We start from the raw sequence: 230,686 nt of genomic DNA on the forward strand, positions 1-230,686 counted from the left end.
CTTTATGTACATTTCTTGCTGCTAAATAAGTATTTTCATTAACTTCTTCAAGAACAATAAGTACTTTTTGGTCGATCTTGAGATTATGTAGTTTTGCAACTAAATCACGAGTCTTAGCATTTTCGAGTTCAAACGATTCTAAAACAATAAATCTTCCTTGGCGTAAAAGCTCCGAACAAATGGATCGCATCGCTGCACGATACATTTTTTTATTTACTTTTTGTGAAAAATCTTGCGTGCTTGCTGCAAAAGTAACACCACCACTACGCCAAAGCGGACTACGAATAGTACCTGCCCTTGCACGACCCATACCCTTTTGCTTCCAAGGTTTTTTTCCACCACCACTTACAGCAGCACGATTTTTCTGCGCTCGCGTACCTTGCCGTCCACCTGCTAAGTAAGCAGTGACAACTTGATGGACTAAAGGCTCATTAAATCGACATCCGAAAACAGTTTCTGATAACTGCAGTTCTTGATTCGAGCCATTTTTTGTTACTAAAGCCACTTGCATAAAGCCATTCCAAAAATTTATAGTGCAAATCAATCTCTACTAAGAGATCAACCTTGGTTTCGTTTATTCTTTTTTCGTACCGCGGGTTTTATAATTACGTGCCCGCCCGGCGCTCCAGGCACCGCTCCCTTAATATGCAACAAATGCCGTTCAGGATCGACCTTAACTACTTCTAAAGATTGAATAGTGCAACGGTGATTTCCTAACTGTCCACACATTTTCTTCCCTTTAAACACACGACCTGGCGATTGACGCTGACCTATAGAACCGGGTGCACGGTGTGAAAGCGAATTACCATGCGTTGCATCTTGTGTAGCAAAATGGTGTCGCTTAATGACACCCGCAAATCCTTTACCCTTATTAGTTCCAGTTACATCAACCCATGTGCCTAATTTAAATAATTGATCAACTGTAATCTCTTTTCCTAATGATAAATCCTTTAAAAATTCACTATCATCGCCATTTAATTGAAATTCCCAGAGACCTTTTCCAGGCTCAACGTTGGCCTTAGCAAAATGACCTGCTTCAGCTTTATTTAGACGTGAAGAAGATTTTTTGTCTGTGGTTACTTGAACAGATTCATACCCATCGCGCTCTTTCGTTTTAATTTGAACGATACGATTAGGCAGTACTTCAATGAGCGTAACAGGAATTGCTGAACCATTCTCAGCATATATCTGTGTCATACCACATTTTCGACCGATTAAACCCATTGTCATAAAAAAACACCTACACTGAATTTGTACTTTTAAGGAAATTACTTATCTTTCTTTTCGCTTTTTTCTTTTTTATCACTCATAATTTTTACCTGAATCTCAACATTGGAAGGTAAAGCTTCAAGGTACTTGAGTGCATCTACTGTTTTATCAGTCGAAGCATAAACGTCTATTAAACGTTTATGCGTACGTATTTCATATTGATCCCGTGCATCTTTATCGACATGGGGTGAAGTGTTAAGCGTGCACTTCTTTTTATGTGTCGGCAAAGGTAGCGGAGAGATAATAGCTCCTGTTCTTTTCAATGAATTCACAATCTCTTTTGTTGTTGCATCGATTAATCGATGGTCAAACGCAAGTAGGACAATACGCAAATCTGGGCTTTTTAAAGACATAAAATTTCCTACTGACCACTAGGCCTTTTTACCTTTTTTAATAAGTTTAGAAACAACGCCAGACCCTACAGTTTTTCCACCTTCACGAATAGCAAAACGTAAACCTTGTTCCATAGCAACACCATACTCATTCATCAGTGTTACTGAAATCTTGACGTTATCGCCTGGCATAACCATTTCTGATCCTTCAGGAAGTTTAATCGTTCCGGTTACATCAGTCGTTCTGAAATAAAATTGTGGCTTATAGTTATTCATGAATGCTGTATGACGACCACCTTCTTCCTTAGTCAACACATAAATTTCAGCTTCAAACTCTACCCAAGCTTCTACTGTACCTGGCTTAGCTAAAACTTGTCCGCGCTCTACGTCTTCACGTTTTAATCCTCTGATTAACGCACCAATGTTATCGCCCGCTTCACCTTGATCCAATAACTTACGAAACATTTCCACACCGGTAACTGCGGTATCTTGTACAGCTCGTAAACCCACCACTTGCACAGCATCACCTACTTTTACAATCCCACGCTCTACACGACCGGTTACTACTGTTCCACGACCTGAAATGGTAAATACATCTTCGATTGGCATTAAGAATGGTTTATCGGTATCACGAACAGGCTCTGGGAAATATTCATCCATCGCTTTAACCAATGCATAAACACCACCACCTTCACAATCACCTTCTAATGCTTTCTTTGCCGATCCACGAATAATTGGAATATCATCGCCTGGAAATTCATATTTAGAAAGCAATTCTCTAATTTCCATTTCTACTAATTCTAATAACTCTGCGTCATCTACCATGTCACATTTATTCATAAATACTACAATATTAGGCACGCCTACTTGTCGCGCTAATAAGATGTGCTCACGTGTTTGTGGCATAGGACCGTCTGCTGCACTCACCACGAGTATTGCACCATCCATTTGTGCTGCACCAGTGATCATGTTTTTGACATAATCGGCGTGACCAGGACAGTCAACGTGAGCATAGTGACGTTTGTCACTTTCATACTCTACGTGCGAGGTCGAAATAGTGATCCCACGTGCTTTTTCTTCAGGAGCTTTATCAATTTTGTCAAACGCAATCGCTTCACCACCAAACTTTTCTGCCATACATTTGGTAATCGCTGCCGTCAATGTTGTTTTACCATGATCAACGTGGCCTATAGTTCCCACGTTTAAGTGGGGCTTATTTCGTACAAACTTTCCAGTGGCCATAATTTTTACCTCAATAACTATTAATTATTTACTATCATCTTTTTTACGAATAATACCATCCGCAACATTAGCGGGAGCTTCGTTATATTTACCAAACTCCATCGTATAGGTAGCACGTCCTTGAGTCGCTGAACGTAAGTCAGTGGCATAACCGAACATTTCTGACAGTGGAACCTCAGCACGTATCATTTTTCCGCCACCTGCAGGTAAATCTTCCATACCCTGCAAAATACCACGACGACGATTCAAATCACCCATGACATCACCCATATACTCTTCAGGTGTCACCACTTCAACTTTCATAATCGGCTCTAGCAAGACGGGTGAGGCTTTACGTGCCCCTTCTTTAAAAGCCATTGAACCTGCAATTTTGAAAGCCATTTCGCTGGAATCGACATCATGATAAGTACCATCAAAAAGTGTTACTTTAACATCGACGACCGGATAGCCCGCTATCACACCATTTTCTAATTGCTCTTTTATTCCTTTATCAACAGCTGGAATATACTCTCTAGGAATAACCCCACCAACAATAGCATTTTCAAACTCGTAACCTTTACCCGCTTCTAATGGCTCCAGCTTAATCCATACATGACCATACTGACCACGACCACCACTTTGGCGAACAAATTTTCCTTCTTGCTCAACTGCTTTGCGTATTGTTTCTCGATAAGCGACTTGTGGTTTACCTACATTGGCTTCGACACTGAATTCTCGTTTCATTCGATCGACAATAATCTCTAAATGCAACTCACCCATACCAGAGATAATGGTTTGACCTGATTCTTCGTCTACTCGCACACGAAAAGAAGGATCTTCTTGGGCAAGCTTACTCAAAGCAATAGACATTTTCTCTTGATCAGCTTTGGTTTTAGGCTCTACCGCAACGGAGATAACCGGCTCAGGAAACTCCATACGTTCTAAGGTAATAATATTATTTGGATCTGAAAGTGTATCACCCGTCGTGGTGTATTTCAGCCCAACCGCTGCAGCAATATCGCCTGCTCTAACTTCTTTAATTTCTTCACGCGTATTAGCATGCATTTGCACGATACGCCCTATACGCTCTTTTTTGCTTTTAACTGGGTTATAAACACCATCGCCACTTTTTACTACGCCTGAATAGACTCGAAAATACACTAACGAACCGACAAAAGGATCTGTAGCAATTTTAAACGCAAGCGCTGCAAAAGGGGCGCCATCAAGAGGCGGCCTTTCAGCAACGGTCTGGTTAGCATCATCGAGAACACCTTTAATCGCCGCAACATCATTAGGGGCCGGGAGATACTCTATAACAGCATCTAACATAGCCTGCACGCCTTTATTCTTAAAGGCAGAACCACATAGCACAGGAACAATCTTGTTATCTAAGGTCAATAAACGAATAGCTTTCTTGATTTCATCGATAGTAAACTTTTCACCATTGAGATACTGCTCTGTCATTTCTTCAGAGGCTTCAGCGACCGTCTCAATCAGCTTTTCATGCCATGCTTCGCACTCAGCTTTTAGAGCCTCGGGAATATCTCGATACTCAAAACGCATACCCTGCGTACTTTCATCCCAGTAAATAGCCTTCATTTGCACTAAATCAACAACGCCTTCAAATTTTTCTTCTGCGCCTATCGGAATATGGATAGGAATAGGACGCCCGCCTAAACGCTTGGCTATTTGCTCAACGACACGCAAGAAATTAGCGCCCGCTCTATCCATCTTATTTACAAAAGCTAAACGCGGTACTTGATATTTATTTGCTTGACGCCATACCGTTTCAGATTGCGGCTCAACACCACTCACGGCACAAAAAACGACACAAGCTCCATCCAGTACGCGTAGCGAACGTTCAACCTCAATAGTAAAATCAACGTGGCCAGGCGTATCAATGATATTGATACGATGCTGGGGGAATTGATGCGCCATACCATCCCAAAAACAGGTGGTCGCGGCCGAGGTGATTGTAATCCCGCGCTCTTGTTCCTGAGCCATCCAATCCATAATGGCGGTGCCCTCGTGGACCTCACCAAGTTTATGAGATACACCAGTATAAAATAAAATACGCTCTGTTGTTGTTGTCTTCCCCGCATCGATATGGGCAATAATACCGATATTTCGATAGCGTTCTATGGGTGTTTGTCGATCCACTCTCAGTACCTTTTAAATTTTTTAAAATCAGCCGAACCGGAAATGAGCAAAAGCTTGGTTAGCTTTAGCCATACGGTGCGTATCTTCTCGTTTCTTCACTGCGATGCCTTTGTTGTCATAAGCATCTAAAATTTCTGCCGACAAGCGTTGCGCCATAGTTTTTTCGCTACGTTGACTCGCTGCCACCTTAAGCCAACGCATCGCTAAGGCAGTACGCCGCGATGGACGCACTTCAACCGGAATCTGATAGGTTGAACCACCCACACGTCGGGCTCTTACCTCTACATTCGGTCGGATATTATCTAATGCTTGGTCAAAAATATCGAGTAATGCATCTGCATCAAAACCTTGTTTACCAGCACCTTCTCCGCCCGTCTCTTCATCTCTATCTGCTTTTTTAGACTTATCTCTTAATCGGGCATCCAATCGCTCTAAAGCGCCATAAACGATTTTTTCCGCAACAGCTTTTTTCCCATTTTTCATCACTGAATTAATGAATTTACTCAATAACTCGCTTTTAAATTTAGGATCAGGGAGGATAACCCTCTTAGCAGCAACACGTCTTCTTGGCATAACTCAATTCCTAGCTATTAATTATTTATCTTTAGGCCTTTTAGCACCATATTTAGAACGCCCTTGTTTTCGGCCTGACACCCCTGAGGTATCTAAAGCGCCACGCACCACGTGATATCGAACACCGGGTAAGTCTTTTACTCGTCCGCCACGCATCAGAATAACTGAGTGCTCCTGGAGATTATGGCCTTCACCACCGATATAAGTCGTTACTTCCATCCCATTGGTTAAGCGCACCCGCGCCACTTTACGTAAAGCTGAGTTCGGCTTTTTAGGTGTAACTGTATAGACACGGGTGCAAACACCGCGCTTTTGGGGACATTCACCCAGCGCAGGCACCATTGATTTAGTGCGTCTTTGTACACGCGGTTTTCGTACTAACTGGTTAATTGTGGCCATGTAATCTCTTTACTTAAAAATGTGGCTTAAATTTATTCTGAATACTTCATTTTTTAGTGTAAATCAAACTTTTGTTTGCGTTTGCACTAAATTTTCAGGCGTTACAGTAAGCTCAAAAAATACTTTCTTCATCGAACGAAGAGGGGCGAGATTGTAAAGAGACCGCTCTAAGATGTCAAGTGTCGACATCGCTTTCTCGGCTTATTTTCTAAGCTAATTCTGTATCTTTTCTTTACAAATTTAGAAAAAATTAAATTTTAATTAAAGTGTGTATCGTTTGCTACTGTAATCTTCATATCTTATACACCGTTAACTTATACAAGGTATGCTAGCTGTGAAGACTTCTCTTGCCTCGCCTACATAAATGATTACGCCTTCTCCTTCTCACATTATCTATATTTTATTAGGAAAGAAAGACAGGGGCGGCGCTGGGCTCACATTGCAGGGCATTGCTCGCCTCATTCACGGTAGTTTCGGTTGATTTTTTAAAAAAAGTCGCGTTAGTTTTAGATATCCAGCCTTCATCTAGAATAGGATAAGGTTTGATTAGTTTATCAAAACAACGCTTAATGGCTACTAAAAGTGACTGTAAAAAGTCTATAAAAGCTTCTAGTAACGTTTTTTTTGAAAAAAATACGCTTTTAAGTTGAGTTTCTGTACAGTTAACATAGACGCTTTGAATATTGACTGCTAATTTATAGCCTTTATCTTTAACCGTATTAAGATTTAGCAAAATACAAGAATGGGTTTCGCAAAAGTCTCCTTTTTCGCTGGGGTCATCCCAGTCAAGATGTTTTTTTTCTTTATAGGCATTAATCTCTTCAATTTGAATACCCTTTCCCTTTACCCAGGACAAGTTTATCTTCATGTTCGGCTGTCCAATAATAGTGTTCTGCTTTTCCTGCTGGTAATAATTATTAATTAACCCCCCGCTTACCAAAGAAAAAGCATGTAGAAAACCACCCTGATGAAAAGAACCTAGAGCCAGCGTCAGATAATATTTTTTTAACTCCTGGTCTTTTATCTGCCCCAATAGTTGAGTTTCAATAAATTCGGAAAGATCGTTTTCGTCTTTAAATTCCTTTCCATTTCGCAACTTCTTAACACTTACTCCGTTGATAGAATAAATGTTCCAATTTCTGCTAAAATCTCCCAGTGTGACATTTTGACCGATTGCGACCTTGATTGTTTTATCTTTTAAACTCCGTAATTCATCCTTTAAAATTTGCTGGTTAAAAGGTTCATTATGCGAATTTTTTATATTTATAGGTTTGTTTAAGCGCGCAAATTTAGTTTCTGATTGAATTTTTTTCTGATCCAATACTAAATCGTTAGGCGCAAAATTGGAAAATTTAATTAAACCTTCAGCCCCAGGTGCATTTTTTGAAGCCACCTGTTGATGGTGACCCGATTCAAAGAAATATTCATATAATTCTAAAAGCAATGCTCTATCTTGTTTGTTATCATCATGACGAGGATGTCTTCCTTTTAGCTTATAAAAAGCCTCCATTGCATCAGCCGCAATTAATGCCCCAGCAGTGCGATCTTTGCCACTTTTACAGGCCACCCAGGGAATCCCACCGATACGGTTCAAAATAACCATTTCAAGCGAACTTATTAGCATCTGATGATGCCTTGTATCCGCCGTTAATACACCTTGTCTAGTTGGAATTGCCAATAAAGCTTGCAAAGCGTCCAATAGTCGAACGGTATTTCTATCAAATTTATTTTCCTGTTTTAATCCAACGCTTTTATCCAATGAATCTTTTTTTAAGAGATCTTCTATAGTTTTAATTAATTCTTTTTTACCTTTTTTTACGGAAAAATTTTTATTTCGCCCATAAAGATCAAGCTGGCTTATTAATTTACGTAACGTTGAATATTTCTCACCAGATCGTTCGCTTTCCTCAATGTATTTTAATAACGCTGGGAATTGTTCTGGTGGATGGGTACTATTTTTTTCAAACAATAAAGGACTTAAATAACGCCCAACTGCATTTAGTAATCGTGCTGTATTAAAGTCATTGCGCTTAGTTTGATCGGGATGAACGCCAAAACGTCGTAATATATTAAGTGGGCGATTAGTCGACAATAAAGTTATTTTAACTGGTTTATGTTGTTTATATTTAATACAGCCATCAGAATTAACCCTCAGATCAAATTTGGCTAAAAAATCTTTGTAATAGAGAGTTTCTAACTGCTCTTCTTCGGTAAAAAAAAGTGCTATTATTTTTGCATCTTTAGCATCAATCTGCTTGTTAGGATTACTTAAAGCCCGTTGAAAAAGCTCGACTATTCGCTCTTTCATCTCATACAGCAGAGTGTCATTATCACTCGTATCTGTAAAATAATTAGCTTTGAGCGTAGCCGCCCATCCGGGCGATAAAAGAGATAGCAATAAAATAACAAGCTCTTGTTGATTTAGGCTGCCTGTAGCCAAGCTTAATTTGAGCTGAGACGCTACATTTAAACAGATTAAACGGACTAACTCATCACTCGGCTGTTTTGCCATTAAATCAATGGGCGCAGGAGTTGCATGGCGAAAATTACGTAAAACTTCAACATCATTAATTTTGAAACTATGCATCGACAAATTTGCTAGGCCTGGGATGTTGCGCAGTGAGGAAGGTATCGGTCCAAAGAGTTTCTCAGCGTTTTTCTTAATAAAATTTTGCAGCCACTTAGGTAATGACTTAAACCAAAAAGGTTTAGGTTCAGCCCTATATTCCTGCAACAAAATATCGTTGCCGGTACATGGAGTTTCACTTTGAGCTATCTCAAGGGATGCTAGTTGACTGTCTTTACTTACAAAAGAGACCAACGTATCGAATTTTTCATGACCCTTGTGCCATACTGCACAACGTTCTGCGACACACAATGATTGAAAAGAATTTTTTAACGTTGTGTGGAAAACTAATATTGAAATATAAGATGCAATTAAGCTCTTGAATTTTACATTGGCAGCTTTAAAACAAATTCCCTTATCTTTTTTAAGGTCATTCTCATAATCTTTATAAAGTCTGTCGATTTGCTCAGAGATTAAATCTGTTCGAGCTGAAAATTTATTGCCCAACTTCCATTCTTGTTCAGTTAAATGACTTACCAACAACAACATGCCTGCTTTATACGACTGTCCTCGCAGAATAAAATTCTCATTTAAACTGAGTCTAGGTTTTACAGTAGCCATTAAAACACCTTTTCTTTTTTTCGATTACTCCACTACAGAATATACTTTATCCAATAGTATGATTAAATCAGAAGATTATTAACAAAAAATGAATCCTGCAGAACTTTTTGCCGCTAATTTTGCTATCCAGCGAAATCGAGTAAGCTTGTGTTGCACAATAAAGATTAAAAAAATGCACCCTAAAGTGCATTTTTTATGAAAGAAAAAAACTTAGAAATTATGATTTATCATCTTTCTTAGGCTCAGATAAGGCCTGACTCAAGGCTTGTTCTACATCACTCGCTGTCATCTGTGGTGCTGCTGCTGAGGCACTTAAACGTTGTTGTCTTGCCAATACATTAGCAGCGCGCTGACGACGAGCTTCAGCATGATAAGCAAATCCAGTCCCTGCAGGAATTAAGCGACCAACAATCACATTTTCTTTTAATCCTTTCAGCTCATCACGTTTTCCAGTAACCGCCGCTTCAGTTAATACACGTGTTGTTTCTTGGAATGACGCAGCTGATATAAAAGAGTCTGTCGCTAAAGAAGCTTTAGTAATACCTAACAATACCGCTTCAAAGCGTGCAGGCAATTTATTTTCAGCAATCAATTTCTTATTTTCTTCTTTAAGACGTGATTCTTCCAATTGCTCGCCTTTTAAATAACGGCTTTCACCGGAATCAAGAATGTTTACTTTACGTAGCATTTGACGAACGATAACTTCAATGTGTTTATCATTGATCTTCACACCTTGTAATCGATAAACTTCTTGTACTTCACTAACGATATAATTAGTTAGTGCATTAATCCCTAACAAACGCAAAATATCATGTGGATTTAAAGGTCCATCGGCAACAATTTCACCTCGTTCTACGTGTTCACCTTCAAAAACCGTCACATGACGCCATTTAGGAATTAACGCTTCAAACGCTTCACCGTTATTACCCGTAATCACTAAACGTCTTTTACCTTTAGTTTCTTTACCAAAACTGATGATACCGGAAATTTCTGCCAAGATAGCAGGCTCTTTAGGCTTACGCGCTTCAAAAAGATCCGCTACACGAGGTAAACCACCGGTAATATCGCGCGTTTTTGAAGTTTCTTGTGGAATACGTGCAACAATGTCACCTACGCCCACCGCAGCACCATCTTCCAAGCTCAAAATAGCATTAATCGGCAAGAAATAATGCGCTGGTAAACGGGTACCTGGTAAGAACAGATCATTACCTTCATTATCGGTCAGTCGCACCATAGGACGCAATTCCTTACCCCCTGAGCCACGTTGTTTGGAATCCATGACCACAATACTGGTTAAACCGGTAAGTTCATCGGTCTGTCGATTCATGGTGATACCATCGATTAAGTCAATAAACTTAACATAACCGGCAACTTCAGTGACAACGGGATGTGTATGTGGATCCCATTGAGCGATTAATTGACCTGGTACCACTTCAGTACCATCAGAAACTTTAATGGCAGCACCATAAGGTAGTTTGTAACGCTCTCTTTCACGACCTTGAGGATCCAACAGCGTTAACTCACCGGAACGTGAGACAGTCACATAATGTCCATCATTGTGTTTAACGAGTTTTATATTATGCAATTTAATGCGGCCCTTAGACTTTACTTGGATATGATTAGCTAAGGCCACCTGGGAAGCCGCTCCACCGATATGGAAGGTACGCATGGTTAGCTGTGTACCCGGTTCTCCTATCGATTGAGCAGCGATAACACCGACTGACTCACCGATACCTACTAAATGCCCGCGCGCTAGGTCACGGCCATAACAAGCGGCACAGATACCATATTTAGCTTCACACGTAATTGGCGAGCGCACATTCACTTGATCCACAGCCCGCTCTTCTAAGATATTAACCCAATCTTCATCTAATAAAGTTCCCCTATTCACCACAATATCATCACTGCCTGGCAAGCTGACATCTTCTGCGAGTACGCGACCTAAAACACGTTCTCGTAATGGCACCATAATTTCTCCGCCTTCAACGTGGGGAGTAATAGCAATACCTAAGGTCGCTCCACAGTCATCTTCAGTAACAACCATATCCTGCGCTACGTCAACCAAACGTCGTGTCAGATAACCGGAATTAGCCGTCTTAAGCGCGGTATCTGCCAAACCTTTACGCGCACCGTGCGTAGAAATAAAGTATTGTAATACGTCTAAACCTTCACGGAAGTTAGCCGTAATCGGTGTCTCAATAATAGTACCGTCCGGTTTAGTCATCAAACCTCGCATACCCGCTAGCTGGCGCATTTGCGCAGGTGAACCCCGAGCGCCAGAATCTGCCATCATGTACACAGGGTTAAATGACTCTTGTGATACGATTTTACCATCCGCGGCTTTTACATTCTCTGTCGCTAATTTTTCCATCATCGCTTTAGCAACTTGGTCATTAGTACGCGACCAAATATCAACAACCTTGTTATAACGTTCCCCTTGTGTCACTAAACCTGAAGCGTATTGAGATTCAATTTCTTTTACTTCGGTTTCAGCACCGGCAATAATAGCTGCTTTACTTTCAGGAATGATCAAATCTTCAATCCCGACCGAAATACCCGCACGTGTAGCATAACCAAAACCGGTATACATCAATTTATCAGCAAAAATAACCGTCGCCTTTAAACCTAAACGTCGATAACATTCATTAATAAGACTTAATATTGCTTTTTTATTCAGCGTTTTATTAATTAAAGAAAAGGGTAACCCGTCTGGTAACGTTTCGCGTAATAACGCTCTACCAACTGTGGTATCGATTAGTTTGGTTGATTCTTTACGTTCACCTTTCGCATCGAATAACACTTCGGTTATTCTAGCTTTAATCTTGGCGTGCAAATCGGCATAGCCTGCATCATATAGCTGGCGGACATCGTTAACATCGGAACAAATTAAACCTTCTCCTTTGGCATTGATTTTATCGCGTGTTAAATAATAAAGTCCTAAAACGACATCCTGAGTCGGAAGGATAATCGGTTCGCCATTCGCAGGAGATAAAATGTTATTAGTCGACATCATCAACGTACGCGCTTCTAACTGCGCTTCGATGGTCAATGGTACGTGTACTGCCATTTGGTCACCGTCAAAGTCGGCGTTGTATGCGGTACAAACCAGAGGATGCAATTGGATGGCCTTGCCTTCAACTAAAATAGGCTCGAATGCCTGAATACCTAAACGATGCAATGTGGGTGCTCGGTTTAATAAAACCGGATGTTCGCGGATCACATCTTCAAGAATATCCCAAACTTCAGGCGATTCATTTTCTACCATTTTCTTAGCGGCTTTAATCGTAGACGCTAAGCCACGGAATTGTAATTTACTTAAAATAAAAGGCTTAAATAATTCTAAGGCCATTTTTTTTGGCAAGCCACATTGATGCAGTTTTAATGTAGGACCGACTACGATGACTGAACGACCTGAATAATCAACGCGCTTACCCAATAAGTTTTGCCTAAATCGACCTTGTTTACCTTTGATCATATCCGCCAAAGATTTCAAGGGTCGTTTATTACTGCCGGTAATAGCTCGGCCACGACGACCATTATCCAACAAAGCATCTACAGATTCTTGCAACATACGTTTTTCATTACGCACAATAATATCGGGTGCGTTCAAATCGAGTAAACGTTTTAGACGATTATTACGATTGATCACACGACGATACAGATCATTCAGATCCGATGTCGCAAAACGTCCACCATCTAAAGGAACTAAAGGACGTAAGTCAGGCGGTAGTACTGGTAGTACCGTTAGAACCATCCATTCTGGTTTATTGCCGGATTGATCAAATCCTTCCAGCAGTTTTAAGCGTTTAGAGAATTTTTTTAATTTGGTTTCTGAACTAGTATTAGGAATCTCTTCACGTAAGGTATTAATTTCCTCCTTCAGATTCAACGTAATCAGTAATTGCTGTATCGCTTCAGCACCCATACGCGCATCAAATTCGTCACCATGTTCCTCGATAGCTTCTAAATATTGTTCATCTGTTAAAAGCTGACCACGTTCCAAAGTCGTCATACCAGGCTCTATAACCACAAATGCTTCAAAATAAAGCACACGTTCTATATCGCGTAAGGTCATATCGAGTAATAAACCGATACGTGAAGGTAGGGACTTTAAAAACCAAATATGGGCGACTGGACTTGCCAGTTCGACATGACCCATACGCTCGCGTCGTACTTTCGTCAATGCCACTTCGACACCACATTTCTCACAAATCACACCGCGATGTTTAAGCCGTTTGTACTTACCACATAAGCATTCATAATCTTTAATCGGGCCAAAGATTTTTGCGCAAAACAAACCATCTCTTTCAGGTTTGAAAGTACGGTAATTAATGGTCTCAGGTTTTTTGACTTCACCATAAGACCAAGTACGAATCATTTCTGGCGAAGCTAAGGAGATACGAATATTATCAAACTCATCTAAATAATCTTCTTGCTTCAGTATTCCCAATAAATCCGACATCAATGGTTTATCAACAAGCGCTTTAATTCTTTCGTTGCTTGAATTTGACTCGATCGCTTCCGCCATGCTCGCCAAACTTTCTTGAGCTAACTCTGGTTTCACTTGTTCGGAAGATGATGGCGCAGCTTTAGCCATTTCTGATGCAGTCGTCATAGCATGCTCTAGTTCTGACTTTACAATGTCTGCTTTTGGTTTAGTTGCCAAGGTTATACTCTCCACTTCAGATTAATCTTTGGTTTCTAATTCTGCATTAATTGCCAAGGAGCGTATTTCCTTGACTAATACGTTAAATGATTCTGGCATACCCGCTTCCATTTGATGGTCACCATCAACAATGTTCTTGTACATTTTCGTTCGTCCGGCAACGTCATCCGATTTGACAGTTAACATTTCTTGTAAAGTATAAGCCGCTCCATATGCTTCTAACGCCCAAACCTCCATCTCACCAAATCGTTGACCACCAAATTGCGCTTTACCGCCCAATGGCTGTTGGGTTACTAAACTATACGATCCGGTAGAACGGGCATGCATCTTATCGTCAACTAAATGATTCAACTTCAGCATGTACATATAACCCACCGTGACAGGCCGTTCAAAACGTTCGCCGGTTCTGCCATCATATAGCGTGGTTTGTCCTGATTCCGGCAAATCCGCCAAGCTTAACATGCGTTTAATTTCTGCTTCGGTCACTCCATCAAAGACCGGAGTAGCCATCGGCACACCGTTGCGTAAATTTTGCGCCAGCTCAACAACAGATTCGTCTGATAATTTGTCTAAATCTACTTTTTGTGCCGTTTCCTTAGTATCGTTGTAAATAGATCCTAAGAAGTTTTTAATTTCTTTAATATTTTTCTGCGCATCGAGCATACCCGCAATCTTGATACCTAAACCTTTTGCTGCCCAACCTAAATGCGTTTCGAGTACCTGCCCAACGTTCATACGTGATGGCACACCTAAAGGATTAAGAACAATATCAACCGGCGTACCATCTTTCATATAAGGCATATCTTCGACAGGAATAATGGTAGAAATAACCCCTTTATTTCCGTGTCGCCCGGCCATCTTGTCACCCGGCTGAATACAACGTTTGATAGCTAAATGAACTTTAACAATCTTGAGTATGCCTGGCGCTAAATCATCACCTTGGGTTAGTTTTTTGCGTTTATTCTCAAATTTCTCATCTAATGCAAGACGTGCTTCTTCTAATTGTTTTGCAACGGCTTCCAATTGCTGATTAGCCGCTTCATCACGTAAGCTGACAGAAAACCATTGATCCTTAGCTAGGCCTTGTAAATAGTCTACTGTCACTTTACTACCTGACTTTAATTTATTCGGTCCATTGCTTGCCGTAGCGCCAACTAATAAAGTCTCTAGACGTTGGTAACAATCATTTTCTAAAATTCTAAATTCGTCGTATAAGTCTTTTTTAATTTTATCTAAGGCCATTTCTTCGATACTTAATGCGCGTTTATCTTTTTCTAAACCATCTCGCGTAAAAACTTGAACATCAATGACTGTACCACGCATTCCAGAAGGAACACGTAACGAACTGTCTTTTACATCTGACGCTTTTTCACCAAATATAGCACGCAATAGTTTTTCTTCGGGCGTTAACTGTGTTTCACCTTTAGGTGTCACTTTACCCACCAATATATCACCCGCTTCTACCCAAGCACCTAAATGTACAATACCGGATTCATCTAATTTAGAAAGTGCACTTTCTCCGACATTAGGAATATCTGATGAAACTTCTTCCGTTCCTAATTTAGTATCACGTGCAATACAGGTTAACTCTTCGATATGTATTGTGGTAAAACGATCTTCAGAAACAACACGCTCTGAAATTAAGATAGAATCTTCAAAGTTATAACCATTCCATGGCATAAAGGCTACAAGAAGATTACGTCCTAAAGCCAACTCTCCTAAGTCAGTAGAAGGGCCATCCGCCATGACATCGCCTTTTTGGATCTTATCCCCTTTATTTACTAAAGGCCTTTGATTAATACAGGTATTTTGATTCGAACGTGTATATTTAGTCAGATTGTAAATATCAACACCTGCTGTACCTGCTGTCGCTTCCTTGTCATTAACACGAACTACGATACGACCTGCATCGACTGAATCAATAAAACCGCCCCGTTTAGCCACCACGACTACGCCTGAATCGACTGCTACTTTACGTTCCATACCGGTACCGACTAAAGGTTTTTCAGTACGCAAGGTTGGTACCGCTTGACGTTGCATGTTCGAACCCATTAACGCACGGTTGGCATCGTCATGTTCTAAGAAAGGAATCAAAGAAGCGGCCACAGAAACAACTTGTGCCGGTGAAATATCCATATAATTGACTTTATCCGCCGTTGTCAGCATCGACTCATTACGATGTCGACAAGGAATCAAGTCATCGATCAACTTACCCTGGTTGTCAAGACGGGTATTAGCCTGAGCAATGACATATTTGCCTTCTTCGATGGCAGATAAATATTGAATTTCTTTAGTTACTTTCCCATTTTCAACTTTACGGTAAGGCGTTTCAAGAAATCCATAATGATTCGTTCGAGCATATACCGCCAAGGAATTGATCAAACCAATGTTCGGTCCTTCGGGTGTTTCAATCGGACAAACACGACCATAATGCGTTGGATGCACGTCTCGAACTTCAAAACCCGCTCGCTCACGTGTTAGACCGCCAGGCCCTAAGGCAGAGACACGTCGTTTATGTGTAATCTCGGAAAGAGGATTCACTTGATCCATGAACTGTGATAACTGACTAGAACCAAAGAATTCTTTGATGGCCGCTGAGATAGGTTTAGCATTAATGAGATCTTGTGGCATTAAATTTTCAGATTCGGCCACACTTAATCGATCTCTGACAGCTCGTTCCACACGCACTAAACCAATACGAAATTGATTCTCTGCCATTTCACCGACACTACGTACACGACGATTACCTAAATGATCGATATCATCCACATCGCCTTTACCATTCCGTATTTCGATCAATGCGCGTAAAACGGCGACAATATCGTCTTTGGTCAAAGTACCTGGTCCAGTAATTTCTTCTCGACCTAAGCGCCGATTAAATTTCATTCGTCCTACTGCAGACAAATCATAGCGATCCAAAACAAAAAACAAATTTTTAAATAAGGCTTCCGCCGCTTCTTTAGTGGGTGGCTCGCCTGGGCGCATCATACGATAAATTTCAACTAATGCTTCTTGCTGACTGTGACTTGGATCAATGCGTAAAGTTGTTGAAATATACGCACCGGAATCTAAATCGTTGGTATATAAAGTTTCTACTTTTTCTACGTGTGCTTCTGTTAATTTTTTAACCACGTCTGCAGTTAATTCTGTGTTTGCTTCAAACAGGATCTCACCGGTTTCTGAATTAATAATAGGCTTAGCGAGTGTTTTACCAATTAAATAATCAATCGGTAACTCGAGATGTTTAATCTTGGCTTTTTCTATTTCACGGATTTGTCTTACTGCAATACGTCGCCCTTGCTCAACAATCACCTTACCACTGGCATCTTTAATATCAAAGCTAGCGGTTTCACCACGCAAACGTTCAGGAACTAAATCTAAAACAACTGTTTCACCTTTTAGATGCAAAACATTGTTACTAAAAAATAATTCTAATATCTCTTCTGAGGTATACCCTAATGCGCGTAATAGTATGGTAGCAGCTAATTTACGTCGCCTATCAATACGAACAAATAAATTATCCTTAGGGTCAAATTCAAAATCTAACCAAGAACCACGGTATGGAATAATTCTCGCCGCGTACAACAACTTACCTGAAGAATGAGTTTTACCTTTATCATGTTCGAAAAATACACCCGGCGAACGATGTAATTGTGAAACGACCACGCGATCGGTTCCATTGATCACAAAACTTCCTGTGTCTGTCATCAACGGCAGCTCACCCATATACACTTCTTGTTCTTTAATATATTTAAGTTTCGAGGAGCCTGGCGCTGCTTCTTTATCGTAAATAATTAAACGCATTTTCACGCGTAAAGGCGCACCATAAGTTAAACCACGTGCTTGACATTCTTTAACATCAAAAGGCGGTTGCCCTATTCGATAATTAATATATTCTAAAGTGGCTTCACCACCAGAATAAGAAGAGATAGGAAATATCGATTTGAATGCCGCATTAAGCCCTATATCTTCTAGCGCATCCGGCGAGGTATCTACTTGTAAAAATCGATGATAAGACTCAATTTGCGTCGCTAATAAATAGGGCGCTTCCATTATGGTCGCTTGTTTACCAAAATTTTTACGAATACGTTTTTTTTCAGTAAATGAATATGGAATATTTGCTTGCTCAGTTGCTGGGGATGTCCGAATTACCATCTAAAGTTCACCTAGTTAGAGAACAGAATTAATAAAGAAAAATCGCGCCCAAATCTAGCTGGGCTTATGTTTATGTTGGTTATTAATAACGCTTTAAAGTCAATTTTTTACACAATTTCAGTGAATTATAGAACTTCAATCTCGTTCTTAGTCCCTATTTAGCCTACGTCCTACGACCAACATCGTCTTAAATCTAAATCTTATAAAATGTGCTACATATTTAAAGATTAAAAATATATGCTTAGAAACTAGTTTCATAACACAAAGAATGCCCAGCATAATCTGAGCATTCTTTTAGTGCTTTAAAGCTTATTTCATTTCGCCCGTAGCGCCCGCTTCTTTAAGCTTAGCGATAAGCGCTTCGGCATCTGCTTTAGACATACCTTCTTTAATGACCGCTTTAGGTGCTGATTCAACCAAGTCTTTCGCTTCCTTTAGACCAAGACCGGTTGCTTCGCGCACTATTTTAATCACATTAATCTTATTAGCGCCTACTTCTTTCAGCTCCACATTAAATTCAGTTTTTTCTTCAGCTGCAGCCGCTGCTGCACCAGGCGCTGCCGCTACGGCAACTGGAGCAGCTGCTGCAGAAACACCAAATTTATCTTCCATACTCTTAATAAGATCGACAACTTCCAGGACGCTCATTTTAGCAACGGCATCTAATACTTCTTTGCTTTTATCATCTGCGCTCATATAACTTTCACTCCAAAAATAAAAAAACTATAATTAATTAACCGCAATTATGCAGCTGCTTGTTGCTTTTCACGCACAGCAATCAGGGTACGTAGTAATTTAGCTTGTGGCTCAGCCAGCGTACGTACTAACTTAATAATTGGTGCTTTCATAACTGCCATCAATGTAGCAATTGCTTCATCACGGGTTGGAAGATTCGCGAGTTTCTCGAGTTCATTCACCGCTAGTAATTGACCATCGAAGGCGACTGCCTTAACGACCAATTTTTCATTTTGCTTGGTAAATGTCCGAATAAGCCGCGCTGCTGCACCTGGCTCTTGTTGGGAAAATGCTAGAAGTAAAGGGCCTACCAACGTGTCTTGTAAACACGCAAAGCCTGTACCTTCTAAAGCACGTCGCGCTAAGGTATTACGCACTACACGTAAATACACCCCTGAGCTGCGTGCTTGTATGCGTAATTGACTCATTTCCCCCACACTTAAACCACGATATTCAGCAGTAACTGCTGATAACGCATTTTTTGCAACCTCTCCAACTTCCGCAACAATGGCCTGTTTATCTTCAAGTCTTAATGTCACGTTGGTTTTCTCCTCATGTATTGTTTAACCATCAGCCGTAATAGTTGATGATTAAAGGCTCGGTGGCCCTAAAGGTTCACCATCTGCGTAGGTAAAATTAAGCACCCATATTATTAATAAGAGACATTGATACCTATCTCTTTAACGTCGGCGCACCTACGGTCTCCGACAGTTAGAGGGAAAACCCTTTAACTGCGAATTCATTCCCACTATTTATATCAAGCGGGGGTAGCTCTTCTATCCTAAATCCACTAAATAGTCAAGATGTAAGCCGCTCATCTTAGCTTGCTTCTAACGATGCCAAATTAATTAATAAGCCAGGTCCCATCGTACTGGATAAACTTAGCTTCTTTAAATAAACCCCTTTAGCCGTAGCAGGCTTGGCTTTTTTAATCGCTCCTACCAATACTTCTAAATTTTGCAATAACTGTTGAGGCTCAAAGCTTAGCTTACCTATCGTACAGTGGATTATCCCACCTTTATCAGCACGGTAACGCACTTGACCCGATTTCGCATTGGCAACTGCCGTATTGACATCCATCGTTACTGTGCCAATCTTAGGATTAGGCATCAAGTTTCTAGGACCTAATATTTGGCCAAGTTGACCCACTAAGCGCATTGCATCCGGTGTTGCAATAAGCACATCAAAGTCTAAGTTACCGGCTTTTATGCTCTCAGCCAAATCCTCAAAACCCACGATATCAGCACCTGCTACTTTCGCTGCCTCGGCATTGGCTGCCTGAGCAAAAACAGCAACTCGGGGTGTTTTACCAATTCCATGCGGCAATACTACTGCACCGCGCACGGTTTGATCCGATTTACGCGGATCTACGCCTAGATTGATACTAACATCAACACTTTGATTGAATTTAACCGGAAATTCCTTGAGTAAACTAACGGCTTCTACTACCGTATATACCTTACCAGGAAGCAATTTTTCTTTAATCAAACGAAAACGTTTACTGAGTTTAGCCACGTTCGCCCCCTCCTTCAACTTCAACACCCATATTACGCGCTGTGCCAGCTATTGTGCGCATTGCGGCTTCTAAATCACCTGCAGTTAAATCAGGCATTTTAATCGTTGCAATCTCAGCCAACTGTTTACGAGTAATTTTACCAACTTTATTTTTGTTGGGGATGCTACTGCCTTTATTGATCGCCGCTGCCTTCATAATTAAATAGGAAGCTGGGGGAGTTTTGATAATAAATGTAAAACTACGATCGGAGTACACCGTAATCACGACCGGCATCGGCATACCTTTTTCTGCACTTTGAGTGCGTGCATTAAAAGCTTTGCAGAATTCCATAATATTCACACCTTGTTGCCCCAAAGCAGGGCCAATAGGTGGTGCAGGATTAGCCTCGCCGGCTTTTACCTGTAATTTCACATAGGCTTGAACTTTCTTTGCCATGTTTACCTCCGGGTCTAGCGCTTAGCATTATCGCTAAGCTTCCCATTGATGAATACTTTTCGCATTTGAATTTTTTGCCTGTATTGCCGCTCAATTCTCTATGACACGACATTTGACAAAAACCCCATTGCTATGAGTATATTTTTTTTTATTCCCTTTTTTAAAGGGTCCTACAATGCATCAAGCTTTTTTAACTTGACCAAACTCTAATTCAACCGGTGTAGCACGACCAAAAATAATGACTGAAACCCGCATGCGATTTTTTTCATAGTTTACTTCCTCAACCTCTCCATTAAAGTCAGCAAAAGGTCCATCCACAACACGTACCACTTCACCTACCTCAAACAAGACTTTAGGCCGAGGCTTATCCACGCCTTCTTGCATACGCTGTAAAATCTTATCCACCTCTTTACTGCTCAGAGGCACTGGCTTATCACTGGTTCCACCGATAAATTTAATCACGCCCGGTGTCTTTTGAACGAGATACCAACTATCTTCATCCATATCCATTTCGACTAAAACATATCCCGGATAAAATTTGCGTGCCGTTTTACGCTTACGGCCTTGATGAATTTCGACCACTTCTTCAGTCGGCACGATAATTTGGCCAAATTTCTCCGTTAAACCTTGTTGTTTAATCCGTTCATTTAAAGCATCTAAAACTTTGCGTTCATAACCTGAGCGTGCTTGTACAACATACCATTGCATCGATCCATGTGCAGTTTTTTCCTCTGTTGTAGATAGTTTTTCATTAGTTGAAACAGGATCATTCGACGATTGCTCTGAAACATCGGAATGAAGTTCCGGTTTTTTTTCTGTCATAAGTTAACTATCCTCTTCATTTACGCTGTTAAAAAAGCAACTGCCCATAATAAGAGTGTATCTATACCCCATAAAAACAAGCCCGCTACAACAACCATCGCCATCACGATCAAAGTAGTACGTACCGTTTCTTCTCGTGTTGGCCAGACTACTTTGCGTAGTTCAGCACGTGAAGCTTGTGCAAATGCCCAAAACCGCCGCCCCAGTACCGTATAAAAAAATAATGATGCCAACACAAGTGCGTCTATTATCCAGCCTATCAAGCGAATAGCAATGGCCTGGTGAGAAAAATAATTATTGGCATAAATAGCCAATAGTAAAATAACTCCCATCATTATCCAGATTATGGAGTCTCTTTTAGTTGCCTTGTTTTCAAGCTTTGCGTTCTTCATTTTTACCTTGCCAAATAGATTTTTGGCAGGCCAGGAGGGAATCGAACCCCCAACCTGCGGTTTTGGAGACCGCCGCTCTGCCAATTGAGCTACTGGCCTAATTCTTTTAACTTGTATTCTTTGTATCTTTTGGAGCCCACAACCGGGATCGAACCGGTGACCTCTTCCTTACCAAGGAAGTGCTCTACCACTGAGCCATGTGGGCCTGCATGCATTACTCATTGCGTTTAAATTATTGCCGTGCTGCCACTTACGCCCTGCATCGCTTTTTTTGGAGCGGGTGATGGGAATCGAACCCACATAGCCAGCTTGGAAGGCTGGAATTCTAACCGTTGAACTACACCCGCAAGCATATCTAAAAAAATAACTGGTGGAGGGGGAAGGATTCGAACCTTCGAAGGCTGAGCCGGCAGATTTACAGTCTGCTCCCTTTGGCCGCTCGGGAACCCCTCCTCAAAATTGAGGGGCTATTTTGCGAAAGTCAAGGCTGGATGTCAACCACTATTCTCATTACAATACATAAAAGTTTTTTTGAGTACTCTTCGCACTTAAATTTTTGTCTGTATTGCCGCTCAATTCGCAATCCTCATGTATAGTGTATACCAGATTGCTACATGCACGTGGCACTTGTTAAAAACTTAATTGCTGTGGATAAATATATTATGCATTTTCAAATGAACATCTATTCTGCCGCAGTGACACTTTTTTTAGTCATGGACCCGCTCGGAAACATTCCGGTTTTTTTATCATTACTTAAACAAGTTGATCCATCAAGACGCACCAAAATTATTTTGCGCGAAAGTTTAATTGCGTTTGCTATCTTGACGCTTTTTTTATTTTGTGGAAAACCTATCTTAACTAGCTTACATATTAGTGAAGAAGCCTTAGGTATCGCCGGTGGAATTATTTTATTTCTTATTGCAATTAAAATGTTGTTTCCTATGGGACAAAAAATAGCGGAACAAACGCAAGGAGAACCTTTTATTGTTCCTATGGCCATTCCTTTGCTCGCTGGACCTTCTTCCATGACCACTGTCATCCTATTTGCCAGCCAAGCACCTCATCAAATGGGCAAGTGGTTTACCGCTTTAGCAGCCGCGTCATTGATAGCGACACTATTACTTTTAATTGCCGTACCCTTACAAAAATTGTTGGGTGTCAAAGTCATTGCAGCATTAGAACGTTTAATGGGGATGATATTAACCACGATTGCTGTACAAATGTTTTTAACGGGCCTCGGTACCTACCTAAGCAGTCTTGGCTAACAACACCTTTTTCAATATGGCTAAGGCTTCATCTAATTGTTCTTTACTGATGACTAAAGGTGGTGCTAAACGAATAACCGTATCGTGCGTCTCGTAACTTAATAAACCATGCTCTAGTAATTGTAAAACAATAGCACGACCTTTCGCGTAACGTGAGTCAAGTTCTACACCGATAAATAAACCTTTTCCGCGAATTTCTTTGATTAGCGGGGATGAAATTTCTAATAGATTTTGATGTAAATAATCGCCCAACTCTTCTGAACGCTGGATTAGATTTTCTTCAAACAGGATATTTAAAGCTTCTAACGCAACTGCCACGGCTAGAGGGTTACCGCCAAAAGTGCTGCCGTGATCACCCGGTGTAAAAACATTCATGACATCACGACGACTTAAAAACAATGACACCGGTAATAAACCACCGCCTAATGCTTTACCTAAAATCAAAGCATCCGGTTTAACGTTTTCATGTTCACAGGCTAAAAATTTACCGGTTCTACCTAAGCCAGTTTGTATTTCATCAAGAATAAGTAAAACATTACGTTCTCGACAAATTTGTGCAACGGTTTGCAAATAGCCTTTTGGTGGCACAACAATGCCGCGTTCACCTTGAATAGGCTCAACCAAAAAAGCCGCTGTATTAGGAGTTATTGCCGCCGCTAAAGCTTCTGCATCACCATATTCTATCGTTTTGAATCCTGGGGCAAATGGACCAAAACCGAACTGATATTGTGGCTTTGATGACATACCCACCACGGTTGTGGTACGACCATGAAAGTTGCCTCGACAAACAATGATTTCGGCTTGGTTCTTTGCCACTTTCTTAATGGTGTACGCCCATTTTCTAGCCGCTTTAATCGCTGTTTCTACCGCTTCAACACCGGTATTCATCGGTAAAGCGCTATCCATCTGCGCTAAATCACAAACCCGTTTTAAAAAAGCACCCAAGCGATCACTATAAAAAGCGCGCGAGCAAATCGATAAGCGTTGCGCTTGCTGTGTTAAAACCTTTACTAAGCGCGGATGACTGTGCCCATGACTGACTGCGGAATAAGCACTCATCATATCGATATAGCGCTTACCAGAAATATCCCAAAGTTCTGCACCTAAGCCGCGGCTGAGCACTACGGGTAAAGGATCGTAATTGGCCGCACCATAATGTTGTTCAAGCTCGATAGGGTTATTATGCATTTGGTCATTAGAAAAGGTGGATTGTTGATCAACAATAACGCTTTGTTTACTCATTTAATTTGAACTCCAAAAATACTCAGCAATATTTCTTGAATTAATCTTTCCGTTTTTTGATTTTTATCATGATAAGGGTTGTATTCAACCACTTCAACTCCAATAAGTTGTAATTCTTGGCGTAATTGGATCAGCACTTGGCATAAATCCTCTCCTGAAATACCATTTGCTTCTGGCACACCAACGCCGGGTGCATCAAAAGGATCAATAGCATCTAAATCCAAACTGACCCCAAATCTGGAACTGTTTTCTTTAACATAGGCGATCGCTTCAGAAAATACAGTATCTAAACCACGCTGTTCAATTGCTTGCATAGTATAGATACGTACGCCTAAACGCTGTAATAATTTTTCTTCTTCCGTTTCAAAACTACGGATGCCAATTAAAACCAGGCGTTTCGGATTTATTTTGGGACGAGGGATAGCAATCTGTGTGAGCGAGGTATCACCATAACCTAAAAGTGTCGCTAAGGGCATGCCATGAATATTACCGGTCGCTGTCGTTTCAAACGTATGACTATCCATGTGTGCATCGATCCAAATTAAGCCCAATTCTCCATTTTGTTGCTGTGCTAGCGCAGCCGCGACGCCACTCCAAGTGCCTATGGCACAGGAATGATCTCCACCCAACACAGCAAAAGGTTGATGTTGTTGGATTAAATCGTAAGTTATAGCCGCTAATTCAGTATTAAGCTCTACCACACGTTGCAAGCTATCGCTTTTATCACCACTGCGCGGCTTTAATATAGCTTGCCAATGATTGGGTAAATGATGTTTGGATAGTTTTTGCTCTAAGCTATTATTCTGCAGTTGCAACGGACCTTCGGCGCAACCTACATCATTCGCAGCAATACCGGACGCATAAGCAATTAAGGATAAGGAAGTTGTCATAGTGTTATTAACCTGGTTTTTTTTTAAATAAAAGGTCTAATAATTTTTATTCTAAAGTGAGAACTCCATTCATTGTTAGACATTATATACCGATTCCAGATTAACGGTGTGACCTATAAAAAAACCCTCTATCATAAAAAAAGGACATCGTGATTAGCAATGTCCTTTAGTTATCAGAAACCCTTTCAACAATAATAACTTTCAAGGAAAAACTTTTTCTAGTAGTAAACTTCCTTAAATAAGCCACTACTCTTAGTTATTTTAAAGAAGCCGTTCGGTTTAGTTGTGGGGTTTCATCAGAATTTTCTACTCTAGGGCTATCAAACAGACCACTATATCGGATGGTTTGTTCAAGCTCCTCTACGTTATGTTGGTTTAAGTTCTCTTGTTTTTTTGGTGTGTCAAATAATATAGAAATATTTTTTAAGGTATCTATATCTAATGGTTTTTTGAATAAAAATTCATCTAACCCTGCAACTTGATTAGCTGTTGAATTGAAACTATCACATTGATCTCCCCGACGATTAATTATTTCGTCATTTAAAGCGCCCTGATTATCAGGAATTGTATGGTTCTTTTGGACTAAATCTACTACATAAATCCATTCTGCACTTATTCCACACTTTTCAAGCAGTTCATCAATTTTATCATAGTTAACTGCCACCTTCTCCGTTGCAAGAAATTCATGAATACATAATGCTTGGCGCATTTTTATTTCATTTTTTTCGGCTTCATATTCGTCTTTGTCGTCAAATTCGTCGTCAAATTCGTTTATCTCTTTTTCTAAACTGCCAAGAGATTTTTTTAACTTTTCAAAAGAGTTATTCAATTCAGAATTAGCTTGATGTTTTTTCCATAAAAAACCGGCTATAGGTGCTAGCACGAGTGCCACTGCAATAATTGGTATTGTTATTAGAAGCGGCAAAGCTAAAGCTGATATTACCGTGGTAAAAAAAGCAATTAATGCAGTAGCTACACTCGGCAGCCACGGAGTAAAAAATGCAGCCAATGCTAAAAGAGAACCTGTGATTGAGATACCCAATAAAGAATATAAATACCTCGAAAGATATTTATTTATTTTTTTAACACGCTCCTTAAAAGGTTGATTAAGCTCTTCCTCTAAACCTACATTTTTTCGTTTTAATTCTTCCAACATTTCTTTTTTAGACATAAATAATAACCTTATTTTGTTTAAGTTTAATCGAGGCAGTACATCATAGTAAGATAAAATACTTGATTAAGCTTAACAAAACATTAAAGACATTTTTAAACTTGAGCTTAACAGGGCCGCAAATATTCAAAAAAAACACTTCAATAATTCTATTGACCACAGCTCATAAAAAAATTATCGCTCTTGCTAAAAGTTTCTATTGGGCTGCAAACTTTATTTTACCTTGAAGTACTCCTACTCTAGGCCATAGCAGAGTAATGAATAAAGCTTAATGAAATATTAAGATCGCAGAAAATTTATTTTTTGTAGATAAATAACTGCCAAGTCTGCTGCTTTACATTTAGATGCGAATCTCACTTCGACCGATTAAAAAAATTACTTGTATTAAAAATTAGCCTTTCCTATGCAATGCTGGATGGGTTTACACTTTATTGTAAGTTCAAGCAAAAACTTGATATATCCACAAAGACGACTAACAATAGATCTATGCAACCCCTTGCTCCACTCATTAAAGATTTAGCCGTCATACTCGGCGTAGCCAGCTTAGTCACACTTTTATTTCAAAAAATAAGACAACCTGTGGTATTAGGCTATCTATTATCCGGAATTATTGTCGGTCCGCATGTTCCTCCCTACGACCTTGTTACCGATGTACCCAGTTTACATACACTCTCCGAGTTGGGCGTTATCTTTTTGATGTTTTCTCTTGGCTTAGATTTTAGTTTTCATAAACTTAAACGTGTTGGAACACCCGCTATTGTAACTGGGTTGTTTGAAGTGTTAGTCGTTTTATTGATTGGTTTCGTTTTAGGCAAAATTTTAGGCTGGTCTGTTTATGATTGTATTTTTTTAGGCGCTGCGCTTTCCATCTCGTCGACAACCATTATTATCAAGGCCATGGAAGAATTGGGTTTGAAAAGCAAACATTTTGCCGAACTCGTGTTTGGAGTGTTGATTGTTGAAGACTTACTGGCCATTTTATTACTGGCTGGACTCTCTATTGTAGTCGGTACCCATGCCGTTATTTCTGCGACACTCGCAGATTCTGCCATTAAACTTTTTATCGTTGTCGGGAGTTGGTTTTTGATCGGTTATTTTTTAATTCCTACTTTAATTAGAAAATTAGTGGACGTCGCCAATCAAGAAACCTTAACCATCGTTTCGGTGGCGTTGTGTTTAATACTGGTCTGTATTGCGGCGTACTTCGGTTATTCTACGGCATTAGGTGCCTTTATTATGGGCTCGATATTAGCTGAAACGGATTTAATTCAGTTTATTGAACAATATATGCGTCCTATTCGTGACATTTTTGCGGCAGTGTTTTTTATTTCGGTAGGTATGCTTATTGACCCGAGCATGATCCTGCAAAATATTTGGATAGTATTACTCATTTCCATCATCACTATCCTTGCCAAAATCTTTGCTACGGGTACCGGCGCTTTAGCGGCGGGTCAGAGTTTAAGCACTTCGGTGCGCGCAGGTTTTAGTATGGCGCAAATTGGTGAGTTTTCCTTTATTATTGCAGGATTAGGCCTGACATTACAGGTTACACGTCCAGCACTCTTCCCGATTATTATTGCGGTGTCGGCGGTCACTACTTTTACTACACCCTATCTCATCATGTCCTCGGCTGCGTTGAGTAAACTATTGGAAAAAAATCTCCCAATCCGTGCAAAACAATTATTAAGCCATTACACGATACTTATCCATCGCTACTTAAGACTGAAGAAAAAACGAGTGGTATATAGCCAATATATTACTCGACTACTTATTAATAGTGTCATGGTTGCGATTATTTTTAGTTTGAGTGAAAAATGGATATTTCCAAAAATTAGCGAATGGATCAATTCAACGTATTGGGTAAATACCTTAAGTTGTCTGATTGCTTTATTATTAGCTTCACCCTTTATCTGGGGTATGATATTTGCTTATCGTGCTTTCCCACATCGACGCCATGCTGCGATTCGACCTATCATCGCCATAGGATGGATTTTTACTTTAACCGTCATCATTACCTTAGCCGTTACTTATTTCCATACCTGGTCTATTATTTTACTGTTAATCATTATTTCATTAACATTATTTAGTTTACTACATAAACCGTTGCAAAAATTTTACCCGTGGTTAGAAAAAAGATTTCTAGCCAATATTAAAACACCTAGCATTCAAGAAACTTCCAAGGATGAATTAACCGCCTGGGGCATTAATTTAAAAGGGACTGATATCCAGAATAATTATTATTTTATCAATAAAACCTTACAAGAATTGAATCTTGCGGAACAATTTGGCATCCATGTGGTTGCACTTTATCGCGGCCCTAAAATTATTTTGACTCCACAACACCATGAAAAAATTAGGCTTTACGATAAGCTGTTTATTTTAGGTAGCGATGAACAAATCGATAGCTTTAGCCAATTATTGCAGGTCACCACCTACCAAGAAGAACTAGAATTATACAATCATCTTGAGTTAAAAACTTTTTTACTTGATAAAAGCCATCCTTTCGTGGGACTTAGCATTGAAGACGCCATGCAAAAAAATCATATTGACGGCATAGTATTAGGCATGGAACGCAAAGGTGTCAGAAAAATTAATCCCAGTAAAGACACCCTTCTACGCAAAGAAGATCTCTTGATTTTATTAGTTTATAAAGCCTCAATTTAACATCACCTATTTGTCATTGCCTGCATACCAAACCGTCGTCAATGCGAACGCATTGCGTGTGGCAATCTAAGAAATTTTATGAGTTAGATATCCATGCTTATTTCATTCCTCGCCATGACGATGATTTTTTTATACTATTATGGAAGAATTTTGATAGCATACAGGTTAAGAGCAACTACGGTTCCTGCCCTATTACTGATTTGAGTAAAATATCGGCTATCAGAATCCTTTGCTCACCTATACTTAATGACTTACACATAAAGAGGAAGACCATCATTATTAAGCAGTTTTTTCATCGACTATTCCCCAAAAAAATAGCTCACCCACAAGCCGAAATTATCCCTAGGGCTGAACATACTATTTCACGCAAAGATATTAATCCTAATGCGCTCAGGGTTTTATATCGCCTGAATCAGCATAAATACAGTGCTTATTTAGTAGGTGGGTGTTTACGTGATATTTTACTCAAGCAAAAACCAAAAGACTTTGATATTGCCACCAATGCCAGTCCTGAAAATATCAAAAAACTTTTCCGCAATTGTTTATTGATTGGCAGACGCTTTCGTCTTGCGCATATACGCTTTGGCCGAGAAATCATTGAAGTCAGTACCTTTCGAGCCCAAAGCAAAAAAAAATCCTTTAAACATCGCAAAATTGCCACACACGGTATGCTATTACGCGATAATGTTTACGGAACAATCGAAGAAGATGTTTGGCGACGGGATTTTACTATGAATGCCCTCTACTACAACATCGCTGATTTTTCTTTAGTCGATTATTGTGGTGGACTTGCCGATATACAAAATAAAATAGTACGGATTATTGGTGAGCCACGATTGCGTTATCAAGAAGATCCCGTTCGATTATTACGGGCGATACGCTTTGCTAGCAAATTAGATTTTGAATTGGATCCGGCTACCGCAGAGCCCATACAAGAACTTGCACCCCTACTCCGTCATGTACCTCCCGCTCGCTTATTTGAAGAAGTACTTAAACTTTTTCATCATGGCCAAGCTTTAAAAACCTATCAACTACTTCAGCAATATCAATTACTCAACGAATTATTTCCGCAAACTAAGCAAGACTCTCTAGACGATACGAACGACAAAATTCTAGAACTAGCCTGTGAAAATACTGATAAACGTATCCATCAAGGAAAAACTGTTTCTCCAGCATTTTTGTTTGCCGTGTTTTTATGGCCTAGCGTACAAAGCAAAGCCGAACAACTCATTGCCCAACACACACCCACATTTATTGCCTATCAACATGCAGTGAGTGATGCATTGAGTAAACAACAGAAATTAATTACCATCCCACGTCGCTACAGTACTGCGATTCGTGAAATATGGGATTTACAACATCGATTATTACAGCGACGTCCTTATCTACTGTATCGTTTAATAAATCATCCTCGCTTTCGCGCCGCTTATGATTTTTTATTATTACGTGCCGAAATCAAGGAAATAGATCCAAGTATCGCGAGCTGGTGGACCCACTTTTTAGAAGCGGACGATGAAACCAAAAAACAATTAATTCAAACCATCACGCAAACACCTCGAGGAACCAAACGCCCCAGAAAACGAGGAAGAACAATATGAATGGAATTGAACCGGGACTTACTCAGTCAGCTAGCTGGAAAAATTTAAACCAACATTTTTTGCAAATTAAAAAAACACCAATCGCAGAATTATTTCTTAGTGATCCGCTGCGCGCTAAAAAATTTACATTAACCGAAAAAAACTTACATTTTGATTATTCAAAAAATCCGATAGACGAAAAAACACTGACTCTGTTAACACAATTGGCAAACGATACTCATCTGAAAAAACAGATCAATGATTTATTTTCAGGCGCCTGTGTAAATACTACGCAACAACTCCCTGCCTTACACACGGCATTACGTGACCCCAGAAAATCTGGAATAATCGTGAATGGCGAAGATATTTTAGTCAAAATTCACGCTTGTTTAGATAAAATGCAACATTTTGCAGAACAAATACATCAACACCAATGGCTAAGCTTTAGCGGCAAAAAAATAACCGACGTTATCAATTTAGGTATAGGGGGATCAGATTTAGGTCCTTTAATGGCAGTCCATGCATTGAAGTCTTTCCAACAAAACTCACTCCATTTTCATTTTATCTCACAAATCGACAACCGAACATTACAAAGCTTGTTAGAAAAAATTAACTTAGAAACCAGTTTATTTATTATTACCAGCAAATCCTTTACCACTTGTGAAACACTATTGAATGCGTCAACATTGCTAAAACTATTTCAAGAAAAATTTAGCTCAGCATCGAGCAAACCACATTTTTTAGCCGTCACCAGTGAAGTCGAAAAAGCTATCGCATTCGGTATCGATCCTGAGTGTATATTTCCACTCTGGGATTGGGTCGGCGGTCGATATTCATTATGGTCTGCGGTTGGTTTATCCATTGTTTTAGCTATTGGCATGTCAAATTTCCGCAAATTGCTAAGCGGCGCACATGCTATGGATCAACATTTTTTTCAGCAACCCTGGTTATCTAATATGCCGGTGTTGTTAGGACTATTAGGTATCTGGCAGGTCAATTTTTTTCAATCTTCAGCCCATGCTGTTTTACCTTACGATTCGGGTTTGAAGTACTTTCCTGCTTATTTACAGCAATTAGAGATGGAAAGTAATGGTAAATCGACACGCATCGACGGTGAGTCTGTGGATTATGCCACCTGTCCGATTATTTTTGGCGACATTGGTTTAAATGCTCAACATGCGTTTAATCAATTGTTTCATCAAGGTACGGTCAATTTTTCAGCTGATTTTATTTGTACGTTGCATGATCCTAAACTCAATATTCAGCATCAGCAACATGTTATCGCTAGTGCTTTAAGTCAAAGTAAGGTCTTTATGGAAGGCTGCCACAGTGATATTAACTATAAAAATTTACGCGGTAATCATGCCAATAATATGCTAGCACTGAATGAACTTACTCCTTTTAGTTTAGGACAGTTGTTAGCACTTTATGAACATAAAGTCTTTGTGCAAAGTGTCATTTGGCAGGTTAATCCATTCGATCAATGGGGCGTGGAATATGGAAAACAATTAAATAAAAAGATATTCCAAAATTTAAACAATCCAAGTCAGCAGATGGAGGCAAGTTTAGATTCTTCAACGCAGGCGCTGATTCAGCTCTACAAACAGATTAATACCCCGTAAAATATCTATAATAATTTGCTCTATTTCACTATAAATTAAAAGCATCTATTTATATTAGGCACACTCGAATAGCACTGATATACTTAACATTTATCTATAAGGTTAATGAATGGATATTGCAGATTCCAAGCCTTTTTCATCCGCAAAAGTCGAAGTTAAAAAACGTAGTCGACAAAAAGTGGCCTGGCCAGCCTACGAACTGGCTTTTTTGGATCACGATTTTTTGCTGCATAAATCATTACGTTCGGTACGTTTACAATTAGAATTGCTAAAACCAGAACTCTCACAACAAAAGTTAAAAATCGAATCGACCATCGTTGTATTTGGCAGCGCTCGAGTGGTTGATCCAGAAGTAACCAAGCAACAACTTAAGCAAGTGCAACTGAAATTAAAACAAAATCCACAAAGCACCTCCGCCAAAAAAGAGGAAAAATTGCTTAAAAACCAACTCGAAAAAGGGAAATATTACGAAGAATCGCAACGATTTAGTCAAATAGTCTCTGAAAAGTGTCAAAAAAATCGACGTCGACATTTTGTCATCGTCACTGGCGGTGGGCCTGGCATCATGGAAGCCGCCAACCGCGGTGCTCAGGATGTTAAAGCAAAAAGTATCGGTTTAAATATTGTGCTACCGCACGAACAAAGTCCTAATCCATATATTTCACCGGAGCTCTGCTTTCAATTCCATTATTTTGCAATCCGCAAAATGCACTTCTTGATCCGTGCTCGAGCATTAGTCTGCTTCCCTGGTGGTTACGGCACCTTAGATGAACTCTTTGAAGCCTTAACGCTGTTACAAACCAAAAAAATTAAACCCATTCCTTTATTACTATTTGGAAAAAAATATTGGTCGAAATTAATCGATTTCAATTTTCTAGTGAGTGAAGGCATGATCGATGCTAAAGACTTGAAATTTTTCCGTTTTGTTGAAACCGCAGAGCAAGCCTGGAAAATCATTGCCGAATTTTATAAGTTACCCATGAAATAAAATATGAGTTAATTTCATGGGCATTACAGATACCTTGCTCTATTTTTTACTCTCTATATACACTAGGATGTATCATGAAAGAGAAATAATCTTTCTTAACGGACCATGCCAGGGGATTGTGCATTATTATTTAAACTAAGCTCTGCTCGGCAATTACGTTGAAATTTGTTTTCTTTTTGCAATTCATCTGTTTGTTTTTTCCCTCCCATAGTAGGATATAAAATGTTATTTAAAGCTTGCCAAGGTTTATTTAACTTCCATGCCATAACAGAAGAATCTAAAGGACGAGGCTCCAGCACAGTCTGCAACTTCCCATCGTTACCTCGAGATTTAATTGAAAATGTAATATCTTCTGACTGAAGCAGTATATGATCTTTTTCTATTAATTTCTGGATTGCGGAAATCGTTCGATTTTCATCGTCCTTGTTAATCATTTTAATTTGGATAAAAAATAAAAGTAATAAAGCAACTAAAGAAATTCTGTACTGAAAACCAGTTTCAGCTACTTTTTTTAAAATATCCGCGCGATCCGGTGGAATTTCTACGACTATATGAAGTTTCTCGCCTGGCTTTAAATTAGCTAGATTGTGTTTAATCTGTAAGCGTAAGTTATCAATATTAATTTTATAATCATAATCTATAGGATTCATTGGATCAGGAGAAAATGACTCAGGATCAAAAACTTTAGCGGTAAGATGCGCATCTGTTTTTTTATTTTTTAATTGTTCATGCTGCAAAGAAAGCTTCGCTTTATAAGTATTAATGGCATTCGGAGAAAAACCAGCTAATGAATCACACAATGGCTTAGTTTTTACATCAAAAGATTGAGCAAATTCTTCTTTTTGGTCTGGTTGAATATTGTCTCTTAAGCCTTCAATTAGTTTACTTTTAATTAATGTCAATTTATTTTGTAATTTTTGCTGAGCATCGACGACGATCTCTCCTGTTTGAGGCCTACTTAAATGCTTGTTAGCCATCCCTGTAAGAACCTCACGATAAGCTTTTAATACATCCTCTTTCGCTTGCAATTGAATATTTTCATTTATATAGGCATCATTGCTAAAATCCAATTGCTGCTTAGCTTTACCAAGCAAAGCCTCTTTTATATCTTTAACTGCAGCTTGATGGGTTATTTGGATTTGATTTTTTTCTATTTCATTCATAATAAGCACCTCGCCTCTATTTATCTAGATTTAAGTAAAGGACTAGCTAAAGAACTAACTTTTTGTTTAGTAAGTTCTTTAATGTTATTGACTGTCGTACTACAACCCTCACGATCAAGCTTGAATAGGGCTGATTGTTCAGCTATTTTCTTATCTTTTAGTTTAACCTTTTCATTTGAAGAACACAAAATTTGCCGATCCGGATGCGTTAAATTATAAGCCTCAATCACTAATCGGTAATTATACTCACTTTTTTTATTACAATTATTTATACTGACCGTCACAACTGAGTCAGTAAATCGATTCATGACATCTAAAATTTGTGCTCTGGCAACATCTAAGGAAACCGCAGAAAACCAGCTTACTTTTTCATTTTGATATTCGAGTGTATTTTTTTCTCGCGCTATCGACCAGATTTTTTTCTCGTTTCCTAAATCCTGCTCATAACAGACTCTACCATTATCGGCAATTTCATTCTGTTTGTAAAAAGCGCCACCCTGAGCAGTCGCCGCTAAACCCGGGGAATTCTGAAAACTAGCGTTAGGTGAAAAAATTTCGCGACATTGTAAAGGTAAATAACTTTCACCAGGTTCATACCTTGATTCGAGCTTGCTTAGAGGCTCCTCTCGCTGCAACTTTAGCATAGTTTCAAATAGTTTTTGTTGCTGGGTTAACGCTTCGCGATACACGCTTATTTTTGCAATCAATCCATAGAAAACCCGCAGCTTATTTTCATATTTACTTCTGGCTTGTACATTTTTTATAAAATTTTTCTCAGAATTATTTTTAATTAATAGGATAAATTGCTTTAATTGATCCTTTGATAATCGAGCAACTGGGATCGCTTTTTGATTAACGTCATCAATCAGTTGTTTTAGTGGCGTAAAATAATCATTATAAGAGAATATCCAACGACTTTTTATCGCCTCTATGGCTGCCGCATTAATGGCGGTAATAATATGGTGCAACGTTTCCTTTTTTTCATCATCTAATTTATTACGAGTTAGTTTGTCATTAATTGTATTGAAATAATAATCCACTAATGAATCATCATTAAGGGCGATACTTTGTTCCTCCTCGCTACTAGTACTACCATTGTGAATACCACTATCATCGTCATTTTCTTCAGATGTTGGCCTAACCAGTAAATTTGGATAATCTGTTTCCAAGCTACTATCTATTTCCTTATAGCAATTTAATGCTACCGAAATTAACTGTTCTTTTAAGGCTTGACGTTGGATTATTTCATCATTTAATTTTTCTTCAGATAAACTACTAATTACATAATGATCAAGTTTGGGAAATAATTGAATATTCTTTTCCTTAAACCAATTCGCAATAAAACCCTTTTCTTTATTATTTAATTCGAGTGATACATCGTGTTTTGTTTTTAACTGCAATCTTTCTTCTATCCATTCCTGAGAGTCCATTAAGGAGTATTTAGTTGCTTTCTCGTTTGAATTATCGTTTTGAAGGACTGAACTGGTTGAAGAGGTACTACTTTCAAGACTTTCGTCATCAGTAGAGTCTCTATTTTCAATGCCAACAGTTTGACAACGTATTATCTTACTTATCTCATAAATGTTATTTTCTGCATCATTTTCTTGATATTTTATATATGCTTGGCTGAAATTGAGTTGTTTCAATACGACACAAAATTCTTCTTGTGTATCGGTGTATTGTAATAAAATTAATTTTTGTAATTCCTTACTTGAAAAATTAAAATCGCTATCCATTAATTTTCTTTCTAGTTCACTCATAGATCCATTCTCCGATTTTTGTAATTGATCTTTAAAGTTAGAAGTAGCATTCAAAAGTTCTCTGGTTTTTTCTTCTAATTCTGCCTTTTCTTTTTCTAAATTTCCATTTTGTAATTTCAAATCTTGAATTTTTTGCTCTTGACTGCTGAGTTGTCCTGCTAAGTTATTTTTTTCAGTGTTCAAATCATCTACACTTTCCTGTAAACCTTTTAGCTCAGTTTTCAATAATCCTATCGTATGAGCATGTTTATTAAGATCTTTCTCTGTCGTTAACTTTTCTAAATCCGTCTTTAATTCGTTTATTTCCAGTTCTTTTGCGGTCAACGCTGCTTCTTGTGTTTCCAGTTTCTTTCCTTGCTTTTCTATTTCAGCTTTTAATATCTCAGCCTTGCTTGCAGATTCAGCCAAATTATCTTTTAATTCGGTTTCTTTTTTTGAAAATTCTGCTATTTGCGTATTGAATTCTTTGATTTCCTCATTTAGCTTGTTTCTTTCTTCCAGCAGTTTACCTTTTGCTCCCTGAGAAAATTTTTGTATAACTTCAATTTTTTCAGCAGATCGATTGGATTGTTCTGTTCCTAGACGACTGTAATCCTTGATAAGTTGGTCAACTCTTACTGCTAAATCATCTATATCAGTGTTCGCATGAGTTAGCTTTTCGTTAAGCGTCTTTATATGCTGCGTTTCTAATTCCTCAATCTTTGCTTTCTGTTCAGATTTTTGATCCACCGCTGCAGTGAATTCAGTTACTTTTCCTGCTAATGTTTCTCTCTCTTGCTTTAAGTATTTTCTCTTTTCTATTAAATTGTTATTTTCTAAATTAAATCCTTTTAGCTTTTGCTTTTGCGCACTGAATTGTTCTTCTAAGCTATTCTTTTCTGTATTCAAAGTGTCTACATTTCCATGTAATTTGTTCAACTCAGTTTGTAATGATTCTATCATATCAGTAAGTCCTTTGATTGCTTCCTCTGTCGTTAACGTTTCTAACTCTGTCTTTAATTTCTCGAGCTCATCCTCTTTTGCAGATAAATTCGTTTTATGTTTTTCAAGCTGTTCTTGCTTCGTCTCTATTTGTGTTTTTAATTCCTTTACCTCAGCTTCTGATTTATTCAAATTAGCTGCTAAACTAGCCTCAGCTCTTTGATATTCTGTTAATTTCGTATTGAACTTTCTTATTTCCTCATTTAAAGCATTTTCGTTTTCTAACAACGCATCTTCTGATTTCTGAGAAAGTTCTTTTATAGCATCAATTTTTTGAGTAGATCGACTAGCTTGTTCTGTTGTTAGGCTTTCGTATCCACTAACAAGTTGTTGAACTCTTACTATTAAATCATCCAAATCCTTGTTTGCTTGAGCAAGATTTCCTTTTACTGCTTTCACAAGATTTCTTTCTACCTGGCCAATCTTTACTTCCTGTTCAGCTTTTTCATCAACCGCTGCAATAAATTCTTTTGTTTTTTCTACTAATTCTGTTTTATCTTTCTCTAAGTTTACTCTCTCACCTGCTAACTTTTGATTTTCTGAATTAAACCCTTCAAATTTTTGCTCTTGAGTGCTGAGTTGTCCTGCTAAGCTGTCCTTTTTATTTTTTAAGCTTCCTACACTATTTTGTAAATCCCTTAGCTCATTTTCCAATGACACTATTTTCTGAGCATGTTCTATAAGCTGATCATCGGTGGTTAATCTCTCTAATTCCGTCTTTAATTCCTTTATCTCTCTCTCTTTTGCAGTCAATTGCTTTGTTTGCGTTTTGAGTTTTTCTCCATGCTGTTCTATTTCAGTTTTTAATGCTGCTACCTCAGCTTCAGATTCAGACAAATTATGTTTTAATTCAGTTTCTTTTTCTAAAAATCCTTTTAATTTGTTATTAAACCCTTTTATTTTTTCATCTAAATCGTTTTTACTTTGCAGCAATTCACCTTCTGCTTCCTGAGAAAGTTCTTCTATGCGTAAAAACTTTTGTGCAGATCGTCTGGACTGCTTTGCTTTCAGGCTTTCGTATTCATTGACAAGTTGATCAACTTTTTCTATTAAGATACCCATGTTAGCCTGATTAAGTTTTCCTCTAATTGCCTTTACAAGATTTCCTTCTAACTGGCCAAGCTTTACTTCCTGTTCAGCTTTTTCATCAACCGCTGCAATAAATTCTTTTGTTTTTTCTACTAATTCTGTTTTATCTTTCTCTAAGTTTACTCTCTCATCTGCTAACTTTTGATTCTCTGAATTAAACCCTTTAAATTTTTGTTCTTGTTCGCTGAGTTGTCTTGCTAAGCTGTCCTTTGCAGTATTTAAATTATTTACAATCTTCTGTAAATTCATTAGCTCATTTTCCAACTGAATTATTTCCTGAGCATGTTGTTTGAGCTCATCATCACTGATTACTTGACTTAACTTTGCCTTTGATTCTTTTAACTGTTCTTCTTTTACAGTCAATTGCTTTGTTTGCGTTTTGAGTTTTTCTCCATGCTGTTCTATTTCAGTTTTTAATGCTGCTACCTCAGCTTCAGATTCAGACAAATTATGTTTTAATTCAGTTTCTTTTTCTAAAAATCCTTTTAATTTGTTATTAAACCCTTTTATTTTTTCATCTAAATCGTTTTTACTTTGCAGCAATTCACCTTCTGCTTCCTGAGAAAGTTCTTCTATGCGTAAAAACTTTTGTGCAGATCGTCTGGACTGCTTTGCTTTCAGGCTTTCGTATTCATTGACAAGTTGATCAACTTTTTCTATTAAGATACCCATGTTAGCCTGATTAAGTTTTCCTCTAATTGCCTTTACAAGATTTCCTTCTAACTGGCCAAGCTTTACTTCCTGTTCAGCTTTTTCATCAACCGCTGCAATAAATTCTTTTGTTTTTTCTACTAATTCTGTTTTATCTTTCTCTAAGTTTACTCTCTCACCTGCTAACTTTTGATTTTCTGAATTAAACCCTTCAAATTTTTGCTCTTGAGTGCTGAGTTGTCCTGCTAAGCTGTCCTTTTTATTTTTTAAGCTTCCTACACTATTTTGTAAATCCCTTAGCTCATTTTCCAATGACACTATTTTCTGAGCATGTTCTATAAGCTGATCATCGGTGGTTAATCTCTCTAATTCCGTCTTTAATTCCTTTATCTCTCTCTCTTTTGCAGTCAATTGCTTTGTTTGCGTTTTAATTTTTTCTCCATGCTGTTCTATTTCAGTTTTTAATGCTGATACCTCGGTTGCAGATTCAGCCAATTCAACCTTTAATTCAGTTTCTTTTTCTAAAAATACTTTTAATTTGTTATTAAACCCTTTTATTTTTCCATCTAAATTGTTTTTACTTTGCAGCAATTCACCTTCTGCTTCCTGTGATAGTTCTTCAATAAATTCAATTCCTTGAGTAGATCGATTAGCTTGCTCTATTATTAGGTTTTCGTATTCATCAGCAACTGTAACGACTTTTCCTAATAAATCATCTAAATTTGCGTTTTTAAGACTTTCCTCAACGGTTGGTATAGTCTTCGTCGCTACATTTGAAAATTCTTTAAATTTTTCCAGAGTTTTAGCTAATAAATCTAAACTTTGTTTGATGGTAAGCAAACTATTATCACACTGATTAACTAACTCAATTAATTGTTTGCATGAGGACAAACCTTCTTTAGATAGTTGCAAAAGTAGTGCTCCAAGAGCAGACACGTTCACATCGACTATTCCCTTCTGATCTAATTCTTTGGGTTGCAGCGCTTGCAAAAATACCACCATGAATAGCTCAAATAATTGAGTATTACCAATATCGTTTGCATTTTGAATAACTAAATCAATAAAGGTCAGTACTCTTCTTGTTAAGAACGGTAAGTCCTGCGTGATCCTCTGTAACATGCCATCAATCTTATTACTACAATCGAATTTAAGTAATTTACAAAAATCTTGTTTTGCAAAAAGAAGTTTCACCGCTTCCAATTGCTCAAGATTTGGTGAATATTTTTTTATCCCATCCAGTAAAATAGTAAATAATTCACCGTATTGATCAGCATTGGGATAAGACATTAACTTCAGAGTTATGTCCGCAATAATCTGTCGCTTTTTTAAGTTTTCTTCAAGAAATTCTTCATCAGTAAATGCATCAAGCTCAAGTAATTGTTTTAATAAATTAAATTTAGTTTCAAATTGATCACTAGTATTTTTATCAAGCAAAGTTTTCAAAAATGCACAGCTACTAGCGAGAGGAAACAATCGACCCTTTTCAAAACAGAGCAATTTAATAATATCCTGTTTGTAGAGCTGTAAATTAACTGTTTCTGATTGGCTGATGGCATCAATCAGTGCATAAAATTGCTCCAGTTCTTTCTCCTTTGGCATACCCGCCATAAAAACATCTTGTAAAGCAGGGTTTTTAATAATTTTTTCATAAACCCATTGGGACCAATCGGTTAAATTCGCAAAAAATTCATTCACTTGTTTATTATTGGCTTCATTCTGCTGATTAGCTGCGCTTTTATCACTCACTATAGGTGGCATTTCATTTAACTGAGAATCAGGGAGATGAAACTCTGAAAAATTCAATTTATCTGAATAATTAACTTCTGAACAAAATTTACTCCAAAGTTTTTGCGCTTCATCCACATAATGATTAAAGACTTTTCTATTATCTTGTTTTACTTCGTTGTTATTATCATCCGCTAAACGATTTAGCCATTTTTCATTTAACTGTTTAAATAAACGAGAACTTAATTGAGTAATGATTGGATCGTTTTTAACTTTGATAATCTGTTTTATTTCATTAGTTAATTTCGACAAAAGTCTTTCTTTTGCATCCCTAAATTGATTTTCTCTTTTCTTTAAAATGTTACTGACTTGTGTTACCACTTCGACGATAATGGCTTTATCTTTAGCATTTGACCAAGGGATCTCTTGATTTTTCCGTTGCAAAGATTGTTCTCTATTCGTAATCTTTTGTCGAGCATAGTCCTCCCAATTAGCAATCAATTCTGATTCAGCGTTTTTAAGTTTGTCATATTTTTCTGACACTGCTCCATAGTTATAAATACTCACCGCACTACCGGCTTGCCCATTACGTGCTGCACGACCAATGGCTTGTTTTTCATCACGTCGATTCGATAATTGATCAGCGTCGGTATAGGCTAAGACAACTTTTAATCCATCAGCTACCTCGGTTCTAATATCCGTACCTCGTTGCAGTCGTGAACTAAGCGTCACTGTACCTGGCCGTCCAGCTTCATTAACTATCTCTTGCTCAGATTTTTGTTTTCCATTCGTATCCTCCACTAATGTTAATGCCTGCTGGCTCTCTAATCCTTTTGCTTGCAATTTTCGATAGACTTCTGATACCACCTGATCACTATCCAAAAGAATTAATATCGGTTGATTTTTATACGAATTCAAAATCTGCTCAGTAATGGCCGTTATAAGCGCATTGTCGTCCTCAGTATAAACGCTAGGTAATAGTGTTAATTTCGATAGTTGATGGCTCGTGGTTTTAAAAATCTTCTCAACACCAAATTGTTTATTAAGATATTCTCGCTCACGTTTATTTCCAGCAGTAGCGGTCATTCCTATTAATTTTTCATAGTTCTGCAAAGATTGCTCAGCATTTTCTGATAAAACTAACGGCGCAATAGGCTCAACAAAAAAATTAGGCGCTTCGCCATTTGTCTTCATTTCCTCATTGAGAAACGTGTGTAGTGCATACTGGACATCATAGGTAGAACCGGGTTGTAGTTGGTTTTTATCCATGACCATTGCAAACTGCTTTCGATAGATCTGTTCATTTATTTCTATATCAATGGATCTAATAGCATAATGGATAGCTTCTTTTAAACTAGCGGCGGCATGCATATCCAACAGGAGTTCCGCAAGTTTATCGACAGTTTGGTCGTTGGGTTGTTCTAACTTATTGACACTAATAAAATTAGATGCTTTGGGTGCCTTATATCTTTCTGCCAATATGGCTTGCAATAAAGGATCCAGATGATCTTTTGTATCAATTTTATCAAGTTTTAAAGGAACGATTTTCTTTAAATAATACGTTGCAACAACTTCATAAACCCAAACATCATAATTAAAGCAACCTTTTCCAGCGTCTGCATAACGGAATATGGTGTTTTCATCAAAAAGATGATAGTCCGCCTCATCCAAAACTCCATAGCGATTTTTTTTGTTATGAATAATGCCATCATTCACTAACCAACGTTGACGATTAACTGTCAAATTACCGAGTGTTGAATAATTGACACCTCCTTTTACTCCTCGAGCTTCCTTGTAATTCATTTGGGATGAAGACTGATGGATATAACTACTATCTATTAATGTTCTAAGATAAGCTGCTTGAGCTTCTTTATGGTCTCGTTCTGAGAGAGCAGATTTAGAACTTAAGTTATCTAGGGTTATTCCTTTTAAAGCCAAATAAATATCCCAGCTTAAGGAAATAAGACTCTTACCTTGACCGGTGGGAACTTGTAGAATTAAATTTTCATCATCATGGGTAAGCGCATACAGCAACACCAGCATCTGTGTATCATTCAGCCATTTCCCTGTCTGACGTAATAACAGCTCACGAATGGCTACTAACTGTCTTGCCTTCAACCAATCATTTTTTAAATGGCTAGAGTTCTGTAATTGCTTACCTAACTCATGCAAATTGCTCACCAACTCATTTGTTTTCTTTGCAGCTAGATTCTGTTCTTTACTGTGGGTATTTGCAAAACAAAAGAGATTGCTGAGATGTTGCTTTTTCTCAATGGTGAGTGCTCTCTCTCCTTTTAATTTAAAACTCGCTATGACTCTTTTTATGTTCTCTTTATCCTCATCACTTTCACCGTAGCTACGTTTGTCTTCCTTTTCATAAATAGTTTCAAAGTAATGTAATAAATTATCTATACTTCCTAAAGCATTATTGTGGCTTTTAGCATAATCAAGTAAAAACTTAAGCGTTGGTTTCGGTGTTTGTTGATAATATTTAGCTAATTTTTCCATTTCTAATGCACTAAGTTTCTTTAACAGAGAAATTAATTGCTCAGCATTACTGAACCACTCAGTACTATTTTCAGCTTGATCAATCGCTTGCAGCAAAATAATCCGCTGGTCAATTGATGAATCTTTATATTTTCCATTAAATTTATTAAAAAAATCTGTTGATCCAAATTTTTTTAAGTTTAACTGCAATAAAATTGCCAAACTTTCTGGCCAAAATGGGGCTTTATATTGAACTAATTCTTTAAGATCTGAAATAAGCTTATTTTTATTTTCTTCTTCTATATTTTCAGCAGTAGCACATTGAATAAGTGCTAAATAATCAAACCAGTTTTTTGAGTCTTTTTGTTCTACTAAAAATTCAAAGCAATCGTTAAAATACTTAACATCGTTTAACGCGAAATCAACACATAATGATTTTTGCTTCGGACTTAACAGGCTATAATTCAATTTGCCAATAGCCGATAAAACTTCCTTATTCTCTTCACTTTTTAATAAGGCTAAATTGTTATTAACTAATGTCGATTTATCATTGTGCCGTTCTTTATCAAAAAGTTTTTCCAGTGTATTAATAGGAAAAAACTGCTCTATAGTATTATTACTGTTTGCTGGTAATAATGTCTCTAAAATAGCTTGTAATTGCGGTAAGCTAATGAATTCAGGTGTTTTAGAATTAGCTAATAAATTAACAACGGGTGTTAATTCGTCAAAATAATCTTTCTCAGTGAGTTGTAGGATTTTTTTCTTAAATATTGTCAGATCCATCCTTTCATTGGGCACAGCTAAACAGTTCAAAAATTTACCGAGAATAGTCACATGCTCATCGCGATGAGCATGTGATAAATTTCCTTTGATTTCTTGTATGAAATCGTTAATTTCATTTGGAGCTAGCTTTCTTAAATCGGCATCTTGTAAACGAATAAAGCAATGCTCACTGGTTTTTTTGATGAACTCACGGCGTAAAATAATTGCGTCTTCTTTTGAATTTGCATCTGCAATTTTTTTAGTGATGTCACATATTTCTTGCTTAGTTGGCAGCTTATAGCCATTATCAAATTTTGAAAAATTGATAGAATTCAGTTGTTTAAATAGTAATTCCATTTCAGTTTTATTTTTTTCTTGTTTAGCTAAATCATTCAAGCTATTGATTAGCGATTTATTATCAGAATTATAGGGATAACACAGCCAACCTAACGTTGTTAACAGCACAGAATTTAAAGCTATCTTATTATCTATAATAAATTGATAATAGTTACTGAGATTTTCTCCAAAAACAATTTTTTTCGTTTTATCGAAAAAATGACTGTCAAAATAGTCTAGCAAATGAACCGAAGCATTCAACAAATCAAGTGTAAAGCGATTTAATAGATCATTGTTATGCAAAACTTCAGAAAGCTTTAGCAATTGCTTAAAGTCAAAATGAAGAGGTCTTGATTCTTTGTTATCCCAATCGAACAGTGTATTTAATCGACTCAGAAATTGAGAAAAACCATCATTCTTTAACTGTTGATCGGTTAACCCATTAAAATAAGGCAATAATGTTCTATCCTCTATCGTATTGCTACCCTGTGTCGTACACGCTAATAAGCAACGGGCTAAATTATCCTTAGTCTGGACAGAAATTGACTTTTTAGCGATTGTTTCAAAAAATTCGCTATACAGCTTAAGCTGTTGCTGAGTCACATTCGGTAAGTATTGTACAAAGCGTATTGCGCGCGTCTTCCAGGCTTCTTCTTCTGATATCGATGCCTTCATCTCCGGAATATAACTGCCAGGTGTCGTATTACAGTCTTTGAATTTACTGAGATGGGCATTTATGGAGGCATCGGGTTGTCCGATTACATTAATAGCTTCATTAACTACGGCATAATAGATACCTGATTGGCTCCAATCAAATTTATCTAGATTATTTAATAAACGTTGCTGATTTTCTAAGGGTTCGGCCATATTTTCACAGGCCTGTAAAACCTGCAGCACACGGTCCAATAAAACAGGTATATGTAAAAAATCTTGTTGGGTTAATAAATTTTCTAGTGATTTTGAATTAAAAAACAAGCCGCGCTGTTTATTTAAATCAAAATAATGTGTAAAAGATTTAAATACACTCCAGAGTGAAGAAAAACGTGAATACCCGATAGAATTAAAGTGTTTTTCAACAAGATTCCGCCACAAAATACTATGTTCAGGGTTTTTTAGATTATTTACACAATCAACAATAGCATTGACTTCGGCTTCTTCTAACAATTCTGACAAATTATCCGTTTTATCAATAAAATATTCTTTCCAATGCTCAAAGAATTTTTGATCTTTTTCGTAGATAGCTTGTACCAATTTAAAAAAGGCCGATGCATTATCGCCTGTAAGTTGTTCAGGACAGCCATAATGATAAAATAACTGACCTAAGGCTTTGAAATTCCTAGAGGTAAGTGTTTTAATAATTTTTTCAGATAAAATCCGTTGACTTTCTTTCCGATTCAAAGTGGGCAACCAAGTTTTTAGGGAAGCACGTAAATCATTAATTTCATTTTCCTTTAAGTTTTCCCAGCAGATTTTCTGGAATTTTTTAGCGTTTATCAGATCAAAGAGTCGAACATCTCCTTCGCAGTTTTCTACTGCGGGCATAGGATCAGTTATTTTTAAGGTAAAGGGATCAGGCGATTGATTTTTTTGATTTAAATCTTGCTGCTCTTTTTCAGCAGAAAAGTCTACAATGAGACTCTTGCCATCTTTGCTAATTAATACGCTAAAACCTGCCGGTGGATTATTTAAAAGAAATGAAAAACTAAAATGCCGGGCATTTTCCATGATCTTTTTGATTGCTGCTTCAGTGAACTTATTAACGATCTGTTTGGCGTCCTGGGAGCTGCCTACCCATTGATTAAACAATGTCTGCAAATTAAGAGTATTTTTTTCCTGATTCTCTAAAGATTTATCTAATTTAGCTAAACTAGATTGCCAAATATCACCTTTACATCTAGACAGAATATTGTCGCGAGTAATTAGCAGATTTTCATTACCTGTAAAAAACTGAGATTGCGGTTTCGGAAACGGTTGTTGCTGCTGCTGTTGTTGCTGCTGTTGTTGCTGCTGCTGTTGTTGCTGCTGCTGTTGCTGCTGCTGCTGTTGTTGCATACCCACATTAACTGTTAAGGGCCAGCTTCTATTTCCGGGTAACAATCTCGATTGACTTTCTTCTAAATGTGTCGGTTTTAATTTTTCTATATTCTCAGTATTTTTTTGCAAAACAGGCAAACGAGCACTATGCCGATTAGCTAATACGGCATTTTGTAATTCTTTATAAATAGATCTAAACTTGTTTTCCTGAGAAGGTTTTTCAAGCTCTGGAATACTAATCTGTATTGTGATCGAATTATCCTCTGTAACTCTGGTTTTAAGCTCATTGAGTAAGTCTACGTGCTGTTGATTTTCCGCATTAAAATGATGCAAGGTGAATTGTTTATCTAATTGCGTATTATTATCTTTTTCATTTAATAAACTGAGAATATTGCCTATATTTTTATTATCTAAGTTTTTCTCTGGTAAAATAATTCCCAAGCAATCGAACAAAGGTAATTTTACAGATTGCTCATAGCATTGTTTTAATTCATCATACAGAACAGCAGTTAAATCAACCCGATTTTGATTAGCGGCTAGACCAAAATTAATATCAAGCGCTAAAGATTCAGAAACTGCTTTTTCGCGTATTAATTTAACTAAAGCTTTTAATCCTGCTTCGCCCATTTCTGCTAATTTCGGTGCAATATTCACTTTATTTATTAATAATGAATAGAGATGGCTCGATGTCTTACCCCAGAGATTAGCATTCTTTTGTTGAATTGATTCGTGTTGTGGTTCAAGTTGTGTTGCAAGAAAACGGTTTCTCGCAGCACAGTTCTCCACATAAATTTCATATTGCTTTAAATTTTCATTATTTTGGCAATTCTCTGTATTGATTGTTATTTTTTGAATAAGCGGATCATTTGCATGGAGATCACGAAGTAATTTCAACTCTTCATAATTATTTATCGAAAAATTACTCTTTAGATTAAGAATTAAGGTTGGTAGGGTATTTGGTGTCAATCCATCAATTAACTCTTGAACATTGGATACTGATAATACTAACTCTCCTTTAAGTTCAGCCTCAATCTTGCTATTTAAATCAGTATATTTCTGTTTTAATGTCTCAAGATCTTCTTTTTTTATTCCTAACTGAGTATTTTGCTCTAGTTTATTAGAAATTTCTGTTATAAATTTTAAATTATCCTGTATTTTTGTTTGAAGATTATGGAGTGCTGTATGCTTTTGAGCTGGATCAGTATTTACTTTAGAATTCTCAAACTCCTTCTGTATTTCAAAAAACTGCTTCTGACATTGACTAAATCTTTCTTTTAATTGCCTAATTTTTTCATCTTGTTGTTTCTTTTCTTCATCTATTTTTTGTTGATTTTGTTTTCTTAGCTCCTGCAATGCAGTTTCAAGTTTAGTTTTAAAGCTATTGAAATCTTTAATCTTTTCCAAATTAATTAAAGTAGGCGTTAAATTTTCTAATTTTTTACTATTATTTTGAACTTTAGTAAAAGAAGCTTGTATTTGTTTTTCAATAGTTTTTAAAGCTTCACTTTTAAGACATTCTTCCGGTAAATTTTCTTGTACAGTTTTTTTTATAACTAAAAATCTTAGTAGAGAAATAATATTAGGAAGTGTTTTGTAAAGATTGGTAGATATTTCTAAAATGTTTTTTGAATTATCAAAATTCCCTTTAGTTATATCTTCATTTTCTAGAGCCTTGTAATAGTACTTTTCCAAAGCCTTCTTAAAATCAATCAAAGCTCTTTTTCGTTTTTCATCTGCAATTTTTCCCTCTCCTGCGGTTGTTAAAACAGTTTGACATTCACTTATTGCCTTTAAAACCTCACTATTTCCTGAAGTTCCAACCTTAATTCCATTTTTTTTAGGCTTTATTAGACTAGCTCTTATATTTTCTATACATTCATTAAAAGAATTTGATGCCTCATCCAAAAAACTCTCTTCAAAAACTCTTTCAACAGGGAGATCAGTGCCCCACAAACTGTTATCAATTACAGATTTAGAGCCGCTACTCTTGAGAAATGCTTCACAATTTCTAATATTTGATTTAATTTCATTTACCGTTAAAGTATTTTGACCTGATAGCGAAGATTGAGATACTGTTCTCGAAATGCTAGAATCTGGCATAGTCACGCTTCCTTAGATGGAAAGTCTTTTAATTTTTATTAGTTAAATTTTCCCACATTTATTTTACAAAATATATATTAAACTTTTATTAAGTGCAGAAATTTTTTATACAAAAAAAGCTGGGATGGTTCGAGAAGCTATAAAAGTTAAAATTAAGAAATGAGATCTTTCAGGAAAAAGCAGTTAAATAGCCCGCTATACAGGACATTAAACACTATAATTGAAACCGCAGGGCTTTTTCTTTGTGATCGGGTTTAAAATTAATTACTTTAATTGCTTTATTTTCGCATTCAATCCAGCCAAAACGTTTCGCAGCAGCAAGCCCATCTATTTTAACCCGCTTAGCGCCGCGCTGGACTAATAGATCGATCATAGAACTTACCGTCGTTAAGAGTCGACCGGTTGTATAACTTCCATAAAGCTTACCGGGAGAAGTTTTTAATAGCGTTCCATAATCAAAAATTGGATAGCCTTTCTCAACTTGAATAATGTCAGGCCGTGTCAGCAACGTCCCGCTTTCTCCTCCATCGCTATCCTCTTGAGTTTCTACTATGGAAACTTCAAAATAGCCCCATAGCAATAACAAAAACAAATGAGCTTGTTCAGAATTTATAGGATTATCGATAAGTCCAGCAATCTGACTCAATAACTCATCTATATTTAAATTAAATTTATCAATTTCATTATTGTTAACCATTGAGTTCACCTTTACAGATTAAGGTGCAGCCCCCCCACCGGTACCGTTGCTTGGAGCTGAGCTAGATACGTCTGCTTTGGTTTGTTTCATTTCTCTTAAACGGCGACCTAGCTGCATGCCACCCCCTGAACTTTCACTTATGCCCTGGCTTGTAGGCATTTGTTGGGTAATCTGTCCAACATCTCGATCGTGCTGACCACGTATACCTTGTAGCATTGATTCTTCGTGGCCACTTTCCTGTGGACCACCTATCCAACGCAGTACTTTATTCGGAACTTCATAAATCATTGAAAAACAACGGTTAACAATGGCTAGCACCGCCGCCGCATAAATAGCCATCATAGCGGTTTGGTAAACAATGGCAAAAATATCGCCGTTATAATCATTCAAAAATTGCACTGCAATACTAAACCCGTGATTAAATACTGAAAGGGCAACATACGATAAAATAATCCCAAAAATAAAACCAAACACCATTAACATAGGTCTTAAGAAAACACTGGCAAGCAGCATGATCGATTGTTCCGCTTTACCCAAAAAGTCATGCCCTTCTGGATGCGTAATTCCCAATGCCACTAAGGGTGCCGCTAAAATTGCCTCTAACACCACCGCAAACCAGGTAATACTACCAAATGCAAACAGGAAGAACGGAATTAATGGCACATAATAGGAAAGAATAGAACCCAAAACAAAATTAATCCCCATCCAAACAGTGAGCATGGGAACTACCAACATCAACAGATTAGTAATCGCTAACATGGCGTTCACTGCACCCCCGACTGTCCAAAAACCCGAAGCAAATCCCGCTGCAATACCTACAATACCTAATCCAGTCATTGTGGCTAACAGAGATATCCAGACCTGTTCTACCATAGATACTAAGCCATTCCCCACTGACGCTAAAGCAACAATGGGATCCATATCTTTATTATTAATTCCATCGGCTAATTTTTTTTCAAAATCCTGCACTCGAGGAAATATCGTATCCAAAATAGCACTTACTACCTTACCAATTGCATTTACATTCGCTGGATGCTCTGGTAGAGAAGGATCAGCCTCGTCACCAGGATTATTATTGTTAGGAGCTCGTGTTATTTCTGCTGCCATATAACTATCAATAACACCGCCTACACTCGGCAAGTTATTTTTTAGATTATATATTACATTATCGTCTTTGATCTGAGAAAAGGTATTTGAATCATAATCGGGATTAAACTCAGGATAAATTCTATCGGAAATTGCAAGCTCTCCTGTGTTTTTTCTAATACTTTGATTCAAACGAGCCATATTATAGTAATAGCTACCGGCAAGTATCCAACCTGATTTTTTTGCATTATTAATAAAGTCTTTATATTTTTTACTTCCATCATCCGCTAAAGAACGTAAAGCAGGCTTTACAATCCCAAAGTAATCCTCTCCTGCATCAACCAAATTATTTTTAAAGGGTTCAAAACTAGTCGAATCTAATTGAATTCTGCTAGCAAGTGTATGCGTTGTAGAAAGAGGAGATATTGTATTAGCAATACTCTTTGCTTGAGCATTTAAATCTAAGATCATTTGTCTCATCGCAACACTTGCACTATCATTGGCATTCAAATTGGCCGGGTTATCGATCTGTCCATTATCCGCCTTATTGCCAATAAAATTCCACGAAACTCTACCACACATACCTTCTAAATTGGCAAAAGCACCAGATAACTTTCCAGGAAAAGTAAAATATCCGCCGGTATCTTTTGTATAATCGATGGGTCGCCCTGTATTTTTTCCATCCGGCCCTTTACCTGTTACAGTTAGCGAGCTTAAAAAATCAGGCACTACAACCTTTTCATTTGGATCCGTGTTGTAATATTGATTAGCCAAAGCATTATGTACAGCCAACATACATACTTCTGATTTTAGAATACTACCCGCTTTATTAATTAAAAAAGTATTATTAGCACCTTTTTTTGGATCCAATGATTGAATGGGCTCAATTATTGTTCCGTTACGATTAATATAATTTAAAGTGACATTCCATACCTCATCCGCAGCACCAACACCTTGTACCACTACCCACATAACAAGAATTTGTATAAAAGAGTAACCGGTAGCTTTCGGTAATAATAAACCTATCCCACCGACCGTTCGCAGTGGAATCCAAATTGACGACCATTTCTTACCGAGAAACTCACCCTCATGCGAGGTATTTAAAATGGAAGTAAATAAAACATAACTTAATACTATAGAAGCCATAACTAATATGATGGAATTAAACGTCCCAAACATCGTTCCTAAAATTTGACTTCCTGTGCCATGTAACACGCCATCCACCACACCAAAAATAGTCGCTAAATACGACATCGATAAATCAGTGCTAGGAGGTGTTAAGCTTAAGGTGTCTGCTAACAACAACGATGGAAATAAGTAAAGGAAGCTGGTTAATAGAAACTTACGCATTATTTTTCTTCCTATTAAAAAATTGATAACTGAACCAATCACGAAAATTACAACCTAAACGACGCTGTTTAATTTGAAATAACCAAAAATGATAACGAAAGATTTGCGTCAAAATAATAATACAAATGCCTAGGCAAGGAAAAAATCCCCGCAAAGAGTGGTTATAGAAGAGGAGATAAACACTATAGCTAACGCTAACGAAGAAAAGAAAAATCCATATCCACAGCAAACGCGTAAATTCTTTGCTGCGTTGCATTAAATCTGCTGTTGTTAATTTAAGACGTATCAGTGCTTCTTCAAAGGATTCCTGTGTCTTGGCATGGTCAGGAATAAAGAATTTTTTAATGAATCCGAAAACAGAACGATTGTTTTTTACCAATTGTTGATAGTCTACCCACTTTGGAACATCAACAGCTGGCTTAATTATTTTTTTTATAGCACCAAAAAAACTCACGTATCACCCCGCGGTTTAATATTCTATGTTATCCCGACTGCATCCAACTTGCAAATTTCTCGTTAAGATCCAGCTTGGTAGATGCTCTTTGGATTGTCGCGCTACCCGCTAGTAAAACGAGCGAAAAATCCTAATTAACCGCTTAAATTCTTGCACAATTCTAAACGAAGTTCCTATCGATCAAGATCGGATTTGATTTAGCTTGCATTAAGTTGGATAATCAAGGTTCCTTTGCCGCAGTTTATACTCAATTAAATGGGTATTACAAATAAAACAATACATACTTATGCCTGACTTAACTCACAAAGGTTCACACCTCTACTGGAAACAATACCAAGATCCCTTGATCTATAGGGTTCTTTGCTTCATGGAAAGCGTTGAATCTTGGACTAAAGATGGTGATACCACGCTTGAAGCAAGCCTCTTAGAGCTGGGTAAAGAGCTCGATGATATCGATAAAGTTGATCTGGATAAACTTGCTCAACAAGCGTTGTTTATTCGTTTAGGTAATCATTTAGGTATGTCTCGTACCTTGCGTCTACTTCAAGCAATAGACACTTCACATCCAGGTTCTGCCGCTAAATTACTCATGCATGCCGAAGAAGTCAGTAATGGTCCTGAAGATGAAGCAGGCTTATTTTTGCGTAGAAATATTAGCTTTGAACGTTTACGTCTACTCGCTAGAGTGTTTTCCCAAGATCGCTTGGATCTAGTTTTAAAAGCATTAGAAGGTGAATAATTATGCTAAGGTCATGGCAATTTCGATGCGCTTTAATTTTTTTCAGCTGTTCCTTCATTGGTTTAGCGCATGCTAATTCTGAACCACCAAAAAGTGACTCCTTGCAAAGCTATCGTGATGAAATTAAACAATCTGAAACCAATGCCTCGCAAGCAGTGCTAGATGCCTTACAAGCCAATACCGACACCGACAACTCTTCTCAACAAAACCAAACAGCACCCGGAACATCCGCAACGACGTCGAAACCTCGTTCCAATAACGATAAAGCCTTTATCCCCTTAGATAAATCTGCAAACTCAAGCAATCCACCCAATAAAAATCCTTGGCTGCAACCTAATCCTTGGGCAAAACAACCGCCTAATATTTGGGAAAAAAACGCCAAACTAAATCCTTATTCGAATGCACCTATTCCTGGACCAACACCACCATCAAATGTAGCTATTCCTAGTCCACCCAATATTTTTGCACCATCACCGCCAAGCTCTAACACAAGCAATTTACAATCTAATGCTCATTCATAAAAAAATTTACTTTAAAACTTCGTGAGGATGTTACTATGTCTCATTTATCAAAAATAAAAACTTTAAAAAGTGTCTTTTTAAGTATTTCTTTAGTCACAAGCAGTTTGTATGCTCTAAGCAGTTATGCGAATATAGGTCCAGTCCCCACACCCGATTTTACAACGATCAGTGTAAAAAACTTAGTAGCGGGCTATGGTAGTACAGCCATTTCAAAAAATCTAATGAACACCGCACCCATGGGTGATGATTTAACTATCGCTATTAACAATGCACAAGCGGCTTATTTATTATCTGGCAGCTCTCCTTTAGAAAGCTTAACGCAACAGCAGCTTATCCAATCAGCTAATTTAAACGATAAAAACAATAATATATTAGCTTTTCTTTGGGATCCCAATACAAAAATCAACCCTAATCTAGAAAAAAACCCTTTAAGCTCTATTGATATCAATAGTTTACTCCAGCCTATTAGCTATAATGATACTGAAGCTGCAGCAGCTAAAAATGTGATTAACGCTTTAAGTGGTTCTTTAATGCCTATTAACACCATAAATTTCAATCAATTGGTTGCAAATTTATCGGGAGACAAAGAAAATAACCTGAAATATGAATTACAAAAAAAACAAACTCAAGCCTATCTTGCATCTTTGCGTAGTTATTTAGCTACGCAAACTATGGCACTCAGTAATCTTTATCAACTTTATGCAGAAAGGCAACCCATCGATCCTAGCAAAGCAGATCCTGCTGTGCGGTCTTCACTAGCAACATTAAGTGGTCAGACATCGGGTCCCATCAGTTTATTAAAATTAGAAAATATTATGACAACACGCCGAATTCTGGATAAAAATTGGTATAAAAATGATTTAATTAATGAAAATCCCGCTACTTTACAACGCCAACAAGTGGAGTTATTAGCAGAAAATTTATCTGAAAGTTATCAAATACGGATGACATTAGAGCGTTTACTCGCTACTATGTCCGTTTTAGTTTTAGAGTTTAATGGACAAATTCGCACCCAATTGCAAACTCAAATACAAAGTATTAATAACCCTCAGCAAGCATCAGGATAATTTTCTCTTATAAACTACATGGAATTTAAAAATATCACATGCTCTTTATTAGAACAGATTAATTCTCCCATGCAGTTGCGTGAACTCACACCTACGCAACTGCCACAATTAGCGACTGAGCTCAGAGAGTTTCTTATTCAAACGCTAGATCAATGTGGAGGTCACTTTGCGGCTAACTTAGGAACCGTAGAATTAACTATTGCTTTGCATTATGTATTTAATACGCCACATGATCATATTATTTGGGATGTCGGCCATCAGGCTTATGCGCATAAAATTATTACTGGTCGACGCGAAAAACTATGTAGCATTCGAAAAACTCATGGTTTAGCGCCCTTTCCTTCCCGCGAAGAAAGTTCATTCGATAGTTTTGGCGTTGGCCATTCGAGCACCTCGATTAGCGCCGCATTAGGATTTAGTGTCGCAGCAAAAAAAAATAACACCGGTCAAAAAGCGATTGCAGTCATAGGCGACGGTGCGATGACCGCGGGTATGGCATTTGAAGCCTTAAATCACGCAGGCGATATCCATGCGGATCTTTTAGTCGTACTCAATGATAACGATATGTCGATTTCCAATAATGTCGGCGCTTTATCTAATTATTTTGCCCGCATATTATCCAGTAAACTTTATTCAAGTGTCAGAGAAGGCAGTAAAAGAATTTTAGAATCTATTCCTAGTGTACGTAAACTTGCTAAACGTACTGAAGAGCATGTTAAAGGGATGTTAGTTCCAGGTACTTTATTTGAAGAATTAGGTTTTAATTATATTGGTCCGATTGATGGTCATGACTTACCTTTATTAATGAATACTTTAAGTAATTTAAGTCAGTTATCCGGGCCACAACTTGTTCATGTTATTACAACCAAAGGCAAAGGTTATGCCGCTGCAGAACAAAACCCGATTGCTTATCATGCTGTCAATCCACATTTTTTAGCGCCTGTTTTACCCTCTAGTGTGGACAAACCCAAACCGAAAACCTACGCAAATATTTTTGGGCAATGGATTTGTGATATGGCTGCTATCGATGAACGTGTAATCGCGATTACACCGGCGATGCGCGAAGGATCTGACCTGATAGAATTTTCCGAACGTTATCCGGATCGTTATTTTGACGTTGGCATCGCAGAACAACATGCGGTTACTTTCGCCGCAGGTCTAGCCTGCGCAGGTCAAAAACCGGTCGTCGCCATCTATTCTACCTTTTTACAACGTGCTTATGATCAACTGATACATGATGTTGCATTACAAAATCTCCCGGTATTGTTTGCTTTAGATAGGTCCGGAATCGTCGGTGGGGATGGCGCTACGCACCATGGTTGCTTTGATCTATCCTATCTGCGTTGTATTCCAAATCTGACGATCATGACACCGAGTAATGAAAACGAATTAAGACAAATGCTTTATACTGGTTTTCAACTCCCAACGCCTTGTGCAGTACGCTATCCACGCGGCGTAGGAGTAGGTGTTTCAGTTGAAAAAGAAATGTCGTGTATACCTATCGGTAAAGCGGAACTCCGTCGTAAGGGGCACTCAATTGCATTACTGGCGTTTGGCCCAATGCTACAACCCGCACTCAGCGTCGGTGAGTCATTGGATGCCACTGTAATCAATATGCGTTTCGTCAAACCTTTAGACGAAAAACTGTTGCGAAACCTAGCAAAAACTCATGGCTTATTGGTCAGTTTAGAAGAAAATGTTAAGGTAGGTGGTGCAGGATCAGCGGTGAGTGAATTTTTACACCAACAAGGGATTGCTTGTGATGTATTGATCCTAGGACTTCCGGATCGATTTATTGAACATGGTGACCCAAATACATTGCTTGCAGGAGTTAATTTAGATGCAACCACTATCTTATCCGTTATTGAACAACGACTAGCACTATCACTAACTTTTTAGTACAGTGAGCACATTTTCTGGGCTTTTGTTGAGTAAAGCACACTGAGACTTTTTTATATTTATGATTTCTAAGCTGTTAAGTAAGTTTATTCCTAGCCGTAATCAACGACTGCTAAAACAATTTGAAAAAACCGTTGTTGACATTAATACGCTAGAACCCAGCATGCAAAGTTTATCTGATTCGCAATTACAAGCAAAAACGTCCGAATTTAAAGCTCGCCTACAAGATGGCTGCTCTTTAGATGAATTGCTAATCGAAGCATTTGCAGTAGTGCGCGAAGCAAGTACTCGTGTGTTAGGTTTGCGTCATTTCGACGTACAATTAATTGGTGGCATGGTTTTACATAATGGTAAAATTGCTGAAATGCGTACCGGAGAAGGTAAAACCTTAGTCGCTACCTTGCCTGCCTACCTGAATGCGTTAAGTGGTTTAGGTGTACATATTGTGACTGTCAACGATTATCTTGCCAAACGCGATGCAGAATGGATGAAACCTGTTTATGACTTTTTAGGCTTAACTACGGGCGTGATTGTTTCTGATCTTCCATTAGCTGAACGTCAAGCGGCGTATGCTGCGGATATTACCTATGGTACTAATAATGAATTTGGCTTTGATTATCTACGCGATAATATGGCTTTTTCATTGGCAGAAAAATCCCAACGTATTTTAAATTTTGCTATAGTCGATGAAGTGGATTCCATCTTGATTGATGAAGCACGTACTCCGTTAATCATTTCCGGTGCTAGTGAAGAAAGCTCGGAACTTTATATCAAAATCAATCAAATTATACCTAAACTCGTTTTAAGAAAAGAAGAGGACGGCCTTGGTGATTTTTATCTCGATGAAAAAGCCAAACAAGCCTACTTAACCGAAGAAGGACATCAAAAATTAGAAGAGTTATTAGTTAAACAAGGCTTATTAAATCCAGGCGAAAATTTATATCATCTGACTAATATTGGTTTGATGCATCATGTTTATGCGGCTTTACGTGCCCATTATTTATTCCAACGCGACATTGATTATATTGTGCAAAATAATCAAGTTATTATTGTTGATGAGCATACTGGCCGTTTAATGTCAGGTCGGCGCTGGTCAGATGGTTTACATCAAGCAGTTGAAGCAAAAGAAAAAGCCAATATCCAAAACGAAAACCAAACCTTAGCTTCGATTACGTTTCAAAATTATTTCCGTTTGTATCATAAACTGGCCGGGATGACGGGCACGGCCGATACTGAAGCGTATGAATTTCAACAAATTTATAATTTAGAAGTTGTTGTAATTCCCACGCATTTGCCTGTTTCTCGTTCAGATTTAGCCGATCAAATTTATCTGACTAAAGATGAAAAGTTTAATGCGATCATCGACGATATTAAATCCTGTCAAGCACATAAGCAACCGGTATTAGTCGGTACCGCATCGATAGAAACATCGGAATATTTGTCAAAACTATTAGAAAAAGAAAATATTCCCCATCAAGTACTGAATGCCAAATTTCACGAAAAAGAAGCACAAATTATTGCCGAAGCCGGCCGGCCTGGAACGGTAACGATTGCCACAAACATGGCCGGACGAGGAACAGACATTGTGTTAGGTGGTAATTTAAAAGCCGAGCTTGCCGCTTTGCCAATTGAGAGTTCCGCCGAAGAAATTGCACAACATAAACTTAATTGGCAAAAAAAACATGATGAAGTAATTGCGGCAGGTGGTCTACATATCCTCGGTAGCGAACGTCATGAATCACGCCGTATCGATAATCAATTACGTGGTCGCTCAGGACGACAAGGTGATCCTGGCTCTTCACGTTTTTATTTATCATTACAAGATAATTTAATGCGGATTTTTGCCTCGGATCGAGTGGCCATGATTATGCAAAAAATTGGCATGCAGCCCGGTGAAGCCATTGAACATCGCTGGATAACACGCGCGATTGAAAATGCGCAACGTAAAGTTGAGGGTCGTAATTTTGATGTACGCAAGCAATTATTAGAATTTGATAACGTCGCAAACGAACAACGTAAAGTAATTTATGAGCAACGTAACGAATTATTAGCTACAGAAGATATTTCTCCCGTCATTAATAATCTCTGGGCTGATGTTATCTATAGTGCTATTGAGCATTATATCCCTCCACAAAGTTTAGAAGAACAATGGGATATACCCGGCCTAAAAAATCAATTGAAACAAGATTTTTGTCTAGATTTACCACTAGATACTTGGTTAGAAGATCCTAATTGTCTGGAAGAAAATCTTCGCGAAAAAATATTACTCGCTGCTGAAAACTCTTATGCTGAGAAAGAAAAATTATTTGGTTCAGCAACATTACATCAAGTTGAAAAAACTTTGATGCTACAAACACTTGATAGTTTATGGAAAGATCATTTAGCTGCAATGGATCATTTACGCCAAGGAATACATTTGCGTGGTTATGCGCAAAAAAATCCCAAGCAAGAATATAAGCGTGAATCCTTTATGTTGTTTGCTGAACTTTTAGAACAGCTCAAATATCAAGTCATTAGTTTACTTAGTTGTCTGCAAATAAGAGCACCTGAAGATGCGGAACGTTTAGAAGAACAACGACGTCAACAAATGCCACAATTACTTGATTTTCAACATCAAGATTTACTGGCTGCTGAGGAAGAATCATTAACGAGCGAAACCACCTCTGCGCGTCTTAGCACACAACGAAATTCGAATAAAACCGGCCGCAATGATCCTTGTCCTTGCGGTTCTGGAAAAAAATATAAACATTGCCATGGTCAAATAAATTAATTTATACTCATAGCAATTGGATTTTTGGCAAGGCGCCGTGAGAATGAAGCAACCGAAGTGTATTCAAGATACATGAGGATTGCGAATTGAGTGGCAACACAGACAAAAATTCAAGTGCGAAGAGTATATGAAGAGCTTAATTAAATAATATGTCCCCTATTATTATAAAAACGGCCGCAGAGATTGAGAAAATGCGCATCGCAGGTCAGCTCGCTGCAGAAGTTTTAGAAATGATCGAACCCCATGTGAAATTGGGCGTTACCACCAATCAGCTCGATAAAATCTGCCATGATTATATCGTCAATGAACAACGTGCAATTCCTGCCCCTTTAAATTATCGGGGTTTTCCGAAATCAATTTGTACTTCTATCAATCATCAGGTCTGCCATGGTATTCCCAGCGAACGACTATTAAAAGACGGAGATCTAATTAATATTGATATTACTATTATTAAAGACGGTTATCATGGTGATACCAGTAAAATGTTTTTTGTGGGTAAGGCTTCGATATTAGCGCAACGTTTATCAAAAATAACGCAAGAATGTTTATACAAAGCGATACGCTTGGTTAAACCTGGTATTTATCTGGGTGATATTGGTGCCTGTATACAACAGTGTGCCGAATCAGAAGGCTTTTCTGTGGTACGTGAATATTGTGGTCATGGCATTGGTCGACTCTTTCATGAAGATCTGCAAGTACTGCACTATGGTCAAGCCGGAACCGGTGTTCAATTGGTCCCTGGTATGACTTTCACTATTGAGCCTATGATCAATGCTGGTAAACGTTTTACTAAACTAATGCCGGATCAATGGACGGTGGTAACAAAAGATCATAGCTTATCCGCGCAATGGGAACATACACTACTTGTCACCGAAACCGGCTACGAAGTATTTACTAAGCGTAGTGAAGAGCAAGATTTGATCTAGCTTTTAGAAAATTTTAGAAAAATAGCAACCCCATGTGTCTTTTTATTTTGCATAACTTGAATGCTTAGTTGATTTGAAGTTGTTAAGCCTCTATAGTCTTTAATTCTGCGTATTTCGTAAATAAAAGCGTCAAAAAAAAGATAATAATATATGTTAAAACGCTTAATTGCTTATGTATTTCTATTTGGCTTAATTGCTGCTAGTACAATTTGTCTAGTATTAGATAGTAAAAAAAACACTGCTCTAACCCCTTCTACATTGGTTGAAGCGACCCAAGTGCGCTCACAATTTTGGCAAGACACACTTCAGGCTATTGGAAGTTTATCGGCAAGCCAAGGTGTGGTTATTAAAGCTGAAACCACGGGCCGAATTAGTGCTATTTATTTCCGATCGGGTGATAACGTTAAAACGGGAGATCCGTTAGTACAACTTAATCCAGCTATTTTAAAAGCCCAGTTAGATGCAGCGCAGGCCGAAACTCAACTCAGTAAAGCCGATTATGCACGTGGTTTAACCCTTTTTAAAAAAAAGGTGTTCGCAAAAGCTGATCTAGATAAAGTTGCAGCGAGTTATCATGCTAATCTTGCCAAGCAAGCACAAATTGCAGCCGCACTCGACCAAACACTCATACGTGCACCTTTTAGTGGCCAACTAGGACTACGCATGGTCAACTTAGGGGATATCATCGATCCGAATAAACCTATCGTTAATTTAGATGTTATTAACCCATTGCGAGTTGATTTTAACATTCCTGGAACCGCCGCCAATAAAATCACTCTAGGTAGTAAGGTATTTATTCACTCAAGTGCTTATCCAGATAAAACAATTGTTGGCACTATTTATGCTGTAGATTCACATATCGATAACGACACGCGCAGCTTAAGTGTGCGAGCCAGTCTTAACAACCCAAAAAAAGAATTATTACCTGGTGCATTTGTCGATATCAACATTAATTTAGGTCTTCCAGAAACCTTAATTATCGTTCCAGAAACCGCGGTTAATAGTGATCAAAATGGCAATTACGTTTATCGCATCATTAAACAAAGAGCGATTAAAACTCCGGTCATTATTCGCTTTCATCAAAATGGAGAAATAGGTTTAAGTTCAGGCATTCATACAGGCGATCAAATTATTAGTGTCGGTGGTTTTAAAGTACAAGCCAATTCAGTCGTAATAGTTAAGAGATAGACTCATGCAATTCACTGAACTGTTCATCCGCAAACCCATATTAAGTATCGTTTTAAGTTTGTTCATTTTGCTAGTCGGTATTAAGGCATTTTTATCATTACCCATACGTTTATATCCTTCCATATCCCCTTCTGTCATAAACATACAAACCACTTATCCTGGTGCTCCTGCACAATTAATGGAAAGCTTTGTTACTACCCCTTTAGAAAATGCTTTAGGCGGTATTGAAGGGATAGATATTATGCATTCTTCTAGCAAGCAAAGTACTAGTCAAATCACCTTACAATTTAAGCTCGGTTATGATCTGACTAAAGCGATGACTAATGTCAGTAATGCAATTGCTTCAGTACGCAAGCAATTACCTAAAGAAGTATTAGACCCCGTTATTAATACCAAAGATCCAGAGGCCGATCCAACACTTTTCATTTCATTTACTAGTCATACATTAAGTCTTCCTGCAATTACTGACTACCTGGTTCGAGTTATCCAACCGCAATTACAAACTATTCCTGGAGTTAGCCAAGCACAAATATTTGGAGATAATAATTATGCGCTGCGAATATGGCTTGATCCGATAAAAATGGCTGCTCATCAAGTCACTGCTAGCGACATTATGACAGCCCTACAACAAAATAATATTCAATCAGCCTCTGGGTCACTGATTACTCCGAATCAAATCATTAGTATCAATACCAATACGGATATACATACCGCAGCAGAATTAAATAATTTAGTTATTCGGAAACAAAATAATTATTTAGTGCGGTTGTCCGATGTAGGACAAGCTGTTCTTGGTGTTGAGTCCGATGAAACTAGCGCTACTATTAATGGGAATAAACAATCCGTCATCATGGGTATAATCCCTCTTAGTACAGCTAATCCTTTAGATGTTTCCAAAGCAGTCTTAACGCAATTACCTGAATTAGAAAAAGCAGCTCCGGCCGATATAAAAATTCATTTAGTATGGAATTCAGCAAAATTTATTGCTGCATCCTTACATGATGTCAAACAAACTATTTTTGAGGCATGTTTATTTGTATTTGTCATCATGTTTTTATTTCTTGCTAATTTTCGTGCGGGTTTAATTCCTTTAGTCACTATTCCTTTATCATTAATGGGCGTCTGCGTCGTTATGTTAATTCTAGGTTATACGTTAAATGTATTAACTTTCTTAGCCTGGGTTTTGGGTATTGGCTTAGTCGTAGATGATGCAATCGTTGTATTGGAAAATATCCATCGTCATATCCGTTTAGGAAAAACACCGGAAAATGCAGCCATCATCGGCACTAAGGAAATTGGGTTTGCTATCGTCGCTATGACATTAACCTTAGCCGCCGTTTATGCGCCCATCGGTTTTATCAACGACATGAGCGGTATATTATTTCGTGAATTTGCGTTCACTTTGACTGCAGCAGTGATTATTTCAGGCTTAATTGCTTTAATACTTTCACCGATGATGTGCGCTAAACTTTTGAAACATGAAGTGGCCTCTCGTTTTAGCCTAAAAGTCGAGCTTTTTTTTAATGTCATGATAGCCACTTATAAAAAATATTTACTTTTAGCAATAACACATCGAAAAAAAATGTTAAGTATGGGAGTAATAATTTATTTAGTTTGTTTCGGATTATTTAAAACCTTACCTAGTGAGTTAGCTCCGCAAGAAGATCAAGGTTTCATCATAACTGCTGTATCTGGACCTACATCTGCTAATCTAGCCTACATGGAAAAGTATATGGCTAAAATTCAAGCTATCTATAAATCCATGCCCGAGATAGATACTTTTATTAGCTTAATAGGAAATCCTATCACTAATAACGCGCTCTCTTTTTTAATTTTAAAGCCTTGGCAAGAGCGAAATAAATCTAGCGCCGATATTATTCAAACTTTATTTAAGCGTTTTTGGGGAATCACGGGTCTACAAGCATATTCATTTAGTCCTCATGCCTTACCTGGTGCAACGGGCCATGCGCCCTTGATGTTCGTTCTTAAGAGTACCGATAGCTATGATACCTTGAATCAATTAAGCAATAAATTCCAATTAGCCATTACAAAAAATAATCCGCGTATTTTAGGTCTACAATCCGATCTCAACATGGATGCTGAACAAATCCAACTCAATATTGATAGAGATAAAGCCAATTCATTAGGTATCGCCATGCGTGACATAGCAAATAGTTTAAATATACTTATTGGTACACCACAGGCAAGTCTTGTAAACTGGGATGGTCGTAGTTATCAGGTAATCCCACAATTATATAGAAATTTTATGAGTACCGATCAACAACTAAAGCTCATTAATGTACGTGGACAAAATAACAAACTGATTCCTTTAGCTAACTTCATCAATATAAAAAATTCTTTTACCGCCTTAAGCCTCAATCATTTTCAACAATTACGTTCCGTTACTTTGAGTGCTAATCTTGCTCCAGGTTATACCATTGGTCAGGCAGTCCATTATTTGACACAAATGGCAGATAAAATTCTTCCTCAAAATGTTCAAATTGATTTTTCAGGAGAAACACGTCAATTTTTTCAAGCAGGAAATAGTATGGAGCAAACCTTTTTGTTTGCATTGTTATTTATTTTTCTAGTCCTGGCTGCTCAATTTGAAAGCTTTCGCGCACCTTTTATTATCCTAATAGCCGTACCCTTATCGTTAACTGGAGCTTTATTTGCACTGCATTGTGCGGGTGGAAGTTTAAATATTTATACGCAAATTGGATTAATAACTTTAATTGGGCTCATTACTAAGCATGGTATTTTAATTGTAGAATTTGCCAGACAATTACAAAAACATCGACATGTTTCTGGGCAACAAGCTATCATCGAAGCCTCTGCATTACGTTTACGTCCTATTATCATGACCACAACAACTATGTTATTGGCGGCCGCTCCATTGGTAATGGTGAATGGGCCAGGCGCCCATGCACGCAATCAATTGGGTTGGGTAATTTTAGGGGGAATGTCTGTCGGTACACTTTTTACCTTATTTATTTTGCCGGTAGTCTATACTTTGATTTATTATTCCAAATCAAGTCCTGATAAAATTAATAAACCAGAAGGTAAAACCGAAACAATTACTGCAAACGAATAATTATTTTTATTTAAATTCAAAGAGTCTCTCATCTATGACACCATTAAAAACGATTATCGAGAAAGCTTATCAAAATATAAATGAAATTAATCCTGAAACGATTGACGATGCAAGTAAATCAGCAATTCTAGAAGTTATTCAGTTACTCGATAAAGGTAAACTACGGGTCGCTGAAAAACAACATGATCAATGGTTAGTCCATACATGGATAAAAGAAGCTATTTTACTATCTTTTCGTATCAATCAGAATGAATTATTTAATGCGGGTTATACACATTACTTCGATAAAATTCCGCTTAAATTCTCTCATTATGATAAACAGCAATTTCAACAACAAGGTCTTCGCGTCGTACCTAATGCCTGTGTCCGTCATGGGTCCTATATAGGTAAAAATACTATTCTCATGCCTTCATTCGTTAACATAGGCGCTTACATTGATGAAGGTAGCATGATAGATACTTGGGCAACCGTAGGTTCCTGTGCACAGATTGGTAAACATGTGCATTTATCAGGCGGCGTAGGCATTGGTGGAGTATTAGAACCATTACAAGCCAAACCAACCATTATTGAAGATCATTGTTTTATTGGTGCGCGTTCTGAAATCGTAGAAGGTGTCGTGGTTGAAGAAAATAGTGTCATTGGTATGGGTGTGTTCATAGGAAGTAACACGCCAATTTATAATCGCAAAACGGAAGAAATTATTTACGGACGGGTTCCTAAAGGCTCAGTCGTGCTTGCTGGAAGTCTGCCTTCTAAAATGGGGCACTGTCATCTTAATTGCGCCATTATTATCAAACAAATTGATGATCGCACCCGAGCCAAAGTTGCAATTAATGAATTACTTAGAGATAGTTAAAGTATATTCAAAGCAGTTTGATTTTTGGCAAGCTGCGAAAATGGAGCAAACACAGTGTATTATAATATAAATGAGGATTGCGGATTGCGCAGCAACACAACAAAAATTCAAATGAGAAGAGTATAATTGCAGAGATCAAATAACTAGCCTACTATTATTACTAAGTCTAACTATTTTTTTCCTAAGGATTTTCCTAATGCAAAAGAAAAGTATTATTACAGTCGTTTTATTAAGCGGCTTATTAGCAATGTCTACCGTTATGGCTATGAGCTCAAGCAGGCATATCGCTTGTGTTAAAACTAACCCCCAAGAGATTGCCGCACTATTCGATCGCTGGAACAACTCTCTTAAAACCAGAAACCCAATTAAAGTTAATGCGAATTATTCGGATAATGCCATATTATTGGCAACCCTATCCAACAAACCCAGAGTAAATAGTGCAGAGCGGATTAACTATTTTAAAGATTTTTTAACAAAACACCCAGTCGGTAAAATTGATTCACGCACAATAAAAATCGGATGTAATAAAGCTATTGATACAGGTTTATACACATTCACATTGAAAGATGGAAAAAAAGTTCACGCCCGTTATACATTTACGTATCGATGGGATGGACACAAATGGCTGATTTCATCCCATCATTCATCTGTATTGCCCGAAAAAAAAGAATAACCGTTTTTAAATAAAAATAAAACAGCAGAAAAAAGTTACGGTTGGTATTGATGTATTTAATTTTTAAACAGTTGGTGCCGAAAGCCGGACTCGAACCGGCACAGCTTGCGCCACCGCCCCCTCAAGACGGCGTGTCTACCAATTCCACCATTTCGGCAATAATACGAACAATATTAAGAAAATTCAGACGGTAGAGGATAGGATTGTTGATGGTCGATATTTGCTTTTCCTGTATTTTTGTTTAAAGATAAATTTTTCTCTGCATTATTAGTTTTATTAACAATGGATGATGATTGCAGGGCCATGTTGGCTAAATTTTGAATAGGATCCTGTCTAGTGGTATGTCCCGCTAAATATCCTAAACTAAGGCTAGTAACAAAAAATAATAATGCGAGTAAACCGGTTAATTTAAGTAAAAAAGAACCTGATCCTTGGCTGCCAAAGACTGTCTGTGAAGCAGCGCTTCCAAAAGTCGCACCTAATTCAGCACCTTTACCTTGTTGTATTAGAACCAAAGCAATCAATGCTATCGAAATAATAACGTGCATTAAAACTAAAAACTGTTGTAGCATATTATATAAAAATACAAAAAATTAAACTTTATGGCCTGTTGTTGAAGCAAGTATTTCATAAATGCGGAAAAACTCTGCAGCATCTAACGAAGCGCCGCCAATCAATCCACCGTCAATATCTGGCATTTGAAACAAAGCTTCAGCATTGCTAGCTTTAATGCTGCCACCATACAGGATAGGTAATTCTTGCGCAAGATCCGAACCCAAAAAATTAAGTTGTTCACGTAAAAATTGATGTACTTCCTGGGCTTGCTGAGGTTGAGCAGACAATCCTGTACCAATCGCCCAAACGGGCTCGTAAGCGATAATAGCTTGTTTTAAAACATCACTCCCGTAGTCCACAATTTTTTCTAATTGCGTTTGCAATACAGCATAGGTTTGATTTGCTTCACGCTCAACTAAGGTCTCACCTACACAAACGATTGGAGTAAGACCCGTTCTTATGGCTAAGCTAAATTTCTTTGCAATTTGTGCATCTGTTTCCCCATATAATTGGCGTCGTTCTGAATGACCTAACAATACATATTGACAACCAAATTCACATAACATCGATGCTGATATCTCTCCAGTGTAGGGACCTTCGGGTTCAGCTGCCATATTTTGACCGCCCCATTGCAACTTGGTTTTATTCAATAACATCTGGGTTTGATTAAGAAAAACGTAAGACGGACAAACAACTATATTTACATTTGATAGTTCTTTTTGTTCATAATCCACAATTTTATTTAATAATTCAGCAACAGAAGTTTTACTTCCGTGCATCTTCCAATTGCCAATGATATATTGCTTACGCATAATTAGATTCCTCTTACCTATTCATTGTCGAATAGTTAGCGTTTAGTCTAGCATATTCAGGCCTCAGCAGGTCACTGCTTTCATTAAGGGAAATTTCGTCCGCACTATTTATTGAACCCCGAAAATTAGTATGATTAAAAAAACGACAACGCACTCTAAGCTGCTTAAAGAATTTTATTATTTTGTTACTAGGAAAAAACCGATCTTCTAATTGTTCTTGTAAATCTTTTAATCTAGCAATGTCCTGGGCCTGTAATTTGCAAAACTCAAACAAATAATCAAAAAATTGTTGTTGTAATTGACGCTTATCTGAAATAGAAAGCGTTAAATCATTGTTTAATACTGATGGTAAAGTTTCTAATATTAATTCTATTTGATGAAAAGTAAGCCTAGAAAATATTTTATTGCACCATTGCTTAAAAAAATGGAAAGATTCTATTAAATTACGATGAACTAAGCTAAATTTAAACCTATTAAAAAATATAAAACGTAAAATTATAATGTAACCTTTTGTCTCTTTTTCAAACAGTATGGTGGATAATTTTTCAGCATTTATTTTTTCAACTATTACATTGATTAAATGGGTATAATGTTTGATTTTAAATTGATTTGAATTTTCACGTTCAAACACTATCTGTAACCATGTTCCAATGGTACTCCAGATAAAGCTATATCCATTACGTTGTGTCTGAAAAACTAATGTTTCTAAACCAAAATGGGTGATTGTATCAATTATTTTTTTACAAATTTTACTCAAATAAATAATTTGACTGGAATGCAAACTTTCATAAGCAATCAGATATAACAGTTTGTGAAGGATATTAAATCCAGTATTTTCGGTATTTAAAGTTAATTTGCTTATGGTAAGTATACTGGCCTTATCAAAAAACAGCTCTATGCTTGCTGCCATTGCCATAATTCTTTTGCTATTTTTATCCGAGATGACAAAATCATCTAATGTAAATTTTATTAGCTCACCAAACATATAATAAACCCAAGTCATTTGCTTGAAATTATTATTAAAAAATATCTCTTCGATAGTTTCGACTTCTGTTTGTGACAATAATAAATGCAGCAATTCAAATAGGCGCTTACTTTGATCGACAGTTAGACTTTTATTTTTTATAAAAATAAGCATGAACATCGGGATTATGGAAAGTTCAAGCGCATTTTTACTTAACAAAAATTTTTGTATCCAGCTGGATCGAACTTGTTCAAAGTGCAACTTAATCAAGTTTGGATCAGGAATACAGAGGCAGTAGCCTTTTTTAAAAAGCAAATCAACTAATATTTTCCGCGTGCCTTTTTGATTGTCTAATCGACTCAGCAACATAAACTTCCTTGTTATTTTCGGGGGATATACTAACTTAACCAAATGTTTTTAGCACTAATGCATCAAGAAATCAGATAACAATAATTAATAACATTAGTTTATTAAAGATGGGGAACTGCTTTCCAAGCAATTATCTTTAATAAGCTCATTCTCTTGCCGGAATGTAAATAAACTTAAACTCGAATTTACCAGTGCACTTATAGAGGAGGTCATAGAAGCAGAATTGCGAGCAGGAATAAAACTAGTTGAAGAAACTATAGTAGTAAATATTCCAATTGGAGCCATAGATCCTTCACTCTCGCTATTCTCAATAGACAAAGCTTCTGTTTCGTTTGATTTTCTATTAAAAAGACTATTAACCTTTTGTTTTATTCGGGAAAAAAAAGTAGCTTCAGTGTTTTCTTCAAATTCTGGATCACTCCATTCTATTGTAATGGCATTGTTTTTGTCTGCTTTAAAAAAGCCGATAGTATTAATCGTTAAAAATGTTACAAGTGCTACTCCGCCTGCTATGGCTGCAGCAATATTCAACCCTAGCAGTGGAATGAGAAAAATCCAAAATATTATTCCTGCTCCAAAAGCAGAGAACAAAGCAAAATCCCACGATTTAAAACAATCTACAAAAAATCGCTTAATATGATGGTTCTGCCATTTGTGTTCTTTTACTTTAACCCCTCTAGACTCATGCCATTTTGTTTCTTCTTTTAAATAATTCTCAAGTTTTATACTATTTGCATCTTGTTTAAAACAATCTCGATAAACATGTTGATTACCATGTTTATCTGTACAAAAGAAATAACACATCCCTCCTTTTATTTCTAAATCTATAGCCAATATAGAAAGCTTTTCTAAGAATTTCGCTTGATTAATGCGTGGCGCCTCATTGGTTTGTGCTTTTCTAATCTCTTCAATTAAATCTTTCTTCTCCTCCTCAAAAAGATTAAAGAAATCATGTCCGGCTTTTTTTTCTCCTTTTTCGTAAATAATAATAAAACCATGATCATCGAGATTAATAATATCGCCTTCTAATTCATTCAGATGCGGAACACGTTTAGCAGTAAATGCTGCTTGAATATTTCTGAAAAAACCATGTATATGGTTATTATTCGCCGCCCCCATAATCCGAATATCTTTGTTTGCATCATCATGGGAAGTTTTTTTTGGGTCTGAGAAGATATTAGGGTTGCTGGGTTTTAAAAAATGTACTTTATCATTTCCATCTTTAAAAGGGACTAAAATGGATGTCCCACTGGTATCAAGTTGGTTGTTTATCAACCAATTCTGTGCTGTTTTTAGATCAGGAAAAACAGTAAGCTCATTGACTTGACTGTCATATTTAGGTGGAGCTATAGGCATAAAATTTATTCTTTTTGTTATTATTTTTTATTTGCAAAGAATACAAAAAATTATAAAAATTTTCAATAAAAAATATTTATTTATGGGATAGAACGCTATATACAGAAATACAATGAACAATTTTTAAATTTTAATTATTTAGTATGATTGTGTTTATGCCAATGTAACTTGGTACGTAATGTTTCATAATAATTATAATCTAAGGGATGAATTAATTTGAGTGCTTTAGCATTTTTTTGAATGTTAATGTTTGCACCTATAGGCACTGAAATTCGTTCTTGACCATCACAGCTTAACCAAGGGGCAGCGGTACTGTGCGTATCAACATGAATTACAATGCGACTTTTTGATGAAACCACAATCGGCCTTGCGCTTAGTGTATGTGGAAACATGGGAACAAGTACAATAGCGTCAAGTTGTGGGTATAAAATCGGTCCGCCACCAGATAAAGCATAAGCTGTTGATCCGGTCGGTGTTGCCACTATTAAACCATCCGCTTGCTGAGCACAAACAAATTGGTCATCAATCATAATAGAAAACTCGATCATACGCGCCACATTGCCTGGCATTAATACTACTTCATTTAAAGCAATCCCTGCTTGCTGCTTATCTAACTGCATAGCTATCGTGGCATTTAATAAAAAACGATTTTCCTCTTGGTAATTGCCGTTTAATACTTCGCCTATCTTTTTTTCTAAATCTTGGGGATGAATATCGGTAAGAAAGCCGAGACGACCGCGATTAACGCCTAACACTGGCGTATTATGTTTTACAGCACTATGTGCTGCATTAATAAGACTTCCATCACCTCCTACTACAATCAGCAAATCAACTTTTTGTGCTAATTCGTCACGTTTGCATGATGTAAATTGGCGATTTTTAAAACAACGTGCAGTTTCTTCTTCTACCAAAACTTCATAGTGATGGGATTGCAAATAATCTAATACAGCGATGAGTGTATCACTGACATCCTTCATTCCTTGCCTACCGATCAAACCGATGGTTGTAAAAATTTTGCTCATAACTTTATTCATACATTTTTAAGATTGGCGATATCCTGGTCGAAACTATTCAGGTAGTCAACTGGAATACTAGTATAGTAGACCTGATTAAAATTTTTATCCCACTAAAGTCCAAACTCTTGAATCCAAGCATTAGAGTCTCCATTATTTATGCATGTGCCTCTATTCTAATATAGAGTAGTTATCTCTTTCTTTAAAAAAATGGGAGCCTGTCAGAAATGACTGAAAAAGAACCATCTAAAAAATCCACTTGGGAAAAGCTCAACATTGCAGCAAAACAAGATACTTCTAAGTCTCCTAATGAGGAAAAAGCTGCTTCTGCAGAAAAGGAAAAACCCGATCAGGAGAAACAATTAACTCATCCTTCTTACGAAGCCCTAGAAGCGCAGTTACTGGCGACGGAAAATCAACTTAATGACTCTAAAAGCCAGTTAATTAAGCTTGAGGAGCAAAAAATTTATCAACTGGCAGAAATGGACAATATTCAACGCCGCACTAAACGCGACATTGAAAATGCCTACAAATTTTCATTAGAAAAATTTATTAAAGAATTACTGCCGGTAAAAGATAGTTTAGAAACGGCTCTCGCACACGCTAAAGCTGAAGAACAAGATGCTGCTTTATCAGGAATCCAACTCACGCTTAAACAACTACAAAGCCTATTAGAAAAAAACGGCGTAAAATCGATAGAGCCTGCTGGTCAAGCTTTCGATTCGCATTTTCATGAAGCAATGCTCGCTGAAGAAAGTGATGAGTTGGCTCCGAATACAATTATCAGGGTACTTCAAAAAGGTTATTTACTTCATGAAAGACTGATGCGGCCTGCTTTAGTCGTAGTTGCAAAAGCTAAAGAGAAAACTTCATGATCCTGTATCTTGAAAATTAAACTTCCTAACCCAATTTTAGTAGGAGTTGTTAATTTTCAATCAACCAATCATTTTCAACTCTATTGATACCAGTAAAGAATGAGCTACTTAACGCGGAGAAATTTATGGCAAGTGCACAACCAAGAAACACTATAATCGGCATCGATTTGGGTACTACCAACTCGTGTATGGCCATCATGGAAGGCGGTAAACCAAAAGTAATCGACAACAAAGAAGGACGGAGAACGACTCCCTCTATTATTAGTTTTGACCATAACGAGATTAAAGTAGGTGAAGTGGCAAAACGTCAGTCTGTCACCAAACCTGCAGAAACCATTTATGCAGTAAAACGTTTAATAGGTCGGAAATACGAAGATGATGCCGTACAAAAAGATATCAAGATGGTTCCCTATAAAATCGTTCCTGCTAAAAATGGAGATGCTTGGGTAGAAGTCAACGGTAAAAAATTATCGCCTCAGGAAGTTTCTGCGCAAATTTTAATGAAATTAAAAAGAGACGCTGAAGCTTATTTAGGATATGAAGTAAAAGAAGCGGTTATTACTGTACCCGCCTATTTTAACGATTCACAACGCCAAGCAACCAAAGATGCCGGTCGCATCGCAGGACTTGAAGTTAAACGAATTATCAACGAACCCACTGCTGCAGCGCTTGCCTATGGACTCGACAAAAAACGTGGCGACTCTACAGTAGCCGTTTATGACTTAGGTGGTGGTACTTTCGATATTTCTATTATCGAAATCGCTGAAATCGATGGTGAACATCAATTTGAAGTGCTCGCTACCAATGGCGATACCTTTCTCGGCGGTGAAGATTTTGATCTACGTGTTATTAATTATTTGGCAGACGAATTTAAAAAGGATCAAGGTATTGATTTACATAACGATCCGCTTGCGTTACAACGTTTAAAAGAAGCCGCTGAAAAAGCGAAAATTGAACTCTCTTCAGCCCAAGAAACAGATATCAATCTTCCTTATATTACAGCTGACAGCACGGGTCCTAAACATCTACAGATTAAATTAACTCGAGCTAAACTTGAGTCACTGGTAGAAGACTTGATTACACGTACCATTGAACCCTGCAAAAAAGCCATTAAAGATGCCAAGATTTCTCTCGACAAAATATCGCAAGTTATCTTGGTTGGTGGGCAAACGCGTATGCCGAAAGTACAAGAAGTCGTTAAAGCTTATTTCGGAAAAGACGCTCGTCACGACGTTAACCCGGATGAAGCAGTCGCTATTGGTGCTGCTATTCAAGGTGGTGTATTAGCAGGTGATGTCAAGGATGTCTTATTACTCGATGTAACTCCACTTTCACTAGGAATAGAAACCCTAGGTGGAGTAATGACTAAATTGATCGACAGGAACACTACGATACCCACAAAGAAAAGCCAAGTGTTTTCAACCGCTGAAGATAACCAACCTGCAGTTACGATTCATGTACTGCAAGGAGAACGTGAGATGGCTTCGGCGAATAAAACATTAGGTCGTTTTGATCTCGCTGACATTCCACCTGGTCCACGTGGGACACCACAGATCGAAGTAACCTTTGACATTGATGCGAATGGTATTATCAACGTATCCGCTAAAAATAAAACCACCGGAAAAGAACAAAAGATTGTGATTAAATCCGGTAGTGGTTTATCTGAAGCAGAAATTCAACAAATGATTAAAGATGCTGAAGTACACGCTGATGACGATCGTAAATTCCACGAACTCATCCAGACCCGTAATCAAGCGGATAGTTTGATCCATAGTACAAGCAAAGCCATAACCGATGCCGGTGATAAAATCAATGCGGACGAAAAAGCTCAATTAGAAAATTCTATAAATGCATTAAAAGAAGCGCTGAAAGGGACTGATAAAGAAGACATTGAATCTAAGCTTAAAGAGCTTACTGAGATTTCTGGCAAAATGTCTGATCGCCTTTACGCACAACCAGAGGCTGGAGCGACCGATGCTGGAAGTCAAACGGAAACTGCTCAGGAAAGTGCTAAAGACAACAAAGACGACGTTGTTGATGCGGTATTCGAAGAAGTGAAAGATAAAGACAAGGATAAAAAAGATAACGATAAGGACAAAGAATAAGCATTCGCCTTCTAGTTACTAGCTGGAGACTGCAGCCAGTAACTAGATCGTAACATCTATATCCATTAAAAATTAAAAATCTCAAAATCCCTTGTTATGTAATTTATTCGCAGGGGATTTTCTATCTTTGGTTCTCTACTTATGGCAAAAAAAACTGATTATTACGAAACACTGGGTGTGTCACGCAACGCAGATGAGAACGAACTAAAAAAAGCTTATCGCAAGTTAGCGATGAAATATCATCCTGATAAACATCATTCTGCTGAAGGCAAATCAGCAAAAGATGCTGAAGAAAAATTCAAAGAAATCAGTGAAGCCTACGAAGTGTTATCAGACCCTAATAAACGTGCCGCTTATAATCAATTTGGTCATGCTGGTGTAGATGCTGCCGGCATGGGTGGCGCACAAGGGGCACATGGATTTAACTTTAATGATGTTTTTGGTGATATCGGTGATGTCTTCGGTAATATTTTTGGTAACCGTGGTGGTCCACAACAAAGCCAGCGTGCACAACGTGGTGCCGATTTACGTTATACCTTAGAATTGGATCTAGAATCCGCGATTCATGGTACAACCGTACAAATTCGTATTCCACGTCTTGTGACCTGTAAAAGCTGCCAAGGATCGGGGGCACGTAAAGGGACTAAACCCGTTATTTGCAAGACCTGTGAAGGGCAAGGACAAGTTCGCATTCAACAAGGTTTTTTCACCATTCAACAAACCTGTCCTGAATGTCACGGTGAAGGTCGTATTATTACTGATCCTTGTCCAGAGTGTCGTGGACAAGGTCAAATTCAAGAAACTAAGACTTTATCCGTGAAAATTCCAGCCGGTATAGACGAAGGCAATCGCATTCGTTTAACCGGCGAAGGTGAAGCCGGTAGTCGTGGCGCACCTGCTGGTGATCTCTATGTACAAATTCATCTAAAACCACATCCTTTATTTAAACGTGAAGGTAATCACTTGTATTGCGATGTTCCTATTAACTTAACGCTTGCGCTATTAGGTGGCGATATACAAATTCCCACTTTAACTGGGGTGGTAAACTTACATATACCACCCGAAACCCAAAGCGGAAAAGTATTACGTTTACGGGGGAAAGGAGTTCCTGGACGCCCTGGAGCAACAGGCGATCTTCTTTGTCGTGTTTTTGTAGAAACACCGGTTAATCTGAACAAAGCACAGAAAGAGCTGGTCATTGCGCTTGAAAAAGAATTACAAAATGGTAATCACTACCCTAAAGCCGGTTTATGGTTTGAAAGTGTCAGGAAATTTTTCAGTAAGCAAAACTGAAACTCGAAAAATTGAATTAAAAAAGGTATGATCGGACAATCAAAGACTCAGTATGGACGCTGAAGAAAGATCTAATAAGCAAGCTAGAGAGAAATCATGAAAAAAGTTCCTATGACTATCAGCGGTGCTGAACATTTAAAGGAAGAACTCCACCAATTAAAAACCTTAAAACGGCCACAAGTAATTGCGGCTATTGCTGAAGCGCGTGCACATGGAGATCTCAAAGAAAACGCTGAATACCATGCTGCGAAAGAAATGCAAGGTTTTATCGAGGGTCGAATTACCGAAATCGAAAATAAATTAGCCAGTGCACAAATCATTGACGTCACCAAAATAAACAATCATGGCAAAGTCATTTTTGGCTCTACCATACATTTACTTAATACCCAGAATGATGAAGAGGTTACCTATCAAATAGTCGGTGAAGATGAAGCTGATATCAAACATTCGAAAATATCAGTCGCCTCACCCATTGCCCGTGCACTCATCGGCAAAGAGGAAGGCGACAGCGTTGATGTCCAAACTCCTGCGGGTTTGGTTAACTTAGAGATTGATAAAGTCGAATATATTTAAAAGTTTCTTTATTCTTAATTAAGCTTTTAAATTAAATTTGCTGACTGCGATTGCTTTATTAACATAATTGTTACTTAAATCATCCATTTCATCATCGGTTAAATTATCAATGCGAATTGCATCTCTGTAACTTTGAGGAATCTTTTTTCTTTCCGGTTTAATATTTTCTAAAAAAGGATGATTTTTTGACAAAACAACCAATTTTCCTTTTATATCAAAGTTAAATATTTTAGGGCTTTCCCTTCTCGAATTGTTACTAAATAATGAAGTATTTGTGTTACTTCGTATCAGACTAGGTATTCGGGATAGAGATTTATTGGACTTAACTTGCTGAGCATCAAGATTCTTTTCAGAAAACTGCTCTGATGAAAAAGAAACTTCAGAAGAATTATTGCTACCATATGCTGATTCTTTATCAGAATCATTTGATGTTAAAGAAAGTTTAAACTCAGGTAAGATTGGTAAAAACTTAAGATCATTTTCTAACAACGGTTTCTTTTCATTTATTTTGCTTTTTAAATTATGGAATGATTTTTTGAATTCTTCTAACTTTCCTCGTCCAGGAATTAATGTTTCTTTTCTTCCATCTTTTTCGTCTTTAATAAACTTTAAATAATATTGCGCATTAACCCAAAGTGCAGTCTGATTATATGGAGCCAGATTTTCATCATTAACCTCGTAAAATATAATACTAAGTCCTTGACCAAAAACTATTTCATTATCATTTATATTCACTGAAATTAACCTATAAAAATTACTTAATAAAATTATAGGCTAACGATTTATACTTAAGGTTTCCTTAAAGGAATGGAAATAAAATACAAATTACCCAGGGCAAATGCATTTTAACTAATTGAAAAAAGGGGATAAAAGAATTAAGTTGTTTTTTTTTTAGAAGAAGAACAATGATGAAAAAAGAACTAAACGATATATTTATAAAACACTTTTCGTGCATAAAGGATCCGAGAATAGAGCACTGCAAACGCCATTTGTTACTAGATATTTTAGTATTATCACTGTGTGCGGTGATGAGTGGTGCTGAGCAATGGATTGATATCGAAGCCTATGGGTAAGAAAAAGAAGCTTGGTTAAAGACGTTTCTAGAATTACCAAATGGAATTCCCTCGCATGAAATGGTTGAAGGGGATCATGGCCGCATCGAAACACGACGTTATACGGTATTACCCTTGATGTACTTGCATCAATTTAAGTGTCGTTGGAGTGGATTGCAAAGTTTAGTCCAAGTTGAAAATCATCGCCAAATAAAAGGCGGAGAATATAGTGTTAATAAACGTTATTATATTAGCTCGCTTCCCATGAAAGCAGACTTAATAGCAAAAGCCATACGTGCTCATTACCGTATTGAAAATAACTTACATTGGAGTTTAGATGTTATTTTTAAAGAAGATTTATCACGAATACGTATTACAGCACTCGCTCCTGAAAATGTCGGTTGGTTACGACGATTTGCTTTATCTCTCTTGAAACAAGAACCCTCCTTAAAAGCTAGTATTCGACGTAAACGTTTCAAAGCCCTTATGGATAATAAATATTTATTGTCTGTTTTACTCGCTAATTAAGATGCGTTTGCCCTGGTGAGTATAGCGACTCGCTCATTAATTTAATTTTTTATTAATTATATTGATATATAATTCATCTACTATTAAAAAAAAAGAGGTATTTCATGTCTAAGTTCACTGAAACCGATTTGATTCATGCTGTTAAAGAAGGCGATCTAGCAAAAGTAAAAGCATGTATACAAGCAGGAGTCGACGTCAATGCACTCAGTAATTATGGAAACACAGCACTAAGTATAGCCGCTAAATTTGGTGAAGCTGCAATTGTAGAATACCTTATAGAGAAAAAAGCTAATGTTAATGTACGTGGTGATCAGGGGAATACTCCACTTTTGGAAGCCTCAAAGTCTGTAAGGAAAGAAGCAGTGATCACATTGCTTATAGTAACTGGGAAAGCCGACGTTACTCTAAGTAATAATGCGGGATCTACGCCTCTGCATTTCGTAGCTAGCACTATTCCGCTAATAAAAGAAAAATTTAAAATGTTTATGAATCCGGCTGATATGGAAACAAGCAACTTTTCTGCAGATAATATCAAAATAATAAACTTGCTTCTATTGAATGGAGCTAATGCTAATGCAACGAACACCAATGGGCATACACCTCTCGAAAATACGTGGAAAATTAACTACGATAAAACTGAGATGAGGAGGCCACTTCTTGAAGTAGCAAAGGTACTTATTCAAGCTATGCTTTCGCAAAATCCAGAAATAAAAAAGCCTAAATTTTTTAAACATGAAAAAGAACTGTCAAACTATTGGGACAAACTAATTCATAAAATCAATTATTTATTAGAAAATAAAATTATAGGTAGTAAAGATGCGACTAAAAGGATTTTAGCTACACCCATACCATTTAATACTTTATTTTCTTTGTCGCTTAACCAGTTCTTTAAATCACCGAATCTGGAAGTAATTGAAAATAAAACTGATCAAATGGATACTACACCCCCTAAATTAGGAGGCTAATTTCGTTTAAACCTCGCTCCAGCAACTTCTTGGGCGAGGTTTATCAGCTTTCTCAATTTTTAGCGTTAGGGTTTTTTTCATATTTTTAGCCATATTAAGTAATTCTGTTTGACTTTCATAAGGATCCAATAAATTCGCTTGTTGATTCCTTAAACCGGGTACATGATTATTAACCGCTTGCTGAACCAGCAAGCGAAACAGCTCATACTTACCGATAATTGATTTTCGTTTTTGCTTGTGTGTTTTAATATCTGAATAAACCTGCTCTTTTTTTACAGCTTCATAGCCAATGGGCAGGGCTATGTCCCCATAGCGAACCAGGCAGGAAAGTAAATTATGCCCTTGACATGCCGATGTTTAGCGTGGGAAAAATGCCAACAATTCACTGCATTTTCATCTGTATAGCTTTTTTCTGAAATGGTATCGTCGAGTAACAATACTCCGTCGTTTTCTTCATGACGACGAATTTGAGGCTTCACATAATTCCAGAGTGCTTTTGACTCATAAGCTGCTGCACGCAGAAACCCACTTACCCGATCATGGCTAATTTCTCCATTCAACATCGCTGCCAATCCTGCCGCTGTCGCATAGCCATTTTGGCTAATCAAATAATCCTATTATTTCAATAGCTTAACTCAAGATAATACATTTTTTGTAGCGTGCAAAGACAAATTACTTTTTTGATAAAAAATTTAATTAATATTTTTTATTGCACATTGAACTACTAAACCGCTACCGCAGCTTTAATCGCCGGATGATACGCATAATCTTTTAATGCGAAATCTTCAAAGCAATAATCAAATAATGATTCTGGTTTGCGTAAAATATTTAATTGCGGTGCAGTGTGAGGCTGTCTAGACAATTGAGTGTGCACTTGTTCAAGATGATTATTATAGATATGACAATCGCCGCCGGTCCAAATAAACTCACCGACCTGCAAATCACATTGTTGCGCAATCATATGGGTTAATAACGCATAAGAAGCAATATTAAAGGGGACTCCTAAAAATGCATCGGCACTACGTTGATATAGCTGACAGGAAAGACTCGAATTAGCGACATAAAATTGAAATAACAAATGACAAGGCGGCAAGGCCATTTTTGTTAGCTCGCCCACATTCCAAGCGCTAACAATTAAGCGACGCGAATCCGGGTTAGTTTTTATTTGTTGTATTAACTGACTCATCTGATCTATCGTTTGGTGATCGGCTGTTGGCCATGAACGCCATTGCTTACCATAAACAGGCCCTAAGTTACCCGCTGCATCGGCCCATTCATCCCAAATAGTGACTTGATGATCATTTAAGTAGCGAATATTGGTATCACCACGTAAAAACCACAGTAATTCATAAATAATACTTTTTAAATGTACTTTTTTGGTCGTGACGAGCGGGAAACCGATACTCAAATCAAAACGCATTTGATAAGCAAAGGTACTAAGTGTGCCGGTGCCCGTCCTATCGGTTTTGGCTTGTCCCATATTAAGAATATGTTGTAAAAAATTCAAATAGGGTCGCATCAAAGTTACTCACTAAAACACCAAAGTCTAGCCTATGTTTAGCCAAAATTGAAGCAATCCCCATTCTGCGATACTATACTCGCCGCACATGGGTTTTTGTCTGTGTTGCCGCTCGATATTAAAGACGTAATTTCGTCTCTTTAAGGTATCCATTTACACTCTAGTATTTTCTAGCTCTTATTAAAATTATGCGAATTAATCTCTTTGGTGCAGGTTATGTAGGTTTGGTCACAGCGGCTTGTTTAGCTGAGCATGGAAATAAAGTGCTTTGCATTGATATTGATCAAGAAAAAATAAAACGCTTACAATCAGGCGAATGTCCTATTCATGAGCCCGATTTGCCCGCTTTATTGCAAAAAAATTTAAGCGCCGGACGACTAAATTTTAGTACAGACCCTCAAGAAGGCATAGAACATGGTTTTTATCAATTCATTACCGTAGGCACGCCTCAAGATGAAGATGGATCAGCGGATTTAACTTATGTTTTAGAGGTTGCAGAATATATCGGGAAAACTCTACAGAAGCCCAAACTAATTATCAATAAGTCGACTGTACCTGTTGGCACTGCTAATAAAGTAAAGGCCATTATTCAAAAACAATTAGATCATCGTAACGTCACTATTGCATTCGATGTCGCTTCAAATCCTGAGTTTTTACGTGAAGGCGCGGCAGTGAATGATTTTATGCGTTCTGACCGAATTATTATTGGTACCGATAATAATTCGGCAGAAACCCATTTAAGACACCTCTATAGGCCCTTTAATCGAAATAATGATCGTTTAATCGCTATGGATATTCGCTCTGCCGAACTGACCAAATATGCAGCCAATGCATTTTTAGCCACCAAGATTAGTTTTATAAATGAAATGAGTCAGTTAGCAGAACGTTTAAATGCAGACATAGAGCAAGTTCGCATTGGCATCGGCTCCGATCCTCGTATCGGTTATCATTTTATTAATCCAGGATGTGGTTATGGTGGCTCTTGTTTTCCTAAGGATGTAGTAGCTTTAGAAGCCACCGCAAAAACAGTTGATTATCAACCTCGACTATTAAATGCTGTACATCAAGTTAATGATGCACAAAAAAAACTTTTATTTAGCAAAATTTCTCAATACTTTAAAAATGATTTACATGGAAAGATAATCGCCCTCTGGGGTTTGTCCTTCAAACCAAACACGGACGATATGCGCGAAGCACCTAGCAAAGTGTTGATTGCGTCGGCTTTAGCTGCAGGAATGAAAATTCAAGCATTTGATCCCGTCGCGATGTCCGAAGCCGCACGTTTGTATAAGAGTGAAATTAATTTTAGTTGTTGTGATAGCCCAGAAAAGGCTTTAATTAATGCAGATGTTTTAGTAATAGTCACTGAATGGAACATCTTCTTTAATCCTGATTTTCAACTCATCAAACAACATTTAAAAGAACCCGCTATCTTTGACGGAAGAAATCTTTATGATCCAGAATGTTTAAGGCAATTGGGAATTAAATACTATGCCATTGGTCGCGGGGAGCATTTATAACATGAAAAAAATTACCAAAGCTATTTTCCCGGTTGCGGGTCTTGGTACACGTTTTTTACCCGCAACAAAAGCAAGCCCCAAGGAAATGTTGCCTATTGTGGATAAACCTTTAATTCAATATGCAGTAGAAGAAGCGATTGCTGCAGGAATTACTGAACTTATTTTTATAACAAGCAGTAGCAAACGGGCTATTGAAGATCATTTTGATTCGAATTATGAATTAGAAGCCAAGCTAGCCGAAACAGGAAAAAAAGATTTGTTAGCTATTGTGAAAAATATCTTACCGAAAGGAGTTAGTTGTGTTTATCTACGCCAACCGGACACATTAGGCTTAGGACATGCTGTTTTGTGTGCGCGACCTCTTATTAATGAAGAACCATTTGCTGTTTTACTTGCCGATGATTTGATTGATTCCACTATCCCTTGTTTGAAGCAAATGTTAGATATCTATCAAGAAAAACAGAATACTATCATTGCTGTTCAAGCTATAACTCCTGAAGAAAGTGAACAGTACGGGATAATCGGTTATAAAATTAAAGAAGGTAGACTGAGCCAGATTAACACTATTGTAGAAAAACCTAGTCACAAACAAGCCCCTTCCAATTTAGCTGTGGTTGGTCGTTATATTCTTACTTCAACTATCTTCCCTTATCTTTCGCAGACATCTATTGGAAAAAATGGAGAAATTCAACTAACTGATGCAATCGCTCGACAGCTTAAAGACGAAGTAATGTATGCTTGGGAATTTGAAGGTATACGCTATGATTGTGGGAGTAAGTTTGGTTATTTAAAAGCAACGATCGCCCATGCTATAAAACACCCAGAAACTAAAAACTTATTTACTCATTATTTAAAGACTTTGAATAATAAACTTGATTAACCCTTTCTCCAAAAAAAAACGAAGAAGGATTGATACCTCTTCGTTTTAAAGTTTATGCTTATGAAAACATAATTTTTAATTTTTCACCTGGCTTGATAAAATCGCCATCAAGCTTATTCCAAGCTTGTATCTTCTTAACCGATACATGGTAGTGCTTAGCAATACCTGTTAGCGTATCTCCACTTTTTACCAAATGGATTTGCTGCGAACTTGGCTTAGTTTGATTACTCACTAACTGCACAGGACCATGCTTGCCTATTGATCCAGCTTGTTTTAAAGCAAACTTAGTATCATTAGATTGAGCCTTGCCTACCTTATAGTTCGCGCTTGATGCAGTAACTAATTGTTGTTTATACAACGCTACCCTATCAATAGGTAAAGCAAGCTGACCACGTTTAATCGCAACTGAAGTACTTTTCACCCCAGGATTCAATTCCTTTAAATCCGCAACGCGCATACCTGCTAATTTAGCGACATGAGTTAAACTCATGCTATTTGCGTCAACTAACTCTAAATAAGGCTTAGCACTCACAGGAGGCAAACTCACGCCATACTTATCTGGATTTTTAACAATCGCAGCTAACGCCAATAAACGCGGAATATAAGAACGTGTCTCAGATGCCAATGGCAATGCCCAGAAATGGGTATTCTTATCCTGTTGCGTATTATGGCGAATCGCATTCTGCACGTTACCTTCACCCGTGTCATAAGCCGCTATGGCCAATAACCAGTCACCCCCGAAGAAGCTTTTTAAATAGGTAAGGTAATTTAAGGCCGCATTGGTCGAGCTACTAATATCTCGACGACCATCAAAACCTCTATCTTGATGAACACCATACCCTTTAGCGGTAGTGGTCATTAACTGCCATAAACCAGCCGCGCCGGAAGACGAGTTAGTTGCTGATGGATTATAACCACTCTCAATAATAGGCAATAAAACCAATTCTGTAGGCAAATCACGCTTTCTCACCTGCGCATATACATAGTAAATATAAGGCGCAGCTCGATTCACCGCATCTTTTAAATAGAGCGGGTTTTTAGCAAACCAACGGATCTGCTCTTGGACCTGAGGTTGGTTTTCCTCACGAGCTGATAATTGTAAATGGGCTCGAATAGGCTCCCAAAGTGTACCCTTCTCTACAGCGCTATACAGCGCTTTAGCATTTTGCGGAGCTAAACTACTACCGGTCGATTTCATAATAACGTTTTGATAGGTTTTACTATCCGTATCGTTACCTACACCGCTGAGACCCATACCCCCTTCTTCAGAAGCAGGAAATTGCACACATGCGGTGACACCCACTGCTAGTATGAGTAGTGCGGTAAGTAATAATGTATAAATTTTAAGCATTTTATAAGTCATATTAAAGATCTTACGGGGACGGCTTAGGTAGGTCAAGATAAAGGGCTTACAAGAGCTAAATTAAACGTCATTTTTGTAAGCTTTTAACCTACATTTAAAGCGGGTATTTCTTACTCAAATACCTACATTTTTACATTGATTTTATGTATCTAATAAAATACATACCATGTATTTTTAGGTCTTTTTAGTCTTACCCTACCTATGCGATAATAAAAAAGTGTTAAGATTCATCGATTATTACTTCTAACTGTTTTTAGCTGGATAACCCTTTTGAAACAGCATTACCTGGATATTGAAGATCATCGTTTAGCTAGTCTAATTCCTCATTATGCTGGCCGCCACTTATTACAATTGAGCCCTTATTCTTTTTCAAGCTTGTCTACCAGTCCTATTATCCATAAAGTTACCGTTTCTTCGAGCTATAAATGTAAGCTAGATACCTACAAAATAGATTGCTCTGATCTGGAAAGCTTATACACTCATTTACCATTTGCCAATGATAGTATTAACCTAATCCTCATGCCCCATACGCTAGAAGTAAGCAAAAATACCGCACAAGCCATACTTACAGAAGCCTGGCGAGTATTAGCCCCCAATGGCCATTTAATTATTCTAGGTATCAATCCTATCAGTTTATGGGGCCTATATCAGTTATGCTCAATTAATAAGAAACCTGCTTGGGAAGGTCGTTTTCACACAATCCAAACCCTTTGTCAATGGATACACTTTTTAGGGGGTGAAATTCAGCATACTGAGAGCTTTCTATTTCGACCCCCTTTATCCAGCCCCCTCGGTATGTGGTTATTTAAGAAATTAGCTTGGTTAGAACGGATATCCCCTTGGCTTATTCCCTATATGGGAGGAATTTATTTGATTATTGCTGAGAAACGAATAAAAAGATTAAATGGCCTAGGCTTAGTTTGGCAATTTCCGCCAGTACTCAATAATAAGGTCTTAGCACCCAATGCTCGAGGGCCCCACCATGCATAAAATTCCAAAAATAGAGATTTTTACCGATGGTGCTTGCCGGGGAAACCCTGGACCTGGAGCCTGGGCAGCTCTCCTGCGATACCAGGGGAAAGAAAAAACCATTTCTGGTACCGAAAACCCTACTACTAATAATCGCATGGAGTTAATGGCGGCCATTCAGGCTTTAATGGTAGTAAAAAAACCCTGCCAAATATCACTCAGCACTGATTCGCAATATGTTCAAAAAGGTATTACTGAATGGCTGCCTCAATGGAAGCGACGAGCTTGGCTTACTGCCAATAAAAAACCTGTTAAAAATTCTGATTTATGGAAAGAATTAGCTATCCAAGCTGAACGTCATCAAATCCGCTGGGAATGGGTAAAAGGACATAGCGGACATCCAGAAAATGACCGAGTAGACAGTTTAGCTAATGCTGCCTTAGATAAGCTTTTAAAATAGCTAATTATACTCTGAAAGAAAATAGATAATAAACTCACAGCAATTGGATTTTTGGCAAGTCGCCACGAAAATGCACTACCGAAATGTATTTAAGAAGCATAAGGATTGTGAATTCAGTTGCAACACCAACAAAAGTGCAAGTGCAAAGAGTAGTCAGTCCTTAAGATAATAAGCATCTAACAAAGCACGTCGATAAACGAGCGGTGCCTTTATTTCATCTTCAAATTCAACATATTCCCAAGCATCTGCATTGCTCAACAAACGGCGTAATAAAAGATTATTCAGTGCATGACCAGATTTATAACCACTAAATGCACCGATGAGGCTATGACCTAATAAATAAAGATCTCCCACTGCATCAAGGATTTTATGACGCACGAACTCATCCTCATAACGTAAACCGTCTTCATTCAGTACCCTATACTCATCTACAACCACTGCATTATCAAGGCTTCCACCCAAAGCGAGCCGTACCTCACGTAATTTCTCATAGTCTGCCATAAAGCCAAATGTACGTGCGCGGCTAACCTCTTTAATATAAGAAGTCGTGGAAAAATCAATACTTGCTTTTTGACTACGATTTTGAAAAAGTGGGTGATTAAAGTCAATTTCAAATGAAACCTTAAATCCATCAAATGGTTCAAAAGAAGCCCATTTATCCCCTTCAGTCACTTTTATAGCTTGTTTAATTCGAATAAAGCGTTTTGAAGCGCTTTGTTCCTCAATACCTGCCGACTGAATCAAAAAAATAAAGGGTCCTGCGCTTCCATCCATAATGGGAATTTCTGAAGCGGTAATATCAACATACGCGTTATCAATACCCAAACCTGCCATAGCCGACATTAAATGCTCTATGGTCGCAACTCTGACACCATTTTTTAGTAAAGTAGTTTGTAAGGTAGTTTCACCGACATGTTCAGCACGAGCTTGAACTTCAACAATAGGATTAAAATCTATCCGTCGAAAAATAATTCCCGTGTTAATAGGTGCCGGTCGCAAGGTTAATATTGCTGTTTCACCACTATGTAATGTAATGCCAGCGGCTTTAATAACGTTTTTTAAAGTACGTTGTCTCAGCGCACGTGATGTTTGAATTGAATTGTTTTTTCTGGACACCCTTAAGAAACCTCTTCTTGTCTTCGTAAAAAAGCCGGAATATCAAAATATTCAATATCGGTAACAGCATTATCTGCTGTGGACTTACTTGGTGTAACAACACCTTGTTTGCGTAATACCGTAGGACGCTCCAACTGATGATAATCTAAACTACCGTCAGCTGCTCTAATGAGGCTTGAATCCTCTCCCTCATGCATTACCGTGCCTGTAGGAAGATGATGTCCTAAACCTGTTATCACTATTGTTACTCGTAACTCATCATTCATTCCTGGATCTATCACTGTACCAATGACAACATTAGCGTCTTCTGAAGCAATTTCTTTAATCACTCCACCGACTATTCCAAATTCTTTCATTGATAAATCCGGTCCCGCAGTTATATTAACTAATACACCACGCGCACCTTTTAGATTGATATCCTTTAATAGAGGACTGCCGATAGCGGCATTTGCTGCCGATAGTGCTCTATCTGAACCCAATCCTACTCCTGTACCCATCATGGTCGTACCCATCTCTGACATTACGGTTTTAACATCCGCAAAATCCACATTAATTAGACCGGCACGTGTTATTAAAGCAGCAATTCCTTTGACAGCGCCAAATAATACATCATCTACCGCTTTAAATGCATCTAAAAAACTAACTTCATCGCCTAAAACATTCATTAACTTTTCATTAGGGATAGTAATCAACGAATCGACATGCTGACTAAGTTGCTTAATTCCTTCCTCAGCTAAGCGCAAACGCTTCTTTCCTTCAATCTCAAAAGGCTTAGTTACGACCGCTACGGTCAAAATTTTCATCTGCTTAGCAATCTCAGCAATAACGGGTGCAGCACCCGTTCCTGTACCGCCTCCCATCCCTGCAGTGATAAACACCATATCGGCGCCCTCTAAAGCCGCTCTAACTCTTTCTCTATCTGCTTCGGCAGCAAGACGACCTATTTCAGGATTTGCTCCAGCACCTAAACCTTTAGTAATTTGTTGACCTAATTGTAATAAACAATTAGCAGAAGAGTTTTTTAGCGCTTGGGCATCGGTATTAGCGCAGATAAACTCTACTCCCGGAATATCTTGTGCCAACATATGTTCAAGAGTATTTCCACCACCACCTCCAACGCCAACAACTTTTATGACAGCATTTTGTAGAGGGGGATTGTGCGAATCAAATTTGGCACTCATAATTAACTCCTAAGAATTTCAGTATTATTTAAAAATTTTCGCATAACCAATTTTTTATACGTGCTATTTTTTTACCAAATAAAACATTAGGTTTTCTCTGTTCGCATTGTTGTTGATAGCCATATAATAGTAAACCTGTACTGGTTGCATACATTCCATTCGTGGTTACTTCGCTATTCCCAGTAATATATTGAGGATGACCCAGTCTTACAGGTAATTTAAAAATCTTCTCTGCTAATTCGACACTACCATTGACATTAGACGCACCACCCGTCAACACCACTCCTGCTGCAAGAAATTCTTCAAAACCACTACGATATAATTCAGCTTTCACTAAATGGAAAAGCTCTTCATAGCGTGGTCCTACCACTTCTGCTAAAGCACGTTTAGTCAGCGTGCGCCCAGGGCGATCTCCCACTCCCGAAACTTCGACAAGTTCATCTGGATTTGCTAGTTCTGATAAAGCACAAGCATGTCTTCTTTTTATCTGTTCTGCACTTTGTGTGGGTGTTCTTAACGCAACAGCAATATCATTCGTGACTTGATCACCCGCAATTGGAATAACCGATGTAAAACGAATAGCACCTTCAGTAAATATAGCGATATCGGTGGTTCCACCGCCAATGTCTATTAAACACACACCCAACTCTTTCTCATCTTCTGTTAATACAGATTGACTCGATGCAAGTTGTTCTAAAATTATTTCCGTCACTTCTAAACCACAGCGTTGGATACATTTAATGATGTTTTGAGCCGCGCTAACTGCACCCGTTACCATATGTACTTTAGCTTCTAATCGCACACCAGACATCCCTATTGGCTCACGAATACCTTCTTGGCTATCAATTATAAATTCTTGGGGTAAAATATGTATTATTTTTTGATCCGCTGGAATAGCAACTGCTTTCGCAGCATCAATCACCCGTTCCACATCTGCATGGGTAACTTCTTGATTTTGAATCGCAACAATTCCATGAGAATTTAAACTTCGAATATGATTTCCAGCAATACCAGTATATACACTTCGAACTGGACTTCCTGCCATGGCTTCTGCTTCACCCACAGCTTGCTGAATTGAATCAACGGTTGCATCAATATTAACTACAACACCTCGCTTTAATCCTAATGAAGGATAAATTCCCATACCAATAATTTCGATACCATTGGGCTTAACTTCACCCACTAAGGCATTGACCTTGGATGTGCCAATATCTAAACCTACAATTAAATTCTTAATCGGTTTCTTTGCCATATTATTTCACCTTCAATTAAATTCTCTAGATCTTTTCAAACTTCATCATTTAACTTCATTGTTAGGATATAGCTCGTTACTTTATTTTTTGTGAACCGAATTTTCCCCATAAACTCAAAACTCATTTGCATTTGGAAAAAATCTATTGTTTTACATCATTAATAATTTCTAAGAAATCCGTTTCTTAAACTTTACTGCCATACCATGGGCATATCGGAGATCCACATAATCTACCATAGATACTTTACTTGCAATAACATCAGAATAAACATCTAGCAAACGTTCTACTTGTATAGAAGGTTGATTTCGATTTAAATAAACTGTTAACCCATTATCTAACTTTAGATACCAATATTGTTGATCAACTAATCTTAATAATTTAATTTTTAAGTTTAATTGTGCAAACATTGGATTCAGTGTGATATAGGTTTGTAATAAATATTTTTGTTGGCCTATGGGTCCTTCAAAAATCGGGAGATCTAATGCCCTAGAATCTCCATCTGGAATGAAAATATTACCTTGCTCATCTAATAAACCATGCTTTCCAATAAAAGCGATAGGTTTCTTAGTAATAAAACTTACCGCCAATGTATCGGGCCAAAATCGTTTTATGTTTACATTAGCTATCCATGGTAAATGTAAAATTTTTTCTTTTAACCCCTGGCTATCTAAACGAAAAAAACCTTTTGCAATAAATGGCAAAATAATTTGCTGCAAATGACTTTGCTTAACATAAGTTAAATCACCACTGATTTTAATGTTTTTAACAGGAAAGCAATTAGGATTGGTTAATTTTTGCCATAATAAAATTAAACTTAATATGAGTAATAAACTCAATGAAAACTTAAAAAACCATCCTTTTGAAGGCAATTGGGAACTTAAACGGGCCAATCTAGGTTTATCGCGTTGCCGTTGGAATCGTTGGTTTTCAACTACTTTCCCATTTTTAACCATCGCTTAGCCATCAGAAATACAAGAAATCAAAAGGGATAATAATCTATATAGTGTGTTTCTGCCAGTTTTACTGATCTAGCTTAGCTTCATAATATTTAAGAGTATTCGTTTCCTATGAATTTGAAGAATGTATCTCTGCATGTTCGAACGATATAAATTAATACTGAATACTGATAGATTCTGCGCCAAAGCTTTCACGCAGAGCCTTCAATAAATCGTCTTCAGGCTTCACTCTCCAATTATCACCTAAATTTAAATACACTTGTGTTTTTAATTCAGGGTGATTGTAGGCAATACGCGTAAGGCAAAGACCTGGACAAAAATTGCTCATTATTTTTTGCAAGTCATCAAGTAGCGCAGGGTTAATGACAGACTTAGAAAGTTTAATCAATAAGTTTTTCGCATAACTTTCACGTGCTTCGCTGATATCTAAAATTTTTTTCGCTAATACTCGCGTATTCCCCGTAAATTCGTCTCGTTGGATCTCTCCTTCAATGATTAATAATTTATCTTTATTCAGCTTTTCACGGTATTTGGTATAGGTATCACTAAATAAAGTTACTTCTAAACGTCCGCTTGCATCCTCCAAATTAAGTACAGCCATACGATCCCCGCGTTTGGTCCATAATGAACGAATAGTCAGTACCCAACCAGCGATAGTAATAGATTGACCCGATTTGTTAGTTAATTCATTTAAGGACGTCGAAATAAAGTGAGATAATTCGCTCGCATAATTTTCTAAAGGATGACCACTTAAATAAAAACCTAAGGCTTCTTTTTCAGCCTGTAAACGTTGCAATTTTGGCCAATCTTCCTGATTCACCATTTGACTTGAATGAGAGACCATATCTAGGCCAAAAAAATCTTTTTGACCTGAAACTTTTGTCAATGATCTTTGATCCGCCGCTTGTAAAGCAGCTTCCATATTACCTAAAAGACTGGCACGATTTATACCAAAACTATCTAAGCTACCCGAAAAAATTAAAGCTTCTAAACTTCTACGATTCAGTTTTTGCAAATCCACACGATGGCATAAATCAAATAAATCACTAAATTTTTGTTGTTGACGCTGTTCTATGAGCATTTCTATTGCCCCAGCCCCCAAACCTTTAATAGCACCTAAGCCGTACCGTATCGAACCAGTCGTATCTTCAACTGTAAATTTATAGTCGCTATGATTGATATCGGGTGGCAATATATTCAATTTCATTGAATGACATTCTGCAAGAAAGGTCACTACTTTTTCGGTATGATCCATATCAGATGATAATACTGCGGCCATAAATTCTGCGGGGTAGTGTGTTTTTAACCATGCAGTTTGATAAGAAACTAAAGCATAGGCCGCTGAATGCGATTTATTGAATCCATAGTCTGCAAATTTTTCCATTAAATCAAAGATTTGATTTGCTAAACGAGACTCAATGTTTTTCTGTTCTGCACCTTTTATAAAAACTGTTCTTTGCTGTGCCATCTCCTCTGCTTTCTTTTTCCCCATAGCACGACGCAATAAGTCAGCAGCCCCTAAAGTATAACCTGCTAGTACTTGCGCAATTTGCATTACTTGTTCTTGATATAAAATAATTCCATAGGTAGGACTTAATATTGGCTCTAAAAAAGGATGATCATACTGCACTTGTGCACGTCCATGTTTACGATTAATAAAATCATCGACCATGCCTGACTGTAATGGCCCAGGGCGAAATAAAGCAACTAAAGCAATGATTTCATCAAAACTATCGGGCCGTAATCGCTTAACGAGATCCCGCATCCCTCGAGACTCTAATTGAAATACAGCAGTAGTATTACAGGTTTTTAATAAAGCGAAAGTGCTCACATCATCTATAGAAATGGCAGTGATATCTAATAAGGATTCTTCTGGTGGTTTTTTTGCATTAATTGCTTGAACCGCCCAATCAATTATGGTCAAGGTTCGAAGGCCTAGAAAATCAAATTTAACTAAGCCAACTTTTTCTATATCATCTTTGTCAAATTGAGTAATGCAGTGTATTCCGCCTGGCTCACAATAAAGTGGTGTAAAATCTGTCAGTCTGGAAGGTGCAATAACTACTCCACCTGCATGTTTACCAACATTACGAATTAATCCTTCCAATTTTTTTGCTAAATCAATTAATACTTTTACTTCATCTTCATTTGCATAACGATATTTTAGTTCATCTTCTTGATCCAGCGCTTTTTCCAGTGTAATACCTAACTCAAAAGGAATTAGCTTGGCAATTTTATCCACCATACCATATGGGTATCCTAGAACACGTCCTACATCTCTTACTACTGCACGAGCGGCCATACTTCCATACGTTATAATTTGCGAAACCGCATCACGCCCATAACGTTCTGTTACATAATCAATAACCCTATCACGTCCTTCCATGCAGAAATCAATATCGAAATCCGGCATAGAAATACGTTCTGGATTTAAAAACCGTTCAAAAAGCAAGTCATATTGCAAAGGATCCAAACCAGTAATTTGCAAGGCATAAGCTACTAAAGATCCCGCTCCAGAACCTCTACCAGGGCCCACTGGAATTTGATTTTTCTTTGCCCAACGAATAAAGTCAGCAACAATAAGAAAGTAACTTGCAAAACCCATCGAATTGATCACTTTGAGCTCTGAATGCAGTCGTTCAAAATAATTTTTTTCAAATTCCTTGACGTTGATGCACGGCTTCTGCACCTCTTCCTTTTCAACCATCCCAACTAACTTGGATTCTGTATTCTTAACCTGAGATAAACCTAAAACTTTAGAGCGCTTTTCTAAACAATGTACTAAGCCTTGTTTTGCTTCTTGTATTAAGAAATTTTCTGCACTCATTCCTGCTGGAATAGGAAAATTAGGCAAAAAAGATGCTTCTAATTCAATTTCTAAGTTACAACGCTTAGCAATTTCCACCGAATTAGTCAATGCAGATGGAATATCAGCAAATAAAACAAGCATTTCTTCTATAGAACGAAGATATTGTTGCTCGGTATGAATTTTAGGACGTTTAGGATCATTTAAGGTATATCCGCCATTAATGCACACTCTAGCTTCATGTGCTTCAAAATCTTCAGGTGAAATAAAGCAAACTTCATTGGTTGCTACGACTGGAGCACTATATTTTTTTGCTAATTCAAGAGCTGACCCGATATATTCTTCCTCTAAAGGGCGGCCTAATCGTTGTAACTGCAAATAAAAACGATTTGGGAATAGAGTTAGCCAAGAGTCCAAAATTTCAGCTGCTAAGGGTTTATTATTCTTCATGAAACAAGATGCAATTTCTCCTTCTCTTCCTCCTGATAATACAATTAAGCCCTCAGAATACTTTTCAAACCAACTCTTTTGGAGAATTGGTTTGCCTTTTTGTTGATTCTCTAAATAGGAACGCGAAATTAATTGAATTAAGTTTTGGTAACCTAGTTGATTTTGGCAAAGTAAAATTAATTGAAATGCAGGATCAGATAATCGATCATTTTTTACCCAACATTCTGCTCCAATTATAGGTTTGATCCCTTTTTTTATTGCTGCCTGATAGAACTTAATTGTTGCAAATAAATTGGATAGATCCGTTACGGCAATAGCTGGCATAGAAAGCTCATCCGCTCTTGAGACAAGCTTATCAATATGAATCAGACCATCGCTCAAAGAGTATTCTGTATGTAGGTGCAGATGGATAAAAGATGGCATATACTCTTCGCACTTGAATTTTTGTCTGTGTTGCCGTTCAATTCGCAATCCTCATGTATGCGTATACACTCTGGTTGCTCATTTTTGCGGCGCCTTGGCAAAAATCCAATTACTGTGAGTACATACTCTTCGCACTTGAATTTTTGTCTGTGTTGACCCTCAATTCGCAATTCTCTTGGTTCGCTCGACTTGCAGCACCTTACCAAAAAAAACATGCTGTGAGTATACCCCCGATCAACGCGCCACGGAAACCTTGAATTTTGCCAGAATCAATTTAAATTGATAGCTTCAACAAACTTCTTGTGTTTTGCAAGAAAAAAATACTAATTTTCCTTTTTCAAATGCTTGAATCCTAAGGTTCTAGTGCTTTATAGGTTTCTTTTAAGCTAGAGATTAAGTAAGTATAAAGTATATCTAATTGCTGGGATTGGCCAGTTAAATAACAACGTAAAAAGTTTTTACATACGTAATTTAATCTAATCGCTCCAGCATAACAGGCTCCACCCTTTATTTTATGTACTATGTTTTCAATAGTTTCCCAATCTTTTAACTGATAGTTCTTTTCAAGCTCTTGTATATGACCAGGGATAGATTCTTTAAACATTTCTATAATTTCATTGAACAAATCTATATTTCCACTCAAATTTTTAAGACTAATACTTTTATTATAAATAGGATATGAATTTATAATATCGAGCAAATTAGCTTTCTCTATTGTTAAATTATTTTCCTCGATGTATTCATGTTTAATAGATTTAGATTGTTTTAACAAAGGGTTAAATTCAATCACATTAATTTTTTTATCTTGAAAATACTTATCTAGTTTTTCTATTTTTTCTTTCGTCAAAGGTTTTAACCATACTTCATTGATGCCAGCTGCTAAGCATTCTTCTTTAAATTTATTTTCTCCATGAGCTGTTAAAATAATAATTGGAGTCACCGGTTTTTGGTTAATACGTTCCCAATAACGGTATAAAACCGCAATTTCACTCCCACTAAGACCAGGCAAACCCAAATCAGTAATAATTAAATCAAATCTATGATTTTTAGCAAATGGTAGTGCTTCTTGCATCGTTGATACCACTGTCAGATTATACCCAGCTTGAGTGAGTAACTCTTGAGAAAATTTAATCGTTAACAGATCATCTTCAATCAATAAAATGTTTTTTTTAATTGGCTTTTTTGGGAATTGGGTTTGTTGCAACAGCTTTTTTGCTTCAGGTGACTCATTAGGTTCTAAAAAGACAAAAGGTTCAGAATTTTTATTTTTAAATTTTAAAAGTTTATTTTTTTTTGCAAAATTCATAAACAATGTAAAAGAAAAACTAGTACCTACGCCAATCTCGCTTTTTACTTGTATCTCGCCACCTAATAAATTAACAAATTTTTTCACTATGTAAAGGCCAACACCATAACCTTGCGTTTGATTATTTTTTTCAAAACTAGGTGTTATTCGAAAAAAAGGATCAAATACTGATTTCAATTTATCCGCAGGAATCCCTATCCCTGTATCGCTAATCGTAAACTCAATATACACACCATCTGATTGATGTGGTAATAATACTAATTCTTTAATAGTTACAACGACTGTTCCTTGTTCAGTAAATTTAATCGCATTAGTTGCTAAATTTAGTAAAATACGTTCTAGCTTATTTTGATCACTTAATATATTCTCGGTGGAAGAAACGTCTAAATTAATCTGTAATATAATTCCTTTAACCTTTACTGAAGGTAATAACAAATTTTGCAGAGAATCTGTTAAATCGGATAAAGCAAAACTATTCAGTTTAAGCTTTACTTCGTTAGCTTTTTCTAAAGAAGCCACATCAAGGACGTTGTTAAGCAAGCTTAATAATTGATTACTGGCATTATACATTAAACGTAAATCATTTTTATTTTCCAATTCTTTTAAACGTTGCTCGAGTAATTGAGATAAACCGATGATGCCTGTTAAAGGTGTCCGAATATCATGACTCATATTCGCAAGAAACTCAGTTTTAGCTTGATTCGCCGCATCGGCTAATATTTTCGATTTTTTTAATTTTCTTTGCGTATTTTTAAGTTCTGTAATATCAATAGATACTCCTAAGACACCAATTATTTTTTCAGATCTTCCTCTTAAAGGCGATTTTTGAGTCAAAAAAATATGCATAGTATCGTCAGATAACTTAGCTCTTTCTTCAAAACTAACCATTTGATTATTTTGCATCACAAAGCGATCATTTTCCTGTATTCTTTCAGCTTGATCTTTCCAGGAAAAATCAAAATCCGTTTTGCCGATAACTGCTTTAGAATCAGAAAATCCTGTTAATTCGGTATGTAATATACTCCCACCCAAAATAACACTATTAGTATCCTTCCAATAAATACTAGCAGGGACATTTTCAACAATATTACTTAAATATATATTTAATTTTTCATTTTCTTCCCATAAATATTCATTGAAGTCCTTAAGTGATGGATTAATTTCACTAAAGATAGTTATCCCTTCTTTTTTGGACATGATTGAAATACATTGAATTAATACAGGCTCTTCCTGATCATTAAATATCTTATGGTAAATAGCAGAAAAACTCTTATCTTTATTTTTAATGCTTCTATTAAAGAGCTCATTGACTATCCTTAAATAATCACTCACAAAAAAATTTGATATCGGCTTATCAATTAATTCAGCTAAAGAACTAATATTTAATGAAGAAAAAAAGTGTTGATTACCTCCTTTAAACGAATTTTTTTTACTATCTAACCAGTAAACCGAAAAAGGTAAGGCATCTAAGATAAGCCGAAAATTCATCATACTAGTTCCTGAAAAAATATCCTTAATCACATTATTTTACTTTAGGTTTAAGAAGACAGGAAAATTCAGGATCATTATTAATTTCATTCAAAGGACTAAACAACATCGACTTCCCACCTTTATTTATTTTTTTATCGAACTTATTAGGGCATTTTTTTAAATTTCTTTCATTCACTATCTCTGTAAGATATTCTGCAATTAAATCTGATTTTAACAAATCAAAGTGAGTTGCTTTAATTTCCTGAATAGTAAATAATTTTTCATCTACAAATTTTAATAAAAAATTAGATTTATCTTGCATGTTCATTCTTGCAAATTCATTATTTAAATTTGTTGCTTTAAATAAGCAAACAGGAATAGAAATAAGTTTTTTTGGTTTAAATTCGAATCCTATCGTTTGATGGTGTTCACATAGTTCCTCCAATAAAGTAATCATTTCACGTGAATCCTCATTAACATTTGCCTGCTTTCTTTGTTCTGCACAATAAATTAAAACATCATGTTTTAATTTAATTTTAATTTCTTCATTAGCACAAGAAACTACCCACGTATCGAATAAAAATACTTCTAATAAATGATCATTTTCTGATATAGACTCATATTGCGCAGCCATTTCTAAGGCTAACATACCTCCGAACGAATAACCCGCCAAAATAAAAGGTCCTTGTATTTGGTTGTTTATTATTGAAAGATAGTTTTTCGCCATCTGCTTCATAGTTAATAGTTTTAACTGGTTGCTATCCAATAATGGATCTTCGATACCATAACAAATGTTATCAAATTTTACCTGTTCTATTAGTTTATCAAAACAACTAAGCCCCCCCCCGGCAGGATGTATGAATATAATGGATGGTAAATTACTATCACCGTCTTTCAATAGTCTAAGCGAACTCTTTTTAGTCTCATTATGTAGCTTCTTAATTAAGACATCCGCCAAGGCTTCAACAGTTGGGTTTTGATATAAATCATTAGCATGTAAGATTTTCTCATTCAAATAAGTATCAAATTCAACATTTTCAACATTAACATTCTTTTCAAAATTTTTCTCAAATTCTGGTTTAAATGTAATATTAATTGCATTAATTATTTCCATCGTGGCAATCGAATCACAACCAAAATTAATAAGATTAGTTTTTGTATTATTTGGGAAAGCATATAATCTATTTTTTACTATTTTTAATATAGCTTTCTCACTTTGTGTTTTAGGAAGAATTTCTTCTATCAAGTTTTCATATAATTCTGATTCAAATTTTTGAAACTGTGTTTTATCTAATTTTCCATTCGCATTGACTTTAAAATCATCTAATTGAATATAAAATGAAGGGAGCATATATGCCGGTAAACTTTCACTTAGAAGAGAATGAAACATTTTGTTTGCTAATTCAATATTTTTTTTATTCATCGAATTCGAAGTATAGAAAGCCACTAACTTATTAACGTTTCCTATTTTGGTAACTAATACTTCAACTTGTTGAATATCTTGATGTCGGGATAAGCAATTCCTAACTTCTTCAAGCGCAACAAGATTTCCGTTAATCTTAACTTGCTGATTATCTGTCCGTCCGATAAACATAAGTTGTGGACCTTCTAATAAGGTATGGTATCTGACTAAATCCCCCGTTTGATAATATCTGTTTCCTGGTCCGCCAGTAAATCGCTTTTCAGTTAATTTCTGTAAATTTAAGTATCCTTTCGCGACACCATTTCCCGCTACAAATAACTCGCCAATACCACCCAAAGGAGTTTTACTTCCAAAAGGCGTTCTTATTTCCACCTGTGTTTCATTAATAGGCAAACCAATAGGCACAGTTTCATAGTTACTTATTGTTTTCTTATCCACAATATAGGTCGATGTAACAATACCATTTTCAGTGGGCCCATACACGATTACAATAATGGGAGGGTTTTTTAAATTTAAAACTTTTATTGTAGTTTCTTTATGAACAACATCTCCGCCCACCATTAAAAATTTCAAGTTTTCAAATATCTCCGGACGATTATTAGCCAAAAAATCAAACAACCCAGCGGTTAACCATATATGGGTATTTTTTTCAGCTTTTAATTTATCCTGAAATAAATCTATATTTAAAATTGTTTCTTTATTAAAAAGTACTAAGCTAGCACCATGATTCCATGCTAGCCAACATTCCAATTGGGCAGCATCAAAAGTCTGATTTGCAGTTTGAGCAATTTTATCTCCCGGTACTACTTTTAGAAAATTTGGCTTTTCTACCACACGAAAAATTCCTTTTTCCTGCAAAACCACACCTTTTGGAGCGCCCGTGGATCCCGACGTATAAAGAATACAGAATGTATCTGAATTTTTAACAAAAGTAGGAAGTTTTTTTTCTAGATTAACAAAATTTTTAATAGCGTCAATTGATATTAATTGACGGGTTTGAGCGGTTGTATCAAACAGACCCTTGGTATCGTTATCTATAATAACAAATTCAATATTGGCATCACTTACAATTAATTTTAGCCGTTCATTTGGATTTTCTTTAGAAAGTGGAATAAAAACTGCATTAATTTTTAATACTGCTAATTCTGCGATAAAAAATAAATAATTTGCGTCTAAAAAGATTCCAACATGATTCCCTTGCTTTACACCTGCTTCAATCAAAGCATGAGCAAGATTTATTGCCTGTTGATCTACTTCTTTATAAGTAAGTCGTTTATTCCCACAGCTCAGAGCAATATTTTCAGGGTATTTAAGCACAATTTGTTGGAATTTATTGACTAGACTTATTTCTCCAGAAAAATCAAGTTTCGGACCTTGTCCTAAGCGAATTAATTCATGTTGTACTGCATCACAAACAACGGAGATATCACCCAACCTTTGATTAGGATTTTTACTAACATTCGTAAGGGTATATATATAATTTTTTCCAAGGACTTCCATAAGATCATCACTATACTTAGCTGGGTCATATTCAATAAAAAAATTGATTTGTTTTTCGATTTCTTTTGCAAAAATCGCTAAGTCGAATAGAGGGCTAACTCTTTTAACTTTCTCTCTCGCATCAAAAAGAATAGGATTCACGGGAAACACGAACTCTGTTTTTTCTCCATCAACTTTTAATTCGGGGTTTTTATAACTTTGATAAATAAATGCAATACTTGAGAAAATTCCTTGCACACCCATTTGGCCTAAAATTTCCAGTATTTTAGACGCAGGGAAATTTTGAAACTCCTGACTAACTAAGAATTGTTCATTAACCTGTTTTAGATATTCGCCAAATGGTTGATTTGCTTCTAGTTCAAATGGCTGTACTAATAGATTGACAAAAAATCCAATCATTTTGTCGAAAGAGGGATGTCCGTCTCTCCCATTCGTAGCCGATATCAGCGTAATTTTATTTTGAAAAGTATAAGAAGCTACTACAAGAGCAAATACAGCATACAATACAGTAAAACAAGTAACATGATTTAATTGAGCCAAATTTTTCAATGCTAATACATCTTCAGAAGATAAGGAAAACTCATATCTTTTAATGGCTTGTTCAGTAGATGGTTTGGATTCAGCTTGCGATATATCATTAGGAAATTTCGTAACTCCATCCACTTTACCTAGTATTTCTCTCCAAACCTTATCCGCCTCAGTTTGAAACACCTTGTCTTCTGATTTTTTTTGTTGATAGCGAATATAGTCAATATACTGAGGAGGATTATTCTTTAAACTGTAAGAACTCGAAAGTTTTAAGTGTGTATAAATGTCAGACAAAGTATCGAAGCAATTATTAAATGAAATTGCATCAAAAATAGCATGATGAATATGAAAGAAAATGTAACCATTGTTTTCAAGCTCATCTTTGAAAACAATGAATCGGATCAAAGATGAGTTACTCATTTTCCAAGGCTTATCTAATTCACGCTGAATAGCTTCTTCCAATGATTCTTTTGTATTTAGATTTCTAATTTTAAAACTTAACTCCCTAGCTCCAGGTGATTTAATTAACTGCATTAATTTATTGTTCTGCATAAAAAAGCTAGCACCAAATATATCATAAAGATTTACAAGCTCTTGGCAAGCCAATTTAAAACGTTGAATATCTAGCTTTTCTAAACTTATTTTATAACACGCTGTCATGTGAAAATTTGCGCTATTCTCAGCTGATTCTTGTTGCTCAGCGAGCCAAATTCTTTGCTGCTGAAAAGAAACTGGAAAGATTTGATTATAAAAATTTTCATCTAGAAAGACAGTTTCTTTAGATTGTGCTCGTGTATAATCATTTTTTTTAGATCTTTTTTGTTCTTTAATATAATCAATTAAAGTCAAGCTTGTCGTTTTTTCGCATATCAACATAGGAATAGTAATAATTATTTTTTCACTTTCATATAAGCAGAAACGTAATTCGGTCGCTTTTAGTGAATCTAAACCACGTGCAATTAATGATTTATCTTGTCCTTCGCCACCTAATAAACGATTACATAATATATTTACTCTAATTTCTAATTCAGCTATTGAGTCGATTATATTCTTATCAAGAAAGAACTTATTTAATAAATATTTCAGTGAACTTGTCATTTCTTTTAATTCTATTAAATATTTCTCATCTATCTCGTTAGTGACAGCGGGCAATTTATTTAAGTGCTGTTTAGCAGTTTGTTGTGAAATATTTAAAGATGTTCGAATTAAAGAATCCAGATTTAGGTCTATTAGTTTGCGAACAGGTAAAATTAAAACGGTTTCTTCGTTTAACGCAAGTGAATTAAAATCCATACAAAGATTTAATTTTTTAAAAAAAAATTTAAGACTATCATGGATTACAGGATAATTTTTTGATTTATTCAATAAGAACCAAGAAATAGGGTCTTTATTGGTTTCTTCGCTCAATGTATTTAGAAAACCGCAAACAGGAATATTTTTTTCAGATTTTTTAAACTTAAATTCGACTGTTTCTACACCCAATTTTTCAGCATCTTGGACTATTTTCTTCACCATCTCATATTCCATTCCTCTATTAAAAACTCTGCAACTAACAAACAAACTATGGATAATTAAATGTTTTTTTTTCCTACTAGTTACTGGAATACCTATTACTACTATACTAGTTATTGCTACAGCTGTAATATCTTCAGAAGATAAATTATCCTTAATTGTTCCAATATAAACTCCTCCTCCGTCTTTTACTATCTTAATTATTTTACTAACCTGAATTTTTTCTGGTTCAGGAAACAGGTTAAATCGGTTAGTTTTCCCAGATAATTGACTAACTCTTTGAATTGTCTTTATGTCTTCTTTAGAATCTATTTTACTAATAGTAATAGACTGACCTAACTCAGGTGATCGTAAATATTCGACGGGATCATTAAATTTTGTTGCCAGAGCGGCTTTAATCTCAGCTTGTTCATAAAATTCAGTTCGGATTTTATCCGTTTCAGTAACTATTAAATATTCATCAATATCGAATGCCCAATGATTTCTAAATTCTTCTGAATTTTGCGGCATAGTAATACAAAAAACACCTGGAATTTGACTTACATCTTGAATTTCTATGGGATTATCATCAATAAAACGGAAACTATCTGGAAAAACATTTAATTCTAGTGCAAGTTTTTTAATATTCTCAGACTTTAATTCCCAATTTATTTTATTATAATTACTGAGATGCTTTAATTTTAAAGGCATCTCATTTTCATGATGTTCAAAAGCATCTAATACTGTTTGCTCTTCATTTTTGCTACATAAACAAATAATTTTCCCTTTTTTATGTTGTTCGACTAAATATTTCTGCAACAAGATATTATGCTCTTTCAATACTATACCTTCGATACCATCATCAGCTACAACCCCTGTCCATAAAGTATTATCGCAGTCAACTGTCAAAACTTTACAATTTTTCTGTATGATTGCATGCAGTTTTCTTGCCAATTCACACGCAATTTTAATATACATTTTTGGGTTAAAAGGAATATGCGTATCATCTTCTATAGGATTTTCCCCATCTTGAACATCAGCTAAGGTTGAGCAATGAATCCCATTTTTATCTAATTGTTCTATAAATAATTTTTCTATTTTTTTTGATTTTTCATCAATAAATTTCTTAGGACTAGGACATAAAAAAACTAAAAACGGTAATGAACTTTTTTGCTTTAATACAGTAATTTGTTTTACAATTAAATTTAGATGTTTTATTAATTTATCTTCGTCAATAATGGAATTTTCTTCTAAAAAATCGAATAACCTAAAGAGAATCGCATATGACTTTGATTCTTTTAAATTTAAATTTAAAAGTTCTCCGATTAAATTTTTATTAACATATTTTATATGTATTGATTCGGTAGTAAATTTTTCAAATAAAGATTTCAAGAGCGGGGTATGGGGATAATCAAGGGCAGGCGTTTGAAGGTATTCCGAGTTAAATGTAGAAAGAATTAACATTTTTTTTATTCCATTTTTTGTTGTAAGAATTTACACAAGGTAAATTATATTACCATTTTAAACATATTAAAAGTATTTAAAAAATAATTTTTTGAATCAACTGCTCTTATAAATAAATATTTTAATTTAAGATTAAATTTAAAATAGATTTATAAATTTAAATTATTAGAATAATAGTTACTAGTATAAGAAAAATAATTAATAAATTTTTATTAAAAATTATTTAGGTAAGGAGATTTAAGTAACAAACTAGATTTATCTAGCTTGTTACTTTAGAAAGGTTAGTGGCATTAACCATACTGACTAGCTCTCGGATCACCACTGAAAACATCATTAACTTCAATTCGCCTGTGCTACGTAAATCTGCCAAAAATTGCTCCCAACGTTGAATAAAATCCTGATTATCTGTCTCCCATTGTTCCAAGCAGATTTCATTACTACCTTGTTTGTCTATAACACATTGTAAAATAATAACAGTCAAATGACGTTGTTGAGTATCTAGATCATCCAATAAGATCACTCTAGCCAAATTGTCCCATAAAGTTTCAATCGTTATCTTCATAATTTGCGATCGCAACCAAGTAAATCCAAATCTTTCACCCACCATGAAATATAGTTCGGCTACATCTTGCAAAGCTAAATCATTTTTCTGCGCTGCATCTATAATATCCAATAAAGCGTATTCATGATCTACATTCGCAATTCGTTTCGCTATATCTTCTGATATACCAACTTCGATAAGCCCTTGAATATTTTTTTCCCAGTGGTCTCGTTCCTCACCGATAAGTAAATTAGGTAAGTTTTTATTCAGTGTAACTATTGATTGCTTAAATCGATCCACCATTCCTAAAATATCGGTTAATTGATCTTTATAATTATAGATAAACCATCGAGTTGCACGTCTTATCAAGCGATTAAATTGGCGCATAATAGCGTAACGAATAACTGGCGCTACCTCATCGCTTAGGTTTTCTGCAATTCCGAGTAGCTCAGAAAAACCAAATACATGGTGCGCAATTGCGTAAGCGCGTGCAATAGAAGCAATATCTGCGCCAATTTCGGTTTTTAAACGGAAGACAAATGTAATGCCCATATCATTCACCATGGCATTACTAATCTTGGTTGCAATAATTTCACGACGCAGACTATGCTGCTGCATAAATTTGGAGAATCGACCGCGCAAAGGTTTTGGAAAAGCAGACTCCAAAACGCGTTTTAAATAGTCTTCTTCTAAAGAATGCTTCTCCAGTAACTCAGCTTTTACCCACATTTTGGTATACGCAAGTAATACAGCAATCTCTGGACTAGTTAATCCTTTACCCAACGCTTTCCTTTCTAATAAGGCCTTTTCATCCGGGAGGAATTCTAATGCTCGGTCTAATTTACCGTGACGCTCTAATTCTTGAATGTAACGGCGATGAAATTCTAATTCCTGCTGAGCATGCATAGCCGCTAAACTAATAGTACGTGTTTGACAATAATTATCATAAAGAACAAGTTTAGCAATTTCATCGGTCATTTCTGCTAATAATGCATTGCGTTGATCAAAAGTCATCTCACCCGAAGCGACCACTGCATTCAATAAAATCTTACAATTAACTTCATGATCCGAACAATCAACACCCGCAGAATTATCAATGAAATCGGTATAAATTAATCCGCCATTTAGAGCATACTCAACACGACCCAATTGAGTTAAACCAAGATTTCCTCCCTCGGCTACAATCCGACAACGTAATTCTTTAGCATCAATACGTAAATTATCGTTTGCTCTATCACCGACATCTGCATTTCTTTCATTCGATGCTTTAACGTAAGTACCAATACCGCCATTCCATAATAAGTCTACACTGGCTTTTAATACCGCTCGAATTAATCCATCAGGTGCAATGGAATCTTGACTAATATCTAATAACTTTTTAATCTCGCTAGATAATAGGATAGATTTTTTAGATCGTAAAAAAATACCACCGCCTTTTGAAATCAAATTGGCATTATAATCCTGCCAACTAGAGCGTGGTAGATTAAATAAACGTTTTCTTTCTTGAAAGCTTTTTTCTGGATCTGGATTAGGATCAATGAATATATGCATATGATTAAATGCAGCAACAAGCTTAATATGATGAGACAGAAGCATCCCATTACCAAAGACATCGCCTGACATGTCACCAATACCAACAACGGTAAAATCATTTTTATCCGGATTGAACCCTAATGCTCTACTATGTCTTCTAACAGATTCCCAAGCTCCACGAGCGGTAATTCCCATTTTTTTATGGTCATAACCAACACTGCCGCCTGAAGCAAACGCATCCCCTAGCCAAAAGTTATATTCAGCCGCGATGGCATTCGCAATATCTGAAAAACTTGCTGTACCTTTATCAGCGGCAACAACTAAATAAGGATCTTCTTCATCGTACCGCACGACATCTTTGGGGTGTATAACCACATTATTTTGCAAATTATCGGTCAAATCCAATAAGCCGCGCATAAAAGTTTGATAGCAGATGATCACTTCATTCATCACTGCTTCACGATCAGCGTTTTCAGGTAATTGCTTGCAAACGAAACCACCTTTAGCGCCGGCAGGAACTATCACCGCATTTTTCACCTGCTGAGCTTTCATTAAACCTAATACTTCTGTGCGAAAATCTTCTCTACGATCGGACCAACGGATACCACCACGAGCAACCTTCGCAGCTCTTAAATGAACCGCCTCAACACGTGGTGAATACACAAAAATTTCATACATTGGTCTAGGCAATGGTAAATCTGTAATTTGACTAGGGTTCAACTTAAGTGCCAACCACGGCTTTGGTTTGTTCTGCTGACAGGTTTGATAATAATTAGTTCGCAAGGTGGCCTGAATGACTTCAAATAAATTTCGCAAAATGCGATCTTCGTCTAGACTCACGACTGCATCCAAGGCAGTATGTAAACTTTTTTCCAGACTAGCCGTCACACTACCGGATTCATCTTGAAGACTAGGATCAAAATAATATTTAAATAATTTAACTAAAATTTTAGCGATTTCTGCATTTCGCGATACCACTGTTTCTACGTATGCTTGACTAAATGGCACTCCGATTTGACGAAGATATTTAGTATAAGCTCTTAATATAGAAACTTCACGCCAAGTTAATTGCCCAGCTAATATTAAACGATTAAACCCATCATTTTCGACTTCTCCAGACCATATCTTACTAAAAGCTTCTTGAAAAATTTCTTTAACTTGAGAAACATCTATGTCATCAATATGCACGGGTTTCACGCCAAAATCATTAATCCATATGCGATGACCATCGGGTAAGGTAATTTCTTGTGGCCATTCATCCATGACGCGTAAGCCCATATTTTCAAGAACTGGCAAGGCATCCGACAAAATGATGGGTTTGCCTGCCTGAAATAATTTAAACCTTAATGGGACACCCTTTTCATTCGCAGATGGATAAAAATTCATTTCTAAAGGATGTTCTAGGGAAATTCTTTCTAATTGTGCTATATCATGTACAGCTATGTTTGCAGAAAACGTATCTCGATATCCACTAGGAAAAGCATACATATATTTTTGTAGCAGGCGCGCACCATCTTGTTCGCCATAATATTCAATTAAAGCCTGACGCAATTCTTCTTTCCAAGAACGGGCTACTTCAACCAGTTGTGCTTCAATTTTTTTAACATCATAGGTTAAATCTTTTTTAGGATCCGTCCTAATTAAAAAATGGATGCGCGCAAGATTAGAATCTCCAAACAAGGTTGAAAAACCAATTTCAATACCGGAAAATTCCCGTACCAAGATCTTTTCCATCTGGCGTTGCAGATCGGTGTTTAATTGTTCTTTGGGTAAATAAACTAAACAAGAAATAAAGCGCCGATAATTATCTTGCCTTACGAATAGACGGACTGTTCTTTGCTCTTGAATATGTAAAATACCTAAAGCAAGTTGCGTTAGTTCCTTCACTGAAGCTTGAAATAAATCATCACGAGGTAAACTTGAAAGAATATCTAATAATGCTTTTCCAGCATGGCCTTTTAAAGGTAGATTTGAATTTTGTAAAATTAATTGTATCTTGCGTCGTATCAATGGAATACTGCGTGGATCACTATGATAAACTGTTGAAGTATAAAGACCAATAAAGCGTCTTTCTCCAATTAATTCTCCCTGTTCATTAAAACGTTTGACACCAATGTAATCAGCATAAACGGATCGATGCACTCTGGATTTACTATTGGTCTTAGAAATAACAAGTACTTGGGGAGAGAAAGCCAAACGACGTGCTTCCGGAGGTAATTCTGTTAAAGGTTTTTCTTCCTTACTTCTGGTTTCATCTCTTAAAACACCTAAACCCGATTTTTTGACCATGCGCAATGTCTTATGATCTTTGCTTAAATCGTAATCACGACAACCTAAAAAAGTGAAATGATCATTCAGCAGCCAAACCAAAAAATCTTTAGATTCTGCAACATCTTCTGGATCGTAAGGCGGAGAATTTTGTTCCAGTTCGCTTAAACAATTTTGCATTCTCGATCGCATTTCGGGCCAGTCGTTTACAACTAAACTAACCTGCTCTAATAGCTTTTCCAGCTTTTTAGCCAACTTACTAAGAATTTCAGCACTCGAATTTTTATCAATTTCCAAATAAATCAAGGCTTCAGTTTGTTTATCGGGAATAGCATCATAAGGTAAAACCTCTGTTACTTTCCCTTGTTGATCACGGCGTAATTTTATATTACCAAAATGAATATTGAAAAAAATATTAAACCCTTGCCGATTGATCTCCATACGGGTGGAATCTACTAAGAAAGGTTTATCTTCAGCAACGATTTGCACAATGCTATATTTGCTTTCCCAACCATCTTTTTCAAAGCTAGGATTATAAACACGAATCTTTGCTTGACCAGGTAACCGTTGATAAATAAGATTCCAATGAGAAGCAAGTGCTGCGCCAAGATTTTCTGCAGAACGACTTCTTAAAGTTTCTAAATCGGTATGGGCATAATACTGGTGGGCAAAAGCAGTAAATAACTTAGTTTGATTTTTTGGGACTTTTTGCAATGCAAATTTTAAAATTTTATCTATGATCGATTTATAAACGCGGTTAGTAAGGTTGTTCATATTGAACTAAAAAATTGAATGATAAAAATTCCCCATACCCGTTGGTAAAATCCTTAAATCCAATACTCCTGTTTATAACCAATAGACACTTTATAAGGGGTCAAGTAAACTAGGACATTGTAATACGCTCCCAACAAAAAACCAATGAAAACCATTTAATTTTATGTCAGCTTCTAATAATAGCGATTCAGCAGAAATCAGCAAGTTTACGCAGATGGCTGAGCAATGGTGGGATACTGAGGGTCTATGCAAACCCTTACACATCATCAACCCTCTGCGCTTAGATTTTATAACAGCACAACAAGCGCTGCCAGGTCAAAAAGTAATCGATATTGGTTGTGGCGGGGGAATATTAACCGAAACATTGGCTAAAAAAGCTGCTCAAGTTACCGGCATTGATAAAAGTAACTCTCTCATAGAAGTTGCAAAAAAGCATGCGGAAGAAAATCAATTTTCAATCAAATATTATCTTACTGATGCAGAATCATACGCTAAAAATCATAGTCAGTCCTTTGATGTGGTGTGTTGCATGGAGTTATTGGAACATGTCCCTGACCCCAGCTCGCTTATACAAGCTTGTAGTGACTTAGCTAAGCCAGGCGCTAGCATTTTTTTTTCTACTATCAACCGTAATCCTCGTGCTTACTTATTAGCCATACTCGGCGCGGAATATTTTTTAAAACTTTTACCTCGCGGAACACACGATTATAAAAAGTTTATTCGCCCTTCAGAATTGGCTAGCGCAGCTCGAAAAGCTAATTTGATACTGCAAAAGTTTCAAGGCATTCACTATAATCCCCTTACCCAACATTATGCCTTAGGAAAAGATATCCGAGTCAATTATCTTGCTGCTTTTAAAAAGCGTGCCTAGTTATGCCATTTGCAATTTCAAGACATGCAAAAATATACTCACAGCAATTTGATTTTTGGCAAAGCGCCGCTAGAATGAAGCAACCTTCGTTCCTATGTTATACATGAGGATTGCGAGTTGAGCGGCAACACAGATAAAAATTCAAGTGCAAAAAGTGTAAATGGAATACTTTTTGACCTCGACGGAACCCTATTAGATACTGCCACGGATTTAGCTGCCGCGCTCAATCACGTTTTAACCTTACAACAAAAAAAACCTTTACCTATTGATAATATTCGACCTGCTATATCTACCGGCGTAGCTGGGTTATTGAAACTTGGACTCCAGATCGAAGTAAACGATCCTATTTTCCCTCAATTACGCAAACAATTTCTTGATTATTACACACAACATATTTGTGTATTTACTCATTTATTCCCAGGCGTAGAAATTTTAATTAATTACTTACAAGAAAAAAAATGGCCTTGGGGTATTGTCACTAATAAATCGACTATTTTAACTGAGCCGTTAATAAAAAAATTTCCATTACTCAATAAAGCTAAATGTATTATCGCCGGCGATACACTTAAATATAGCAAGCCTCATCCCTTACCTTTATTATATGCTTGTGCGTGCATAAACTGCCTTCCTGAAAATTGTATTTATGTTGGTGATGCTAAATGCGATATCGATGCGGCTAATGCTGCGGGCATGTATAGTCTTATCGCAACTTATGGATATTTCAATAACAAAGATGATATAACTACTTGGAATGCCAGTTCCACTATTGCTACTCCTCTTGATATTATTAACTATTTAAAACAATCAAAACTCTAATTATAAAACTCATCACGATTTAAAAAACAAAAAAATTTTTTGCTATACTTAAATTCCTCATTCTACCGAGCATAAAGATGACTAATTTGTTAGAACCTACTTTACGGGTAAAAACCAGGCCTAACGATGCCAATAAAGCCGGCGATATTTTTGGTGGCTGGTTGATGTCACAAATCGACATTGCTGGAGCTATTGCTGCCGCGCAACGTGCTAAGGGCCCTGTCGTTACTGTTGCGGTCAAAGAATTAAAGTTCTTACAACCTTTGTTTATTTATGATATTGCAAGCTTTTATACCAAGATTATCGCAGTAGGAAAAACTTCAGTAACGATAGAGGTAGAAGTCTATGCAGAACGTTATCAAGAAGGAGTGAATGAATCTACTCAAATTAAAGTTTCGGAAGCCAGTCTAGTTTATGTAGCAGTATCAAAACCTGGAGAAAAACGTTTAATCCCCAACGAATAATAAACCAACGTTAAACGCCACTACCTATAGTTATTTCTGCATTAGGTAGCGTTATATTTAATTCTAATATCGAGCAATTCCCGGTTCGTTCCAGCTCAACTTTGACTTGATCTTGATCGATATCGACATATTTAGCAATGACTTCAATCAATTCCTGTTGCAATCTCGGTAAAAAGTCGGAATTATTCTCGGTTCTGCGTTCATGAGATACAATAATTTGTAAACGCTCTTTAGCAAGCGTCGCAGTATTTTTAGGTTTATTTCTAAAAATATAATCTAACAAGCTCATGTTGCTACCTCCTCACGACCAAAGAGACGACGTAACAAACCTTTCTTTTCTAGTTTAATAAATTTAAAAGGTATTTCTTCGCCTAATAAGCGAGAAACAGCATCCGCATAAGCCTGATGCGCATCGCTTTCTCCGTTTAACGTAACGGGCACGCCTGCATTGGATGCGCGTAATACGGCTTGTGATTCTGGAATAACGCTCAATAAGGGAATGGATAATATATCCAACACATCATCCACGCTAAGCATATCGCCTTTTTCTACTCGTGTTAAAGAATAGCGTGTCAGGAGTAAATGTTGCTTCACTGGTTCAAGACCTAATTCAGCACGTCTCGATTTACTATCTAAGATTCCTAACATTCTATCGGAATCTCTAACAGAAGAAACTTCTGGGTTGCTGACAACAATCGCTATATCAGCAAAATACATGGCTAAAGTTGCACCGCGTTCTATACCGGCAGGTGAATCGCAAAGAATATAATCAAAATCTTTTTTGAGTTCGTCTAAAATTTTTTCCACACCTTCCTTGGTCAAAGCATCCTTATCGCGAGTTTGTGAAGCAGGTAGAATATAAAGATTCTCAAGTCTTTTATCTTTAATTAAGGCTTGTTTAATATTCGCTTCGCCGCGAATCACATTCACAAAATCAAAAACAACTCGTCTTTCGCAACCCATAATCAGATCGAGATTACGCAAACCAATATCAAAATCAATAACGACTGTTTTAAACCCACGAAAAGCAAGACCTGCTGCCATCGCAGCACTACTTGTCGTTTTTCCGACACCACCCTTTCCAGATGTAATAACAATAATTTCAGCCAAGGGTTGCTCCTATTATCAATTTAAAGAATGTTGTAGCGATCATTTTCAGCTAAGATTATTTTTTAGATTCGTTATGGCATTGCTTAGTAAGTGCTCACCCTATATATTGGTGAACGCACCGTTAAAACACCTATATAGGCTAATATTACTGGATTTCCTTAAAAAGTGGAAGTTTTCTTTTCCTACGCAAAAGATTAAAGTTTATTTTTTGCATAAGAAAAATACAAGGCAAGTTAATATTGCATATTATTCTCATTTTTATCTTTTTTAGTTCTATGCTAAGCACCGAACAACTACAAGCTGCATATATTTTGCACACCCGTCCTTATCGAGACACTAGTTTACTAATAGACGCATTTACAGCTTCGCAAGGTAGAATAAATCTTATTGCGAAAGGCGCGCGGGGAGTACGTGGAAAAAAATCACGTTTCAAAGGATCATTACAAGCTTTTGTACCATTACTACTTTCTTGGCGCGGCAAAACTGATCTCATGAATTTACTCAATGCAGAACCCCATCCTATTTCTCTTCCTCATTTAACAGGTAAACTTTTAGTTTGTGGCCTTTATCTCAATGAACTATTAATCCGTTTACTTTATCGTTACGATCCTTATCCGCATTTGTTCCAAGCTTATCAAACGGCGCTGTGCAGCTTACCTGACAATCCAGCTATTGCTTTACGTTTGTTTGAAAAAAAACTACTCGCTGAATTAGGTTATGCTTTATATCTGGATAAGGATAGTCAAACCAACCAAGCTCTTTTACCTTATCAATTTTACCAATTTATCCCAAGTCAAGGTTTGGTTGTTTGCTTAAATAAATCACTACCTAAGCAGTCAGTTTTTTCTGGCGCATCACTTTTGGCGATGCACCATGAAGCATGGGATACGCCTATACATTTATTAGATGCAAAGCGTTTATTTCGTCTTGCTCTAAATTATCTACTCGAAGGCAAAATTATCCGTAGTCGTGAATTATTAGTGCTGTCATAGTACCGCTGATGGTAATTCGCAAAGATATACTTATAGCAATTGACAGAAATATGCTAGGTTTAAAGAGTTAAATACATAGACGTATACGTTGACATCTAATAATATTATTAATATTATCTTTTAATAAGCTTAAGTACCCTTAATTCAACACTTACTTCAACTTACTACTTATATATCTTAGAATAATACACTGAAATTTACGGGGTTCATTATGAAGTTTCACGTCCAATGCTTACTCTCTATCCTAGGCCTATCGCTTTTAGCAGGTTGTGCATCTTCTTTATCACCAGAGGTTTATACTACAAGTGGGGCTGGACATGTTCAGCGTGTTGCTAAGGGTGTGGTAACCAGTAGCCGAGTTGTGAAAGTAACCGGAAATGGCGAGCTTGGTGTTGGAGGTATAGCCGGAGGTGCTTTAGGCGCTATTGCTGGCTCCGAAATAGGCGGAGGGAGAGGTAGTTTAGCAAGCGGGATTGGTGGCGCTCTATTAGGTGGTTTTGCAGGTAATCAAATTCAAAAAGGTCTTTCAACACAAACCGGCGTTGAGTATGTAGTTAAACTCAGAAATAACTCGTTAATTTCTGTCGTACAAGCACCGACCCCAACTTTTAATCGCGGCCAGCATGTATTAGTACAATATGGTGCTGGTGGTCGTCCGCGCATCATTGCAGATCCTGATTACTATGCACGTTAATCGTTTAATTCTTCAACTGCTTAGATAATTGAAAATTAAATTTACTCCATTCTTTTCAGGAAAAAAAATGTCTACGACTAAACTCAGTAAACGCAATCTATTTTCAACTTTACTATTAGGATTCTCATCCGGTTTACCGCTCGCATTAACTTCTAGCACACTACAAGCTTGGTTTACAGTAACAGGTGCCAGTTTGCTGGCTATTGGCAGTTTAGGATTAATTGGTCAGCCTTATATCTATAAATTTCTTTGGGCACCTTTACTTGATCGTTGGATCCCTCCTCTATTAGGACGGCGACGAGGTTGGATTATCCTTATCCAATTTGCTTTAATAATAGCCATTTCTATGATGTCTTTTGCTAATCCTCAAACCAGTGCTTCATTATTAATATCCATTGCTTTTCTAGTTGCTTTTCTTTCAGCTTCACAGGACATTTCTATCGATGCGTATCGAACAGATATTCTTAAGCCTAACGAACGAGGATTAGGAACCACGCTGTATAGTTGGGGATATAGGGCTGCTATGCTAGTTTCTGGTGCAGCAGCACTTGCTTTAGCTGAATATATTGGATGGCGTAGTACGTATTTGTTGATGGCAGGTTTAATAGTTATTGGTCTTTTTGGGGCCTGGTTTGGTGAAGAACCTAATGATGATGAAGAAAAACACCCTCCAACCACTTTACGCGCTGCAGTCATTGAACCTTTTAGAGATTTCTTAAGTCGAAAGTCCGCTTGGTTAATTTTATTATTTATTTTACTCTATAAGTTTGGTGATGCACTGAGTCTTTCATTAACCACACCATTTCTAATTCGTGGCTTAGGCTTTTCTTTAAGCACCGTAGCTTTTGTTAATAAAGGTATCGGTTTCGTCGCTACTATGCTAGGACTTCTTGCAGGTGGTATTTTAATGGCACGTATTAGTTTATTTCGCGCTTTGTTATATTTTGGTATTTTACAAGCTGTGGCCATTTTAACTTTTATGCATTTGGCTATTGTGGGACATAATTACCATTGGCTAATTTTTGCAGTTTCTATCGATAGTTTTTGTAATGCCATGGGGAGTGTGGCCTTCGTCGCCTTATTCATGAGCTTATGCAATCATCGCTATACAGCCACCCAATTTGCTCTATTTACAGCATTCTCTAGTGTTGGGCGTGTTTTTGTAGGTCCACTAGCAGGTCTAATTGCTACTTATTATAGTTGGCCCATATTTTTTGTATTATCGCTTGCAGCTTCTCTACCTGGCCTAGGCTTATTATGGTATTTACGTGACAGCTTTAATAATAATCACTCTGATACTATTACTATCCAGGAAAAAACTGCTTGAAATGCTCAATTATCAAGGACGATAATCGTTTATACTTCCACTTTAACCTCCAAGGTAAATTTACTGCTCTAATAGTAATTCTAGCAAACACCCTACTGACTCCATATCGCTAGTCTGGCAGTTATTTTGTTTGCCATTAGGTAAAGCCTAAAAATAAGTTAAAACCTAGTAAATTTTAACGTATTCGACTTGAATTTTCATAGTATGCTCCCCATATAGAGTGGTGTTGGTGTGATAAAGTTAACTTATTGTACTCTTTATCAAACATCATTATGATTAGCCCCTGTGCTGAGGGGTTAATTTGATTAATATCCTCATTTTGACAGTAATTCTTAAGGAGAAATCTGCATGAGTGTTGCATTAGAAAAACCTTTAGTTGAAAATTTAGTTCCTATGAACGATCGCATTCTTGTCAAACGCGATGAAGAAGAAGAAAGATCCGTAGGTGGTATTGTTATTCCGGATACCGCAAAAGAGAAACCTGTTAGGGGTACAGTAGTCGCTGTAGGGCATGGTAAACGCTTGAAATCAGGTCAAATTCAAACGTTAAGCATTAAAGTAGGCGATAAAATATATTTCGGAAAATATAGTGGAACTGAAATCAAACTTGATGGTCAAGAATATCTCATCATGCGTGAAGAAGATGTTCTGGCGTTAATCAAAAATTAATCACAATTTTAACCCTTATTTTTATTCAGAGGAATTAATACAATGGCTGCAAAAGTTTTACAATTTGGTGTAGATGCACGTGCTTCTATCCTACGAGGTGTTGATATACTAGCAGAGGCCGTCAAGGTAACTTTAGGACCTAAAGGTCGGAATGTTATTTTAGACAAAAGTTTCGGCTCTCCTACCATTACAAAAGATGGTGTTTCTGTTGCGAAAGAAATCGAACTCAAAGATAAATTTGAGAATATGGGCGCACAAATGGTCAAAGAGGTGGCTTCTCAAACTTCAGACGAAGCAGGCGATGGTACTACCACTGCTACCGTGTTAGCTCAGGCTATTTTACGTGAAGGAATGAAAGCCGTTGCTGCTGGCATGAACCCAATGGATCTCAAGCGAGGTATTGATACTGCAGTAGCAGCTGCAATAGAAGCACTACAAGCTATTTCTAAACCTTGTGATGAAGATCATTGGATTACACAAGTGGGCACTGTTTCGGCGAATGATGATAACGCTATTGGTGAAATTATCGCTAAAGCAATGAGCAAGGTGGGTAAAAAAGGAGTAATTACCGTAGAAGATGGTTCCGGCTTGAAAAATGAACTCGATACAGTAGAAGGTATGCAATTTGACCGTGGTTATCTCTCACCTTATTTCATCAACAACCAACAAAGCATGGCTTGCGAATTGGATAATCCTTATATTCTATTAGTGGATAAGAAAATCTCTAATATTCGCGAAATGTTACCTGTACTTGAAGGTGTGGCTAAAGCAGGTCGTTCTTTATTCATTATCGCAGAAGATGTAGAAGGCGAAGCATTAGCAACCTTAGTCGTAAATACCATTCGTGGTATCGTCAAAGTTTGTGCAGTGAAAGCACCTGGTTTTGGTGACCGCCGTAAAGAAATGCTGAAAGATATTGCTATTTTAACCAAAGCTAATGTTATTGCCGAAGAAATTGGCTTAACCCTTGAAAAGGCTTCTCTAGAAGACTTAGGTTCAGCTAAACGTGTGGTTGTCACTAAAGACAACACAACCATCATCGGTGGCGAAGGTGAAAAAGACAAGATTCAATCTCGAATAGGTGAGATTGATGCTCAAATTAAAATCAGTACTTCTGACTATGATAAAGAAAAACTACAGGAACGCTCCGCTAAACTATCTGGTGGTGTTGCTGTCATTAAAGTTGGTGCTGCTACTGAAATGGAAATGAAAGAAAAGAAAGCACGTGTAGAGGATGCATTGCATGCAACTCGTGCTGCAGTTGAAGCAGGTATTGTTCCCGGAGGCGGTGTCGCTCTAATCCGAGCTTTAAGCGCTTTAAAAAATCTTAAAGGCATGAACCCTGATCAAGCACATGGTATTCATATTGTTGCCGATGCAATGTGCTCACCTTTACGTCAAATTGTTACTAATGCTGGCGGACGCCCTGATGTTGTTATTGATAAAGTACTGCTTAGCGTAGAAATTAACTACGGCTACAATGCAGCAACAGGTGAATACGGTGACATGATAAAAATGGGTATTTTAGATCCTACTAAAGTAACCCAAACTGCATTACAAAATGCAGCTTCCATTGCTGGCCTCATGATTACTACAGAATGCATGATTGCAGAAGTCCCTAAGAAGGATGAAGGCGCTGGTGCTCCTGGTGATATGGGTGGCATGGGCGGAATGGGTGGTATGGGCGGAATGGGTGGCATGATGTAACCCCTCAGTTTTATATCATAAAAAACCCCGCTATTGCGGGGTTTTTCTTTTTCAATGAATTAAAGCTACACTAAAGAGTAAAATGATATCCTAGATGAGGAATTATTTTTATGTTTAGTCGTATTTTATTATTCTTAGGCACTAATATTTTAGTTATTGCTACTATTTCTATAGTTACCAATTTATTAGGCCTACATAGTTACCTCACCTCGCATGGAATTAATTATCTATCATTAGCTATTTTTTGTGCGTTATGGGGCACAGCAGGGGCATTTATTTCACTTTTCACCTCAAAATTTATTGCTAAAAAAAGCATGGATTTAAAAATTATTGATCCCAACGCTGCCGTTGGTGAAGAAAAAAATATCCTTGTAGTTATCCATAATTTAGCACGTAAAGCTGGCTTAAAGGTTTTACCTGAAGTAGGAATTTATAATTCACCTGAACTCAATGCTTTTGCGACTGGGCCAACTAAAAATAATTCTTTAGTGGCTGTCTCTAGCGGCTTACTGCAAAAAATGAATCCCGCTGAAATTGAAGGTGTGTTAGGACATGAAATCACTCATATCACTAATGGAGATATGGTTACCATGACGCTTATATTAGGCATAATTAATGCTTTTGCTCTTTTTTTATCACGTATCGTAGCCTACGTAATTTCTGTAGGAGCAGCTGGGCGTAATAATGATGAAGGCTCGATAAGTGGCCCTGGACCGATGTTTTTTATGCTATCGATGGTATTTGATATTCTATTTACATTTTTAGGTAGTATTTTAGTGGCTGCTTTTTCCAGACATCGCGAATACCGCGCAGATAAAGGCGGTGCTCTGTTAGCAGGTCGAGACAAAATGATTGAAGCGTTACAAGCCTTACAAAAAGCAACGGAGCCCGAAGATACGCGCGCTCCTGCTTTGTCGACATTAAAAATATCGCATAAAAGCGGTGGATTTCGTGCTTTATTTTCAAGCCATCCACCCTTGGAATTACGCATCGAACGTTTGCAAAAAGAAGAATAATAATTAGCTTATAAAAATAGTTTACAAGTCACCTTGCTCCTTTGCATATTGCATCACACCACCGCGGAAAGGAGCAAATCCTGCCCCAAATATAATTCCAGCATCGATTAGATCACTATCTGCAACTACTTTTTCTTCCAAACACTTTTTAGCTTCATCGATCATTGGCTGAATTAAACTATCTGTTAAATTAGTGGGTGCCTTATAATCTTCAGGAATTTTTTCTTTCAAAGGCTTCCCTTGTTTATAACGATAAAATCCTTTCCCCGTTTTTCGCCCTAGATCCTTGTTAGCAACCATTTTCTCTAAACCTTCAGGTATAATACTTCCTAAAGATTCACTGAGAATTTTTGCTACAGCTAAGCAAATATCTAGACCTACCGTATCGGCTAACTCTAAAGGCCCCATCGGCATACCGAAATCTACAGCCGCTTTATCTATAACTGGCGCAGGAATCCCAGTCTGCAATAATAATACTGATTGCATTAAATAGGGCATTAATAAGCGATTAACTAAAAATCCGGGTGAGCTTTTTACAGGTAAGGGTAAGCGATTAATTTGACGTACAAATGCTAAACCTTTCTCTATGATATCCGGGGCAGTGATTGCTGATTCCACCACCTCTACCAAGGGCATTTTAGCTACCGGATTAAAAAAATGTAAACCAATTAAACGCTCCGGATATCGTAATCCTTGTTGAATATCTTCTAAAACAATACTCGATGTATTGCTAGCCAATAATGTATCAGATTTAATTTGGTTCTCTAACTGCCGAAATAAATCTTGCTTGACGTTTAAATCCTCGAATATCGCTTCAATAATAATATCTGCCCTACGTACACCATAGCCTGCTAAATCTGGTACTAGTCTATCCATAGCGGCTTGAATTGCGCGAGGTGTCTTTAATCGTTTTTGGAATAATGCATAAGCTCTCGTCATAGCCGGAGAAATATATTTCGCTTCACGATCCTGTAGAGTGACATGCAATCCTTGTAAAGCACACCAAGCAGCAATATCCCCTCCCATAGTTCCTGATCCTATGACATGAACATGTTTAAAACATATGTTATTTTTTTTTCCTAATTTCTTTAAACGTTCTTTTAAAAAAAAGACTCTCATTAAATTCTTTGCTGTAGGGGTCAAAGCTAATTCACTTAAAGAAATTGCTTCATGTAAAAATGCTTGATTTTTGACGCCATATTGTTTCCATAGATGAAGTGCAGCATAAGGCGCAGGATAATGTTTAGGATTAACTTTGACATTTAGACGACGTTGCACAATTTTGCTAATAATATTTCTCAACCAACGATAATTAGTTATTTTCTTCCAATTAATTGCAATAAAAGAATTCTTTTTTTTGATTTTTGCCGAAGCATAAAATAAAGCTGCTCGTTCAGCATGTCGCAGAGGAACAAGCTGATCAATTAAACCTAACTTAAGTGCCTTAAAAGGTGAAATTGCTTTTCCTGTTAAAATTAATTCGAGCGCAGAAGGCCCTCCCAATAAACGTGGCAAACGTATAGTTCCTCCCCAACCAGGATGAATTCCAAGCAGTACCTCTGGCAAACCTAAACGAGTTTTATCGTCCGCAACAGCAATACGATAATCACAAGCTAAAGCAAGTTCTAAGCCTCCCCCTAAACATAAGCCATTGATCAAAGCAACTGTGGGAATATTAAGTGCTGCTAATCCATCAAATACTTTTTGTCCAAGTTGAATAAACATTAGGATCTCTTCCTTGGTTTTTAATTTACTGATGGCTTGAATATTAGCACCTACAATAAAACCATTTACTTTATTAGAAGTAATAATCAGACCTTGTACTGATTTATCGTTAGAAATTTCCTTGATGATCACGCTTAATTCAGTTAATACATTTTCATCTAGATTATTGCTAGAGCTATTTTCTTTATCAAAATACAACCAAAGAACCTGTTCTTTTTGTTGCAATCGCCAATTTAAATAGCTTTTCATCAGACTACTCCCGGATTAGTTCTAGCCATATTTTCGAGTAACAGCGCACCACCTTGTCCACCACCAATGCAGAGTGTTGCTATACCATAACGTGCTTGTTTCCTTTTTAAAATATGGGCTAGATGCAAAACTATACGCGCACCACTCGCACCGACAGGATGACCCATAGCAACCGCTCCCCCATCTATATTGAGTTTGGCTTGATCTATTTTTCCTAAAGCTTGAGTTAAACCCAGTTGATTTTTACAATAATCAACATTTTGCCAAGCTGCCAAACAAGCTAAAACCTGACCTGCAAACGCTTCATTAATTTCCCAAAAATCGATATTTTCAAAGGTGAGTGCTTGTTTTTTTAAAAGCGCTGCTACCGCATGTACTGGACCTAAACCCATTTCACACGGATCAACGCCTGCCCATGCCACATCGACTATGCGCGTTAAAATCGGCAATTGATATTTTTGTACTGCTTCTTCGCTTGCTAAAATTAAAAAAGCAGCTCCATCCGTAATTTGAGAGCTATTTCCTGCAGTTACCAAACCAAAAGATTTATCAAAAAAAGGATGCAATGTAGTTAGTTTTTCTAGACTCGTATCACGACGCAACCCATTATCAAAAGAATAATAAATATTTTGTTTGTCATAAATCGGATTTATTTCTTCCTTAAAAATTCCTGCATCTTGTGCCATTGCTAAACGTTGGTGGCTTTGCAAAGAAAACTCATCCATTTCTTCACGTGTAATTCCAAAACGATGGGCAATTATTTCTGCTGTTTGACCCATTCCTAAGCCTACAATCGGATCCGTTAAACCATGTAGTAAAGCAATAATTGGTTTTAAATATTTCAGTTTAAATTGTGTAAGTAGCTTTAAACGAGCAAAGAAATTCTTAGCTAAACTCCATTCAGCAAACCAAACAGTCATTTCTTTGCTCAGTAGCAGGGGCGCTTGGCTCATCGCCTCTGTTCCACCTGCTAATACTAAGTTATATCTTCCACAAGCAATATCTAAAGTCGCACTATCTAAGGCTTGCATACCTGAAGCACAATTCCGCTGTACTGTATAAGCTGGCACTGCTTTACCACAACCTAAGCGCAATGCAATGACACGACTGATATTAGCCTCATCAGGACTTGGCATAACACAACCCGTAACCACTTCATCCAGCTGAACGGGAGTAAATGCTTGACGTGCTAATAAATAACGTCCTGCTTGTACAGCTAAATCAGAAGCTGAAAAATTTCCTGGGCCTCCACGTACTTTCAACCAGGGAGTGCGCATTCCATCCACAATGTAAACTGATCGTGCAAAATCTGATCGATCTCTAGCTTGCATAAACATTTTTCCCGTAAGTATTTTCTTGCATGAGACTAGTCAATAGTTAACGCCATTTTAATATACCTTCTGTCAGTGAATGTGCAAGTTAGCACCCTTTACAACTAAACAAAAAAATGACCATTAAAAAGCATCTACTTGCATCGCATCTTGCTGATATTTTTTAACCAAAAGACATTGTTCCATTTCTTCTTGGGTAAGAATTTTGTTTGTTAACGCTATCTTTAGCTGTCGTTCATCTAAGTTTAGCTTTAAACCTTGTTTTTTTAATTTCTCAAGAATGGGTTGTATTCTCATAAATTCCTTAAAAGCAATCTCCATACGCCCAGTTGGATCTTTTGGTTTTTTCCCTAAATAACAATCCTGAGTTATACGATCTCGGAATTTACTAGTTTTTGTCATTATTGATACTAATTGCCAATCTTGTTTGTCAGTTGGTAATTGATAAGACCGGCCTAAAGGAAAAACAATAAATTTTAGTAACTTAGCTAAAAAAGGTTTAGGAAAATTAATAAAAAACCTTTCAAATGCATATTGGATATGATAAAGACAATAATCTAATCCCCAACGCGCATAAGTATCGTCTTCTTTTGACAATGGAAATTCTTGGATATAACGAATAATGCTGGAGGCTATATAAAGATAACTTAAGACATCACCTAAGCGTGCCGATAATCGTTCTTTACGTTTTAAATTTCCGCCCAAAATTAACAAAGTAAAATCAGTGACTAGCGCTAAAGCTGCCGATAAACGCGAAATTTGTCGATAATAATAACCGAATTTCCTTATGGGCGTTTCTACAAAAAAATGACCTAAGCCGAAAGCAAATAAAAATGTTTTTAATAAATTCTTTATACAATAAAAAAAATGTTGAACTAATAGTTTATCTAAAGCAGAAATATCTTTTTTCTCAATAGCTTGCATTTCATCTCTTAAATAGGGATGACAACGTACTGCTCCTTGACCAAATAAAATAAGATTACGAGTTAAAATATTTGCCCCTTCCACTGTTATTGATATCGGTATAGCAATGTAGCCTTGTGCCAAATAATTACGTGGACCCATTTGGATACCACGTCCTCCGTGGATGTCCATCGCATCATTAATAATAGTGCGAGCAAATTCTGTCATGTGGTATTTTGCTATTGAAGAAGCTAACGCAGGTTTTAGCGAAGCATCAACTGCAGTCACTGTAAACCGACGTGTCGCTTCTATTAAATAAGTTAATCCTGCGATTCTTGCTAAAGCTGCAGCAACACCTTCAAAGTGCGCAATTGATAAATGAAACTGCTCTCTTAATACGCTATAAGCCCCTGTCATGCGATAAGCTAATTGGGCCTGTGCAGCACTGACCGCCGGTAATGAAATACCTCTACCTATCGATAAGCATTCCATCAACATACGCCAACCTTGACCTAACATTTTCTCGCCACCAATAACAAAACTGATAGGAATAAAAACGTTTTTACCTACTATAGGACCATTCATAAAAGCTAAACCCATAGGCGAATGTCTTTTCCCTATTTCAATGCCATCCAAGGAAGAAGGCACTAAAGCAAGTGTAATCCCTATTTGTTTTTTTTCTCCCAGCAACTGATCAGGATCCATTAATTTAAACGCAACGCCTATAACCGTAGCGATTGGTGCTAAAGTAATATAACGTTTATTAAAATGGAGTCGTATTCCCAGCATTTCTTTATCTTGATAAATTCCTTTACACACTATCCCATGATCTTTAAGTGCCGCTGCATCACTACCTGCATCCACAGACGTTAATGCAAAACAAGGGATTTCTTCTCCTCTAGCAAGTCTAGGCAAATAATAATTTTTTTGATTTTCTGTTCCATAATGAAGTAATAATTCTGCCGGTCCGAGAGAATTTGGAACTAACGCATTGACAGCTGCGCTAACCGAACGTGTCGCAATTTTCAATACTATAGAAGAATGGGCTAAAGCAGAAAAACCTAATCCTTCATATTTTTTTGGAATAACCATACCAAAAAACTTTTGTTTTTTTAAAAACTCCCAAACTGTAGCTGGTAGATCATGCTCTACTGTTAAAATATTAAAATCATCTAGCATGCTACAAAGCATTTCTACTTGGTCATTGATAAAAGCTTTCTCTTCATGAGTTAGGTTTGATAAAGAAATACTATGTAAAGCTTTCCAATCCGGCAGGCCGCGAAATAAATCTTTTTCCCACCACAAATCACCTGCTTCTAGAACGATTTTTTCTGTTTCGCTAATAGGTGGGAGTATTCTGCATAAATAAGATAAAAAAGATTTAACTAGAAAAAATTTTCGCAATGGTGTTACGCACAACAATATTATCAAAATCAAGATAAAAAAACATAAACTAATCATTACCCACATTAGTTACTCCAATAATCTAGGTAGCAAACTCAATTTATTACTTCAAGATGTACTGCTTAATTCTCGCCAAGAACTACGTCCAGTTTTTGTTAAAGCAAGCTCTCCATGCTGACAAGCTACTTTTGCTTTAACTGCATAAGTAGTTTTTAGCGTAAGCACTCCTACTGTCATTTGTTTTGCTTGTACAATAACGTCATAAATATAAGCTAAGCTTTGATTAATACAATACGGTGTTATATGTCTTATAATTTTTGAGCTGATTTGAAAATCAGCATAATTAAAATGCTCATGCAACTCAGAAATAAATGTCGAAAAACTTGTAAGTCGATGTTCTGTTAATTTTAACCCAGCTTCCGCAGCATAAAATTGCTGTGCTGTAATGACCATATTTTGACTCATACGTAACTCTAAATAAGAACTACTCAATATCGATAATGTCATTAAAGACATAATAAAAAGAAAAAATAATACCGTCACTAATATAAATCCTTGTTGATTACTTTCTTTATATTCGCTCACGCAATCCAATTACTTGCTTCCATTCTTGTTGCAATTGATTGTTGTCTGTCAATAATAGTCTAATTTCTACACTACGCGCATTTGCCCAATGTTTTACCTCATTAGCATTCTGATAATACAAAGTCCCGTCATTATTTTTCATACCCAATTTTATCGACATTCTTTTTATCCCTTCAATTAATTCTGTAGGCTTGTAAAAAGATTGATTTAAATTACGCCGATATAAAGCATAAATAGGCTGCCCTATTTTATTCATACGTCCTGTATCGGCAATGTAATAAATAATTTTGTTAAAGAAACCAATTTCACTACCTTTTTGATAGCTATAAGTCAGATGGATATTGTTCCAATTAATAAGCTCCGCATGTTGGCAATCACTGATGAGTAAACTATCTTTAGACCGAAATACCATTTTATTTGCCAAAACAATATGCCTAGACTTTGCTTCATTTACTGAAAAAGTATTGGGATCAAGAAATTGGATTAAAATTACATCACTATTCTTTTGATACTGAGCAAGCTTAGGTAAGCTTAACTTTGCTGTCGTATATCCTTTATGCCAAACTACCAAGCTAGTATTGGCTGATAAATGGTTATTTAATGTCATAACGTCGATTAAACGCACACAACCAATAAAACCTGCCATGCGAATATCATGGCTGAGTAAGTGAAAAGCAAGGCGTGCTTTGATGGGGATAATATTCAAATTCTGAGTTAATTGATAAATATTTTTGCTATAAATAAAAATATTTATAATTCCTACACTAAGAAATAAAGACAAACTTATTGCTATCATTAATTCAATCAAGCTATATCCTTGCTCTCTGTTTTTCATGCAGTAAATAATAAAGTGAGAGACGATTGAAATTTTGAAAAAGGAGAGAACCACTGAATTTTGCTTTGATAATTAGATAAATTAAGTTGCGATATCTGCCCCATTCCTTTCGGAAAACTTTCTTCTATCTCTTTTTTCCATAGGATTAATGCTTGTTGCAAACAACCCGGCTGAGATTTACAAATTCTAAAATTCTCAGCAAGTTCCACATTTGTTAAATCGGCTAAATTGATTAAGTAAGCATGTTCACTGGCATGCAAAGCCATCAATTGAGCTTGAGCAAAACCCAATAGACTAAAACTTAATATTGCTATAGCAACCATAACTTCAATTAAGCTAAATCCTTGTTGACTTAATAGCACTAAATTTTTCACTTTTATTTTAACTTAATCATTTCCGATTAAATTATTATATTAATAATTTAATAGTTATGCAATAAAACATTCACTAGCACTTTAGCTAACTTTAATAGTAGACTTCAGCGCCTTGAAATTTTCATAATAATAAAAAGAGTTTTTCGACTATGAAAAAAAAAATAATCAGTGTTTTTATTAGTGCCATATTATTGTCGGCTTGCGCAGGCAAGACACCAAATCCAATTCCTCAACATCAACCAGGTGATGAAAACTTAAGCTGTAGCGCATTGAAGCAAGAATTAATGGATAATCAAACTAAAATAACCAATCTTATTCCTAAACAAAATAAAACCGGTAAAAATGTTGGTTTAGGCATAGCAGGGGCTTTTTTAATTGTTCCTTGGTTTTTTATGGACTTTTCTGATGCTGAACGCATAGAAATTCAATCTTATCAATTACGTGATAATTGGCTACGCACACTTTCAGCACAAAAAAAATGTTCCGCTTTACCACCTGCTATTAAATTTCAGGGGCAATAAAAACCTATAAATCCATTAATCTAAAAAAGCATTAATTTGTATCTCTCCCTGACTGATTAATCATAGGATAGGGAGAGATAACAGATGATGAAAAGCATTTTATTTCTTGTTATTTTCGCAACGATTCAATAAAAATTGTACAATTAAAGATACCGGTCGACCTGTCGCCGTTTTTTCTGGCCCGCTTTTCCAGGCTGTTCCAGCAATATCTAAATGTGCCCAATTTAATTTTTTAGTAAATCGAGATAAAAAACAAGCAGCTGTAATACTCTTACCGCCACCCACACCCACATTAGAAATATCGGCTACATTGCTGTCGATTTGTTGCTGATATTCATCCCATAAAGGTAACAGCCATACTCTATCTTGACTTTGTTGACCCGCTTTTTCGATTTCCAAAGCAAGTTCCATGCTATTACTCATCATACCCGTCGCTACTGCACCTAATGCAACAATAATAGCACCCGTCAAAGTAGCCATATCAATAACCACATCCGGGTTAAAACGTTCACTATAGGTTAAGGCATCTGCCAAAATTAAACGCCCTTCTGCGTCAGTATTAATGACCTCTACATTTAACCCCGATAGTGTTTTTATCACATCACCAGGCTTAACTGCGGTACCACTTGGTAAATTTTCAGTTAATGGCATTATACCTACCACATGAATAGGCAATTTAAGTTCAGCAATAACTCTTAAAATTCCCATCACACTAGCAGCACCTGACATATCATATTTCATTTCTTCCATTCCAGCAGCAGGTTTTAAACAAATTCCACCTGAGTCAAAAGTTACCCCCTTTCCGACTAGCACAACAGGTTGTTGTTCTAATGCTCCCTGATATTCTAAAGTAACAAACTTGACAGGTTCTTTAGAACCCTGCGCTACGGCTAATAGTCCACCCATACCTTCTTTTTTTATTGCAGCTTCATCTAATATGTTAATCGTAAGGCCGGTATCATTCGCTAGTTTTTTGGCTTGTTCCGCCACGATGCTGGGTGTACATAAATTAGCGGGCAGATTAGCTAGATCTTTAGTTAATTTTATTCCATGAGTAATGGCTGTAGCCTGTTTTATTGTCTCTGTGACTTTCGCCGATTCTTTAGAATTGGGAAGATTAAAAATAAATCTTTTCGGTGAAAATATTTTATTTTTTTTATCTGTTTTTAATTCATCAAAACAATAAAAACAATCTTCAATAAGCTCGATACTTTGACGTACCTGTTTATCAAGATCACACGCTTTCATTGAAATATCAGTTAAAAAACTTGTTATTTCATCAACTTGTACCGCTTTTAAGGCACATGCCATACAACTAATAATTTTACGAAAATCACCTACTGATAAATTGGATTCTTCTCCACAATAAACTAAAAGAACGCGTGATGCAGATATTCCTGGAACATTATAAAGCATAATGCTTTTACCATATTCTTCTATTAAGTCACCTTTATCTAAAATTTTGTAGATATATCCCTGGCTATGTTTATCTAATAGCTGAGCAGATTGAGAAAGTCGTTTACCTTGAAAAATACTGACGATTAGACAATCACTTTTCTGTTTAATAAGATCAATAGAATTGATAGAATATTGCATAGTCACCTCAAATTATTTTATTAATAACCCCTGCATTTTACGACATACATCCTTAAAACTCATAAGGAGCGAGATATCCGCTCATTGAATGACCCAAGCCAAGTTTGGTTCAGCCATACTAGAGGAGAACTGAAGTTCTCCTCTAGAAAATCTTCATAGTGAGATATAAGCACTTCAAAGTGCAAACAAGCACCAATGTGCAATGAGTATAAACCAGTTTACCTAATTTATACTTATTTGCTAGATTCAATACTCTCTTTATGAAATAATTTGCGTTCTTCTATTTTTAACCTACAAAATGATTCTTTTTCGTTATCTAACTCGAGAGGTACTTACTAGTCTTTCTCTCATAACTAGTCTTTTATTCCTGATTCTAATGAGCAATGAATTTGTTCATTATCTTAATCAAGTAGCAGGCGGGAAATTTGCCGCGAGTATTTTATGGGAATTGATAGTTTTAGAATCTCCTCGTTTTTTAGCCATACTTCTCCCTTTTAGCTTATTCCTTGCCATATTGTTCACCTATGGTCGCCTTTATGCCGATTATGAGATGACAGTGCTTAACGCCTGTGGATTCAGTTTAGGTCGATTAACCCGTATGAGTCTACCCTTTATTTTCCTGCTAACTGTTATAGTGGCTAGCTTAAACCTTTGGTTAAACCCTTTTTTATTAAGTTATCAGAATAAACTGCTGAACCAGACTGGAACAGCCGTGGAATTACAAACCGTACAGCCTGGAAGTTTTCAACAAACTAATGGAGGTCATCGTATTGTTTACGTTGAAAGTGTCTCAGCAGATCATAAAACAGTAAAAAACATTTTCATGGCACAAACAAACCCACAAAAATTACCATCCGAGATAACGCCTTGGACTATACTTAGTGCTAATAGTGGTTACCAAATGATTGATCCAGTCACCAAAGAGCTTTTTTTTGTTGCAGTGGAAGGAAAACGTTATCAAGGAATTCCAGGCCAAACAGAATACTATATTACACAGTTTCTAAAATACGGAATCCGTATTGATTTAGATACTAGCACAGCTAATAAACAACAAGATGCTTTGTCAAGTATTACTTTATGGAATGCGAGCCAAGCTAATAAACCTAGTTATTTTTCTGAACTACAATGGCGCCTTTCGGCACCAATTTCAATTTTACTTTTGGCTTTGCTAGCTATACCACTCAGCAGAGTTAATCCAAGACAAGGAAAATATCTGCATATATTACCTGCCATAGTCATTTATATTATGTATCTTAATTTATTACTGGTAGGACGTAATTGGATAGAAAATGGAGATATCTCTTACCGCTGGGGCCTATGGTGGATACATGGCCTACTCTTTCTTACCATAATATTTGCCTGGTGTTATGCTTTAGGATGGAATAGGGTCAAATATAACTTACTCCATTTAGTTAAACTAAGACCATGAAAATCATCGATCGTTACTTAGGCAGAACCATTATCAGCACTACCCTTTCTGTCCTTGGAATATTATTAATTCTGTTTTCCCTAATTAAACTAATTGCAGAAACCCGGGATGTAGGAAATGGTCATTATACTTTAGCAAGTGCTTTTTATTACGTATTGCTGACCCTACCATCCCAATTTTATAGTTTTTTTCCTGTAGCTATCTTGTTAGGTAGCATTCTTGGTTTAAGTGTTTTAGCAAAACACAGTGAACTAATGATATTACATTCTAATGGTGTCTCTCTTTATCAAATGGCATGGAGTTTAATTAAAGCTACTTTGCTGGTTGTTTTTCTAGCTGTTTTGATTGGGGAAGGATTAGCACCGCGCGCTGCTCGTCTAGCAGAAAATCATAAGTCTTTTCTTACCACAAATGGCCAAACGCTAATGACCCAACAAGGAGCTGTTTGGATTCGAGATGGGCATAATTATATTTATATTCAATCAATTTTGGATCCAACTCATTTAAATAAAGTCAGTCGTTACCAATTTGATGATAATAATAATCTATTGGAAGCAAGCTTTGCCAAAGAGGTTAATTATGAAAAAAATACTTGGAATGCCTATGATATTGCAAGCAGTATAATTACCTTAAAAAAAACTCAAGCCAAACATATAGCACATGAAATTTGGCCACTTTCTTTTAGTCCTAAGCTTTTGAATATTTCTATTATTAAGCCAGAAGAAATGTCTTTAAGACAGCTTAATGATTATATTCATTATCGTCGAAAAAACCTTCTAAACGTCAGTCGTTATTCTTTAGCTTTTTGGCAACGTATATTACAACCAGCTGCTATATGGGTTATGCTTTGTTTGGCTATTCCTTTTACTTTTAAACATTTAAGAACGTTAGCTACCAGTCTGAGGACTATTGCAGGAGTTGCAGTAGGGTTTGGTTTTTACCTTTTAAATGATTTTTTTGGTCCATTTGCCATTGTCTATCAATGGCCGCCCTTTTTAGCTGCACTACTTCCTATACTCATTTTTATGTTCATCGCTATTATATTAATGCGTTGGGCACGATAGCTCGAGGTTACTATGCCAACAACATTCCGCATTGCTATAGCACAATTAAATTTTTTAGTTGGTGATATTAAAGGAAATACACAAATAATTTTAGATAATATACAAAAAGCTAAGAAAGATTCAGTTGATCTGTTAATTTTTCCGGAACTTGCTTTAAGCGGTTATCCTCCTGAAGATCTACTTTTACGTGAAGATTTTAAATTAAAAATTCAACATGCTTTAAAAATTATTCAAGAAAAATCGAGTGATATCGCTATTCTATTAGGTCATCCAGACTATAGTTCTAAAGGGGTTTTTAATGCTGCTAGCTTGATAGAAAATAAAAAAATTGTTTGTACCTATCATAAACAATATTTACCCAATTATGGTGTCTTTGATGAACGACGTTATTTTAATCCTGGAAATTCAGATGGTTTATTTAAAATAAAAGGTCTAAATATAGGTATTTTAATTTGTGAAGATCTTTGGTTCAGTCAACCCTCATCTGCACTTAAAGAAAAAGGCGCACAAATATTAGTATGTATCAATGCTTCTCCTTTTGATTATACAAAAGCTCAACAACGATTAAAAATGATAACCGATCGCATAGAAGAAACAAACTTACCCTTACTTTATGTCCATGGTGTGGGTGGACAAGACGATTTAGTATTTGATGGTGGTTCCCAAGCGTTTGATGCTAAAGGTCATCTTATAGCCGAAGCAGGTTTTTTTAAAGAAACCTTATGGTTAGTTGATCTCAAAGTTAATTCATTGATTGAATTTATATCACAAACTCTTCTATCTAAATCTTTGATTAATGAAACCATCTATAAAGCTTTAGTACTTGGGGTGCGTGATTATGTTAATAAAAATCATTTTTCAGGTGTTTTAATTGGTATTTCCGGCGGCATCGATTCTGCATTAGTTTTAGCTATTGCAGTCGATGCCCTTGGAAAAGACCGCGTTCAGACTGTCTTTTTACCTTCTCGTTACACCTCACAACTTAGCCATGATATTGTGCGAATTCTTGTAAACAAATTAGGTGTGCATAATAAAACGATTTCCATTGAGCTTAGCTTTTCAGCATTTTTAACTACACTAAATTTTGATAGTAAACATCCTCCTGTAGGGCTTACAACTGAAAATATTCAAGCACGTTGTCGTGCAGTATTATTGATGGCTTTATCTAATCAATCTGGAAATCTTCTATTAAATTGTACTAATAAAAGTGAGTTAGCTGTGGGTTATGGTACTTTATACGGAGATATGGCTGGTGGGTTTTCGGTACTTAAAGATGTATCTAAGACTCGTGTTTATCAACTAGCGACTTATCGCAATAATGGCATTTTTCCAGATGTGTTATTGTCACGCCCACCCAGTGCTGAACTCTCCGAAAACCAAAAAGATGAAGACACTTTACCTCCCTATGCTCAACTTGATACCATTTTAGAACTGTATGTAGAACAAGATAAAAGTATGGATGATATTGTTGAAGCGGGATTTGCTAAAGAAATGGTGCAAAGAATTATTAATTTAGTTAATAAGAATGAGTATAAACGTCGGCAATTAGCTACTGGCCCTCGCGTAACTCCCCGATCTTTTGGCAGAGAGCGCCGTTATCCAATTACTTCAGGTTTTTCTTCCTAGAAGAAAAGAATTTTATAACTCATTAAAGGCCAGGTCGTCTAATTTTAACATTAGAATTTATAGAATTTTCGATAGTCGCAGTTTTATAAAAAAAAGTAGCTATATTTGTCACATGCTTCAAGGACTCTATATCTAAATATTTCAATATTTTTTCCCAACAATCTGGATTTAACTTGTCATTCTTATTATAGATAGACACTGAGTTTAGTGCCGTCTTTAATGATATAGCTTTTATCATTGCATCCCACATAATTGACAGCTCTTCAGTAGTGTGGTTGCGCGCAGGTTTCTCCATACGTCGTGAAATAGCAGTTGCTATAATTATCTTTTTTATATGGTTTTCAGCTATAGACAGAGCCGCTCGAAAATATCGGTCGGTAAAGTCAATATTGGCGTCATTTTCAAGAAGCAAACTTATGATTTCTTGGTTATTATTAAGAATAGCTAAATAAAGTGGCGTCTCACTTTCCCGATAAACTTTATTAGCATTGGCACCATTTTCAAGAAGCAGGCATACGACATCGGTATTATTGTTTTGTGTAGCTAGATACAGTGCAGTGATACCTTGTTCATAGGCCCTATCAACGTTAGCTCCTTTTTCAATAAGAAGCTTTGCTATTTCCTTGTTATTAATCCCATAAAACAAAGGTGTGCGGTCATGAGAATCTCTTGCATGAACATCAGCCCCGTTTTCAAGAAGCAACTGCGTCATTTCACTATCATCATTATGGATGGCTCGAAACAGAAGTGAATAATCTATTAAATGATTGGTATGAATATTAGCCCCATTTTCAAGAAGCAATCTTGCCATATCATAACGATTGTGAAAAACAGCTTTGTATAGAGGCGTATCACCATTAGGCTTCACTGCGCAAACATCAGCCCCCTTTTCGATAAGATCCTCAACTGCTGCTAAAGTACCAGATTTTACTGCTTTAAATAACTTATAATCCAATTCAGCGTTATTCATATAACAACCCTATTATATTTTTTATAGTATTGTTAATTATAACAGCTGAATAGGTAATAAAAATTTATATATTTTGGTAATCTGCATCGGGATAATTTAATCTAAACACAGTCAAGCTCTGATTCGCCAACTCTTCTAAACCCAAAATACGATAAGATTTAATCATAATAATCAAAGCTTTTGGGATTTCAGGCGCTCCTTGGTAACGTTGTATAATTTCATTAGCCCGATTTGCTGCAGCCACATAGGCTTTTTTATGGAAATAATAATCAGCAATATGTAATTCATAACTTGCAAATAAATTACGCAAATAGATCATGCGCTGACGAGCATCGGGAACGTATTGGCTATCAGGATAACGACGAATCAATTCTGCGAATTCTTGATATCCTAATTGCATAGTCCCCGGGTCACGCAAAGACAAATCAATCGGTACATAACGTAAATACCAACCTCTATCTTGATCCATATCCGCCATTGCTTGCATATAGTATGCATAATCAATATGTTCACTATTGGGATATAAATGAATAAAACGCTCGGCTGCGGATTTCGCCGATGGCGCATCACCATCCTTATAGTATACATATATCAATTCTAATTGGGCTTTCTCTGCATACCGATTAAAAGGATATAATACATCTAATGCTTCATAGGCTTTAATAGCCTGAGTAAAATTCCGATCAATTAAAGATTCTTTTGCGTTTTGATAGATTTGGTTAATTGTTTGTCCTTTAAAAGCAATAAATGGATCATTGGAATGACTAGCACACGCAGACAGCATAGCCAATATAAAACTCACCAAAAATACAAATTTAAATATTTTCACAATACTTTTCAATAAAGCTATGCTTTATTCCCTTTTTTAAAGTGAAGGAAGGAATAAGCGAAATTACTGTCTACTCTTTTATTTAGCATCCAAAAAGTCAAATTTTATTATTATTAATTTGACCAGCAAATCCATTTAATCTTTTTTACGGAAGATCTCATTTAGCTTAAATTTCTCTGCCAAAATAGGGATTCCACACCAGCCTATGATGGCCTCAATAATGAGAATAACACCCACTAAAAAAGCAAATAATTTGCCCAGACCCAATAACACACCAATCAATAATACAATACCAATCACCAAACGTGAAAGACGTTCATTGGATTCAAGATTGCTTGCTACATTGAACATAGATAGTATCCTCTATTAAGTCGTAATAAAAAGGCATCGCTCCCGTCAGCATTATAGCGATATTCTATGAAAAACACAGCTCAAGTAATAAATTGCCAAGCAATTGTCCCAGAACATTTAGCAGAAAAGCGTCTCGACCAAATTTTGAGTCAGTTATTTCCTGCTTATTCCCGTACGCGTTTGCAACAATGGATTCGTTGTCAACAAGTTTGGGTTGATGATGAACTCAAACGACCACGGGATAAAATAAAAGCAGGGGCTAAAATTATTATTTTAGCTAGCTTAAGTGAAGAAGTTAGTTGGGAGGCAGAAGAGCTTCCTCTTGATATTATTTATGAAGATGAAGCTTTACTTGTAGTTAACAAGCCTGCAGGATTAGTCGTCCATCCTGCCGTAGGAAATACGCATAAAACCCTCGTAAATGCTCTTTTACATTATTTACCTGAACTCAAAAAACTTCCTCGGGCTGGAATCATACATCGTTTAGACAAAGACACATCGGGTCTATTAATAATTCCTAAAATTTTAAACGCGTATAATAAATTGGTCAAACAACTACAAGCAAGAACTATGAAACGCGAATATATAGCTGTTATTCAGGGCCTATTAATCGCTGGGGGAACTATCAATGCACCTATAGGCCGTCATCCGAGATTAAGAAAAAAAATGGCTGTCACTGAGTTGTTGAATGGAAAACCAGCGGTATCGCATTATCGAGTCATAGAACGTTTTAATCATCACACACTTATTAAAGTAAAACTAGAAACAGGCCGCACTCATCAAATTCGCGTGCATATGGCTCATATCCATCACCCATTGGTCGGCGATAAAACCTATACTGGCCGCTTTCATTTACCAAAAAAAGCCAGTGAATTGCTGATTAATTGCTTGCATCATTTTCCTCGCCAAGCCTTGCATGCACAATGTTTAGGAATTATCCATCCTGTTACCTTACAACCTATGGAGTGGCATAGCCCTTTACCTGAAGACATTCATCAATTAATTAACTGTTTGCGAGAAGATAAACTGAATGCTTGATTTAATCATTCCAGAATGGCCAGCTCCACACTGGATCAAAGCTTACACAACAACTCGAACAGGTGGATTTAGTCGTGCTCCCTACAATAGTTTAAATATCGCCGCGCATGTAGGGGATAATTTGGACGATGTATCAAAAAACCGTCAATTACTAAAGAAAAAATTACATCTAAAAAAACGTATTATCTGGTTAGAACAAGTACATGGAAACACTGCTATTTCAGCTGATCACTCTCTCGATAATTTTGCGGCTGATGCTATTTATTCGAGAACAGAACAAACGGTCTGTGCCGTACAAACCGCAGATTGCTTACCATTATTAATTTGCAGCTTTAGTAGTTATTATGTCGCCGCCATCCATGCCGGTTGGAAAGGTTTAAGCAATGGTATTATAGAAACTACTATTAATGCATTAGCCTTACCGCCCAACGATATTTTAGTTTGGCTAGGTCCTGCTATTGGCCCTCAAGCTTTTATAGTCGGAGAAGAAGTTTTTCAATCGTTTGTAGACGAAGATCCGACGGCCGAAATAGCTTTTCAGCCTTTAGAAAACAAGCAATGGCTGGCAAATCTCTATAAATTGGCTCAACTACGTTTACGAAAGCTAGGAATAAACTCCATCTACGGAGGTAATTACTGTACTTTTTCCGACAAGCTTCGTTTTTTCTCATATCGGAGAGACCAAATAACAGGGCGAATGCTGAGCCTTATTTGGATAAACCTACCTTAAAAAAGAACTCCAATCTTACATTAACTTTGCCTAAAATCTCCAAGTAGAGTCACAGCAATTGAATTTTGACAAATATCTAATTATGCAGCCTGCATAGACTTAACATGCATGAGAATTGCGAATCGAGCAGAGCCACACAGACAAAAATTCAAGAACGAGCATAGGGGTATTTTCTTGAATTACGCCCAAGCCTGCCTTATACTATTGCGCAATATAAAAACAATAATAATAAATTTATGCATCGATTTTTTTCAGTTTTACTATTATGCCTGTTAACTACTCCATTATTAGCTGAACCTACCTCTAAAAATATATACTCTCAGCAATTGGATTTTTGTCAAGGCGCCGCGATAATTAAGCAACCTGAGTGTATTAACATACATGAGGATTGCGAGTTGAGCGGCAACACAGACAAAAATTCAAGTGCGAGGAGTATGGCTGTGCCTGATAAACGTTGGGGTATATTATTTTACCATAGTTGGATGACTAATAGTAATATTGGCCCAGTACTAACCGCCCAAGATGTTCATTTCAAATATGGGACGATGAACTCTATCGATTTGTCTTATCAATTAGACCCAACTAACCCTTTACGGCGTTTTTTTCGGCCTTTAGTCAGTACTGTCGAAGTCGCTGGAAATATAACCCAACGACGTGACCCCAACGGCCTCATCTATGAATTTGATCCTTACTTAAATTTTCGCTGGAAAACTTTCCCTTGGGATCATTATGTCACTACAACTTTCGCTATTGGCGATGGACTCTCATATGCAACCAGCATTCCTCTACGAGAAGAGCATGATTCGTCCAATAACAATGCTAAAAGGTTACTAAATTTTTTAGTTGTAGAAGCGACCTTTGCAGCTCCTAGCCACCCCGAATTACAATTCGTAATCAGAGCACATCACCGTTGTGGCGCTTGGGGATTATTTGGCGCCGGCAACTTAAGCTCCAATGCCGTAGGTCTAGGAATACGTTATCTATTTTAATTCTTATTCTTCAATAAAAAATTATTTCGTAGGCACTGGCGCTTTAGATATTGGATTTTCCATAACGCTTTCAATTATCGTCGTTTTTGGCAAATTTTTTAAGAAAAAAGATCCTTGGTTCATATTGGATAAAGACTCTTCACTATTATCAAAAGAAGTTGAAGTTAATGTGGTTGCTCCCAATTCTTTCATTTTTTTTTGCCAACATAAAGCCTTCTTCGCCAAATCTAACGGAGTTGAATTTCTTATACAATAATTAGCATATCCTGTAACTTTTCGAATCATTTCATAGCCTTCTAAAAAAAATTAATTCAATTAAAATATCCTAACTAATTATATCAACTATTTATTTTTTTTCAAAAAAATAAATTTAATAGGAAATGTTCTATTTTTTTTAGTTTAAACCGCACGACTTGGAAAAATCTTAACGGTTTTAATCATATTATCTTTAATCAAGATAACTTCCATCGTTTTATTTTCAAACTGAAACATAGTGCCTACTTTTGGAATAACTTCAAGCGTCTCAATAATTAATCCACTTAAAGTTTTTGGGCCGCGTAAGGGCAAATTTAAATTTAATTGACGATTTAAATCTCGTAATGCAATTCCTCCATCCACCAAGTAACTACCATCTGCTTGCAATGCAACAGCACGACGAATTAATGCCATATCCGTGGTAAATTCACCCACAATTTCTTCTAATATGTCTTCTAAGGTAATAAGACCCTGAAGCTCGCCATATTCATTGACAACTAAACCAATACGATGTTTCTCACGACGAAAATTTAACAATTGGCTATTTAATGCTGTTGCTTCAGGTATAAAATGAACCTCTTCTGCTGCTTCGATTAATACTTCTTTACTTAATTGTTGCTTACTTAAACTATTTAAAACTTTTCGAAAATGTAAAATTCCTATTATCTCATCAAGAGAATCTCGATAAATCGGTAGCCGTGTATATTCGCTCTTAATTAATTGTTTTAAAATTACGTCCCAAGGCTGATTAATATCGATACCAATAATTTCCTGCCTTGGAATCATAATATCTTCTACGGTTACTTTATTTAGCTCTAATACCTTGAGCAACATATTTTTATAACCATTAGGCATATGTCCAGTCCCCTCACGTAATAAACTTACTAATTCTTCGCGGGACAACTGTTCGACTGTCAATTTTGGAATTTTTATCCCAAATAAACGTAAGGTAGTATTTGCCATTAAATTTGTTAGCCAAACAAAGGGGTATAAAATATGCAACAAAATAATTAGAGGCCAAACGGCAAACAACGCAATCGGTTGAGGATATAAGGTTGCTAAGGTTTTCGGTGCTACTTCACAAAAAATTAATACTACAAAAGTAAGCGCTAGAGTTGCCAAAAAAACACCCGATGCCGAAAAATATTGTAATGCAAGCAACGTAACTACAGCGGAAGCAAGGATATTAGCAAAAGTTCCGCATAAAAGAATAACCCCGAGCAAACGATCGGGTCTTTTTAATAAATCCTGTACACGTTTGGCGAGCAGGTTACGCTGTCTTACGAGATGACGTAATCGATATCTATTTATCGATAACATGGCAGCTTCTGCCAATGAAAAAAAGACAGCGGCTAATAATAATAAAAATAATAAACCAACAAGAAATGCAAATGAATAATGCATGCGCTAAGGTCTCATCCTTTTAAAGATTCGGCATGAATAAAATCGTTCCTAAATAAACTATTCCAATTAAACTAGCACCAATTAAGGTCCAGCTAATCGCAATTTTACCCCGCCAACCAAAATAATTTCTCCCGATTAATAGCATTAAAAGCACTCCCCAAGCGAGGAGCGATAAAAGTATTTTTTGCCACAAATGCCGTTCAAAAACAGGATGAAATAAAATCAAACTGCTGGCCAATACTAATGTCAGTAAAACGATAGCGATAGAAATAAGCGTAAATAGATACGTTTCCATCACTTCCAAAGGTGGGAAATATTGAATAAATCCTATAGCTTGTTTATGCTTGAGCATCCACTCTTGGCTGGCCAATAGCAATGCTTGGAGTGCGGCGCTGATTAAAACAATCAGTGCAAGCGTTGATAGAAAAATATGAACAAAATCAGCATAGGACACCATCAGACTCGCTTACTCCTCAGCTAAGCTGATACAATAACAGAAATTTTTGGGTCATTCATCATGTCCTTTTTTTATAAAATCCGGCTTCTCTACTTCGTAGACTTAGTCTCATTAAAAATTACGATAAATTTAGGACTACTATAAAATCATGTTTGACAATTTAACAGCTCGTTTAAAACAATCTTTTAAAAATATTCGTGGTCAAGGTCGCTTAAGCGAACATAATATTAAGGAAAGTCTTCGTGAAGTAAAAAAAGCTTTAATTGAAGCGGATGTCGCCTATCCTGTTGTCAAAACAATTGTTGAACAAGTACGCCAAGGCGCCATTGGGCAAAAAGTCACAGAAAGCTTAGCACCAGGTCAAGCCTTTATAAAAATTGTAAGTGATACCTTAACTAGTATCATGGGGAAGGATCTATCCGAATTAAATCTTTTTACACAAGCACCAGCCATAATTATGGTAGCGGGCTTGCAAGGTTCAGGAAAAACAACAACGGTTGCAAAATTAGCCTATTGGTTAAAAGAACAAAAAAATAAATCGGTTTTAGTGACTAGTACTGATATTCATCGTCCTGCAGCTATTTTACAACTTGAAAATTTGGCCGAAAGTATAGGTGTGTTATTTCACACGAGTAACGCCTCGCAAACACCTACTCATATTGTTCAAACTGCTATCCAAGCTGCTCGAAATAAAGGGGCAGATGTCGTTATTATCGATACAGCCGGTCGCTTACATATTGATACAGCAATGATGGATGAAGTGCGCACTATCCACGCTGTTAGTAATCCCATCGAAAGCTTATTCGTGCTTGATAGTATGATGGGTCAAGACGCTGTAAAAACAGCACAGGGTTTTAACGAAGCTATCCCTCTTACTGGAATCATCCTGAGCAAAATGGATGGTGATGCACGTGGGGGAGCCGCTTTATCAGTAAAATTTACTTTAGGTAAACCAATTAAATTTATCGGCTCCGGTGAAAAAGTCACTGCACTTGAACCTTTTTACCCGGATAGAATTGCTTCGCGCATTCTTGGTATGGGCGATGTCCTTTCGTTAGTCGAAGAAGTACAGCGTCATACCGATCAAAAAGCCATACAAAAACTCAATCAAAAATTGCAAAAAGGCAAAAAATTTGATCTGGAAGATTTTTTAAATCAACTTATACAAATGGATAATATGGGAGGGATGGAGCAACTCTTAGGCAAGCTTCCCGATGGAAACAGTACTGCTTTACTCGCTAGTGCTAAAAATACACTTAATAAAAAACTAACTTCCCAGATGCAAGCAATCATCCGTTCTATGACGAAAAAAGAACGGCTTTTTCCAGATACTATCCAAGGATCCCGAAAACGGCGTATTGCCGGAGGTTCGGGGACGCAAATCCAGGATGTGAACCGACTCCTGAAACAGTTCAATCAAATGCAAAAAATGATGAAGCGTTTCTCTAAGCCTGGCTCCATGAATAAACTTCTACAAGGGCTACAAAATCACTACCCTCGATAAAACCTCTAGAAACTCGAATGAAGCCCTTCCCAAATTAATAAAATTTGCGTAGAATCCGGGCTGGTTTCAATCTAAGCTAGCTCATTCAATTGAGCGTTTAAATAGACAGTAAAAATAGAGAGGAAAATTTATTCCATGGTTATCATTCGTTTAGCACGAGGAGGCCGCACAAAACGCCCCTTCTACCACATTGTTGTAACAGATAGCCGAAATCCGCGTGATGGCAGCTATATTGAACGTTTAGGTTTTCATAACTCTGTTGCTGTAGGGAAAGAAGTAGCATTACAGATTGCAGAAGACCGAGTTAATTATTGGGTGTCCCAAGGGGCTAAAACTTCAAAGCAAGTACAAAATCTCCTGAAAAAAGCTAAAAATGGAGCAAATAGCCCTAAGAAAACTGAGGCCCAGGCGGAAGCTGCTTAATACATCCACCTTTCCTGAAATTTACTAAGACCACCTCTCTGTATTAGATGCTAGATAAAGTACTGTTGTAATCAATCAAAGAGGCAAAGATGACAAAAAAAAAGGTCTTAGTAGGGACTATCGGAAAACCTTATGGTGTCAAAGGATGGGTTAAAATAAATTCCTATACAGAACCTGTCAGTAATATCCTTGATTATCAACCCTGGTATTTAGAAGCACCCAGTAAACCTTCTTCTCCTCCTATCCTAATTGAAATAATAGATAATTGCCTTCATGGTCAACAGATAGTAGCGCTACTCGCAAACTGTATAACACCTGAATCAGCATGTCTTTATACAAATTATAAAATCTATGTAGATCGAGAAAAGTTCTTTCCCTTAGCAGAGCAAGAGTACTATTGGACAGATTTAGAAGGCTTAAAAGTCTATACTTGTGAAAACGCTTATCTCGGCATAATCCAAGCTATCTTTGCTACGGGTGCTAATGATGTATTAGTGATCACTGATAAAAAAAGACATTTAGTTCCATTTTTATTAGATCAAACCATTAAGTCTATCGATTTAGAGAATAAAACGATGATAGTCGATTGGGACGCTGAATTTTGATGGATATTCAGATTATTAGCCTATTTCCTGAAATGTTTACTCCTTTAAATTTGAGTATACCTGGACGTGTACAAAAAAAAGGGCTATTAAAAATATCTTATTTAAATCCTCGGGATTTCACACAAGATAAGCATAATACTGTAGATGATCGTCCCTATGGAGGCGGGCCTGGAATGGTTATGAAGTTTGAGCCATTATTAGCTGCGATAAAGATGGCTAAATTACGTCAAGAGACTTTATATCCAGCCCCTTTAGTTAGTTATTTATCGCCTCAAGGAAAAAAATTTGATCAAATAGCTGCTCAAGAATTAAGCCAACGTACAGGACTTGTCCTAATCGCAGGTCGTTATGAAGGCATCGATCAGCGTCTTATTAACTGTGAAGTCGACGAGGAATGGTCTCTAGGAGATTTTATTTTGAGTGGTGGCGAACTTGCGGCTATGTGTCTTATTGATAGCATAGCCCGTCTATTACCAGGAGCATTAGGTCATCTGGAATCTGCGTCACAAGATTCATTTAGCTCGGCTCTACTAGATTACCCGCATTATACACGCCCTGCAAAGCTAGATGGTCAAGATGTTCCGGAAGTTCTGCTACAGGGGGACCACTCCGCCATTGCTCGTTGGCGTTTAAAACAAGCTTTGGGACAAACCTGGCAACGTCGACCAGATTTATTAAAAAAGCATATACTTAGCGAACAAGAGCAGGTATTATTGGCCGAATTCATCCGTGAAAATAGCGAATAAAATTTGGAGTTAGCGATGAGCAATCTCATACAAACTATTGAAAAAGAACAAATGCAATCAAAAAAGGACATTCCCGACTTTCGTGCGGGAGATACAGTCGTAGTCAAAATTAAAGTCAAAGAAGGTACACGCGAACGATTACAATCCTTTGAAGGTGTTGTTATTGCGCGACGAAATCGTGGATTCAACTCCGCATTTACTGTAAGAAAGATCTCACATGGCGAAGGAGTGGAACGAGTTTTTCCTCTTTATAGCCCTTTAACGGCTAGCATAGAAATTAAAAGACGTGGTGATGTTCGAAAAGCAAAACTATATCATTTACGCAACCTACGTGGTAAAGCGGCGCGTATTAAAGAAAAATTAGTAAATACCCTGCAAGCTTCTATTTCAACAAAAGAAGATGCTAGTAACAACGATCCTATAGAGTAGATATCAATCTTTGCCAACAATTTTTTCAATATTGTTGGCAATTCAAAGTTTTAGACTCCTTTAAAAGATAATATCGCTTTTATGTTTTATAAAGCTATAGTTCAAACTCCTATTGGTAAGCTTGGAATATCCACTTTGGGTCAATTATTAATCCGGCTTGATTTTTTAACCGATGATAGAGTATTAATTACCCCTAATGAAGAAATTATAGAAAACATCGTAAGTCAGCTTAATCAATATTTTCGATGCCCAAGCTTTGAGTTTAATATCCCCTACCAACTCCAAGGGACTCCTTTTCAAACTAAGGTTTGGCAAGCATTAAGTAATTTGCCTATACAAACAACTGTTAGTTACGGTGCTCTCGCCAATAAATTAAAAACAGGTGCGCGAGCTATAGGTAATGCTTGCCGAGCAAACCCTCTTCCAATACTAATCCCATGTCATCGTGTTTTGGCTCAAGGAAATATAGGTGGCTATAAAGGAAAAGAAATATCTATTAAAAAATGGTTGTTAAATCATGAATTTTATTCCAGTACATTTTAAACTGGATTAGAATTCGAAATATATTTTCACTTTAATAATCAAATGAAAATTTGTTTATTTATTAATTTCTTTCAAGCTTCCTCAAATTCATTTCTCAGCTCCTGTAAGTCTTTACTCAAAAGTGTGTAAGTTAAGACTGAAGCCGCCAAACGCCCATTGTAATAAATTATAACTTTGTTACTCTAAGTAGTGTGTGTTGTTAATGATCTAATCAAGGACTTAATTTCCAGAAATAATCTAAAGAATAGATTACTGACGTGGAAATTAATTAGCAAATCCTTATGTTATGTGGAATAGATAAGGATGTCTACACTACAAGGATGTAGTGTTAGCAAGGATGCTACAAGGACGTTATTAACACAGATATACCCCCTTGGGCCGTTTTACGGCCCTTTTTAATTTATCACATGAATTTTTGTCAGTGTTTTCATCAATCGATAACAATAAATATTTAAAAACTTTTATCTTTCAATGTATTAATCTTGCCAAAAATGATGATTTCTTTCATAGTAAGTCTCTGCTTGAATATTATAAGAATGAGCATTTAATTTTAATGTAATAGCTCCTTCGGTCGCTGTATTGTAGATTTTAGAACCTAAACGTTGATAACGATTTAATACGATTTTATGCGGAAATTTAAATCGATTATGAAAACCCGTTGGGAACAAAGCATAGGCTGGTTGTACATAATTTAAAAATTCTATGCTTGAAGAAGTTTTACTACCGTGATGGGGTACTATTAATACTGTGCTTTGCAAAGATTTTTGCTTTGAATGAACAAGATAGTTTTCTGCAGCTTTTTCTATATCACCCACTAATAAAATACTTTGTAATTGGTTACTAATTTTTAGTACGCATGAACTATTATTACCTAGATAGTCTAGATTCGAGGGTGGGTATAAAATCTCGAAATTAATTCCATCCCATTGCCAGCGCATCTGTTCTTCGCACAAATTTACGATTCTTGGAAGAAATTTTTTAGGAATACTACTCAGTATTTTATCTACTTGTATTTGTTTTAAAATAATCGTCGCTCCACCACTATGATCATTATCACCATGACTAATCACCATCATATTCACTTTATGAACACCGATTGTTTGTAAAAAAGGAAGTAAAACCAATTTTCCTGTATCAAAGGATGGGCTTAGGCGAGGACCCGTATCATAAATCAGGACATGATGTTGAGTACGAACTACACTAGCTAAACCCTGACCCACATCGAGAAGATGAATCCAAATATCACCATATTGTGGCCCCAGACTTTCTCCAAAAAATAAAGGTAATAGCCAAATGAAACCTAAACAACGAGTTGGTGTTCCTCTAGGCGCCAAAATTAACAATATGCCAATTATACTTGAAGCTAAAATCCAGCGATTTGATAAATAGGCATAATATTGAGAAAAAGGTATTCCTGAAAAAAAATTGAGTAATCTCCAAAGTAACTCAAGTAATTTTTCTACGAAAATTAAGATATTTTTTCCAAGAACAGCGCTTACTAAACTAAGTAAGCTACCTAATAAACTAAGCGGTAAAATTAAAAAGCCAATAGCAGGAATGGCTATTAAGTTAGCAATAAAACTAATCCAAGAAATTTGCTGAAAAAATAATAAAGATAAAGGAATCAGTCCTAAGCTTAAAGTTAATTGTATTCGACACCAAACTCGCCAATTTTTTAATGGCTTCATGCGATTTGAGACAGCATAAAAAATTAATATAACTGCTATGAAAGATAACCAAAAACTTGCTGAAAGGACTGCAAAAGGTTCTATTATTAAAATAATTAATAATGTTAAATGAAATGAATGCCAACTAGTAAGATAGCGCCGTTTGATTATCGCCAATGAAAATATAGATAACATCAGTAAAGCACGCTGGGTCGGAATAGCGAAACCCGCTAAAGCACTATAAAAAATAGTTAATAATAACGTTAATGCGCTAGCAATTTTCGGTGCTGGAATATACAAAATAACAACGGATATACGACAGAAAGTAAAACGAACTATCCAATAAATAATTCCTGCAATAAAAGCAAGATGTAAACCTGCAATAGCAAATAAATGATTTGTCCCAGTACCACGCATTACTCGCCATTGTTCATCAGTAATTTCACAACGCATTCCTGTCGTTAAAGCATTTATAAGTCCTATTAAAGGGTAAGCTTGTAGCGCTTTTTTTACATTTGTATTAATTTTTTGACGTAGCGTATCGATAAAATAATATACATTTGTTCGTTGAATTAGGTGTAGGGGTGATTTTTCTAATAGATAACCTGTAGCACAAATGTTTTGTTGAAACAACTCGGCTTGATAGTCAAAGCTACCAGGGTTCCAAAAAGCGCGGGGACGACGTAGACGCAAAGCAAATTGCCAGATATCTCCTTTTTTAAAATTAGTTAATACATTTAAATTTTTGTAAAAATACCCTTTAATTCGTACAGGTATGGGATACCGTAAAGATTCTGAGGTCTCAAGCTTTTGTATAAGAAAGTCAAAACGCACGACATTCGAGAAATTCTCTGGAATAGTTATTATTCTTCCTTTTGCAATTAGCCTCTTACCTTCCAATATTTTTGGCAATTGTAAAGCAAGTTGTTGATGAGCAATTATTAATGACCAAGAAAAACCTAAACAACAAGCAACAAAAAATAAAATCCAATTTGCAAAAAAAAGTCGTTTAAAAAAAGCTAAAGTAATTAAAATTATACTAAATAATATTAGCAAATAGGCTAGTTTTACCGTAGGTAAATGCGAGAAATGTGTAATCCATACCACACCGATTAAAAACCCTAACGTCCAGCGGGCCATATTCTTTTATTTAGAGATAACTTATCTTATTGTATATTTTTTTTAAATTTATTTAAAAACACCTTTATAGTAATAAAAAATAATATTTAATATTATTTTTTATTTAAACCATTATCTTGTATACTTAATAGCTATATCTAAAGTTAAATAGATAAATTAAAAACAAACTAAATTAGTTTAACAAGGAGTGTTCGTATGCAAAAATCAACTGATCTTAATAAAAGAGTCTCTGATAAATCTAGTTCTGAAAATACTATTCAAAAATTACCTACAGAAACTTCCTCTAATTCTTCTGAAAAAACAACTTCTAACGAAAAAAAAGGATTTTTTAATCTCTTTCAAAGATTAAGATGCTCAAATACTAATCTTGAAGACGATAAAAGTGAAGTCGTCTTCAAAGTACCTGAATTTAGACCTAAATAAAGATTGTTTAAAATAGATAAAAATATTTTTATTAATAATTTGCATTTAATGTAAAATAATTTTTAACGGTACAGCTAAAACCATAACAAAGCTAGCAACTAATCCTGCTGCTGGGATAGTTAATATCCATGCCCACATAATTCGTCGTATAGTGGGCCAATGGGTATTGAGCCAACCATTTGTTGAGCCTACTCCAAGAATCGCTCCTGTCACTGTATGCGTAGTAGAAACAGGAATACCCAAATCGGTAGCTGCAAATAACGTGAATGCAGCACCTGTTGCTGCGCATCCGCCACTTAAAGGAGTTAATTGGGTTATTTTATTTCCTAAGGTATGCACAATACGCCAACCTCCGATAAGTGTTCCCAATCCCATTACGAAATTACAAGAAATAATTACCCAAAATGGAACATAAAAATGTCCATTCAAAAGACCTGTAGAAAATAATAATACAGCGATAATACCCATTGTTTTTTGGGCATCATTACCACCATGGCCTAAACTTAATAAACCTCCTGCAACAAATTGAGCGCGTTTAGCCCAACATTGAGTCTTATCGGGATTTATATCTTTCAGAAAAAAATGTGTTAATTTTATCAACAACCAACTAATTGATAACCCCAACAAGGGTGACAAGACTATTGCTATCAATACAGGTAGCAATCCATGCCAATTTAAAACATGCCAACCTCCTGCCACTAAAGCTGCACCGACCAGTCCTCCTATTAATCCATGAGAAGAACTTGATGGTAACCCAAAATACCAGGTTAAAAGATTCCAAATAATTGCGCCCATTAGAGCCGCAAAAAGCACATAAGGGGTAATGATATTAGGTTCGATAAGACCTGAGCCTATAGTGGTCGCAACACTTAGATGAAAAAATAAGAACGCAATAAAATTAAAAAATGCCGCCCATAATACCGCTGTTAAAGGCTTTAAAACCTTTGTTGCAACCATAATAGCGATAGAGTTTGCCGCATCATGAAAACCATTAATAAAGTCGAAGATAAATGCTAAGACAATAACGAAATAAATAAATACCAAAGTGCTCGTCATAAAGCATTCTTTCCATCACCAAAACTTGGCGTCAAGTATACACGACGTTGGTAGGGTTGGCACTCTGACGACGTTAAATCAATTTTATAAAAAATAGATATTGAATTATATTTCATATGGGAATTTATAATTAGTGAAAAAACTTATTGTGTTTATACTCTTCGCACTTGAATTTTTGTCTGCCGCTCAATTCGCAATCCTCATGTATTTTGTACATTCTGGTTGCTTCATTCTCACGGTACCTTGCCAAAAATCCAATTGCTGTGAGTATACTTCAGTTATTTTTAATTCCTAAAATTCTATAGTTCATCCTTTAAATTCCACCTCTTATTTCCTATAGTAACCCTTTAATGTAGAATTATATCTTATGTTATCGCTTATTGAATTAATTCAACAACTTGTTGCTCGACCTTCAGTTACTCCAGAAGATGAAGGTTGTCAAACTATTTTATGTCAGCACTTAAAGCGCCTAGGTTTTGCGATTGAACACTTACCATTTGCGGATGTCAATAATTTTTGGGCTAAACGTGGAAAAGAATCACCTTTATTTGTTTTTGTTGGGCACACTGATGTCGTTCCCACTGGCCCATTAAATAAGTGGGATAGCCCTCCTTTTGTACCTAGCATTCGCAATGGACAACTTTTTGGTCGTGGTAGCGCTGATATGAAAGGAAGTCTCGCTGCGATGTTAGTGGCTTGTGAAAAATTTATTGATGAACATCCTAATCATAGTGGCTCTATAGGATGGTTAATTACTAGTGATGAAGAAGGCCCTAGTGTCAATGGCACAGCAAAAGTAGTTGAAACACTTAAAAACAGACACGAAAAAATAGATTACTGTTTAGTTGGCGAACCTACCTGCGAAAAAAAATTAGGAGATACTTTAAAAGTAGGTCGCCGTGGATCCTTATCGGCCCATTTGATCATTAAAGGGAAACAAGGTCATATTGCTTACCCTCAATTAGCTGAAAACCCTATCCATCGCTTTAACCCAAGTCTAGCCGAATTATTGGGTATCAACTGGGATGAAGGAGTATCCTATCCTAGTTTTCAACCAACTAGCTTACAAGTTTCTAATATTCATGGTGGCACTGGTGCTGGAAATGTTATTCCAGATAACATAGAGGTTAAGTTTAATTTTCGTTACTCCCCAGCAACCACCGCAAAAAAATTAGAAAATACAGTAGAAAATATTTTAAAAAAACATCATCTAAAATATCAAATCACTTGGCAACATGGAGGACTTCCTTTTCTAAGTTCTTCAGGGCAGTTACGTTTAGCCTGTCTAGATGTTATAGAAAAACTTACAGGAATTACACCTATAATTTCTACAACAGGAGGCACCTCTGATGCTCGTTTTATTGCGCCCTTAAAAGCAGAGATTGTTGAGTTTGGTCCATGCAATCGTACTATTCATCAAATTAATGAATGCGTCTCTATTAATGATCTTGAACAATTAGCTTTAATTTATAAAGAAATTTTGAAGAAAACTCTGTGTGTATAAAGATAAATCAGTAAAACACGGGCAAAAAAAAGCAGCCTTTAAGGCTGCTTGCGGTTAATCGTTAGTGTTCTCTATTATGAAAGAAACTGCGATTTTGATAACCATGATGGATCAGGATAGTAAGCAAATACTAGCGTTCCGTTCTTAATCGAATGGATTAATGAATCGGCAACTGCTGGACTGACTGCAAAACAACCCCAACTTCGTCCCAGACGACCATGCTGCTGCGCAAATTGCGCCGTTGCATAATCTGCCCTATGGACTACGATATCACGAGCTTCCGCCCTATCGTTAAATCCTTTTTCTAGACCTTTTAACCTTAATGAATAGCCGTGTTTACCCTGATAAGTTGATTCAGTTAAAAACACACCTAAGCTTGATTCTAAACTTCCTGGTCTATCTGAGAAGGAAGTTGCATAGTTGCCGCCACTGTTCTGTCCGTGGGCAACGTAATCATTAAAAAGCACAGAGTTGTTATTAAGGTCTAATACCCACAATCTGCGTGCTGTTGATGGCTTAGTATAATCAATAATCGTTAGAATATGTTGATTGTCTAAACCTTCCTGTCTGGCCTTGTTATAAGCCTCTAAACCTAATTGTAATACTTTAGGATTAAGACCTGGAGCTTGCTTACTGAACTGCTGCAGCTCAGCTTGCACGTTAGCGTCCTGGCTTACTGGACTAGCATTAACAGTCATCACGAAGAGACCACTGGCTAGCAGTAATAAACTTGTTATTTTCTTTAATATCACTATATAACCCCCCCTCTGCTTATTTAGCAGAAGAAGACCACTATAGCATAATTCGTACAATTTTTGAACGTTTTAGCCCTGTTTTATTAGATAAAAGGCTTACATTTATATTTTAGAATGTAAGCCTAAGGGAAGACAGAAATTTAGGTTAAAACCCTTATTGAGAAAACCTCACTCTAAGCGTTTCATGCGTTAAAAGCGTTAGATGAGAAATTTTCAGTAAATAGTCCTTTTATGCTCAAATTCGCAGATTAAAGGATTCTATTTTATCTATATTCTACATAGAACAATTAAAGATTTTAAACTGAGCTTAAATTTTTAAGCTGTATTTATTGTTATAATCAAATATTAGATTAATTTTCTTCTTTGGTTTCGCGATAGAAATTATTTCATTTTTCGTGGTCTGCCTCGCTTACGTATGGTGCCTGTTTTAGCTATATTGAGCTGAGAGGCTCTTCCTCGACCCTTTGTCGTTAACATTCTTTTCATTCTTTTTCGATTTCCTTTAGCCTTTGCAACTGCTAAAGCCTTGAAATTAGCTTCCATTTTTTTATGTTCTATTTTAACAACTTTTTCAAGTGCTTTTTGATAAGCATCTTGCTCTGCAATTTTTAGTTTTTCTTTGAAATTAGCTTTCAACATAGCAATCTTGGCGCGTAAGGCTTTTTGTGTCATACGCGCGTTTAGAGCAGCTTTACTTCGTTGCATTTTTTTAGCAGAACTTAAGGGTGGTCTACCTCGTTTAGTTTTTGTTTGTGTTTTAATATTCGTCATATGTATTCCTTAGAGTTAAAATAATATCAATAAATATATATACTTTTCGCACTTGTATTTTTGTCTGTGTTGCCGCTTAACTCGCAATCCTCATGGTTATTCTATAAAGATTGCTGTATGACGCGGCATTTGACAAAAATCCCATTACTTTGAGTATACCTTCTTAAAATTAAGGTCATATTAAATAATATTTTCTTTAATTAAGAAGTATAAACCTAAATAGACATTCTATTATATAATATTTTATCATTATTAAAAAATTCAGCTTTTTTATTAACATTTTTTAATTGCCAAATTTCTAATTTATATAAATAGATAATTATTTATGGGGATTTCACTATCTTTTTTCAATAGCTATATAATTTCTTTGCGTACTTCCAATATACAATTGTCTAGGTCTTGCAATGCGAAGTTTTGGGTCAGCCATCATTTCTTCCCATTGTGAAATCCAACCTACCGTGCGAGCTAATGCAAAAATTACCGTAAACATATTGGTAGGAATTCCTAAAGCACTTAAAGTAATACCTGAATAAAAATCTACATTAGGATATAATTTTCTTTCAACAAAATAAGGATCTTCTAAAGCAATTTTCTCTAAAGCTAATGCAAGTTTAAATAAAGGCACTTCTTTTTGCCCAGTTTCTTCCAATACATCATGACATGTTTTTTTCATCACTGATGCTCGCGGATCGTAATTTTTATATACACGATGTCCAAAACCCATTAATCGAAAGGGATCATTGGGATCTTTTGCCTTGTCGATGTAATGGTTAATACGAGAAATGTCTCCTATTTCAAGCAGCATATTTAAGCACGCTTCGTTGGCACCGCCATGAGCAGGTCCCCATAAGGCGGCTATCCCTGCAGAAATGCAAGCATAGGGATTAGCACCTGTTGAGCCAGCCATTCTAACGGTAGATGTAGAAGCATTTTGCTCATGATCAGCATGTAAAATAAAAATTTTATCTAAAGCCTTTGCCAACACTGGGTTAGGTGGATTCTTTTCAGTTGGAACCCCAAACATCATATGCATAAAATTTTCTGCATAATTTAAATGATTCAGAGGATACATAAAAGGCAATCCTGTCGCATACTTGTAAGACATAGCGGCAAGAGTTGGCATTTTAGCAATTAATCTTAATGCGGCTAATTTACGATGTTCTTTATTATGAATATCCAACAAATCGTGATAGAAAGCAGATAAAGCTCCAACTACACCCAACATAATTGCCATGGGATGAGCATCTCTACGAAATCCATGAAAAAAATGACGTAGCTGCTCATGTACCATGGTATGTTGATTAATTTCTTCATTAAAATTCTGTTTTTGAGTTTGATTAGGTAACTCACCATGAAGTAATAAATAAGCAACTTCTATAAAATCTGATTTTTCTGCAAGTTGATCAATCGAATAGCCGCGATAAAGTAAAATACCTTTATCACCATCAATAAAAGTTATTTTAGAAGAACAGGAAGCAGTAGATAGAAATCCTGGATCATAGGTAAATCGATTAACTTTTGCCAATTGAGTCACATCTATGACATCAGGTCCTAAGGTTGCTTTGCAAATCGGCAAATTAACAGGCGCTAAGTCATTAACAGTTAAAGTTGCCATGGAAGAAGACAAATCTTTAGCAGTTACTTCCGCAGATTGAGTCATAATAGCCTCTAAATTTATAAATTTAATTTCATCACAAACTATACTAGCAATTATCTAAAAAGCGGGGTGATATATAACAAAGATAAAATACTGATGTCAATTTCGGCAACTTAATAAGATTTAATCAAATTATTAGAAAGTCGTGCTAGATTTATGCTAGATTAACGATATTGTGCAAACTATTCAACAATTAACTGTAACAAATGACTATTCAGGCCAGAGACTCGACAATTTTTTAATGTCGCGGTTAAAGGGCTTACCTAAAAGTCGTCTTTATCGAATCATAAGAAAAGGCGAATTACGCATCAACAAAAAAAGAGTAAAGCCCGATTATCGTTTACAAGAAGGAGATATTATTCGGATCCCCCCCCTACGACTTGCCCCCCGTACTCCAAAAAATATTTTAAATGCAAACTTAGCTGCGCTACTTGAAAAAGCAATTATTTTTGAAGATAAACATTTTTTAGTCCTTAACAAACCTAGTGGTATGGCCGTCCATGGTGGAAGCGGGATACATTTAGGGGTCATAGAAGCTTTACGCCTATTGCGACCACAATTGAAATTCTTGGAATTAGTTCATCGCTTGGATCGTGACACTTCAGGTTGTTTACTACTCGCTAAAAAAAGTAGTATTTTAAAGGAATTACATGAATTATTACGTTCGGGTCAGATGAAAAAGACTTATATTGCCCTAGTAGCAGGACATTGGCCTAAATCGTTACGAAAAGTCGACGCTCCGTTATATAAAAATCAATTACAATCCGGAGAACGCATCGTACTTGTTCAAGCAGAGGGCAAAAGTTCGCTAACTGAATTTTCTGTACAACATTATTATGTTGAATCCACATTAATCGCAGCAATGCCCATCACTGGCCGCACCCACCAGATTCGCGTTCATGCTCAATTTGCCAAACACCCTATTATTGGAGACGAAAAATATGGAGAAAAAGAAATCAATAAAAAAATGCGTCAACTAGGCTGTAAACGACTTTTTTTACACGCTAGTCAGCTTGAGTTTACTTTAGGTTCGACAGGAAAAACTATAACGCTAGCTGCCAAATTGCCAGAAGATTTAAATCAAGTTTTGAAAAATTTAACCTCTTTACCGAGTTTATAGGTATTTCATTTTTGACTGTTTTTCTTTAATTCGGCAAAAATATGTCTGCGAACTTCATCAACATCAGCATGGCCATTGATTGATATATAGCAAGGCGCATCCGGATCACCGCTACGTTGCCATTCTTTGTAATAGAAAAGTACTGGTTTGGTTTGTTGATGATAAATGCGCAAACGTTCGCGTATAGTTGCTTCTTTATCATCATTTCGTTGAATGAGTGGTTCTCTTGTTATATCATCTTTATTCGGGACTTTTGGAGAATTATGTAATATATGATAAATACGGCCCGAACCGGGATGAATGCGTCGTCCACTGAGACGTTTTACAATTTCATCATCCTCAATCTCAATTTCTATAACAAAATCAATAAAAATACCGTTAGATCGTATCGCCTCCGCTTGAGGTAAAGTACGTGGAAATCCATCAAATAAAAAACCATTCGCACAATCTGCTTGCTGAATACGTGATTCGACTAATTCAATAATAACCTTATCAGAAATTAATTGACCTGCATCCATCAAAGCCTTGATTTGAAGTCCCACAGGGGTACCTTGGATAGCGGGATCGCGTAGTATATCTCCAGTAGAAATTTTGGGGATATGATAAAAAGTCGTTAAAAACTCTGCTTGGGTGCCCTTTCCCGCCCCGGGTGGCCCTAGTAAAATAATGTTCATCTTCTATTCTTATCTCAGTAAGTGTCTAAACTTCATCTACAAAAAAGCCGGATTCGGACTAGCCAGAAGTCTAAAAATATGTTTTTATCACTATCTGATTTTTCCAATCTATAGTGAAAAATCAAAACCAGGATTGTTTCTGTAAGTAACTATAACAAACCAGATCAATCAAAAAAAGTTTCCAGAGAGTCTACTATAAAAAGAGATAAAACATGTAGAATCTTTTTTAGGAAATATACCCGTTCTACTGTTCAATACTAAGAACATATCAGAAAACATGATTTTTTGCGTATCACAAGATCTTTTGCAAAGAGTATACATTAAAAGGGCTTTATCCCATCAAACATTATGCTGATCCTATGAATACTTTTGTTTTTGATATTGAAACAATTCCTGACATAAAGAATGGCCGAGTTCTTTATAAGATAGATAGTGAAAAAAACGATCGGGAAGTCGCTAATATAATGTTAGCTAAACGCCAAGAAAAAACCGGTAATTCAAGTTTTCTTCCTCATCATTTGCAACGTATCGTGGCTATTTCTGTTGCATTGCGCACTAAAAATCAATTTAAAATTGGGTCCTTGGGTAATATCGATTCAGATGAACCTGCTCTTATAGAAGCATTTTTCAAATGTATTGAGAAATATTTACCCATCTTAGTATCCTGGAATGGTAGTGGCTTCGATCTACCTGTTTTACATTACCGGGCATTATTATACGGAATCAGTAGTCCTAGTTATTGGAATATAGGTAATGACGATGCCAGTTTCCGTTGGAATAACTATTTGAGTCGCTATCATTATCGACATACGGATTTGATGGATGTATTAGCTGCCTATCAAGGCCGTGCAAATGCCCCCCTGACAGATATTGCTATCATGTTAGGTTTGCCCGGCAAACTAGGTATGGATGGTAGCCAAGTTTGGGATTATTTTTTAGATGGAAAATTAGCAGCCATCCGAGATTATTGCGAAACAGATGTATTGAATACTTATTTAATCTATCTTCGTTTTGAATTAATACGAGGAACTTTCTCTTTTGAAACTTATCAAAAAGAATGCGCTTATGTACGTGAAAAAATTACTGAAGAAAATAAACCCCATTTTAAACAATTTATAGAAGCATGGAAAATTTAAAAACTTTCTCTACCAATACGACTCCTATTGTCATTACAGGCATTTCTCATGAAGGTCGTGGAATTGCACATATTAATGGCAAAATCACCTTTATCGAGAATGCTTTACCTGGAGAAACCGTTCTAATCTCCTATAGTAAAAAACGACGTTCCTATGATGAAGCAAAATCTATTCAGGTTTTAAAAGCCTCAATGGATAGAATTCAACCAGGCTGTCTACATTATGATAGCTGTGGTGGCTGTAGCCTACAGCATTTAAGTAACCAAGCTCAATTGCAACATAAAGAAAAGACACTTGTTGATCAACTCAGCCATTTCACTGAAATCAAACCTAAATCATTATTACCTCCACTTACCGGTGCGAGCTGGGGCTATCGTCGACGTGCACGCCTTGGGGTTAAATTTGTTACTAAAAAGCAAGCAGTGTTAGTTGGCTTCCGCGAAAAAAATGGACGTTATCTTGCACAATTAGAAACTTGTAAAACCTTAGATCCAAGAGTTGGTCAACTTTTAGTCCCTTTACAGCAACTTATTCATAAACTAAATGCATTTCAAGCTATCCCACAAATTGAAGCGGCACTCGGTGATGAGATACTGGGCTTAGTTTTTCGACATCTCACCCCTTTAGACAACTCTGATCAAATGCAACTCAAAAACTTTGCTGAACAGCATCAAATCCAACTTTATCTACAGCCCGGCAATGAAAATAGCACGCATTGCATTTGGCCAGCAGATCCTAAATTATTAAGCTATCGTTTGGAAAATAAAGGTTATAAACCTCTAGAGCTCTTATTCGAGCCTAAACATTTCATACAGATTAACGCAGACATCAATCAAGCAATGATTCAACGAGCTATGGAATTGCTCTCACCTAATTTCAGCGATCGGATATTGGATTTATTCTGCGGATTAGGTAATTTTAGTTTACCTCTAGCCACACGATGCCATTTCGTCGTAGGCATTGAGGGATATGCAGAACTCGTAGAACGGGCAAAAGCCAATGCTAAACATAATGATATTAACAATACACAATTTTATACAGCTGATTTAACAAGTTCTATATTAAAAGAAGCTTGGGCTCAACAAACTTTCAACAAGATTCTATTGGATCCACCCCGCTCTGGAGCTTTGGAAATCATTTCGCAAATTGCAAATTGGAATGTTGAGCGTATTGTGTATGTATCCTGTAATTCTGCTAGTCTGGCTAGAGATGCGGGAGAATTAGTAAAACAAGGTTATAGTTTAGAAAAAGCCGGAATAATGGATATGTTCCCGCAAACTCATCATTCAGAAGCAATTTGTTTATTTACTAAATAGGTTGTATGAATAAACTAAACAGCACATTTCTCAAAAATTTTTTGTTTTTGATAGGGATACTTTGCAGTACGATCTTATTAATAAACCCGACGAAAAGTTTTGCCTATTATGATGAAAATGGCCAAAATTCATCGCTTTCATCCATTCAACAAAACCTGAATAACATATTAAGTCATTTTAGGGGCTTTAATACCGGTGTTTCCATACAGTCTTTATCCACCGGAAGAGTGTTATATCAGTATAATGCCAATCGGGGCTTTGTTCCGGCCAGTACCTTAAAATTATTTACTGGTATTGCTGCTTTGGATTATTTAGGACCTCATTTCCAATTTAAAACGCGCTTTTTAACCAACTCTGGAGCACGAATTCATAATGGTGTCTTAACTGGAAATTTGTATATTAAATTTAGTGGCGATCCTTATTTAACGCTCGAGGATCTCAAAGACATGTTAGAGACTTTAAATGAACGACATATAAATAGGGTCCAAGGTAATATTGTTATTGATGATACTGTCATCGATCGGAGTACCTGGCCTCCAGGACGTGTCATTGACGATAGAATTTTTTGTTATGCAGCCCCTGTAACCGCTACCATCATCAATCGCAATTGTTTTAGTGTTAGTGTTAAACCTAATCGTTTACTACATCCCACCATTATAAAAAGTAATAGTAATTTAGGTATCGTTATTGATAATCAAGCCGTCACAAAACGTTTAAGACAGAGGGGTTACTCATTAGATTTAAAACCGAATGCAGCTAGCAAAAATCACTATACTTTAAGAGGCTATCTTTCCCCTAAAATGGGTCCTTTATCATTTGCGGTTGCCTTGCAAAATCCAAATTTAGCCACCTACGATATTGTGGTGGGATTATTAAGAAAATACTCTATCCGCTATTCCAATTTAATCTATGGAAAAACTCCTCCTCTCGCTAAATCCTTAGCTGAAAATAGCTCTCCTGAACTTGCTTTTTTAATAAAAAATATGTTAAAAAAGTCAGATAATCTTATTGCAGATAGTTTATTAAAAAAACTAGGGGAACAGTATTTTTCAGTGCAAGGTAGTTGGAAAACCGGTAGGAACGCTGTTCAAGCTATTCTTGCCAGCAAAACAGATATTGATTTCAAGCAACTAGTGATGGTAGATGGCTCCGGTCTATCTCGAAACAATATAGTCACACCTAATGCCTTTGTTAAATTATTAAATTTCGCTTATACACAATTACCTGATAGTGATTTGTTTTTTGAATCCTTACCACAATCAGGAATCGATGGTACATTAAAACATCGTCTAGGTGGTCCTGCATTAGGTAGGATACACGCTAAAACGGGAAGCATGCACGGAATAAGTAGCTTAGCAGGTTATGTTCGAACCGCTAATAATCAAGTTCTAGCTTTTTCTATTTTAATTAATGATCCAGTTCAAGGTAAAAATAATCAAGGGGGTTATCGCTTACTAGAAAATCGAATTTGTGAGTTTTTAGCTAGAAGTTATATATAAAATAAATATTCAGCTCAAAACCAAGTTTACTTAAGTTAGTTGATTTTTCTAAATTTTTTAGAGCTGCAAACTAAAAATAAGGATAATTGAAAATGGTTAAAATAAAAAATTCGCTCTACTTGAATAATGATGGCAGTATTAATTTAGAAACATGGCTACATCATGCCGCAATGCAACGTAGTCAAGAAGATTTCAAATTGATTCGACAAGCTTCTATTTTAAGTCAAATTGTGGGCGAATCAAAAACAACGCCTACGCATGTCTCTTGCTTACAGCAAGGCCTCACTATGGCCGAAATTCTGTTAGATTTACATTTAGATAAAGAAACTATTGCTGCTTCCTTAATTTATAGTTGCGTAAATTATGCTGAGTTGTGTTTAGAAACGGTCTATGAACATTTAGGACCCAATGTAGCTAAAATAATCGAAGGCGCTAAACAAATGAACGCCATTCGTATGGCCAATACTGCAGCTAATCTTCATCAAGCACAATTAGAAAATATTCGAAAAATGTTACTTGCAATGGTAGAAGACATGCGAGTTGTTCTTATTAAACTCGCAGAACGTACCGCTACTATGCGAACGCTGGATATGTTAGATCGCAAAGCAAGCCAAATCTATGCACGCGAAACACTTGATATTTACGCTCCTTTAGCTAATCGTCTTGGTGTAGGTCAACTACAATGGGAGCTGGAAGATCTGTCGTTACATTATCTAGAACCTAAAATATACGCACAAATTGCACAACTTCTTCAAGAACGATTAATTGACCGAGAATCTTATGTACAAATTATTTTAACTCAATTACGAAAGATTTTAGGTAATGCTCAGTTACATAACTTTGAAATATATGGACGTGTAAAACATATCCATAGTATTTACAGAAAGATGCAACAAAAAAAATTAAAATTTGAAGAACTGTATGATCTAAATGCGATCCGTATTTTAGTCAATACCGTTAAAGATTGTTACAATGTTTTAAGTATCATTCATAGTTTATGGTCGCCTGTATCAGGACAGTTTGATGATTATATTGCGACGCCAAAATCCAACGGTTATCGTTCTATCCATACGGCAGTTTTAGGTCCTGGCCAAAAAATACTTGAAATCCAAATTCGCACTCATCAAATGCACCAAGAATCTGAACATGGTTTAGCTGCGCATTGGCAATATAAAGAAACTGCTCAACAACAGAAAGAAAGCTATCAAACTAAAATCGCCTGGCTTCGTCAAGTATTAGAATGGCAAAAGGAATTAGTAAAACGTGGTAAAGCCACTGTACCAGGTCTCACCACTGTTTTAGACGATCGAGTGTATGTCTTTACACCTAATGGAGACATCCTTGATCTACCTAAAGGTTCTACACCTTTGGACTTTGCTTACCATATTCATAGTGAAGTGGGGCATCGTTGCCGAGGAGCAAAAATCAATGGTGCTATTGTCCCATTAACCTACCAATTAAAAATTGGTGAACAAATCGAAATTCTCACTGCAAAACAAGGCAGTCCGAGTTTAGACTGGCTAAACCCAAATTTAGGCTATTTATACACGGCTCGCGCTAAAGCAAAAGCCCATCATTGGTTTAAAACTCAAGATTATGATAAGCATTTACTCAATGGTGAAGATTTATTTAATAAAGAAACTCAGCGCTTAGGATTACCAACACTCGACCCTGAGAAGTTAGCTCACAAACTTCATTTTAAGACCAAAAAAGAAATGATTGCTGCATTAGGCAGTGGGGATTTACGACTTGCACAACTTTTAAATGCGATACAATCGCAAGAAAAACAATTAGTAACTAGCTTGGCCCAACCCGAAATTTTGTTAGGTAAACCTCGTAGCAGCCTGCCAGAAGGTATTAGCATAGCCGGTGTTACCGATTTGTTAACGCAGACCGCCGGCTGTTGCAAACCTGTTCCAGGAGATCCTATCCGAGGCTTCATCACACAAAGTCGTGGAATTGTGTTACATCGTGATGATTGTATGCACTTACTCAACCTTGAACCTGAAAAACAAAACCGCTTAGTAGATGCTGATTGGGGACAAGGCGTTAGCCAAGTGTATCCAGTGGACGTCTGCGTAGAAGCCTACAATCGACCCGGTTTACTTCGTGATGTATCTACACTCATTGCTAATGAAAAATTAAATTTGGTCGCACTAACATTAGCTAGTGATAAACCGGATCCAAAGGCTTATATTAAATTAACTATCGAAATATCCAGTCTACTCTCACTTGGCAAAGTCTTAGATCGCATCAAACAGGTGCCCAATGTTATTGATGTAAGAAGACAGATCATTAGTTAACTTACAGGTAGTGGATTGATGATATACTTCCAGTATGAGATTTTTGGCAAGTGCCGTGTCCATGCAGCAATCTGGTATCTGCAATAAGCATCAGAATTGCGCGTTGAGCAGCCACACAGACAAAAACTTAAGTGCAAAGAGTATATATGTCTAAAGAAACAATTTATGGCATCTCTGAACTCAATCAAATGGTTCAAGATCTATTGGAAGATGCATTTTTACCTATTTGGGTAGAAGGTGAAATTTCTAATTTTGCAAGCCCTAGTTCTGGGCACTGGTATTTTTCTTTAAAAGACGAAAATGCTCAAGTACGCTGTGCGCTTTTCAATGGCCGGCATCGTTATGAAGATAACCAACCGAAAAATGGCATGCAAATCTTAGCTCGTGCCAAAATTTCTTTATATCCCGCACGTGGAGAGTTTCAATTAATCATTGACCAATTTGAACCTGCCGGTGAAGGAGCTTTACGTAAAGCATTTGAAAAATTAAAAAAACAACTTGCAGGAGAAGGATTATTTGAGCCGCAACATAAAAAACCTTTACCCAAGTTTCCTAGTACGATAGGGGTAATTAGTTCAGAAACGGGTGCTGCGCTGCGCGATATCTGTATTGTTCTTAAATTCCGTTTTCCTGCTATCAACATCATTGTATATCCTTCATTAGTTCAAGGTAAAAATGCCTCGGCACAAATTGTTCAGCAAATAAAAATCGCAAATCAACGTAAGGAATGTGAAGTTTTAATTTTGGCGCGAGGGGGAGGATCACTAGAAGATTTATGGCCTTTTAATGAGGAAAACGTAGCTAGAGCAATTTTTAAAAGCGATTTACCACTCATTACTGGCATTGGACATGAAACAGATTTTACAATTGCAGATTTTGTTGCAGATAAGCGTGCTGCCACTCCAACTATGGCGGCACAATTAGCAAGTCCAGATAGGCGTGAATACCAACAACAATTAGATAAAACCCATCAGCGCGTTATTAATATTATCCACTATGTATTAAAAAGCTATCAGCAAAGCCTTGAAAATTTAACTAAGCGATTACGTCATCCCCAACAACGGTTACAAGATGGATTTCAACATTGTGACGAATTAACACAACGCTTAAATTTAAGCATAAAAAACCAATTACAAATACGTCAGCAAAAAATCTTAGGTGTATCCCGCACACTTCAAGCTATAAGTCCCTTAGCTAGCCTAGCACGCGGATATGCAATTGTTAGTGATGCAACAAGCAAAAAAATCCTACGCGACAGTAAAGAAGTAAAATCGGGGCAAAAAATTATTACCAAGCTAGCTAAAGGCGAATTACTGTGTGAAGTCAAGGCACAACTTTAATATAACTTATTAGGCAAAAATAACCATACTCACAGCAATTGGATTTTTCGCAAATGCCGCGTCAATGCAACAATCTGATACATACATAACCATGAGGATTGTGAATTGAGTGTAACGCAGAAAAAAATTTAAGCGCGAAGAGTATCATTTTTCTTCTGGCATAGGTTCAGCATAGCCGCATTCTTTACGAGGGCAAACTTTTTCAGTCCCACGACGTTTGGTTGTTTTAATTGTCATCACAGGCCAAGCACAGCGCGGACATGCTTGCTCGATTGGTTCATTCCATACTGCATAAGTACAGGTAGGGTAAGTAGAACAAGAAAAGAAAATTTTACCGTATCGGGATTTACGTTTCAGTAATGTACCTTTATGACATTCAGGGCATTCTATTCGCGTATCTGCTGGTTTTTCTAAAGGCTCTATATGTTTACATTTAGGATAGTTACTGCAACCAATAAACTTCCCATAACGACCAATTTTAATATGTAAAGAATGACCGCAATCCGGACATAAACGACCTTGTACAACCTCAGGCTCACTTACTGTTGTAACCTCTCCTTCCATGTTTCTCGTATAATCACATTCGGGGTATCCTGAGCACCCAATAAACCTACCGCGCTTACCTAAACGTATCGATAAAGTTTTACCACATTTAGGACAATTTTCGTCTAAAGCTTCTTGAGTCACATCTTTTCGTTGGACAGTTTCTTCAGTTGTCTCTATGAGTGTTTTAAACGGAGTCCAAAAATCTTGTAACAAAGGAACCCATTCTTTTTCTCCCCTAGAAATTTGATCAAGTTCATCTTCTAATCGCGCTGTAAATGCATAATCAACATATTGCATAAAATAACGCGTAAGAAATTTATTCACTATTCTACCAACATCAGTCGGTTTAAATCTTTTTTGATCCAGCGTGACATATTCCCTTTGCTGTAAAGTTGAAATAATAGGCACGTAGGTTGAAGGTCGACCAATATCTCGTTCTTCTAAGGCCTTAACTAAGCTTGCCTCGCTGTAACGTGGAGGGGGTTCAGTAAAATGTTGATCGGCACTAATGTCGATAAGATTCACTTGATCCCCTATTTTTAATGCTGGCAACATGCTCTCTTCTTCAGATTTAGTTCTATCATCATCTGATGCTTTGGCTTTGCTATCATCATAACTTTCTAAATAAACTGCCATAAAACCCGCATGCACAATAGTCGATCCATTAGCTCGAAAACAATGATCCTTCGCTGCTTTTGCACTCAAATCAATTGCCACTGTGTCGATAGTGGCATGCATCATCTGCGAGGCAACCGCACGTTTCCAAATAAGTTCATATAATTTAAATTGATCAGGGACTAAATGTTTTTTTAGTTGCTCAGGAGAAAATTCTACATGTGTGGGTCGGATAGCTTCATGTGCCTCTTGTGCATTACGACTTTTCGTTCGAAAATGCCGAGGAGACTCGGGTAAATCTTTTTCCCCATAGCGTTGTAAAATCAGTTCACGTATCGATACTATAGCTTCATTAGATAAATGAACAGAATCCGTTCGCATATAAGTAATTAATCCAACTAAACCTTCACCGACATCAATTCCTTCGTAAAGTTGTTGTGCAAGGCGCATTGTTCGCTGCGCTGTAAATCCTAATTTACGACCGGCTTCTTGTTGCAATGTAGATGTGGTAAAAGGTGCTGCAGGATTACGTTTTCGTTGTTTTTTCTCAATATTTATAACCTGTAAATAACCCTGTGCCAATTGTTGCAAATTTTCCTTAATTGTAGTGGCTTGCTCTTTGGTAGTAATACTAAATTGATTAAGTTTTTCTTGCTGATACTGAATTAAACGCGCCTCGAAAAGTTTTTCGTCTGATTCATTATTAGCCGTTATTGTCCAATATTCTTGAGATTTAAAAGCTTCGATTTCTTCTTCACGTTCAACAATTAATCGTAAAGCGGGACTTTGAACACGTCCTGCAGACAAACCGCGACGGACTTTTTTCCATAATAAAGGTGATAAGGTAAAACCGACTAAATAATCTAATGCTCGGCGTGCTTGCTGTGCATTAACCAAATCCATAGCAATATGACGTGGATTTTCTACAGCTGCATTAACTGCTGATTTAGTAATTTCATGAAAGACTACACGATAAATCGGCTTATTTTTTAGCAGTTTTTTTTGTTTTAGAATTTCATAAATATGCCACGCAATGGCTTCTCCTTCACGATCCGGATCAGTCGCAAGATATAAAGCATCGGCATTTTTAAATGCTTTAATAATCATATCCATATGCTTAGCATTCTTTTCAATCAGAGCATATTGCATAGCAAAACCCTGCTCTGGATTCACAGCACCTTCTTTAGGTATTAGATCACGAACATGGCCATAGGAGGCCAAAACTTCAAAGTCTTTACCTAAATATTTCTTGATTGTTTTAGCCTTTGCTGGCGATTCTACAATCAATAGATTTTTTGCCATCTTTTATTTCCTCACGTAGCCCCCAGGAACTACGTCAATATACCCTTGTAGTTGCAGTGTCGATAAACAAGCAAGCAGTTTATCGATAGTTAAGCCAGTTCTTAGCATCAAAATATCTATACTTGTCATTTCAAATCCAAGGCACTCTACAAGCTTTCTATCCTGTGAATCAAGTCTAGATATACTTTTCACAGTTGAGTTTTTGTTTGTATTGCCATTTAATTCGCAATTTTGATGATTATCAATCTCATGTTGCTTCATTGTAGGTAAAAATGAGAGTCCTTGTATAATATCCTCACAACTCTCAACCAGTGTAGCCCCTTCTTTTAATAATGCATGACAACCTTGACTTAAAGGATTGCGAATAGAACCGGGAATAGCAAATACCTCTCGACCTTGGTCCAATGCATAGCGTGCAGTGATTAATGACCCACTCCGCAATGTTGCTTCTACCACGATAACACCTAAACTCATACCACTAATTATCCTATTTCGCCTAGGAAAATACTCTGCCTTGGGTGAGGAATAAGGAAAAAATTCAGAAATCAACACCCCTCTTTTTTCCAAAATATTCAAAGCTAAAGATTGATGACAAGCTGGATAAATATGTTCTAAACCACTCCCTAATACAGCCCCTGTTATTCCTTTATTTAACAAAGCTCCTAGATGTGCTGCGCCATCAATACCCCTTGCCAATCCACTGATAATAACAAATCCAAGAGCATTTAATTCGTTTGCTAGTTGATGGGCAATCTCTAAGCCCGTATAGGTAGGGTTGCGAGCCCCCACTATGGCCAAGGCTTGCTGCTGCAGTTGCAAAAGAGATAACTCTCCCTTAACAAATAAAATTAGTGGTGGAGAAGAAATTTCACGCAATAATGCCGGATAATGTAAGTCACCCCAATGTAAAATATAACACTGTGGCTGTTCTTCCCAACGTAAACAAAGCTCTACTGTTTTCCAATCTGGTTTTAGTAAGTTACTGGCTAATTTTGAATTGACCCCTGCAGCAAGCAATTCTTCATGCGAGGCTAATAAGATTTGTTTGGGAGTAGTAAATTTTTTTAAGAGCATCGAAACTGTGCTAAAACCACAGCGCGGCACGGTATATAGGGCTAACCAATACCCTATTTCATTTAACGTCAAATCCATGAGCTTGCATTTTCATTAATCAATCTACAAATTTAAGTGTCTCATCTTAGCGCAAGTATTTTCAAGGGTATATACTGCTTGTAAAGATGAGAATTTTACCTGATTGGTACATACCATATTCCGATAATATTAGTGAAAAGACCATATACTCACAGCAATTGAATTTTTGACTAGTGCTGTGTCGATGCAATAATCGGGTATATACAATCACAATGAGGATTGTGAATTGAGCGGTAACACAGACAAAAGCTCAAGTGCGAAGAGTATTAAGTTTATTGTTTATAACGACTCATACTCGCCTCAATTTCAATTCTTGCTTGTTCAGGTCCTACCCAGCCTGTCACTTTAACCCATTTTCCAACTTCTAAATCCTTATAATGTTCAAAGAAATGTTGGATACTTTGTGTGAGTTGTTCAGGTAAATCTTGCCAAGTTTTTACTTGGTGATACAGTGAAGATAATTTATCGATAGGCACAGCTAAAATTTTCGCATCGATGCCTGATTCATCTTCCATCTTTAACATTCCAATAGGTCGGCAACAGATCACACAACCGATTAACAATGGAAAAGGGGCTACTACCAAAACATCAACGGGATCACCATCTTCTGATAATGTAGAAGGGACATAACCGTAATTACAGGGATAGTACATGGCTGTGCCTAAAAAACGATCAACACGTAATGCACCTGTTTCTTTATCTACCTCATATTTAATCGGGTCACTATGGCTAGGAATTTCTATCACTACATTTATTTCATCGGGGACTTTTTTCCCTGGACCTAATTTTACAAGCGCATTCATAATTTTATATTTCCTAAAATTCTACTTTTATTGCATAATATACTTACAGCAATTTGGTTTGGAAGTAGACTGCATACTGAAGCAACCGAAGTGTATTAATATACATGAGGATTGCGAAGTGAGAAGCAACACAGTCAAAAATCAAAGTGCGACGAGTATAATAAACAAACTTTACGACTTAGGCTAGCCCAGTTAATAAGGCTTATTATGGACTGTATTTTCTGCAAAATTATTAAAAAAGAACTCCCCGCTGAAATAACCTATCAAGATGAAAATATTATTGCCTTTAATGATAGACACCCATGTGCCCCTATTCATCAATTAATTGTACCCAAAAAGCATATCGCAACACTTAATGATCTGACAGAGAATGATACGCTGCTAGCAGGAAATATATTACAAATAGCTCGTCATTTAGCTAAAAAAGAAAATATTGCTCAGTCTGGCTATCGAACAGTTTTTAATTGTAATAAAGATGGCGGACAAGAAGTTTTCCATCTACATCTACATCTGCTAGGCGGTAGACTGCTGCGTTGGCCTCCAGGTTAATAGTAAGCTTTACAAAAATAGCTTTTATTTGCGTTTTTAAGCCATTGATTATTTCTCCATTGTCTTAAATCTCTTGCCAAGCGAAGGGAAGCCTAGGTATATTTCCTTTTTAAGAAAATAATTTAGTATACTGATTGGGGCATCATCATGGATTTAGTAACACTAATTTTAGCTTGCAGTTTATATGCTGACAACGCTATCCCCTATGCCATGATACAAACCGGAACCCGAAATAACCCATTAGTCGTTACTGTTGATGACGATACTAAGACTTTTAAAACGATTCCTGCTGCTGTTCAGTATACGCAAACTCAAATTGCACAAGGAAAAAATCTAGAAATCGGCTTGATGCAAATTTCTAGTCGATGGCTTCCAGAAATCGGCGCTCATGCTGCTGATTTGTTTAGACCGTGTAAAAATCTGGTTGTTGCCACACAAATTTTAGAAAAATTGCGCTTAAAATGTCAATCTATTGTTGCTAATAATCCGAACACAGATATTCAGTCTTGTGTACTTTCATTATACAAAAGCAAAAATTTACAAAGTGGATTATCTTATGCTCATCAGATAATCGAATATGCGAAAATCCATCCATTTAATGAACTCGCTGAAAAAGCACGGGACCCAGGAATGTTAGCTGCAGTAAAAAAAACTAACACTAAGCCTCTACATTCTATACAAACCCTAACAGAAAATAGTCATTCTGAAGATTATCCATCCTAGCATTACATTATAAAATCATATGCCAAATCCAACAGTCGACTTTTATATATTAAATACCCTTATGCAAGAAGATGTTTATCGTTTTATCTGCCGATTAGTCGATAAAGCCTATCTTCTGCAAAAAAAAATTTATATTCAGGTTAATTCGGATGAGGAAGGTCAACGTTTAGATGATTTGCTATGGATCTTTCGTGATATTAGTTTTATTCCTCATAGTTACTTAGGAGCTAATTCAACCCTCAACCCGGTGATATCTGTAAATATTGCTACCAAAAAACCCAGTAAACTTGATGCTGAGATTTTATTTAATCTTAGTCATGAAGTTCCAACCTACTTTCCTGAATTCTCGCGTATTATTGAAGTGGTATCAGAAGAAACAAAAAATAAAAATCAATCGCGCCAGAAATATAAATTTTATAAAGCACAGAACTGTCAATTAACCATGCATAATATAAGCACATCATGATTAATAAAAATTATGACTCTAAAAAGATAGAAGCTCATTGGCGAAAACAATGGGAAATGAATACTTATTTTCAACCTTCTGGTCAAGGTGAACCCTATTGCATCGTACTTCCACCTCCCAATGTAACGGGAAGTTTGCATATGGGGCATGGTTTTCAAGTAACGTTGATGGATGCATTAATTCGATATCAACGCATGTGTGGAAAAAATGTTTTATGGCAAGGCGGCACGGATCATGCAGGCATTGCCACACAAATGGTAGTAGAACGTCAATTGTTGGCTCAAGGAAAATCTCGACATGACTTAGGGCGTGAATTATTTGTAGAAGCCATTTGGGAATGGAAAAAGAAATCTGGCGGCATGATAACAGAACAATTGCGTTATATGGGTGCTTCCATAGATTGGACACGAGAACGATTTACTCGCGATGAACATTTTTCTGCAGCTGTAGAAAAAGTATTCATTGATTTATATAAACAAGGTTTAATTTATCGGGGTAAACGTTTGGTAAACTGGGATCCTCAACTTTTAACAGCAGTTTCTGATCTTGAGGTGATCAACCAAGAAGAACCTGGATACTTATGGACTATTCGCTATCCATTATTAAATAGCAATGATTTTTTATTAGTCGCCACTACAAGACCCGAAACTTTATTTGGAGATGTCGCCGTAGCCGTACATCCGGATGATCTCCGCTATCAATCTTACATTGGAAAACAAATAAAACTCCCCTTAACTGACCGTGTTATTCCAATAATTGCAGACATGTCAGTTGAACCAACTTTTGGTAGTGGTTGCATAAAAATCACTCCCGCACATGATTTTAATGATTATGCAACTGCACAAAGGCATGGTTTAACTAGCATTAATATTTTCACACCCAATGCATATCTTAATGAACATGTTCCTGAAAACTTTCGCGGTTTAGAACGCTTTGTTGCACGAAAAAAAATCATCAACGATTTAGAGCAACTCGGGTTAGTAGAGAAGATAGAAGCTTATCAAGTAAAAATTCCGCGTGGGGATCGCTCAGGCGTTGTGATAGAACCCTATCTTACCGATCAATGGTTTATGTCGATGCAACCCTTAGCTAAAACCGCTATCCTAACCATCACTCAAGGACAACTTGATTTTATTCCAGAAACTTGGCGAAAGGTTTGTTTACAATGGCTAGAAAATATTGAAGATTGGTGTATTAGCCGACAGCTTTGGTGGGGACATCGAATTCCTGCCTGGTATAATGAACTAGGCCAATTCTATGTTGGCAAAGATGAAAAAAGTATTCGCCAGCAATACTCCTTAGATCCTAAAGTGACACTTAAACAAGATGAAGATGTATTAGATACTTGGTTTTCATCAGCACTTTGGCCTTTTGTCACTTTAGGCTGGCCAGAAGCTACTAAAGAATTAGCCTCTTTTTATCCGACTAATGTTTTAGTAACCGGATTTGATATTATCTTTTTTTGGGTAGCTCGTATGTTAATGCTGGGACTACATTTTACGGGTAAGGTTCCCTTTAAAGAAGTCTATGTAACTGGTTTGATACGAGATCATGAAGGCCAAAAAATGTCCAAATCGAAAGGTAATGTTTTAGATCCTCTCGATGTAATATTAGGTATTAGCCTTGATGATTTAGTAGCAAAACGTACTCAAGGTTTATTAAAGCCACAAATGGCCAAAAAAATTGAACAGTCTACTAAACAACAATTTCCACAAGGAATTCCTGCATTAGGCACTGATGCTTTACGATTCACTTTTTGTGCATTAGCCTCACCTACACGCGATATACGTTTTGATTTGAATCGAACTGAAGGCTACCGAAATTTTTGCAATAAGCTTTGGAATGCATCACGTTTTGTTCTAACATATACGTCTAATCAAACAAGCTTTAAATCATTGTCCCCACTAACTCTCTCCATTAACCGTGCTTTTTATTCTTTATTGCAAAACACTATTGCTGATATGCATAAGCATTTTCAAGATTATCGATTTGATCTAATGGCACAAACGATTTATGAATTTATTTGGAATGAATATTGTGATTGGTATGTTGAATTAGCTAAACCGATTTTAGCCAATGCTAACTCACCCGCAGGACAAGAAACCTTGACCTGCTTAATTTTTGTTTTAGAAACCTGTTTACGCTTACTACATCCTTTAATGCCCTTTGTAACCGAAGAAATTTGGCAAACCATCGCGCCATTAGCCGATGAAACAGGAAATAGTTTAATGATTAAGAGCTATCCCGTATTTAATAAAAATAAAAAAGATACCAACGCAGAACAGGATTTAATTTGGCTAAAATCTATTGTGCATACGATTCGTACTCTACGTAGCGAAATGAATATAGCTCCAGGTAAAAAAATTCCCTTATTGCTTTACAAAGGAAATGAAAAAGATCGTGAAAACAGTCACCTTTTTCTTAAGGAGATTATGAATCTTGCTAAAATAAGTGAAATAAATTGGGTAATAGAAAAAGACAAAAATGCTAACTATGCTATGGGTTTAGTTGGCAACTTAGAATTATTTATTCCCATGGAAGGATTAATTGATATTGAAGCTGAAGCACTACGCTTAAAAAAAGAAATTCTAAAAATAGAAAAAGAAATCGAACGAGCAAAATCCAAATTAGACAATGCGGCTTTTGTCAAAAATGCACCTCCAGAAATTATTGCTCAAGAACAACAACGTTTAACCGATTTTACGGCTATTCACACTAAATTACAAAGCCAGCTACATACATTTATAAATTAATTTAAATTCAGCTCGATAAAATTTTAGTTCAGTTAATAACTTAACATTTATATAGACCGCAAATCTATACTAGTTTTTTTCATATTTTTTACAATAATTATGCTCTTCTGAAATTTGTATCTGGACCTTCTTTACAAGATTAGCTTCGATGCTTTTCCTATGTTCCGTTTTAAAAAAAATAGTTTTTGGTAAACTTTCCCTATCCTCTCCTATAAGCACCTCAAAATAAGATCTAAAGTCTATATCAAATTCTTTAACTAATTCTGGGGGAGTTAAAGTTTCCATTTTAATTTTTTTGTTGGCAGTTGGATTAATGGCCTCTTCTTGTTTAAGAAAAGAATCATTAGAAGTATCTTTAAGCAGAGAAGCTAAAACAATATCTTTTATTCTTGGCATACAGTTATCTCACAGAGTATCTTAAGGTTCTAAATTCCCTTTAAATTGTAGCTAATATTAGACACCTATTTATTAAGATTTTATTAAGGCTAGCCATTTTCTCTAGCAGCACGTAACATTACTCTGTCAATTTAACTTAATTCTTTAATTATGCGCCAAATCATTTTAGATACTGAAACCACTGGCAGAGACGTTAATGACGGCCACAAGATCATTGAAATAGGCTGCTTGGAAATGATCGACCGTCGTCTCACTAAACAACAATTTCATTGTTTCTTAAATCCAGGTCGAGATAGTGAGGCCGGTGCGTTTGCAGTTCATGGCTTAAGCACCGAATTCCTTCTGGATAAACCCTTATTTAAAACTATTGCAGAAAAATTATTGGAATTCATTCAAGGTTCCCAACTTATTATCCATAATGCACCCTTCGATCTAGGCTTTTTAGATAACGAATTAAAATTAACCAAAAAAAAGTATAAAAAAATTACAGATTATTGCCAAGTTTTAGATACGCTTCCATTAGCTCGTCAATTACACCCGGGACAACGCAATAGCTTAGATGCGCTTTGCAAACGCTATGATATCGATAATTCGAAACGTGATAAGCATGGTGCTTTATTGGATGCTGAATTGTTAGCTCGAGTTTACCTCGCCATGACCGGTGGCCAAACCCATCTGTTCACTGAAGAACAGATATCACATGCTATGCAAACGACTGCACATAAAAAAATTACCGAAGAAATTATATTATTACCTATTATTTATGCCACTAACGAAGAATTAATAGCGCATCAAAACCGTTTAACTAGCATTAATAAATTATCTGGCCAGTGTAAATGGCCTATTGATGCTAAGGAAATTAATTAAATGCGCATCAAGTTTCTACATAAATTTATACAGCTAGAGGCTTCAGGCGGCATTTCTTTAGGAATTGCCACGCTATTAGCTTTAATTCTCGCTAATTCGAGCTGGCAAACTTATTATCAAACATTTCTAAATTTCGACATAAGCCTAGGGCCAAGCATCCATTTTTCTTTTTTACATTTTATTAATGATGGATTGATGACTATTTTCTTTTTTTTAGTCAGCCTAGAAATTAAACGCGAAGTAGTTCAAGGAGAACTCAATACACTCACTAAAGCGTTGTTACCCACACTAGCGGCAATAGGTGGAATGATAATTCCGGCTTTAGTTTATTTAACCATTAATCATGGATATCCTCAGCTTATATCGGGTTGGGCAATACCTATGGCGACCGATATTGCCTTTTCGTTAGGAGTACTATCACTCCTTGGCAAGCATATACCCGTTGTTTTAAAAATTTTCTTAATGGCATTAGCTATCATTGATGACCTTGGTGCAATTATCGTCATCGCCATTTTTTATACTCAGCAAATAGGCTGGCTATATTTATTTTTATCCTTACTGACTTTTATCGGATTACTAAGCTTAAACTATTTTAAAATTCAACGATTTCTTCCTTATTGCTTGTTAGGCATAACTTTATGGATACTAATACTCAATTCGGGTATTCATGCAACGATTGCGGGCGTATTATTTGGATTCACAATTCCTTTAAGTAGCAACAATAAAAATTTTAATTCTCTGCTGCATCATTTAATACATCAATTACATCCATGGATAGCTTACGGAATTTTACCGCTGTTTGCTTTTGCCAATGCCGGTCTATCTTTTTCGAATATAAAATTATCGACTTTTATTCATCCACTACCTTTGGGAATAATTGCCGGATTATTTTTGGGTAAACAATTAGGGATTTTCGGGGCTAGTTGGCTGGCAGTAAAAACTAAGCTGGCTAAATTACCCTACCAAGTGAACTGGTGGCATATTTATGGAACTGCTCTGATTTGTGGGATAGGTTTTACGATGAGTTTATTTATTGCCAGTCTAGCTTTCGGAGACAATGAATTAACTACTTTAGTTCGCTTAGGAGTTTTTACCGGTTCAGTTTTATCTGGGATTGCAGGTTATAGTATTTTATCTTTAGCTCAACAAAAAAACCAGCGATTAGACAACCCATCAAAAATTTAGAATTTTTACTTATAAAGACCATCTTTGTATTCACAAAAATGGTCTTTTTTTTAGCTGTGTGTAATGTTTGAAGTGCTTTCTCTATGCAATTCATCAATTGGGTCGTCATCCTTAGTTATGGAAGGAGGACTTGTTTTTGAAAATATACCTTGATGAACTGAAAGTTTAGGGATGTTGGGAGTATTACTTGCTGTTGACTCATCAATTTTAATCTTAGCTATTGTTGCACTTTTTATCTCTCGAATTTGCTCGCCATCATTCCCATCACTTACATTAGATTTAATTAATTGATTTAATAATTTATCAGCTTGTGTTGCATTGATTTCAAGTTGATTAATTTTCCTATTCAAAAATAAATTAGTGATTGCTATGATTGCGACACCAAAAAATAAAACTGGAAGAACAGGTAAAATTACGGAAGATGCAATAAAAAGAGGTGCCAAAGTAAGCCCTGCAACTATCAATGCCAGAGCTAAGACCAACAGCTCGCTGGTATTTTTTGCTTTGTATTTTAATTTTTGATAATTTTCTTCACTAGCTATTACATTAGATTCTTCGTTTTTAATAATCTCTTCAATAATTTGTTTTTGCTGTTCTATTTCTAGAAAACTAAGATCTATAAACCCCTCTTCATTTTTTAATTCATATTCTGCAAAATCTTTCAGTAACTGTTTATTTTCCTCACAAACTCTTTCAACTTTTATATTATTTAATGCTGGCATAATAACCTCATTGATTGGGATAATTTTATATTTTTGCTAATAGTAAATAGAAAAATATATTCCATTGCCTTATTTTTATTTACTTAATTTACTTATTAAGAAAATAAAATATTAAATTTTTTATAAATAGAATTTCCTCCTTGTCATAGATATTCCTACAAATGATCTTATCTTAATCCAATTTTCAGATCAATTACTAATTTAAAATTATATATATTGTATAGATTAAATAAATTAATATTTATTTTTTTACAAAATGAAAATTTCAGTTTATTATTCGGTTAAAAATCTAATAAATCTTTAATATAAATAAAAAAAATGTATAAAAAAAACCCCCTGGACATATCTGAACAAGATTTTCAACGACATAATAAATTGCTTTGCAAGAATTATCGGCCTTCACCACAATACCCAGCAAAGCCAACTAAGTTCGATATCTTAGTTTACGTAGCTACCATCTTTAACCAGGAACCGAGAACTGACTTTAATCATAGTGAATCAAGTCCATTTCGAATGGTATCACCTGGGAAAAAATAAATATAAATTTTATTTTCTAATGGAAAGCAAGGCTTAATTCGTGTATTGCATTAACTAATACTTTTAAATTTTCCGGCTTTGTATATTGCGAAATCCCATGGCCTAGATTAAATATATGACCGGAACCAGTACCGTACGATTGAAGTATATTTTTCACTTCCTGACGAATTCTCTCTGGATTGGAGAATAAAACGGCTGGGTCCATATTACCTTGCAACGCTACTTTGTTGGAAAGTCTTTGGCGGGCAAATCCCATATCGATAGTCCAATCCAAACCTATTGCGTCGCAACCCGAGTTGGCTATTTTTTCTAACCACAAATTTCCGCCTTTGGTAAATAAAACAATAGGTACTTTTTCTTGTGCATTCTGATTCTCTAAATTAGCAACAATTTGTGTCATATAATTTAGGGAGAATTCTTGATACGCCGCAGTAGTTAATAATCCTCCCCACGTATCAAAAATCATAATGGCCTGTGCGCCAGCAGCAATTTGTGCATTAAGATACAAGATAATTGCTTTAGTTAAGATGTTTAACAAATGATGTAATGTCTTAGGTTCCTGATATAAGAGTGTTTTAACTTGCCTAAATTCTCGACTACCTCCTCCTTCTAGCATATAGCAGGCAAGTGTCCATGGACTTCCTGCAAATCCAATCAAAGGAATTTTATTTTTTAATTCCTTACGCGTGCATGAAATAGCATCCATTACATAACGTAAATCGACTCCGGGATCCGGGATCGGCAAAGTTTTAATATCTGTTAACGTTCTTATAGGTTTATGGAATTTGGGTCCTTCTCCTTCGACAAAATAAAGTCCTAAACCCATTGCGTCTGGAATGGTCAAGATATCTGAAAATATAATCGCGGCATCTAAATCAAATCGTTGTAGCGGCTGTAAAGTGACTTCACAAGCCAATTCAGGTGTTTTACATAAAGTTAAAAAATCACCTGCTTTACTACGCGTTGCACAATACTCAGGCAAATAACGACCTGCTTGACGCATAATCCATACTGGTGTGCGGTCGGTAGGTTGCCTTAAGAGCGCACGGATTAAGCAATGTTTGGAATACTTCATCATTTTTTAACTTTCTTTATTAAAATTATCAACGTTTGTAATTGAACTAATAAACGATCGGCACTAAAAATAAATAAATCCAGGGCAAATTGATCCGATTGGTTTATTTCTAGAGATTTAAGCTGAAGCTTTATTTCTTTTTTCCAACCGGAAAATTCTTTTAAATCCTCAACTGTTTGATCTTCATCTTTACTCTTAAGACTATCGATACTTCTTTGAAATAAATCCTGTGTTATTTGATAAACTTTTTGGATTTTGGCGTGCTGATTAAAGATCAAAATATTTTGATCTGAAAAATCCATTAATGCGTTCCTCATTAAAGTAATACAACGTAAAATTTCTCTTTCAGCATCTAAAATATTTTTAAATGTCTCTTCCAAATTAGATCGACCAAATGATTCACTCATTACTTCTTTAAATAATTTTTTTTGAATTCCTATATTATTCAATATTTTATTTTCAAAAATTTCCTGCAGCTTTGTATTATTACCATCACCATTCGTGAATGTAAACTCTTCTAGTTTTTGAGCTAGAGCTTTTAAATTCTGTATGGTATCTATTAATATATAACGTAATTGTGTTAGCGAATGCAAAGGCCAGATAAAACGTGATACTAATAATGCAATAATAATACCTAAATTGATTTCTAAAAAACGGCTCATCACTGTATAAAAATTAGGATCTGGAGAAATAACAATAATAATTAGTGTCACTGCTCCTAAAGGACCTGCTTCACTCCAAGTACTTGGACTGTCGGCAATATAACTAAAAACAGCAGTGGCAACACATAGAATCAAGATAGTCAAAGCAACATTTGGGTAAACAAGCCATAAGGTCAAGCTAGCAACGCTGGCCCCTATTACCGTGCCTAAAAAACGCATATATGATTTCTGTAAAATCGCACCGACACGTGATTGGGCACACATTACCACTAGAATCGTAATAACAACCCATCTTCCTTGGAGTGGTAGCTTAAATAAATAAGAAATTAACAATCCAAATAATAGTGCGATAGCTGTTTTTAAGCTATGAACAAGTCGATCACTGTCTAATCTACGAAGTTGATGTCGCCATTGAATAAATTGCATGTTAGCTCGTTAATAAAATAAATGTACTCTTCACAAATTAATGTGCGTATATTTAAAAAACTGATAGATAAAACCTAAACAACTTAGTATAAAATAGTCGGTGTTAAAAATATCAAAAGCTCACTACGCCTGCTATTCGACCTAGTTAAACGAAATAATCGACCTATAATGGGTAAAGCACCTAAAAAAGGAACCCGTTGCTCTATTTTACTCTGAGAATACTCATAGATTCCACCTAATACAACCGTTTCAGCATTTTTTACAATAACTTGTGTTTTAATTCCGCGTGCTTTAATTGTTGGAGCATCAACTGCCATAAAGGTACTGGGTTGGTCTTGATTGACCCTTAAGTCCAATATTATGCGCTCATCTGGCATAATTCTAGGTGTTACTTTTAACGATAGTACTGCTTTTTTAAATATAACGTTGGTCCCACCGCTCGAGGCTTTTTCTTGATAAGGTATTTCAGCACCTGCTTCTATAAATGCAGTCTGTTGATCAGCGGTAATCAAATGTGGGGTAGAAATTACTTGAGCTGCACCTTCATTTTCTAATGCAGATAATTCTAAATCTAAAAAAGAATTCTGACCTAAACGCATTAATCGCAAACCTAGCGACACAGCACCAGTCGCAGAAGTAATCCCTGTGATAGGTAAATCCATTGTTAAATATTGCAATAAACCTGTATTAGAATTATTTATCTTATTTTTCAATTGATGTTTAATAAGTCTATTAGCTGCTTGTGTTTGAGTTGAACCAAATTTTGCTCCTATTTCTTTTTCCATATTTTGATCAATACTAACAATTCGAGCCTCAATCAAAATTTGGGCGATAGGTTTATCTAACTCCCTAATAAATGCTGCAATTTTATTTTGTTGTTCAACTGAGTCTCTAATCCATAAGCTATTAGTCGCATTATCTACACTAGCACTACCCTGTGTAGATAAAGGGGTATTGGTTTTATCTTTTAATAATTTGCTGATATCTAGTGCGTTTCTATAGCGAATTTGTATAACTTTAAAAATTAACGGAGATAATTCTCTTTTTGTCTGTTGGATTTGTAAATTAATACTATCTTGTTTTAATAATTGAGCAGCTGTGGTAATAAACCAACCATTAATAATGGAACGCTTAGCAAGACCTTGGGTTTGCAAAATAGTATCTAAAGCCTGCTCCCAATTAATATCGTGCAAATAAATGCTAAATTCCCCTTGAATTTTATCATCAATAATTAAATTATTGCCATGTATTTCGGACAAATACTGTAAGGCTGAACGAATTTTTATATTATGAAAAGTTAAAGAGATGTTCTCTTTAGCTAATAATTTACAATTGAAAAGTAATGTTAAAATAAGGATTAGTAATTTTATATTAAGTGAAATTTTTAACATGGAAAAGCTTTTTAGGTTTATTTAACAAATTTATAATTTTTTCTAAATTATTATTATTTTTAATAATAATTTTTGGAGCATAAATACCTATAACCAAACCTTGCTCTAAACCTAAATAATCACCTAATTTAACTCTACAAATTTGTTTATTTGGCAACCTAACAAAGCCCCAATTTTGCCACTTACCAGCAGATAAAAAGCCTAACATGACTATTTTATCTAAAGAAAATTTTGTTAAATTACCATTTTCAACTAAGGATTTAGCAACTAATCTGTTGATTTTCGACAAATCTAGTATTAATTTTTTATAATTACAAGTATAAAATTTTAATGAAATTATAATATTTTGGTTGATATTTTTTGTAAGCGAGTTAAAAAAAATCCATCTGAAACCTTTAATTAATACAATTTTATTCAACGCGACTGTTTCATTTATAAACTTAAAAATATTCTTATTATTACCAGATAAATTGATTTCTATTTGTAATAAATTTGGAAAATTTATTTTATTACTCGAATCACCTGCCCAAAAATTTTTCTGCTGAAAACATAAATCAAATTTATTTAATTTTTTAATTTTTTCCTGATATTTAGAATATTTTGAAGTTATTAGCATTTGACTATTTAATTGTTTTTTTAAAAATTGAAATTTTAAATAGATTTTTTCTTTCTTTTCAAGGGTTGATCGTAATGTAAAAAAATAACCTAATATGCAAATAAAAAAAACAGTCGATAAGATAACAAGAGATTTTAAGTTTATAGACCATAAATCAATTCTTTTTAAAATAAACCTTCTCCTTATCTACTTTAAAACCAATAAAATCTTAATTTTCGTTAAAGATCATTTGAACAACAAAATCCAATTGCAAATTCTGAAATTGATTAAGAATTAGCGATTGTAATTTTGAATCAAATTGCAATTGTAATAATTTTTTAAATTTTATATATTCATTTTTCGATTTGGCATGCATTATTAAACTTAAATAAGGCGGATGAAATGCGACTAAATGGATAAAAATATCGGGTGTTATTAAATATTTAAGATGACTGATAAAATTTAAAATCTTTTTTACTTGCTGATGATTACTCTTAATATTTTTTATAATGTTTGTTAGCTCTTTTTCTTTATATTGTAATTTTTTTATTTCTTGTATCATAGGTGATATATTTTTTATCTGTAAAAAAATACGCTGATAGGCTAATTGATTATGTTTTATTTGCTGAATAATGAGAATTTTTGTAACAAATATCAAGATCAGGCAGGAGCATGAAATATAAAACCAAACAAGAATAAATCGCCTTATTTTTAATTTATTTTTATGTTCTCGCCATGGTAATAAATTGATTTGCTTCACAATATTTCCCTATTTTAAAACTAACAGATTAATTAACAGTCGTTTGAATTTCCTATTTAATTTTAAAAATTTAAATTGATTCTTAAAGCTAATCCATAACTTAAAAGTAAACTTGAAAAATTTTGTGCTAATTTATCTCTATCTAGGATAGAACTACATTTAATGAAATTTGGAAATTTTAATAATTGCACCTGTAATTCTAAAAATCCATCTAAGGTATTTAACAAATAATTTAATAAAGCTATATTTATGCCAATAAGAAAAAGCGTTTTTAAAATAAGATATGGATACGCTAAAGCGTATCTTTTTATACATTGTTTAATTTGTAATAAAATACATTCATATTCAAAGATATTGGCAAAATTTTCACAGTAAACCATTGTTTGAGTACCGTTAAAAAACAATAATGTTAACTGACTTGCTCCTAGATCTAAGAGAATGACATTTTCATTTATCTTGTCAGGATAAAAAAAGCAATATGCCCTTTCTAAAGCAAATGAACCTACTTCTACAGCAATGGGAATTAAATTTGCTTGTTGAATGATATCTAACCGAAAATCTAAATGATCTTTACGACAAGCTACAAGTAAAACTTTATGTTCTTGATTTTCGGGCAAGGGATCAAAAATTTGATAATCAAAATAAAGTTTACACAAAGGATAGGGAATGGATTGTTCAACCAATAATTTAATTATTTTTTCAGTATGTTGACAATCAGCGCTGTCTATTTTCACCCATTTACTACATACCAGAATATCGGGAATATTTAATATACAATTTCTTATATGATCTTTGTCTAGCAATGTTTCCTTTAAGACAGCAGCAATCTGTGGAATGTCTTTTGTCTGTGCAACTCCGATTGGGGTAGGAATTGTTTGAATAGCATATTCTTTAAGCTCATTATTACGGTCTAAACAAACCCATTTAATCGTACGGCTACCTATATCCAAACCTATCGCAGTATCAGTATTATGGGTATTTTTAAATCTATCCTTGAAAAAATACATACTTTTTTATTTTTTAATGAAATTTTTAAAACTTATTATTCTTTTATTATGCATCTAAATATTAAATTGTCAATTATTTAATACATAATAAGAGAACTATTATTTTTGAAATGTCATACTGTTAAAAAATCAACGCTACTTTCTTTTAATCGAAATAAAGTGTACAAAGACCTCATTACACACTATTTTTATTAAAACCCTTGTTTAAGAGGGAAGTCACTTAAGTTATGATAGAACCCAGCTAATCAACTGTTTTCATTATGAAACGATCGAATCATTTTTTCCGTAATTTTTTTTTCATGCTATTAAGCCTTTTTATCACGCTTTTAGTAGCTGGAAGTCTCCTTTATATTTATCTTGATAAACAATTACCCGATGTTGAGGAATTAAAATCCGTACAACTTCCTATTCCGATGCGGATTTACACCAGTGATGGACAACCTATCGCTGAATTTGGAGAATTACACCGAAATCTTGTTAGATTGAATGAAGTCCCTAATTTGATGGTTAAAGCTTTTTTAGCCACCGAAGATCAGCGCTTTTTAGAACATCATGGTGTTGATTTTTATGGTTTATTACGTGCTGCGGGTGAAGTATTGCTCACAGGAAGTAAAGTGCAAGGAGGAAGTACCATTACGATGCAAGTTGCGCGTAATTTTTATTTATCTCGGGAAAAAACTTTTTTAAGAAAATTTACTGAAATTTTGCTCTCACTAAAAATCGAACGAGAATTTACTAAAGAACAAATTTTAGAACTTTACCTTAATAAAATCTTTCTTGGAAATCGCGCTTATGGTATTGCCGCCGCTGCGCAAGTTTATTTTAATAAAACACTTAATCAACTCACATTACCGGAAATGGCAACTATTGCTGGCTTACCAAAAGCCCCTTCTGCTATTAACCCGTTAGTTAACCCAATTGCGGCTAAACAACGTCGTGATCATGTCTTAATGCGTATGTATGAATTAGGTTATATCTCTAAAGCGGTTTATGAATCCGCTATAGCAACACCCATGTTAACACATGCGCAAACTAATTCCGGTGGAATGATTAAAGCACCTTATGTCGCTGAAATGGTACGTGACATGATGTATAAAAGTTTTGGTGAAGATATTTATTTGAAAGGTTACAATGTTTATACCACAATCAATTCGGCCCAACAAATTGCTGCTGATAAAGCCTTAGGAGTTACTTTATTAGCTTACGATAAACGACACGAATATAGGAAACCAGAAAAAAATATTGCTCCATTAGATGCAAATAAAGTAACTCATACTTTGAATGCATTACATCGCGTTGCTTCTATCAATGGTTTAGACGCAGCTATTGTTATTTCTGTGACTGATCAAGCTATTACCGCTCTTTTAGTCGATAATCAAATGATTTTCATTCCCTGGCAAGGTGTAGCCTGGACCGTGCCCCACCTTGACGCAACTAATTTAAATCCGCCACCTGAAGTCTTGAAAAATAAAGTTCATATCGGCGATGTTATTCGTGTAGAGTTAACTGCAAATAATACTTGGGAATTATCGCAAATTCCTAAAGTACAAGGTGCTTTAGTCGCATTAAATCCACAAACAGGCGCCATTAGCGCATTAGTCGGTGGCTTTGATTATAATGTAAGTAAATTTAATCGTGCCGTTCAAGCAGAACGACAACCCGGATCAGGGTTCAAACCTTTCATTTATGCAGCTGCTCTAGCTAAGGGATATACCCTAGCCAATGTGTTTAATGACGCTCCATTGGTTTTTGATATACCTGGTCGTGATGAACCTTGGCGCCCACAAAATGATAATCATATTTTCAGCGGCCCAAGGCGTTTACGTATTGCTCTAGCTAAATCCATCAATCTTATATCCGTTCGCTTATTACAAGCTATCGATGTTCCCTATGTATTAACGTATGTAAAAAGATTTGGTTTTAACTCAAAAAAATTACCGCGTAATCTTACTTTAGCACTCGGCACCGGTGAAGTCACTCCTCTTGAATTAGCTCGAGCATACGCTGTGTTTGCTAATGGCGGCTTTCGAATAACCCCTTATTTAATTGATCATATTACCAATGAACAAGGTCAAATCATCTATAAGGCAGAACCTAAAATCGCTTGTGAAGCTTGTTTGCGCGGAGAAATTGAGCCCCCATTAACAGATGAAAAAGATAGTCCTTATGCACCACAAGTCATTCCTGCTGACATCGCTTTCCTCATGACATCTGCTTTAAAAGATGTCATTCGTTATGGCACAGGTTCACAGGCAAGGGTGTTGAATCGGAATGATCTGGCTGGAAAAACTGGCACAACAAGTGATTATGTCGATACTTGGTTTACAGGATTTAACAGTAATTTGGTATCAACTGTTTGGATAGGATTCGATCAACCGAGTTCTGTTCAAGAATATGGTGCAAAAGCCGCTTTACCTATGTGGATTGATTTCATGCGTGTCGCATTAAAAGGCCAGGCTGAAAAAACCATGCCACAACCTACTGATATAGTAACGGCAAGTATCGATCCCACCACAGGTAATTTATTACCTGATGGAACACCAGGCTCTATCCTAGAATATTTTCGTAAAGATGATTTATCACGAATATCGACACAAGAAGATACGACCCCATTCAATGCAATTGATAGTCCTGGGGAAGTACCTATAGATAACAATAATACTGATACTCAAATGCCAGCAGAAAAGCAAGATAACACAACAAACAATGAACCGGTTTTTTAGGTTATAAGCCAACAGCTCTTTCTAAACTACGTTTTGTTTGCGGTCCTTCTAATACATGTTTCAATCGACCATTAGGCCCAATAATAAATGTAGTTGGCAAACCAGATATACCTCGTATACCAAAATCAGCTTTCGGATCATTCACTAATGTAGGAAATATAACGCCACTTTGTTGTATATGTTGCTGTAAATTTCCTGGATCATCATAATTAAATCCGAACATCGCAACCTGGTCAGCATGCGCTCGATAAAATGCATTTAATTCAGGTATTTCGCCCATACAATATTCACACCATGTTGCCCAATAACTAATAACCACCCATCTACCTTTATAATTAGAAAAATTAAGATCTCTTACTATGCTGGCTCCCCATACAACGCTAGACACACTTAACAAAATGCTGGTTAATAGCACTAATTTAAAAATTTTACGCATATTATTCCTCGCAGTAGAAATGAGGTCGATCAATTTTGTGACAAACACTTAATAATTTTATTGGTTTTAAATCAGTGTGATCAATTCCATTAAACTTCAATTTTTAAAATAACTCAAGGAGGACTCTTAGTTCAAAAATAACACTGTCAAATTAAGTCACTAAATCTAAAGTTTCTAAGTCTTGACCCTTTTATTTTGCTTATGAGATTGTTACCATGCGTTTTCGCTTAGGGGTGCCTAATAATTGGGCTGAGAAATACCCTTCTAACCTGATCGGGATCATGCCCGCGTAGGAAAAGTGTATGTTAAAATCGCCCGCTGTATTGGTAAGTAACGCAAGTTTGCACTACCAAGATAAAATTCTATTCGACCAGTTAAATTTCCATTTAGCAGCTGGACAAACAACTTGTCTATTAGGTATGAGCGGCATTGGCAAAAGTCGTTTTTTACAACTTATCGCCGGATTAAACTCAATCTCAGCACCTGTCACCACCACCTGCGATCAGAAAGGCTTGGCTGGTCGCTTAGCTTATATGCCGCAAACCCATGCTTTGTTACCTTGGCTAACTATTTTAGATAATGTTGTCTTAGGCTACCGCCTAAGACGAGACAACAAGCCGTATATTCAAGCTCGGGAATTATTGCATCAGCTAGGCTTAAATGACGCCATAAATAAATACCCTGCACAATTGTCGGGTGGAATGCAACAACGTGCTATGTTAGCACGCGTACTGTTAGAAAAGCGGCCTATCGTATTGATGGATGAGCCTTTTTCTGCTTTAGATACCATTACTCGTTATCACCTACAAGAACTAACAGCAAACGCATTAAAAGATCACACTGTATTATTAGTGACACATGACCCCTTAGAAGCATTACGTTTGGGACATCATATTGCAATTATGTCAGGTGAACCTGCAAAAATAAATTTTATAAACTGCGATCTTGCTGACTTACCACCTCGCTCATTAAATAATCCCGAATTATTACAATGGCAAACCAAACTTTTAAGTATGCTTCAGGAACATAAATAATGGTTTCCTTTATTGTTTTGCGTAATCAATTCAGCAATAGAATTACGCAGCTTCAAAAATTCGTGATATCTCTATACCCTTTAAAACTTAATGCTTGCAAACAGTTATTTTTAAAAATTTATCCTTTATTTTTTCATAAAATGTGCATCCCAGTTTGGTTTATTCTAATTTGGGAATGTTTGATTCGTATTTTACATCTACCTAATTACATATTACCCACTCCGTTTGAAGTTTTACATAGCCTAATTAACCATGTAAGGTTAATTACTTCACAAACATTACCGACGCTAGCTGAAATTTTCTTTGGCTTATTTTTTGGAATTGTATTAGGTGTAGCCATTGCGCTCAGTATGTGCTTATTTCGTACACTGCATGCCTTCTTACTTCCTTTATTATTGGCCAGCCAAGCTTTACCAGTATTTGCAATTGCTCCCTTATTGGTGCTTTGGTTTGGTTATGGAATAACGGCTAAGATTATTACCACCACTTTCATGTTATTTTTTCCTATCACCAATAATTTTCTTGATGGTTTAAAACAAACCCCAGAAAATTATTTAAACAACGCTGTGATTATGAATAGTAATCGTTGGCAAGTTCTCTATCAAATCCGTATTCCAGCGGCGTTACCGAACCTTGCCTCCGGCATTCGACTTGCAACGGCTATGGCTCCTTTAGGAGCCATTATTGGAGAGTGGGTTGGATCGAATCAAGGTTTAGGTTTTTTATTGTTAAATGCTAACGCTCAGATGCAAATTGATTTAATGTTTGCTGTATTAGTGGTTATATTTTTTCTAGGAATTTTTCTGTATTTCCTTGTTGATACTTTACTTAATCTGGCCTTACCCTGGACTTTGTTAAAATCGACTTAAATAATAGGCCTATAATTTTAAAAAATAAAATATTTATTTATGCAAATACAAAAAAAAATCATTCTTCTAATAAGTATTTTGTTATTTAACAATAATATTGCGGCTAAGCCTTTAACATTGGTTCTAGATTGGTTGGTTAATCCCAATCATGCAGCCATTTTTATCGCAGAAGAACAAGGATTCTTTGCCCGCGAAGGATTACAAGTTAATATTATTGCGCCTAGCAATCCAGATGATGGCCCTAAACTGGTGGCAGCAGGCCATGCTGATTTGGCCGTTAGTTATCAACCGCAATTAATGGTACAAGCTGCAAAAGGTTTACCTTTAATACGCATAGCCACTCTAATAAACCAACCTTTAAATTGTTTGATTGTAAAAAAAGATGGGGCTATTCATCAGCTTGCCGATTTAAAAGGCAAACGTATCGCTTATACATCGCATGTTGAAGGAACGCTAATGTTAAATGCCTTATTAGAAAAAGCACATTTACGAATGAGTGACGTACAAACAATTAATGTACAATACGATTTGACGCAAGCACTTTTAAGCAATCGCGTCGATGCTGTTATTAATGTAATGCGCAACGTAGAACCTTTACAAATGCAGTTTGCTCATCAAGCGGTAAAAATCTTTCCCGTCGAGCTAGCTAGAATTCCAACTTATGATGAATTAATTATCATCGCCAATAAAAAAAAATTATCTGATCCACGTATTATTAAATTTTTGACAGCACTTAATGAAGCAACACTCTACTTACTGAGTAACCCAGAAAAAAGCTGGCTAATATTTGCAAAAAACCACCCTGCCCTAAACAATCAGTTAAATCATCAGATCTGGCAAGCTACGCTACCCTATATTGCACCTCATCCAATTAATTTCAACAAAAATGCTTACAAAAAATTTATGTTATTTTTACAACAAAAAAAAATAATAAATAACACCTTAGCAAGTGAAGATTATGTGTTAAAATTAATCTAATTTTCATTAGAAATTAATAAAAAAGTATAAATGCAAATTTCTTATATTTACCGCTGTTTAATAAGCACAATTGTAATCCTACTTACAGCTTGTCAGCCCTCAAAAAAACTAGAACACAATACTAATCTGATACTTGTAACTCCATTATCTGCCAATGGAATTGTCTTACCTGTTATTATTAAAAATAAACGTTATTCTTTTTTATTAGATACGGGAGCTAGTTATTCAGCAATAGATAATAAGCTCGCATCGCTATTAACATTAGCTACACCAAAAGAAGATATTCCTCTTTATTTTCATCAATTTCTTACTGCTGGCTTAATTACTACAAATGATAAATTAAATAATTTTAAATTGTGGCGTCCTTTACCAATAGAAATAGGAACTTACACTATATTGGGCCACGATCCTTGGATTGGATTAGATTTAACATTATTTAGTCAAGCTATTGGTCAAAAAATAGATGGTATTTTAGGTGTAGAGGTTTTTCGTCAATTAAACTGGGCTATTAATAATAAAACCAAAACTGTAGCTATATGGAAGCAGGCGCCAACCAAAATTAATTATCAAAATTGTGTTCCCTACGAAGATGCTTACGCCCAATCTCCTTTATTAATATTAAATAATAAAAATAAATCTGATCAATGGAATTCTGCATCTATAAACGTAGATACTGGTGCGGATGATACCATAATCTCTAAAGAGCTTTTGAGCTTTTGGGAAAACTCAAAAATGTGCAAACTAACTTTGGATCAAAAAAATATTGTTGGAGCTTCAGCAAGTGGATTAAACACCAATGAAACTTACTTAATTGACTGTTTATTTTTTGATCAGATGCCCGTAGGAAACTTCAAGATCCATGTAACTAAAAATAATATAAACAAATTAGGGTTTGATTTTTTTTCACGCTTTGATAATTATATTTTTATCCCTAGTAAAATGCAATTTTGTTACAACGCTACTAAATTTACTCAAAATGATAAAAAATTCTTACGTTATTTTTCATTAGCTTATTATAATGATCAGCTGGAATTTCGTTATAACAATCCAGCTAATATTGCTCCCTACCAATTATTAAATGGGGATATTTTACTTCAAATTAATAATATTAATGTTAATAATTTAGACATTAAAAAAATTAGAGAATTATTAAATGCTACACCATCTAATAATTTAAGCTTATTAATCCTTCGAGATAAAAATAAAATAAAATTACAAATTTAACAAATATCTGAAATAAATATAATAAAAACGATTAAGCTTTAGATATTATCTAGAATTCCAAAGAATCTTATCTTCCTATTTTTCATCTGAAAAAATAAATCATGCAGAAAGTTAGAAATTTCGTTACAATCCCCGTCTATGTCTAATCCTAATCATCCCTTATTAGAATCATTAAATGAGGCACAACAACAAGTCGTTGCTGCCCCGCTAACACATTTGTTGGTATTAGCTGGAGCCGGTAGCGGCAAAACACGCGTGTTAGTCCATCGTATTGCCTGGCTAATCAATGTGGAAAATATATCTCCACATAATATTCTTGCCGTCACTTTTACTAACAAAGCCGCTGGAGAAATGCGCCAACGTTTAGAAAATTTACTCGATATCCCTATGCGGATGATGTGGGTGGGCACATTTCATGGACTTGCTCACCGCTTATTACGCCAACATTGGGAAGCAGCAGGCTTACCCCAAGCGTTTCAAATATTAGATAGTGATGATCAATATCGTGTAATTAAACGAATTTTGGTCAGCTTGAATCTTGATGAAGCGCAATGGGCCCCGAAAAAAGTGCAATGGTTTATTAATCAACAAAAGGATGAAGGAATTCGATCTCATCAAGTCGCTAACGCTCATGATCCATACACCAAAACCTTAGTTCGTATCTACCAAACTTATGAAGAGATTTGTATTCGAAATGGTGTTATCGATTTTGCAGAATTAATTTTAAGTAGTTATGAACTTTTTATTAAAAACCCAGATATTTTACACCATTATCAAGAACGTTTTCGATATATTTTGGTTGATGAGTTTCAAGACACTAATACCATTCAATACGCTTGGTTAAAATTATTAACTAGCGGAAAAAACTATTTAATGATAGTTGGCGATGATGACCAATCTATTTATGGATGGCGTGGCGCTCGTGTAAAAAACATTCAAGATTTTACGCGCGATTTTCCAGAAAACCAGATGATTCGCCTCGAACAAAATTATCGTTCAACTGGAGTAATTTTAGCCGCTTCTAATGCCTTAATAACGCACAACGATGGTCGTTTAGGTAAAAAGCTTTGGAGCAGTGGTGGTCAAGGTGATCTTATATCACTTTATGGTGCTTTTAACGATTTAGATGAAGCGCGTTTTATCGTTAATCAAATAAAACAAGGATTAAAGAAAGAAGTAGTGGCGAATGAAATTGCTATTTTGTATCGATCTAACGCACAATCACGTGTACTTGAAGAAGCCTTAATTTCAGCTCAAATTCCTTATCGCATTTACGGTGGATTGCGCTTTTTCGAACGTGCTGAAATCAAAGACGCCTTATCGTATTTACGTTTAATTGCAAATCGAAATGATGATCCGGCTTTCGAGCGCGTCGTCAATACGCCAACACGAGGGATTGGCGATCAAACCTTACAAACACTACGTATGGAAGCACGCTCTCAAGCTATCTCTCTATGGCAAGCCGCTCAACATTTATTAACTACGCCAACCTTATCTGCACGTGCAGCCAATGCATTAACTCTTTTTATCCAATTGATCGATAAAATAGATGAAGATACTAAAAACCTAAGCCTAGCAGAACAAACCGAACAAGTTCTCTATAGTTCTGGTTTATTTAATCATTATAAAAAAGAAAAAGGGGAACGTGGCCAAGCGCGCATTGAAAATCTTGAAGAATTAATCAATGCTACTAGACAATTTGTTCCTGAAGACAGTAGTGTTTCTATTTTATCTGCCTTTCTTGCGCATGTTGCATTGGAAGCAGGTGAACATCAAGCCAATGACCAGCAAGAATCTGTACAATTAATGACATTACATTCTGCTAAAGGTTTGGAATTTCCGTGGGTATTTTTATGTGGAATGGAAGAAGGATTGTTCCCGCATCATATGTCCCATGAAGAACCTGGTCGCTTAGAAGAAGAACGCCGACTCTGTTATGTTGGCATGACGCGTGCAATGCGTAAATTATTTCTTAGCTATGCTGAAGTTAGACGTTTACATGGCACCGAAAGTCATCATCGACCTTCTCGATTTATTTCCGAAATTCCTAAAGAGTTATTAGAAGAAGTGCGTTTACGGACCTCAGTCATCAGACCTACGCAAGCATTAAAGCCCTCAAAAAATTCCACTCGTGATTCGATGATAGGTGATACCGGATTACGCATTGGGCAGACTGTCACGCATCCTGCGTTTGGTGAAGGAACATTAATTGATGCCGAAGGACGTGGTGAACATACACGTTTACAAATAAAATTTAATCAAGCAGGTACAAAATGGTTGGTGGCAAGTTATGCCAAACTAACCGTAAAATAAAAATACTCTTCGCACTTGAATTTTTGCCTGCGTTACTGCTCAACTCGCAATTTTCTTCGCGGCACTTGCCAAAAATCCAATTGCTGTGAGTATATATATTCATTTTACGTGACGAATTCGGCGTAATAGGACATACAATGCTCCTGCGCCACCATCTCGTGGTTGAGCGGAAGAAAATGCTAACACCCAAGGAATTTGCATCAACCAACAATTAACATAATTCTTCAGTTTGGCTCCTCCTCCTTGCAAAAGTTTTCCTTTTCCAGGAATTATTCTCACACAACTATAACTTTGTTCTCGACTTTGTAACAAAAAATTAAGCACCGCGCTTCGCGCCTGCTCCACTGTCATTTGATGCAAATCAAGATAATCAGATTGACGTATCTCCCCACGTATAAATTGTTTAATGCGCTTATTTTGCAATCCTGGTCGACTAAAAAATAGTCGACCCTCTGATCCTATTGTTAACTCAGTCGGATCAAAAAGTGATAGGGAGATTTGTTGCTTATCATCTTTTAAATTAATTAATTTTGTTTTTTCAGCCTCAAAAATATTTTTTTTTGATTTAACTTTTGCAGGGAATGATTTTGTAGGTTTTACACCTGACATTGCTTCTTTGAAAAACTCAAGATCCTCTTTATCGGGCGGAGGAGGTTTATTCATAAAAGAGTACCGGTTAAGCAAAATTTTCTGAAGCATTGCGTAAAAGTATTAGAATAAACTATTATTAACTGTGTCGTTTAAAATTTGACTGGAAAGAATGTGTCTTTTTCATTAATGAAGCGATTATTTTTAACCATAAGCTTATTATTGATAAGTTTAGGTCTTGTAGCTTGTGCTAGCAATTCTAGCCGTGTGCCTAGTCCAGTACTACTATCGAACAGTCAAAATTCTGCTCTATCTGCTCCAGCAGTCCCTAGCAATAATGTAATTCAACCTATTGCTTTGCTTCTACCGCTACAAGGTCCTTTAGCTAATATTGGCCAGTCAGTGAAACAAGGTTTTTTAGCCGCCGCTGAAGAAAATGGATCATCACCGCGTATTATACTAATAGACACCAGTGTTGAATCTTCCATACAAGTGGCTTATACCACAGCCATTGCAAAAAATGCGCAAATAATTGTCGGCCCATTACTCAAACCCGAGGTACAAAGCATTGCCAGTTTTCAAACCAGCATACCGATTTTAGCGCTGAACTATTTAAATGCTGATATTAGTACACCCCCTGAGTTATACCAATTTGGTTTATCCCCTATCGATGAAGCTCAACAGGCAACACAGCATGCTTGGCAAAGTGGTAAACGTTCTGCACTCATTATGACTGCCAATGGCAATTGGGGATCTCAGATTGGTGAAGCATTCGCACAGCAATGGCAAGCTTTAGGAGGAACCGTTGTTGGTCAACTTGCATTGTCGGAAAATCCTGCTGATATAACCAGACAAATGAGGAATTTTCTACATTTTAAACGTCCACACGATAGACGTAGCGATTTTGATGTAATTTTCTTGGCGAGTAGTCCGCAAATAGGCCGTCAAGTCAAACCTTTACTAAAATTCTTTTTTGCGGGCGATATACCCGTTTATGCTACTGCATCAATTTATAGCGGTACTCATGCACAGCGGTTTGACAAAGATCTGAATCAAGTTATTTTCTGCGCTGCTCCCTGGTCGCTTGCTAACAACAGCATAGAACCTAATCTTTACCAACAACTAAAATCCGCTTCCTCTGAACGTTTTAATCGAAACAGTAAATATTATGCCTTAGGCATTGATGCATTCCATATTATTCAGCAGCTAGAATTCCTAAAGCAATCTACACGACAAACACTACCAGGTACTACAGGAATACTTTCATTAAATAGTCAACATCGTATCGTTCGCCAATTACCTTGTGCACAATTTCGTAATGGAAATATAGTCCCTCTCGATTAATGTTTATATCAATCAATTCAAAAAAATTAGGTAATCAAATCGAAAACTTAGTTTGTGATTATTTACGAAAGCAAAAACTAAAACTAATCGCCCGTAATTTTGCTTGTCGCTTAGGAGAAATTGATTTGATTATGCAAGATCAATCTACATTGATCTTCATAGAAGTGCGCTATCGACAACATCTCAACTTTGGCAGTAGTTTAGAATCAGTCAATTTGATTAAACAGAATAAAATCATCAAAACTGCAGAATACTACCTATTATCCCAACAACTATCTGAACAAATGGCTTGTCGTTTTGATGTTGTGGGAGTTAAACCTTTACCACAAAAAATAGGGAGTATTTCCAAACTGGACTCTGCTCAAGTAGAATGGATAAAAAACGCATTCTCTAGGTAAGCTATGAATCTATTAACACGAATTAAGACCCATTTTTCTGAAAGCATACGCACAAAAACGGATGCCGCAGAAACTCTACCTGAAATTATTTTGGCAGCCAGTCAATTATTTGTTGAATGTTTCCTGAATAATAATAAAATTTTGGTTTGTGGTAATGGCGGTTCGGCAGCTGATTCACAACATTTTGCTTCCGAGATGATTAACCGCTTTGAAACCGAACGTCCCAGTCTACCTGCAATCGCCTTAACTACCGATACTTCAACGATTACCTCTATTGCAAATGACTATAGCTATAGCGAAATTTTTGCTAAACAGATCAGAGCTTTAGGACAAGCAGGAGATATTTTATTTATTATTTCAACTAGCGGTAACTCAGAAAATATATTAAAAGCCTGCGAAGCCGCTCAAAGCAGAGATCTAAAAATTATTGCCCTTACTGGGAAAGAAGGAGGAGCTTTAGCAGGATTATTAAGCTCCACTGATATTGAAATTCGCGTGCAAGGTACATCGACGGCGCGAATACAGGAAACACATTTATTAATTATCCATTGCTTATGTGACTTAATCGATAAGCAATTGTTTGGTTAATTTTATAGTTAAAAAACAATTCCTATATTGACTACATCTCTATACGAACCTATTCCAACATTTTGTTTAGCTGGTATCTGCCCATACACTACTAGATTTTGCTTCAGACCATTACCCACTCCAAAATGCGCATCAACTCCAACAACATTACCCCAATTTACCGTATGTGTTGGGTTTTGAGTTAAAAGATATTTAATGGATGAATGCTCCGGTCCAGACATCCTACGTAATCTTGTCGTCGCTCCATAATTTGCACCTTGATCAAGTGTAACGTAATAAGGTGTATTTAAGGTACATAGCACCTTGAGACGTGCTGTTGAATTAGTTGGAATCGACGAATTAGGATTATATAAACCAAATACTAAGGGTGTAGCACGAATAATACACCCACCCACGACATTGACCGAAACCAACATTGAAGTATCATCACCACCGATTGCCGAAAATCCTGGACTTGTACTTATTACCAATAACGAACCCACACATAAATTAAATAACCAACGCATGATTAACCCCCTTCTGTCCATCAGATGGCCAGTATTCCAGAAAATTAATCCATTTATTTACTGTAAAATTAAAGGAAGAAACTAAAAAATATTACAATTTTTATAATTTAGTTCGAATAAGTGCAAAAAATATCCATTTCATGCTTTTTTGGAATATTTTTAGCCCACTTCCCCTATTAAGCCTAATAGAGGAATGACTTATTATCCAGAAAACTTGTATGAAGGATTTAATAGGTGACTGTTACTAAAACCGCGTCTGTATAAGTACCGGTATTGACAAATTGCGAAACAGGAATTCGGCCAAAAACCGTATAATTTCTGGTAGTTGACAAACCTATTGAGGTATAGGAGTCACTTACTGTCACTGTACCTCCAGTTGCATCACCCCAAATCGAAGTAAATGCCCCAGTAGTATATAAATTATAATTTAAATGTACCCCTAGCAGATTCATGAACCGTGGTGTGTAAGTTGTACTATTACCCTTAGCCATACTAATCACATAGGCAGCGCTATATATTACTAGCGCAGAACACGTAACTGCCACATTGCCATTAGCCGTTTTTTGAGCTGTAGGGACATAAGTACCAAACGTGACTGCTGTGGTTGCAACTGAACATGAACAACCAAGTCCAGCACAGGTAGCATAAACAGCAGGACTATAAAAATTATAGAAAAATAAAATAATCAACGACCAATATCGTTTAGTTTTTTTTAATAACACTGCACATCTCCTAATTCGATAATTGGGTCGTTGGTATAAGGTAGTGGGACTGAAAAATAATAAACATGATTTTCCCAATTAACCGAGCCCTCTAATAGATGACCTTTTATTTCAGAAATATAAACCTCTCCGTCATACCCTACAGGATAATTTTCACAAGAATTTTCATTATTTAAAATAAGTTCTGCTCCAACAGCGACAAACTTACCGTTCGGTGCTTTTAAATGTAAATCTATACCTTGCATACGTTTAACCGAGAATTCTGCTAACACTCCACTATTAAAGTAAGGAATAACAGTTTGATGAGTAACATCAATCTGCGTATCTAATGGTAGTGTGGTAGGCTCTATTTCGACGGTATTTTCTTGATAGGGTAATAATTCTGTAATTAATAAATTACCATTTCTATCTGTTTTACCCATTAATTGATTTTCATAATAGACATCCACACTGGGGAAGTCAGGAACCTTCACTAAAGCAAAACTTTGTGTGAGTTTACGTGCTAAAAAGCCATCGCCTGCAAAATATATAGCACTGCCGCTTGCATCCACTTCATAACTAGCTTGTCCTCGACCTTGGCCTAAGCGCGCAGTGTATGCACCAATTTCAGTTTGTACTGTCATATCAGCACCTGCATAACGATTACTGTTATTACTTGCCAGAATGTTATAACCATAACCCTTACCTAGAGGGACTGGTTTAGTAAATTGCAACAGATCTTGTACTTGATGATTTTGCCAAGTGGTTGAATTATTAACGTAATAATTAACATCAGGGGCAAAAACTAGAGTGAGAAATGCTTGATTTGTTTGTGAGTTTCGTAAATCTCCGACAAAACCCAAACTTAGAGAAATATTTTTAAATAAATTATGTGTATAAGTAGCTGTCAATAATCGCGCTGTCGGGGTGTTAGATATTCCATTCTCGGTATTAAAATTGCGGCTGTTTACCATGGTAAAACTGGTACTCAATGATCCATAATTTTCTAAGCTGTAACCTAAGAATAATTGATTCACGACACTCGGGGGTGAGGTATTAGGCTGTGTGCCAAGTTGAATAAAATTTAAAGTGGTTAAGCTAGTATTAAAACCATAACTCAGTTTTGGACCCTGACGAATAAAACCTAAACCTAACAAACCTCCACCACCTGCATTATTGTGTCCCCCTGCCACAGCAACAGACGCCACACCATAGTTATTTAATAAATAATTAGCAGAGAAGCCTAAAGTTTGCTGATCAAACAATACTTCGGCGTGCCCACCTAAGGTTAAGTTGTCCGTAATGCCACGTTGATAAGTCGCTACAGCTAAAAAACGTCCATAATCATTGCTATTCACACCATAATTATCGCGTACAAATCCTGCTTCATAGGAAAAATCAACTAAATTGGGTTTCAGCAATTGCGGACTGGCGTAATAAGAAAAACTCACCACTTTGCTACGACCGAGCAAATCTTGTGTAACCACATTCACATCACCCGCTCCAGAAATAACCGGAATATTATTAAATATATAAGGGCCGTTGTTAACTATTTGCTGTTGGTTTAAAACACTATTCACAAAAACATCTACCGTACTGGGAATAGCGGCTTCCCCTTGATATCCAGGTAGTGGAAACGTCACTAAATTAGGTTGTGTATTAAAATTTGTCGCGTATTGAATACCAGCAAAACGTGATGCCCCACTCCAATAAGTCGAGCCCGTTATAGCATCACCAAAGCGCCAACGTGCAATTTTTTCCGGCTGATCTAAAGTCCAGGTGGTATTTAATCGCACTAATTTACTGGATTGATTCGTTAAAAGCGTAATATTATTTGCGTATTTGTTATAGGCAAGTACATCTGCAGTTCCAACGCCCAAACGATTAAATAATCCTAAACCCATTAATGCCGAAAGATTAGTTTGATTAATTCCAGGATAATTATTTCTTAAGGCTACCGCGTCATAATTGAGATAGGCGCCAGGATCTTTTGGACGTAACGCGCCTAAACGTTTACTAAAAGGATCAAAGGTTTGAATAGCAAATAATTCTGGAGGCGCAGATAAAGTTAGCTGCATCGCATACTGATCTAATTGATAATGAAGGCTAGGATACCAATCTAGTTTATATAAATGATATCGATGATAATTTAAAGGAGAGTGAGAATTAAATTGCATTTGCCATTGGCGTAAATCATTTTCTTCAATCCAGATATGACCGGATGGATCTTTATAACACTGTACTACGCCAGGCAATAATGTCCCATTAAGCTTTATTTCAAGCAATAAAGGAATTACTGAAATTTTAGCTTTTTCCTTGGGTACTTGTTTTATTGAAGATTTTCTTCCTAGCTTTGCGTAACTATCGACGCTGATTAAAGAAAAAATTATAAAACATACAATTAATAAAAATTTAAATCCTATGCAAAACTGATTTTTTACAGTGTCCATTAATATTTGACTGAATATCCGTATAATTAATATTAGAATCGTCTTTAACTATCCAAGAATAAGAACTACGTGGTAAAACGTATGTAAAAGTTGAATGCTTTTTCATGAAGTGTTCTTGCGGCTGATCAGACAATAATTGCCATTGATTTACAAATAAAGAAATATTGCCATCATTATATAAATTCAATTTTATATGATGTGCATCTAAAATTTTGATTGACCAAACTGCATTCTCAACCCTATGCAACGGCTGTATAAATAAAGGGATAGAGATATCCATTAAAAAATACAACGTTTGGCCTAATTTTTTTTGTCTTGGTGGCTGCACTTCTTTCAAATGCATTCGATAAGTTTTTTGCACTGTGTTGTAAGTAGGATGTCTTAAAGCAAAACGAATAATCTGGGTTTTATGTGCAGGTAAGACAAATAATGGTGGTGTAAGTAAGATATCGTGAGAAATCTTATAAATATCTTTACCCTTAGGACTTTGATTCCAGTCAAATAAACTTAATTGTAATATACTACTTTCATCACTTCGATTCGTTACTTTAAGCACACCTATCCTTTGACTAGGAGATAAAGAAAGCTGAACAGGCGTAACTTCTAAAACGTTAGCATTAACGATAGGTATAACCAGAATAGCTAGAATGCCAAACCTAGCAATATAGTACTTTATTTTCATTTTTAATTGATCCCTTACAATCCTTTTTATAAATAAATAACTATTGAGCGTTTAATTAATAAATCAATTAGCATAATAAGTACCATTTATATGTTCGTCAGGATACTTTAAACAGAATAATGTCAGTAAGTAACGGTTATTAGTACAGTGTCATTATAACTACCTGTCGCAGGAACTGCACCGGCAGCTATTCGCCCATAGACTGTAGATAATTGAACCACTCCATTACCTGTCAAATTTACTGTATCAGTGGGCGGAGTATTTCCCCAATTTATTGTGCGCGCTGGATCTTGAAAAAGTCTATAGCCAAGTGTTCCCGAAGGTGTTCCTGTCATAACCCTGTTAGTAATAGTTGCCCCACTACCTGTTCCGGCATTTAAACCAATGGTATATGCAGTACCATTATTACAAGTCACCTCGATGCTACCCGTCGCATCGTTTTGAGCTCCCGAATAGTTACCAAAGTTTACCGAAGTAATATTACCAAAGATACAAGTTGCATTCACTGTTGCGTTAACGGGTAAATTTGCCGTTACTGTCGCAGCAAATGCAACTGGATTGAAAAATATAATTAACAATAAAAAAAAAGCATTTTGTGCTCTAAACATAATCGATTTCCTTATCAAATGAAGATCCTACAGCACAAGAAGAGAATATAATGCTTTGTTAAAGTGATCAAGTTTAAATTAACTTAACTCTAGCCTATAAAATAATCACATAATTACTTAGTTGATATTAAAATGTTACAAATAGGGTCACTCGATCTAAATAGGCACCTGCCGTCACCGCTTGATTGCTAGGAATTTCCCCATAAATAGTAATCACTTCGGCAGATCCAGTTGCTATTTGATGCAAAGTATTTTGGCCAATTACTGTTCCATAGCTATGTTGATGACCTGCATCTTGGAAAAGACCGTAATTTAATAGTTGATTTCCACCTTGTTTGGTTAACAGCCGATGATTTTCTGTTGCACCTACACCTTGCCCCCTGTCAATCCCTATATCATAGGCTAAATTAGGTATACAGTTTATTGTAACTGTACCTGTCGCATAATCCGGATTAAAACTTAATGAATAATAATTAGGAAATCTCATATTTGAAACAGAACCAAATGTACAATTTGCTCCACCACCGACGGTCGCCATAACCCCTAAGGTGTTATTTATAGTTACACCCATTACATCCTGGAAAACTAAAAAAAGCAAAATACTGATTGAAAATTTAATAAAACAACGCATACCCCCCCCTAAGACCTAAAGCTTTTTATGGTTTTTTCTATGCGTTTTTTATTTAATCAACTACCTGCTTAGGTCGCTTATATAAATACTGGTAATAATTTATAATCGTTAATTTATTCTAGTGAATATTTGCTGATTTAACGAATAAGGCTGGGTTTTTATGTTCGAAAAAATAATTGGTAAAAATAACAGCATTGATCTCATCGATCTTGGGCTTATTCGAATCAGTGGCAAAGACGCCAAGCAATTCTTACAAGGTCAATTGACTTGTGATTTGGAGGAAATCAGTGCAGAACAAAGCCGATTAGGTGCACATTGTGATGTCAAAGGGCGCGTAATTGCTAGTTTTCGTTTATTTTTTTACCAAAATAATTATTACTTGTTATTGCCGCTCAATATGCTGCCGCTTTTATTAGCCTCCTTACAAAAGTATGCGGTTTTTTCAAAAATAACGTTAACGGATGTCAGTAAAGATTGGCAAAAAATTGGACTTTATGGCCCTTTTTTAAAAGATTTACTAAATGATCAGAAATTATACATAGCAAAGGAAAATGAAGTTACAGAGTTTAATAATAAGCTAAGTTTATCTATTCCAGGACTTGCGCCGCGCATTATTTTGCTAGTGCCTACTTCTGAACCCATTGGGTTTATCGAGGCGCTTGAGCTACAGAATATTGATCACTGGCACTTACTAGATATCATTGCTGGCATTCCGACCATTTATCCCGAAACCAGTAGTCAATTTACACCACATCAACTGAACTTCCCACAGATAAACGGCGTGAGCTTTAACAAAGGTTGTTATATAGGTCAAGAAATCATCGCTCGAACACATTATCTAGGAAAATCCAAAAGTCGCCTTTATCGAGTAAGCTTTCAAGCTGATAATCCACCCTTACCAGGCACCCCTCTATTTGACAGTAATCAAAAGATCGAAAAAGGCACTCTGATTATGTGCGCTAAAGAATTGCGTAATTGTTACCAAGCCTTGGCATGTTTGCAAACTCAAGCTATTTCCCATAGTATCAGTCTAGGGAGTCCTGAAGGTCCATTAATAGACCTTTTAGAACTGCCTTATTCTATTAACTAGAACTAAAAATATGCTTACCATACAAAAAAAAATATTAGGTTTTATTCTGCTATTAGGTATCAGTGCGAGTGTATTAGCCAATGTTCCCCCTACTAATGGCAACGCTCCTTCTGCAACATTCAGCAACCCACAAAGTAAAGCTATCGAGTTTGCTAGACAAGCGGGTGCTATAGCCGGTATCGCTCAGGCTTGCGGCCAGAATTTAGGAGATTTTTCTGCAAGAATAAACGAAGCCCTAAATAAGTTATCGAGTGATCCTTCTGATCAAGCAGCCGCTTCTTTGGTTTATCAACGCATCACCCAAGAAGCGCAAATAGCTGAAAGTAAAAACCAAACTATCCCTTGCATGAAGGTGCTACAGGATTTTCGAAATTTACCAATTATGCAATCTGACTATAAAACCACGGTTATCGATCAACTTAATCCAGCTGGTCCATAATAATCGATATTTATATCACTAATTGTTGTGAGTTCGATTCCCGAATAAAAAATAACAAAATTAGAGATAATAGAAGATAAATGGGTAATATACTTAATGCATGCCGGTATTCAATAGTTGAAAAGTAATGCACGCCTGATATCAATTTGCCATGCCAGTGGCCATCTAATAATTTTCCTATCAATGGCTGAGTTAACGCACTGACAATAATATCGCCGGTATTTATTAAGGCGATTATTGTCGCTGCAACAGTTATTTTATTTAATTCTCTTCCCAATGCAAAACCTAGCATAAATGCACCAGTGCTAAATCCAAATATAAATAACAAAACTCCCAACAACCAAAGTGGAAAATTCATATAGATAATCAAGGTCATGCAAACTAAAGCTACAAAAGCATTAATCAACATTACCGGACGTCGTTTGTTTATCCGATCCGACCATAAACCTATTAATGGACTGCCAAAGGCTAAACCTAAAAAAATAAAAGAAGCCAAAAAAGCTGCTTGTGTATGAGAAACCTGATAAGTTTCTTTTAGGAAAGGAATACACCAAAGTCCGGCAAAACTATCGATGGGTGAAAAAGCCAATCCACTATAAAACGTAATTAACCAGTTTTGTTTATTATTCAATACCATCCACACATCATGAAACGAAAATTTTTCATTTATTCCAGTTTCGCTGACTGCTCCAGCCGGGTTGTCACGCACAATTAAATAAAATAAAATCGCTAAAATAAGTCCACTCACAGCACACAAATACAAACTCTGTCGCCAACCCAAAACACTAACCGCAAAGGACAATGGCACCTGGCCTGCAACTGCACCTAACATCGCTGCTGTAGCCAACAAACCACCAACAAATGCAAATTGATTGGGTTTGAACCAAAGGCTAGTCATCTTCATATAACTAACTGTAGCAAAAGCCGCTCCAACGCCCATTAATGCCCTAGCCCAAGTTGCTATATTTAAGTTATGTGCCTTAGAGAAAATATAAATTCCGGCCGCACATATCAAAATAGCTATTGCAGTTAATAAACGCGGACTATAACGGTCGAGTAAAACACCCACAAAAAGTTGAGCTATCAAAAATGAATAAAAAAAACTCGCCGCTAAATTACCTAAACCGGTACCTTGTATCTGAAATACACGCATCAGGTCCTCGGTCATGATGCTGGGAGAGACTTGTAAAATGTATTTATAAAATAAAAATGCGGCAGCTAGAGCAATGACTAACCAAGGATACAATCGGTGAGTGGTAAAATGTTTCTTTTCTATAGACATGACATGCTAAACCTTAAAATTTATTTAGCGCGACATTATGGCATTATTAGGCAATTTTTGCACTTCTTATCACAGTCACAGGACATTCTAAAAAATCTTAGGATCAAATTGATATTACAAATTTAAAAAAAATAAATATTTAATTATTAAACTAATAAATTTATTGATTCGCAAATTAAAGTCTCGGCGTATAATACGATTCATACAGCCCCGGTGGCACAGTTGGAAAGCGCGGTCCCCTCCTAAGGGACAGGTCGCCGGTTCGAATCCGGCCTGGGGCACCACATTTGCAAGAGGATAAACAAACGACTAGGCTTTTGCTTAGAGGTCTAATGAATATTTTATCGATACAATCCCATGTCAGTTATGGTTATGTGGGTAACAAAGCGGCGACTTTCCCCTTACAAGCGCTGGGATTTGATGTGTGGCCCGTTAATACAGTGCAATTTTCCAACCATACTGGCTATGGTCATTGGCAAGGTGATATTTGCACTGCTGAGCAGGTTCGTGCCGTCATACAGGGTTTAGTTTCCTTAAATTTAGCAAAACAATGCAATGCGATTTTATCTGGTTATATTGGTGATAAAGAAATTGGCCGCGTTATTGTTGAAACCGTACAACAATTTCAACAAGCCAATCCTAAACTCATTTATCTATGTGATCCCGTTATGGCTACGCCGAATGGTAAAGCCTGTTTTGTTAAACCGGATATTCCCGATTTCTTTCGTACCCAAATTTTATCCATTGCTAGCATTATTACACCCAATCATTTTGAAGCGGAATATTTATACGGAAAAAAAATTAATAATTTAAATGATTTAAAACAAGCTGCGCATTTTTTTCATAATCAAGGAATACTTATTCTCATCATAACTAGCCTAAATTTAAAAGAAAAATCGATATCAAACTCGAACAAACTTACCGCTTTTCTTTCAAGCAAACAAGGACAATGGTGCGCTACAATTTCTACTCCCAGCATACCTGCAATGATCAACGGCAGTGGGGATCTTTTTTCAGCGCTGTATTTAGGTCATTTTTTGTTAACTCACAACGCTTTAACTGCTTTCCGTTTAGCCTTAAATAAAACCCATCAAGTAATTCAAACCACTCATGCAGCAAATCGCTGCGAATTAAAAATTATTGGTAATGATTATAAGCAAGCTGCTCCAGATTATGTTATGCTACAACAGATAGAATAACAGGAAGTTACAATGAAAGATTATCGTTTTTATTTATGGATAGCCTACCTCTCAACCGCTACTGTTCTGTTAATTAATCTACTAACTCCTCTAATTCGTTATTATAAGTTACTTAAGAAAAAGCGAAGCATTACGTCATTAATCACAAAAAAATAATGTTAAAAATTTGGCAGAAAAAAAATTTTTTGGCCTATTTGCTTTGGCCATTATCATTTATTTACCGTATTTTTATTTTTTTACGCCGTAAATTTTATCAGTTCCATTTTTTAAAAATAAATTACCTCTCAATACCCGTTATCGTCGTTGGAAATATTACCATTGGAGGAACAGGTAAAACACCGGTTGTCATCGCATTAGCGCTTTTTTTAAAAGAAAAAGGTTGGCGGCCAGGTATTATCAGTCGTGGTTATGGCGGTAACACCAAGCATTTTCCCTGCTTAGTACATCAAAACAGTAATGCTCGTGAAGTGGGTGATGAACCTATTTTAATTGCTCGACATACTGGATGTCCCACCATGATCGATCCTGATCGCAGTCGCGGCGCTAAGAGTTTACTGAAACGTTCCAATTGCAACATTGTCATTAGTGATGATGGTCTACAGCACTTAAGCTTAGGTAGAGATATAGAAATTGTTGTCGTTGATGGTGAAAGGCGTTTTGGGAATAACTTTTGTTTACCTGCAGGGCCCTTACGTGAACCCGTTTCACGCTTAAATTCAGTGGATTTTGTAATCAGCAAAGAAATCCCTCAAACCAACGAATTTAAACTATGTTTGATTCCAGATTATTTTTACCAACTTATTCAAACTAAAAATAAACAGTCGAAAGAATTTTTTCTTGGAAAAAAAGTGCATGCAGTGGCAGGGATAGGAAATCCCGATCAATTTTTCAAGACCTTACGTAAACTAGGTCTTAATATTATTGAGCACCCCTTCCCCGATCATTATCTATTTAAACCGCGCGATTTCAATTACGGGGATGATGCTATTGTTATAATGACTGAGAAAGATGCAGTAAAATGCGTAGGTTTTGTTGATGCCAGACTTTGGTGTTTAAGAACCAAAACAGCATTAGACAATAATTTTCTAAATACTATATTAAATCGAATTAATTTAATAAATAAAAATCTAAAATCTTCTTCAAGCTAGTTTTTATATCTATATGTGGTTGCCAATCAAGCTGTTGTTGCGCACGTTTAATCGATGGCATACGACGTTCCACATCTTGATAACCTTTTCCATAATAATTATCTGAATTTATAGTCTGTAATTCTACTCGTGCAACATAATTTGCATAATCTGGGTAAGTTTTAATTAACTTTAATAATAATTCGGCGAGTTCACGGATAGAAATATCGTTTGCAGGATTACCAATGTTAAAAATAGTTTGTTCTGCACATCCATCTTTATTTGCAATGATTTTTAATAAGCATCCTATCCCGTCGTCAATATCAATAAAGCTACGTCGTTGTTGTCCTCCATTCACTAATTGAATGGCTTCCCCACGTAATATATTTCCAATAAATTGACTGACAACTCGTGAGCTTCCTGGCTTAGGATTATGTGGATCATCAAGCTTAGGGCCTAACCAATTGAATGGTCTAAAAAGCGTATAGCTTAATTCATTCTTTAGACCATAAGCATGAATCACTCTATCTAGTAGTTGTTTGCTGCAAGAATATATCCAACGTGGTTTATTAATGGGCCCCAGCACAAAATTACTCGTTTCTTCATCAAATGCTTCATCAGTGCACATACCATATACTTCAGAAGTCGAGGGAAAAACTATACGTTTTTGATGTTTAACGCACAAACGAATAATTTTTAAATTGGCTTCAAAATCAAGTTCAAAAATACCTAAGGGATTCTTTACATAACTTGCCGGCGTGGCGATTGCAACTAAAGGAAGTACCACATCACACTGTTGAATCTGTTGTTCGATCCATACTATTTCATGATTTAAGTCACCTTTTTTAAAGGTGAGTCGTGGGTGTTTAAGGAACTCACTGATTTTGTTTTCGCTTAAATCCAATCCAATTAGCTGCCAATCTGTTTTTCCTAAACAATGTTCCAATAGACTGCTGCCAATAAAGCCATTGATCCCAAGAATTAATACTTTTAAACTCATATTTTACTACTTGTGTTAAAAATGCATTTGTTATACTTACTTTTCATTCGTCTCATCAACAATCTTTCTAATAACATAGCGGGGGCGATGACGTACTTCTTGATAAATACGTCCAATATATTCCCCCATAATACCTAAACCCATCAGCATTATACCCATTATAAAAAAAACTATCGCAAACAACGTAAACACACCTTCCACTTCTGGACCGATAATAATCCGCCGTAAAAGCAAATATACAACAAAAAAACTGCTTAAAATGGAAATAAACAATCCCAGCATGGTAAAAATCTGTAAGGGTAATAATGTAAAACTAGTCATCCAATCAAAATTTAAACGTAACAAGCGGTAAAGGTTATATTTAGACTCACCCGACTTGCGAGCATCGTGTCCGACTTCAATTTCGGTAGGCGATATAGAAAGCCTATAGGCTTGTGCTGGAATAAATAAAGAAGTTTCCTTGCTCGCTACCATCAAATCAACGAGTGAACGTCGATAAGCTCTTAACATACACCCTTGATCACTTAAACGAATCTTAGTCATTTTATAGCGTAACCAATTATTTAATATAGAGGCATAACGTCGGAAAAAAGTATCTTGTCGATTTTTCCTTATTCCACCCACATAATCATGACCCTCTTCAATAAGTTTTATCAAATGATAGATTTCTTCGGGTGGATTTTGCAGATCAGCGTCTAAGGTAATAATAATTTCTCCTCTTACCCGCTCTAAACCTGCCATTAAAGCCATATGCTGACCAAAATTACCATTAAAATGAATAATTCGAATTTGTTCTGGTCGTCTTTTTTGTAATTCATTAAGTCGATCATAAGAATCATCCTGACTACCATCGTTTACTAAAATGATCTCGTAAGTCTCACCTAATTTATCTAAACTTGAAATTAAGCGTTGATATAACTGCTCTAGGTTTTCAGACTCATTATAAACAGGAATAACCACACTAATATAAGGTTTATTCATTTTTTCTTTGTCCTCTTTAATCATTAGTATTACATCATTGGATGATTACTTAATAAAACATCTTGATCAGTCTGTGCAAGCAAATAAATTTTCGGATTTTTTGATTGTTTAAATCGTTGATATATTTCTTTATTAGTTACCATGTAAACGTGCCCAAGACTATTCCAAATAGGCCAAAAATTAGCATCTTTTAACATCCAAGCATCGGTATCCTGATGTTGCATACCAAAGGATAACTCCCCACCGACATTCACTGCAAATACCCGTTGATTTAAATAAAAAGGTAAATCTTGATAATAATCATAGTACGCCACTACTTTATCATTTGCTTTTAATAAAGGTTTGAGAGTTGCAACTAAAGGTTTTATAGATCGCGTATCGAGCTGGGGAATACTGATAGAAACAATCAGAAAGCTAATCACACTTCCTATTGTTAAGGTTGCAAACGCCATTTTAGGTTTTCTATGTAAAACAAAACAACTCGCCACTATACTATTTAATAGAAAAACGCTATAGCTTGTTATTAAAAAAAGCTTTGCAGTTTGAGAGAGCGTTATAGAAGGATCATTTACTAAACATAAAAGACCTACAATTCCTAAACCTAACCATACCAAAGGTACAGTTATATATCCCCATTTAATATCATTGAAACGCTGCCAATGAGTAGAAAGATAATGGCCGGTTAACAAAGCCAAACCAGGAAAAATAGGTAAAATATATGGAATTAATTTAGAATGTGAAAAGGAAAAGAAAAGAAAAATTGTCCCTATCCAGAGTAAAAGAAAAATATAATTATTTTTTTCTTTAAATTGTTGCCAATTTCGGGGGAAGTGAGTGACTATGGCTTGAGGCAAAAAACATACCCAAGGTAAAAAACCAGCAATAAAAATTGGAATAAAAAACCAATCGGGTTGGTAACGTTGTGCTATTAAAGTGGAGTAACGTAAAAATTGTTGATCAATAAAATAGAATTGAAAAAATTCAGGATTCCTAGACTGCACTAAAATATGCCATGGCAAAACTATTAATAAAAATAATAAAATTCCACTCGGAAGATAACATTCTTTCAGTAAACGCCATTGATTAGATAATAAGACCCAAAGCCCAATAATCATAGCTGGAAATATGATGCCGATAAGCCCTTTAGTGAGTACTGCTAGCCCAGCAAGCATATAAGCAGTATAAAATAAAAAACGACGGCCTAAACTTGGTGATTGATTGCTGGCAACTAAAAAAGCTAACAAACTTCCAGATAAACAGACCGATAAGGTCATATCCAGCGTTACCATTCGTGCTAATGCAAAATATAGAAGACTAGAGGCAAGAATAACAGCGCTTAATAGCCCCGCTCGTCTTTCAAAAAGAACTCGACCCGCTGCATAAACTAACAAGCTTCCTAATAAGGCCACAATAGCGTTAGGTAAACGAACCGTCCACTCACTGATAGGTGCAAAATAATGATTTGTTTTAGATCTATTCAATGCATATTCTGCTTGGGTAATCCATGGATTTAAAACTTTAATTGCACCGGCCTGTAACCAGTAGAACAAGGGTGGCTTTTCAAAATATTTGACCCCGTTCAGATGAGGAGTTACAAAATCATGTACAACCAACATTTCGCGTGGAATTTCAGCGTACCTACCTTCATCAGGTACACTCAGCGGCCTTGTTCCTAAAAATAAACTGAATACTAAACCAATACCCACTGCTAGTAAGATTAAATCAAAGCACCAGCTTCCTTTATTGGACTTAGCTTGAATGATCGACATGCTTATCACTGCCTATTTTGGATAGGGGTTGAGAAATGGCCCTATTACTATAATAATAGGCCAAATTTATAACGGTTCTGGAGAGGAAAAGCAATGCAAAAGCAAAAGATCGCAGTAATTTTATCCGGATGTGGCGCCTTAGATGGCAGTGAGATCCATGAATCTGTACTTAGCTTATTAGCTTTAGACCGTGCTGAATTACCTTATCAATGTTTGGCTCCGAATATATCTCAAACCCGTGTAGTCAATATGGCCGATGGTAAAACCCAGGGACATGTTGAAAGAAATATACTGGAAGAGTCCGCGCGCATTGCACGTGGAAAAATTAAAGATATTGCCTCTGCCAACCCTGATGACTATACCGCTATGATCTTTCCAGGTGGTTTTGGTGCCGCATTAAATCTGTGTAATTTTGGTTTGAATAAAGAAAATTATTCCATACAAGAGGATGTTTTTAAATTTGCTAAAGCGATGATAGAAACAAAAAAACCTGCTGGATTTATTTGTATTGCACCCGTTTTAGCCCCAAAACTTTACCCAACTGGTATTAAAATAACCATAGGCAATGATAAAGCTACTGCAGAGATATTAGAAAAGTTGGGTGCTCAACATATTCCATGTGCTGCTACAGATTGTGTCGTGGATAAAACCCATAAATTAATCAGCACGCCGGCTTATATGTTAGCCCGCTCAATTAAAGAAGTCGCGATGGGTATTGAATCCTTAGTCAAAGAACTCTCTCTCATGCTGAACACATAATCTCATTACCCATGAATAAATTTCTAAGACCGATACGTAGCTTTGTGCATCGTCAAAAAAAATTAAGCAAAAGTCAACAGCTGGCTTTTTCGTCTTTATCTAATCAAAAAATATTATCCAAATTAGATTTTAAAAACCTATTTCAGCGAGAAGCCTACACCATACTAGAAATCGGTTTTGGTATGGGTGATAGTTTGTTGCAACAAGCATTACAGTATCCAGAAAATAATTATTTCGGAATTGAAGTTCATCGTCCTGGAATCGCATTAATATTAAAACAAATCGAAAAACTTAAACTTAACAATATTAAAGTTTTTTATGCCGATGCCACAGAAATTTTAGCTCATTCCTTCCCTAAACATAGCTTAGATTTAGTGCAAATTTTTTTTCCAGATCCTTGGCCGAAAACTCGGCATCATAAACGACGATTAATACAAGAAAAATTTATTGCGTTATTATATGAAAAACTTAAATTAAATGGCAAATTACATCTTGCCACAGATTGGCAAGATTATGCTCAACATATGTTAAAAATCATGGAAAGTGCGTCTGAATGGCAAAATACGGTTGAGAAAAATCAATTCACACCCAGACCATCCACAAGGCCAATGACTAAATTTGAAAAACGCGGTCAAGAATTAGGTCATTCAATCTGGGATCTGGTTTTTCGTACACTTTAATTTATACATACTCACAGCAATAGATTTTTGGCAAGGTATCATGAAAGTAAGCAACCGGAATGTATTTAAGAACCATGAAGGAGTGCAAATTGAGTGACAACACAGACAAAAATGTAAACCCAAAGAGTAAAGTTTAATCATTCATAAACATAGCAAGCAAATCATTATAAAACCGTTTACCAAATTCTGTCGTTTCCATTTCAAACCCATCATAATTCAGCAAACCTTGTTGCTGCGCTTTGTGTAAAATAGGTTGAATAGTTGATAAAGATAATCCTGTTCGCTGCTGAAATAATTCTACTGGAATTTTTTGATACAGTCTTAATGCATTTATCATAAATTCGAAAGGCAATTCTTCAGGTAAAATAAATTTTTCTTCAGCTAAAAAAAGATTTTTTTGTGCTAAATATGCTTTTGGATTCTTTTGCTTCCAAACACGCCTTATAGTCCTTTTTTTGTTATCAGTTATTTTACTGTGCGCGCCTGCCCCAATGCCTATATAATCACCAAACTGCCAATAATTAAGATTGTGTAAGCAATTGTATCTATCTTTACTGAAAGCAGAAATTTCATAGTGCTTATATGCTTTTTGTTTAAAAATTTCTTCTCCTCGATCCTGTAATTCTCCCATCGTTTCTTCTAGTGGTAATTGCGGTGGTCTTTGATAAAATCGAGTATTCGGTTCAATAGTCAACTGATACCAAGAAATATGCGTCGGCTCCAACGAAAAAGCAATCTGCAAATCCTCCAGACCTTCTATTACAGTCTGGTTCGGCAAACCATGCATCAGATCGAGATTGATATTGGTAAATCCTGCTGTTTTAGCTGCTGAGACGGCTTTAATCGCTTCATTTCCATCATGAATACGACCAAGGATTTTCAATTTTTCAGTAGAAAAACTTTGTATGCCTAATGAAAGTCGATTAATACCTGCTTCACGATAACCATAAAAACGTTGATATTCTACGGTACCCGGATTGGCTTCCAAGGTAATTTCGATAGCATCAGAAAATTCTAAACGTTGGGCTAGTTCTACCAGCAAATACTTAAGCGTAGCGGGTGAAAATAAACTGGGAGTACCTCCACCCATAAAAATACTGGTGATCGGTCGATCGTGCAGATTATCGAGATCTTGCTCTACATCTAAAAGCAACATGTTTACATAATTTATTTCTGGCAAATCAGTTAGTAAAGTATGGGAATTAAAATCACAATAAGGACATTTTCGTATACACCAAGGGAAATGAATATATAGAGACAAAGGTGGTAGTGTTAACATACATACTTTAGATATGGGAAAAATATAAATTTGTCTTATATAAAAATTCAATTATTCCATTTTTTTCATGTTTTAAAAAAATATTATTTAATTGTTCTATCATAGCCTTATATTTTGCATGCTCAGGCCCTGGAATAAATGACATGGATAGTAATCTGCCTTGAAATCCTTCCCAATCAAATTGCTGAACGTTTCTAAATGATGCAGTTTTTATAGTATGGCCCTTAAAAAAACTATCCATAGCCACTTTATCTAATTTTTTAGCATTAGAACTAGCATAATCATTGCCATACTTTAACAATAAACTTTCATAATCGCATATAAGCGGAGATTGGACATCTCGAACATTCCAGACCAACACTACCCAGGCCTTAGGTTTGGCAATTCGTTTAAATTCTCGTTTGGTTTTTTCCATATCAAACCAGTGAAAAGCAGTGCCAACAGTTATAAAATCAACACTCGCATTCTCTAAATGAGTTGCTTCAGCTGTACCGAAAATTGAGTGAAATTGAGAATATTGTGCTAAATAATCCTCTCCCGCTTCTCTCATTGCTTGATTAGGTTCAACACCGTACACTTTATTGCCATAAGCGAGAAATAATTTAGCCAGAAATCCCGTACCAGAACCTATATCTGCAATGACACTTTTTTTGTTTAAATCACATTTACTCACGAGCAAATCCAGTATTTCTATCGGATAAGAAGGTCGATATTTAAGATAATGTGGTACCGTCTTAGTAAAAGGTTCAATAAATTTATCCGCCATTTAGAAGTTTCCAATATTGGTTTTTTTCTAAATTATATCATTGGTAAGCTTAATTTTTGCTTTATTATAAAAAAGTCTTTCCAAGGATCATGTTTGAGCTTAGCTAATCGTTGCGGCAAGTTTTTCACCGTAAAAGTGTCGGATTTAATTCGTGTAGTTAATTCATTCCAATTTAAAGGGGTGGCCACGGCTGCATTCGCTCTAATGCGAGTTGAATACGGGGCAATACTGCTGGCGCCGCGTTGATTTCGCAGGTAATCAACAAAAATCTTCCCTTTACGCTTGGCTTTACTCATATTTGCAACCAATAACTGAGGATTCTGCATTACCAAATATTGCGTAAATGTATGGGCAAAAACTTTTACTTTGTCCCAACTATACAGCCGTTTAATGGGAATAACCACATGCAATCCTTTACTTCCGGTCGTTTTAACAAAACTCTTCAAGTTAATCTTCTGCAAATTATCTTTGACAAAAAAAGCGGCTTCAATAAGCTTTTTCCATTCGGTATCCAATCCAGGATCAAGATCGAAGGTAATAAAATCAGGTTTTTCTATTTTATCAATTTGACTTGCCCAAGGATGAATTTCCAAAACACCTAGTTGTATCAATGCCATTAAACCAAGTTTATTTTTAATATAAAGATACGGTTCTGACTTATTCGTTTTATCTGTCAAAGTTATAGCATACAGATTTTCTGTTTCAGTGTTTAAATGCCTTTGATAAAAACATTTTTTCTTTTCACCATTAGGACAACGCAGTAATGTTAATGGTCGTTGCAAAATATAAGGTAGTATCCATTCTGCTATTTGATTGTAATAATTTGCCAAATCTAATTTCGTAATATTTACATCGGGATATAATAATTTATCGGGATGAGATAAATTAAATTTTGTTTTTGGACACTTATTTTTTTTAATCGCTATTTTGTTTCGATTTAATTTACCCATTTTTTAATACTACTCCTTGATAATTTCATTGGGTTTTTTATCATTGCGTATTCCTTTAAAACTAGGATGACGTAAAACCCCCGATTGCGTCCATTCAGTAAATTCTACTTCAACTATTATTTTGGGGAGAACCCAAGTCACTTGACCTAAAGATCGTGGCACAATCTTAAAAGGAGTCTTATTAGTTTTATATTTATTTAACAATTTTCTAATGTTTTTTAAAGAATTTTCGTCAAATCCAGTGCCCACTTTGCCACAATAAAGTAATTGACTTCTCTTGCCGTATATCGCTAATAGTAAGGAGGCAAAATGATGTCGATTTCCATTTCCTGGAGTAAATCCTATAACTAAAAATTCTTGGCGTTTGCTACATTTTATTTTCAGCCAATTTCTATTTCTTCCTGATATATATGGGCTAAATTTATTTTTAGACACAATACCTTCCAGCCCTTTTTTACAGGCTTTTTTAAAAAAAATATCACCATCATTTCCATCGATGTGTTTGCTAATTATTAATTTACTATTATTTAAGGGAATTAATTTCCTTAATATTTTTTTACGATCTTGTAGAGCACAACGGCTTAAATCTTTACCGTAATAATAAATTAAATCAAAAACAACATAACTTAATATGGATTTTCCCTTTTTATTAATAGAATTAGATAATAATTGAAAATCAGGTTGTTTTTTTCGATTTAAAGCAATAACTTCTCCGTCAAGAATCGCAGATTGCAGACTTAGTTTTTTTATTTCTAGTTGCAACTCTTTAAATTTTTCAGTCCAATCTTTTTTATTTCGAGTCAAAAACTTTATTTTTTTATCTTTAATAAAGCAAAGTAAACGATACCCATCAAATTTCACTTCATGTAACCATTCATCTCCGATAGGTGGTTTTTTAACCAATGTGGCTAATTCCGGATAAATAGAATTAGGCATAGATTTTTTTTTGGCTTTGCCTAGTTCAGCATTTTTTGAAATTTTAGTTAATTTAGATTTTTTAGGTAAATCTACTTGGAATTTTTTGGCTATTCCTTGCAAGGATTGTCGGCTAAAGACGCTATTAGGTTTAGCTAGCGTAATATCATATTGCTGTTCGGATCGCGCATATTTATCATTTACTTTAATAAGCAACCAATTTTTTGGATTATTTTTGATTTGAACTAAATTCCAAGCTCCCTTTAATTTTTTACCTTTTACAATAAAACTTAAATGACCTTTTTTATAAGCAAAATTTGCATCAGCATTTTCACATACCCATGTACCTACATCCCACAACATCACCGTGCCGCCACCATATTCGCCTTTGGGAATGATTCCTTCAAATTTAGCATATTCAATAGGATGATCTTCTACATGTACCGCTAAACGCTTAATTGAACTATCTAAACTAGGTCCTTTGGGTATCGCCCAACTTTTTAAAACGCCATTTAATTCCAAACGGAGATCGTAATGCAAATGACTGGCAGCATGTTTTTGGATAATATAAATTAATTGCTTGTTTGTTTTAATACTGCCATACGGTTCTGTACTATGCTTAAAATTCCTTTTTTTACGATACTTTTGTAAAGACATAACCACCTAGGACCGTCGCTTTTTTGATGCCTGTTGTTTATTTCTTTCTAAACTTTTTTTCAATAAATCCACAAAATCGATGACATTACTTTTCTTAAGCTTGGTTGAAGTTTTTTTGGAAGAACCTTTTTTATGATGAATCTTAGCTTCTACCCATTTAGTTAAAGTTTCTCTAAATACATCGTGATAATCTTTAGGATTCCACTTTGTAGTCATTCCATTAACCAGTTGTTTAGCGATCTCTATTTCTTTTGCTGAAATTTTATAAGCCTTCACATTGGTTGAAGGAAATTCATAATCTGAAACTTTTCTAAGTTCCTGATGATATCTAAGCAGATTAAGCACTAATGCATTTTCATAGGGCATAAGCGCTGCTAGATATTCGCGGGTATGAATGATAACTTTAGAAATTCCAACCTTTTTAGTATCTTTTAAAATTTCGCGCAATAAAACATAAGCTTTTTCACCCTTCTTATCTGGAACTAAATAATAAGGTCTTTCGTAATCCATGGTATTTATGCTATTTTTGTTAACAAAAGTAACAATATCTATAGTCTTAGAATGCTCACCTGAAATAGCTTTAATATCAGATTGCTTTAATATTAAGTAATTATTATCATCATATTCATATCCCTTAGCGATATCCGTCCAAGGCACTTCTTCACCAGTATGCTCATTGATTCGTACATAGCGAATTCGCGCTTTATCACGGCTATCGATTAATTTAAATTGTATATCAAATTTTTTTTCGGCTGGATATAAAATAACCGGTATGTTTACTAAACCAAACGTAATATATCCTTTCCAAATAGGCCTTGCCATTTAAGTCGTCCTTTATTTCAAGTTAAAAAATCTTTTACATTATATATCTAGCATATATTTAGTAATTTGAACTTCAAACTGACTAATTTTTAAACAACTTAAATCTAGCGCTACTTTGTTTGAGGAATAAATTTAATATTTAAATAATTTGTATTTATAATTACTATAATAATAATCAAAAAAATATATGTTATTCATAACCATTGGCTTATAAATTTCAAGATAAAACCCCTTTCAGATTGATAACGTGTTATCATCGGTCGCTAAAGGATATTAATATCCCTGATGTTAAATCCAGTCACCCAGTGTTCCCGGCAGAAACCTCCTAACCGTCCAGATAAGATACTAAACCAACACGTGAACTGACTCGCTTGCTGTTTCGCCAGGCTGATATTGGCATTACACATTTTTAAAAACAAGGAAGTATTTATGTATAAAAAGTATAATCTCTTCGCAAGTTTGAGACGTAATTCGATTAAGCATATCCAACACAACTTGAGCAGAGTTAAAATTTCTCTCCAAGAAAAAAATGGACAATTGCAAAAAATTAAAGATGAAGACTTACCGGCTCTGAATAAATGCTTAAGATATCTCTTTAAAAATAATTGTTTATCAAAGGACAACTTTGAAAAATTAGTTGTTGAGTCGCAAAGAAATAATCTATCCATGAAATTTAAATCCTTAATCATTGAGGAGTTGAGCAACAAAAATATATTAAATCAACATAATTTTGATCTTATTTTTAATCATCCAATTATAGTCGACAAGCTAAAATGGACTCGTCAATATATTTGGAAAACTTTGATTCAAACTTTATTGAAAAATAAAAATTTGATTACACAAGATAATTTAAATAGAATTTTTCTACATAAAGATTTCAAAACTCTAATTAAAGTTTTAAATATTTTTTCTCCGGGAGGTAAAGATGGATATAACGTAATAACTCAAGATTTCCTAAATAAAATTACTTCCCAAAAACATTTAGTAAGGTTTAACTATCTACTAAGATATATTCCAAATTCAATTTGGCAGCAAGGTGGCCAGCGCTTAATTTTCAGTGTCGATGAATTAATTCAGTGTAATAAAAACCTTGGCAACCAAAAAATTGTAACCGCAAATAAACAGCCATGGCTTCACGAAAATATTGATGAAGATTATTTTGATAAAATGCTGACTAAATGTATCACCGCGCCCACTTCAAAAGCGTCAGCAAATATTTTCGTCTCTAACGGTCCAATTCCTATAATATCAAATCTCACACATAATACTTTAGAGATAAATAGAATGGGGGAAATAGCAAATTCATCCGAACATTCTTTAAATCAAACAAACTATAACGAAAACAACCGTTCCAAAGATTCGTTCTTACCCACTACACTGTGGGAAAAAAATGTACTTCTATTGCTAGTCTATGGAATGTTCGTTAAACGCAAAAAGTTACCTTTTTCTAATTCTATTACATCTGTCAACAGCACCAAGGAAGAAAATATGACTATTGTAGAAAAACAGCTAGTTAGAGGAATAGAAAAATATCATATGAGATAAATTATCTGCTCTCGATTTCGAGAAAATTAGCTAATTGATTGATTACAGGTAAGTGCTAAAATCAAATGAGAGGCTCTACTCCACCTAAGAAATAAAGTAATCGCGTAGATTTATCTTAAGTAATTGAAAAAATCAAGATAGTAAGACTAAAATGCTCGTGAAAAATTGTATCGTAAATTTATCAGAATTTAACTTAAGCAAACAAATCCATTCATACTAGGTTAGGTATCGAAAGAAAGTACCTGCAAAACCTGCCATAGCAAGGTTTCACGCTAGGGAAAGCATTGAATATTAAACTAAGTTATTGAAAAAAAAGATATTCTGGTGCGCCCGGAGAGATTCGAACTCCCGACCACCAAGTTCGTAGCCTGGTACTCTATCCAGCTGAGCTACGGGCGCATAATCCCAAAGAGCCCGGCATTTTAACAGTTTATCCTTCATCCAGCTAGTCTCCTGCTTAAGCAATTTAATAGTGGTGAGGGAATTTGTAACAACTCCCAGAGGATAAAGAAACCATTATGACTTTTGCACAACAATTAAACTGCAAGGTCCTACAACAAAGTCCTGAGGAAGGACGGCATGAAGAAACTAAAACCATTGCCAAAAATTTATTAAAGAATAAGATTCCCTTGTCTGTAATTAAATTATCAACGGAGCTATCTGAAAAAGAATTAATGTTAGGAGTCTGTTAATTAAGCTCCAAATTATAAGCCATCAAGTTCTGTATAATAAAGGATCAAAAACCGATCTTTGTTGATTCGTAGAATAAGCATTCGATGATTTTCCCCAAAATAAGCTTTGGATCGTATTTTTTCTTTTTAAGCCAGCCGCATTAGCTACTAAATCATAAAGCTTACTATTTCCTAGACACCCTCTTTCAATAGTATTGTTCCAGCTTATTATTTCATTTTTCAATGCTTGCTCATTGAGAGGATCTTTTAAAACAGTCAATAACGTTTGGATATTATTAATTCTTCGTTGAGAACCGGCTCTATCATTGCTATGGGCTTTATAGGTTTTTTGAACATAAATAAAAATAGCTTTCACAATTGATTGGCGCAAATCGTTCAGTTTATTACTCGCTAATTGATTGTCTATTTCTAAAGATAACTTAAAGGCATTGATTAGTGTTTCACCTAACTGAGAAGTATATGAATTTTTAAAAAATTCTAAAATTTCAATCAATTTAAGTTTCCCATTTAAATCTTGAAATTTATTCAATTCCAAAAAATTATTTAATTGGGGATCTTTTATTCCCGTAGAGTTTTTAGCTTTTTGCTGCAGAGCAATCAACGTTTGATTTAATAAAGAAAATTTTTTAAAAATAGATGCAAAACTTTTATTAAAATTTAAAATAAGTAACAATGGTAATTTTATTCTGACTAATTTTTCATATTGTTGTCTTGAACAAATTTTTTCTACTTTAGTAATAGCCCCTTTGAGAGAAATGCGCTCTTTATAATCAGTTAAAGTCATTTCGTGTATAAGACTGTCCATGATGGGTTCATTAATTGATCCTTGTTTACATATATCAGAAAAAGTTTTACCTAAAGAAAAAATATCGCTTGATTGGCAGCTTTTTTTATCCTTTGCTTCTGGAGCAATATAAGCTGATGCGCCTGAAATTTTTCTATCTTGATCACCTTCCCATTTACAAAAACCAAAATCAATAATATTGACTTGTGGTTTTAAACTTTCCGGTATAAAACTAAGCATAATATTATCAGGTTTAATATCTTCATGAACTAAACCTTGTTGATGTAGATTTTGCAATGCTTCCAGTAAGCTTAATAAAAGAAAAATTTTTCTATTTTTGTTTAACTTATCAATAATTCCATTTACTAATAACTCATCGAGCGTTGCACCTGGCATTTTATGCATAACAATATAATTTACTGTTTTTTCTTGTTTAGAAGGTTCAACCCTCTCAATGACAGGTTTCATATGTAAATAAGGTATATTTACGCCAAATAGAGTTTCATTCTTTGCACATGAATTAATTATCCCAGGACGATCTACCTTAACAACACGTTTTTTATTATTTTCTTTTTTTAATATTTCTATTTGATGGTGTTCATTTAATTTAAGGGTTACACTAACAGGAAACACTTTGCAAAAACCACCCATGTCTAGATGTTTATTATTAAACACTTCATAGCGATAACCTGATTGCTTTATCTTTTTTGATTTTTTAGTAGAATGGCGTTCTCGACAAAGAATAGTCGTGTTTTCTAAATCGACCTGATTTTTCTTTTCATCGATTACTTTAAACTTAAATCCTGTCAAAACCATGCCTGGCTTCATTTTTTTTAATAAATAGACCAGTAATTCCTTTTGGTTTTTAATAGCGGTGGACAAGCTCATTTGATTTTAATTATTTTTATTATGGTATAGCTTGAATATTAAATAATTATTAAAAGTTCCTTTAATGAGCTACCAAAAATAGTATCGTGCTAAGACCTGATTGGAGACTGGAAAAAAATGGGGTAAGGAATTTGTAAGGCAGTGGCGTTTATTCTAACGCAACTTAGTCAATTTAGATAAATTGTAGTGCAACCAAAATATCGAAAGCTGTTGATTATTAATGATTTTTAAAACTAAATACCAAGTTTGTAGCCTGATATTCTATCCAGCTGAGCTACGTGCACAATTCTAAAGAGTCAGGTATTTATCAGTTTATGTTTCATCCAGCTAACCTTGATAGATTGAAATTTACTTATTCATAAGATTGAAAAATTTTCGGTTGATTCAACAAGAGATAAAAACAATGGAATTGAAGTGTTGTGGCAGTGTAAAACTAAACAAATAAAGTAAAATATTAATTTAAATTAGAATTTAGCTAAACCCATCTCAATTAAAAGACATGGCGGAGAGAGAGGGATTCGAACCCTCGATGGTTTTTACGCCATACTCCCTTAGCAGGGGAGCGCCTTCAGCCTCTCGGCCACCTCTCCGACGCTGAGGTTGGCGAGTATAGCACTACCTTAAGTTTTATAAAATAGTTGGTTATTCTTCACTGTCTTCTAACTCACCTTCGTCAGAGTGTCCTTCTTGTTTTTGTTTTTCTTGTTGAATACGCTGATAAATTTCTTCTCGATGAACAGAAACTTCTTTAGGTGCGTTAATACCTAATCTTACTTGATGACCTTTAATGCCCAGTACCGTTACTGTCACATCGTCACCAATAATAAGTGTTTCTGCAATACGCCGTGTCAAAATAAGCATCTTTATGATTCTCCTTTAGTTGACTCATTAATCGACCATATGCAACACCTAAGCAATTTCTATCTATATAACAAAAAAAGATAGAAAAATTCACATACAGACATTTTGCGGAATTAGTCTACTAACAAAACCTTAAGGAAAGCTTAATACTATTTAAAAATACGTAAAATTCCGTAAAAATAAGCTAGCAAAGCTAATTATTCTTCGCCTAAGCCAAAAACATGATGCAAAATCTGAACGCCTCGCACTATCTGGTCATCACTAACCATCAGAGAGACCCTTAGCGCTGAGGATAAAGTTAAAATAGCATTGATACCTACTGATTCCAGTGCTTCAAATAAGGTATGAATGATACCTGGATGAGAATGCAAACCTGTCCCAACCACAGAAAGCTTTGCCAGTTTATTATCGCCCACTATGGATAGCGCAAATTTCTCCTTTACTAAAATTTGAAGTAATTGTTCTGCTTGATGATAATCTGCTCTTGCTAGCGTAAATGTTATATCCATTTGTTTTGGAGAAATTTGTTGTTGGGTTAACATATCAATTTCAATACGCGCATCACTAAGCAAAGAAAAAAAGTGCGACATGGCTTCTTTTTCAGCTGTTAATCCATGAATAGTCAATTTTGCCTCGTGATGACTCGCAGTAACTCCAGTGATTTTTGCTCCTTCTACTGAGGATTCTTCTTTGTCGGCCTGGATTAATGTTCCGTTCCCGTCTTGAGAGCTTGATAAAACACGTAATGGAATACGATATTTACTGGCCAGTTCGACTGCTCGATGTTGCACGACTTTCGCCCCTGCACGGGCAAACTCTGTCATTTCGATGAAACAAATTTGATCTAAGCGTTTCGCCTGGGGAACAAGATGAGGATCGGCCGTGTAGACACCATCAACATCCGTATAAATTTGGCATTCATCGGCTTTTAAGACAGCCGCTAAAGCAGCTGCGGTCGTATCCGAGCCACCCCGTCCTAAAGTCGTCATATCACCAGAATCTGAAATTCCTTGAAAACCAGCAACAATAGGCACTCTTCCTGCGCCGATATCACTTCGTAATACTTCTTCTTTAATACTTAAAATACGCGCTTTTTTATGATGACTATCAGTATAAATTGGGACATGAAAACTATTATAGGATCGTGCTGGACAACCTTGTGCAAGTAAAGCCATCGCTAATAAGGCAGTAGCCGCTTGTTCCCCAGTAGCTAATAATAAATCATACTCTCTCGAATCAGGTTCTTCGTTCAATATTTTAGCTAACGAAATCAAACGATTGGTTTCACCTTCCATCGCAGAAACAACCACCACCAATTGATGTCCTTGTGCGCGAGTTTCAATAATTTTATTTGCAACCTGTTGAATTTTATCGATACTTCCAACCGAGCTGCCGCCAAATTTTTGTACAATTAAAGCCATTGTAATGTTCTATTAATTAATTATTCAATTCTAAGCATAGTTGCCATTTAAGCGGGTCTCAACCCAATGTTTTACATTTTTTAAAGCCCCATCTAAGGCTTCAGGCTTCCCTCCTCCTGCTTGAGCAAAATCTGCACGCCCACCGCCGCTTCCTCCTATCGCATGCGCTATATTATTAGCCAATTCCCCCGCTTTTATTTTGTCGGTCAACTCTTTGCTGACACCAACCACTAATTGAACACGCTGTTGTTCAATACTCGCTAAAACAATGACTGCGGGTTTTAATTTATTTTTAAGTTGGTCTAATAAATGACGAAATCCTGCTATATCAATTCCATTAATTTCACTGATTAATAACTTAATCCCTTGTATTTCGATCGCTTGAGAAATAAGCTCTTCTCCCATCATAGCGACTATGGACTGCTGTAAAGCGATAATCTGCTTTTGCAGAGCTTGCTTAGCTTCCATGTCCATACGCGCTTTTTCTAATAAATTATCCTTAGAGCTTTTAAAGAGCTTAGCAAGTTGATTAGTTTGTTCCTCTAAGGCTGCAATCCAATCTATAGCATATTGTCCAGTAACGGCTTGAATGCGACGTATCCCTGCAGAAATTCCTATTTCTGCAGATATTTTAAATAAACCAATATTACCGGTACGCGAAACATGTGTCCCTCCACATAATTCCTTGGAAAAAGAACCCATCGTTAACACACGTACTTTATCTGCATATTTCTCGCCAAACATCGCTAACGCGCCGGTATTCTTTGCATCTTCCGTCGACATCTCTTCGGTAACAACTGATAAATTAGCTCGAACTTGTTGGTTAACGCGATCTTCTATCAACTTCAGTTGTTCTATACTTAATGGATGGGTATGTGAAAAATCAAAACGTAAGCGTTCTGGTTCCACTAAAGAACCTTTCTGTGTCACATGCTCTCCTAAAACTTCTCTTAATGCTGCGTGTAATAGATGGGTTGCAGAATGATTTAAAGTAATCGCGCGACGTTTTTCAGCATCGACTTCTGCCTTCAATTTATCACCTTTTTGCAAATGACCTTTAATTAACTTACCTTTATGAAGAATGGATGTTCCCTCTTTAAAGGTTTCAGTCACTAAAAAACGACTCGTTGTATTAACTAAATATCCCGTATCACCCACTTGTCCACCACCTTCCGCATAGAAAGGGGTCTTAGTTAAGATAACAAACCCTTCTTCATTTTCGGATAGTTCTTGTATAGATTGCTTGCCATCAAATAAATCCAAAATAGGAACAGCTGCTTGTTTTAATGCCTTATAACCAATAAACTCAGTAGCGTTCTTTTCAGTTAAGGATAAACTCGGCGCAGATGCAAAACGACTCGCCAACTTAGATTGACTTCTTTGACGTTGCATTTCCTTCTCAAAACCTGCTATGTCTACGCTTAGGCCCTGTTCTCGAGCCATATCTGCTGTTAAATCCATGGGAAATCCATAAGTATCATACAAGCGAAAAACTGCCAACCCTGGTAATTGTTTTTTGCCCTGCAGCTTAGTTATTTCTTGTTCAAATAGCTTAATACCATGGTTTAGGGTACGAGCAAATTGCTGCTCTTCATGCAGCAAAATCTTTTCAATAAATTTTTGCTTTTTTGCTATTTGCGGATATGCTTGCAACATTTGCGCCGCTAAAGGTTTTACCAATTGGTAAAAAAAAGGGCGATCTAGACCTATTTTATGACCATGTCGAATAGCCCTACGAATAATTCGACGTAGTACATAAGAGCGTCCTTCATTACCAGGATTAACCCCATCACTGACTAAGAAAGCACAAGCACGAATATGATCTGCGATAACGCGTAGTGAGGTATTGGTAAAATCAGTTATTGATGCTTGCTTAGCAACTACCTTTATCAAAGGTTGAAACAGATCCGTGTCATAATTATTTGTGACTCCCTGCATAACTGCCGCTAACCTTTCTAGACCCATACCGGTATCCACTGAAGGCTTTGGCAAAAGGGTAAGTGCTCCATCTAAGGAGCGTTGAAACTGCATAAAAACTAAGTTCCAGATTTCAACATATCTATCTCCATCCGCGGTTGGTGTACCTGGAGGCCCACCAGAGATATTGGGCCCATGGTCAAAAAAGATTTCTGAGCATGGACCACAAGGGCCAGTATCTCCCATAGACCAAAAATTATCTTGTTTACCACAACGAGAAAAACGCTTGGGGTCGATTTTAATCTCGTTTAACCAAATCGATGCCGCTTCTTCATCTTCAATAAATACCGTAATCCATAATTTTTCTGGGGAAAGATTTAACTCCTCAGTCAAAAACTTCCAACTATAAAGGATAGCCTCGCGCTTAAAATAATCCCCAAAGCTGAAATTTCCTAACATCTCAAAAAAAGTATGATGCCTAGCGGTATAACCTACATTTTCAAGGTCATTATGTTTGCCGCCAGCCCGCATACATCGCTGTATACTCACTGCCCGAGAATAAGGTTTCGTTTCTAGACCCAAAAAAACATCCTTAAAGGGCACCATGCCGGCATTAGTAAATAACAAACTCGGATCATGGGCTGGAATTAAGGAAGCGGAGGGAACAATCGTATGACCCTGACTTTTAAAGTAATTAAGAAATAGTTCGCGTAGGGCATTGCTATTCATGTGGGGCTCTTCAATGCAAAAGCGAAGAGTATCACGGCAAGAGATTTTTGTGTCAATAAATTAAGAATGAACTTAGCCAATTTACAAGCAATATAAGTCAATTAGCCCCTATTATTATCTATAGTTAGGTTTTACCCCATTTTTAAACTAAGCTTATTATTCTTTTTTGATTACAGGTTAAACAGCGCAAAAATCAATTATCCTACTTTAAGCCTTTGTATTTTCTTATTAATATTCGAATTTAAAGGGCAATTTATGGTATAATTTTCAGTTTTTAACCCTTATCACGTATGTCGATTAAAAATGAGATTTTGGTGGAGAAAACCCCATCCTTAACCGAGTGTGAAACAATCGTTTCGAACACGGAAAGCTCTCTTGAGCCAGAATTAGGCCTTAAAGACAATGCTAGCCAACAGGGTGGACTAGATATGCCGAAGTATGACTCTTCTAACATAAAAGTCTTAAAAGGTCTTGATGCTGTTCGGAAACGTCCTGGTATGTATATCGGTGATACGGATGATGGGACAGGTCTCCACCATATGGTCTTTGAGGTCGTAGATAACTCCATAGACGAATCTTTAGCGGGTTACTGTTCTCAGATTGATATCACACTGCATAGCGATGACTCAGTCACCGTTAAAGATAATGGCCGTGGTATTCCAGTTGATATTCATACTGAAGAAGGTCGATCAGCTGCCGAAGTTATCATGACAGTCTTACATGCAGGTGGAAAATTCGATAGTAATTCCTATAAAGTCTCAGGTGGCTTGCATGGTGTAGGTGTTTCCGTGGTTAACGCCTTATCTGAAAAATTACAGCTTACTATCCGGCGTAATAACAAGGTCTATGAACAAACTTATCTGCTAGGTGAACCCGCAGCACCATTACATATCACTGGAGAAACGCAAGAAAGAGGTACCGAAATTCGTTTTTACCCTAGCAAGCTCATTTTTCAACATAACAATGAGTTTCATTACGATATTTTGTTAAAGCGCTTGCGTGAGTTATCTTTTTTAAATTCTGGTGTAGCGATCAACCTTATCGATGAACGAAGCAATGAAGAAACCCAACTTAAATATGTGGGAGGCATTAAAGCCTTTGTTGAATATCTTAATCAAAACAAAACCTTAATCCATAAACAGCCTTTTTATTTTACCGCTGAACGCGATGAAATTACTGTTGAAGTTGCTTTACAATGGAATGATAGCTTTCAGGAAAATATTTTATGTTTTACCAATAACATTTCCCAGCGTGATGGAGGAACCCATCTGGCTGGTTTTCGTGCTGCGTTAACTCGAACCTTAAATACTTACATCGATCGTGAAGCGACTAGCAAAAAGCTAAAAATCACCACTACGGGTGATGACACGCGTGAAGGCTTAACAGCTGTTTTATCGGTTAAGGTTCCTGATCCTAAATTCTCTTCGCAAACCAAAGATAAATTGGTTTCTTCTGAAGTAAAAGGAATCGTTGAAGCTTTAACATCAGAAAAGCTTGAAGAATTTTTATTAGAAACGCCACAAGATGCACGAGCTATCATGATGAAAATCATCGATGCGGCACGGGCGCGTGAAGCGGCGCGTAAAGCGCGTGAAATGACACGACGCAAAACTGCATTAGATATTGCTGACTTACCTGGGAAATTAGCGGATTGCCAAGAAACCGATCCGGCTCTTTGTGAATTATTTATTGTCGAAGGAGATTCTGCAGGTGGTTCTGCCAAACAAGGCCGCAATCGTCGTTATCAAGCTATTCTGCCACTTACAGGTAAAATCTTAAACGTGGAAAAAGCTCGCTTTGATAAAATGTTATCCTCAGAAGCAGTTGGCACATTAATCACAGCGCTGGGTTGTGGCATAGGTAAAGAGGAATACAATCCAGATAAACTACGTTATCACCGTATTATTATAATGACCGATGCGGATGTCGATGGCTCGCATATCCGTACTTTATTACTGACATTTTTCTATCGGCAGATGCCAGAATTGCTGCAACGCGGCACTATCTATATTGCTCAACCTCCTTTATATAAAATTAAAAAAGGCAAGCAAGAACAGTACTTAAAAGACGATGCGGCGCTGCAAGCTTATCTCACACAAACCGCACTGCATGATGCTGCCTTTTATCCTCAGGCAGAAGGTTTTTCTATTCAAGGTATTGGTTTAGAAAAATTAGTTATGGATTATCGTAAAGCACAGATGATGATTCAACATTTGTCGCGACGTTATCCAATAGACGCTCTGCAAGCTATTCTTGATCTTCCTCCCTTATCTTCTGAAGAACTAATCGACTCTTCTAAAATGCTGGAATGGACCAAAAACTGGCAAGATCAATTGCAACAAACTACAAATAATGAAGCTATTCGTTATCAAGTAACTATTTATGAAAATACTGAAAGACATGTATTTTTACCTGAAATAACAATCAGTACACATGGTTTAGAAACAACCTATAAAATTTCTTATGAATTCTTTAAAACACTTGAATATCAATGTTTATTTGATATGACTAAGCAGCTACATGGACTAATTGGATCGGGTGCTTATGTACAGCGAGATACCAAAAAACTGATAGTGAAAAATTTTAAAGAAGTGTATGAATGGTTATTAGCTGAGGCACGCCGCGGGCAAGCTATACAACGTTATAAAGGTTTAGGAGAGATGAATCCTGATCAATTATGGGAAACAACGATGGATCCGAATACCAGACGTTTGTTACGTGTCACGGTTGAAGATGCTATCGCAACCGATCAAATCTTTACTACCTTAATGGGCGATCAAGTTGAACCTCGTCGTGATTTTATTCAACAGAATGCCCTAGAAGTTGATAATTTAGATATATAAAATTATTCTGGAAATAAAACTAAAGTTGATAATTATATACCTAGGATCCAGAAAAAATGGAAAGCTTTAAACCTTGGCAAGCTTTAAAAAAAAATTCAATTGTTGATATTATTGCACCTGCTAGCGCCGTGACAGATATATCTATCCTAGAGAAAGTAAAAACTTTATTAACAACCTGGCAGTTAATACCAAGAATTTCTTCTGATTTATTTGGGCCTGATCTGCTATGTGCAAACAGTGATGAAAAACGTTTTCACCAGTTAAAAGACGCTTTATTTAACCCTACTTCCGATGCAATTTGGTGTTTACGTGGGGGCTATGGTTGTACTCGTCTCATACCTTCCTTACTAAAATTAACCGCACCTGAAAAATGCAAGTTGTTTATTGGTTTTAGCGATATCACCGCTTTACATTTATTTCTTCAAGAAAAATGGCATTGGCAAACACTGCATGGCCCTACACTTAATCAAGTAACCCATCATTTAATTGAACCAGAAAATACTAATGAGTTAAAAGAAATTATTTTTAATCAATTACATCAATTGACATATTCTTTAAAATCTTATCATCACCCCACTAATTCCTTAGATTTTATTGAAGGTCCAATAACAGGGGGCAGTTTGAGCTTAGTACAAACGAGCCTGAGCACAGATTGGCAAATTGAAACCAAAGATAAAATTTTATTTTTAGAAGATGTCAATGAAGCAGCTTATCGTATCGATAGAATGCTAGAACACTTACAACAATCGGGAATATTTATTTATGTAAAAGCCCTATTATTCGGTGATTTCACTTTTGTGGCAAAGCCTGAAGAGGAAAAAAAGATTCAAGAAGTACTAGAACGCTTTGCCCAGAAACAAAATTTCCCAGTATTACGTTGTCCCGATATTGGTCATGGAAAAAAGAATCGTTGTTTACCTTTTGGAACACCCTCACTATTAGACTTAAATAAAAATCAGCTCACGATTAAAATAACAGGTTAATTTCTATGCTTAATTCCTTCAATAATGCAGGTATATTCCTGATTCAATCTATTTTTGATCTCTATATTTTCATTTTACTTTTGCGCATCGTTTTACAATGGGTTAATACGGATAGTCACAATCCTTTATTTATATTAGTAGCGAGATTAACCAATCCGCCACTACGCCCTATTTGTCGTATGATACCAAGCCTACATGGCATCGATTTTGCAGCTATAATATTATTATTAGGCTTAGAAATGCTTAAAATTGCATTTCTTGTCTGGTTACAAGTTAATACAACGCCGCATTTTACCGGATTAATTGTACTTGCATTTGCCGAGCTTCTTAATCAGTTAATTAATATTTTCTTTTATGCTGTTATCGCTTTAACTATTTTAAGCTGGATCAGTCCATTAGCTCATGGTCCACTCGTTGAAATTTTGGTACGCGTGAGCGAACCTTTAATAAAACCCATTCGTGGAATCTTGCCAAGTATCTCAGGACTCGATTTTTCGCCATTCATTCTAATCATCGGATTAAAATTATTAACTATTCTTTTGGTACAACCACTGGCACAAATCGGCGCAAGTTTGGCTTTAGGTCATTAGAACGATAGTTTAAATAATGTATTTGTTATTAATTTATTCATTAAAATTAATATTTATTTAATATTGAATGAATATAGTAATTTTTATTTTTTCATTAAAAATTAGTAACTAAAATCCTTATATAAATAAAATTATTATGCCTAAAGAATCTAATAGTCTTATAATCCCTCCGGCCACATTAACTTTTAATCACCAAAAAAGGAAACGGCCTTCTAACCTTCAATTAAATCTTCATTCGAAACGGCCTACTCTTCAATTAAATCATATAGCACCGCGAGAACAATATGTAAAACAAAGTTTTAATCAAAGTCCACAAACACTATTACAAACCCCTGAATTTAAAGAAAATCTTGCCTTAATGAGTCCAAATACAATAAATAAATCTATAGCAAATACCAATCAGTCGCTATTTCAGGGACAAAATGGAAAGACAAACTTGGTTCATTTCAAAAATCAAGAGCACCAAACTCGTTCATTGGTTGAAAAATCTGAGAAATCGGGAAGATTTTCAATAGCTTATGAAATTCAGATTAATAAGACTATCAAAAAAAAAATAGACAACAATTTGCTGCATTTATTTTCATTGCCTGTACATGAGCAACTAGATTCTTTTTACACACTCTATAGAGAAGCGGGTACTCTTGAAATAAATTGTAAGAATATAAAAGAAAAACTAGAGAATAAATACACTCTAAGTTATCTATTTCAAGGATTCTCTCAGATGATAACTGCATTATCCTTTTTACATAACTCTAAGTTTACAGATGAAGAAGGAAACGATCATATCGGTATTATTCACAATGATATCAAACCCGATAATATTTTACTTAAGAAAACTGGATTCGAACTAGCCGATTTTGGCTGCGCTTATTATAAAGATAAACCTGCTCCTCAATTTGCCACTTATTTCTACACTGCTCCAGAAATATGGAATAAACCTGAATTTTGTCATGAAAAAATTGAGAATATGGATAAAGCAGATATTTGGTCACTTGGCGCAACTCTAATGTATGTATTAACAGAAAAAATAATTCCTCCTTCAGAAAAAGCAGATTGTGAATTTAACCAATTGCTTAGTTATCAGCAATGGGCAGAAAACTACATTGAACAATGGAAGACTCTTTTACATCATCAATCTATAACTGATAATATAGATTTACAAGGTATAGCTAATAAATTGAAAAATATAATTCATGAATTAGGAGAAAAAACCAAACATCCTCAAGCAACTATTTTTCAAAAGAAAAAATTACTAGAATATATAGCATTATTAATGTTGGCACCCATTCATGTCAGACCTGATGCTAAAGAGTTGGAAAATATAATGAAAAACATTAGCTTTGTTATTCATGAGGAGTCAGAAATATTTTATTCGCAACATTTAAGAAAAAATAATAATTATTTTCCAACTCTCTTTCGACTACAATCAAACGACTACGTCGTTGTTTCTGAATCAACTATGAATATGAAAATATCCCAATAATATTTATTTTAAGATAAAAAATGTCGTTTATGTTTGCGCCGGTTTATATATACTTGCCGTAGAGAGATAGCGGCTAATACAATAAAAATCACTAATGTCCATCCTGGGATAGTTAAATTTAAAAAACGCCAAGTTCCACTACCGCAATTACTTGTTCCTTGAAAAAATAATTCAATAATTTTATGGAAATAGATAGAGGTGCTATATTGGGCTATGGCAGCTTGGCAACTAATTAACTGATCTGAAGGAAAATGCTCTAACCATAATTGGCGACTCGCTACCACCGCACCCACTACTGCAAATAAAAAAGTTAAGGTATGCAAGAAACAGCGCGTTACTGCTTCAAAATTAAACAGCGCGCCCATTAAAAATAGCAGTCCTAACAAGGTAATAATGAACCGTTGTATGATGCAAAGCGGGCAGGGAATAATCCCAACTTTATATTGCAAAAATACCGCAATCGCTAAAACCAAGACGCAAAGAAAAAATGTCAATAAATCGATCCAGCGCGTAACGGGTAAATGCATATTGGGATCCCTACCGTTAGATTAAGGCTTGCTGTAAACTACTATACATTATAATTGGGGATTCTAGTATGCCACAAAATGTAACGCAAAAATTAATTAACTTACATAAAGTCGAAGGTGAAATGCATCCAGGCACTGAAATTGGCTTAAAAATTGATCAAACATTATGCCAAGATGCCACAGGTACGATGGTGATGCTGGAATGTGAAGCAATGGGACTAAATCAGACTAAAGCTGAAGTCTCAGTGCAATATATTGATCATAACCTTTTACAAACAGATTTCAAAAATGCAGATGACCATTTATTTTTACTCAGCGCTTGTAAAAAATTCGGTCTTTACTATAGCGGGCCAGGTAATGGGGTAAGTCATCCTGTACATATGGAACGCTTTGGAAAACCGGGAAAAACTTTATTGGGTTCAGATAGTCATACCTGTGCAGCAGGATCGATGGGCATGTTAGCCATCGGTGCAGGTGGATTAGAAGTTGCCATGGCTATTGCGGGACATCCCTTTCATGTCCCCATGCCTAAAGTTTGGGGTGTAAAATTAACCAATTCATTGCCGGATTGGGTCAGCGCTAAAGATATCATTCTGGAATTATTACGTCGTCATGATGTTGATGGTGGAATTGGCAAAGTTATTGAATATTATGGGCCGGGACTGCAACATTTATCTGCAATGGATCGTCATGTTATTGCCAACATGGGCGCAGAACTGGGAGCAACAACTAGTGTATTCCCCTCTGATGCGATAACACGAGAATTTCTGAAATCGCAACAACGTGAATCTGACTGGCAAGAAATTATTAGCGACAATAATGCAAGTTACGATGAACATGATGAAATTGATCTTTCCAAACTTGAACCTTTAATTGCATTACCTTCTAGTCCAGGAAAAGTAGTTCCTATCCAAGAAGTTGTTGGGCGACCTATTTATCAAGCCATGATCGGTTCATCAGCCAATCCTGGGCTAAGGGATTTCGCTGTTGCAGCAGAAATTGTCGCAGGAAAACAAATAGCTCCCGGCGTTTCATTTGATATAAATCCAACTTCACGCCAGATTTTAGAGAACATGGTTGAGTTAGGTATTTTAGAAAAATTAATTCGTGCCGGCGGCCGTATTCATCAAGCGGGATGCAATGGATGTATTGGTATGGGTCAAGCGCCCGCTTCCGGTAAAATAAGTTTACGTACGGTACCTAGAAATTTTCCAGGTCGATCTGGAACCAAAGAAGATCAAGTCTATCTCTGTAGCCCGGAGATTGCTGCTGCCTCGGCTTTAACTGGTGTTATTACCGATCCTCGTTCTTTAAAGAATAATACTTACCCTCGTTTTAAAGAACCAAAAAAAATTATTATTAATGAAACGATGTTGGTTCCTCCCTGTACAAATCCTACCGAAATAAAACTAGCTAAAGGCCCAAATATCCAACCTTTACCTATCATTGCTCCTTTAGCCGATGATATTGAAGGTCCGGTTTTAATTAAACTAGGCGATGATATCTCTACCGATACAATTTTGCCTGCGGGTGCTAAAGTACTTCCTTTTCGCAGCAATATTGCTGGAATTAGTCAGTTTGTTTTTGATCAAATCGATCCGTCTTATCCAAAACGAGCTTTAGAATATCAGCAAACGGGATCCATCATTGTAGGTGGTGATAATTATGGCCAGGGTTCCAGTCGCGAACATGCTGCCATTGCGCCGCGCTATTTAGGTGTACAAGCTGTGCTAGTTAAACAATTTGCCCGCATTCATAGACAAAACTTAGTTAATTTTGGAATTTTACCTTTAATTTTCACTAATCCTATGGATTATGACACTATTGACCAAGGTGATATTTTATTAATCAAAAATATTCGTGAAACTATCCAAACTTCTGAGAAACTAACCGTTCATAATAAAACTAAAAATAAAAATTACACCGTTACTCATCCTTTAAGTCCTCGAGAACTAAAAGTATTATTAGCCGGTGGACTCATTAATTGGATAAAACAATAAGCATTAAATATTTTTTAATGAAAATAATCTTGAAAAAGTGTTTGCGGTGAGTTTTGTTCATACAAAATACGATATACACCTTCACAAAATGGCGCTTTAACTCCATATTTTTTTATTAAAAAGAAAATATTTTTTGCAGTTTCATAACCTTCTGTGGTTCCAACTAACTTTTTAGCTTCCTCTAAGCTTTGTCCTTGCCCTAAAGCTAAACCCAAACGACGATTTCGAGATTGATTATCGGTGCAGGTTAATACCAGATCTCCAAGACCCGATAACCCCAAAAAAGTTTCTTGCCTTGCACCCAATGTTATACCCAGTTCAATCATTTCTGATAATCCCGCAGTAATCACAGCAGCTTTTGCGTTAGCACCAAAACCTAAACCTTCGGTCATGCCGACCGCAATCGCCAGTATATTTTTTATTGCACCACCAAGTTCTACACCAACAATATCTTGCGTCATTTCCACTCGAAAATTTTTTGTCTGGAATCTTAGTAATAGATCATGCGAAAAATTATAACTTTCCGATGCAATGCAGACAGCAGTGGGTAATCCCATAGCAACTTCCTTAGCAAAACTAGGACCTGAGAGCACTGCTACTTCTCTATGCCCTAAAACGTCTTTAACGACTTCATTTAGTAATTGATGTTTTTCAGAATCTAAACCTTTGCTCGCCCATAGCAAACGCTGATTAGTTTGTAAAAAAGGGTATATTTTTTTTAAAGTTGTATGAAAAGCAACACTAGGTACGACGATTAAAATATCTTGTGTTCCTGAAAGAACAGTTTGGTAATCATCTGAACAAGTAATATTAGAGGG

180 protein-coding genes, 8 tRNA genes, 1 pseudogene and 1 riboswitch (2 of these 190 only partly in view) are annotated in these 230,686 nt (G+C 36.2%); of the genes and pseudogenes, 86 read left to right on the forward strand and 103 right to left on the reverse strand.

Annotation, left to right across the window (positions count from 1 at the left end):
• From rplD to AAHI99_RS05530, 20 genes are all read right to left on the reverse strand, one after another.
• Positions 1-511 carry the 5' portion of a 50S ribosomal protein L4 gene (rplD, locus tag AAHI99_RS05435; RefSeq protein ID WP_425288708.1) on the reverse strand. The gene continues 107 nt to the left of window position 1, outside the view, so only the first 511 of its 618 coding nucleotides appear in the window; it begins with the start codon at positions 509-511; its stop codon lies beyond the left edge, outside the window.
• A gap of 47 nt (positions 512-558) precedes the next feature.
• Positions 559-1,230, reverse strand: coding sequence for a 50S ribosomal protein L3 (gene rplC / locus AAHI99_RS05440; protein WP_342227280.1), 672 nt, complete (start codon positions 1,228-1,230; stop codon positions 559-561).
• A gap of 38 nt (positions 1,231-1,268) precedes the next feature.
• Positions 1,269-1,622, reverse strand: a complete 354-nt coding sequence (gene rpsJ, locus AAHI99_RS05445; protein ID WP_342227281.1) for a 30S ribosomal protein S10 — start codon at positions 1,620-1,622, stop codon at positions 1,269-1,271.
• 18 nt (positions 1,623-1,640) lie between these two features.
• Positions 1,641-2,843, reverse strand: coding sequence for an elongation factor Tu (gene tuf, locus AAHI99_RS05450; protein WP_342227282.1), 1,203 nt, complete (start codon positions 2,841-2,843; stop codon positions 1,641-1,643).
• A 24-nt stretch (positions 2,844-2,867) separates the two neighbouring features.
• The gene (gene fusA / locus AAHI99_RS05455) at positions 2,868-4,988 is read right to left on the reverse strand and encodes an elongation factor G (RefSeq protein ID WP_425288735.1); all 2,121 of its coding nucleotides are present in this window, start codon (positions 4,986-4,988) and stop codon (positions 2,868-2,870) included.
• 21 nt (positions 4,989-5,009) lie between these two features.
• On the reverse strand, positions 5,010-5,555 hold the full coding sequence (gene rpsG / locus AAHI99_RS05460) for a 30S ribosomal protein S7 (protein ID WP_342227284.1): 546 nt from the start codon (positions 5,553-5,555) through the stop codon (positions 5,010-5,012).
• A 21-nt stretch (positions 5,556-5,576) separates the two neighbouring features.
• Positions 5,577-5,954 (reverse strand): 30S ribosomal protein S12, encoded by a 378-nt coding sequence (gene rpsL / locus AAHI99_RS05465; RefSeq protein ID WP_071662579.1) that lies wholly within the window; start codon positions 5,952-5,954, stop codon positions 5,577-5,579.
• A 403-nt stretch (positions 5,955-6,357) separates the two neighbouring features.
• Positions 6,358-9,141, reverse strand: a complete 2,784-nt coding sequence (locus tag AAHI99_RS05470) for a hypothetical protein (protein ID WP_342227285.1) — start codon at positions 9,139-9,141, stop codon at positions 6,358-6,360.
• Between the two features lie 217 nt (positions 9,142-9,358).
• The gene (gene rpoC / locus AAHI99_RS05475) at positions 9,359-13,603 is read right to left on the reverse strand and encodes a DNA-directed RNA polymerase subunit beta' (protein WP_342228360.1); all 4,245 of its coding nucleotides are present in this window, start codon (positions 13,601-13,603) and stop codon (positions 9,359-9,361) included.
• Between the two features lie 225 nt (positions 13,604-13,828).
• Positions 13,829-17,962: a DNA-directed RNA polymerase subunit beta gene (rpoB, locus tag AAHI99_RS05480; RefSeq protein ID WP_425288709.1), complete on the reverse strand. Its 4,134-nt coding sequence runs from the start codon at positions 17,960-17,962 to the stop codon at positions 13,829-13,831.
• A gap of 309 nt (positions 17,963-18,271) precedes the next feature.
• Positions 18,272-18,658, reverse strand: coding sequence for a 50S ribosomal protein L7/L12 (gene rplL / locus AAHI99_RS05485; RefSeq protein ID WP_342227286.1), 387 nt, complete (start codon positions 18,656-18,658; stop codon positions 18,272-18,274).
• A 47-nt stretch (positions 18,659-18,705) separates the two neighbouring features.
• A complete protein-coding gene (gene rplJ / locus AAHI99_RS05490; RefSeq protein ID WP_342227287.1) occupies positions 18,706-19,236 on the reverse strand; it encodes a 50S ribosomal protein L10 in 531 nt (176 codons plus the stop codon).
• 280 nt (positions 19,237-19,516) lie between these two features.
• Positions 19,517-20,212, reverse strand: coding sequence for a 50S ribosomal protein L1 (gene rplA, locus AAHI99_RS05495; protein WP_342227288.1), 696 nt, complete (start codon positions 20,210-20,212; stop codon positions 19,517-19,519).
• Positions 20,205-20,648, reverse strand: a complete 444-nt coding sequence (rplK, locus tag AAHI99_RS05500) for a 50S ribosomal protein L11 (RefSeq protein WP_342227289.1) — start codon at positions 20,646-20,648, stop codon at positions 20,205-20,207. The genes rplA and rplK overlap by 8 nt, the downstream gene beginning before the upstream one ends.
• A gap of 180 nt (positions 20,649-20,828) precedes the next feature.
• Complete coding sequence (nusG, locus tag AAHI99_RS05505) at positions 20,829-21,356, reverse strand: transcription termination/antitermination protein NusG (RefSeq protein ID WP_342228362.1); 528 nt, start codon at positions 21,354-21,356, stop codon at positions 20,829-20,831.
• A 134-nt stretch (positions 21,357-21,490) separates the two neighbouring features.
• Positions 21,491-21,862, reverse strand: a complete 372-nt coding sequence (gene secE, locus AAHI99_RS05510) for a preprotein translocase subunit SecE (protein ID WP_339049924.1) — start codon at positions 21,860-21,862, stop codon at positions 21,491-21,493.
• 23 nt (positions 21,863-21,885) lie between these two features.
• Positions 21,886-21,961 (reverse strand) — tRNA-Trp (locus AAHI99_RS05515).
• 31 nt (positions 21,962-21,992) lie between these two features.
• Positions 21,993-22,067: transfer RNA gene (locus AAHI99_RS05520), tRNA-Thr, on the reverse strand.
• 67 nt (positions 22,068-22,134) lie between these two features.
• Positions 22,135-22,209, reverse strand: a tRNA-Gly gene (locus AAHI99_RS05525).
• A 21-nt stretch (positions 22,210-22,230) separates the two neighbouring features.
• Positions 22,231-22,315: transfer RNA gene (locus tag AAHI99_RS05530), tRNA-Tyr, on the reverse strand.
• Between the two features lie 161 nt (positions 22,316-22,476).
• Here AAHI99_RS05530 and AAHI99_RS05535 point away from each other — a divergent pair.
• Positions 22,477-23,127, forward strand: coding sequence for a MarC family protein (locus tag AAHI99_RS05535; RefSeq protein ID WP_425288710.1), 651 nt, complete (start codon positions 22,477-22,479; stop codon positions 23,125-23,127).
• On the opposite strand, the gene rocD is transcribed toward AAHI99_RS05535, so the two are convergent.
• The 3 genes from rocD to AAHI99_RS05550 form a co-directional block, all read right to left on the reverse strand.
• Positions 23,110-24,369, reverse strand: a complete 1,260-nt coding sequence (rocD, locus tag AAHI99_RS05540) for an ornithine--oxo-acid transaminase (RefSeq protein WP_342227290.1) — start codon at positions 24,367-24,369, stop codon at positions 23,110-23,112. The two genes, AAHI99_RS05535 and rocD, sit on opposite strands and share 18 nt — an antisense overlap.
• Positions 24,366-25,259 (reverse strand): arginase, encoded by an 894-nt coding sequence (locus AAHI99_RS05545; RefSeq protein WP_342227291.1) that lies wholly within the window; start codon positions 25,257-25,259, stop codon positions 24,366-24,368. The genes rocD and AAHI99_RS05545 overlap by 4 nt, the downstream gene beginning before the upstream one ends.
• A 256-nt stretch (positions 25,260-25,515) precedes the next feature.
• Positions 25,516-26,430 carry a hypothetical protein gene (locus AAHI99_RS05550; protein WP_342227292.1) on the reverse strand — a complete coding sequence of 305 codons (915 nt, stop codon included), beginning with the start codon at positions 26,428-26,430 and terminating at the stop codon, positions 25,516-25,518.
• A 486-nt stretch (positions 26,431-26,916) separates the two neighbouring features.
• Between AAHI99_RS05550 and AAHI99_RS05555 the strand changes: the two genes are divergently transcribed.
• The 4 genes from AAHI99_RS05555 (at position 26,917) to AAHI99_RS05570 (ending at position 33,281) form a co-directional block, all read left to right on the forward strand.
• The gene (locus AAHI99_RS05555; RefSeq protein ID WP_342227293.1) at positions 26,917-29,094 is read left to right on the forward strand and encodes a cation:proton antiporter; all 2,178 of its coding nucleotides are present in this window, start codon (positions 26,917-26,919) and stop codon (positions 29,092-29,094) included.
• A gap of 56 nt (positions 29,095-29,150) precedes the next feature.
• Complete coding sequence (gene pcnB, locus AAHI99_RS05560) at positions 29,151-30,692, forward strand: polynucleotide adenylyltransferase PcnB (protein WP_342227294.1); 1,542 nt, start codon at positions 29,151-29,153, stop codon at positions 30,690-30,692.
• Entirely contained in the window at positions 30,689-32,293 is a 1,605-nt protein-coding gene (gene pgi / locus AAHI99_RS05565) for a glucose-6-phosphate isomerase (RefSeq protein ID WP_342227295.1), read from the forward strand. The genes pcnB and pgi overlap by 4 nt, the downstream gene beginning before the upstream one ends.
• Before the next feature lie 109 nt (positions 32,294-32,402).
• The gene (locus tag AAHI99_RS05570; protein ID WP_342227296.1) at positions 32,403-33,281 is read left to right on the forward strand and encodes an LOG family protein; all 879 of its coding nucleotides are present in this window, start codon (positions 32,403-32,405) and stop codon (positions 33,279-33,281) included.
• 95 nt (positions 33,282-33,376) lie between these two features.
• Here the strand turns inward: AAHI99_RS05570 and AAHI99_RS05575 are convergent, their stop codons facing one another.
• From AAHI99_RS05575 to icmV, 5 genes are all read right to left on the reverse strand, one after another.
• Positions 33,377-34,444 (reverse strand): hypothetical protein, encoded by a 1,068-nt coding sequence (locus AAHI99_RS05575; protein ID WP_342227297.1) that lies wholly within the window; start codon positions 34,442-34,444, stop codon positions 33,377-33,379.
• Between the two features lie 20 nt (positions 34,445-34,464).
• Positions 34,465-48,369: a hypothetical protein gene (locus AAHI99_RS05580; RefSeq protein WP_342227298.1), complete on the reverse strand. Its 13,905-nt coding sequence runs from the start codon at positions 48,367-48,369 to the stop codon at positions 34,465-34,467.
• Between the two features lie 214 nt (positions 48,370-48,583).
• Positions 48,584-49,066, reverse strand: coding sequence for a hypothetical protein (locus AAHI99_RS05585; RefSeq protein WP_342227299.1), 483 nt, complete (start codon positions 49,064-49,066; stop codon positions 48,584-48,586).
• A gap of 18 nt (positions 49,067-49,084) precedes the next feature.
• Positions 49,085-51,502 (reverse strand): type IVB secretion system protein DotA, encoded by a 2,418-nt coding sequence (gene dotA / locus AAHI99_RS05590; protein ID WP_342227300.1) that lies wholly within the window; start codon positions 51,500-51,502, stop codon positions 49,085-49,087.
• On the reverse strand, positions 51,495-51,956 hold the full coding sequence (icmV, locus tag AAHI99_RS05595) for a type IVB secretion system protein IcmV (protein WP_342227301.1): 462 nt from the start codon (positions 51,954-51,956) through the stop codon (positions 51,495-51,497). Before icmV ends, dotA begins: the two co-directional genes overlap by 8 nt.
• 286 nt (positions 51,957-52,242) lie before the next feature.
• Here icmV and icmW point away from each other — a divergent pair, with 286 nt between their 5' ends.
• From icmW to AAHI99_RS05645, 10 genes are all read left to right on the forward strand, one after another.
• Complete coding sequence (gene icmW, locus AAHI99_RS05600; protein WP_342227302.1) at positions 52,243-52,695, forward strand: type IVB secretion system protein IcmW; 453 nt, start codon at positions 52,243-52,245, stop codon at positions 52,693-52,695.
• A gap of 2 nt (positions 52,696-52,697) precedes the next feature.
• Positions 52,698-53,216 (forward strand): hypothetical protein, encoded by a 519-nt coding sequence (locus AAHI99_RS05605; RefSeq protein ID WP_342227303.1) that lies wholly within the window; start codon positions 52,698-52,700, stop codon positions 53,214-53,216.
• Positions 53,217-53,251: 35 nt separating this feature from the next.
• Positions 53,252-54,283, forward strand: coding sequence for a hypothetical protein (locus AAHI99_RS05610; RefSeq protein WP_342227304.1), 1,032 nt, complete (start codon positions 53,252-53,254; stop codon positions 54,281-54,283).
• A gap of 18 nt (positions 54,284-54,301) precedes the next feature.
• On the forward strand, positions 54,302-56,182 hold the full coding sequence (gene dxs, locus AAHI99_RS05615) for a 1-deoxy-D-xylulose-5-phosphate synthase (protein ID WP_342227305.1): 1,881 nt from the start codon (positions 54,302-54,304) through the stop codon (positions 56,180-56,182).
• A gap of 61 nt (positions 56,183-56,243) precedes the next feature.
• Positions 56,244-58,952 (forward strand): preprotein translocase subunit SecA, encoded by a 2,709-nt coding sequence (secA, locus tag AAHI99_RS05620; RefSeq protein ID WP_342227306.1) that lies wholly within the window; start codon positions 56,244-56,246, stop codon positions 58,950-58,952.
• Positions 58,953-59,101: 149 nt separating this feature from the next.
• Entirely contained in the window at positions 59,102-59,878 is a 777-nt protein-coding gene (map, locus tag AAHI99_RS05625) for a type I methionyl aminopeptidase (RefSeq protein WP_342227307.1), read from the forward strand.
• Positions 59,879-60,028: 150 nt separating this feature from the next.
• Positions 60,029-61,066 carry an efflux RND transporter periplasmic adaptor subunit gene (locus AAHI99_RS05630; protein WP_342227308.1) on the forward strand — a complete coding sequence of 346 codons (1,038 nt, stop codon included), beginning with the start codon at positions 60,029-60,031 and terminating at the stop codon, positions 61,064-61,066.
• Between the two features lie 4 nt (positions 61,067-61,070).
• Positions 61,071-64,160 carry an efflux RND transporter permease subunit gene (locus AAHI99_RS05635; RefSeq protein WP_342227309.1) on the forward strand — a complete coding sequence of 1,030 codons (3,090 nt, stop codon included), beginning with the start codon at positions 61,071-61,073 and terminating at the stop codon, positions 64,158-64,160.
• A 34-nt stretch (positions 64,161-64,194) separates the two neighbouring features.
• Entirely contained in the window at positions 64,195-65,016 is an 822-nt protein-coding gene (gene dapD / locus AAHI99_RS05640; RefSeq protein ID WP_342227310.1) for a 2,3,4,5-tetrahydropyridine-2,6-dicarboxylate N-succinyltransferase, read from the forward strand.
• Between the two features lie 196 nt (positions 65,017-65,212).
• The gene (locus tag AAHI99_RS05645; protein WP_342227311.1) at positions 65,213-65,689 is read left to right on the forward strand and encodes a DUF4440 domain-containing protein; all 477 of its coding nucleotides are present in this window, start codon (positions 65,213-65,215) and stop codon (positions 65,687-65,689) included.
• A gap of 72 nt (positions 65,690-65,761) precedes the next feature.
• On the opposite strand, the gene AAHI99_RS05650 is transcribed toward AAHI99_RS05645, so the two are convergent.
• From AAHI99_RS05650 to AAHI99_RS05675, 6 genes are all read right to left on the reverse strand, one after another.
• Positions 65,762-65,846 (reverse strand) — tRNA-Leu (locus AAHI99_RS05650).
• 16 nt (positions 65,847-65,862) lie between these two features.
• Positions 65,863-66,261 (reverse strand): preprotein translocase subunit SecG, encoded by a 399-nt coding sequence (gene secG, locus AAHI99_RS05655; protein ID WP_342227312.1) that lies wholly within the window; start codon positions 66,259-66,261, stop codon positions 65,863-65,865.
• Between the two features lie 21 nt (positions 66,262-66,282).
• Entirely contained in the window at positions 66,283-67,056 is a 774-nt protein-coding gene (gene tpiA, locus AAHI99_RS05660) for a triose-phosphate isomerase (RefSeq protein WP_342227313.1), read from the reverse strand.
• A 13-nt stretch (positions 67,057-67,069) separates the two neighbouring features.
• Positions 67,070-68,389, reverse strand: coding sequence for a hypothetical protein (locus tag AAHI99_RS05665; RefSeq protein ID WP_342227314.1), 1,320 nt, complete (start codon positions 68,387-68,389; stop codon positions 67,070-67,072).
• A 93-nt stretch (positions 68,390-68,482) separates the two neighbouring features.
• A complete protein-coding gene (locus AAHI99_RS05670) occupies positions 68,483-69,664 on the reverse strand; it encodes a hypothetical protein (RefSeq protein WP_342227315.1) in 1,182 nt (393 codons plus the stop codon).
• A 215-nt stretch (positions 69,665-69,879) separates the two neighbouring features.
• Positions 69,880-70,779: an NAD(+) kinase gene (locus AAHI99_RS05675; RefSeq protein ID WP_342227316.1), complete on the reverse strand. Its 900-nt coding sequence runs from the start codon at positions 70,777-70,779 to the stop codon at positions 69,880-69,882.
• A 206-nt stretch (positions 70,780-70,985) separates the two neighbouring features.
• On the opposite strand from AAHI99_RS05675, the gene grpE reads away from it, so the two are divergent.
• The 4 genes from grpE (at position 70,986) to greA (ending at position 75,604) form a co-directional block, all read left to right on the forward strand.
• On the forward strand, positions 70,986-71,633 hold the full coding sequence (gene grpE, locus AAHI99_RS05680) for a nucleotide exchange factor GrpE (RefSeq protein ID WP_342227317.1): 648 nt from the start codon (positions 70,986-70,988) through the stop codon (positions 71,631-71,633).
• Positions 71,634-71,758: 125 nt separating this feature from the next.
• A complete protein-coding gene (dnaK, locus tag AAHI99_RS05685) occupies positions 71,759-73,738 on the forward strand; it encodes a molecular chaperone DnaK (RefSeq protein ID WP_425288711.1) in 1,980 nt (659 codons plus the stop codon).
• 141 nt (positions 73,739-73,879) lie between these two features.
• Complete coding sequence (dnaJ, locus tag AAHI99_RS05690) at positions 73,880-75,031, forward strand: molecular chaperone DnaJ (RefSeq protein ID WP_342227319.1); 1,152 nt, start codon at positions 73,880-73,882, stop codon at positions 75,029-75,031.
• Between the two features lie 96 nt (positions 75,032-75,127).
• Positions 75,128-75,604, forward strand: a complete 477-nt coding sequence (gene greA / locus AAHI99_RS05695) for a transcription elongation factor GreA (RefSeq protein ID WP_342227320.1) — start codon at positions 75,128-75,130, stop codon at positions 75,602-75,604.
• 18 nt (positions 75,605-75,622) lie between these two features.
• Here the strand turns inward: greA and AAHI99_RS05700 are convergent, their stop codons facing one another.
• Positions 75,623-76,339: a hypothetical protein gene (locus AAHI99_RS05700; protein ID WP_342227321.1), complete on the reverse strand. Its 717-nt coding sequence runs from the start codon at positions 76,337-76,339 to the stop codon at positions 75,623-75,625.
• A gap of 170 nt (positions 76,340-76,509) precedes the next feature.
• Between AAHI99_RS05700 and AAHI99_RS05705 the strand changes: the two genes are divergently transcribed.
• The 3 genes from AAHI99_RS05705 (at position 76,510) to AAHI99_RS05715 (ending at position 78,149) form a co-directional block, all read left to right on the forward strand.
• Positions 76,510-76,677 carry a transposase family protein gene (locus AAHI99_RS05705; protein ID WP_342227322.1) on the forward strand — a complete coding sequence of 56 codons (168 nt, stop codon included), beginning with the start codon at positions 76,510-76,512 and terminating at the stop codon, positions 76,675-76,677.
• 60 nt (positions 76,678-76,737) lie between these two features.
• Positions 76,738-77,184, forward strand: coding sequence for an ISAs1 family transposase (locus AAHI99_RS05710; protein ID WP_342227323.1), 447 nt, complete (start codon positions 76,738-76,740; stop codon positions 77,182-77,184).
• 104 nt (positions 77,185-77,288) lie between these two features.
• A complete protein-coding gene (locus AAHI99_RS05715; RefSeq protein WP_342227324.1) occupies positions 77,289-78,149 on the forward strand; it encodes an ankyrin repeat domain-containing protein in 861 nt (286 codons plus the stop codon).
• Positions 78,150-78,308: 159 nt separating this feature from the next.
• On the opposite strand, the pseudogene AAHI99_RS05725 reads toward AAHI99_RS05715, so the two are convergent.
• A pseudogene (locus AAHI99_RS05725) lies at positions 78,309-78,757 on the reverse strand (IS701 family transposase); the annotation flags it as partial.
• A gap of 116 nt (positions 78,758-78,873) precedes the next feature.
• Positions 78,874-79,668 carry a thymidylate synthase gene (locus tag AAHI99_RS05730; RefSeq protein ID WP_342227327.1) on the reverse strand — a complete coding sequence of 265 codons (795 nt, stop codon included), beginning with the start codon at positions 79,666-79,668 and terminating at the stop codon, positions 78,874-78,876.
• A gap of 188 nt (positions 79,669-79,856) precedes the next feature.
• On the opposite strand from AAHI99_RS05730, the gene AAHI99_RS05735 reads away from it, so the two are divergent.
• Both AAHI99_RS05735 and galU read left to right on the forward strand, forming a co-directional pair.
• Complete coding sequence (locus tag AAHI99_RS05735) at positions 79,857-81,188, forward strand: UDP-glucose/GDP-mannose dehydrogenase family protein (RefSeq protein WP_342227328.1); 1,332 nt, start codon at positions 79,857-79,859, stop codon at positions 81,186-81,188.
• A 1-nt stretch (position 81,189) separates the two neighbouring features.
• Positions 81,190-82,068, forward strand: coding sequence for a UTP--glucose-1-phosphate uridylyltransferase GalU (galU, locus tag AAHI99_RS05740; protein ID WP_342227329.1), 879 nt, complete (start codon positions 81,190-81,192; stop codon positions 82,066-82,068).
• A 58-nt stretch (positions 82,069-82,126) separates the two neighbouring features.
• Here galU and AAHI99_RS05745 read toward each other — a convergent pair whose 3' ends face one another.
• On the reverse strand, positions 82,127-83,419 hold the full coding sequence (locus tag AAHI99_RS05745) for a transglycosylase SLT domain-containing protein (RefSeq protein ID WP_342227330.1): 1,293 nt from the start codon (positions 83,417-83,419) through the stop codon (positions 82,127-82,129).
• A 282-nt stretch (positions 83,420-83,701) separates the two neighbouring features.
• Here AAHI99_RS05745 and AAHI99_RS05750 point away from each other — a divergent pair, with 282 nt between their 5' ends.
• Positions 83,702-84,421: a class I SAM-dependent methyltransferase gene (locus AAHI99_RS05750; RefSeq protein WP_342227331.1), complete on the forward strand. Its 720-nt coding sequence runs from the start codon at positions 83,702-83,704 to the stop codon at positions 84,419-84,421.
• The gene (gene rnhA, locus AAHI99_RS05755) at positions 84,414-84,860 is read left to right on the forward strand and encodes a ribonuclease HI (RefSeq protein ID WP_342227332.1); all 447 of its coding nucleotides are present in this window, start codon (positions 84,414-84,416) and stop codon (positions 84,858-84,860) included. Before AAHI99_RS05750 ends, rnhA begins: the two co-directional genes overlap by 8 nt.
• A gap of 153 nt (positions 84,861-85,013) precedes the next feature.
• On the opposite strand, the gene lpxC is transcribed toward rnhA, so the two are convergent.
• The 8 genes from lpxC to AAHI99_RS05795 form a co-directional block, all read right to left on the reverse strand.
• Positions 85,014-85,937, reverse strand: coding sequence for a UDP-3-O-acyl-N-acetylglucosamine deacetylase (gene lpxC / locus AAHI99_RS05760; RefSeq protein WP_342228364.1), 924 nt, complete (start codon positions 85,935-85,937; stop codon positions 85,014-85,016).
• A 41-nt stretch (positions 85,938-85,978) separates the two neighbouring features.
• Positions 85,979-87,157, reverse strand: coding sequence for a cell division protein FtsZ (gene ftsZ, locus AAHI99_RS05765; RefSeq protein WP_342227333.1), 1,179 nt, complete (start codon positions 87,155-87,157; stop codon positions 85,979-85,981).
• Between the two features lie 28 nt (positions 87,158-87,185).
• Positions 87,186-88,409 (reverse strand): cell division protein FtsA, encoded by a 1,224-nt coding sequence (ftsA, locus tag AAHI99_RS05770; protein ID WP_342227334.1) that lies wholly within the window; start codon positions 88,407-88,409, stop codon positions 87,186-87,188.
• A 168-nt stretch (positions 88,410-88,577) separates the two neighbouring features.
• On the reverse strand, positions 88,578-89,363 hold the full coding sequence (locus tag AAHI99_RS05775; protein WP_342227335.1) for a cell division protein FtsQ/DivIB: 786 nt from the start codon (positions 89,361-89,363) through the stop codon (positions 88,578-88,580).
• A 157-nt stretch (positions 89,364-89,520) separates the two neighbouring features.
• Entirely contained in the window at positions 89,521-93,045 is a 3,525-nt protein-coding gene (gene dnaE, locus AAHI99_RS05780; protein ID WP_342227336.1) for a DNA polymerase III subunit alpha, read from the reverse strand.
• A 352-nt stretch (positions 93,046-93,397) separates the two neighbouring features.
• On the reverse strand, positions 93,398-95,842 hold the full coding sequence (locus AAHI99_RS05785) for an ATP-binding protein (RefSeq protein WP_342227337.1): 2,445 nt from the start codon (positions 95,840-95,842) through the stop codon (positions 93,398-93,400).
• A gap of 31 nt (positions 95,843-95,873) precedes the next feature.
• Complete coding sequence (locus AAHI99_RS05790; protein WP_342227338.1) at positions 95,874-102,227, reverse strand: HAD-IIIC family phosphatase; 6,354 nt, start codon at positions 102,225-102,227, stop codon at positions 95,874-95,876.
• A gap of 259 nt (positions 102,228-102,486) precedes the next feature.
• Positions 102,487-107,343 carry an NAD-glutamate dehydrogenase gene (locus AAHI99_RS05795; protein ID WP_342227339.1) on the reverse strand — a complete coding sequence of 1,619 codons (4,857 nt, stop codon included), beginning with the start codon at positions 107,341-107,343 and terminating at the stop codon, positions 102,487-102,489.
• Between the two features lie 163 nt (positions 107,344-107,506).
• Between AAHI99_RS05795 and ubiG the strand changes: the two genes are divergently transcribed.
• From ubiG to AAHI99_RS05810, 3 genes are all read left to right on the forward strand, one after another.
• A complete protein-coding gene (ubiG, locus tag AAHI99_RS05800) occupies positions 107,507-108,214 on the forward strand; it encodes a bifunctional 2-polyprenyl-6-hydroxyphenol methylase/3-demethylubiquinol 3-O-methyltransferase UbiG (RefSeq protein WP_342227340.1) in 708 nt (235 codons plus the stop codon).
• A gap of 117 nt (positions 108,215-108,331) precedes the next feature.
• Positions 108,332-109,030 (forward strand): HAD-IA family hydrolase, encoded by a 699-nt coding sequence (locus AAHI99_RS05805; protein WP_342227341.1) that lies wholly within the window; start codon positions 108,332-108,334, stop codon positions 109,028-109,030.
• 77 nt (positions 109,031-109,107) lie between these two features.
• Complete coding sequence (locus AAHI99_RS05810) at positions 109,108-109,494, forward strand: acyl-CoA thioesterase (RefSeq protein WP_342227342.1); 387 nt, start codon at positions 109,108-109,110, stop codon at positions 109,492-109,494.
• Between the two features lie 10 nt (positions 109,495-109,504).
• On the opposite strand, the gene minE is transcribed toward AAHI99_RS05810, so the two are convergent.
• Positions 109,505-109,783 (reverse strand): cell division topological specificity factor MinE, encoded by a 279-nt coding sequence (minE, locus tag AAHI99_RS05815; protein WP_342227343.1) that lies wholly within the window; start codon positions 109,781-109,783, stop codon positions 109,505-109,507.
• Complete coding sequence (minD, locus tag AAHI99_RS05820; protein WP_342227344.1) at positions 109,780-110,604, reverse strand: septum site-determining protein MinD; 825 nt, start codon at positions 110,602-110,604, stop codon at positions 109,780-109,782. Before minD ends, minE begins: the two co-directional genes overlap by 4 nt.
• 239 nt (positions 110,605-110,843) lie before the next feature.
• Between minD and recO the strand changes: the two genes are divergently transcribed.
• The 6 genes from recO to htpX all read left to right on the forward strand — a co-directional run bounded on the left by recO (position 110,844) and on the right by htpX (position 117,009).
• On the forward strand, positions 110,844-111,596 hold the full coding sequence (gene recO / locus AAHI99_RS05825; protein WP_342227345.1) for a DNA repair protein RecO: 753 nt from the start codon (positions 110,844-110,846) through the stop codon (positions 111,594-111,596).
• Positions 111,597-111,807: 211 nt separating this feature from the next.
• Positions 111,808-112,290 (forward strand): glycine zipper 2TM domain-containing protein, encoded by a 483-nt coding sequence (locus AAHI99_RS05830; RefSeq protein WP_342227346.1) that lies wholly within the window; start codon positions 111,808-111,810, stop codon positions 112,288-112,290.
• Between the two features lie 67 nt (positions 112,291-112,357).
• On the forward strand, positions 112,358-113,617 hold the full coding sequence (locus AAHI99_RS05835; RefSeq protein WP_342227347.1) for an AmpG family muropeptide MFS transporter: 1,260 nt from the start codon (positions 112,358-112,360) through the stop codon (positions 113,615-113,617).
• A 348-nt stretch (positions 113,618-113,965) separates the two neighbouring features.
• Positions 113,966-114,286 (forward strand): co-chaperone GroES, encoded by a 321-nt coding sequence (groES, locus tag AAHI99_RS05840; protein ID WP_342227348.1) that lies wholly within the window; start codon positions 113,966-113,968, stop codon positions 114,284-114,286.
• A gap of 87 nt (positions 114,287-114,373) precedes the next feature.
• Positions 114,374-115,993: a chaperonin GroEL gene (groL, locus tag AAHI99_RS05845; RefSeq protein WP_342228365.1), complete on the forward strand. Its 1,620-nt coding sequence runs from the start codon at positions 114,374-114,376 to the stop codon at positions 115,991-115,993.
• Positions 115,994-116,103: 110 nt separating this feature from the next.
• The gene (htpX, locus tag AAHI99_RS05850; protein ID WP_342227349.1) at positions 116,104-117,009 is read left to right on the forward strand and encodes a protease HtpX; all 906 of its coding nucleotides are present in this window, start codon (positions 116,104-116,106) and stop codon (positions 117,007-117,009) included.
• Between the two features lie 21 nt (positions 117,010-117,030).
• On the opposite strand, the gene AAHI99_RS05855 is transcribed toward htpX, so the two are convergent.
• The 6 genes from AAHI99_RS05855 to AAHI99_RS05880 form a co-directional block, all read right to left on the reverse strand.
• Complete coding sequence (locus tag AAHI99_RS05855) at positions 117,031-118,983, reverse strand: 3-hydroxyacyl-CoA dehydrogenase NAD-binding domain-containing protein (RefSeq protein ID WP_342227350.1); 1,953 nt, start codon at positions 118,981-118,983, stop codon at positions 117,031-117,033.
• A complete protein-coding gene (locus AAHI99_RS05860) occupies positions 118,983-120,314 on the reverse strand; it encodes an acetyl-CoA C-acetyltransferase (protein ID WP_342227351.1) in 1,332 nt (443 codons plus the stop codon). The genes AAHI99_RS05855 and AAHI99_RS05860 overlap by 1 nt, the downstream gene beginning before the upstream one ends.
• 123 nt (positions 120,315-120,437) lie before the next feature.
• A complete protein-coding gene (locus AAHI99_RS05865; RefSeq protein WP_342227352.1) occupies positions 120,438-122,687 on the reverse strand; it encodes an acyl-CoA dehydrogenase in 2,250 nt (749 codons plus the stop codon).
• Between the two features lie 42 nt (positions 122,688-122,729).
• Positions 122,730-123,206, reverse strand: coding sequence for a PilX N-terminal domain-containing pilus assembly protein (locus tag AAHI99_RS05870; protein WP_342228366.1), 477 nt, complete (start codon positions 123,204-123,206; stop codon positions 122,730-122,732).
• The gene (locus AAHI99_RS05875; protein ID WP_342227353.1) at positions 123,193-124,041 is read right to left on the reverse strand and encodes a PilW family protein; all 849 of its coding nucleotides are present in this window, start codon (positions 124,039-124,041) and stop codon (positions 123,193-123,195) included. The genes AAHI99_RS05870 and AAHI99_RS05875 overlap by 14 nt, the downstream gene beginning before the upstream one ends.
• A complete protein-coding gene (locus AAHI99_RS05880) occupies positions 124,038-124,415 on the reverse strand; it encodes a type IV pilus modification PilV family protein (RefSeq protein ID WP_342227354.1) in 378 nt (125 codons plus the stop codon). Before AAHI99_RS05880 ends, AAHI99_RS05875 begins: the two co-directional genes overlap by 4 nt.
• A 149-nt stretch (positions 124,416-124,564) precedes the next feature.
• Between AAHI99_RS05880 and AAHI99_RS05885 the strand changes: the two genes are divergently transcribed.
• The gene (locus tag AAHI99_RS05885; protein ID WP_342227355.1) at positions 124,565-124,936 is read left to right on the forward strand and encodes a hypothetical protein; all 372 of its coding nucleotides are present in this window, start codon (positions 124,565-124,567) and stop codon (positions 124,934-124,936) included.
• Positions 124,937-125,035: 99 nt separating this feature from the next.
• On the opposite strand, the gene AAHI99_RS05890 is transcribed toward AAHI99_RS05885, so the two are convergent.
• Entirely contained in the window at positions 125,036-126,532 is a 1,497-nt protein-coding gene (locus AAHI99_RS05890) for a leucyl aminopeptidase (protein WP_342227356.1), read from the reverse strand.
• A 298-nt stretch (positions 126,533-126,830) separates the two neighbouring features.
• On the opposite strand from AAHI99_RS05890, the gene lptF reads away from it, so the two are divergent.
• Genes lptF through AAHI99_RS05905 form a run of 3 tightly spaced genes read left to right on the forward strand, consistent with a single transcriptional unit; the run spans position 126,831 to position 130,651 of the window.
• Positions 126,831-127,961, forward strand: a complete 1,131-nt coding sequence (lptF, locus tag AAHI99_RS05895; RefSeq protein WP_342227357.1) for an LPS export ABC transporter permease LptF — start codon at positions 126,831-126,833, stop codon at positions 127,959-127,961.
• Entirely contained in the window at positions 127,958-129,025 is a 1,068-nt protein-coding gene (gene lptG, locus AAHI99_RS05900; RefSeq protein ID WP_342227358.1) for an LPS export ABC transporter permease LptG, read from the forward strand. Before lptF ends, lptG begins: the two co-directional genes overlap by 4 nt.
• Before the next feature lie 12 nt (positions 129,026-129,037).
• Positions 129,038-130,651 (forward strand): NAD+ synthase, encoded by a 1,614-nt coding sequence (locus AAHI99_RS05905; protein ID WP_342227359.1) that lies wholly within the window; start codon positions 129,038-129,040, stop codon positions 130,649-130,651.
• A 22-nt stretch (positions 130,652-130,673) separates the two neighbouring features.
• On the opposite strand, the gene AAHI99_RS05910 is transcribed toward AAHI99_RS05905, so the two are convergent.
• The 3 genes from AAHI99_RS05910 to AAHI99_RS05920 form a co-directional block, all read right to left on the reverse strand.
• Entirely contained in the window at positions 130,674-131,621 is a 948-nt protein-coding gene (locus AAHI99_RS05910; protein WP_342227360.1) for an ankyrin repeat domain-containing protein, read from the reverse strand.
• Positions 131,622-131,685: 64 nt separating this feature from the next.
• Complete coding sequence (locus tag AAHI99_RS05915) at positions 131,686-132,450, reverse strand: outer membrane protein assembly factor BamD (RefSeq protein ID WP_342227361.1); 765 nt, start codon at positions 132,448-132,450, stop codon at positions 131,686-131,688.
• A gap of 135 nt (positions 132,451-132,585) precedes the next feature.
• Positions 132,586-132,801 carry a YgaP-like transmembrane domain gene (locus tag AAHI99_RS05920; RefSeq protein WP_339050021.1) on the reverse strand — a complete coding sequence of 72 codons (216 nt, stop codon included), beginning with the start codon at positions 132,799-132,801 and terminating at the stop codon, positions 132,586-132,588.
• 66 nt (positions 132,802-132,867) lie between these two features.
• Here AAHI99_RS05920 and rluD point away from each other — a divergent pair, with 66 nt between their 5' ends.
• From rluD to AAHI99_RS05935, 3 genes are all read left to right on the forward strand, one after another.
• Positions 132,868-133,839 (forward strand): 23S rRNA pseudouridine(1911/1915/1917) synthase RluD, encoded by a 972-nt coding sequence (rluD, locus tag AAHI99_RS05925; protein ID WP_342227362.1) that lies wholly within the window; start codon positions 132,868-132,870, stop codon positions 133,837-133,839.
• Positions 133,832-134,569: a peptidoglycan editing factor PgeF gene (gene pgeF, locus AAHI99_RS05930; protein WP_342227363.1), complete on the forward strand. Its 738-nt coding sequence runs from the start codon at positions 133,832-133,834 to the stop codon at positions 134,567-134,569. The genes rluD and pgeF overlap by 8 nt, the downstream gene beginning before the upstream one ends.
• 236 nt (positions 134,570-134,805) lie before the next feature.
• On the forward strand, positions 134,806-135,558 hold the full coding sequence (locus AAHI99_RS05935) for a hypothetical protein (protein ID WP_342227364.1): 753 nt from the start codon (positions 134,806-134,808) through the stop codon (positions 135,556-135,558).
• Between the two features lie 21 nt (positions 135,559-135,579).
• On the opposite strand, the gene AAHI99_RS05940 is transcribed toward AAHI99_RS05935, so the two are convergent.
• From AAHI99_RS05940 to ccsA, 3 genes are all read right to left on the reverse strand, one after another.
• Positions 135,580-135,843 (reverse strand): hypothetical protein, encoded by a 264-nt coding sequence (locus AAHI99_RS05940; protein WP_342227365.1) that lies wholly within the window; start codon positions 135,841-135,843, stop codon positions 135,580-135,582.
• 114 nt (positions 135,844-135,957) lie between these two features.
• Positions 135,958-137,217 carry an HlyC/CorC family transporter gene (locus tag AAHI99_RS05945; protein WP_342227366.1) on the reverse strand — a complete coding sequence of 420 codons (1,260 nt, stop codon included), beginning with the start codon at positions 137,215-137,217 and terminating at the stop codon, positions 135,958-135,960.
• Between the two features lie 19 nt (positions 137,218-137,236).
• The gene (gene ccsA, locus AAHI99_RS05950; RefSeq protein WP_342227367.1) at positions 137,237-137,674 is read right to left on the reverse strand and encodes a cytochrome c biogenesis protein CcsA; all 438 of its coding nucleotides are present in this window, start codon (positions 137,672-137,674) and stop codon (positions 137,237-137,239) included.
• A gap of 148 nt (positions 137,675-137,822) precedes the next feature.
• Here ccsA and ffh point away from each other — a divergent pair, with 148 nt between their 5' ends.
• The 6 genes from ffh (at position 137,823) to AAHI99_RS05980 (ending at position 141,924) form a co-directional block, all read left to right on the forward strand.
• Positions 137,823-139,178 carry a signal recognition particle protein gene (ffh, locus tag AAHI99_RS05955; RefSeq protein ID WP_342227368.1) on the forward strand — a complete coding sequence of 452 codons (1,356 nt, stop codon included), beginning with the start codon at positions 137,823-137,825 and terminating at the stop codon, positions 139,176-139,178.
• Positions 139,179-139,313: 135 nt separating this feature from the next.
• The gene (gene rpsP / locus AAHI99_RS05960) at positions 139,314-139,601 is read left to right on the forward strand and encodes a 30S ribosomal protein S16 (protein WP_342227369.1); all 288 of its coding nucleotides are present in this window, start codon (positions 139,314-139,316) and stop codon (positions 139,599-139,601) included.
• A gap of 89 nt (positions 139,602-139,690) precedes the next feature.
• Positions 139,691-140,206, forward strand: coding sequence for a ribosome maturation factor RimM (gene rimM, locus AAHI99_RS05965; protein WP_342227370.1), 516 nt, complete (start codon positions 139,691-139,693; stop codon positions 140,204-140,206).
• On the forward strand, positions 140,200-140,952 hold the full coding sequence (trmD, locus tag AAHI99_RS05970; protein ID WP_425288736.1) for a tRNA (guanosine(37)-N1)-methyltransferase TrmD: 753 nt from the start codon (positions 140,200-140,202) through the stop codon (positions 140,950-140,952). Before rimM ends, trmD begins: the two co-directional genes overlap by 7 nt.
• Positions 140,953-140,967: 15 nt before the next feature.
• Complete coding sequence (gene rplS, locus AAHI99_RS05975; protein WP_342227371.1) at positions 140,968-141,381, forward strand: 50S ribosomal protein L19; 414 nt, start codon at positions 140,968-140,970, stop codon at positions 141,379-141,381.
• An 81-nt stretch (positions 141,382-141,462) separates the two neighbouring features.
• Complete coding sequence (locus AAHI99_RS05980; protein ID WP_342227372.1) at positions 141,463-141,924, forward strand: methylated-DNA--[protein]-cysteine S-methyltransferase; 462 nt, start codon at positions 141,463-141,465, stop codon at positions 141,922-141,924.
• 476 nt (positions 141,925-142,400) lie between these two features.
• Here the strand turns inward: AAHI99_RS05980 and AAHI99_RS05985 are convergent, their stop codons facing one another.
• Positions 142,401-144,731, reverse strand: a complete 2,331-nt coding sequence (locus tag AAHI99_RS05985; RefSeq protein ID WP_342227373.1) for a DNA internalization-related competence protein ComEC/Rec2 — start codon at positions 144,729-144,731, stop codon at positions 142,401-142,403.
• 195 nt (positions 144,732-144,926) lie between these two features.
• On the opposite strand from AAHI99_RS05985, the gene AAHI99_RS05990 reads away from it, so the two are divergent.
• Positions 144,927-145,154 carry a hypothetical protein gene (locus AAHI99_RS05990; RefSeq protein WP_342227374.1) on the forward strand — a complete coding sequence of 76 codons (228 nt, stop codon included), beginning with the start codon at positions 144,927-144,929 and terminating at the stop codon, positions 145,152-145,154.
• Between the two features lie 45 nt (positions 145,155-145,199).
• On the opposite strand, the gene AAHI99_RS05995 is transcribed toward AAHI99_RS05990, so the two are convergent.
• Positions 145,200-146,210 carry an inorganic phosphate transporter gene (locus AAHI99_RS05995; protein ID WP_342227375.1) on the reverse strand — a complete coding sequence of 337 codons (1,011 nt, stop codon included), beginning with the start codon at positions 146,208-146,210 and terminating at the stop codon, positions 145,200-145,202.
• Positions 146,211-146,577: 367 nt separating this feature from the next.
• On the opposite strand from AAHI99_RS05995, the gene dapE reads away from it, so the two are divergent.
• Positions 146,578-147,714: a succinyl-diaminopimelate desuccinylase gene (dapE, locus tag AAHI99_RS06000; protein WP_342227376.1), complete on the forward strand. Its 1,137-nt coding sequence runs from the start codon at positions 146,578-146,580 to the stop codon at positions 147,712-147,714.
• A 74-nt stretch (positions 147,715-147,788) separates the two neighbouring features.
• On the opposite strand, the gene AAHI99_RS06005 is transcribed toward dapE, so the two are convergent.
• The 3 genes from AAHI99_RS06005 to gltA all read right to left on the reverse strand — a co-directional run bounded on the left by AAHI99_RS06005 (position 147,789) and on the right by gltA (position 150,867).
• Positions 147,789-148,466, reverse strand: coding sequence for a murein L,D-transpeptidase catalytic domain family protein (locus tag AAHI99_RS06005; protein ID WP_342227377.1), 678 nt, complete (start codon positions 148,464-148,466; stop codon positions 147,789-147,791).
• A gap of 384 nt (positions 148,467-148,850) precedes the next feature.
• The gene (locus AAHI99_RS06010) at positions 148,851-149,240 is read right to left on the reverse strand and encodes a hypothetical protein (protein WP_342227378.1); all 390 of its coding nucleotides are present in this window, start codon (positions 149,238-149,240) and stop codon (positions 148,851-148,853) included.
• A gap of 337 nt (positions 149,241-149,577) precedes the next feature.
• Complete coding sequence (gltA, locus tag AAHI99_RS06015) at positions 149,578-150,867, reverse strand: citrate synthase (protein WP_425288737.1); 1,290 nt, start codon at positions 150,865-150,867, stop codon at positions 149,578-149,580.
• 205 nt (positions 150,868-151,072) lie between these two features.
• Here gltA and rluC point away from each other — a divergent pair, with 205 nt between their 5' ends.
• Entirely contained in the window at positions 151,073-152,017 is a 945-nt protein-coding gene (rluC, locus tag AAHI99_RS06020) for a 23S rRNA pseudouridine(955/2504/2580) synthase RluC (protein ID WP_342227379.1), read from the forward strand.
• Positions 152,018-152,022: 5 nt separating this feature from the next.
• Here the strand turns inward: rluC and adk are convergent, their stop codons facing one another.
• Positions 152,023-152,691 (reverse strand): adenylate kinase, encoded by a 669-nt coding sequence (gene adk, locus AAHI99_RS06025; protein WP_342227380.1) that lies wholly within the window; start codon positions 152,689-152,691, stop codon positions 152,023-152,025.
• Between the two features lie 359 nt (positions 152,692-153,050).
• On the opposite strand from adk, the gene AAHI99_RS06030 reads away from it, so the two are divergent.
• From AAHI99_RS06030 to xseA, 5 genes are all read left to right on the forward strand, one after another.
• Positions 153,051-153,827 (forward strand): 3'-5' exonuclease, encoded by a 777-nt coding sequence (locus AAHI99_RS06030; RefSeq protein ID WP_342227381.1) that lies wholly within the window; start codon positions 153,051-153,053, stop codon positions 153,825-153,827.
• On the forward strand, positions 153,815-155,143 hold the full coding sequence (rlmD, locus tag AAHI99_RS06035) for a 23S rRNA (uracil(1939)-C(5))-methyltransferase RlmD (RefSeq protein ID WP_342227382.1): 1,329 nt from the start codon (positions 153,815-153,817) through the stop codon (positions 155,141-155,143). The genes AAHI99_RS06030 and rlmD overlap by 13 nt, the downstream gene beginning before the upstream one ends.
• A gap of 5 nt (positions 155,144-155,148) precedes the next feature.
• Positions 155,149-156,642, forward strand: coding sequence for a D-alanyl-D-alanine carboxypeptidase/D-alanyl-D-alanine endopeptidase (gene dacB / locus AAHI99_RS06040; protein WP_342227383.1), 1,494 nt, complete (start codon positions 155,149-155,151; stop codon positions 156,640-156,642).
• A gap of 92 nt (positions 156,643-156,734) precedes the next feature.
• Positions 156,735-158,945, forward strand: a complete 2,211-nt coding sequence (gene relA, locus AAHI99_RS06045) for a GTP diphosphokinase (protein WP_342227384.1) — start codon at positions 156,735-156,737, stop codon at positions 158,943-158,945.
• A 146-nt stretch (positions 158,946-159,091) separates the two neighbouring features.
• Positions 159,092-160,285: an exodeoxyribonuclease VII large subunit gene (gene xseA, locus AAHI99_RS06050; RefSeq protein ID WP_342227385.1), complete on the forward strand. Its 1,194-nt coding sequence runs from the start codon at positions 159,092-159,094 to the stop codon at positions 160,283-160,285.
• 144 nt (positions 160,286-160,429) lie between these two features.
• Here xseA and topA read toward each other — a convergent pair whose 3' ends face one another.
• From topA to ppa, 3 genes are all read right to left on the reverse strand, one after another.
• Positions 160,430-162,748, reverse strand: a complete 2,319-nt coding sequence (gene topA / locus AAHI99_RS06055; protein WP_342227386.1) for a type I DNA topoisomerase — start codon at positions 162,746-162,748, stop codon at positions 160,430-160,432.
• A gap of 3 nt (positions 162,749-162,751) precedes the next feature.
• A complete protein-coding gene (dprA, locus tag AAHI99_RS06060) occupies positions 162,752-163,900 on the reverse strand; it encodes a DNA-processing protein DprA (RefSeq protein ID WP_342227387.1) in 1,149 nt (382 codons plus the stop codon).
• A 272-nt stretch (positions 163,901-164,172) separates the two neighbouring features.
• Entirely contained in the window at positions 164,173-164,703 is a 531-nt protein-coding gene (gene ppa, locus AAHI99_RS06065) for an inorganic diphosphatase (protein WP_339050056.1), read from the reverse strand.
• Positions 164,704-164,910: 207 nt separating this feature from the next.
• On the opposite strand from ppa, the gene AAHI99_RS06070 reads away from it, so the two are divergent.
• The 4 genes from AAHI99_RS06070 to AAHI99_RS06085 all read left to right on the forward strand — a co-directional run bounded on the left by AAHI99_RS06070 (position 164,911) and on the right by AAHI99_RS06085 (position 169,194).
• Complete coding sequence (locus tag AAHI99_RS06070; RefSeq protein WP_342227388.1) at positions 164,911-165,252, forward strand: histidine triad nucleotide-binding protein; 342 nt, start codon at positions 164,911-164,913, stop codon at positions 165,250-165,252.
• Positions 165,253-165,399: 147 nt separating this feature from the next.
• Positions 165,400-165,975, forward strand: a complete 576-nt coding sequence (locus tag AAHI99_RS06075) for a hypothetical protein (protein ID WP_342227389.1) — start codon at positions 165,400-165,402, stop codon at positions 165,973-165,975.
• Between the two features lie 19 nt (positions 165,976-165,994).
• Positions 165,995-166,441, forward strand: a complete 447-nt coding sequence (locus AAHI99_RS06080; protein ID WP_425288712.1) for a DNA polymerase III subunit chi — start codon at positions 165,995-165,997, stop codon at positions 166,439-166,441.
• A complete protein-coding gene (locus AAHI99_RS06085; protein ID WP_342227391.1) occupies positions 166,438-169,194 on the forward strand; it encodes a valine--tRNA ligase in 2,757 nt (918 codons plus the stop codon). Before AAHI99_RS06080 ends, AAHI99_RS06085 begins: the two co-directional genes overlap by 4 nt.
• A gap of 69 nt (positions 169,195-169,263) precedes the next feature.
• Here the strand turns inward: AAHI99_RS06085 and AAHI99_RS06090 are convergent, their stop codons facing one another.
• Positions 169,264-169,590, reverse strand: a complete 327-nt coding sequence (locus AAHI99_RS06090; protein WP_342227392.1) for a hypothetical protein — start codon at positions 169,588-169,590, stop codon at positions 169,264-169,266.
• 150 nt (positions 169,591-169,740) lie between these two features.
• Here AAHI99_RS06090 and dnaQ point away from each other — a divergent pair, with 150 nt between their 5' ends.
• Both dnaQ and nhaA read left to right on the forward strand, forming a co-directional pair.
• Complete coding sequence (gene dnaQ, locus AAHI99_RS06095) at positions 169,741-170,457, forward strand: DNA polymerase III subunit epsilon (RefSeq protein ID WP_342227393.1); 717 nt, start codon at positions 169,741-169,743, stop codon at positions 170,455-170,457.
• On the forward strand, positions 170,458-171,642 hold the full coding sequence (nhaA, locus tag AAHI99_RS06100; protein ID WP_342227394.1) for a Na+/H+ antiporter NhaA: 1,185 nt from the start codon (positions 170,458-170,460) through the stop codon (positions 171,640-171,642).
• Positions 171,643-171,692: 50 nt separating this feature from the next.
• Here the strand turns inward: nhaA and AAHI99_RS06105 are convergent, their stop codons facing one another.
• The 7 genes from AAHI99_RS06105 to pilM form a co-directional block, all read right to left on the reverse strand.
• On the reverse strand, positions 171,693-172,364 hold the full coding sequence (locus tag AAHI99_RS06105) for a hypothetical protein (RefSeq protein ID WP_342227395.1): 672 nt from the start codon (positions 172,362-172,364) through the stop codon (positions 171,693-171,695).
• A 553-nt stretch (positions 172,365-172,917) separates the two neighbouring features.
• Positions 172,918-173,979 (reverse strand): uroporphyrinogen decarboxylase, encoded by a 1,062-nt coding sequence (gene hemE / locus AAHI99_RS06110; protein WP_425288713.1) that lies wholly within the window; start codon positions 173,977-173,979, stop codon positions 172,918-172,920.
• Positions 173,976-175,064 (reverse strand): FUSC family protein, encoded by a 1,089-nt coding sequence (locus AAHI99_RS06115; RefSeq protein WP_342227396.1) that lies wholly within the window; start codon positions 175,062-175,064, stop codon positions 173,976-173,978. Before AAHI99_RS06115 ends, hemE begins: the two co-directional genes overlap by 4 nt.
• A gap of 83 nt (positions 175,065-175,147) precedes the next feature.
• Entirely contained in the window at positions 175,148-176,455 is a 1,308-nt protein-coding gene (locus tag AAHI99_RS06120; RefSeq protein ID WP_342227397.1) for a type IV pilus secretin PilQ, read from the reverse strand.
• Complete coding sequence (locus AAHI99_RS06125; RefSeq protein WP_342227398.1) at positions 176,436-177,071, reverse strand: pilus assembly protein PilP; 636 nt, start codon at positions 177,069-177,071, stop codon at positions 176,436-176,438. Before AAHI99_RS06125 ends, AAHI99_RS06120 begins: the two co-directional genes overlap by 20 nt.
• A 208-nt stretch (positions 177,072-177,279) precedes the next feature.
• Positions 177,280-177,810 carry a hypothetical protein gene (locus tag AAHI99_RS06130; RefSeq protein WP_342227399.1) on the reverse strand — a complete coding sequence of 177 codons (531 nt, stop codon included), beginning with the start codon at positions 177,808-177,810 and terminating at the stop codon, positions 177,280-177,282.
• 62 nt (positions 177,811-177,872) lie between these two features.
• Positions 177,873-178,817, reverse strand: a complete 945-nt coding sequence (gene pilM / locus AAHI99_RS06135) for a type IV pilus biogenesis protein PilM (RefSeq protein ID WP_342227400.1) — start codon at positions 178,815-178,817, stop codon at positions 177,873-177,875.
• Between the two features lie 260 nt (positions 178,818-179,077).
• Between pilM and AAHI99_RS06140 the strand changes: the two genes are divergently transcribed.
• A complete protein-coding gene (locus AAHI99_RS06140; protein WP_342227401.1) occupies positions 179,078-181,540 on the forward strand; it encodes a penicillin-binding protein 1A in 2,463 nt (820 codons plus the stop codon).
• Position 181,541: 1 nt separating this feature from the next.
• Here AAHI99_RS06140 and AAHI99_RS06145 read toward each other — a convergent pair whose 3' ends face one another.
• On the reverse strand, positions 181,542-181,976 hold the full coding sequence (locus tag AAHI99_RS06145) for a TlpA disulfide reductase family protein (protein ID WP_342227402.1): 435 nt from the start codon (positions 181,974-181,976) through the stop codon (positions 181,542-181,544).
• A gap of 219 nt (positions 181,977-182,195) precedes the next feature.
• Positions 182,196-182,289, forward strand: a riboswitch (TPP riboswitch).
• Here AAHI99_RS06145 and AAHI99_RS06150 point away from each other — a divergent pair.
• The 5 genes from AAHI99_RS06150 to uvrD all read left to right on the forward strand — a co-directional run bounded on the left by AAHI99_RS06150 (position 182,279) and on the right by uvrD (position 188,394).
• Positions 182,279-183,010 (forward strand): ABC transporter ATP-binding protein, encoded by a 732-nt coding sequence (locus AAHI99_RS06150; RefSeq protein ID WP_342227403.1) that lies wholly within the window; start codon positions 182,279-182,281, stop codon positions 183,008-183,010. Its footprint overlaps the riboswitch before it by 11 nt.
• Complete coding sequence (locus AAHI99_RS06155; protein WP_342227404.1) at positions 183,010-183,879, forward strand: ABC transporter permease; 870 nt, start codon at positions 183,010-183,012, stop codon at positions 183,877-183,879. The genes AAHI99_RS06150 and AAHI99_RS06155 overlap by 1 nt, the downstream gene beginning before the upstream one ends.
• A gap of 39 nt (positions 183,880-183,918) precedes the next feature.
• The gene (locus tag AAHI99_RS06160; protein ID WP_342227405.1) at positions 183,919-184,857 is read left to right on the forward strand and encodes an ABC transporter substrate-binding protein; all 939 of its coding nucleotides are present in this window, start codon (positions 183,919-183,921) and stop codon (positions 184,855-184,857) included.
• Positions 184,858-184,887: 30 nt separating this feature from the next.
• A complete protein-coding gene (locus AAHI99_RS06165) occupies positions 184,888-186,081 on the forward strand; it encodes an aspartyl protease family protein (RefSeq protein WP_342227406.1) in 1,194 nt (397 codons plus the stop codon).
• Positions 186,082-186,219: 138 nt separating this feature from the next.
• A complete protein-coding gene (gene uvrD / locus AAHI99_RS06170) occupies positions 186,220-188,394 on the forward strand; it encodes a DNA helicase II (protein ID WP_342227407.1) in 2,175 nt (724 codons plus the stop codon).
• Positions 188,395-188,493: 99 nt separating this feature from the next.
• Here the strand turns inward: uvrD and AAHI99_RS06175 are convergent, their stop codons facing one another.
• The gene (locus AAHI99_RS06175) at positions 188,494-189,057 is read right to left on the reverse strand and encodes a Smr/MutS family protein (protein WP_342227408.1); all 564 of its coding nucleotides are present in this window, start codon (positions 189,055-189,057) and stop codon (positions 188,494-188,496) included.
• Positions 189,058-189,156: 99 nt separating this feature from the next.
• Between AAHI99_RS06175 and AAHI99_RS06180 the strand changes: the two genes are divergently transcribed.
• Genes AAHI99_RS06180 through AAHI99_RS06190 form a run of 3 tightly spaced genes read left to right on the forward strand, consistent with a single transcriptional unit; the run spans position 189,157 to position 191,312 of the window.
• A complete protein-coding gene (locus tag AAHI99_RS06180; RefSeq protein ID WP_342227409.1) occupies positions 189,157-190,326 on the forward strand; it encodes a penicillin-binding protein activator in 1,170 nt (389 codons plus the stop codon).
• Complete coding sequence (locus tag AAHI99_RS06185) at positions 190,326-190,724, forward strand: YraN family protein (RefSeq protein WP_342227410.1); 399 nt, start codon at positions 190,326-190,328, stop codon at positions 190,722-190,724. The genes AAHI99_RS06180 and AAHI99_RS06185 overlap by 1 nt, the downstream gene beginning before the upstream one ends.
• A 3-nt stretch (positions 190,725-190,727) precedes the next feature.
• Positions 190,728-191,312: a phosphoheptose isomerase gene (locus tag AAHI99_RS06190; protein ID WP_342227411.1), complete on the forward strand. Its 585-nt coding sequence runs from the start codon at positions 190,728-190,730 to the stop codon at positions 191,310-191,312.
• A gap of 8 nt (positions 191,313-191,320) precedes the next feature.
• On the opposite strand, the gene AAHI99_RS06195 is transcribed toward AAHI99_RS06190, so the two are convergent.
• From AAHI99_RS06195 to AAHI99_RS06220, 6 genes are all read right to left on the reverse strand, one after another.
• A complete protein-coding gene (locus tag AAHI99_RS06195; RefSeq protein WP_342227412.1) occupies positions 191,321-191,818 on the reverse strand; it encodes a spore coat U domain-containing protein in 498 nt (165 codons plus the stop codon).
• A 227-nt stretch (positions 191,819-192,045) separates the two neighbouring features.
• A complete protein-coding gene (locus AAHI99_RS06200; RefSeq protein WP_342227413.1) occupies positions 192,046-192,540 on the reverse strand; it encodes a spore coat protein U domain-containing protein in 495 nt (164 codons plus the stop codon).
• The gene (locus tag AAHI99_RS06205) at positions 192,531-194,969 is read right to left on the reverse strand and encodes a fimbria/pilus outer membrane usher protein (RefSeq protein WP_342227414.1); all 2,439 of its coding nucleotides are present in this window, start codon (positions 194,967-194,969) and stop codon (positions 192,531-192,533) included. The genes AAHI99_RS06200 and AAHI99_RS06205 overlap by 10 nt, the downstream gene beginning before the upstream one ends.
• On the reverse strand, positions 194,932-195,651 hold the full coding sequence (locus AAHI99_RS06210; RefSeq protein WP_342227415.1) for a fimbrial biogenesis chaperone: 720 nt from the start codon (positions 195,649-195,651) through the stop codon (positions 194,932-194,934). The genes AAHI99_RS06205 and AAHI99_RS06210 overlap by 38 nt, the downstream gene beginning before the upstream one ends.
• Positions 195,652-195,773: 122 nt before the next feature.
• On the reverse strand, positions 195,774-196,259 hold the full coding sequence (locus tag AAHI99_RS06215; protein ID WP_342227416.1) for a spore coat U domain-containing protein: 486 nt from the start codon (positions 196,257-196,259) through the stop codon (positions 195,774-195,776).
• A gap of 127 nt (positions 196,260-196,386) precedes the next feature.
• A complete protein-coding gene (locus AAHI99_RS06220; RefSeq protein ID WP_342227417.1) occupies positions 196,387-196,890 on the reverse strand; it encodes a spore coat U domain-containing protein in 504 nt (167 codons plus the stop codon).
• A gap of 160 nt (positions 196,891-197,050) precedes the next feature.
• On the opposite strand from AAHI99_RS06220, the gene AAHI99_RS06225 reads away from it, so the two are divergent.
• Positions 197,051-197,980 (forward strand): hypothetical protein, encoded by a 930-nt coding sequence (locus AAHI99_RS06225; RefSeq protein ID WP_342227418.1) that lies wholly within the window; start codon positions 197,051-197,053, stop codon positions 197,978-197,980.
• Positions 197,981-197,990: 10 nt separating this feature from the next.
• The gene (locus AAHI99_RS06230) at positions 197,991-198,419 is read left to right on the forward strand and encodes a hypothetical protein (protein ID WP_342227419.1); all 429 of its coding nucleotides are present in this window, start codon (positions 197,991-197,993) and stop codon (positions 198,417-198,419) included.
• Between the two features lie 10 nt (positions 198,420-198,429).
• On the opposite strand, the gene AAHI99_RS06235 is transcribed toward AAHI99_RS06230, so the two are convergent.
• Positions 198,430-199,701: an MFS transporter gene (locus AAHI99_RS06235; RefSeq protein ID WP_342227420.1), complete on the reverse strand. Its 1,272-nt coding sequence runs from the start codon at positions 199,699-199,701 to the stop codon at positions 198,430-198,432.
• Between the two features lie 207 nt (positions 199,702-199,908).
• On the opposite strand from AAHI99_RS06235, the gene AAHI99_RS06240 reads away from it, so the two are divergent.
• From AAHI99_RS06240 to lpxK, 4 genes are all read left to right on the forward strand, one after another.
• Positions 199,909-199,985, forward strand: a tRNA-Arg gene (locus tag AAHI99_RS06240).
• Between the two features lie 48 nt (positions 199,986-200,033).
• Positions 200,034-200,900, forward strand: coding sequence for a pyridoxal kinase PdxY (gene pdxY, locus AAHI99_RS06245; protein WP_342227421.1), 867 nt, complete (start codon positions 200,034-200,036; stop codon positions 200,898-200,900).
• A gap of 12 nt (positions 200,901-200,912) precedes the next feature.
• Positions 200,913-201,056 (forward strand): heme exporter protein CcmD, encoded by a 144-nt coding sequence (gene ccmD, locus AAHI99_RS07620; protein WP_425288714.1) that lies wholly within the window; start codon positions 200,913-200,915, stop codon positions 201,054-201,056.
• A gap of 29 nt (positions 201,057-201,085) precedes the next feature.
• A complete protein-coding gene (lpxK, locus tag AAHI99_RS06250; RefSeq protein WP_342227422.1) occupies positions 201,086-202,048 on the forward strand; it encodes a tetraacyldisaccharide 4'-kinase in 963 nt (320 codons plus the stop codon).
• Here the strand turns inward: lpxK and AAHI99_RS06255 are convergent.
• Genes AAHI99_RS06255 through AAHI99_RS06265 form a run of 3 tightly spaced genes read right to left on the reverse strand, consistent with a single transcriptional unit; the run spans position 202,008 to position 205,777 of the window.
• On the reverse strand, positions 202,008-203,027 hold the full coding sequence (locus AAHI99_RS06255) for a bifunctional UDP-4-keto-pentose/UDP-xylose synthase (RefSeq protein WP_342227423.1): 1,020 nt from the start codon (positions 203,025-203,027) through the stop codon (positions 202,008-202,010). The genes lpxK and AAHI99_RS06255 overlap by 41 nt on opposite strands.
• A 36-nt stretch (positions 203,028-203,063) precedes the next feature.
• Complete coding sequence (locus AAHI99_RS06260; protein ID WP_342227424.1) at positions 203,064-204,008, reverse strand: glycosyltransferase; 945 nt, start codon at positions 204,006-204,008, stop codon at positions 203,064-203,066.
• A 29-nt stretch (positions 204,009-204,037) separates the two neighbouring features.
• Positions 204,038-205,777, reverse strand: a complete 1,740-nt coding sequence (locus AAHI99_RS06265) for a glycosyltransferase family 39 protein (RefSeq protein WP_342227425.1) — start codon at positions 205,775-205,777, stop codon at positions 204,038-204,040.
• A 93-nt stretch (positions 205,778-205,870) separates the two neighbouring features.
• On the opposite strand from AAHI99_RS06265, the gene elbB reads away from it, so the two are divergent.
• Both elbB and trmB read left to right on the forward strand, forming a co-directional pair.
• A complete protein-coding gene (elbB, locus tag AAHI99_RS06270) occupies positions 205,871-206,536 on the forward strand; it encodes an isoprenoid biosynthesis glyoxalase ElbB (RefSeq protein ID WP_342227426.1) in 666 nt (221 codons plus the stop codon).
• Between the two features lie 11 nt (positions 206,537-206,547).
• Positions 206,548-207,216, forward strand: coding sequence for a tRNA (guanosine(46)-N7)-methyltransferase TrmB (gene trmB / locus AAHI99_RS06275; RefSeq protein ID WP_342227427.1), 669 nt, complete (start codon positions 206,548-206,550; stop codon positions 207,214-207,216).
• Positions 207,217-207,349: 133 nt separating this feature from the next.
• On the opposite strand, the gene hemW is transcribed toward trmB, so the two are convergent.
• The 5 genes from hemW to AAHI99_RS06300 are packed head-to-tail and all read right to left on the reverse strand — an operon-like array spanning position 207,350 to position 212,605.
• The gene (hemW, locus tag AAHI99_RS06280) at positions 207,350-208,495 is read right to left on the reverse strand and encodes a radical SAM family heme chaperone HemW (RefSeq protein ID WP_342227428.1); all 1,146 of its coding nucleotides are present in this window, start codon (positions 208,493-208,495) and stop codon (positions 207,350-207,352) included.
• A 7-nt stretch (positions 208,496-208,502) separates the two neighbouring features.
• Positions 208,503-209,261, reverse strand: coding sequence for a class I SAM-dependent methyltransferase (locus AAHI99_RS06285; RefSeq protein WP_342227429.1), 759 nt, complete (start codon positions 209,259-209,261; stop codon positions 208,503-208,505).
• 32 nt (positions 209,262-209,293) lie between these two features.
• A complete protein-coding gene (ligD, locus tag AAHI99_RS06290) occupies positions 209,294-210,211 on the reverse strand; it encodes a non-homologous end-joining DNA ligase (RefSeq protein ID WP_342227430.1) in 918 nt (305 codons plus the stop codon).
• Between the two features lie 9 nt (positions 210,212-210,220).
• Complete coding sequence (gene ligD, locus AAHI99_RS06295; protein ID WP_342227431.1) at positions 210,221-211,783, reverse strand: non-homologous end-joining DNA ligase; 1,563 nt, start codon at positions 211,781-211,783, stop codon at positions 210,221-210,223.
• A gap of 6 nt (positions 211,784-211,789) precedes the next feature.
• Complete coding sequence (locus AAHI99_RS06300) at positions 211,790-212,605, reverse strand: Ku protein (RefSeq protein ID WP_342227432.1); 816 nt, start codon at positions 212,603-212,605, stop codon at positions 211,790-211,792.
• Between the two features lie 429 nt (positions 212,606-213,034).
• On the opposite strand from AAHI99_RS06300, the gene AAHI99_RS06305 reads away from it, so the two are divergent.
• Positions 213,035-214,150, forward strand: a complete 1,116-nt coding sequence (locus AAHI99_RS06305) for a hypothetical protein (RefSeq protein WP_342227433.1) — start codon at positions 213,035-213,037, stop codon at positions 214,148-214,150.
• A 322-nt stretch (positions 214,151-214,472) separates the two neighbouring features.
• On the opposite strand, the gene AAHI99_RS06310 is transcribed toward AAHI99_RS06305, so the two are convergent.
• A tRNA-Arg gene (locus tag AAHI99_RS06310) sits at positions 214,473-214,549 on the reverse strand.
• A 119-nt stretch (positions 214,550-214,668) separates the two neighbouring features.
• On the opposite strand from AAHI99_RS06310, the gene AAHI99_RS06315 reads away from it, so the two are divergent.
• Positions 214,669-214,842, forward strand: coding sequence for a transposase (locus AAHI99_RS06315; protein ID WP_342227434.1), 174 nt, complete (start codon positions 214,669-214,671; stop codon positions 214,840-214,842).
• A 22-nt stretch (positions 214,843-214,864) separates the two neighbouring features.
• Here the strand turns inward: AAHI99_RS06315 and AAHI99_RS06320 are convergent, their stop codons facing one another.
• The 5 genes from AAHI99_RS06320 to alaS form a co-directional block, all read right to left on the reverse strand.
• Positions 214,865-216,301, reverse strand: a complete 1,437-nt coding sequence (locus AAHI99_RS06320; RefSeq protein WP_342227435.1) for a serine/threonine-protein kinase — start codon at positions 216,299-216,301, stop codon at positions 214,865-214,867.
• Between the two features lie 713 nt (positions 216,302-217,014).
• Positions 217,015-217,104, reverse strand: a tRNA-Ser gene (locus AAHI99_RS06325).
• Between the two features lie 52 nt (positions 217,105-217,156).
• Entirely contained in the window at positions 217,157-217,375 is a 219-nt protein-coding gene (csrA, locus tag AAHI99_RS06330; protein ID WP_342227436.1) for a carbon storage regulator CsrA, read from the reverse strand.
• 197 nt (positions 217,376-217,572) lie between these two features.
• A complete protein-coding gene (locus AAHI99_RS06335; RefSeq protein WP_342227437.1) occupies positions 217,573-218,796 on the reverse strand; it encodes an aspartate kinase in 1,224 nt (407 codons plus the stop codon).
• A gap of 30 nt (positions 218,797-218,826) precedes the next feature.
• Entirely contained in the window at positions 218,827-221,442 is a 2,616-nt protein-coding gene (alaS, locus tag AAHI99_RS06340) for an alanine--tRNA ligase (RefSeq protein ID WP_342227438.1), read from the reverse strand.
• 428 nt (positions 221,443-221,870) lie between these two features.
• Between alaS and gyrB the strand changes: the two genes are divergently transcribed.
• From gyrB to AAHI99_RS06360, 4 genes are all read left to right on the forward strand, one after another.
• On the forward strand, positions 221,871-224,285 hold the full coding sequence (gene gyrB / locus AAHI99_RS06345; RefSeq protein WP_342228370.1) for a DNA topoisomerase (ATP-hydrolyzing) subunit B: 2,415 nt from the start codon (positions 221,871-221,873) through the stop codon (positions 224,283-224,285).
• A gap of 56 nt (positions 224,286-224,341) precedes the next feature.
• Positions 224,342-225,268 (forward strand): LD-carboxypeptidase, encoded by a 927-nt coding sequence (locus AAHI99_RS06350; RefSeq protein ID WP_342227439.1) that lies wholly within the window; start codon positions 224,342-224,344, stop codon positions 225,266-225,268.
• A gap of 5 nt (positions 225,269-225,273) precedes the next feature.
• A complete protein-coding gene (locus tag AAHI99_RS06355; protein WP_342227440.1) occupies positions 225,274-225,858 on the forward strand; it encodes a YggT family protein in 585 nt (194 codons plus the stop codon).
• Positions 225,859-225,994: 136 nt separating this feature from the next.
• Positions 225,995-227,341: a protein kinase domain-containing protein gene (locus AAHI99_RS06360; RefSeq protein WP_342227441.1), complete on the forward strand. Its 1,347-nt coding sequence runs from the start codon at positions 225,995-225,997 to the stop codon at positions 227,339-227,341.
• An 8-nt stretch (positions 227,342-227,349) separates the two neighbouring features.
• On the opposite strand, the gene AAHI99_RS06365 is transcribed toward AAHI99_RS06360, so the two are convergent.
• A complete protein-coding gene (locus tag AAHI99_RS06365; RefSeq protein ID WP_339050145.1) occupies positions 227,350-227,868 on the reverse strand; it encodes a disulfide bond formation protein B in 519 nt (172 codons plus the stop codon).
• Positions 227,869-227,936: 68 nt separating this feature from the next.
• Here AAHI99_RS06365 and AAHI99_RS06370 point away from each other — a divergent pair, with 68 nt between their 5' ends.
• Entirely contained in the window at positions 227,937-229,868 is a 1,932-nt protein-coding gene (locus AAHI99_RS06370) for an aconitate hydratase (protein WP_342227442.1), read from the forward strand.
• A gap of 14 nt (positions 229,869-229,882) precedes the next feature.
• On the opposite strand, the gene AAHI99_RS06375 is transcribed toward AAHI99_RS06370, so the two are convergent.
• A protein-coding gene (locus AAHI99_RS06375; RefSeq protein WP_342227443.1) for an NAD(P)H-dependent glycerol-3-phosphate dehydrogenase crosses the window boundary here: on the reverse strand, positions 229,883-230,686 show its 3' portion. It continues 189 nt past the right edge of the window; 804 of the gene's 993 nt are visible here — the last part of the coding sequence; its start codon lies beyond the right edge, outside the window; it ends in the stop codon at positions 229,883-229,885.

Origin of the sequence: Rickettsiella endosymbiont of Rhagonycha lignosa, from assembly GCF_964031165.1 — a bacterium.
In the GTDB taxonomy this organism is placed as follows: Bacteria; Pseudomonadota; Gammaproteobacteria; order Diplorickettsiales; family Diplorickettsiaceae; genus Aquirickettsiella.

Coding starts and splice junctions, on each gene's coding strand:
- rplC (WP_342227280.1), bottom strand. CDS start 1,230: ATGACAATGGGTTTAATCGGTCGAAAATGTGGTATGACACAGATATAT.
- rpsJ (WP_342227281.1), bottom strand. CDS start 1,622: ATGTCTTTAAAAAGCCCAGATTTGCGTATTGTCCTACTTGCGTTTGAC.
- tuf (WP_342227282.1), bottom strand. CDS start 2,843: ATGGCCACTGGAAAGTTTGTACGAAATAAGCCCCACTTAAACGTGGGA.
- rpsG (WP_342227284.1), bottom strand. CDS start 5,555: ATGCCAAGAAGACGTGTTGCTGCTAAGAGGGTTATCCTCCCTGATCCT.
- rpsL (WP_071662579.1), bottom strand. CDS start 5,954: ATGGCCACAATTAACCAGTTAGTACGAAAACCGCGTGTACAAAGACGC.
- AAHI99_RS05470 (WP_342227285.1), bottom strand. CDS start 9,141: ATGGCTACTGTAAAACCTAGACTCAGTTTAAATGAGAATTTTATTCTG.
- rpoC (WP_342228360.1), bottom strand. CDS start 13,603: ATGTCGGATTTATTGGGAATACTGAAGCAAGAAGATTATTTAGATGAG.
- rpoB (WP_425288709.1), bottom strand. CDS start 17,962: ATGGTAATTCGGACATCCCCAGCAACTGAGCAAGCAAATATTCCATAT.
- rplL (WP_342227286.1), bottom strand. CDS start 18,658: ATGAGCGCAGATGATAAAAGCAAAGAAGTATTAGATGCCGTTGCTAAA.
- rplK (WP_342227289.1), bottom strand. CDS start 20,648: ATGGCAAAGAAAGTTCAAGCCTATGTGAAATTACAGGTAAAAGCCGGC.
- nusG (WP_342228362.1), bottom strand. CDS start 21,356: ATGCAATGGTATGTTGTACAAGCACGCTCAGGTTATGAACGCAAAGTT.
- secE (WP_339049924.1), bottom strand. CDS start 21,862: ATGAAGAACGCAAAGCTTGAAAACAAGGCAACTAAAAGAGACTCCATA.
- AAHI99_RS05535 (WP_425288710.1), top strand. CDS start 22,477: ATGCACGTGGCACTTGTTAAAAACTTAATTGCTGTGGATAAATATATT.
- rocD (WP_342227290.1), bottom strand. CDS start 24,369: ATGAGTAAACAAAGCGTTATTGTTGATCAACAATCCACCTTTTCTAAT.
- AAHI99_RS05545 (WP_342227291.1), bottom strand. CDS start 25,259: ATGACAACTTCCTTATCCTTAATTGCTTATGCGTCCGGTATTGCTGCG.
- AAHI99_RS05550 (WP_342227292.1), bottom strand. CDS start 26,430: ATGTCTAAAAAAGAAATGTTGGAAGAATTAAAACGAAAAAATGTAGGT.
- AAHI99_RS05555 (WP_342227293.1), top strand. CDS start 26,917: ATGCAACCCCTTGCTCCACTCATTAAAGATTTAGCCGTCATACTCGGC.
- pgi (WP_342227295.1), top strand. CDS start 30,689: ATGAATGGAATTGAACCGGGACTTACTCAGTCAGCTAGCTGGAAAAAT.
- AAHI99_RS05570 (WP_342227296.1), top strand. CDS start 32,403: ATGGATATTGCAGATTCCAAGCCTTTTTCATCCGCAAAAGTCGAAGTT.
- AAHI99_RS05575 (WP_342227297.1), bottom strand. CDS start 34,444: ATGAATGAAATAGAAAAAAATCAAATCCAAATAACCCATCAAGCTGCA.
- AAHI99_RS05580 (WP_342227298.1), bottom strand. CDS start 48,369: ATGCCAGATTCTAGCATTTCGAGAACAGTATCTCAATCTTCGCTATCA.
- AAHI99_RS05585 (WP_342227299.1), bottom strand. CDS start 49,066: ATGGTTAACAATAATGAAATTGATAAATTTAATTTAAATATAGATGAG.
- dotA (WP_342227300.1), bottom strand. CDS start 51,502: ATGCGTAAGTTTCTATTAACCAGCTTCCTTTACTTATTTCCATCGTTG.
- icmW (WP_342227302.1), top strand. CDS start 52,243: ATGCCTGACTTAACTCACAAAGGTTCACACCTCTACTGGAAACAATAC.
- AAHI99_RS05605 (WP_342227303.1), top strand. CDS start 52,698: ATGCTAAGGTCATGGCAATTTCGATGCGCTTTAATTTTTTTCAGCTGT.
- AAHI99_RS05610 (WP_342227304.1), top strand. CDS start 53,252: ATGTCTCATTTATCAAAAATAAAAACTTTAAAAAGTGTCTTTTTAAGT.
- dxs (WP_342227305.1), top strand. CDS start 54,302: ATGGAATTTAAAAATATCACATGCTCTTTATTAGAACAGATTAATTCT.
- secA (WP_342227306.1), top strand. CDS start 56,244: ATGATTTCTAAGCTGTTAAGTAAGTTTATTCCTAGCCGTAATCAACGA.
- map (WP_342227307.1), top strand. CDS start 59,102: ATGTCCCCTATTATTATAAAAACGGCCGCAGAGATTGAGAAAATGCGC.
- AAHI99_RS05630 (WP_342227308.1), top strand. CDS start 60,029: ATGTTAAAACGCTTAATTGCTTATGTATTTCTATTTGGCTTAATTGCT.
- AAHI99_RS05635 (WP_342227309.1), top strand. CDS start 61,071: ATGCAATTCACTGAACTGTTCATCCGCAAACCCATATTAAGTATCGTT.
- dapD (WP_342227310.1), top strand. CDS start 64,195: ATGACACCATTAAAAACGATTATCGAGAAAGCTTATCAAAATATAAAT.
- AAHI99_RS05645 (WP_342227311.1), top strand. CDS start 65,213: ATGCAAAAGAAAAGTATTATTACAGTCGTTTTATTAAGCGGCTTATTA.
- secG (WP_342227312.1), bottom strand. CDS start 66,261: ATGCTACAACAGTTTTTAGTTTTAATGCACGTTATTATTTCGATAGCA.
- tpiA (WP_342227313.1), bottom strand. CDS start 67,056: ATGCGTAAGCAATATATCATTGGCAATTGGAAGATGCACGGAAGTAAA.
- AAHI99_RS05665 (WP_342227314.1), bottom strand. CDS start 68,389: ATGTTGCTGAGTCGATTAGACAATCAAAAAGGCACGCGGAAAATATTA.
- AAHI99_RS05675 (WP_342227316.1), bottom strand. CDS start 70,779: ATGAATAAAGTTATGAGCAAAATTTTTACAACCATCGGTTTGATCGGT.
- grpE (WP_342227317.1), top strand. CDS start 70,986: ATGACTGAAAAAGAACCATCTAAAAAATCCACTTGGGAAAAGCTCAAC.
- dnaK (WP_425288711.1), top strand. CDS start 71,759: ATGGCAAGTGCACAACCAAGAAACACTATAATCGGCATCGATTTGGGT.
- dnaJ (WP_342227319.1), top strand. CDS start 73,880: ATGGCAAAAAAAACTGATTATTACGAAACACTGGGTGTGTCACGCAAC.
- greA (WP_342227320.1), top strand. CDS start 75,128: ATGAAAAAAGTTCCTATGACTATCAGCGGTGCTGAACATTTAAAGGAA.
- AAHI99_RS05705 (WP_342227322.1), top strand. CDS start 76,510: ATGATGAAAAAAGAACTAAACGATATATTTATAAAACACTTTTCGTGC.
- AAHI99_RS05710 (WP_342227323.1), top strand. CDS start 76,738: ATGGTTGAAGGGGATCATGGCCGCATCGAAACACGACGTTATACGGTA.
- AAHI99_RS05715 (WP_342227324.1), top strand. CDS start 77,289: ATGTCTAAGTTCACTGAAACCGATTTGATTCATGCTGTTAAAGAAGGC.
- AAHI99_RS05730 (WP_342227327.1), bottom strand. CDS start 79,668: ATGCGACCCTATTTGAATTTTTTACAACATATTCTTAATATGGGACAA.
- AAHI99_RS05735 (WP_342227328.1), top strand. CDS start 79,857: ATGCGAATTAATCTCTTTGGTGCAGGTTATGTAGGTTTGGTCACAGCG.
- galU (WP_342227329.1), top strand. CDS start 81,190: ATGAAAAAAATTACCAAAGCTATTTTCCCGGTTGCGGGTCTTGGTACA.
- AAHI99_RS05745 (WP_342227330.1), bottom strand. CDS start 83,419: ATGCTTAAAATTTATACATTATTACTTACCGCACTACTCATACTAGCA.
- rnhA (WP_342227332.1), top strand. CDS start 84,414: ATGCATAAAATTCCAAAAATAGAGATTTTTACCGATGGTGCTTGCCGG.
- ftsZ (WP_342227333.1), bottom strand. CDS start 87,157: ATGAGTGCCAAATTTGATTCGCACAATCCCCCTCTACAAAATGCTGTC.
- ftsA (WP_342227334.1), bottom strand. CDS start 88,409: ATGGCAAAGAAACCGATTAAGAATTTAATTGTAGGTTTAGATATTGGC.
- AAHI99_RS05775 (WP_342227335.1), bottom strand. CDS start 89,363: ATGGTTAAAAATGGGAAAGTAGTTGAAAACCAACGATTCCAACGGCAA.
- dnaE (WP_342227336.1), bottom strand. CDS start 93,045: ATGCCATCTTTTATCCATCTGCACCTACATACAGAATACTCTTTGAGC.
- AAHI99_RS05785 (WP_342227337.1), bottom strand. CDS start 95,842: ATGATGAATTTTCGGCTTATCTTAGATGCCTTACCTTTTTCGGTTTAC.
- AAHI99_RS05790 (WP_342227338.1), bottom strand. CDS start 102,227: ATGTTAATTCTTTCTACATTTAACTCGGAATACCTTCAAACGCCTGCC.
- AAHI99_RS05795 (WP_342227339.1), bottom strand. CDS start 107,343: ATGAACAACCTTACTAACCGCGTTTATAAATCGATCATAGATAAAATT.
- ubiG (WP_342227340.1), top strand. CDS start 107,507: ATGTCAGCTTCTAATAATAGCGATTCAGCAGAAATCAGCAAGTTTACG.
- AAHI99_RS05810 (WP_342227342.1), top strand. CDS start 109,108: ATGACTAATTTGTTAGAACCTACTTTACGGGTAAAAACCAGGCCTAAC.
- minE (WP_342227343.1), bottom strand. CDS start 109,783: ATGAGCTTGTTAGATTATATTTTTAGAAATAAACCTAAAAATACTGCG.
- AAHI99_RS05830 (WP_342227346.1), top strand. CDS start 111,808: ATGAAGTTTCACGTCCAATGCTTACTCTCTATCCTAGGCCTATCGCTT.
- AAHI99_RS05835 (WP_342227347.1), top strand. CDS start 112,358: ATGTCTACGACTAAACTCAGTAAACGCAATCTATTTTCAACTTTACTA.
- groES (WP_342227348.1), top strand. CDS start 113,966: ATGAGTGTTGCATTAGAAAAACCTTTAGTTGAAAATTTAGTTCCTATG.
- htpX (WP_342227349.1), top strand. CDS start 116,104: ATGTTTAGTCGTATTTTATTATTCTTAGGCACTAATATTTTAGTTATT.
- AAHI99_RS05855 (WP_342227350.1), bottom strand. CDS start 118,983: ATGAAAAGCTATTTAAATTGGCGATTGCAACAAAAAGAACAGGTTCTT.
- AAHI99_RS05860 (WP_342227351.1), bottom strand. CDS start 120,314: ATGCAAGCTAGAGATCGATCAGATTTTGCACGATCAGTTTACATTGTG.
- AAHI99_RS05865 (WP_342227352.1), bottom strand. CDS start 122,687: ATGTGGGTAATGATTAGTTTATGTTTTTTTATCTTGATTTTGATAATA.
- AAHI99_RS05875 (WP_342227353.1), bottom strand. CDS start 124,041: ATGAAAAACAGAGAGCAAGGATATAGCTTGATTGAATTAATGATAGCA.
- AAHI99_RS05885 (WP_342227355.1), top strand. CDS start 124,565: ATGAAAAAAAAAATAATCAGTGTTTTTATTAGTGCCATATTATTGTCG.
- AAHI99_RS05890 (WP_342227356.1), bottom strand. CDS start 126,532: ATGCAATATTCTATCAATTCTATTGATCTTATTAAACAGAAAAGTGAT.
- lptF (WP_342227357.1), top strand. CDS start 126,831: ATGATTCTTTTTCGTTATCTAACTCGAGAGGTACTTACTAGTCTTTCT.
- lptG (WP_342227358.1), top strand. CDS start 127,958: ATGAAAATCATCGATCGTTACTTAGGCAGAACCATTATCAGCACTACC.
- AAHI99_RS05905 (WP_342227359.1), top strand. CDS start 129,038: ATGCCAACAACATTCCGCATTGCTATAGCACAATTAAATTTTTTAGTT.
- AAHI99_RS05910 (WP_342227360.1), bottom strand. CDS start 131,621: ATGAATAACGCTGAATTGGATTATAAGTTATTTAAAGCAGTAAAATCT.
- AAHI99_RS05920 (WP_339050021.1), bottom strand. CDS start 132,801: ATGTTCAATGTAGCAAGCAATCTTGAATCCAATGAACGTCTTTCACGT.
- rluD (WP_342227362.1), top strand. CDS start 132,868: ATGAAAAACACAGCTCAAGTAATAAATTGCCAAGCAATTGTCCCAGAA.
- pgeF (WP_342227363.1), top strand. CDS start 133,832: ATGCTTGATTTAATCATTCCAGAATGGCCAGCTCCACACTGGATCAAA.
- AAHI99_RS05935 (WP_342227364.1), top strand. CDS start 134,806: ATGCATCGATTTTTTTCAGTTTTACTATTATGCCTGTTAACTACTCCA.
- AAHI99_RS05940 (WP_342227365.1), bottom strand. CDS start 135,843: ATGATTCGAAAAGTTACAGGATATGCTAATTATTGTATAAGAAATTCA.
- AAHI99_RS05945 (WP_342227366.1), bottom strand. CDS start 137,217: ATGCATTATTCATTTGCATTTCTTGTTGGTTTATTATTTTTATTATTA.
- ccsA (WP_342227367.1), bottom strand. CDS start 137,674: ATGGTGTCCTATGCTGATTTTGTTCATATTTTTCTATCAACGCTTGCA.
- ffh (WP_342227368.1), top strand. CDS start 137,823: ATGTTTGACAATTTAACAGCTCGTTTAAAACAATCTTTTAAAAATATT.
- rpsP (WP_342227369.1), top strand. CDS start 139,314: ATGGTTATCATTCGTTTAGCACGAGGAGGCCGCACAAAACGCCCCTTC.
- rimM (WP_342227370.1), top strand. CDS start 139,691: ATGACAAAAAAAAAGGTCTTAGTAGGGACTATCGGAAAACCTTATGGT.
- rplS (WP_342227371.1), top strand. CDS start 140,968: ATGAGCAATCTCATACAAACTATTGAAAAAGAACAAATGCAATCAAAA.
- AAHI99_RS05980 (WP_342227372.1), top strand. CDS start 141,463: ATGTTTTATAAAGCTATAGTTCAAACTCCTATTGGTAAGCTTGGAATA.
- AAHI99_RS05985 (WP_342227373.1), bottom strand. CDS start 144,731: ATGGCCCGCTGGACGTTAGGGTTTTTAATCGGTGTGGTATGGATTACA.
- AAHI99_RS05990 (WP_342227374.1), top strand. CDS start 144,927: ATGCAAAAATCAACTGATCTTAATAAAAGAGTCTCTGATAAATCTAGT.
- AAHI99_RS05995 (WP_342227375.1), bottom strand. CDS start 146,210: ATGACGAGCACTTTGGTATTTATTTATTTCGTTATTGTCTTAGCATTT.
- dapE (WP_342227376.1), top strand. CDS start 146,578: ATGTTATCGCTTATTGAATTAATTCAACAACTTGTTGCTCGACCTTCA.
- AAHI99_RS06010 (WP_342227378.1), bottom strand. CDS start 149,240: ATGACGAATATTAAAACACAAACAAAAACTAAACGAGGTAGACCACCC.
- adk (WP_342227380.1), bottom strand. CDS start 152,691: ATGAACATTATTTTACTAGGGCCACCCGGGGCGGGAAAGGGCACCCAA.
- AAHI99_RS06030 (WP_342227381.1), top strand. CDS start 153,051: ATGAATACTTTTGTTTTTGATATTGAAACAATTCCTGACATAAAGAAT.
- rlmD (WP_342227382.1), top strand. CDS start 153,815: ATGGAAAATTTAAAAACTTTCTCTACCAATACGACTCCTATTGTCATT.
- dacB (WP_342227383.1), top strand. CDS start 155,149: ATGAATAAACTAAACAGCACATTTCTCAAAAATTTTTTGTTTTTGATA.
- relA (WP_342227384.1), top strand. CDS start 156,735: ATGGTTAAAATAAAAAATTCGCTCTACTTGAATAATGATGGCAGTATT.
- xseA (WP_342227385.1), top strand. CDS start 159,092: ATGTCTAAAGAAACAATTTATGGCATCTCTGAACTCAATCAAATGGTT.
- topA (WP_342227386.1), bottom strand. CDS start 162,748: ATGGCAAAAAATCTATTGATTGTAGAATCGCCAGCAAAGGCTAAAACA.
- dprA (WP_342227387.1), bottom strand. CDS start 163,900: ATGGATTTGACGTTAAATGAAATAGGGTATTGGTTAGCCCTATATACC.
- ppa (WP_339050056.1), bottom strand. CDS start 164,703: ATGAATGCGCTTGTAAAATTAGGTCCAGGGAAAAAAGTCCCCGATGAA.
- AAHI99_RS06070 (WP_342227388.1), top strand. CDS start 164,911: ATGGACTGTATTTTCTGCAAAATTATTAAAAAAGAACTCCCCGCTGAA.
- AAHI99_RS06075 (WP_342227389.1), top strand. CDS start 165,400: ATGGATTTAGTAACACTAATTTTAGCTTGCAGTTTATATGCTGACAAC.
- AAHI99_RS06080 (WP_425288712.1), top strand. CDS start 165,995: ATGCCAAATCCAACAGTCGACTTTTATATATTAAATACCCTTATGCAA.
- AAHI99_RS06085 (WP_342227391.1), top strand. CDS start 166,438: ATGATTAATAAAAATTATGACTCTAAAAAGATAGAAGCTCATTGGCGA.
- AAHI99_RS06090 (WP_342227392.1), bottom strand. CDS start 169,590: ATGCCAAGAATAAAAGATATTGTTTTAGCTTCTCTGCTTAAAGATACT.
- dnaQ (WP_342227393.1), top strand. CDS start 169,741: ATGCGCCAAATCATTTTAGATACTGAAACCACTGGCAGAGACGTTAAT.
- nhaA (WP_342227394.1), top strand. CDS start 170,458: ATGCGCATCAAGTTTCTACATAAATTTATACAGCTAGAGGCTTCAGGC.
- AAHI99_RS06105 (WP_342227395.1), bottom strand. CDS start 172,364: ATGCCAGCATTAAATAATATAAAAGTTGAAAGAGTTTGTGAGGAAAAT.
- hemE (WP_425288713.1), bottom strand. CDS start 173,979: ATGATGAAGTATTCCAAACATTGCTTAATCCGTGCGCTCTTAAGGCAA.
- AAHI99_RS06115 (WP_342227396.1), bottom strand. CDS start 175,064: ATGCAATTTATTCAATGGCGACATCAACTTCGTAGATTAGACAGTGAT.
- AAHI99_RS06120 (WP_342227397.1), bottom strand. CDS start 176,455: ATGTTAAAAATTTCACTTAATATAAAATTACTAATCCTTATTTTAACA.
- AAHI99_RS06125 (WP_342227398.1), bottom strand. CDS start 177,071: ATGCTAATAACTTCAAAATATTCTAAATATCAGGAAAAAATTAAAAAA.
- pilM (WP_342227400.1), bottom strand. CDS start 178,817: ATGTATTTTTTCAAGGATAGATTTAAAAATACCCATAATACTGATACT.
- AAHI99_RS06140 (WP_342227401.1), top strand. CDS start 179,078: ATGAAACGATCGAATCATTTTTTCCGTAATTTTTTTTTCATGCTATTA.
- AAHI99_RS06145 (WP_342227402.1), bottom strand. CDS start 181,976: ATGCGTAAAATTTTTAAATTAGTGCTATTAACCAGCATTTTGTTAAGT.
- AAHI99_RS06150 (WP_342227403.1), top strand. CDS start 182,279: ATGTTAAAATCGCCCGCTGTATTGGTAAGTAACGCAAGTTTGCACTAC.
- AAHI99_RS06155 (WP_342227404.1), top strand. CDS start 183,010: ATGGTTTCCTTTATTGTTTTGCGTAATCAATTCAGCAATAGAATTACG.
- AAHI99_RS06160 (WP_342227405.1), top strand. CDS start 183,919: ATGCAAATACAAAAAAAAATCATTCTTCTAATAAGTATTTTGTTATTT.
- AAHI99_RS06165 (WP_342227406.1), top strand. CDS start 184,888: ATGCAAATTTCTTATATTTACCGCTGTTTAATAAGCACAATTGTAATC.
- uvrD (WP_342227407.1), top strand. CDS start 186,220: ATGTCTAATCCTAATCATCCCTTATTAGAATCATTAAATGAGGCACAA.
- AAHI99_RS06175 (WP_342227408.1), bottom strand. CDS start 189,057: ATGAATAAACCTCCTCCGCCCGATAAAGAGGATCTTGAGTTTTTCAAA.
- AAHI99_RS06185 (WP_342227410.1), top strand. CDS start 190,326: ATGTTTATATCAATCAATTCAAAAAAATTAGGTAATCAAATCGAAAAC.
- AAHI99_RS06190 (WP_342227411.1), top strand. CDS start 190,728: ATGAATCTATTAACACGAATTAAGACCCATTTTTCTGAAAGCATACGC.
- AAHI99_RS06195 (WP_342227412.1), bottom strand. CDS start 191,818: ATGCGTTGGTTATTTAATTTATGTGTGGGTTCGTTATTGGTAATAAGT.
- AAHI99_RS06205 (WP_342227414.1), bottom strand. CDS start 194,969: ATGGACACTGTAAAAAATCAGTTTTGCATAGGATTTAAATTTTTATTA.
- AAHI99_RS06210 (WP_342227415.1), bottom strand. CDS start 195,651: ATGAAAATAAAGTACTATATTGCTAGGTTTGGCATTCTAGCTATTCTG.
- AAHI99_RS06215 (WP_342227416.1), bottom strand. CDS start 196,259: ATGTTTAGAGCACAAAATGCTTTTTTTTTATTGTTAATTATATTTTTC.
- AAHI99_RS06220 (WP_342227417.1), bottom strand. CDS start 196,890: ATGCGTTGTTTTATTAAATTTTCAATCAGTATTTTGCTTTTTTTAGTT.
- AAHI99_RS06225 (WP_342227418.1), top strand. CDS start 197,051: ATGTTCGAAAAAATAATTGGTAAAAATAACAGCATTGATCTCATCGAT.
- AAHI99_RS06230 (WP_342227419.1), top strand. CDS start 197,991: ATGCTTACCATACAAAAAAAAATATTAGGTTTTATTCTGCTATTAGGT.
- AAHI99_RS06235 (WP_342227420.1), bottom strand. CDS start 199,701: ATGTCTATAGAAAAGAAACATTTTACCACTCACCGATTGTATCCTTGG.
- pdxY (WP_342227421.1), top strand. CDS start 200,034: ATGAATATTTTATCGATACAATCCCATGTCAGTTATGGTTATGTGGGT.
- ccmD (WP_425288714.1), top strand. CDS start 200,913: ATGAAAGATTATCGTTTTTATTTATGGATAGCCTACCTCTCAACCGCT.
- AAHI99_RS06255 (WP_342227423.1), bottom strand. CDS start 203,027: ATGAGTTTAAAAGTATTAATTCTTGGGATCAATGGCTTTATTGGCAGC.
- AAHI99_RS06260 (WP_342227424.1), bottom strand. CDS start 204,008: ATGAATAAACCTTATATTAGTGTGGTTATTCCTGTTTATAATGAGTCT.
- AAHI99_RS06265 (WP_342227425.1), bottom strand. CDS start 205,777: ATGTCGATCATTCAAGCTAAGTCCAATAAAGGAAGCTGGTGCTTTGAT.
- elbB (WP_342227426.1), top strand. CDS start 205,871: ATGCAAAAGCAAAAGATCGCAGTAATTTTATCCGGATGTGGCGCCTTA.
- trmB (WP_342227427.1), top strand. CDS start 206,548: ATGAATAAATTTCTAAGACCGATACGTAGCTTTGTGCATCGTCAAAAA.
- hemW (WP_342227428.1), bottom strand. CDS start 208,495: ATGTTAACACTACCACCTTTGTCTCTATATATTCATTTCCCTTGGTGT.
- AAHI99_RS06285 (WP_342227429.1), bottom strand. CDS start 209,261: ATGGCGGATAAATTTATTGAACCTTTTACTAAGACGGTACCACATTAT.
- ligD (WP_342227430.1), bottom strand. CDS start 210,211: ATGGGTAAATTAAATCGAAACAAAATAGCGATTAAAAAAAATAAGTGT.
- ligD (WP_342227431.1), bottom strand. CDS start 211,783: ATGTCTTTACAAAAGTATCGTAAAAAAAGGAATTTTAAGCATAGTACA.
- AAHI99_RS06300 (WP_342227432.1), bottom strand. CDS start 212,605: ATGGCAAGGCCTATTTGGAAAGGATATATTACGTTTGGTTTAGTAAAC.
- AAHI99_RS06305 (WP_342227433.1), top strand. CDS start 213,035: ATGTATAAAAAGTATAATCTCTTCGCAAGTTTGAGACGTAATTCGATT.
- AAHI99_RS06315 (WP_342227434.1), top strand. CDS start 214,669: ATGACTTTTGCACAACAATTAAACTGCAAGGTCCTACAACAAAGTCCT.
- csrA (WP_342227436.1), bottom strand. CDS start 217,375: ATGCTTATTTTGACACGGCGTATTGCAGAAACACTTATTATTGGTGAC.
- AAHI99_RS06335 (WP_342227437.1), bottom strand. CDS start 218,796: ATGGCTTTAATTGTACAAAAATTTGGCGGCAGCTCGGTTGGAAGTATC.
- alaS (WP_342227438.1), bottom strand. CDS start 221,442: ATGAATAGCAATGCCCTACGCGAACTATTTCTTAATTACTTTAAAAGT.
- gyrB (WP_342228370.1), top strand. CDS start 221,871: ATGCCGAAGTATGACTCTTCTAACATAAAAGTCTTAAAAGGTCTTGAT.
- AAHI99_RS06350 (WP_342227439.1), top strand. CDS start 224,342: ATGGAAAGCTTTAAACCTTGGCAAGCTTTAAAAAAAAATTCAATTGTT.
- AAHI99_RS06355 (WP_342227440.1), top strand. CDS start 225,274: ATGCTTAATTCCTTCAATAATGCAGGTATATTCCTGATTCAATCTATT.
- AAHI99_RS06360 (WP_342227441.1), top strand. CDS start 225,995: ATGCCTAAAGAATCTAATAGTCTTATAATCCCTCCGGCCACATTAACT.
- AAHI99_RS06365 (WP_339050145.1), bottom strand. CDS start 227,868: ATGCATTTACCCGTTACGCGCTGGATCGATTTATTGACATTTTTTCTT.
- AAHI99_RS06370 (WP_342227442.1), top strand. CDS start 227,937: ATGCCACAAAATGTAACGCAAAAATTAATTAACTTACATAAAGTCGAA.